213 protein-coding genes, 2 tRNA genes, 1 other RNA gene and 4 pseudogenes (2 of these 220 running past the window's edge) are annotated in these 230686 nt (G+C 56.8%); 102 read left to right on the forward strand and 118 right to left on the reverse strand.

Annotated features, from left to right (window positions below):
* A protein-coding gene (locus VXJ35_RS21450) for a FecR family protein (RefSeq protein WP_064023119.1) crosses the window boundary here: on the forward strand, positions 1–119 show its 3' portion. It extends 847 nt beyond the left edge of the window; only the last 119 of its 966 coding nucleotides appear in the window; its start codon lies beyond the left edge, outside the window; its stop codon occupies positions 117–119.
* A 187-nt stretch (positions 120–306) separates the two neighbouring features.
* Positions 307–1515, forward strand: coding sequence for a PepSY domain-containing protein (locus tag VXJ35_RS21455; RefSeq protein WP_064023120.1), 1209 nt, complete (start codon positions 307–309; stop codon positions 1513–1515).
* A gap of 257 nt (positions 1516–1772) precedes the next feature.
* Here the strand turns inward: VXJ35_RS21455 and VXJ35_RS21460 are convergent, their stop codons facing one another.
* The gene (locus tag VXJ35_RS21460; RefSeq protein WP_064023121.1) at positions 1773–2156 is read right to left on the reverse strand and encodes a TonB-dependent receptor domain-containing protein; all 384 of its coding nucleotides are present in this window, start codon (positions 2154–2156) and stop codon (positions 1773–1775) included.
* A gap of 69 nt (positions 2157–2225) precedes the next feature.
* Between VXJ35_RS21460 and VXJ35_RS21465 the strand changes: the two genes are divergently transcribed.
* Positions 2226–3257 (forward strand): IS5 family transposase, encoded by a 1032-nt coding sequence (locus tag VXJ35_RS21465; protein ID WP_064020809.1) that lies wholly within the window; start codon positions 2226–2228, stop codon positions 3255–3257.
* Between the two features lie 73 nt (positions 3258–3330).
* Here VXJ35_RS21465 and VXJ35_RS21470 read toward each other — a convergent pair whose 3' ends face one another.
* A complete protein-coding gene (locus VXJ35_RS21470; protein WP_064023122.1) occupies positions 3331–5361 on the reverse strand; it encodes a TonB-dependent receptor in 2031 nt (676 codons plus the stop codon).
* 116 nt (positions 5362–5477) lie between these two features.
* Between VXJ35_RS21470 and VXJ35_RS21475 the strand changes: the two genes are divergently transcribed.
* A complete protein-coding gene (locus VXJ35_RS21475) occupies positions 5478–6725 on the forward strand; it encodes an IS256 family transposase (RefSeq protein ID WP_064023311.1) in 1248 nt (415 codons plus the stop codon).
* 195 nt (positions 6726–6920) lie between these two features.
* Here the strand turns inward: VXJ35_RS21475 and VXJ35_RS21480 are convergent, their stop codons facing one another.
* From VXJ35_RS21480 to VXJ35_RS21495, 4 genes are all read right to left on the reverse strand, one after another.
* On the reverse strand, positions 6921–7889 hold the full coding sequence (locus VXJ35_RS21480; protein ID WP_064023640.1) for a FecR family protein: 969 nt from the start codon (positions 7887–7889) through the stop codon (positions 6921–6923).
* 75 nt (positions 7890–7964) lie between these two features.
* Positions 7965–8492 carry an RNA polymerase sigma factor gene (locus tag VXJ35_RS21485; protein WP_064023641.1) on the reverse strand — a complete coding sequence of 176 codons (528 nt, stop codon included), beginning with the start codon at positions 8490–8492 and terminating at the stop codon, positions 7965–7967.
* Between the two features lie 417 nt (positions 8493–8909).
* A complete protein-coding gene (locus tag VXJ35_RS21490) occupies positions 8910–11348 on the reverse strand; it encodes a TonB-dependent receptor (RefSeq protein ID WP_064023123.1) in 2439 nt (812 codons plus the stop codon).
* Positions 11349–11836: 488 nt separating this feature from the next.
* Complete coding sequence (locus tag VXJ35_RS21495; RefSeq protein ID WP_064023124.1) at positions 11837–12712, reverse strand: LysR family transcriptional regulator; 876 nt, start codon at positions 12710–12712, stop codon at positions 11837–11839.
* A gap of 117 nt (positions 12713–12829) precedes the next feature.
* On the opposite strand from VXJ35_RS21495, the gene VXJ35_RS21500 reads away from it, so the two are divergent.
* From VXJ35_RS21500 to VXJ35_RS21510, 3 genes are read left to right on the forward strand one after another with little or no spacing between them, the layout of a single operon-like run.
* Positions 12830–13156: an EthD family reductase gene (locus VXJ35_RS21500; protein WP_064023125.1), complete on the forward strand. Its 327-nt coding sequence runs from the start codon at positions 12830–12832 to the stop codon at positions 13154–13156.
* Between the two features lie 42 nt (positions 13157–13198).
* Positions 13199–13804 (forward strand): hypothetical protein, encoded by a 606-nt coding sequence (locus tag VXJ35_RS21505; RefSeq protein ID WP_064023126.1) that lies wholly within the window; start codon positions 13199–13201, stop codon positions 13802–13804.
* Positions 13805–13849: 45 nt separating this feature from the next.
* Positions 13850–14746 carry a PHB depolymerase family esterase gene (locus VXJ35_RS21510; protein WP_064023127.1) on the forward strand — a complete coding sequence of 299 codons (897 nt, stop codon included), beginning with the start codon at positions 13850–13852 and terminating at the stop codon, positions 14744–14746.
* A 459-nt stretch (positions 14747–15205) separates the two neighbouring features.
* Here the strand turns inward: VXJ35_RS21510 and VXJ35_RS21515 are convergent, their stop codons facing one another.
* The 3 genes and pseudogenes from VXJ35_RS21515 to VXJ35_RS21525 form a co-directional block, all read right to left on the reverse strand.
* Positions 15206–16216, reverse strand: coding sequence for a FecR family protein (locus tag VXJ35_RS21515; RefSeq protein ID WP_064023128.1), 1011 nt, complete (start codon positions 16214–16216; stop codon positions 15206–15208).
* An 88-nt stretch (positions 16217–16304) separates the two neighbouring features.
* Positions 16305–16823 carry an RNA polymerase sigma factor gene (locus VXJ35_RS21520; RefSeq protein ID WP_064023129.1) on the reverse strand — a complete coding sequence of 173 codons (519 nt, stop codon included), beginning with the start codon at positions 16821–16823 and terminating at the stop codon, positions 16305–16307.
* A 229-nt stretch (positions 16824–17052) separates the two neighbouring features.
* Positions 17053–17295, reverse strand: a pseudogene (locus tag VXJ35_RS21525) (PepSY domain-containing protein); the annotation flags it as partial.
* A gap of 151 nt (positions 17296–17446) precedes the next feature.
* On the opposite strand from VXJ35_RS21525, the gene fliW reads away from it, so the two are divergent.
* Positions 17447–17905, forward strand: a complete 459-nt coding sequence (gene fliW / locus VXJ35_RS21530; RefSeq protein ID WP_054762888.1) for a flagellar assembly protein FliW — start codon at positions 17447–17449, stop codon at positions 17903–17905.
* Between the two features lie 57 nt (positions 17906–17962).
* Here fliW and panD read toward each other — a convergent pair whose 3' ends face one another.
* The 5 genes from panD to pcnB form a co-directional block, all read right to left on the reverse strand.
* Positions 17963–18343 carry an aspartate 1-decarboxylase gene (gene panD, locus VXJ35_RS21535; RefSeq protein ID WP_064023131.1) on the reverse strand — a complete coding sequence of 127 codons (381 nt, stop codon included), beginning with the start codon at positions 18341–18343 and terminating at the stop codon, positions 17963–17965.
* A 98-nt stretch (positions 18344–18441) separates the two neighbouring features.
* Positions 18442–19293 (reverse strand): pantoate--beta-alanine ligase, encoded by an 852-nt coding sequence (gene panC / locus VXJ35_RS21540; protein ID WP_064023132.1) that lies wholly within the window; start codon positions 19291–19293, stop codon positions 18442–18444.
* A 3-nt stretch (positions 19294–19296) separates the two neighbouring features.
* Positions 19297–20106, reverse strand: coding sequence for a 3-methyl-2-oxobutanoate hydroxymethyltransferase (gene panB, locus VXJ35_RS21545; protein ID WP_082881036.1), 810 nt, complete (start codon positions 20104–20106; stop codon positions 19297–19299).
* Positions 20103–20606, reverse strand: a complete 504-nt coding sequence (gene folK / locus VXJ35_RS21550) for a 2-amino-4-hydroxy-6-hydroxymethyldihydropteridine diphosphokinase (RefSeq protein ID WP_064023133.1) — start codon at positions 20604–20606, stop codon at positions 20103–20105. Before folK ends, panB begins: the two co-directional genes overlap by 4 nt.
* Complete coding sequence (pcnB, locus tag VXJ35_RS21555) at positions 20603–21955, reverse strand: polynucleotide adenylyltransferase PcnB (protein ID WP_231914805.1); 1353 nt, start codon at positions 21953–21955, stop codon at positions 20603–20605. Before pcnB ends, folK begins: the two co-directional genes overlap by 4 nt.
* 272 nt (positions 21956–22227) lie before the next feature.
* On the opposite strand from pcnB, the gene VXJ35_RS21560 reads away from it, so the two are divergent.
* From VXJ35_RS21560 to VXJ35_RS21570, 3 genes are read left to right on the forward strand one after another with little or no spacing between them, the layout of a single operon-like run.
* Positions 22228–22407, forward strand: a complete 180-nt coding sequence (locus VXJ35_RS21560; RefSeq protein ID WP_054762884.1) for a hypothetical protein — start codon at positions 22228–22230, stop codon at positions 22405–22407.
* Entirely contained in the window at positions 22408–22872 is a 465-nt protein-coding gene (locus VXJ35_RS21565; protein WP_064023135.1) for an RDD family protein, read from the forward strand. It begins immediately after the preceding gene.
* Positions 22873–22932: 60 nt separating this feature from the next.
* Positions 22933–23319: a hypothetical protein gene (locus VXJ35_RS21570; RefSeq protein ID WP_064023136.1), complete on the forward strand. Its 387-nt coding sequence runs from the start codon at positions 22933–22935 to the stop codon at positions 23317–23319.
* Between the two features lie 65 nt (positions 23320–23384).
* Here the strand turns inward: VXJ35_RS21570 and lptG are convergent, their stop codons facing one another.
* Both lptG and lptF read right to left on the reverse strand, forming a co-directional pair.
* Positions 23385–24452, reverse strand: a complete 1068-nt coding sequence (gene lptG, locus VXJ35_RS21575) for an LPS export ABC transporter permease LptG (RefSeq protein WP_054762880.1) — start codon at positions 24450–24452, stop codon at positions 23385–23387.
* The gene (gene lptF / locus VXJ35_RS21580; RefSeq protein ID WP_082881037.1) at positions 24449–25585 is read right to left on the reverse strand and encodes an LPS export ABC transporter permease LptF; all 1137 of its coding nucleotides are present in this window, start codon (positions 25583–25585) and stop codon (positions 24449–24451) included. The genes lptG and lptF overlap by 4 nt, the downstream gene beginning before the upstream one ends.
* Positions 25586–25681: 96 nt before the next feature.
* On the opposite strand from lptF, the gene VXJ35_RS21585 reads away from it, so the two are divergent.
* The 7 genes from VXJ35_RS21585 to rimK all read left to right on the forward strand — a co-directional run bounded on the left by VXJ35_RS21585 (position 25682) and on the right by rimK (position 31432).
* Positions 25682–27166 (forward strand): leucyl aminopeptidase, encoded by a 1485-nt coding sequence (locus VXJ35_RS21585; RefSeq protein ID WP_064023643.1) that lies wholly within the window; start codon positions 25682–25684, stop codon positions 27164–27166.
* A gap of 350 nt (positions 27167–27516) precedes the next feature.
* Positions 27517–27972, forward strand: coding sequence for a DNA polymerase III subunit chi (locus VXJ35_RS21590; protein WP_064023138.1), 456 nt, complete (start codon positions 27517–27519; stop codon positions 27970–27972).
* 315 nt (positions 27973–28287) lie between these two features.
* Positions 28288–28638: RNase P RNA component class A (gene rnpB / locus VXJ35_RS21595), an RNA gene on the forward strand.
* Between the two features lie 36 nt (positions 28639–28674).
* Entirely contained in the window at positions 28675–29298 is a 624-nt protein-coding gene (locus VXJ35_RS21600; protein ID WP_082881038.1) for a methylthioribulose 1-phosphate dehydratase, read from the forward strand.
* Positions 29295–29852 carry an acireductone dioxygenase gene (locus VXJ35_RS21605; protein ID WP_064023139.1) on the forward strand — a complete coding sequence of 186 codons (558 nt, stop codon included), beginning with the start codon at positions 29295–29297 and terminating at the stop codon, positions 29850–29852. Before VXJ35_RS21600 ends, VXJ35_RS21605 begins: the two co-directional genes overlap by 4 nt.
* Positions 29849–30523 carry an acireductone synthase gene (mtnC, locus tag VXJ35_RS21610; RefSeq protein WP_064023140.1) on the forward strand — a complete coding sequence of 225 codons (675 nt, stop codon included), beginning with the start codon at positions 29849–29851 and terminating at the stop codon, positions 30521–30523. Before VXJ35_RS21605 ends, mtnC begins: the two co-directional genes overlap by 4 nt.
* Positions 30524–30541: 18 nt before the next feature.
* Positions 30542–31432 (forward strand): 30S ribosomal protein S6--L-glutamate ligase, encoded by an 891-nt coding sequence (rimK, locus tag VXJ35_RS21615; RefSeq protein ID WP_064023141.1) that lies wholly within the window; start codon positions 30542–30544, stop codon positions 31430–31432.
* A gap of 36 nt (positions 31433–31468) precedes the next feature.
* On the opposite strand, the gene VXJ35_RS21620 is transcribed toward rimK, so the two are convergent.
* Genes VXJ35_RS21620 through VXJ35_RS21630 form a run of 3 tightly spaced genes read right to left on the reverse strand, consistent with a single transcriptional unit; the run spans position 31469 to position 33362 of the window.
* Positions 31469–31879, reverse strand: coding sequence for a biopolymer transporter ExbD (locus tag VXJ35_RS21620; protein ID WP_064023142.1), 411 nt, complete (start codon positions 31877–31879; stop codon positions 31469–31471).
* Positions 31880–31883: 4 nt separating this feature from the next.
* Positions 31884–32552: a MotA/TolQ/ExbB proton channel family protein gene (locus tag VXJ35_RS21625; RefSeq protein ID WP_054762871.1), complete on the reverse strand. Its 669-nt coding sequence runs from the start codon at positions 32550–32552 to the stop codon at positions 31884–31886.
* 18 nt (positions 32553–32570) lie between these two features.
* Positions 32571–33362 (reverse strand): energy transducer TonB, encoded by a 792-nt coding sequence (locus VXJ35_RS21630; protein ID WP_082881039.1) that lies wholly within the window; start codon positions 33360–33362, stop codon positions 32571–32573.
* 225 nt (positions 33363–33587) lie between these two features.
* Here VXJ35_RS21630 and VXJ35_RS21635 point away from each other — a divergent pair, with 225 nt between their 5' ends.
* Positions 33588–35471: a potassium transporter Kup gene (locus VXJ35_RS21635; protein ID WP_064023143.1), complete on the forward strand. Its 1884-nt coding sequence runs from the start codon at positions 33588–33590 to the stop codon at positions 35469–35471.
* A gap of 14 nt (positions 35472–35485) precedes the next feature.
* Here VXJ35_RS21635 and VXJ35_RS21640 read toward each other — a convergent pair whose 3' ends face one another.
* Both VXJ35_RS21640 and VXJ35_RS21645 read right to left on the reverse strand, forming a co-directional pair.
* Positions 35486–35941: a hypothetical protein gene (locus tag VXJ35_RS21640; protein ID WP_064023144.1), complete on the reverse strand. Its 456-nt coding sequence runs from the start codon at positions 35939–35941 to the stop codon at positions 35486–35488.
* Positions 35942–36013: 72 nt separating this feature from the next.
* On the reverse strand, positions 36014–36889 hold the full coding sequence (locus VXJ35_RS21645) for a fumarylacetoacetate hydrolase family protein (protein ID WP_064023145.1): 876 nt from the start codon (positions 36887–36889) through the stop codon (positions 36014–36016).
* Positions 36890–37040: 151 nt separating this feature from the next.
* Between VXJ35_RS21645 and trpE the strand changes: the two genes are divergently transcribed.
* Both trpE and VXJ35_RS21655 read left to right on the forward strand, forming a co-directional pair.
* Entirely contained in the window at positions 37041–38525 is a 1485-nt protein-coding gene (trpE, locus tag VXJ35_RS21650; protein WP_064023646.1) for an anthranilate synthase component I, read from the forward strand.
* Positions 38522–39112, forward strand: a complete 591-nt coding sequence (locus VXJ35_RS21655; RefSeq protein WP_064023146.1) for an aminodeoxychorismate/anthranilate synthase component II — start codon at positions 38522–38524, stop codon at positions 39110–39112. The genes trpE and VXJ35_RS21655 overlap by 4 nt, the downstream gene beginning before the upstream one ends.
* 21 nt (positions 39113–39133) lie before the next feature.
* Here the strand turns inward: VXJ35_RS21655 and VXJ35_RS21660 are convergent.
* Positions 39134–39596: pseudogene (locus tag VXJ35_RS21660) on the reverse strand (Lrp/AsnC family transcriptional regulator).
* 159 nt (positions 39597–39755) lie between these two features.
* Here VXJ35_RS21660 and leuA point away from each other — a divergent pair.
* Positions 39756–41417 (forward strand): 2-isopropylmalate synthase, encoded by a 1662-nt coding sequence (gene leuA / locus VXJ35_RS21665; protein WP_064023147.1) that lies wholly within the window; start codon positions 39756–39758, stop codon positions 41415–41417.
* On the opposite strand, the gene VXJ35_RS21670 is transcribed toward leuA, so the two are convergent.
* The 14 genes from VXJ35_RS21670 to VXJ35_RS21735 all read right to left on the reverse strand — a co-directional run bounded on the left by VXJ35_RS21670 (position 41398) and on the right by VXJ35_RS21735 (position 57119).
* The gene (locus VXJ35_RS21670; RefSeq protein WP_064023148.1) at positions 41398–41946 is read right to left on the reverse strand and encodes a uracil-DNA glycosylase family protein; all 549 of its coding nucleotides are present in this window, start codon (positions 41944–41946) and stop codon (positions 41398–41400) included. The two genes, leuA and VXJ35_RS21670, sit on opposite strands and share 20 nt — an antisense overlap.
* Positions 41947–42012: 66 nt before the next feature.
* Positions 42013–42780: an exodeoxyribonuclease III gene (locus VXJ35_RS21675; RefSeq protein ID WP_064023149.1), complete on the reverse strand. Its 768-nt coding sequence runs from the start codon at positions 42778–42780 to the stop codon at positions 42013–42015.
* A gap of 91 nt (positions 42781–42871) precedes the next feature.
* Positions 42872–43621 (reverse strand): methylenetetrahydrofolate reductase, encoded by a 750-nt coding sequence (locus VXJ35_RS21680; protein WP_064023150.1) that lies wholly within the window; start codon positions 43619–43621, stop codon positions 42872–42874.
* 44 nt (positions 43622–43665) lie between these two features.
* Entirely contained in the window at positions 43666–44097 is a 432-nt protein-coding gene (locus VXJ35_RS21685) for a winged helix-turn-helix domain-containing protein (RefSeq protein WP_082881040.1), read from the reverse strand.
* A gap of 101 nt (positions 44098–44198) precedes the next feature.
* Positions 44199–45878, reverse strand: coding sequence for a ShlB/FhaC/HecB family hemolysin secretion/activation protein (locus VXJ35_RS21690; RefSeq protein WP_082880877.1), 1680 nt, complete (start codon positions 45876–45878; stop codon positions 44199–44201).
* The gene (locus VXJ35_RS21695; RefSeq protein ID WP_064021508.1) at positions 45875–46711 is read right to left on the reverse strand and encodes a hypothetical protein; all 837 of its coding nucleotides are present in this window, start codon (positions 46709–46711) and stop codon (positions 45875–45877) included. The genes VXJ35_RS21690 and VXJ35_RS21695 overlap by 4 nt, the downstream gene beginning before the upstream one ends.
* A gap of 11 nt (positions 46712–46722) precedes the next feature.
* Entirely contained in the window at positions 46723–48630 is a 1908-nt protein-coding gene (locus tag VXJ35_RS21700) for a putative porin (RefSeq protein WP_064021507.1), read from the reverse strand.
* A 997-nt stretch (positions 48631–49627) separates the two neighbouring features.
* Positions 49628–50302, reverse strand: a complete 675-nt coding sequence (locus tag VXJ35_RS21705) for a TonB C-terminal domain-containing protein (RefSeq protein ID WP_064021506.1) — start codon at positions 50300–50302, stop codon at positions 49628–49630.
* Between the two features lie 514 nt (positions 50303–50816).
* Positions 50817–51221 (reverse strand): biopolymer transporter ExbD, encoded by a 405-nt coding sequence (locus VXJ35_RS21710; protein WP_064021505.1) that lies wholly within the window; start codon positions 51219–51221, stop codon positions 50817–50819.
* A 15-nt stretch (positions 51222–51236) separates the two neighbouring features.
* The gene (locus tag VXJ35_RS21715; RefSeq protein WP_064023151.1) at positions 51237–53093 is read right to left on the reverse strand and encodes a DUF2341 domain-containing protein; all 1857 of its coding nucleotides are present in this window, start codon (positions 53091–53093) and stop codon (positions 51237–51239) included.
* The gene (locus VXJ35_RS21720; protein ID WP_157198258.1) at positions 53083–53229 is read right to left on the reverse strand and encodes a hypothetical protein; all 147 of its coding nucleotides are present in this window, start codon (positions 53227–53229) and stop codon (positions 53083–53085) included. The genes VXJ35_RS21715 and VXJ35_RS21720 overlap by 11 nt, the downstream gene beginning before the upstream one ends.
* A gap of 18 nt (positions 53230–53247) precedes the next feature.
* Positions 53248–54309, reverse strand: coding sequence for a hypothetical protein (locus VXJ35_RS21725; protein ID WP_064023152.1), 1062 nt, complete (start codon positions 54307–54309; stop codon positions 53248–53250).
* A gap of 307 nt (positions 54310–54616) precedes the next feature.
* Positions 54617–56242, reverse strand: a complete 1626-nt coding sequence (locus tag VXJ35_RS21730; protein ID WP_064023153.1) for a hypothetical protein — start codon at positions 56240–56242, stop codon at positions 54617–54619.
* 25 nt (positions 56243–56267) lie between these two features.
* Positions 56268–57119 carry a hypothetical protein gene (locus VXJ35_RS21735; RefSeq protein ID WP_064023154.1) on the reverse strand — a complete coding sequence of 284 codons (852 nt, stop codon included), beginning with the start codon at positions 57117–57119 and terminating at the stop codon, positions 56268–56270.
* A 373-nt stretch (positions 57120–57492) separates the two neighbouring features.
* Between VXJ35_RS21735 and VXJ35_RS21740 the strand changes: the two genes are divergently transcribed.
* A complete protein-coding gene (locus VXJ35_RS21740; protein WP_064023155.1) occupies positions 57493–67863 on the forward strand; it encodes a filamentous haemagglutinin family protein in 10371 nt (3456 codons plus the stop codon).
* A gap of 228 nt (positions 67864–68091) precedes the next feature.
* Here the strand turns inward: VXJ35_RS21740 and VXJ35_RS21745 are convergent, their stop codons facing one another.
* On the reverse strand, positions 68092–69258 hold the full coding sequence (locus VXJ35_RS21745) for a hypothetical protein (RefSeq protein WP_064023156.1): 1167 nt from the start codon (positions 69256–69258) through the stop codon (positions 68092–68094).
* An 18-nt stretch (positions 69259–69276) separates the two neighbouring features.
* The gene (locus VXJ35_RS21750; protein WP_064023157.1) at positions 69277–70689 is read right to left on the reverse strand and encodes a hypothetical protein; all 1413 of its coding nucleotides are present in this window, start codon (positions 70687–70689) and stop codon (positions 69277–69279) included.
* Between the two features lie 150 nt (positions 70690–70839).
* On the opposite strand from VXJ35_RS21750, the gene VXJ35_RS21755 reads away from it, so the two are divergent.
* The 9 genes from VXJ35_RS21755 to mtgA all read left to right on the forward strand — a co-directional run bounded on the left by VXJ35_RS21755 (position 70840) and on the right by mtgA (position 84276).
* Positions 70840–71817 (forward strand): hypothetical protein, encoded by a 978-nt coding sequence (locus VXJ35_RS21755; RefSeq protein ID WP_064023158.1) that lies wholly within the window; start codon positions 70840–70842, stop codon positions 71815–71817.
* A gap of 87 nt (positions 71818–71904) precedes the next feature.
* A complete protein-coding gene (locus VXJ35_RS21760) occupies positions 71905–74289 on the forward strand; it encodes a penicillin acylase family protein (RefSeq protein WP_064023159.1) in 2385 nt (794 codons plus the stop codon).
* A 258-nt stretch (positions 74290–74547) separates the two neighbouring features.
* Positions 74548–75024: a type IV pilin protein gene (locus VXJ35_RS21765; RefSeq protein ID WP_064023160.1), complete on the forward strand. Its 477-nt coding sequence runs from the start codon at positions 74548–74550 to the stop codon at positions 75022–75024.
* A 10-nt stretch (positions 75025–75034) separates the two neighbouring features.
* Positions 75035–77908 (forward strand): EAL domain-containing protein, encoded by a 2874-nt coding sequence (locus VXJ35_RS21770; protein WP_064023161.1) that lies wholly within the window; start codon positions 75035–75037, stop codon positions 77906–77908.
* Positions 77909–77987: 79 nt separating this feature from the next.
* On the forward strand, positions 77988–78494 hold the full coding sequence (gene tssJ / locus VXJ35_RS21775) for a type VI secretion system lipoprotein TssJ (protein ID WP_054763412.1): 507 nt from the start codon (positions 77988–77990) through the stop codon (positions 78492–78494).
* A 259-nt stretch (positions 78495–78753) separates the two neighbouring features.
* On the forward strand, positions 78754–79257 hold the full coding sequence (locus VXJ35_RS21780) for an RNA polymerase sigma factor (RefSeq protein WP_054763370.1): 504 nt from the start codon (positions 78754–78756) through the stop codon (positions 79255–79257).
* A 139-nt stretch (positions 79258–79396) separates the two neighbouring features.
* Positions 79397–80356, forward strand: a complete 960-nt coding sequence (locus tag VXJ35_RS21785) for a FecR family protein (RefSeq protein ID WP_064023162.1) — start codon at positions 79397–79399, stop codon at positions 80354–80356.
* 101 nt (positions 80357–80457) lie between these two features.
* Positions 80458–82890, forward strand: coding sequence for a TonB-dependent receptor (locus VXJ35_RS21790; RefSeq protein WP_064023163.1), 2433 nt, complete (start codon positions 80458–80460; stop codon positions 82888–82890).
* Positions 82891–83622: 732 nt separating this feature from the next.
* Positions 83623–84276 carry a monofunctional biosynthetic peptidoglycan transglycosylase gene (gene mtgA / locus VXJ35_RS21795; RefSeq protein WP_231914806.1) on the forward strand — a complete coding sequence of 218 codons (654 nt, stop codon included), beginning with the start codon at positions 83623–83625 and terminating at the stop codon, positions 84274–84276.
* Positions 84277–84292: 16 nt separating this feature from the next.
* Here mtgA and yjgA read toward each other — a convergent pair whose 3' ends face one another.
* From yjgA to VXJ35_RS21820, 5 genes are read right to left on the reverse strand one after another with little or no spacing between them, the layout of a single operon-like run.
* Entirely contained in the window at positions 84293–84955 is a 663-nt protein-coding gene (gene yjgA / locus VXJ35_RS21800; protein WP_064023165.1) for a ribosome biogenesis factor YjgA, read from the reverse strand.
* 1 nt (position 84956) lies between these two features.
* Positions 84957–85139 (reverse strand): hypothetical protein, encoded by a 183-nt coding sequence (locus VXJ35_RS21805; protein WP_054763368.1) that lies wholly within the window; start codon positions 85137–85139, stop codon positions 84957–84959.
* 28 nt (positions 85140–85167) lie between these two features.
* A complete protein-coding gene (locus VXJ35_RS21810; RefSeq protein ID WP_054763367.1) occupies positions 85168–85755 on the reverse strand; it encodes a phosphoheptose isomerase in 588 nt (195 codons plus the stop codon).
* Positions 85756–85758: 3 nt separating this feature from the next.
* A complete protein-coding gene (locus VXJ35_RS21815) occupies positions 85759–86127 on the reverse strand; it encodes a YraN family protein (protein ID WP_064023166.1) in 369 nt (122 codons plus the stop codon).
* Complete coding sequence (locus tag VXJ35_RS21820; RefSeq protein WP_064023167.1) at positions 86127–87971, reverse strand: penicillin-binding protein activator; 1845 nt, start codon at positions 87969–87971, stop codon at positions 86127–86129. The genes VXJ35_RS21815 and VXJ35_RS21820 overlap by 1 nt, the downstream gene beginning before the upstream one ends.
* Positions 87972–87990: 19 nt before the next feature.
* On the opposite strand from VXJ35_RS21820, the gene rsmI reads away from it, so the two are divergent.
* Positions 87991–88845: a 16S rRNA (cytidine(1402)-2'-O)-methyltransferase gene (rsmI, locus tag VXJ35_RS21825; RefSeq protein ID WP_064023168.1), complete on the forward strand. Its 855-nt coding sequence runs from the start codon at positions 87991–87993 to the stop codon at positions 88843–88845.
* A 5-nt stretch (positions 88846–88850) separates the two neighbouring features.
* On the opposite strand, the gene VXJ35_RS21830 is transcribed toward rsmI, so the two are convergent.
* From VXJ35_RS21830 to VXJ35_RS21845, 4 genes are read right to left on the reverse strand one after another with little or no spacing between them, the layout of a single operon-like run.
* Positions 88851–89156, reverse strand: coding sequence for a hypothetical protein (locus VXJ35_RS21830; RefSeq protein ID WP_054760735.1), 306 nt, complete (start codon positions 89154–89156; stop codon positions 88851–88853).
* Positions 89157–89194: 38 nt separating this feature from the next.
* Positions 89195–89749: a DUF2058 domain-containing protein gene (locus tag VXJ35_RS21835; protein ID WP_064023169.1), complete on the reverse strand. Its 555-nt coding sequence runs from the start codon at positions 89747–89749 to the stop codon at positions 89195–89197.
* 53 nt (positions 89750–89802) lie between these two features.
* Positions 89803–91023, reverse strand: coding sequence for a hypothetical protein (locus VXJ35_RS21840; RefSeq protein ID WP_231914807.1), 1221 nt, complete (start codon positions 91021–91023; stop codon positions 89803–89805).
* Positions 91024–91027: 4 nt separating this feature from the next.
* Positions 91028–91873 carry an outer membrane protein assembly factor BamD gene (locus tag VXJ35_RS21845; RefSeq protein ID WP_064023171.1) on the reverse strand — a complete coding sequence of 282 codons (846 nt, stop codon included), beginning with the start codon at positions 91871–91873 and terminating at the stop codon, positions 91028–91030.
* Positions 91874–91956: 83 nt separating this feature from the next.
* Between VXJ35_RS21845 and rluD the strand changes: the two genes are divergently transcribed.
* From rluD to VXJ35_RS21860, 3 genes are read left to right on the forward strand one after another with little or no spacing between them, the layout of a single operon-like run.
* Positions 91957–92907, forward strand: coding sequence for a 23S rRNA pseudouridine(1911/1915/1917) synthase RluD (rluD, locus tag VXJ35_RS21850; RefSeq protein WP_064023648.1), 951 nt, complete (start codon positions 91957–91959; stop codon positions 92905–92907).
* Positions 92888–93616 (forward strand): peptidoglycan editing factor PgeF, encoded by a 729-nt coding sequence (pgeF, locus tag VXJ35_RS21855; protein WP_064023172.1) that lies wholly within the window; start codon positions 92888–92890, stop codon positions 93614–93616. The genes rluD and pgeF overlap by 20 nt, the downstream gene beginning before the upstream one ends.
* Positions 93613–94440 carry a ZIP family metal transporter gene (locus VXJ35_RS21860; RefSeq protein WP_064023173.1) on the forward strand — a complete coding sequence of 276 codons (828 nt, stop codon included), beginning with the start codon at positions 93613–93615 and terminating at the stop codon, positions 94438–94440. Before pgeF ends, VXJ35_RS21860 begins: the two co-directional genes overlap by 4 nt.
* Positions 94441–94456: 16 nt before the next feature.
* On the opposite strand, the gene VXJ35_RS21865 is transcribed toward VXJ35_RS21860, so the two are convergent.
* Entirely contained in the window at positions 94457–95050 is a 594-nt protein-coding gene (locus tag VXJ35_RS21865; RefSeq protein ID WP_064023174.1) for a Uma2 family endonuclease, read from the reverse strand.
* Positions 95051–95182: 132 nt separating this feature from the next.
* Between VXJ35_RS21865 and VXJ35_RS21870 the strand changes: the two genes are divergently transcribed.
* The 5 genes from VXJ35_RS21870 to VXJ35_RS21890 all read left to right on the forward strand — a co-directional run bounded on the left by VXJ35_RS21870 (position 95183) and on the right by VXJ35_RS21890 (position 99034).
* Entirely contained in the window at positions 95183–95692 is a 510-nt protein-coding gene (locus VXJ35_RS21870; protein WP_064023175.1) for a hypothetical protein, read from the forward strand.
* The gene (locus tag VXJ35_RS21875) at positions 95638–96441 is read left to right on the forward strand and encodes a helix-turn-helix domain-containing protein (protein ID WP_231914808.1); all 804 of its coding nucleotides are present in this window, start codon (positions 95638–95640) and stop codon (positions 96439–96441) included. Before VXJ35_RS21870 ends, VXJ35_RS21875 begins: the two co-directional genes overlap by 55 nt.
* A gap of 251 nt (positions 96442–96692) precedes the next feature.
* Complete coding sequence (locus VXJ35_RS21880; protein ID WP_064023176.1) at positions 96693–97979, forward strand: SDR family oxidoreductase; 1287 nt, start codon at positions 96693–96695, stop codon at positions 97977–97979.
* Complete coding sequence (locus tag VXJ35_RS21885; protein WP_064023177.1) at positions 97976–98449, forward strand: DUF2269 domain-containing protein; 474 nt, start codon at positions 97976–97978, stop codon at positions 98447–98449. The genes VXJ35_RS21880 and VXJ35_RS21885 overlap by 4 nt, the downstream gene beginning before the upstream one ends.
* A gap of 3 nt (positions 98450–98452) precedes the next feature.
* Positions 98453–99034, forward strand: coding sequence for a DUF4166 domain-containing protein (locus tag VXJ35_RS21890; RefSeq protein WP_064023178.1), 582 nt, complete (start codon positions 98453–98455; stop codon positions 99032–99034).
* A 38-nt stretch (positions 99035–99072) separates the two neighbouring features.
* Here the strand turns inward: VXJ35_RS21890 and VXJ35_RS21895 are convergent, their stop codons facing one another.
* Together VXJ35_RS21895 and VXJ35_RS21900 are read right to left on the reverse strand one after the other, a co-directional pair.
* Complete coding sequence (locus VXJ35_RS21895; RefSeq protein WP_064023179.1) at positions 99073–100287, reverse strand: EAL domain-containing protein; 1215 nt, start codon at positions 100285–100287, stop codon at positions 99073–99075.
* A 376-nt stretch (positions 100288–100663) separates the two neighbouring features.
* A complete protein-coding gene (locus VXJ35_RS21900; RefSeq protein WP_064023180.1) occupies positions 100664–101179 on the reverse strand; it encodes a septal ring lytic transglycosylase RlpA family protein in 516 nt (171 codons plus the stop codon).
* A 241-nt stretch (positions 101180–101420) separates the two neighbouring features.
* On the opposite strand from VXJ35_RS21900, the gene VXJ35_RS21905 reads away from it, so the two are divergent.
* The 5 genes from VXJ35_RS21905 to VXJ35_RS21925 all read left to right on the forward strand — a co-directional run bounded on the left by VXJ35_RS21905 (position 101421) and on the right by VXJ35_RS21925 (position 104968).
* Positions 101421–102719: an NAD(P)/FAD-dependent oxidoreductase gene (locus VXJ35_RS21905; RefSeq protein WP_064023181.1), complete on the forward strand. Its 1299-nt coding sequence runs from the start codon at positions 101421–101423 to the stop codon at positions 102717–102719.
* Positions 102720–102744: 25 nt separating this feature from the next.
* On the forward strand, positions 102745–103266 hold the full coding sequence (locus VXJ35_RS21910; protein ID WP_064023182.1) for a YcxB family protein: 522 nt from the start codon (positions 102745–102747) through the stop codon (positions 103264–103266).
* Between the two features lie 71 nt (positions 103267–103337).
* Positions 103338–104003 (forward strand): hypothetical protein, encoded by a 666-nt coding sequence (locus tag VXJ35_RS21915; RefSeq protein ID WP_064023183.1) that lies wholly within the window; start codon positions 103338–103340, stop codon positions 104001–104003.
* Positions 104004–104487: 484 nt separating this feature from the next.
* On the forward strand, positions 104488–104727 hold the full coding sequence (locus VXJ35_RS21920) for a DUF4160 domain-containing protein (protein ID WP_082881042.1): 240 nt from the start codon (positions 104488–104490) through the stop codon (positions 104725–104727).
* Positions 104687–104968, forward strand: coding sequence for a DUF2442 domain-containing protein (locus tag VXJ35_RS21925; RefSeq protein WP_064023649.1), 282 nt, complete (start codon positions 104687–104689; stop codon positions 104966–104968). Before VXJ35_RS21920 ends, VXJ35_RS21925 begins: the two co-directional genes overlap by 41 nt.
* A gap of 455 nt (positions 104969–105423) precedes the next feature.
* On the opposite strand, the pseudogene VXJ35_RS21930 reads toward VXJ35_RS21925, so the two are convergent.
* Together VXJ35_RS21930 and VXJ35_RS21935 are read right to left on the reverse strand one after the other, a co-directional pair.
* Positions 105424–106189, reverse strand: a pseudogene (locus VXJ35_RS21930) (transposase); the annotation flags it as partial.
* Between the two features lie 3 nt (positions 106190–106192).
* Positions 106193–107827, reverse strand: a complete 1635-nt coding sequence (locus VXJ35_RS21935) for an alpha-D-glucose phosphate-specific phosphoglucomutase (RefSeq protein WP_064023186.1) — start codon at positions 107825–107827, stop codon at positions 106193–106195.
* 72 nt (positions 107828–107899) lie between these two features.
* Here VXJ35_RS21935 and VXJ35_RS21940 point away from each other — a divergent pair, with 72 nt between their 5' ends.
* Positions 107900–108454 (forward strand): murein L,D-transpeptidase family protein, encoded by a 555-nt coding sequence (locus VXJ35_RS21940; protein WP_064023187.1) that lies wholly within the window; start codon positions 107900–107902, stop codon positions 108452–108454.
* Between the two features lie 87 nt (positions 108455–108541).
* The gene (locus VXJ35_RS21945) at positions 108542–108820 is read left to right on the forward strand and encodes an Lpp/OprI family alanine-zipper lipoprotein (RefSeq protein WP_082409752.1); all 279 of its coding nucleotides are present in this window, start codon (positions 108542–108544) and stop codon (positions 108818–108820) included.
* Positions 108821–108884: 64 nt separating this feature from the next.
* Here VXJ35_RS21945 and VXJ35_RS21950 read toward each other — a convergent pair whose 3' ends face one another.
* The 3 genes from VXJ35_RS21950 to VXJ35_RS21960 all read right to left on the reverse strand — a co-directional run bounded on the left by VXJ35_RS21950 (position 108885) and on the right by VXJ35_RS21960 (position 111766).
* On the reverse strand, positions 108885–109844 hold the full coding sequence (locus tag VXJ35_RS21950) for a L,D-transpeptidase family protein (RefSeq protein ID WP_054760708.1): 960 nt from the start codon (positions 109842–109844) through the stop codon (positions 108885–108887).
* On the reverse strand, positions 109844–110752 hold the full coding sequence (gene rdgC / locus VXJ35_RS21955; RefSeq protein ID WP_064023189.1) for a recombination-associated protein RdgC: 909 nt from the start codon (positions 110750–110752) through the stop codon (positions 109844–109846). Before rdgC ends, VXJ35_RS21950 begins: the two co-directional genes overlap by 1 nt.
* 450 nt (positions 110753–111202) lie before the next feature.
* Positions 111203–111766 carry a YceI family protein gene (locus VXJ35_RS21960; protein ID WP_054760706.1) on the reverse strand — a complete coding sequence of 188 codons (564 nt, stop codon included), beginning with the start codon at positions 111764–111766 and terminating at the stop codon, positions 111203–111205.
* A gap of 97 nt (positions 111767–111863) precedes the next feature.
* On the opposite strand from VXJ35_RS21960, the gene VXJ35_RS21965 reads away from it, so the two are divergent.
* The 5 genes from VXJ35_RS21965 (at position 111864) to fdxA (ending at position 116648) form a co-directional block, all read left to right on the forward strand.
* Positions 111864–112208: a DUF2069 domain-containing protein gene (locus tag VXJ35_RS21965; RefSeq protein ID WP_064023650.1), complete on the forward strand. Its 345-nt coding sequence runs from the start codon at positions 111864–111866 to the stop codon at positions 112206–112208.
* A gap of 10 nt (positions 112209–112218) precedes the next feature.
* Positions 112219–112911, forward strand: coding sequence for a DnaA regulatory inactivator Hda (gene hda / locus VXJ35_RS21970; protein WP_064023190.1), 693 nt, complete (start codon positions 112219–112221; stop codon positions 112909–112911).
* On the forward strand, positions 112908–113846 hold the full coding sequence (locus VXJ35_RS21975) for a ketopantoate reductase family protein (protein WP_064023191.1): 939 nt from the start codon (positions 112908–112910) through the stop codon (positions 113844–113846). Before hda ends, VXJ35_RS21975 begins: the two co-directional genes overlap by 4 nt.
* A gap of 219 nt (positions 113847–114065) precedes the next feature.
* On the forward strand, positions 114066–116177 hold the full coding sequence (gene fusA, locus VXJ35_RS21980) for an elongation factor G (protein ID WP_064023192.1): 2112 nt from the start codon (positions 114066–114068) through the stop codon (positions 116175–116177).
* A gap of 147 nt (positions 116178–116324) precedes the next feature.
* Positions 116325–116648 (forward strand): ferredoxin FdxA, encoded by a 324-nt coding sequence (gene fdxA, locus VXJ35_RS21985; protein ID WP_054760699.1) that lies wholly within the window; start codon positions 116325–116327, stop codon positions 116646–116648.
* Between the two features lie 141 nt (positions 116649–116789).
* Here the strand turns inward: fdxA and VXJ35_RS21990 are convergent, their stop codons facing one another.
* The 6 genes from VXJ35_RS21990 to VXJ35_RS22015 all read right to left on the reverse strand — a co-directional run bounded on the left by VXJ35_RS21990 (position 116790) and on the right by VXJ35_RS22015 (position 123859).
* Positions 116790–117485, reverse strand: coding sequence for a DUF3240 family protein (locus VXJ35_RS21990; RefSeq protein ID WP_231914809.1), 696 nt, complete (start codon positions 117483–117485; stop codon positions 116790–116792).
* Positions 117486–117594: 109 nt separating this feature from the next.
* Complete coding sequence (locus VXJ35_RS21995; RefSeq protein WP_054760695.1) at positions 117595–117900, reverse strand: DUF3240 family protein; 306 nt, start codon at positions 117898–117900, stop codon at positions 117595–117597.
* On the reverse strand, positions 117897–120959 hold the full coding sequence (locus VXJ35_RS22000; RefSeq protein WP_064023193.1) for an efflux RND transporter permease subunit: 3063 nt from the start codon (positions 120957–120959) through the stop codon (positions 117897–117899). The genes VXJ35_RS21995 and VXJ35_RS22000 overlap by 4 nt, the downstream gene beginning before the upstream one ends.
* The gene (locus VXJ35_RS22005) at positions 120959–122023 is read right to left on the reverse strand and encodes an efflux RND transporter periplasmic adaptor subunit (RefSeq protein WP_064023194.1); all 1065 of its coding nucleotides are present in this window, start codon (positions 122021–122023) and stop codon (positions 120959–120961) included. Before VXJ35_RS22005 ends, VXJ35_RS22000 begins: the two co-directional genes overlap by 1 nt.
* Before the next feature lie 23 nt (positions 122024–122046).
* Entirely contained in the window at positions 122047–123354 is a 1308-nt protein-coding gene (locus tag VXJ35_RS22010) for a TolC family protein (RefSeq protein ID WP_064023195.1), read from the reverse strand.
* A gap of 112 nt (positions 123355–123466) precedes the next feature.
* Positions 123467–123859 carry a hypothetical protein gene (locus VXJ35_RS22015; RefSeq protein ID WP_064023196.1) on the reverse strand — a complete coding sequence of 131 codons (393 nt, stop codon included), beginning with the start codon at positions 123857–123859 and terminating at the stop codon, positions 123467–123469.
* 140 nt (positions 123860–123999) lie between these two features.
* On the opposite strand from VXJ35_RS22015, the gene VXJ35_RS22020 reads away from it, so the two are divergent.
* The 5 genes from VXJ35_RS22020 to VXJ35_RS22040 all read left to right on the forward strand — a co-directional run bounded on the left by VXJ35_RS22020 (position 124000) and on the right by VXJ35_RS22040 (position 130268).
* Positions 124000–124953 carry a Tim44 domain-containing protein gene (locus VXJ35_RS22020; protein ID WP_064023197.1) on the forward strand — a complete coding sequence of 318 codons (954 nt, stop codon included), beginning with the start codon at positions 124000–124002 and terminating at the stop codon, positions 124951–124953.
* A 2-nt stretch (positions 124954–124955) separates the two neighbouring features.
* Positions 124956–125576: a class I SAM-dependent methyltransferase gene (locus VXJ35_RS22025; protein ID WP_064023198.1), complete on the forward strand. Its 621-nt coding sequence runs from the start codon at positions 124956–124958 to the stop codon at positions 125574–125576.
* A gap of 649 nt (positions 125577–126225) precedes the next feature.
* Positions 126226–128157 (forward strand): TonB-dependent siderophore receptor, encoded by a 1932-nt coding sequence (locus VXJ35_RS22030; protein ID WP_197495922.1) that lies wholly within the window; start codon positions 126226–126228, stop codon positions 128155–128157.
* Between the two features lie 42 nt (positions 128158–128199).
* Entirely contained in the window at positions 128200–128733 is a 534-nt protein-coding gene (locus tag VXJ35_RS22035; protein WP_157770347.1) for a YfiR family protein, read from the forward strand.
* Positions 128734–128735: 2 nt separating this feature from the next.
* Positions 128736–130268, forward strand: a complete 1533-nt coding sequence (locus tag VXJ35_RS22040; RefSeq protein WP_064023201.1) for an ATP-binding protein — start codon at positions 128736–128738, stop codon at positions 130266–130268.
* Between the two features lie 91 nt (positions 130269–130359).
* On the opposite strand, the gene phoU is transcribed toward VXJ35_RS22040, so the two are convergent.
* The 6 genes from phoU to VXJ35_RS22070 all read right to left on the reverse strand — a co-directional run bounded on the left by phoU (position 130360) and on the right by VXJ35_RS22070 (position 137721).
* Entirely contained in the window at positions 130360–131079 is a 720-nt protein-coding gene (gene phoU, locus VXJ35_RS22045) for a phosphate signaling complex protein PhoU (protein ID WP_064023202.1), read from the reverse strand.
* A 10-nt stretch (positions 131080–131089) separates the two neighbouring features.
* Entirely contained in the window at positions 131090–131923 is an 834-nt protein-coding gene (pstB, locus tag VXJ35_RS22050) for a phosphate ABC transporter ATP-binding protein PstB (protein WP_064023203.1), read from the reverse strand.
* Between the two features lie 26 nt (positions 131924–131949).
* On the reverse strand, positions 131950–133602 hold the full coding sequence (gene pstA, locus VXJ35_RS22055) for a phosphate ABC transporter permease PstA (protein WP_064023204.1): 1653 nt from the start codon (positions 133600–133602) through the stop codon (positions 131950–131952).
* Positions 133599–135881 carry an ABC transporter permease subunit gene (locus VXJ35_RS22060; RefSeq protein WP_064023205.1) on the reverse strand — a complete coding sequence of 761 codons (2283 nt, stop codon included), beginning with the start codon at positions 135879–135881 and terminating at the stop codon, positions 133599–133601. The genes pstA and VXJ35_RS22060 overlap by 4 nt, the downstream gene beginning before the upstream one ends.
* A gap of 215 nt (positions 135882–136096) precedes the next feature.
* Complete coding sequence (locus VXJ35_RS22065) at positions 136097–137086, reverse strand: PstS family phosphate ABC transporter substrate-binding protein (protein WP_064023206.1); 990 nt, start codon at positions 137084–137086, stop codon at positions 136097–136099.
* Between the two features lie 119 nt (positions 137087–137205).
* Positions 137206–137721 carry a dihydrofolate reductase gene (locus tag VXJ35_RS22070; RefSeq protein WP_064023207.1) on the reverse strand — a complete coding sequence of 172 codons (516 nt, stop codon included), beginning with the start codon at positions 137719–137721 and terminating at the stop codon, positions 137206–137208.
* A gap of 60 nt (positions 137722–137781) precedes the next feature.
* On the opposite strand from VXJ35_RS22070, the gene VXJ35_RS22075 reads away from it, so the two are divergent.
* Positions 137782–138834, forward strand: a complete 1053-nt coding sequence (locus VXJ35_RS22075; RefSeq protein WP_064023651.1) for an asparaginase domain-containing protein — start codon at positions 137782–137784, stop codon at positions 138832–138834.
* 19 nt (positions 138835–138853) lie between these two features.
* Here the strand turns inward: VXJ35_RS22075 and VXJ35_RS22080 are convergent, their stop codons facing one another.
* From VXJ35_RS22080 to VXJ35_RS22120, 9 genes are all read right to left on the reverse strand, one after another.
* On the reverse strand, positions 138854–139405 hold the full coding sequence (locus tag VXJ35_RS22080; protein ID WP_064023208.1) for a FlgO family outer membrane protein: 552 nt from the start codon (positions 139403–139405) through the stop codon (positions 138854–138856).
* Between the two features lie 119 nt (positions 139406–139524).
* A complete protein-coding gene (locus tag VXJ35_RS22085) occupies positions 139525–140154 on the reverse strand; it encodes an SPOR domain-containing protein (RefSeq protein WP_064023209.1) in 630 nt (209 codons plus the stop codon).
* A complete protein-coding gene (gene argS / locus VXJ35_RS22090; protein WP_064023210.1) occupies positions 140155–141915 on the reverse strand; it encodes an arginine--tRNA ligase in 1761 nt (586 codons plus the stop codon).
* Between the two features lie 57 nt (positions 141916–141972).
* On the reverse strand, positions 141973–142656 hold the full coding sequence (locus VXJ35_RS22095; protein WP_064023211.1) for a YggS family pyridoxal phosphate-dependent enzyme: 684 nt from the start codon (positions 142654–142656) through the stop codon (positions 141973–141975).
* Complete coding sequence (tatC, locus tag VXJ35_RS22100; RefSeq protein ID WP_064023212.1) at positions 142649–143404, reverse strand: twin-arginine translocase subunit TatC; 756 nt, start codon at positions 143402–143404, stop codon at positions 142649–142651. Before tatC ends, VXJ35_RS22095 begins: the two co-directional genes overlap by 8 nt.
* Positions 143379–143699, reverse strand: a complete 321-nt coding sequence (gene tatB, locus VXJ35_RS22105) for a Sec-independent protein translocase protein TatB (RefSeq protein ID WP_064023213.1) — start codon at positions 143697–143699, stop codon at positions 143379–143381. Before tatB ends, tatC begins: the two co-directional genes overlap by 26 nt.
* 7 nt (positions 143700–143706) lie before the next feature.
* Entirely contained in the window at positions 143707–143928 is a 222-nt protein-coding gene (gene tatA, locus VXJ35_RS22110) for a Sec-independent protein translocase subunit TatA (protein WP_064023214.1), read from the reverse strand.
* 20 nt (positions 143929–143948) lie between these two features.
* Positions 143949–144269, reverse strand: coding sequence for a phosphoribosyl-ATP diphosphatase (locus tag VXJ35_RS22115; protein WP_054761335.1), 321 nt, complete (start codon positions 144267–144269; stop codon positions 143949–143951).
* A 184-nt stretch (positions 144270–144453) separates the two neighbouring features.
* Positions 144454–144606 carry a hypothetical protein gene (locus VXJ35_RS22120; protein ID WP_197485008.1) on the reverse strand — a complete coding sequence of 51 codons (153 nt, stop codon included), beginning with the start codon at positions 144604–144606 and terminating at the stop codon, positions 144454–144456.
* Positions 144607–144793: 187 nt separating this feature from the next.
* Here VXJ35_RS22120 and VXJ35_RS22125 point away from each other — a divergent pair, with 187 nt between their 5' ends.
* From VXJ35_RS22125 to typA, 4 genes are all read left to right on the forward strand, one after another.
* Positions 144794–145696 (forward strand): LysR family transcriptional regulator, encoded by a 903-nt coding sequence (locus VXJ35_RS22125; protein ID WP_054761337.1) that lies wholly within the window; start codon positions 144794–144796, stop codon positions 145694–145696.
* Positions 145693–146271, forward strand: coding sequence for a bifunctional 2-polyprenyl-6-hydroxyphenol methylase/3-demethylubiquinol 3-O-methyltransferase UbiG (locus VXJ35_RS22130; protein WP_064023215.1), 579 nt, complete (start codon positions 145693–145695; stop codon positions 146269–146271). The genes VXJ35_RS22125 and VXJ35_RS22130 overlap by 4 nt, the downstream gene beginning before the upstream one ends.
* A 3-nt stretch (positions 146272–146274) precedes the next feature.
* Positions 146275–146667: a rhodanese-like domain-containing protein gene (locus VXJ35_RS22135; RefSeq protein WP_064023216.1), complete on the forward strand. Its 393-nt coding sequence runs from the start codon at positions 146275–146277 to the stop codon at positions 146665–146667.
* Between the two features lie 97 nt (positions 146668–146764).
* Complete coding sequence (gene typA, locus VXJ35_RS22140; protein ID WP_064023217.1) at positions 146765–148582, forward strand: translational GTPase TypA; 1818 nt, start codon at positions 146765–146767, stop codon at positions 148580–148582.
* Between the two features lie 23 nt (positions 148583–148605).
* On the opposite strand, the gene VXJ35_RS22145 is transcribed toward typA, so the two are convergent.
* From VXJ35_RS22145 to VXJ35_RS22155, 3 genes are read right to left on the reverse strand one after another with little or no spacing between them, the layout of a single operon-like run.
* Positions 148606–150297: an NAD+ synthase gene (locus VXJ35_RS22145; RefSeq protein ID WP_054761344.1), complete on the reverse strand. Its 1692-nt coding sequence runs from the start codon at positions 150295–150297 to the stop codon at positions 148606–148608.
* A gap of 14 nt (positions 150298–150311) precedes the next feature.
* Positions 150312–151499 (reverse strand): nicotinate phosphoribosyltransferase, encoded by a 1188-nt coding sequence (gene pncB / locus VXJ35_RS22150; protein WP_064023218.1) that lies wholly within the window; start codon positions 151497–151499, stop codon positions 150312–150314.
* A 12-nt stretch (positions 151500–151511) separates the two neighbouring features.
* A complete protein-coding gene (locus tag VXJ35_RS22155) occupies positions 151512–152342 on the reverse strand; it encodes an isochorismatase family protein (protein WP_064023219.1) in 831 nt (276 codons plus the stop codon).
* A gap of 153 nt (positions 152343–152495) precedes the next feature.
* On the opposite strand from VXJ35_RS22155, the gene VXJ35_RS22160 reads away from it, so the two are divergent.
* On the forward strand, positions 152496–153164 hold the full coding sequence (locus VXJ35_RS22160) for an NrtR DNA-binding winged helix domain-containing protein (protein WP_064023220.1): 669 nt from the start codon (positions 152496–152498) through the stop codon (positions 153162–153164).
* Positions 153165–153220: 56 nt separating this feature from the next.
* Here the strand turns inward: VXJ35_RS22160 and VXJ35_RS22165 are convergent, their stop codons facing one another.
* The 7 genes from VXJ35_RS22165 to VXJ35_RS22195 all read right to left on the reverse strand — a co-directional run bounded on the left by VXJ35_RS22165 (position 153221) and on the right by VXJ35_RS22195 (position 164895).
* Positions 153221–154030, reverse strand: coding sequence for a sulfite exporter TauE/SafE family protein (locus tag VXJ35_RS22165; protein WP_064023221.1), 810 nt, complete (start codon positions 154028–154030; stop codon positions 153221–153223).
* 175 nt (positions 154031–154205) lie between these two features.
* On the reverse strand, positions 154206–157334 hold the full coding sequence (locus tag VXJ35_RS22170; RefSeq protein ID WP_064023222.1) for an efflux RND transporter permease subunit: 3129 nt from the start codon (positions 157332–157334) through the stop codon (positions 154206–154208).
* A complete protein-coding gene (locus VXJ35_RS22175) occupies positions 157331–158395 on the reverse strand; it encodes an efflux RND transporter periplasmic adaptor subunit (RefSeq protein ID WP_064023223.1) in 1065 nt (354 codons plus the stop codon). The genes VXJ35_RS22170 and VXJ35_RS22175 overlap by 4 nt, the downstream gene beginning before the upstream one ends.
* A gap of 39 nt (positions 158396–158434) precedes the next feature.
* Positions 158435–159364, reverse strand: coding sequence for a hypothetical protein (locus VXJ35_RS22180; protein WP_064023224.1), 930 nt, complete (start codon positions 159362–159364; stop codon positions 158435–158437).
* Positions 159365–159468: 104 nt separating this feature from the next.
* Positions 159469–160662, reverse strand: a complete 1194-nt coding sequence (locus VXJ35_RS22185) for a Wadjet anti-phage system protein JetD domain-containing protein (RefSeq protein ID WP_064023225.1) — start codon at positions 160660–160662, stop codon at positions 159469–159471.
* On the reverse strand, positions 160659–164036 hold the full coding sequence (locus tag VXJ35_RS22190; protein ID WP_064023226.1) for an ATP-binding protein: 3378 nt from the start codon (positions 164034–164036) through the stop codon (positions 160659–160661). The genes VXJ35_RS22185 and VXJ35_RS22190 overlap by 4 nt, the downstream gene beginning before the upstream one ends.
* Positions 164037–164262: 226 nt before the next feature.
* Positions 164263–164895, reverse strand: a complete 633-nt coding sequence (locus VXJ35_RS22195; RefSeq protein ID WP_064023228.1) for a DUF4194 domain-containing protein — start codon at positions 164893–164895, stop codon at positions 164263–164265.
* A 157-nt stretch (positions 164896–165052) separates the two neighbouring features.
* On the opposite strand from VXJ35_RS22195, the gene VXJ35_RS22200 reads away from it, so the two are divergent.
* The 6 genes from VXJ35_RS22200 to VXJ35_RS22225 all read left to right on the forward strand — a co-directional run bounded on the left by VXJ35_RS22200 (position 165053) and on the right by VXJ35_RS22225 (position 169473).
* Positions 165053–165247 carry a type II toxin-antitoxin system prevent-host-death family antitoxin gene (locus VXJ35_RS22200; RefSeq protein ID WP_269454933.1) on the forward strand — a complete coding sequence of 65 codons (195 nt, stop codon included), beginning with the start codon at positions 165053–165055 and terminating at the stop codon, positions 165245–165247.
* Positions 165248–165305: 58 nt separating this feature from the next.
* A complete protein-coding gene (locus VXJ35_RS22205) occupies positions 165306–166502 on the forward strand; it encodes a DUF262 domain-containing protein (RefSeq protein ID WP_157198259.1) in 1197 nt (398 codons plus the stop codon).
* The gene (locus tag VXJ35_RS22210; protein WP_064023231.1) at positions 166499–167590 is read left to right on the forward strand and encodes a DUF3696 domain-containing protein; all 1092 of its coding nucleotides are present in this window, start codon (positions 166499–166501) and stop codon (positions 167588–167590) included. The genes VXJ35_RS22205 and VXJ35_RS22210 overlap by 4 nt, the downstream gene beginning before the upstream one ends.
* 3 nt (positions 167591–167593) lie before the next feature.
* Entirely contained in the window at positions 167594–168538 is a 945-nt protein-coding gene (locus VXJ35_RS22215) for a hypothetical protein (protein WP_064023232.1), read from the forward strand.
* Between the two features lie 208 nt (positions 168539–168746).
* Positions 168747–169157, forward strand: coding sequence for a nucleotidyltransferase substrate binding protein (locus tag VXJ35_RS22220; RefSeq protein ID WP_064023233.1), 411 nt, complete (start codon positions 168747–168749; stop codon positions 169155–169157).
* A complete protein-coding gene (locus VXJ35_RS22225) occupies positions 169144–169473 on the forward strand; it encodes a nucleotidyltransferase domain-containing protein (protein WP_064023234.1) in 330 nt (109 codons plus the stop codon). The genes VXJ35_RS22220 and VXJ35_RS22225 overlap by 14 nt, the downstream gene beginning before the upstream one ends.
* Before the next feature lie 12 nt (positions 169474–169485).
* Here the strand turns inward: VXJ35_RS22225 and VXJ35_RS22230 are convergent, their stop codons facing one another.
* The 4 genes from VXJ35_RS22230 to VXJ35_RS22245 form a co-directional block, all read right to left on the reverse strand.
* Positions 169486–170940, reverse strand: a complete 1455-nt coding sequence (locus VXJ35_RS22230; RefSeq protein WP_064023235.1) for a DUF3375 domain-containing protein — start codon at positions 170938–170940, stop codon at positions 169486–169488.
* On the reverse strand, positions 170937–172286 hold the full coding sequence (locus VXJ35_RS22235) for a DNA recombination protein RmuC (protein ID WP_231914811.1): 1350 nt from the start codon (positions 172284–172286) through the stop codon (positions 170937–170939). Before VXJ35_RS22235 ends, VXJ35_RS22230 begins: the two co-directional genes overlap by 4 nt.
* A gap of 123 nt (positions 172287–172409) precedes the next feature.
* On the reverse strand, positions 172410–173081 hold the full coding sequence (locus VXJ35_RS22240; RefSeq protein ID WP_064023236.1) for a hypothetical protein: 672 nt from the start codon (positions 173079–173081) through the stop codon (positions 172410–172412).
* Between the two features lie 471 nt (positions 173082–173552).
* The gene (locus tag VXJ35_RS22245) at positions 173553–174800 is read right to left on the reverse strand and encodes a pectin acetylesterase-family hydrolase (RefSeq protein ID WP_064023237.1); all 1248 of its coding nucleotides are present in this window, start codon (positions 174798–174800) and stop codon (positions 173553–173555) included.
* Between the two features lie 371 nt (positions 174801–175171).
* Between VXJ35_RS22245 and VXJ35_RS22250 the strand changes: the two genes are divergently transcribed.
* Positions 175172–175876: a phosphatase PAP2 family protein gene (locus tag VXJ35_RS22250; protein WP_064023238.1), complete on the forward strand. Its 705-nt coding sequence runs from the start codon at positions 175172–175174 to the stop codon at positions 175874–175876.
* A gap of 25 nt (positions 175877–175901) precedes the next feature.
* Here the strand turns inward: VXJ35_RS22250 and VXJ35_RS22255 are convergent, their stop codons facing one another.
* Both VXJ35_RS22255 and ppgK read right to left on the reverse strand, forming a co-directional pair.
* Entirely contained in the window at positions 175902–177281 is a 1380-nt protein-coding gene (locus tag VXJ35_RS22255) for an L-serine ammonia-lyase (protein ID WP_064023239.1), read from the reverse strand.
* Between the two features lie 163 nt (positions 177282–177444).
* Complete coding sequence (gene ppgK / locus VXJ35_RS22260) at positions 177445–178185, reverse strand: polyphosphate--glucose phosphotransferase (RefSeq protein WP_064023240.1); 741 nt, start codon at positions 178183–178185, stop codon at positions 177445–177447.
* A gap of 753 nt (positions 178186–178938) precedes the next feature.
* On the opposite strand from ppgK, the gene dnaN reads away from it, so the two are divergent.
* From dnaN to VXJ35_RS22290, 6 genes are all read left to right on the forward strand, one after another.
* Positions 178939–180042 (forward strand): DNA polymerase III subunit beta, encoded by a 1104-nt coding sequence (gene dnaN, locus VXJ35_RS22265; RefSeq protein WP_064023241.1) that lies wholly within the window; start codon positions 178939–178941, stop codon positions 180040–180042.
* Between the two features lie 13 nt (positions 180043–180055).
* Positions 180056–181129: a DNA replication/repair protein RecF gene (recF, locus tag VXJ35_RS22270; protein ID WP_064023242.1), complete on the forward strand. Its 1074-nt coding sequence runs from the start codon at positions 180056–180058 to the stop codon at positions 181127–181129.
* 114 nt (positions 181130–181243) lie between these two features.
* On the forward strand, positions 181244–183649 hold the full coding sequence (gyrB, locus tag VXJ35_RS22275) for a DNA topoisomerase (ATP-hydrolyzing) subunit B (RefSeq protein WP_064023243.1): 2406 nt from the start codon (positions 181244–181246) through the stop codon (positions 183647–183649).
* Between the two features lie 17 nt (positions 183650–183666).
* Positions 183667–184962, forward strand: a complete 1296-nt coding sequence (gene dndC / locus VXJ35_RS22280) for a DNA phosphorothioation system sulfurtransferase DndC (protein ID WP_064023244.1) — start codon at positions 183667–183669, stop codon at positions 184960–184962.
* Positions 184955–187018, forward strand: coding sequence for an AAA family ATPase (locus VXJ35_RS22285; RefSeq protein ID WP_064023245.1), 2064 nt, complete (start codon positions 184955–184957; stop codon positions 187016–187018). The genes dndC and VXJ35_RS22285 overlap by 8 nt, the downstream gene beginning before the upstream one ends.
* An 11-nt stretch (positions 187019–187029) precedes the next feature.
* Complete coding sequence (locus VXJ35_RS22290) at positions 187030–188523, forward strand: ATP-binding protein (protein WP_064023246.1); 1494 nt, start codon at positions 187030–187032, stop codon at positions 188521–188523.
* A gap of 235 nt (positions 188524–188758) precedes the next feature.
* On the opposite strand, the gene VXJ35_RS22295 is transcribed toward VXJ35_RS22290, so the two are convergent.
* The 9 genes from VXJ35_RS22295 to VXJ35_RS22335 all read right to left on the reverse strand — a co-directional run bounded on the left by VXJ35_RS22295 (position 188759) and on the right by VXJ35_RS22335 (position 199037).
* Positions 188759–189901: a hypothetical protein gene (locus VXJ35_RS22295; RefSeq protein ID WP_064023247.1), complete on the reverse strand. Its 1143-nt coding sequence runs from the start codon at positions 189899–189901 to the stop codon at positions 188759–188761.
* Positions 189826–191148, reverse strand: coding sequence for a hypothetical protein (locus VXJ35_RS22300; protein ID WP_064023248.1), 1323 nt, complete (start codon positions 191146–191148; stop codon positions 189826–189828). The genes VXJ35_RS22295 and VXJ35_RS22300 overlap by 76 nt, the downstream gene beginning before the upstream one ends.
* Positions 191149–191199: 51 nt before the next feature.
* The gene (locus tag VXJ35_RS22305) at positions 191200–192063 is read right to left on the reverse strand and encodes a triacylglycerol lipase (RefSeq protein ID WP_064023249.1); all 864 of its coding nucleotides are present in this window, start codon (positions 192061–192063) and stop codon (positions 191200–191202) included.
* 22 nt (positions 192064–192085) lie between these two features.
* Positions 192086–193144 carry a DUF6765 family protein gene (locus VXJ35_RS22310; protein WP_064023250.1) on the reverse strand — a complete coding sequence of 353 codons (1059 nt, stop codon included), beginning with the start codon at positions 193142–193144 and terminating at the stop codon, positions 192086–192088.
* Positions 193145–193161: 17 nt separating this feature from the next.
* Positions 193162–194058 carry a glycyl-radical enzyme activating protein gene (locus VXJ35_RS22315; RefSeq protein ID WP_064023251.1) on the reverse strand — a complete coding sequence of 299 codons (897 nt, stop codon included), beginning with the start codon at positions 194056–194058 and terminating at the stop codon, positions 193162–193164.
* Positions 194059–194073: 15 nt separating this feature from the next.
* Entirely contained in the window at positions 194074–194727 is a 654-nt protein-coding gene (locus tag VXJ35_RS22320) for a hypothetical protein (protein WP_064023252.1), read from the reverse strand.
* A gap of 13 nt (positions 194728–194740) precedes the next feature.
* Positions 194741–197713: a pyruvate formate lyase family protein gene (locus tag VXJ35_RS22325; RefSeq protein ID WP_064023253.1), complete on the reverse strand. Its 2973-nt coding sequence runs from the start codon at positions 197711–197713 to the stop codon at positions 194741–194743.
* A 542-nt stretch (positions 197714–198255) separates the two neighbouring features.
* On the reverse strand, positions 198256–198681 hold the full coding sequence (locus VXJ35_RS22330; protein ID WP_064023254.1) for a hypothetical protein: 426 nt from the start codon (positions 198679–198681) through the stop codon (positions 198256–198258).
* Positions 198682–198779: 98 nt separating this feature from the next.
* Positions 198780–199037, reverse strand: coding sequence for a helix-turn-helix transcriptional regulator (locus tag VXJ35_RS22335; RefSeq protein ID WP_064023255.1), 258 nt, complete (start codon positions 199035–199037; stop codon positions 198780–198782).
* A 96-nt stretch (positions 199038–199133) separates the two neighbouring features.
* On the opposite strand from VXJ35_RS22335, the gene VXJ35_RS22340 reads away from it, so the two are divergent.
* From VXJ35_RS22340 to VXJ35_RS22410, 15 genes are all read left to right on the forward strand, one after another.
* Positions 199134–199337, forward strand: coding sequence for a hypothetical protein (locus VXJ35_RS22340; protein WP_054758707.1), 204 nt, complete (start codon positions 199134–199136; stop codon positions 199335–199337).
* An 8-nt stretch (positions 199338–199345) separates the two neighbouring features.
* Positions 199346–199681, forward strand: coding sequence for a hypothetical protein (locus tag VXJ35_RS22345; protein ID WP_064023256.1), 336 nt, complete (start codon positions 199346–199348; stop codon positions 199679–199681).
* Entirely contained in the window at positions 199681–199932 is a 252-nt protein-coding gene (locus tag VXJ35_RS22350; protein WP_064023257.1) for a hypothetical protein, read from the forward strand. Before VXJ35_RS22345 ends, VXJ35_RS22350 begins: the two co-directional genes overlap by 1 nt.
* Positions 199926–200153 carry a hypothetical protein gene (locus VXJ35_RS22355; protein ID WP_064023258.1) on the forward strand — a complete coding sequence of 76 codons (228 nt, stop codon included), beginning with the start codon at positions 199926–199928 and terminating at the stop codon, positions 200151–200153. The genes VXJ35_RS22350 and VXJ35_RS22355 overlap by 7 nt, the downstream gene beginning before the upstream one ends.
* Positions 200146–200448 (forward strand): hypothetical protein, encoded by a 303-nt coding sequence (locus tag VXJ35_RS22360; protein ID WP_064023259.1) that lies wholly within the window; start codon positions 200146–200148, stop codon positions 200446–200448. The genes VXJ35_RS22355 and VXJ35_RS22360 overlap by 8 nt, the downstream gene beginning before the upstream one ends.
* Positions 200449–200937: 489 nt before the next feature.
* Entirely contained in the window at positions 200938–201180 is a 243-nt protein-coding gene (locus VXJ35_RS22365; RefSeq protein WP_064023261.1) for a hypothetical protein, read from the forward strand.
* 18 nt (positions 201181–201198) lie between these two features.
* Positions 201199–201633 carry a hypothetical protein gene (locus VXJ35_RS22370; protein ID WP_064023262.1) on the forward strand — a complete coding sequence of 145 codons (435 nt, stop codon included), beginning with the start codon at positions 201199–201201 and terminating at the stop codon, positions 201631–201633.
* A gap of 6 nt (positions 201634–201639) precedes the next feature.
* On the forward strand, positions 201640–201891 hold the full coding sequence (locus VXJ35_RS22375) for a hypothetical protein (RefSeq protein WP_064023263.1): 252 nt from the start codon (positions 201640–201642) through the stop codon (positions 201889–201891).
* Complete coding sequence (locus VXJ35_RS22380) at positions 201854–202123, forward strand: hypothetical protein (protein WP_157198261.1); 270 nt, start codon at positions 201854–201856, stop codon at positions 202121–202123. Before VXJ35_RS22375 ends, VXJ35_RS22380 begins: the two co-directional genes overlap by 38 nt.
* A 66-nt stretch (positions 202124–202189) precedes the next feature.
* Entirely contained in the window at positions 202190–202525 is a 336-nt protein-coding gene (locus VXJ35_RS22385; protein WP_157198262.1) for a hypothetical protein, read from the forward strand.
* Complete coding sequence (locus tag VXJ35_RS22390; RefSeq protein WP_157198263.1) at positions 202518–204110, forward strand: hypothetical protein; 1593 nt, start codon at positions 202518–202520, stop codon at positions 204108–204110. The genes VXJ35_RS22385 and VXJ35_RS22390 overlap by 8 nt, the downstream gene beginning before the upstream one ends.
* 8 nt (positions 204111–204118) lie before the next feature.
* Positions 204119–204427, forward strand: coding sequence for a hypothetical protein (locus VXJ35_RS22395; RefSeq protein ID WP_064023267.1), 309 nt, complete (start codon positions 204119–204121; stop codon positions 204425–204427).
* A 190-nt stretch (positions 204428–204617) separates the two neighbouring features.
* A complete protein-coding gene (locus VXJ35_RS22400; RefSeq protein ID WP_064023268.1) occupies positions 204618–205694 on the forward strand; it encodes a zonular occludens toxin domain-containing protein in 1077 nt (358 codons plus the stop codon).
* A gap of 142 nt (positions 205695–205836) precedes the next feature.
* On the forward strand, positions 205837–207102 hold the full coding sequence (locus VXJ35_RS22405) for a hypothetical protein (RefSeq protein WP_064023269.1): 1266 nt from the start codon (positions 205837–205839) through the stop codon (positions 207100–207102).
* A 234-nt stretch (positions 207103–207336) separates the two neighbouring features.
* Entirely contained in the window at positions 207337–208359 is a 1023-nt protein-coding gene (locus VXJ35_RS22410; RefSeq protein ID WP_082881045.1) for a tyrosine-type recombinase/integrase, read from the forward strand.
* A 31-nt stretch (positions 208360–208390) separates the two neighbouring features.
* Here the strand turns inward: VXJ35_RS22410 and VXJ35_RS22415 are convergent.
* From VXJ35_RS22415 to VXJ35_RS22425, 3 genes are all read right to left on the reverse strand, one after another.
* Positions 208391–208466 (reverse strand) — tRNA-Thr (locus VXJ35_RS22415).
* Positions 208467–208772: 306 nt separating this feature from the next.
* Entirely contained in the window at positions 208773–209066 is a 294-nt protein-coding gene (locus VXJ35_RS22420; protein WP_157198264.1) for a hypothetical protein, read from the reverse strand.
* Positions 209067–209284: 218 nt separating this feature from the next.
* Positions 209285–209686, reverse strand: coding sequence for a hypothetical protein (locus VXJ35_RS22425; RefSeq protein ID WP_064023273.1), 402 nt, complete (start codon positions 209684–209686; stop codon positions 209285–209287).
* A 254-nt stretch (positions 209687–209940) separates the two neighbouring features.
* Here VXJ35_RS22425 and metG point away from each other — a divergent pair, with 254 nt between their 5' ends.
* The 6 genes and pseudogenes from metG to VXJ35_RS22455 all read left to right on the forward strand — a co-directional run bounded on the left by metG (position 209941) and on the right by VXJ35_RS22455 (position 215932).
* Positions 209941–211989 carry a methionine--tRNA ligase gene (gene metG, locus VXJ35_RS22430; protein ID WP_064023274.1) on the forward strand — a complete coding sequence of 683 codons (2049 nt, stop codon included), beginning with the start codon at positions 209941–209943 and terminating at the stop codon, positions 211987–211989.
* A gap of 10 nt (positions 211990–211999) precedes the next feature.
* On the forward strand, positions 212000–212590 hold the full coding sequence (locus tag VXJ35_RS22435) for an RnfABCDGE type electron transport complex subunit B (RefSeq protein WP_064023275.1): 591 nt from the start codon (positions 212000–212002) through the stop codon (positions 212588–212590).
* 166 nt (positions 212591–212756) lie between these two features.
* Positions 212757–212833 (forward strand) — tRNA-Arg (locus tag VXJ35_RS22440).
* A gap of 94 nt (positions 212834–212927) precedes the next feature.
* Positions 212928–214253, forward strand: a complete 1326-nt coding sequence (locus VXJ35_RS22445; RefSeq protein ID WP_064023276.1) for a DUF6538 domain-containing protein — start codon at positions 212928–212930, stop codon at positions 214251–214253.
* A gap of 139 nt (positions 214254–214392) precedes the next feature.
* Positions 214393–214635, forward strand: a complete 243-nt coding sequence (locus VXJ35_RS22450) for a hypothetical protein (protein ID WP_157198265.1) — start codon at positions 214393–214395, stop codon at positions 214633–214635.
* Positions 214636–214952: 317 nt separating this feature from the next.
* Positions 214953–215932: pseudogene (locus VXJ35_RS22455) on the forward strand (IS5 family transposase).
* A gap of 101 nt (positions 215933–216033) precedes the next feature.
* Here VXJ35_RS22455 and VXJ35_RS22460 read toward each other — a convergent pair.
* The 3 genes from VXJ35_RS22460 to VXJ35_RS22470 form a co-directional block, all read right to left on the reverse strand.
* Positions 216034–216423, reverse strand: coding sequence for a hypothetical protein (locus VXJ35_RS22460; protein WP_157198266.1), 390 nt, complete (start codon positions 216421–216423; stop codon positions 216034–216036).
* Between the two features lie 314 nt (positions 216424–216737).
* A complete protein-coding gene (locus VXJ35_RS22465) occupies positions 216738–217166 on the reverse strand; it encodes a lysozyme inhibitor LprI family protein (RefSeq protein ID WP_082881046.1) in 429 nt (142 codons plus the stop codon).
* A 136-nt stretch (positions 217167–217302) separates the two neighbouring features.
* Entirely contained in the window at positions 217303–217809 is a 507-nt protein-coding gene (locus VXJ35_RS22470; protein ID WP_064023279.1) for a hypothetical protein, read from the reverse strand.
* A gap of 132 nt (positions 217810–217941) precedes the next feature.
* Here VXJ35_RS22470 and VXJ35_RS22475 point away from each other — a divergent pair, with 132 nt between their 5' ends.
* A complete protein-coding gene (locus tag VXJ35_RS22475; RefSeq protein ID WP_064023653.1) occupies positions 217942–219189 on the forward strand; it encodes an IS256 family transposase in 1248 nt (415 codons plus the stop codon).
* On the opposite strand, the gene VXJ35_RS22480 is transcribed toward VXJ35_RS22475, so the two are convergent.
* From VXJ35_RS22480 to VXJ35_RS22510, 7 genes are all read right to left on the reverse strand, one after another.
* A complete protein-coding gene (locus VXJ35_RS22480) occupies positions 219174–219512 on the reverse strand; it encodes a hypothetical protein (RefSeq protein ID WP_064023280.1) in 339 nt (112 codons plus the stop codon). The two genes, VXJ35_RS22475 and VXJ35_RS22480, sit on opposite strands and share 16 nt — an antisense overlap.
* Before the next feature lie 12 nt (positions 219513–219524).
* On the reverse strand, positions 219525–219695 hold the full coding sequence (locus VXJ35_RS22485; RefSeq protein ID WP_157198267.1) for a hypothetical protein: 171 nt from the start codon (positions 219693–219695) through the stop codon (positions 219525–219527).
* Positions 219696–219752: 57 nt separating this feature from the next.
* Complete coding sequence (locus tag VXJ35_RS22490; protein WP_064023281.1) at positions 219753–220346, reverse strand: recombinase family protein; 594 nt, start codon at positions 220344–220346, stop codon at positions 219753–219755.
* Between the two features lie 843 nt (positions 220347–221189).
* Complete coding sequence (mltB, locus tag VXJ35_RS22495; RefSeq protein ID WP_231914812.1) at positions 221190–222368, reverse strand: lytic murein transglycosylase B; 1179 nt, start codon at positions 222366–222368, stop codon at positions 221190–221192.
* A gap of 17 nt (positions 222369–222385) precedes the next feature.
* A complete protein-coding gene (locus VXJ35_RS22500; RefSeq protein ID WP_064023282.1) occupies positions 222386–223519 on the reverse strand; it encodes a PilT/PilU family type 4a pilus ATPase in 1134 nt (377 codons plus the stop codon).
* A 16-nt stretch (positions 223520–223535) separates the two neighbouring features.
* Entirely contained in the window at positions 223536–224573 is a 1038-nt protein-coding gene (locus tag VXJ35_RS22505) for a type IV pilus twitching motility protein PilT (protein ID WP_054759731.1), read from the reverse strand.
* Positions 224574–224748: 175 nt separating this feature from the next.
* Positions 224749–225771, reverse strand: a complete 1023-nt coding sequence (locus tag VXJ35_RS22510) for an SPFH domain-containing protein (protein WP_064023283.1) — start codon at positions 225769–225771, stop codon at positions 224749–224751.
* A 199-nt stretch (positions 225772–225970) separates the two neighbouring features.
* Between VXJ35_RS22510 and VXJ35_RS22515 the strand changes: the two genes are divergently transcribed.
* Positions 225971–226594, forward strand: a complete 624-nt coding sequence (locus VXJ35_RS22515; protein ID WP_064023284.1) for a TPM domain-containing protein — start codon at positions 225971–225973, stop codon at positions 226592–226594.
* Positions 226591–228099, forward strand: a complete 1509-nt coding sequence (locus VXJ35_RS22520; RefSeq protein ID WP_064023285.1) for a TIM44-like domain-containing protein — start codon at positions 226591–226593, stop codon at positions 228097–228099. Before VXJ35_RS22515 ends, VXJ35_RS22520 begins: the two co-directional genes overlap by 4 nt.
* A gap of 144 nt (positions 228100–228243) precedes the next feature.
* Here the strand turns inward: VXJ35_RS22520 and VXJ35_RS22525 are convergent, their stop codons facing one another.
* Genes VXJ35_RS22525 through VXJ35_RS22540 form a run of 4 tightly spaced genes read right to left on the reverse strand, consistent with a single transcriptional unit; the run spans position 228244 to position 230089 of the window.
* Positions 228244–228597, reverse strand: coding sequence for a YciI family protein (locus tag VXJ35_RS22525; RefSeq protein WP_064023286.1), 354 nt, complete (start codon positions 228595–228597; stop codon positions 228244–228246).
* The gene (locus VXJ35_RS22530) at positions 228594–229103 is read right to left on the reverse strand and encodes an SRPBCC family protein (RefSeq protein ID WP_064023287.1); all 510 of its coding nucleotides are present in this window, start codon (positions 229101–229103) and stop codon (positions 228594–228596) included. The genes VXJ35_RS22525 and VXJ35_RS22530 overlap by 4 nt, the downstream gene beginning before the upstream one ends.
* A 22-nt stretch (positions 229104–229125) precedes the next feature.
* Positions 229126–229599 (reverse strand): VOC family protein, encoded by a 474-nt coding sequence (locus VXJ35_RS22535; RefSeq protein ID WP_064023288.1) that lies wholly within the window; start codon positions 229597–229599, stop codon positions 229126–229128.
* A gap of 7 nt (positions 229600–229606) precedes the next feature.
* Entirely contained in the window at positions 229607–230089 is a 483-nt protein-coding gene (locus VXJ35_RS22540; protein WP_064023289.1) for a VOC family protein, read from the reverse strand.
* Between the two features lie 420 nt (positions 230090–230509).
* On the opposite strand from VXJ35_RS22540, the gene VXJ35_RS22545 reads away from it, so the two are divergent.
* Positions 230510–230686, forward strand: partial view of an amidohydrolase family protein gene (locus VXJ35_RS22545; RefSeq protein ID WP_064023290.1) — the 5' end (the start) only. The gene runs 1110 nt beyond the window's last position; only the first 177 of its 1287 coding nucleotides appear in the window; it begins with the start codon at positions 230510–230512; its stop codon lies off the right edge, out of view.

The following is a 230686-nucleotide window of genomic DNA, read 5'->3' on the forward strand; positions in this document are numbered from 1 at the left end:
GCCGTTTCGACATCCGCGATACCGACAAAGCCTTGGAGTCGCTGCAGCAAACCTTGCCAATCCGGGTAACCCGGCTCACGCCCTGGCTAGTTTTGATCGGCAAAAACGCGCAGGGCTGACCGCGGCATCCGACTTTGCCGAATCCTCGCTGCCTGGCCTGAAAAGGCAGGCTTCGTCCCCTAAGCGCCGGGCCAATTTCGGCCGACCGCTCCCGCCCAACCCAGCGATTTTGGCGCCGATGTAGGGAATTGCCGCGCTCATACGTCTTACCGGATATAAACCTTTTTCGGAATCAAGGAGAATCCCATGAACTTGCGCCCCTTCTGGGTGGTTGTACACCGTTACGCCGGGTTAGCGATGACGGTTTTTCTGGTCATCGTCGGCCTGACCGGCAGTTTGCTGGCTTTTTACCACGAGCTGGATAGCTGGCTTAATCCAGCATTCTCGGCGCCGGCCGGCAACCGGCCGCGCATGGGTTTGCCGAGCATCCTGGAACGGGTGGAAGCGTTGGCGCCCAACGCCCGTTTCCAATCGGTGAGCCTGAGCGACGACGCCGTCGAAGTCTGGGTCGCGCCGAAGACCAATCCGCTGGACGGCAAACCTTACGAGTTGGATTTCGACCAATTGCTGTTGAACCCCTACAACGGCGACGAACTGGGACGGCGCAAGTGGGGCGATATCGGCCAGGGCCTGACCAATTTGCTGCCGTTCGTTTACCGCTTGCATTACGCCTTGGCGCTGGGCGAAATCGGCGGCTGGATCCTGGGCATTACCGCCCTGGTGTGGACGCTGGACAGCTTCGTCGGCTGTTACCTGACGCTGCCGCCGAGCCGGCGCCCTGCCGCAGCAACGCCGGCCAAGCCGTTTTGGCCGCGTTGGGCCCCGGCCTGGAAGATCAAATGGCGCGGCTCCGCCTATCGGATCAATTTCGATCTGCACCGCGCCGGCGGTCTGTGGTTGTGGCTGTTGCTGTTGGTGTTCGCCTGGTCCAGCGTTTACATGAACCTGAGCGACAGCGTCTATGCGCCGGTGACGCGGACGCTGGTCGGCGAATACCACGAACCGTGGCTGGATTTTCCGGATCTGGATAAACCGCTGGAAAATCCGGCCATCGCTTGGCGCGACGCCTACCGCATTGCCAACGAACAGATGGAACAGGCCGCCCGCGCACACGGCGTGTCAATCGAAAAGCCGGTGTCGTTCCGATACAACGCCGAAAAAGGGTTTTACGTTTACGTCGCCCGCAGCGGTGCCGACATTCAGGACAAAGGCGGCGATACCAGATTGGTGCTGGATGCTACGACCGGCGCGCAGAAATTGCTGCTGTTCCCCAGCGGCCAATATGCCGGCAACACCGTGTCCAGTTGGCTGGCCGCGCTACACACCGCCAACGTGTTCGGCATGCCGTACCGGATTTTGGTCTGCATGCTCGGCCTGGCCATCGTCATGCTGGCGGTAACCGGCGTCGTGATTTGGTTGAAAAAGCGACGGGCTAGGTTGGCCAAGGCTGACTGATCCCGCCGATGTGGCAGCCACTCAATAAACCCAATCCAGTTAAGTTGATCGATTCGGTTTTCATGGCCTTCTTTGAAATACAGGGAGGGAGGCCGGCCGCACTTAACTGCACTGTCTATAAACCCGGCTCTTGCTTTCGCCAGGGTCAGTCGAAGTCCAAGGTGAAGCCTTGTCTTGTACGACCGACCGATGGGTATGAGTAGTTAGAGAGCAGGCAAAAACTAGGCCGTTATCCATATGGCCTAGCTGTTCCAAGGCTAATATTCGATGTTGATCGCCCCCATGAAGGTACGCGGGTTACCGTAATAAGTCGGCCCATAACTGTAAATCGAGGCGTTATACGTTTTATCCAGCAAGTTATCGATGTTGAGTTGGGCTGTCACTTTGGTTTGTCCCACCTTCCAGTCCTTGCTGGCCATCAGATTCATGATCGCATAGCCCGGTGCCTGTGCCGTTTCGTAAAAGCCGATTTCCCGCTGGCTGACCGCTTGCATGCCGACGCCAAACTTCAAACCGCGTAAATCGCCTTGCTGAAATTGGTAAGTGGTCCACAGGCTACCGTTATGCTTGGGGGCATTGTTCAAACGTTTACCCACCACGGCCGGATCGGTTTCGTCGGCGATCGTTTTGGCAAACGACATATGGGAACCTCTAAAAATTGCGCCCGGCGAGTAAAATGAGTCGGAGCTAAAGACCTTTGGAGAGCAGAGATGACGGTGGCACAAGACGACCTTTTCGGTTCCCTGTTTGAACATCGTGATCGTCGGATCGATCGTTTGGGCAATCCGTTGTTGGAATTGGACGCGCAAGTGGATTGGGAAGCGTTCCGTCCGTTGCTGGATCAAGTCCATCACAAAGTCCGCAAATCGTCTGCCGGGCGTAAGCCTTGGGATGGGGTGTTGATGTTCAAAGCGTTGGTCATCGCTAGTCTCTACAATCTGAGCGATGAGCAACTGGAGTTCCAAATCGAAGACCGGCGCAGTTTCCAGCGATTTATTGGGTTGTCGGATGCCAAGCACGCGCCGGATCGCAACAGTTTCTGGCTGTTTCGTGAGTCACTCAAAGAACTGAAACTCACCGAGACGTTATTCAACGAATTCAACCGGCAATTGGATCGCGCCGGCCTGATCGCCCGCAAGGGCCAACTGATTGACGCCAGCTTCGTCAAGGCGCCGGTGCAGCGTAATACGCCGGACGAAAACGCCCGGATTAAAGCCGGCGAAACCGTCGAGGACTGGTCGGCCTCCAAACGCAGTCAGAAGGATACCGATGCGCGCTGGACCAAGAAAGGCGACAAGAGCTATTACGGGTACAAGAATCACGTCAACGTTGATAATGCCCACAAGCTGGTGCGCAAATACACGGTCACCGATGCCAGCGTCCACGACTCCCAAGCCCTGAACGGCTTGCTTGATAGCGGCAACACCAGCCGGGATGTGTGGGCCGACAGTGCCTATCGTTCCGAAGCGGTGGAAGAACTGTTAAAAGTCCAAGGCTACCGCAGCCGGATTCACCGCAAAGGGGTGCGCGGCAAACCGCTGACTGACCGGGAAAAACAAGGCAACAGTACCCGCTCCAAAACCCGTTGCCGGGTCGAGCACGTGTTTGCCTGGATGGCGCAATGGGGCGGTAAGGCGATCCGTTGCATTGGCCTAGCCCGCGCCGAAGTACGTATCGGCTTCATGAATCTGGTGTACAACATGCGACGTTTTTGCGCCATTCGCAGGGTAGCTGCGTCTTGATGCCGCCCATCGGAGCTGAAAAGGCTTCGAGTTGAAGGTAGTCCGCTTGGAAATGCCAGCTTTCGAGCACGTTTTACGCCCCGAATCTGATTAATCGTGGATTTTTAGAGGCTCCCATATAGGAATAAGCCCCGATCACGCTCCAACCCGGCGCAAGTTCGCCGGATACGTCGAATTCGATACCTCGCGATTCCGCTTCGCCCAAGGCTCGGGTATATGCCAGATAACCGGCAATCGGCGCGTTGCGCTTGGTCAGATCGTAATAGGCCAGCGTCGCGGTGAAGCGGCCATCGAACAATTCGGTTTTGGCGCCGACTTCCCATTGATCTGCGGTTTGCGCGGGTAGCGGTTGGCCGTCCAAGCCAAAGTTGCCGGGCATGCCGAAGTTCTCGGTATAGCTACCGTACACCGAAAACTCCGTAATCGGCTGCCATACCAGACCGCCTCTCGGCGACACGCGCTCGGAATGGGTATCCGGGCTTCGGCCGCTGCCGAACTCGCCGCTACTGCTGGAATACATATCGGCGTTGTCGTAACGCAAGCCAGCCAACAGATGGATGTGGAACGGCAATTCCGCTTGATCCTGAGCGTAAAGCCCGAACCACGGCAACGTCGAATTCGAGTATGTCACGTCGCTGGGTAGAATGGTCGGCGGAGCTGCCCTATGCACGGGATGGTAGAGATTGCTGTTGTCGTAAAAATCCGGGTTGGAACCAAAGCCCGCCATCGTCGCCCGGTAATCGGTTCTGTAGTAGTCGCCACCTAACAGAATATTGTGTTTGACAAAGCCGGTTGCGAATTTGCCGGTCAATTCCAACGCATTATAAAAATTGTGCTGAAAGTCGCCGCCATCGGTGTTTTGCGCGAAAAAAGCTCTACCGACGTTTCCGGTGGCTGGATCCGCACTCGATCCATGAATTGCCGATATCGTCTGCTTGTAGTTTTTAAAATTGAACCGATGCCGGAGTTTCCAGCGGTCGTTGAAGTCATGCTCGGTATTTAACGCCAGCATCACATATTCGTCTTCCGTAAAACTCCACGGCTCGCCCAAATTGCGTTCTCTGGCTATCGGCGCGGGGCCATTCCCTAACAACGGCACCCTACCGTTACCCAATTCCTTGATCTTGCTGTATTCGAGTTTGACAGTGCTGACCGTGCGCTCGGAGATATTCCAACGCAAGGTCGGCGCCACCAGCAAGCGTTCGTTGCCGCCGAACTCCTGAAAGGAATGATTGCTTTGGTAACCCAGGTTAAAACGATAGGCCAGACTCTTGTCGTCGTTCAACGGCCCGGTGGCGTCGACACTGGTTCGATAAAGGTCAAACGAACCGAATTGCTGACGCAAGGCGTAATACGGCTGATCCAAAGGCTGTTTGGTGACGAAATTGACGATCCCGCCCGGCTCGGCGCGACCGTACAGGATGGAGCCGGGCCCCTTTAACACTTCGACCCGCTCGACGTTTTCCAGGTCTTCTGTATGAGCCCACTCGCCTTGGCTCTTGTAACCGTCTCGATAATTGAGATAACTGCCGAAACCGCGGATAAAGAAGGTACCGCTGCCGCCGAGTCCGCTGCTGACGCCGCTAACATTGCGTAACGCTTGTTCGATAGTGATGGCCTGTTGGTCCTTCAGCACGCTTTGCGGCACCACCTTGACCGACATCGGAGTTTGCATGATCGGGGTATCGGTTTTGGTCGCGGTACTGGCGTGGCGGACCTGGTAATCGGTGTTATACGGGTCGGTCGTGTCGTAAATTGCCTTAGCGCTAACCATGACCGTCCCCAACGTTGTCGTTTCCTGGCGATTTTCGCCCGGTCGTAACGTCACCGTGCCGCGACCGTCGATGGTGTAGATCAATCCGCTACCGCTGATCAGGCGGCGCACGGCTTCCTCTAGCGTAAATTCGCCATGCAATGCCGGTGCGCTTTTGCCGGCAGCGGCTTGTTCGGTATACAGCATCGCCGTGCCGGATTGTGCGGACAATTGCTGCAACGCAGCGGCCAAATCTTGGGCCGGAATGTCGAACCGGTGTTTGCTGCCGTCGGCGAAAGCCGGCGCCGAAACCAGCGCCGCAACGGCCAGAGGGGCGAATTTCAAGGTCATACTCCATGTCTCCAGGAGCTATAACTGAATCTGGTGTTTGGTAGTTGAAGAGAAGCGGCGTATCTGGTTGATTATTTGTGACCAAACAAAACGATCAACTCCAAGGATACGCCACGATGAAGAAGAGTAATGTAATCGACCTGTCCAGTCGAGAAGAGAATGCCGATCCATTGACCAACCTGATCCGGCAAGGGGCTCGCAAGCTAATTGAGCAAGCCATCGAAGCTGAATTGGCAGCCTATATGGAAGCCTTCAGCGAACGGAAGCTGAGCGATGGTCGGGCTGCCGTCGTTCGTAACGGTTATCAACCGGAGCGCGAGATTCAGACAGGTATCGGGCCCGTGGCGGTGAAGGTTCCCAAGGTTCGGGCGAAAGACGGCCAAGGCGCCACCTTTCGTTCTGCATTGGTGCCACCCTATGTTCGGAAGACGCGTTCCTTGTCAGCCGCATTGCCCTGGTTGTACTTGAAAGGTATTTCCAGTGGTGAGATGGAAGCCGCACTGGAAGTCCTGGTTGGGCCGGATGCCAAGGGATTGTCGGCCAGCACCGTGGCCCGCTTGAAACGCGCATGGGCGGCGGAATATAACGATTGGCGGACCAGTCGCCTGGATCGTGATCAGTGGGTCTATATCTGGGCCGACGGCATTTACAGTGGCCTGCGGACGGAAGATGTCAAGCTGTGTGCCTTGGTTATCATCGGGGTCAATGAGCGCGGTGAAAAACGCTTTCTGGCGATTGAGGACGGCGTGCGTGAATCGACGCAGAGTTGGCGGGAAGTGCTGCTGGGCCTGAAAGCGCGCGGTATGAACAGCCCCAAACTCGCCATTGGCGACGGCGCGATGGGTTTCTGGGCGGCGCTGGATGAGGTTTACAGCAACGCTCGGCAACAACGCTGTTGGGTGCATAAAATGAACAACGTGCTCAATCGCGTTCCAAAAGCGGTGCAACCCAAGATGAAACAGTCGCTGTATGACATATGGCAGGCTGATACCCAGAAGAACGCCGAGCGCGCCTTCGACCAGTTCGCCACGCTCTATGACGCCAAATATCCCAAGGCGGTTGAATGTCTGTATCGCGACCGGCATGAACTGCTGGCCTTCTATGACTTTCCGGCTCAGCACTGGCAAAGCATTCGAACAACCAACCCCATCGAATCAACCTTCGCCACTATTCGCCATCGCACCAAGCGTGCCAAAGGCTGTCTCGCCCGCGATGGCATGTTGCACATGCTATTCAAACTGGGACAAACGGCTGAGAAAACCTGGCGACGCCAGCGAGGATTTGATTATCTCGCCAAAGTGATTACCGGGGTTCCGTTCAAGGACGGCATTGAGCTAGAAACCGGCAATCAGATCGCCGCTTGATCAAGGCCTGAACACCAGATTTGACAATAGCTCTGTCTCCAGTTGAAAAGGGTTCATGGACATAGACGCAAGACGTAAAAAATGCCGCCAGCCGTGCAACGAATTTCGATGCGGCGCAGTTTCAGGCAGCATTTATTGTTGAAGCCGAATAACGTTTCGTAATCGCAGCCGGGGCTACGCGGTCCGACTTCGGGATTAGCGGGCTTTTCCTGTCGGCTCCAACACGATTTCCCGTTCGCTGAGGCGGATGATGTTCACCGGCAGCAACGTGGCGACGGCGTTCAACAATGCGTCCAGTTGTTCGGTGCGGAAGCTGCCGTTGACCCTGAGCTCCGCCAGCTTCGGGTCGGGCAGGCGGATATCGACGTCGTGGTAGCGGCTGATTTCACTGACCACGTCGGCCAGGCGCCGGCCGCGGAACACCAGCAAGCCCTGGCGCCAGGCGGTGGCGCCGGCCGGATCGCTATGCGGCAAGGCCTGGAAACCGCCGTCGTTGCTATAGGCCAATTGCTGGCCGGCGGCAAGTTGCTTGCGCTCGCCGCCGCCTTCCAGTTCCACTACGCCTTCCAATACCGTCACGCTGGTTTGGCGAGCTTGTTTGTAAACGTCGAACGCCGTGCCGATGTCGCGGACTACGGCGTTATCGGTATGGACGCTAAACGGCCGGGCGGCATCGTGGCGTACGCTGAAGAACGCTTCGCCGCGCACCAATTCCACCCGGCGCCGGAAGCGGTTGTAACGCACCCGAACTTCCGAGTCGGCGTTCAATTCCAGGTTGGAGCCGTCGGCCAGCGCCACGGTGAGGCGCTGGTTTTTGCCGGTAGCGTAACTGTGCGGCAGACCATACCAACCCTGCGGCGAAAACAAGGCCCAGCCGGCAACCAGCAACAGGCTGGCGGCGGTGGCGAACGCGGCGCAGCGGCGGCCGGCACGGCGCGGCCGGTAGCTTAGAGCTTCGTCTCTGGCTTGGAAGTCTTGCCCTTCGAATTGCCGCATCCAGGCCCATTGCCGCTCGGCTTGGCGGTACGCTTGCGGATGGGCGGGGTCGGCCGCCAGCCAGGCCGAAAAATCGCGTTGCACGCTCGCATCTTGCGGCGTCTCGCGCCGCCGCAATAACCAGGCGATGGCTTGGTCGCGTTGAGCTTGGGTACAGGAAGGCGGCATCGGCGTTGCGCGGAATTCGGGTAAATGAAGAGGCGGCAGTTTACCGGACATAGGCTAGACGGATAAAGCGCACGGTTACCGCCAGTCGGCGTCCGGGTCGGCGCTTAGCTTGGCGCTGATGTGCTGCATAGCCAGCATCACGTAACGCTCGGAACAGCGTACCGAGATACCGAGCCGAGCCGCGATTTCGGCGTGGGAGCAACCTTCGATCCGGTACAGAACGAAGGCGTGGCGGCGCAGTTCCGGCAGTTCTGCCAACCACTCGGAAAACTGCTCCAGTTGCTGCTGGGTCTGCCAGTATTGCTCCGGAGAGCGGCCGTGGTCGGCAATGTCGTCGATTTCCGCATCGGCGTCGGCAAAACGGGCGCGAGTCTCCCGACGGCGGTGGCGGTCGACGGTCAAATTGGCCGCAGTTTGAAACAAAAACGCCCTGGGATTTTGGATGGCGTCCGGCTCCGGATACTGCGACAAGCGCAGAAAACTCTCCTGCACGATGTCGCCGACATCCGGCTCCTTCGGCCAACGGCCGCGCACAAAGGCGCCGACTTCCGGCGCGTGGCTCAGAAACAGCGTGTGTAAGAATCCTGAAAAATCTTTGGGCATCGGCGCGGGCGAGTTCGGCAACGGCTGGCGCTGAGCGAGCAAGGTTTACGCCAAGATGCCGAAAATGCGCCTATGCCGCAGGTCCGACCCGCCGCCCCGGCCGGACCGTGTCGCGATGGCCGTTAGAAACCGGACCGGCCGATTCGCTCCGGATTTGCCGAATCAGTAACGGATACGCGAGATGCCGCAGTTTTTTTGGAAAACGCGGCATTTCACACAATTGGTTAACCCAATCCTTCAATACCGTTTGCCTGGTCGAAGGATTAACCGGTCAGGGCTTCGACCGGCTCGGCCCTACCGGAACAGTGGCGGCAATAAGAACGGGCCAATAGGCTTTTGGACAGCTTCCGCCCGGCACGAGGTTGCTGCCGGGGCGTATCGCGCCGGCCACAAACCGCACCGGGCATGCCGCGACAATCAATACTCCAGCTTGATCGAACCTATTACCGATAGCGGCTCGGCCGGCAGGTTGTAACGGCGTGCGCGCATACTGTAATACTCTGCATCATTCACGTTGTTCAGGTTAACTTGCGTCGTCAGCCGGGTGTCGCCGAGTTTCATTTTGTAGGCCGCCATCAAATCCAGGCGGGCGTAGGCACCGTCGGAATAGCTGTTTTCGGGATCGCCGTAGCGGCGGCCGGCGGTGTAAACCCCGGTGCCGATACTGAAGCCGTTCAACACCCCGGAGCTAAAGTCGTATTTCAGCCAGAGACTGCCTTGATGGATGGGGGCATAAGGTAGCCGGTGGCCGACATTTGCCGAAGCGTTTCGCGGGTCGTCAACGACTTTGGCATCGGTATAGGCATAGGTGCCGACCATGCGTAAGCCTTCGTAAATCCGGCCTTGAATATCCAGTTCCACGCCATTGCTTTGGCCTTTGACCGGCACCGATATCCGCGGATTGGGATTATTGCTGTCCTGGTAAAACTGGGTACGTTCCAGATCGAAATAGGTCAAGTTTGCGGTCAGCTTGCCGTCGTAAAATTGGGTTTTGATTCCGCCTTCGAATTGAGTGGCCGAAAACAACGGGTAAAGCCGGGCGCCGCCCAAATCGTAATCGTTCGCCGGCCCGAAAGACTCGGAAAAGCTGCCGAATACCGACAACCAACTCACGGGTTCGTACAGAATGCCGACCCGCGGACTGATAAAGATATCGCTACGCGCGTCCGCGCTATTGGGCCCATTCCAGCTTAGATTCTGAAAGCGCTGCACCCAGTCGTAACGGAAACCGCCGAGCAGATGCAGTTTGTTCCAAAACGTCATCTGGTCCTGGAAGTAAATGGCTTTCGACGTGTTTTGCGTGACGATGTTGCTAGTCGTCGGCGGCGTGTTGCGGTACTGGTCGATGGGCAAATTGGAGTTTTGCGGATCGAAGGTAAACAGGTTGATAAGATCGTTGCCGTTTATCACGCCGTCGCCGTTTTCGTCGACTCTGGCGTTGTAGACTTGGTAGTCCAAATTGGTGTCGTGGTACTCGCCGCCGAATAGCAGCTTGTGTTTGACGCCGAAGGTATCGAAATCGAAGGCACCGTTGATCCAGGCAGTCAGCGAGTCGGTCCTCTCCGGGCTGAACCAGGTACTGCGCGCCACTTTTTGATAGTCGGCGCTCGCCGGATTTTCGTTGACCCGGCCCAGGTAAATCCCTTCCCAATTCTTTTTGGTCAAATAGCCCACCGCGCCTGCATTCAGCTTGACGTGATCGTTGACGCGGTGATCGATCCTGAAATCCAGCGTATCGTTGATCATGGAATTGCTTAAGCCGGATTGGGCAAAGGTGCGCTCGATCGGCAGATTGGCGATTTTGTTGCCGAACGCCGGCGTGCCGGCATCGTAGGTATAGTCGTCGTCGAAATGTTCGTAAGATAGCGTCAGCTTGGTATCGGGCGACACTTGCCAACTGATGCTGGGCGCAAAAAACACCCGCTCGTTGCCCATAAACTGGCGGAATGATCCGCTATCCAAATACGAAAAATCCACCCGGTAATTCAAGCCGTGTTTCTTGTCTATCGGCCCGGTCGCGCTGGCTTCCGTGCGGTAAAAATCGTAAGAACCGAAGCGTTGCTCTATCGAATAATACGGCACGTCGCTGGGCTGCTTGGTAACGGTACTGATCATGCCGCCCGGATCGCTGAAACCGTAAAGCATGGCCGAGGCGCCCTTCAACACTTCCACCCGTTCGACGTTGGCCAGATCGAATTTGGTAAACGGGATCCGGACGCCATTGCGGTAACCGACCGTGCTTTGCAGAAAACCGCGCAACACAAACTGCTCGAACATGCCGCCGTAGCCATGGTAGCTTTGTACGCCGCTGACGTTCTTTAGCGCATCCTGCAGCCGATAGGCTTGTTGATCCTGCATCACGCGCCGGGTAACGACCTGGATCGATGCCGGCGTTTCCATGATCGGCGTGTCGGTTTTGGTCGCGAGGGCGGTATTGGACCGGGTATAACTCAGGCTATACGGGTCCTCATCGTCGTATAGCGGCTGCCCGACCACGGTGACTGCCGGCATGGCCGTCGGATTTGCCGATTGCGGCCAGGCCGAATTTGCCGTTTTCTGCAACGTCACAGTGCCGTCTGCTGCCGTTTTGGCAGTCAGGCCGGAACCTTCCAATAACTTTTGCAAAGCCTGCTGCGGCGTAAAGCGGCCTTGCACGGCATTGCCGCGTAAATTGCCGGCCAATTGCGAGCTGAAAAAAACCTTGACGCCGCTGGCTTCGGAAAATTGCAGCAACGCATCGGCCAGCGGGGCCGCAGGTATCGCAAAATCGATTGCGCTTTCCGCCGCGCACCAGGGGCTGGCGCTCATTGCGGCGGCAAACAAAGTCGTACAAATGGGGGAGAAGCGTTGGCTCATCTTGCCTCCTGGCATGGGTTAGCTTGTGCGCGGAGGCGGCGGCCGACCTACGCCGCCGCGTTATCCGCGGATTCCTATGCAAAGACGAAGCAGGCGTTGGGTTTTATAACCAGACGGGAAGAAAAAAATTTTGGCGGTTAGGCCGGTAAGGCAACTGGACGGCAATCGTCGCCAAGGTTTTCGGGCCCGTTCTCGGTATAGTCCATGGCAAATCGGTCAGGCATGCAGATTAAAACCGGCCGCCGTTTCCGGTGCAAATCGGGCCTTTGGTTCCGTTAGGATTATGCCTGTGTTTAATGGCGGTTTTGGGGGGATGGAATGGCGGTTTTGGGGGGATGGAATGGCGCTATCGACCCAAAACGGCCTGTCACGCTTCTCCAAACCGGCCAGTCAGCCAAAGCCAGATTTTGCAAACTGGAGGGCTACAAAGCAGCCGTTGGTGCGAAACTGCAAATTGCCCATTTCTAATTGAGCTAACTTGTGACTTTTTAAAAACTCATCCGCAGACTTTTCAATACTTCTGCCACTTCGGGTTTTGCGGCCGATGAGAGTGGGAATATAGCGCAGATTGTGCGACGAATTTCTGGGTCTGACAGATAACGAACTCGAATCTTATCTGCATTTTTGGTGATGGTGAATTCCGGCATTAGCGCAACACCGATGCCGGCGCGCACCATACTCAGTATCCACTCTTCGCTATTACTTCTATAGGCAGCATAAAGATTGACCTGCCGACCCTGGCACACACTCCTCAGTGTTTCACGCAATTCACAGTTCAGGCGATCCAAGTAAGGTTCAGTTTGTATGGTTGCTAAATCAATGTGTTGCATTTGATTGAAACGGTGTTTGTCGTTGAAGACAACGACATAGCGTTCTTCGTAAAGCTTTAAAGACTGGTAATGCCCTGCCGGTAAGGATGTTGGTGCGCTGATAACTAAATCCAAGCCATCTTCATCAAGTTGATTCAATAGATTGCATTCATTGTCGACGACTAATTCCAGTTCTACATGTGGGTGTTCTTGCTGAAAGTCAGCGAAGAATGGACTTAAATGGTGTGCGGCAATTGTCGTCATCACTCCGATGCGAAGTGGCACAGTATTTAAGCGGCTGAAACGCACAGCCTCTGCTTTGACAGCTTGCGTCTTGTGCACTATTTCGCGTATCGAAGGTTCGATTAAACGTCCTAAAGCCGTCAACCGACATCCGCTACGATCTCGGCTAAATAGCTCACCGCCAAGTTCATCTTCCAATTTCTTAATTGCTTGCGTCAGCGAGGGTTGGGCCACATAGGTTGCTTGTGCAGCGCGAGTGAACGAACCGTTATCGCAGACGGCCAGAAAATAGCGAATTTGCTGCATTTCCACACTTTGCCCCTTTTAAAATAGGAAAAACCTATTATTTCATAGAAAATATGTATTTTACAGTTGCCATAACACATTATTTAATATAGTCACCCAGTCACATAAATATTCAAAATTCCTATGAAAGCCGCAAAATTAATCGTAATGTACCCTACGCCAACAGATCTAAAAACGTTTGAACGTCGATATGCTGATGAGCATGTGCCGATGGCCGTGGAAAAGCTGGTCGGCAAAACACGATTTGTCGCCTCATTGATTCTTTCCAATGCAGACAAATCTGCAGCGCAGTTTCATCGGATTGCCGAGGTTTACTTTCCATCACTCGCTGAATTAAAGGCTTGTCTGAATTCACCAGGCGGTCAAGAAACAGCTCAGCATGCCGTTGAGATTTCTAGCGGTGGTGAGCCGTTGTTTCTGATCTCCGAGGTGGAAACCTTTGATTTCTAAACCGACCATCGGATTTAACAAAATCACAGAGGGAGCAAATCAATGTCTAACTCTATCAACAGACTAAAGAAGGTGGTTCATAAGCGCATTAGGTGGCTGAGTCTGCTGCCTGTTGTCTTTTGGGTCGGATTAATGCCGACTATTGTTCAAGCGCATCGCGGTGCGCCTGACGAGGCCGATACTTGCGTTACGAGGGTTGGTTTTGAACGAGTCCATTTCACGGCCTATACCCCCACACTGTCAGGGGATCGGGAATATTGCAGCATCATTCCCGAAATCGGCCCAACTAATTTGGTGTTCGACTACGAAGGTAAACGTCTGCGCAATGTCAGCGTGGAATTCGAAATCACCAAAGAACCTGAAGGGCAAAGGGTTTTTTATCAGCAGCCGAAAAAAGTTAAAAACGGCACTTTCGATAGTTTGGTCGATTTTAGCCAGTATGGTGCTGGTAATTATTTGGCCCACATCGCTATTGTCGACAAGGATAAGCGTCTTGATACGCATATTCCGTTCTCTGTTGGCCTGGAATCGGTTCCGGGAAAAAGCTATATGCTGCAGATTGTGATGATCGGAAGCTTGCTGTTGCTGGCTTATATTTTACTGAAGTTAGCGAATAAGGAAGCACTCAATCACTCACCTGAGGCATGATCGAATGGTACAGGCGAGTCAAGCGAACTTAGGGAGAATATTATTATGAATATGACTCAATTAAAGGTTTATCTTTTAAGAATTAATTCTTGGCAGAGAGTGCTATTCGGGTTACCGATATTAATAATGGTTGTCATGCTTTTGATGGATCATAGTGGCGACTCGGTAGAATTGGGGCAAGCCGCGTATCGGCCTGAGATGCTGCAACGTCTTTGCAAACCTGATCAACTCAGTGGAGACGCTGGAGAGACTTATGGCGAAGAAACCGAAAACGGCATCAAATACAATGTCCGCACACCAGCCAATTATGATGCATCCGTTGCCCACCCACTATTACTGGTATTTTCTCCGGCGGGATCGAATCGGGCTAAAACCGAAAAAACAACTGGGTTCACTTTTCCTGCGACCCAAGCCGGTTTCATCGTGGCCTATGCGGATCATCCGGAATTATCGCCCAGCACTACCGTAGAATTAGGCACCATTCCCAGTTTAATGGCTAAAAAATGGTGTATTGATGAAAAAAAAGTCTATGTTACCGGACATTCCGATGGAGGGACTTCGGCGATGGCATTAGCATTTATGACTGGCACGGGACACATCCCACGAGCCATTGCGCCGAGCGCAGCCGGGGTTGCGTATGATGATTTACGCGACCGCAGATGCCCTGAACCCTTGCCGGTTATGGTTATGCACAGCAGCAAGGATCGCCTGTTTCCTGGTTATGGTCAGCAAGCGGTGGGTTGGTGGGCGGCTTGTAATAAATGTGATCCTATTCCGGATAAAATCGCAAATGGTTGCTTCTCTTATTCAGGGTGTGCCGGGGGCGTAAAAACGTTGTACTGTGAAGGTGATCAAATCCATTCACATTGGCCCGAGCGTACTCAGGATATCATCGAGTTTTTTGTGTCAGCGACTCAAGTTAGCCCACGGGAGGCAAAGTGAAATGGGACCTATATGAATCGTAGTGGGAGCAAAGGTAAACCCGAAAGCAAACGGATGACCCGGATTCCATCTCGGGTCTGCCCCTTTTAGCGGCTGAGTAGTTGGCTGGCAACCGACTCGGCTCGCATTGAGAGCTGGCGGCCTAAAACGGCTGAACAACGGATTGGCTCCAGGTGATGGGGCATTGATAATGTCATTTTGCTAGCCGAATACCGGACAGCCGATTGGGTTAAATGATGCCTTAATTATTAAAATTGGATAGCTACTCCGAGCGGCGGGTTTTGGCCGGTCTGCGCCGTTGGCAGTTTTGAAATTCAAAACAGTGGAATATTTCACGGAGTACCCCAGTTCCCGCAGTGGCGTCAGCGGCCTCGGCTGAGACCGCCGCGGTTGGCGCCGCAGTGCCCCGCTTGATCGTCGCGATGCTTCAGCCGGCCAAACGGCGGGACTTGAGCCGCGCTAGCGGCGGTGCAGTACGACCAGTGCGTCGGTCAGGCGGATTTCGTCGGCGGACAAGGTCTTCTCGATCACGTTCAACGCCGCTTCCGGGTCGTTAGCGTCGAATACGCCGGTTACCAGATGGCCTGCCAGTTCGGCATCGGCAATCACGATCCGGCCGGGACGGTAACGGTTCAGGTCGGCGACCACTTGTTGCAGCGGTTTTTCCTTGAACACCAGCCGCCGCTCTTGCCAAGCGCCGACCTGCTTCAGATTGACCGGTTCCGCCGGACCGGCTTTACCGCCCGACGATGCGACGCGGCGGCCTTCCGGCAAGCGCGCTATCGTCTCGCCGTTGGCGAATGCGACGCGCACGCTGTGCTCGTAGACCGTGACCGCCATGTCGCCTTGCCACTGTTTAACGTCGAAGGCCGTACCCAAGGCCCTGACCCGGCCGCCGCTCGCCACCACTTCGAATGGCCGCTCCGCATCGGCAGCGACTTTGAAATGGGCTTCGCCGTTATGCAACCGAATCACCCGCTGTTTTTCGGAAAATTCCACCGAGATAGCCGAGGCCGTGTTCAGAATCACCGTCGAGCCGTCGCTGAGTTGTACCCGGCGTTGTTCGCCGGTACCGGTGCGGAAGTCGGCAAAGAAACCGGCATTCAATACCCAGCCCAAACCCAGCGCCAACGTCAGGCAGGTTGCCAGCGGCATCGCCCACAGGCCGCGGCTTAGCGCCGGCCGGCCACCGGCGGTTCGCGCCGCGCCGGCATTTGCGGACTGCGGTGACAGCCCGGCTGTCAGCCGCTGTTCTATCAGTTCGATTTGGGCCGGAGGCAAGTTTTCCACCCGCCGAAAGAAAGTCTGCGCCTGTTGCCAGGCTTCCAGATTCTCCCGGCTGGCCGCCAGCCAAGCGCGCCAGCGCTGTTCCTGCTCGCCGTCGAAAAACGGCGATTCGCGCAGGGCCAGCCAATATTCGGCTTGCTCGTTGGCTCCGGACTCCGGAATCGGCGGGATGGAAGGGTTCATAGCAGGGGCAGTGCCGCGGTCTGTTGGTTGGTCGGATTATAAAACGCTTGCCGAATAAACTCAGGCGCAGCAGGCAAAATCGACGCAATCAATCGAGTTCGCCGATTTTCTGCCGGCAGTGGCGCAGGGCTTGCGTCAGATACTTGAATATCATCGTGTGCGAGATACCCAGCCGCTGCTCCACTTCCGCGTAGCTGCAGTGTTTCAGTTTGAGCAGGATGAAGACTTCCCGGCATTTGGGCGATAACTCGTCCAGCGCGGCGATCAATTGCTGAAGTTGCTGTTGCGACATCGCGGCCCTCTCCGCGGACAAGGACGCCGGCCCTGCGGTTTCGGCCTCGCCTGTATCGGCTTCCGGATCGTGCCCGGAATGGCGATTGCGGCTGCGCAGATAATCGGTCGCCAGATTGGCCGCGATTCTGAAGATAAAAGCGCGCGGATTTTCCACCCGGTGCTTGCCGCCGTAACCGGCGTAACGGATAAAGGTCTCTTGAAAAATATCCTGGGCGGCATCCGTGCAACGGGTGCGTTGCGACAGAAAATGCAATAACTCCTGGCGATGCTTATGCATCAGATTGGCGATGTCGACGGCGGACAATTCGAGCATGGGACGGTTAACGGTAGGCAGCCAAATTTGGCGTACAACCAAGCAATATCCGCGCCGCAGGCGGATTGCACCGCCGGCAACGCGGGCGACACCGACCGGGAAGGCGCGTATTTGCTGGGATTTATCGGCAAAACGCGCCTATGCCGCCAAGCGGATTGGTAAAGAATTAGGACTTGCTTTACCAAGCCATCAGGCTGCGGGACGCGAAAAGTGGGTGATTTCACACACCTTACCGATGATGGCGTATTTGCCTGCCCCGTCGCTTTTGTAACCAACGAATCACGCCGGTCGTGAACAACACCGGGCAAGCCAGACCGGTAATAAACACCAGTATCCTGCCGGTCATGCCGAAGGCTTGGCCGGAGTGCAACGGCCATTGCCAGCGGGTAAAGATTTCGCCGGCCTTCGCGATCGGCAAACTAAGGTCGTCATGATCGAGAATGTGACCACTGCAGCGGTCGAACACCGTGCAACTCACGGAGATAGCGGCTTGCGCACCCAAACCCATCGATCAAGACAGCGCTTAGTTCGGCATGCGGGATTGCAAATACCCGCCTCCGTGCTATACATTGGTGCGTTAGGCAGTAGTGCCGATTCAGATTTCATTAAACACGGGCGGGACCATGGAAATTCAATCGAAGTTATTAGGCAACCAGGAAATCAATCCGGAAACCATCATCAATTTTCCGCGCGGCCTGCCCGGTTTTGAAGATCAGACCCGCTTTAAGCTGTTTCACCAGGAAGGCAGCGAGATCGTGTATTGGCTGCAGTCGGTGGACAATGGAGACCTGACCTTTTCGGTCGCGCATCCGGCCCATTTCAACATCAATTACAACTTTACCGTGACCGACGCCGAGGAAGCCTTGCTGCAAGTCGAGCCCGGCGACGAATTGGTGATTTTGATCCTGCTGCATAAGGACAACGAGCAGGAGAACGGCAAGCCGACCATCAAGGGGTCGATTAAATCGCCGATCTTGATCAATGCCAACAAACGTATCGGCATGCAAAAGGTGTTGGTGGCGATAGAGCAGAGCATCACGCTGACCGAAAAAATCAGCGAAATCGACGTATCGGAAGCTTAAAAAGGCTATCGGCCGAAAGGCTATCGGCCGCCGTAAGAAGTACGGCGGCCGACCGAATCAGGCGGCCTGAACAGGAACGGAATGGCTGGAATGGGTGATTTTGTTGTTGCCGTCGAAGTAAACCAAAGTCGGCTTGTAGTTTTTCAGTTCCTTCTCGTCGAGACTGGCAAAGGCGCAGACGATAATCAAATCTCCGGGACATGCCAGACGGGCGGCAGCGCCGTTAATCGAAAAAATGCCCGAGCCCTCTTCGGCACGGATAGCGTAAGTGGTGAAACGCTGGCCGTTGTTGACGTTGTAAATATGGATTTGCTCGTATTCCCGGATCCCTGAAAAATCCAAAATCTTGCCGTCGATCGCGCATGATCCCTCGTAGTCCAATTCCGAATTGGTCACGCGGGCGCGATGCAGCTTGGCTTTAAGCATGTTTATGTTCATGGTAAGCAAGTTCCAATACTAGGGCAGGCGATTATGCCTGAAATCGGATTGGCTATCAAATTTAAGCATTAGCATTTTTGCGCGAAAACCCTGCATCTTCAAGCGCTTGGCATGCAAAAATACACGTTATCTATCAGGCGGGTAGCGCCTAATTTGGCGGCGGCCAACACCACCAGCTCCGCATCTCCGGGCCGGGCGGGCTGCAAATCGGCACTCCGGCAGACCGAAAAATAATCCACGTTAAACCCGGCGGCTTGCAATGCATGCTTGGCGGAGTCCTCGACCGCACGGTAATCGGCGGCCCCGGCCAACAATTTATCGCGGGCGGCGATCAACGCCCGGTATAGCGCCGGGGCGGCTTGCCGTTGCGGCTCGGTCAAATAGCCGTTACGCGAACTCATCGCCAAGCCGTCGGCTTCCCGCACCGTCGCCACACCTTGCACCGTAACCGGAATGTTCAAATCGGCCACCATCTGCCGGATTAGCGCCAACTGTTGAAAATCCTTTTCCCCCATCAGCAAGCAATCGGGCTGGACCATGTTCAATAACTTGCAGACCACCAGGGCGACGCCGTCGAAATGGCCGGGCCGGCTGGCGCCGCAATGCAAAGCCGACAGCCCGGCCACCGACACCCGGGTTTGCGAAGCTTGCGGATATATTTCGGCGACACCGGGCAAAAACAACAAATCGGCGCCGCAGGCGGCCAATTTCTCGGCATCCTGGCTTTCGGTGCGCGGGTAACTGTCGAAATCTTCGTTCGGGCCGAATTGAGTCGGATTGACAAAAATACTGGCGACAACCTTATCGGCCCGAGTCTTGGCGGTTTCGACCAAACGGATATGGCCGGCGTGCAGATTGCCCATGGTCGGCACGAAGCCGATGCTGTGGCCGGCTTGCCGCCATTGCCGGGTGGTTTGCCTTAACTCGGCGACGTTATTGACCGTTTGCATGGATCAGTAGCTATGTTCCGAACCGGGGAATTGCGCGGCTTTCACCGCTTGATGATAGCGAACCACCGCGTCTTCTATGCTGGCGGCTCCCGCCATGAAATTGCGAGAGAAGCGCGGCCGGTTGCCGGTGCCGATGTTCAGCATATCGTACAACACCAACACCTGACCGTCGCAGTCGACCCCGGCGCCGATGCCGATTACCGGAATGGCCAGCGTTTGGCTGATTGTTTTGGCCAGAACGGCCGGGACGCATTCCAGTACCAGCAATCCGGCACCGGCCTGTTCCAGTTGTTGCGCCTCTCGCAGGATGGTTTCGGCCTGGGCGGCGTCGCGGCCTTGCACCCGGTATCCGCCCAAACGGTTGACCGATTGCGGCAGCAAACCCAGATGGCCGCAGACCGGCACACCCTGGTCCACCAGAAAACGCACTACTTCGATTTTTGCCCCCTCCAGCTTGACCATCTGCGCCAAACCCTGCTGCATCAAGCGCGCGGCATTGGCCAATGCTTGGGCCGGTTCGGCATAACTGGCAAACGGCAGGTCGGCGACGATGAATGCCCGTTTCGCCGCGCCTGCCACACAGCGGCAATGGTAAGCCATATCGTCCACCGTGACCGGCACGGTACTGTTGGCGCCTTGGATCACCATGCCCAACGAATCGCCGACCAGCAGCACGTCGATTCCGACCTGATCCAACAGCGCCGCGAAACTGGCATCGTAAGCGGTCAGGCAACTGATTTTCTCGCCGTTACGCTTCATTGCGGCCAGATCGCTGATCGTCAGGCTTTTTGCGGAATCGGCGTAAAGTTTCACGGCTCCAGCCTCTGTAAGCCGGCTTTGGGGCAGGTAGCCAGCAAGTCCGCCAATGGCCCGAGCCCAGGGACAGGCAAGTCGGCCGGCGCGATGTCGGCCAGCGGATACAGCACAAACGCCCGCTGCGCCATTTCCGGGTGCGGTACGCTGAGGTCGGCTTCAGCAATAACGTGCGATCCGTAGAGCAGAATATCCAAGTCCAAAGTTCTGGCGCCCCAGCGAATCAGGCGCAATCGGCCATGGGCGGTTTCGATGGCCTGTAATTGGCGCAGCAACTCCGCTGCCGGCAGGCTCGTCGAAATTTTCATCACCGCGTTGATAAAGTCGGGCTGGTCCTGCGGGCCGACCGGCGTGCTGCGGTAAAGGGGGGAGAAGGCCAATTCGGCGACGCCTGCCAGTGACGCAATCTCAGTCCGCGCTTGCTTTAGTTGTTCCAGCGGGTTTTCCAGATTGCTTCCCAGGCCGATATAGGCTTCGACGCCGGGATTCAGCGCCGTCATTGCGGATTGGCGACCGGCTTGGTTCGGGAACGGTAGCGGCCGGATTTGCGGTTGCGCGGTTTACCGCCGCCGGTTTTGCCGGGCGTTGTCATTTGTTTGCGCAATTCCTCGTCGGCCTCCTGGAACTGTGCCCACCATTCCACCAATTGCGGATCGGCGCCGCCGGTTTCCGCCCGCAGTTGAAAGAAGTCGTAAGCCGCCCGGAATTTGGGCTGCTCCAACAGCCGATACGGCCGGGTGCCGACGGTACGGGAAAATTTGGGCTGCATGAACCAGACATCGCGCATCGACTGCGTGATGTGCCTGGGCATCGCGGTGATCTTGATTTGCCGCGCCAGAACTTCGTTGGCGGCGTTTTGGTAGGCCAGCGTCTCGTTTTCGCCGTTGCCGATGCGCTTTTGCGCGGCGACCTGTAACGGCTCCCACAATAGCGCGGCCAATAGAAAATACGGGGTCAGCGTCTTGCCGTCGTTATAGCGCCGGTCGGAATTCTCTAAAGCCCGAATCAAAAACAGGCGCGGAAAGTCCTGTTCCTGGGTAGCCAGACAACGTTCGGTCTCTGGAAATAAAATCCCGAACAGGCCGTAATGCCTGAGCATTTCGAAGGTTTGCAATCCGTAACCGGCCAAAAACAGCTTCAACACTTCGTCGTACAACCGGGCGGAGGGGATACTTTTCAGTAAGTCGGCCTGGGCGTAGATTGGCTTCTCGGTATCGGGATGCAGCGTAAAACCCAATTTGACGGCAAAGCGGATAGCCCTGATCATCCGCACCGGATCTTCCCGGTAGCGGACTTCCGGGTCGCCGATCAGACGCATTACCCCAGCCGCGTGGTCCTGCATGCCGCCGGTGTAATCGACTACCGAAAAATCGCGGATGTTGTAGTACAGGGCGTTGACGGTGAAGTCGCGACGCCAGACGTCTTCCTCCAAGGTTCCGAACACGTTATCGCGCAGCAAGCGGCCGTCTTCGTGCACCACTTGCCGGTCGGATTCTTCGTTATCGACACCGCCGCGAAAGGTGGCGACTTCTATGATTTCCCGACCGAAAAACACGTGGGCCAAACGGAAGCGGCGGCCGATAATCCGGCAATTGCGGAAGATTTGTTTCACCTGCTCCGGGCTGGCGTTGGTCGCCACGTCGAAATCCTTGGGCTCCCGCCCCAACAGCAAATCACGCACGCAACCGCCGACCAGATAGGCTTCGAAATCGGCTTTTTTCAGCCGCGTCAATACCTTGAGTGCGTTCTCGCTGATTTGGGTACGGCTTATGCAATGCTCCGAACGCGGGTAAATCTTCACGGCATTGGCAGCAGCCGGCGCGTCGGCCGACTGGGCGGTCAAACTCACGGGCGCAAAGATTTTTTTGATGAAACTAAAAATAACCGTATTCCTTTATTAAATGATGCCTGCCAAACCACGGAGCTGCGGGGCGCGCAGCTTCAAAGCTTTATCATAACACCTCGCCAGAATTAAGCTCAATCGAGCACTTTCTTTTACATTCCCTTGCGTTGACTGTAGAATTTGACCACTCGTCGCGTAACGGCGTAATACCTTGAATACCAGCCAAGCCCGCGTCCATTCGTCAGGCAGCGGGCTCTTTACTTCGGAGTGTGGAGCGTATGTTTAAGAAGATTTTACTGGGTTTTGTCGACCGCCCCTTGTTCGCCAGTCTGTTTATCGCCGATTTCGCGATCTTGCTGTTCCATCGGCCGCCGTTCCTGTTTTCCATCGTCATGGTTGGCGCCTTGGTCGGAATGAGCATGTACATGGGCCAAAAGCTGGCTCCATTCGAACAGTAATTGCGCAAAGCAAGCCGAACCATCCAAACCAAGCCCGGCGTCGAACCCCTATCGGCGCCGGGTTTTTTACGCCGTATGGGTGCTGTGATTTACGACGCCCTGCTGTTGTTAGCCGTACTATTTTTGGCCACCGCCCTAGCTCTTCCACTAAACCAAGGCCAAGCGTTCGCCTCGAACCAAGCCATATACCCGATCTATCTGCTGGCCGTAAGCTTTGCCTTCTACGGCTGGTTCTGGACCCACGGCGGCCAAACCCTGGGCCTACGCGCCTGGAAGATCAAACTCGTCTCCACCGACCGGCAAGCCGTCGATTGGCCGCACGCGGCGTTGCGCTTTATTAGCGCCCTGCTTTCCTGGGTCTGCTTGGGCTTTGGATTTGTCTGGTGCTTGTTCGACAAGGACCGCCAAAGCTGGCACGACCGCCTGTCCAAAACCCGTCTCGTCTACTGCGAAGAAAAGCGCTGAAGCCAAAATCGGATGTGCTATATTCCCGGCTCCATCTTCTTCATGAGCCGGGAGCACACAATGAAAACAATAACAATAGCCCTATCCCTGTTTGCAGTATTCGTCTCCGCCAATGCCGTTGCCGACGTGAAGTTGGCGGACAATTCCAAGTTAGTGGGCAAATGGCAGGTCACTGCCGAAGCCCTCGCGCTGGACAGAGAGAAAAAAAAGCTCCAAGTTACCTGGGAGTTTCAAAAAGACGGTACGTTGATCACTACCGGTGAAGATGCCCGTAGCGGCATCGGCGAAATGACGATTCCGATCAAATACAGCGTGGCCGACGGCTTGATCAAAAAACAAATCACTCCGGGCCGGGAAAAATACGAGGACTGCGCCGTCGTGGAAATGGACGAAAAGGATATGGTATTGAAATGTAAATTCCTCTACCTGTTCATGACCCGCAAATAACGTCCGTTACCGACCGCTCGAGCCGACTGCGAAGTGCAGCCGGCTTTCCGTTCGAGGCTCTCGTCTTAGCTGCCCCGCTTAACCGCGTAAAGCGCGCAACAAAACACCAAGGTGCTGGGCAACATCGCCATCAACATCGGATTCATGTCGTAAACCAAGCCGACATGGCCGGCAATCCGGTCGAAAATATTGAAGGTCATGCCGATCACGATACCCATCATGATCCGCGCACCGGTGCTGACGCCGCGGCCGATGCCGATCACGAACGGCGCCGACACCATCAACATCACAAACGTGACGAACGGATTGATCAACCGGCTCCAAAACGCCAGCTCGTAACTTTGCGATTTCTGGTTGTTCTGTTTCAGAAAATCGATGTACATAAACAAATCGTACAGCGACAGGTTATCGGAGTTGACTACGGCCACTTTCAGCAGATCGGAATCGATCCCGGAACGCCAGGCCTGCTGCTCCTGAGCGCCGGCAAATATTTGCTGCGGTGCGATTTCCGAGTGCTTGACGCCCTCCAGCCGCCATTGCTTGTCCCCCAGAAATTGGGCGCGCTCCGCTTGGGTGACCCGTTGCAAGTGCTTATCCTCGCCCACGTCGTAAATCCGCAGGTCTGCCAACGAGCCGTCGTCGAGTATTTTGCGAACGTTGATGAAACTATTGCCTTCGCGCAGCCACATGCCGTATTGCGAACGCATCACCACACCGTCATGCAGCGCCGTCGTTTTCAGCAATTGTGCGGCCCGCTCGCAAGGCGGCGCCACGAACTCGCCGACCAGCACCGCGACAACCACCAGCACCAGACCGGCCAGCATGATGGTCCGGATGATCCAGGCCACCGACAGACCGGCGCCGCGCATCGCGATGATTTCCCGGTTGTTGGCCATCGCCCCGACCACGAACAGGCTCCCCAACAGCGCCGAAGACGGCACCAATTCGTAAAATACCCGCGGCGAAGTCAACGTCAGAAACCACAAAATGGTCTGCAAATTGTAGCCGCCCTGGCCCAGGTCCTTTAATTCGTCGCTGAAGCTGAACAGATTGAACAAGGTCAGCAACAGAATCACCGCCACCAGCGAACCTTTCACGACTTCCCTGACGATATAAAACGTTAATACATTCATCCGGCAACCTTTCCTGTCAGACTTTGCAAACACCAGCGCCAGCCGTACAGACGTACCAGCATGGCCAATCCCAGCAACAGCAAGGCCGTATCCACCCAAAAATAACCGACCCAGGCCGGCAGCGCACCGCTGATGACCCAGCTATGGTTGACCCGCTGCAGGTTGCCATAGACAAAGTAAATGCCGAAAGCGACCAGCATACTGCCGTAGATTCCGCCGCGCGGCGACAGTTTGGCCAGCGGTACCGCCAAAACCGCCAGCAACACCACGCCCAGCGGCGTATTCAACCGGTCTTGAACTTCCGCGACATCGCGCAATTCCTGCGACACCCACAACGCCTTGGTCGGAATGGCCTCCCGGCCCAGGCTTAACACCGTGACCTTTTTTTCGATCAGTACCGAATATTCCTGAAACGCTTCGATGACGAAATCCTTATTGCCGGGCACACCCATCACCCGCTGGCCGTTTTCCAACACCAAATACAGCCCCCCCGGCAAATTTCTCAGCCAACCCGATTCGGCGTTGACCACGCCGAGCTTGCCGCCCTGCTTGTTTTGCACGAACACATGGTGCATGTGGCCTTCGTCGTCCACCGTTTCGGTGTAGAAAATCAGCTCGCCGTCGCTGTACTCGCTGAAGCGGCCGGCGGAAATACCGCGAATATCGGCATTTTGCTTGTCCTGATGCATCAATTCTTCGGTGCGCGCCTCGGCCCACGGCGCCGCGAACATCGACAGGCCCACGCCAAGCAGACTGAGCGGAACCACCAGCAGGAACACCGCCCGGTAAATCGTGAACGCGCCGCCGCCGGCCGACGAAATCGCCGACATTTCCTGTTCGCGGTGCATCCGCCCCAACACCATCAACACCGCCATGAACAACGCCGCCGGCAAAAAGGCCGTGGTGGCGATGACGATTTTCATGCCCAGCAAGGCCATCACGGTATCGTTGGCGATATTGCCCTCGATAGCCAGAGCCAGTACCCGAATGAATTTGCGGCTGACGATAATCACCACCAGAACCGTCAGCACCGCCGTGACGGTAAAAAACAGCTCCTTGATGATCATTTTATCCAGCACGGTGAACAGCCGAAACGGCCGGCCGGCGCTGGGCATTGCACGCTCGACGCTCAAAGACTCTCTCCCGATATTCTCATGTATAATCGGTCGCAATACCGCTGCAACCGGCAGAAACCCTCAATCCAAGACACTTGATAGTGGATGTATCAAATGGACTATTCTATAGAAAGCTCCCCCTTAGACAAACTGCAAAGCGATTGCCTGCTGCTGGGTATTTACGAAAACCAACAACTGACCCCGGCTGCCGCGGCCTTGGATGCGGCGAACGGCGGCCTGATCGGTAAGCTGATCGCCCGCGGCGACATTAAGGGCAAGAACGCGGAAACCTTGCTGGTCAACAACCTGCCCGAAGGCAATATCGTTCGTATCGTCCTGGTCGGCTTCGGCGAACGCGGCAAAGTCAGCCGTAAACAATACCGCAAGGCGCTGGCCGCGGCGGTCAAAACCGTCAAGGACAGCAAAGTGCAAAGCGCTAGCAGCGCACTGCTGGACATCGACGTCGATGGTACAGACAGCCAATGGAAAGCCCGACAAATCGTCGAAGTGTTCAACGACGGCCTTTACCAATACAGCGCGACCAAAAAAGTCGACGATAAAATTCCGCTGCAACAGCTCCGCATCGTCGCTAACGACAGCCAAAAGCCGGCGGCCGAAACCGGTCTGCAACAGGGGGTCGCAATCGCGTTGGGCGTCGAATTGACTAAACAACTGGCCGACCTCCCCGGCAATATTTGCACGCCGACCTACCTTGCCAAACAAGCGCTGGCACTGGCCGGCCAACACGAGTTGTTGAGCTGCGAAATCCTGGAAGAAAGCGACATGGAAGCGCTGGGCATGGGCTCGTTTCTGTCGGTAACCCGCGGCAGCCGCCAGCCGGCCAAATTGATCTGCCTGGAATACCGGGGCGGCGACAAAAACGCCAAACCCATCGTGCTGGTTGGCAAAGGCCTGACCTTCGACGCCGGCGGCATTTCGTTGAAGCCCGGCCAGGGCATGGACGAAATGAAATACGACATGTGCGGCGGCGCCAGCGTGCTGGGCATCATCCGCGCCGCCAGCCTGTTGAACTTGAAACTGAACATCGTCGGCTTGGTGCCGGCTTCGGAAAACCTGCCGGACGGCGCCGCCAACAAACCGGGCGACATCTGGACCAGCATGTCCGGCAAGACTATCGAAATCTTGAACACCGACGCCGAAGGCCGCCTGATCCTGTGCGACACGCTGACCTATGCCAAAAAATACAACCCGGACGTCATCATTGACATGGCGACCTTGACCGGTGCCTGCATCGTCGCGCTGGGCAGGGTGCCGAGCGGCTTGTTCGGTAACGACGACAAACTCTGCAACGAATTGATCGGGGCCAGCGAAACCGCCTGCGACTTGCTGTGGCGGATGCCGATCTGGGAAGAATATCAGGAGCAACTGAAATCCAATTTCGCCGATCTGGCCAACATCGGCGGCCCGGACGGCGGCAGTATCACCGCAGCGGTATTCCTGTCCAAGTTCGCCGAGGAATACCGTTGGGCGCACATCGACATCGCCGGCACCGCCTGGCGCACCGGCGCCAACAAGGGCGCTACCGGCCGGCCGGTGCCGCTAGTTACCCAGTATTTGTTGAATCGGGCATCGGCTTAACCGGTGCCGTAGCGCCCGGCTTACGCCGGGCATTGCGCTACCCCCTCTTTTCCAAAGAGGGGCAGTGGAGATTTTCCAAATAAACCCATCTATCCCCGCGGCTAGTTAATAAGGGTAAGCAACTTAGAGACGTATTGGATTGGGATAGCGTGCGTTATTGGTTGTAACTATGTGGCACGATTGAATTGCCGGCCCCCAGAAGCCAATCTCCTCTGGTCCTTGTGGCCCGTTACAGGTTTGTGCAAGAAGTAAATCCATGCCGGGATGACGACTTCGAATTGCTTTCAACGACTAATCCGAACATGCCTTGAATTGGCCCCACCCCGCCCAGACCCCGAACTTAAACCGACATGACCGAAACCAGTCATTCGCCATCCTTCCCGGAAGTCAGCTTCTACGTGCTCGGCAGCCACGATCAGCAGCAGCGCCTGGAATTCGCCTGCAAATTGGTCGAGAAAATCTACCGCACCGGTTTTTTCTGTTACGTGTTGGCCGAATCGGCCGAACAGGCCGGACAAATCGACAAAGCCTTGTGGACCTTCCGCGCCGGCAGCTTCGTCCCCCACCAAATTTACCAAGGCTTACTGCCGCAATATCCCGGCACGATATTGATCGGCGACAGCGACATTCCTGAGGCCTGGCGCAGCGTCATCGTCAACCTGTCCTCGACGTTCCCGCCCGCCGAACCGCCGACCGAACGGATTCTGGAAATACTAGACAACAGCGAACAATCCAAACAAGCCGGCCGCCAGCGCTACCGGCATTACCAGCAGTTGGGTTTATCGATCAATACCCACAAAATGTAAGCCGGGCCGGGAGCAGCTCCGGGCTCTAGCGAAGCTCTCAGCCATGCCGCGTCCTCCGCGGCGGCATGCAGGCTTATGGCTGCCGCCACACATTTTCCAGTGGCCGCTTCAGCTTTGGCTTCTTCGGCCCAATAGTTTGAACAGCAGACGCCCCGAGTGACAATGGCCACCCCGGTTTCGTGCGGATATCGCCTTTGCCGAACCGCGCTATTCAACAGGCATAAACGCCGATGCCGCTCGTTATTTTCATCGTGGCAACCATCGCTGCGCGCAGACATCGAACTATTTGCCGGCGTTGCCTGTATAATCTCCGGCAGAGTTGGCCGAACAGTCGCCGTTCCGCGCAAGCGGGAGGGAGGAAAGTCCGGGCTCCATAGGGCAGGGTGCCAGGTAATGCCTGGGAGGCGCGAGCCTACGGAAAGTGCCGCAGAAAATATACCGCCTGGTTCGTATCGGACCCGGTAAGGGTGAAATGGTGCGGTAAGAGCGCACCGCGCAACTGGTAACAGGTGTGGCAGGGTAAACCCCACCCGGAGCAAGATCAAATAGAGGAGCATTGGCGTGGCCCGCGCTGCTCCTGGGTAGATTGCTTGAGCGCTTGGGTGACCAAGCGCCTAGATGAATGGCTGTTCACGACAGAACCCGGCTTACAGGCCAACTCTTTCTCTTCCCCTATTCTCTTTTGCCATCCGCAAATTTTCCATGACCTTGAAAAGCGACGAGTTCTACCTGAAGGCCGAACAATTGATCGCGGCCGGCCGCTTTATCGACAGCAAAGGCTGGGTGCCTGCCACCAGCGGCAACTTTTCGGCGCGTTTGGCGGACGGCAATATTGCGATCACGGTATCAGGCCGGCATAAAGGCCGTTTGCAAACCGACGACATCATGCTGATCGACCCTCAAGGCCGCTCCCTCGACGGCAAGAAGCCGTCGGCGGAGACCTTGCTGCATACCTCGATTTACCGACGTTACCCGGATGTCCAGGCCGTATTGCACCCGCATTCGGTGAATGCCACCTTGACCGCCCGGCTATTTCAAAACGAAATCGTACTGGAAGATTACGAGCTGCTGAAGGCATTGCCCGGCATCGATACCCACGAAAGCCGGATCGTTGTGCCGATTTTTGCCAATGACCAGGACATTCCGCAGTTGGCGGCCGAGGTCGAGCACTATTTGGATATCCACGGCGACATTCACGGCTACATTATCGCCGGCCACGGTTTTTACACTTGGGGCGCTTCGGTGGACGATGCCTTACGCCATCTGGAAGCCCTGGAGTTTTTATTCGATATCGAAATTCGTCTGCACGGAGTGAAACGATTATGAGCGCATTGACTACCTACCCCGCTAACCAACCCGGCCAAGGCCAGACCTGGCGCGACTTTGACGCGATCTCCAGCCAATTAAGCGGCCTGGGCGTGCAGTTCGAACGCTGGCAAGCCGATCAGGCCTTCGCCGCCGATGCTGGCGCCGACGCAGTGCTGGCGGCTTACCAAAGTTCGATAGACAAATTGAAGCAGCAATACGGTTTTCAATCGGTCGACGTCATCAGCCTGAACGCCGAGCATCCCAACAAGGATGCGTTACGCCAAAAGTTTTTGTCGGAGCATATTCATAGCGACTTCGAAGTGCGTTTTTTTGTGGAAGGCAAAGGCTTGTTTTACCTGCACGTCGGCGATCAAGTGCACGCGGTATTGTGCGAACAAGGCGATTTGATCAGCGTACCGGCGAATACTAAGCATTGGTTCGACATGGGCGAAAACCCGGCTTTCAAATGCATCCGCCTGTTCACCACCGAAGACGGCTGGGTGGCGGATTTTACCGGCGACAAGATCGCCGATAGCTTCCCGACTCTGGACCAATACCTCGCTACCTTATGATCGAAGCCATCGTTACCGACATTGAGGGCACTACGTCGTCGTTGTCGTTCGTCAAGGACGTGTTGTTCCCTTACGCCCGCGCCCACCTGCCCGGCTTCGTCGCCGAGCACTGCGCCGATCCTGAGGTACAAGCCTTATTGGACGATGCCAACCGGCTGGCGGGCGGCCAACTCAATCAAGCGGCATTGATCGAACAATTCATTGCCTGGATCGATGCCGACCAGAAAATCACGCCGCTCAAATCCCTGCAAGGCTTAATCTGGCTGGACGGTTACCGCAACGGCGATTTTACCGGCCACGTCTACGCAGATGCGGTCCGCAATTTGCGCGCGTGGCACCAGCGCGGATTGAAGCTCTACGTTTATTCGTCCGGCTCGGTGCAGGCACAGAAATTATTGTTCGGGCACAGCGACTTCGGCGATCTGACGCCGCTGTTCTCCGGTTATTTCGATACCCGCATCGGCGGCAAGCGCGAAGCCGATTCTTATCGAAAAATAGCCGAGGAACTCGGTTTGCCTGGTGCGCAGATCCTGTTTTTGTCCGACATTCGCGAAGAACTCGATGCGGCGCGGGCGGCCGGCTTTGCTACCCGTTGGCTGGTGCGAGAACAGGCGACGGATGCCGGCGCCGAACATCCGCAAGCGGCCGATTTCGATGCGATACGCTTTTAATCCGGCATTACGCGGCCTATGAAAATCGCCATCCTATCGCGCGACCCGGCGCTGTATTCCAGCGTGCGGCTTATGGAGGCCGCCAAAGCGCGCGGCCATGACGCGCGCATCTTCGATCCGACCCATTGCTACATGAACATCACCTCGATGAAGCCGTCGATCCATTACATGGGCGAGGATTTGTTGGGTTACGACGCAGTGATTCCGCGCATCGGCGCGTCGATTACCTTTTACGGCACGGCGGTGCTACGCCAATTCGAAGTGATGGGCGTCTACACCCTGAACAAATCGGCGGCAATCAGCCGATCCCGCGACAAAATGGCCTCCAGCCAACTGCTGGCCCGCAAAGGCATCGATTTACCGATCACCGCGTTTGCCCATAATCCGGACAATATCGAGGATTTGATCGCCGAAGTCGGCGGCGCGCCGTTGGTGATCAAACTGGTGGAGGGCTCGCAAGGCATCGGCGTGGTGCTGGCGGAAACCCATAACGCTGCCCACAGCGTGATTCAGGCCTTCATGGGCCTGAACGCCAACATCATGGTGCAGGAGTTCGTTCAAGAGGCGGCCGGCAGCGACATTCGCTGTTTCGTGATCGGCGACAAAGTAGTGGCGGCGATGAAGCGCCAAGGCCGCGAAGGTGAATTCCGCTCCAATCTGCATCGCGGCGGCACTGCCACGCTGATCAGACTGGCGCCGGCCGAGCGCGCCGCGGCGGTTCAAGCGGCAAAAATCATGGGCTTGGACGTGTGCGGCGTGGATTTGCTGCGTTCTAAACGCGGACCGTTGGTGATGGAAGTCAATTCCTCACCCGGCCTGGAGGGCATCGAAAAGACCAGCGGCAAGGACATTGCCGGTTTGATGATCGAACACATCGAAAAAAACGCCGGAAAGGTCAAGTCTGCATAAGAAAGAGTCCGGCTGCACCGGACTCGGATAATGCCGCTATTGCTCCAGCGTGACGAAAGCCAGTTTCGAGATGCCGGCGTGTTGCACGGTTGCCATGACTTCCGCCACTTTGCCGTAGTTGACGCCTTGATCGGCGTAGATATGGATGATCAGCTCGGGGTTGGCGGCCAGTTCGCTTTTCAGCGTGCTGTCCAGCGCCACCAGATCGGCGATCGGATTCTTGTTCAACGTCACGGCACCCTGGGCGTCGATACCCAATTGCATCGGCTGTTTTTCGGTATCAGGCGTGGTTGAGGCCGTTTTCGGCAGCGCCACGTTCACGGATTGGGTTAGTAAAGGCGCCGTTACCAACAGAATGATAACCAGCACCAGCATCACGTCGACCAGCGGCGTGACGTTTATCTCGCTGACCGCCTCGTCGTCTTCCGAATTCGTTTTAAATCCCATTTATTTACTCCTTGTTTTTACCGTTGTCGCCAAAGGCGATATGCAGAAAGCCGTCCACGAAATTTTCCAGCGACGCCCGATGGTGCTTGGCGCGCCTCAGGAAAAAATTGTAGGCCAAGACTGCAGGAACCGCTACCGCGATACCGATGGCCGTGGCGATCAAAGCGTCGCCGATCGGGCCGGCCACAACGTCGAGGCTGGCCGAGCCGCTGGCGCTGATGTCGTGCATCGCGTGCATGATGCCCAATACGGTACCGAATAAACCGACGAACGGCGCCGTGCTGCCGATGCTGGCGAGCATAGTCAGGCCGCTTTCCATCCGGCGTTGCTCGTCCTGGGTTTGTTTACGCAGGGTTTGTTCCAGCAAGTCTTGCGGCGAACCGCGGAATTTCAGGCTGGCGCAGGTCTCCGGGTGGCTCATTTCCGCCAACCAGGCAAAACCGCATTGGGCGATGCGGGCTTTCGGGCCGCGCGCGGTCTCGGCGGGCAATTGTTCGGCGGCTTTCAAATCGGCCGAGTCCCAAAAAGCGGCGTTGTACTTTTTGTTGTAATAGTTGTTTTTGGCGAATTGCCAAATTTTAAACAGAATCAAAGTCCAGGTTATCAGCGAAAACACCACCAATGTGTACAGCGTGGCGTCGATAACAGCTTCCGGGGCTATATGGTAAGGCATTACTCTCTCCGAGTTTTATTATTCACGTAGTGTAAAAATGATTGGCACGATCACCGAACTGGCCACCGGCGTTTCACCGCGCTTGGCCGGAATGAATTTCCATTTTTTGACGGCCTCTACCGCCGATTCGTCCAGTATTTCGTGGCCGCTGCTCTGATCCACCGCGACCGCATCGCTCAGGCCTTCCGCGGAAACCTGGACCTTTAACAGCACTTTACCCTGCCAACCGCGGCTTTTCGCGATCATCGGGTATTCCGGCTTCGGATTGTGCGCATAGTTGGCGCGGAAATTGGCTTCGGTAAATTGTTCGGCGTGAGTCGGCACGCTGCTCGCGGCGGTGGCCGGGGCGCTGGGTGCGCTCGGCGCGGTAACCGGAGTCGGCTGCGGCTCGGCCGGGGCTTCCACCGGCGCAAATTCCGGCGCTTTTTGCACAATCGGCGGCGGCGCCTTCTTCGGCACCGGTTTCGGCTGCGGTTTTTTCGGCGGCGGCTTTTTCTCCGGCGGCGGAGGGGCGGGCGGTGGCGGCGCGGCACTGGGTTTCGGCGCCGACATCGCTATCATCGACACTTCCATGACCAACGGTTGGGCCTGGGTCAATTTTTCTTCCGGTTGCAACAGTTGCTGCAGGCCCCAAATGTGCAATAACAGCACCAAGACCGCTAGCAGCCGCAGCATGCTGGCGGGCCGTTCTTCGCCGAACAGGCTCCGCCAAAACCAATGTTGACCGCGCTCCCCCGTTTGCCCCGCACCGCCGAAGGATACCAAGTGATTTTCCGGCAAAGCATCTTCGTGGTTTTTAAATAAAAACATATAGGCTGTTCGATACAAAAATATGCGCGATTGGTTTTTTAATCATACATTGTATGTTATTAGTTCCCCCCGCGTCAGCCGCATCTGGGGCGACTGGCGTGGCCGAATATAGACTAAGACGTTTCAGAACCTTAAATCCCCACTACCATCCTTTGCCATTGGCGGCAAAATCGCGAACTGTGGCATAATTTTCAAGCCCGTCCTCCCTTCTTTCCGATTTTTTCTATGCCTGCAAAACAATCCCAGACCAAGGAGCAAATCGCTGCGTTGGCCTTTAGCGCCATCGGCGTCGTATTCGGCGATATAGGCACCAGCCCGTTATATGCCATTAAAGAGGTATTTCACGGCGGCTTGCCTACCGATACGGTTCACGTTCTAGGCGTGTTGTCGCTGATTTTCTGGGCCATCACGCTGGTGGTGACGACCAAATACGCCATCTTCATCATGCGCGCGGACAATAAGGGCGAAGGCGGGATTATGGCTTTGATGGCGCTGGCTTTGCACGGCTCCAAAGACAACACGGAGCGCAAGCTGTTCATCGTCACGATAGGCTTGCTCGGGGCGGCGCTGTTCTACGGCGACAGCATGATCACGCCGGCCATTTCGGTGCTGAGTGCCGTGGAGGGTTTGCGGATCGTCGCCCCCAGGCTGGAGAGCTTTGTTACGCCGATCACGATCCTGGTGTTGGCCGTGCTGTTCATCATCCAGGCCAAAGGTACGGGCCGGGTCGGCCGCATGTTTGCGCCGGTGATGTGTTTTTGGTTTGCAGCCCTGGCCCTGCTCGGCATCGTCAATATCGTCCAGCATCCGGACGTGCTGATGGCAATCAATCCTTATTACGCCGCGAATCTGCTGCTCGAAATCGGCTGGAAAGGCTTTGTCATCATGGGAGCCGTGGTGCTGGCGATTACCGGCGCCGAGGCACTGTACGCCGACATGGGTCATTTCGGTTTGAAACCGATCCGCTACGCCTGGTTCGGTTTCGTGTTCCCGGCGCTGTTGTTGAATTATCTAGGCCAGGGCGCCTTGTTGATCGGCAACCCGAAGGCGGTGGAAAATCCGTTCTTTTTGATGGCGCCGCAGTGGGCATCTTATCCGTTGTTGGTTCTGGCTACGCTGTCCACCGTGATCGCATCGCAAGCCGTGATTTCCGGCGCCTTTTCCGTCACCCGCCAAGCCATCCAGTTGGGCTATTGCCCGCGGATGAACATTCGCCATACCTCCGGCGACGAAATGGGCCAAGTGTTCGTGCCGACCATCAACTGGTTGTTGATGGTGTCTGTGTTCATTTTGGTACTCAGCTTTAAATCATCGTCGGCACTCGCCTCGGCTTACGGCATCGCCGTGACCGGAACCATGATCGTCGACACGATATTGGCGTTCATCGTGATCCAGGGCTTGTGGCAATGGAACAAGCCCACCAGCATTCTGTTTCTTTCGACGTTCTTGATCATCGACTTGCTGTTTCTGTCCTCCAACAGCCTGAAAATTCCGCACGGCGGCTGGCTGCCGCTGGTGGTCGGTACCGTGCTGTTTTTGGTGATGACCACCTGGATCAAGGGCAAACAACTGCTGGCGCGCTATCTGGACGAACGCCGGGTATTGTTCGAGGATTTGGAAGAGCGCTTGCGCGACCGGCCGCCGGCCACCGTACCCGGTACCGCGATTTATATGGCGCGCAACGTGCACGGCGTGCCGCAGGTTTTGCTGCACAACCTGGAGCACAATCACGTCATTCACGAGAAAGTGATCGTACTGACCATCGTCACTCGCGAGGAGCCTTACGTGGAAGAGGCGCAGCGGGTCAAAATCCGCTCGTTCGGCGACAGCGGCAATTTTTACCGGGTCAAGTTGTATTTCGGCTTTCAGGAAGAGCAGGACGTCCGTCGTGCCTTGCAACTTTGCTGCCACGAAGGCCTGGATATCAACCAGAAAACCGTATCGTTTTTTATCGGTAGCGAGCGGCTGTCATTCCGCCGCAAAAGTCCGATGCCGAAATGGCGACGCTCGCTGTTCAGTTTCCTGACTCACAATTCCAGCAGCGCGATCGAGTATTTCAAAATCCCGGTCGATCGCGTGATCGAGTTGGGGATTCGGATCGAGTTGTAAACCCTGCGCTGCGGCTACCGGTCGCGGCGTCCGCGCCAACCGCCCGGCCGGCTATCGCCGTTGCCGCGCTCGCGCCATTCCCTGCGGCCACCGGCTTCGGCCGGTTCCGGCCGCGCCATCAACGAGTTTCCGCGCCAGGAAGAGCGGTCCGGTTGCTGATCGTGCCTATCGTGGTCCGGCGACCGTCTGCCCCAGTCGCCGCGACGGTCGTCGTGACGGTCGAAATCGGGCCGGCGCCAGTCATGGTGGTCGCGATGGTCGTGAACTCGGCCTTGCGGCAGGTAGTAGCGGCCGTAAGTGATGGTCGTGCTCGGGGTGTAATAGCTCGAACCGTAACTTTGGTAATAACCCGGAGTCGAGTAACCGGAGCCGTAACCGTAACTCGAGTAGCCGCGTTGGTAATAGCCGGTCGCACAACCCGACAGGATGATAGCGACGATCGAAAAAACGGCGACGTTCAAGGTTTTCATGGCTGCCTCTTGGCTGTTGGGCCCTCTTGATTTAAGTTGGCTTCAGCTTACCGAGGCAGACTTAATCGGTGCTTAAACTTTCGGTCCGGCCAAATAATTCTCCGGCTCCACGGCGACCGGATTGGTCAACGTACCGATGCCTTCGATTTCGATGCGCACGATTTGTCCCGGCTTCAAATAACCGCGCGGCTTCATCTTCACGCCGACGCCGGCCGGCGTGCCGGTGCTGATGACGTCGCCGGGTTCCAGGGTCATGACTTGGCTCAGATAAGCGATCAACTCGTAGCAATTGAAAATCATCTCGCCGGTGTTGGCGTTTTGGCGCAATTCGGCGTCGACCCAGGTTTTCAGGCTCAGATTGTGCGGATCGGCGATTTCGTCGGCGGTGACCAGCCACGGGCCGAGCGGGCCGTGGGTATCGAACGACTTGCCCAGGGTCCAGGTCGGCGTGCGGGCCTGCCAGTCGCGCACCGTGACGTCGTTGCAGATGGTATAGCCGGCAATCACTTCGCCGGCGCGTTCGGCGGAGACGTTTTTGCAGCGTTTGCCGATGACCAGCGCCAGTTCTCCTTCGTAATCGACTTTGTCGGAAACCGGCGGCAGGTGGATCGCCGCGCCGGGGCCGATCACGCAGGTGCTTTGCTTGGTAAAAAACGTCGGGTATTCCGGCTTTTCCAGACCGGTTTCGCCGATATGGTCGGCGTAATTCAAACCCACGCCCAACAACTTGCCGGGACGCGGGATCGGCGCCAGCAATTGCACCTCAGCCAACGGCTTGCCGGCAGCGCCGCTATCGATCAAGGCCTGTAACGCCCCTTGCGCCGCAGCGCCCGCCGCCAGAAACGCCAACATGTCGTTGGGCAAACCGGCGCCTGCCGCTATCACCTGTTCGCCTACTACCGCACCGATTTTGCGTTCGCCGTTGTCCAGAAAAGTCGCCAGTTTCATTCGTGCTATCCCGTCCCAAAAACCTGCCATTCTAGCCGATCGGCTGCCAATTCGCGGCAAGCCGGCGTTGGCGTTCGCCGCCCGTCGCGTTGTGGGTTACAATCGCGGCTTGATTGTCCGCGGCCTGGCCGCCCCATTTCGAGTTCCACCGATGACACCCGCCCAATTTGCCGACTACGCCCAACAGGGCTATAACCGCATCCCGGTCTGGCGCGAAGTTTTAGCCGACCTGGACACGCCGCTCAGCGCTTATTTAAAGCTGGCCGACGGCGCCTATTCTTATCTGTTCGAATCGGTGCATGGCGGCGAGCAATGGGGGCGTTACTCTATCATCGGTCTGCCTTGCCATACCCGGATCAAAATCAGCGGTAAGCGGATAACGCTCGAAACTGAGGGCGCCGACAGCGAAGCCTTCGAGCATAGCCAGCCGTTACAGTGGATAGAAGAATTCCGCCAACAATATAAAGTGCCGGACGTGCCCGGCCTGCCGCGTTTCAACGGCGGCTTGGTCGGTTACTTCGGTTACGAGACCATCGGTTACATCGAAACGCGGTTGCAAGCGTCGGCCAAACCCGATCCGATCGGTGCGCCGGATATTCTGTTGATGGTATCCCAGGATTTGCTGGTGTTCGACAACCTGTCCGGCAAGATGCTGCTATTGACTCACGCCGACCCGGCCCACGATAACGCTTACCATAACGCCAAGGCCCGTCTGGATCGGCTGGTGGAAAAATTGCGTAAGCCGCACGCCCATCCGCAACCGCACGCCGCGACCAAGCACGTGCAGGAAGCCGACTTCGTTTCCGGCTTTACCCAACAGGGATTCGAAGACGCGGTCATGAAAGTCAAACAATACATCACCGACGGCGATTGCATGCAGGTGGTGTTGTCGCAGCGGATGTCGATTCCGTTTGAAGCTGCACCGCTGGATTTGTACCGGGCCTTGCGCTGCCTGAATCCGTCGCCTTACATGTTCTTCATGAATCTCGGTGACCTGCATGTGGTCGGTTCGTCGCCGGAAATTTTGGTGCGGCTGGAAGACAACGAAGTCACGGTCAGGCCGATTGCCGGCACCCGCAAACGCGGCGAAACCCACGAGCAGGATCTGGAGCTGGAAAAAGAACTGCTGGCCGATCCGAAAGAAATCGCCGAGCATCTGATGCTGATCGACCTGGGCCGCAACGATACCGGCCGCGTCGCCAAAATCGGCAGCGTCAAACTGACCGACAAGATGATCGTCGAACGCTATTCCCACGTGATGCATATCGTATCCAACGTCACCGGCGAATTGCAGGATGGCAAGAATGCCTTCGACGTATTGGCGGCGACATTTCCGGCCGGCACCGTCAGCGGCGCACCGAAGATTCGGGCGATGGAAATCATCGACGAACTGGAACCCGTCAAGCGCGGCATTTATTCCGGCGCGGTCGGCTACATATCGTGGTCAGGCAATCTTGATACCGCGATTGCGATCCGCACCGCCGTCATCAAAGACCAAACTTTACACATTCAGGCCGGCGCCGGCATCGTTTACGACTCGGTCCCGCGCAACGAATGGGATGAAACAATGAACAAAGGCCGCGCGGTGTTCCGCGCCGTCAGCATGGCCGAAGCCGGCCTCGGAGGCAAAGCATGAGCGGCGTCAGATTGGTGATGGTCGACAACTACGATTCCTTCACCTACAACCTGGTGCAATATTTCGGCGAACTCGGCGCCGAGGTGGTGGTGGTGCGTAACGACGAAGTCACGGTCGAGGACATCGAAGGGCTGCGCCCGGACAAAATCGTCATTTCCCCCGGCCCCTGCACACCGAAGGAAGCCGGCATTTCTGTAGAAACCATCCACCGCTACGCCGGCAGATATCCGATTTTGGGTGTCTGTCTCGGCCACCAAAGCATAGGTTATGCCTTCGGCGGCAACATCATCCATGCCAAGCAGATCATGCACGGCAAGGTGTCGCCGGTGTATCACAAAGATTTGGGCGTGTTCAAAAGCTTGAGCAATCCGTTCACCGCCACCCGCTACCACTCGTTGGTTATCGAGCAGGCCACGCTGCCGGATTGCTTGGAAGTGACGGCCTGGACTCAGGACGAAGCCGGCTATATCGACGAAATCATGGGCGTGCGCCACAAAACCCTGGACATCGAAGGCGTGCAATTCCACCCCGAGTCGATTCTGACCGAGCATGGACACGACATGCTCAGGAATTTTCTGCAGCGCTGACGAATCCGGCCGCGGCCGGTTTTATCCCGCGGCGCCCACCGCAAACGCCGTCTTATCGACGACTCGGCGCAATACGAAGCTGGAATGCACGCCGCTGACACCGGGAATGCCGGTGATGCGTTTCAGCAGCAATTCCTGGTAAGCGTCCAAATCCTTGACCGCGACCTTGAGCTGGTAATCGGCAGCCTGGCCGGTAATCAACAGGCATTCCATGACTTCCGGAATTTCGGCGACGGCGGCCTCGAAAGAAGCAAAGCGCTCCGGCGTATGCCGGTCCATCGAAATCTGGATCAAGGCCGTCAGGCTGAGGCCCAAGGCCTTGGCATCCATAGCCGACGATCAGGCCGGCCTCCTCCAGCGCCCGCACTCGGCGCAAACACGGCGACGGCGACAGGCCGATTCGGTCGGCCAATTCCTGATTGCTGATCCGGCCGTCGGTTTGCAAAATCTCCAAAATCTGCCGGTCGTAGCGATCCAATTCCATAAAATTCCGCTAAGTCTTAAAAATGCGCAATTAATTTAAACATATGAAATTAAATTGGCAATATTCCTCCAATTTATCGTTCAATCAAGACTAACAACGCAATCGCCTGCGCGTCGATCTGGCCTATCGTATCGCCAACCGAAACGCAGGAGACCAGCGATGTTAAGCAACCCTTCTTTGAAATACCGCCCGTTCCCGCCAGTCGCGTTGGCCGACCGGCAATGGCCCAACCGCAGCATTACCCGTGCACCGATCTGGATGAGCACCGACTTGCGCGATGGCAACCAGGCTTTATTCGAACCGATGAATGCCGAGCGCAAATTGCGCTTATTCGAGACGCTGTGCGGCATCGGTTTCAAACAAATCGAAGTGGCATTTCCGTCGGCTTCGCAGACCGATTTCGACTTCGTCCGCCAACTGATTACCGAACAGCGAATTCCGGACGACGTGACGATAGAAGTACTGAGCCATGCCCGCGCGCCGCTGTTGCGCCGCACCATCGACAGCTTGCGCGGCGCCCGCAGCGCAATCGTGCATATCGTCAACGCCACCTCGCAACCGTTCCGCGAGCTGGTATTGGGCATGAGCCAAGCTGAAGTGCTGGCGATGGCGGTCGATTCGGTGCGCTTGGTCAAAGATTTGACCGCCGCGCTGCCGGACACCGATTGGCGTTTGCAATACAGCCTGGAAACGTTTACCGCCACCGAGCTGGATTACGCGCTGGCAGTGGCCGACGCGGTGGTCGAAGCCTGGGGCGCGACGCCGGACAACAAGCTGATTTTGAACCTGCCGTCCTCGGTGGAAAACGCGACGCCGAACGTCTACGCCGACCAGATCGAATGGATGCACCGCCGCATCGCTCGCCGCGACAGCGTGGTGTTGAGCGTACATCCGCACAACGACCGCGGTACCGCGGTGGCCGCCGCCGAACTGGCCTTGATGGCCGGCGCCGAGCGAGTCGAAGGCTGTTTGTTCGGCAACGGCGAGCGTACCGGCAACGTCGACTTGGTGACCTTGGCCTTGAATTTGTACACCCAGGGCATCGCGCCGGGCCTGGATTTTTCCGACATCGACGCGGTGGCGCGCAGTTTCGAAGCCTGTACCGGTTTGACGGTACCGCCGCGCCAGCCTTACGCCGGCGACTTGGTATTCACCGCGTTTTCCGGTTCGCATCAGGACGCGATCAAGAAAGGCTTCGCCGCGCAAACGGCGGACGCTGTGTGGAACGTGCCGTATTTGCCGTTCGATCCGGCCGACGTCGGCCGCGGCTACGACGCGGTGATCCGGGTTAACAGCCAGTCCGGCAAGGGCGGCATTGCCCATTTACTGGAAAGCCATTACGGCCTGGTGTTGCCGCGCCGGTTGCAGGTGGAATTCGCGCAAGTGGTTCAGCGCCAGGCCGATGCGGAAGGCGGCGAAATCGGCCACGCGCAAATCTGGCGCTTGTTCAACGCCGCGTATTTGGAGGCGAACGCACCGCTGCTTTACCTCGGCCACCGCTTGAGCGATAGCGCCGGCGGCCAGCGGATTGAATTGGATCTGCATTGGCGCGGCGTAGCGCGATGTTTGGCTGGCGCAGGCAACGGCCCGCTGGATGCGGCGGTCGCCGCGTTGGCGGCGCTGGACTACGCTGTGACCATCCGCAGTTACGAAGAACGCTCGCTCGGCCCCAGCCGCCACGGCGGCGATGCCCAGGCCTGCGCCTTCGTCGAACTGGCCGGACCGGACTCGCGTACTGGCTACGGCGTCGGTATCGACGACAACTTGGTCACGGCCTCGATCAAGGCGCTGGTCAGCGGCATCAATCGTTTGGCCGGATAGCTTGCCAGGCCGGATGGCGCTCGATCGCCGCCAGGGCCTCGGCCAGCAAACCGATACCCGGCTCGGTCCGGTGCCAGGTCGAGGCGCCGGACGGGTGCGGCAGCGGAATCAGGTCGGCGGCGTGGCCGTAGGCCTCGACCCGAAATTGCTTGCCGATCACCTCGCTGAGCTTGTCGGCCTGCAACCATTGCCGGATCGCCAGTTTGCCGACCGGAAGTATCAATTGCGGTTGCAATAGCTCGATTTCGGCCCGCAGCCACGCCGCACAATGGTCGATTTCGGCCGGGCTCGGCACCCGGTCGCCGCCGCCGGCCTGCTTGCCGGGGAAGCAACGGCACACCGCCGCCATGTAAAGCCGTTGCCGAACCTGCTCTTCGCTCAGCCCCAGCCGGCCGAACCAGCCGAACAAGGTTTTGCCGGCAGTCCAGGCGAACGGTTTGCCGAACTGGCCTTCCTTGCCGCCCGGCGCCTGGCCTATCAGCATCACCTTCGACAACACCGGCTGGCAACAAACCACCGGCCCGACCATGTCCGGACAGCGCCGGCAAGCCAGCAACTGTTCGCGGTGAGCGTGTAGTGCGGGTAACACTCGGTGTTAAGCCGGCTTGATCTCGATACCGACCGGGCAGTGGTCGGAGCCGGCGATTTCCGGCAGGATGAAGGCGCTGCTTATGCTCGGCAGCAACGGCTCGCTGGCCAGCATATAGTCGATCCGCCAACCGATGTTCTTTTCGCGGGCGTTGGCGCGGTAACTCCACCAACTGTACGCAACCGTGTCGGGGTGGAAATGGCGGAAGCTGTCGACCAGGCCGCGCCCCAGAATGCCGCCGAAGCCGTCGATCTCGGCCTGGGTATAGCCGGCCGATTTATTGTAGTTGGCCTTGGGCCGGGCGATGTCGATGGCTTGGTGGGCGACGTTGAAGTCGCCGCCGACGATGACTGGCTTGCGGCTTTGCAAGTCGGCCAGATAATCGGCGAAAGCTCGGTCCCAGGTTTGCCGGTAATCCAGCCGCGATAAGCCGTCGCCGGAATTGGGGACATAAACGTTGACCAAATAAAAACCTTCGTATTCTGCGGCGATAACCCGGCCTTCCGAATCGTGATCGGTCTGGCCGATATCCCGCAGAATCTGCAAAGGCTGCTGCCGGCACAGCAGCGCGACGCCGGAATAGCCCTTGCGCTCGGCCGAATTGGCGTAAACGTGGTAACCGTCTATGCCGGCCAAGGCTTGGGCGACCTGATCTTCCTGGGCCTTGGTTTCTTGCAGCAATATGCAATCGGCGCCGATTCGAGCCAGAGTTTCGGCAAAACCTTTGCCTTGCACGGCGCGAATGCCGTTAACGTTCCAGGAGACTATTTTCATGGACTTGATGGATGGGGTTGCGACCGGCTTATTCTAAGCGCTGAAGGGGCAAAGGTCATGAGGAACCGGCCCGAACTCGCCGCGGCTGGCGTTATTGCGCCGTATCGAAACGGATCCGCTGAAAATATTTGGCCAAATCGATCCGGATCGGCATGAAATAGACGTGCAAACCGGTTTCGGCGGCGGTGGCGATCAGATTATTGGCGAACTCGACGTTCCAGTCGTAATCCGGGCGAAAACTCTTCGGGAATTTGACCCGATTTTTCACTTCCCAATAGTTTTGCGACGCCTGGGTCGTGATCGGGCTGATGCCGATATAGGTTTCCAGGCCTTGCATATGCTCGGCATAAATCTCGGCCATGCGCGGATCGTAAAACGGCTGCGAGAAAAAACCGGTGGCGCCGGCATCGGCCTTGCGCCAGATATAGTCGCACTCGTCCTGCAAGCCCTGGCGATGCGGGTCGAAACCGGCGTAAATGTTCAACTCCGGAAAGCGGCTACGCACGGCGCGGATCAAATCGACCACGTCGGTATTGTAAAACGCCCGTTTCAAGCCCTCCGGCGGATCGCCGGTTACCAGCAACACGCTGTCCAGGCCGTATTCCTCGATGATGCGGAACAATTCGCCGCTTTCGATTTTGAAGTCGATGGCCCGGAAATGCGGGATGAAGCGGTATTTATCGCGGTCGATGCGGGTTGCCAACTGCCAACTGCGGGTATCGAAGCGCTGGATGTCCGGCACGTTGATAATGTTGATGCCGCCGCTCAGGGTTTGCACAAAGGCGTATTGTTCGTCAAAAGCCGCCAGGCTTCTGGGGACGATTTCGAAAGAAATGTTCATGCAGGTGGTGAAGATGGTTGGTCTATTGATTCTTGGCGGCAATGTCAACCGGCCGTTCGCTGTTCCGGTATTTCGTCTTCGAGCGGTATGGCGTCCTGTTTGGTGGCCATCAACCCCGAGAATAGCGGCAGATAGGCGTTGGCGGAATGGTTGACGGCATCGACCATTTTCAAATATTGCTCCAGAACCTGTTCTCCCATCGGCGTCAACACCGTGCCGCCGCCGTGGCGGCCGCCTTTCGCGGCATGCACCAACGGCTCCGCGAAGCTGCGGTTCATCACGTCCACCAGCAGCCAGGCCCGACGGTAACTCATGTTCATGGACTTACCTGCCGCCATGATGGAACCGGTTTTGCGAATGGCCGCCAGCAGTTCCGCCTTACCCGGCCCCATCGCAATTTCCTGGTTATGCATCAGGCGTACCGTGATTTTTAATTGCGGCAGCAAGGCATCCGCATCGGTCTTGACAGGTTTCATGGCTTGGCAACGGACGAAAACGACTAAGGGTTGGCATGATACATCGCCGACCGCTTTAATTCTAAATAGTATCTACCGCAATGCAATATTCGGCCGCCGCCTTAAAACTCATAAGCCATCCTAAAATCGAGGCGTTGTTGTCCGATGTCGACGCTGCCGTGGGAATGGAACGGGTAGGCCCAGTCCAGTTCGCCGCTCAGGCGTTTCAGCAGTTGGAGGCGCAGGCCGATGCCGGCCGCGGCCAGGGTTTCGTTGGCCGGGGTCGGTGCGATCGGCGCATCGGTCCACAGGTGGGCCCAGTCGATGAAGCCGAGCAGGCGCAGGTTTTGCGCGGTGTCGATCTCGTTCGGCAGCAGGTGCGGGCTGTACAGCTCCAGCGACAGGTTGACGCCGTGGTCGCCCAGCAGCTGGGTCTGGTGGTAGCCGCGGACGCTGAGCGGGCCGCCGGCCGAGAACTGTTCGTTGCTGATCAGCTTCGCCATGCTGGCCTGGCCGCCGGCGCGGGCTTGCAGCCGAAAGTCTCCCGGCAGTTGCTGTTGGTGTTTCAGCTCGGCGGTCAGGTAGAGGAAATTGGGCGTGGCGCCGGCGCGTTTGCTTTCGAACTGCTCGGCGTCGTTGCCCAGGCCGCGGAAGCTGAAGTGGCCGCTCAGGTTCAGGCTGCTGGCGTAGCCGTCGCCGCGGCGCACGCCGTCGTAACCGGCGACGAAGGCGGCGTAGCTGATCGGGCTGCCGCTGCCGGCGAACTGGGCGATCTGCTGGTCGAAGCTCTTGTAATCCACGCCGAAGTTGAGGCTGTGCAGCACGCCGTCGCTGCCGCTGTCCAACGGCTTCACCAGGCGGGCGCCGTAGATGGAACCGGCGCCGACCACCGACAGGCCGCCGACGTTGACGCCGAGCTGGGTGCTGGAGCTGATGCCGATGCCGTACAGCGCCAGCCGGGTGTCGGCCCAGCCGGTCGGCAGCACGTAGGTGCCGGACCAGACTTCGACTTCTTCGGCGTTTTGCGGCGAGACCTGGTATTGCACCGAGGCGCTGTGGAACTTCTGCCACAGGTTGTCGTAGCGCAAGCTGCCTTGCAGCCGGGTGTAGCTGGTATGTTCCGAGTTGCGGCTGTTCAGCTCCAGGCTGCCGTGCAGCGGCAGTTCGTCCTTGACCTTCAGTTCCACTTCCATTTTGCCCGGGGTCGAGCCGGCACGGAACACCGGCGTGATCGAGCGGTCGCCGGATTGTTTGGCCAGCGCGTTAATCTGTTCCTGCACCTGCGGCATATGCGGCGCCCGGCCCTCGGCCAGGGCCGGCACCCCGGCGCGGATCTTGCCCAAGTCGAAATAGCGCGAACCGCTGATGTGCAAGGTCTCGATACTGCCCTCCACCACCTGCAGCCGCACACTGGCCTCGTTGACATCCTGCTCCGGGATCGACACCACCACGGTCGGGTAACCGGCGGCGCGGTAGGCCTCTTCCAGCGCGGCCCGGGCCTGTTCCACATCGGCCACGGTTTTCTCCGGCCCCAGATAGGGATACACCGCCTGTTCCAGGGTTTCGTCGTCGAGCAGGCTGTTGCCGTCGATCTGAAAGTCCAACAGGTCGAAGCGCGGTTGGGCTTCGCCGGCCCATTGCGTGGCGGTGTCGGCGGCGTCCTTTCCGGTACCGGCTGCGCTGTCGCCGCGGGCCGCCTCGCCGGGCGGCGTTGGTGCCGGCGGCGTCGCGGCATCGGCTGCGCTAGCGAGCAGACAGCAAGCGGCCAGCCAGGCCGGCGTTAGCGGTTGGCAGCGTTTCATTGCCCAGCCCCCCGATTGACAGGCGTTTGTGGCGATGCCACTGCGGTTGCGCTGGCCGCTTCTGCCGGCTGCCCGCCGGCGCTATCGGCGCCAGGCTCGGCGCGGGTGGCGGTGTCAATGGGCGCTGGCGCTTCCTGCGCCGGCTCGGCCGCGGTCTGGCCGGCCGGCAACGCCGCACCGGCTTCGAACGGCGTCACTTTCAACTGCTTGAGCTGATAGCGGTATTCCTCGGCCCGGTTTTGCGTATCGACCTTGGCGATGCCGGTGAGCGGTTCCAGTTCCGCCAGTTGCTGCCACAGGCCTTTTTGTTCGTAACCGTCGACCACGCGCTGGTTCAGTTCGCGCAACTGTTGGTTCAGTTGGCCGCATTGGCCGATCCACTGCTCCCGCTCCTGCACCGCCTGCACCAACAGTTGGTTGTCGTCGCGAATGGCGCGGGCTTTGGCCACCACGTCGTTGTGTTTTTGCACCAGGGCCTGTTCGCGCTGGCGCTGTTGGCTGAGCTGGCTTTCCAGGCTGGTTTTGACCGCTTCCAGGCCGTTTTTATAGCGCGCGACTTCGCCTTGCAGCGGTGCCAGTTGCGCCACGGCGGCTTCCAGGCTTTTCAGCTTGGCTTCCAGCCCGGCTTTTTCGTTAAGCCAGGCCGCTTTCTCGGCTTCCAGCGCTTGTTTTTCCTGGCTGAGCTGGCGGATCAGGCCTTGGGCCTTCTTGATCGCGTCGCCGCCGGGGGCGGCGGCTTTGGGTTCGGCGTCACTGGTTTCAATGCCGGCCAACAGCAGTAGCAGGCATAACGGCGGGACATAAATCCAGCGCCAGGGTTGTTGCTTAGCCATCGCCTGCCCTCCTAGAACCGCGCGTTCAAATCGACGTTGACGGTGTCGATGCTGTAGCGGGGGCCGTCGATGGCGTCGGTGCTGAACCAGCGCAGGTTGAGCCAGGTGCTTTTGGCCAGGCCGTATTGCAAGCCCATCACCCAGCCCTTGGCGTCGGTACCGCCCTGGTGGAAGATCGAGTCGGTAAAGGCATCCAGCACCGCGTCGCGCTGCACGTAACGGTAAGCCAGGTTGACGTTCCAGTCGGCCCAGCGCCGCAATTCCGCCGCGCCGACATCGACCCGCACCTGGTAGGCCTTGGTGCGCGGCTGCAGGTCGGTGCTGGCGAAGGCGGTGCCGAACTGGCTCAGGATTTTCTGCCGGTTGAAGCCCAGGTTTTGGGCATAATCGGCGGTGAACAGCACGTGGGTGTCGCCGAAGCCGGCGTAATCGAACATGGCCGTGGCGTTGAACACCTTGAACTCGGAGGCCAGGCCGAACAAGCAGCCGACGGTGTCGGTGCAGTTGGGCAGCAAGGTGTTGGCGTCGCTGATCGCCACCATCGAGTTGCCCTTCTGCACGAACTGCGGTGCGGTCCAGTCGTAGGCATGGCTGCCGACCGGATTGCGCCGGGCCTGGACGTTGTGGAATTCGTAATAGGACGCGGCCAGATTCAACCGCGAGTCCTGCCACACCAGCCAGTCGGCGCCGACCTGGCCGGCATACAGCCATTTGTCGTTGACCGAGACGTCGATGTCCTGCAACGGGAATACGCCCAGCGTGACGAACAGGCTGTCCGGGGTTTGTTGGCCCTGGTTGATGCCGAAGCGGGCGGTCGGGTTCGGCGTTTTGTAGCCGGCCAGTTTGTTGCTGCCGCGATTGAACGGCAAGCGGAAGCTGCCGGCCACGCCTTCGAAACTCAAATCCGGGTCGAACACCACGTCGGTGGACAGGAACGGATTGATGATGCGGCCGGCGTACAAGCTAAACCAATTGGTCTTACGTTCGTCCAGAAAATCGTATTGCAGGTAGGCGCGGTCGATGGCGAACTGGTAGGACTGGCCGGTATTGCCCAGGGTCTGGTCGTTCGAGACCGGGTTGTTGATGTTACTGGTAGCGAAGCGCACCCCGGCTTTCAAACCGTCGGCCAGGTTGGCTTCGAAGCCGAGGCGGAAGCGTTCGCGTAGCCGCAGCCGGTCTTTTTGGTTGTTAATGATGGCCTCGTTCGGGTTCAGCGAGACCTGGGTGGTCAAGCCGGCCTGGTTGCCGGTGGCGGCACGGTTGATGGCCAGCCAGTTGTAGGGGCCGACGAAGTTGCCGGCCGCATCGAGGCCGACGTTCTCGACCCCGCCGGCGTTTTCTTTACCGTAGAACTCGTCGGCGAAACGGATGCGCATGTCGAAGCTGGGATGGATCGCCGCCACCCACTCCGGCAACGCGCCGGGAATGCCCCAACCTTCGTCTTTGGCGTCGCGCTTCACATCCTGCAACACCTCGGCCTTCAGTTCGGCGCGGACCTGGTCGCGGATTTCTTTTTTGACGAACTCGGGCACGTAAGCGACGTGTTTGGTTTTGCCGGTTTTGCCCGCAACATTGGCCGGCTCGCCGGCCCACTCGGCCGCGGTTTGGGCGGCGTCCGGGGTGGCTGTGGCCGAGGTTCCGCTATTGCCGGCCGGATTAGCGCCGCGCGCGGCATTGGCCGATTCGGCTTTGGCCTGAGCGGCGACCGCTTCCTGTTCGGCGGCCTGCACCAGGCCTTGGCCTTCGTCTTGGTTAATCACGCCGCGCTGCACCAGCAGGTCGACCAGGTTGACCAGGGTGGATTTCTTGACCGGAATCACGGCGTCGGCCGGGGCCGGAGTGGCGGCTTGCGCCGCGCCGGCGTTGGCGGTCAGGCTGCCGGTCAAAACCAGGGCCAGGGATTTGCTTACGGTGTTCATAGGTTCTATTACAAGTTCTTCAAATTCAGGCCAAAGCCACTAAATGATTTCGTTTCCAAGTCGGGCAGCACCGTCCCCTTAGCCGCACCGAGCAGCGGCGGGTTTCAACAGATTTGCCAACGTAGGTTCAATTCGCGTTAGCGTCATCGGACGCCTGTGTTTTTAAGGTTTCGCTAGCGCGAAGCTTTTTTAATGTCGGGTCTCGGCCCGACAGCCGAGTGGCTTTCGCTACGAAAACCATCCTTGGTTTTCGCCCTGCGGGCCAGCCTATTGGCTGTTCAAATTCGTTCCTGACGAATTTGTGTTTGGCCAAAGAAAAGCCACCAAAAGAAAGGCCACCCGGATGCCGCTTATTCCCTGCGCTCCTCGCTTTTGAATGGGGTTGGCGGAAGGGGCTCCTGCCCCTCCGCCAACGCGTCGCATCCCTGCGACGCCCCTGCGGGCTGTTCCATTCAAAAGCTGCGGTGCTCGGCGCGGCATACGGGAGATAAAACCCTCCCACTACCGACAGACTTACCGAACAACACGGGTAAATCTTTTGTCGGGGTCGGCCCGATTACCCCCAGCGAACTCGGACGCGGGGTTTTTTAAGGCTTCGCTACCGCCACAACGATTGAATACCGGTTCGCCGGTTGTTCCCCCTTTGCCGCGCCGAGCACCGGCGGGTTTGGCAAGATCAGCCCGTCAGGGGCGCGGCAGGGAGGCCGCGCGTTTTCGGAGGGGCAGGAAGCCCCTTCCGAAAACCCTTGCCAAACCCGACGGCGCGCAGGATTCAAGCGGCAGCGGGGTCGCCTTTTCTTTGGATACTTTCTTTTGGCGACGCACAAATTCGTTTGGAACGAATTTGAACAGCCAAAGGCTGGCCCTTTAGGGCGAAAACCATGGATGGTTTTCGTAGCGAAAGTATCGCGGCCGCCGGTCCGCGAACCGGCGTTCAAACCAGCCGTCGCGCCAGCGACACCTCTTCCATGCCGCTGTGAGATGAACGGCGTTCGCTCTAAACCCTCGAACTCAACCGTATCCGAATCGGCTGCGGCATGCTCTCCGGCGGCGGCCGGCCGACGCTGGCCCGCAGCCGCGGCAAGGCCGCACGCAGGGCCTGGTCGATGTCGGCCTTACCGCTGCCGCCGGCCAATTCACTGCGGCTGATGCGGCCGTCCGGGCCGACCCAGATTTCCAGGATCACGCTGTAGCCGGCTTGCGCGGCCGGGGTGTCGGCCAGCAGGTTTTGCAGGCCGGTCTCGACCTGGCGCTGGATCTGGCCGCCGTACCACAGAATGGCGTTGCCGCCGCCACCGCCCAGGATCGAGCGGCCGCCCTTGCGGGCTTGAAGGCCAAAGCCGTCGCTGCCGGCGGTGCCGTCGGCATCCACGCCCAGGTCTTCGGCCGGCGGCGCTTCGTCGGGCTCCGGCGAAGGTTCGGGCTCGGGTTCCGGCTCGGGTTCTTCGATCTTTTCTTCCTTGATTTCCTCCGGCGGTGGCGGCGCTTGCTCCGGCGGCGGGGGTGGCGGAGGCGGCGGCTGGATCATCGTGATCTGCTGCACCTGCTTTTTGGTCTGCGGCGGCTTCTCGAACTTGTCCGCCAACCACCACACGCCCAAACCAATCAGCAGGCTCAACCCTATCCCCAACACCACCGGCAAGCGCCGCAGCCAGGCGTATTTGTTTGTCATCTCGTTTCAATCAGTCGTCGCCACAACGCCCAGTGCGCCGTGTTCTCCAATCCATCCGGCCGATACCCGGCCTGGTTTTCCCCGGTTTGATTCCGCGCCGGTTTGCTTCCGCGTGGGCGCTATTGGTGTCACCGACACGCATCGCGCCATTCCGCGTGGGCACATAAACCGTGCCCACCCTACGTCCTAAATCGAACCCAAACGTTTTGAAGGTTTTGCTACCGCCACAACGATTGAATACCGGTTCGCCGGTTGTTCCCCTTTGCCGCGCCGAGCACCGGCGGGTTTGAACGGATCAGCCCGCAGGGGCGATGCAAGGATGCATCGCGTTTTCCGCAGGGGCTGGGAAGCCCCTTCGGAAAACCCCGTTCAAACCCGACGGCGCGCAGGATTCAAGCGGCAGCGGGGTGGCCTTTCTTTTGGTGACTTTTCTTTGGCCAAGCAAAGAAAAGTCACTCGGCTGTCGGGCCGAGACCCGACATTCAATCCAGCCGTCGCGCCAGCGACACATCCTTTACTTCACCAACTTCTGCGTCACCAACCCCAACTGGCTAATCTGCAACCGGGTAACAATGTCCAAGACCTCAATCACCTTCTGGTACTGCACGCTGGCGTCGGCCTTGACCACCACCGGCAGGTCCGGCGTCGCCGCCTTGTATTGCGCCAGCCGGGTTTCCAGTTCCTGCAACGATACCGGGTAGGTGTCGAGATAAACGCTGCCGTCCGGGGTGATCGAGATCGCCTTGGTCTTGGGTTTGGACAGGCTGGGCGTGCTACTGGCCTTGGGCAGGTTGACGGTAATGCCCTGCACGGTGGCGGTGGTCATGATGATGAAGATCAGCAACAGCACGTAGGCCACGTCCAGCATCGGCGTGATGTTGATGTCGTCGTATACCTTGCCTTCTTCTTCGACTTTCATGTTGCGTCTCCTGGCTTAACGGGCGTTGGCTTGATTAGCGGCGGCCTGGCGGGCGGCGCGCATCGATAACAGGGCCAGAAATTCGTCGCTGAACACGCGCATGCCGGCGCTGATGTCTTTGATCTGGGTCAGCAGGTAGTTGTAGGCAAACAGGGCCGGGATGGCGACGGCCAGGCCGGCGACGGTGGCCAGCAAGGCGGCGGCGATGCCGGGGGCGATGGAGTTGATGTTGACGTCGCCGCTGGCGGCGATGGCGGCAAAGGTGATCATGACGCCGACCACGGTGCCGAGCAGGCCTAAAAACGGGCCGCCGGCGATGGCGATGGTCAGCAGCACCATGTGCTTGTTCAGGCGTTGGCCTTCGTGGACGATCTGGCTGTCAAGTTTGACCCGCAGGTAGTCCCAGGCTTCGCGGGTCACCACTTGGTCGGCGCCGCCTTGCAGTTTGTTCAGTTCCTGGATCGCGGTGTGGTAGAGGTGGTACAGCACCGAACTCTGGAAGTGGTCGTGTTTGCCGACCAGGGCGGTCAGCCAATCCGAGTCGGCCAGTTCGTGTTCTTCGGCGGTTTCGGCCTGGTCCAGCGCGCCGAGCGTGTTCGGGTCGAGCTGGCGGTATTGCGTCAAGAAGGCGCGGTTGTCTTTGCCGATGCGGTTGATGACCAGGGTTTTGCTGACCATGACGATGACGGCGACGATCAGCATGATCAGGGTTAAACCGATCACGACCCAGCCGTCGACGGTGACGTTTTGCACAATGACCATGAAGTGGCCGGCGTCGCCGCTGCCGTTGGATTCGTCCTGGCCGAAGCTGAGCACGGCAAAGTCGGGGCTTTGGCTGCGGTAGGCGAATTTGAGCCAGTCGGCGCTGCGGGCGGTGGCGGCGATTTGGACTTCGTCGAGCCAGCCTTGGTAGTTATCGCCCAGGCGGATGCTCGGTTGGCCGGCGGCGAGTTGGGTTTTAACGCTGCCGACCGGGACGCCGTCCAGGTAGAGTTCGACGATTTGCGGCGGGGCGTAGCTGTTGGGGTTTTCGGCGGCTTTGGCGCCGGTGTAGGCGGCCAGGGTTTCCGGGCGCAGCACCAGGGCCACGTGTTGCCATTTGCCGAGGGTCAACGTGGCGACCGGGGTGCTGGCGCTGCCGGCGACGGCGGTCAGGGCGTTGCCTTGCAGGGTCAGGCGCAAATCCAGGCCGGGGGCTTGGGCGCTGAGCACGGTGGCGGCCGGGTTGGCCTGGTCGATCTTCAACCAAGTGGTGAAGGTCCAGCCTTTGCTGGGATCCAGCGCCAGTTGCGGCGCCGGGTTGACGGTAATGGGGCCGGCGCCGCTGAATTGGGCGGCAGCGCCGATCCAGCCGGCGGCCTGGATCGCGGCTTTGGAGTCGGCGGCGTGGGAAGCATAAGCGGTGGCGTCTTGCGGCAACGTCTCGGACGCATTGAAGTGGTAGACCAGGCCTTGGGCCACGTCGTACAGGCTGTTGCTATCCGAAGCGTCCGGGGCGTTGGCGTTGCCGTAATACAGCCAGAAGTCGTCGGTGGAAACGCCACCGCGCACTTGCGGCAGCTTGACCCAAACCAAACCGATCTCGCTCAGCGCATCGACCTGCTCGACCTGGTAGGCCAGCGGCGTCTGCTCGTCTTTCAAGGCGCGAAAGTCGCGGCCGTTGTCGGCCAATTCGGCAAAGTAGCCGAAGTTGCCGGCGTGCAGCCGCACCAGCACCGGCACCTCGCTCAAGGTCTCCTGCACGTCCGCCCCGGTCGCCGAGGCGTCCACCGCCACCTGCCGCCGCGAACTCCAGTCGGCATTCCACCAGGCTTGGGCCAACGCCGGCAGTAATAACAGGCCGAAGGCCCACTTAGTTGTCCTAGACAGCATCGGTTTGTTCCCGGTTAACATTGTTGCTATGCAAAGTCAGCTCGGCGGCAATCGCGGAGCCATTGAGCCAGCCCAGAATCAGCGCGATCAGCACCAGGCAACAGAGCAATTTAAAGTCGGCATCCGTCAATTTCATGCGGCGGCCCGGCCCCGGTCAGGCTGCCAACGGTTTGGGCCGGCGCGCATGCCAGGCGCAGCCGAGCAAACCGCTCACCATCAGCAGCGCGCTGGCCGGCAACGGCACGGCGGCGACGCTGACCACGGTCAGGCCGGTCAGATTGGAGACGTAGCGGCCACCCTTGGCAACGTCGCCGGGGACCACCAATTCGGCAAAGCCTTTACTGCCCAACCCGGCGCCGACGCCATTGGCATACGCCACCAACACCGGAATATTGCCGAAACTCGGATGCAATTCGCCCAACGAAAAGATGGCCTGATAGCCGTCGGAACCGGTAGCGACGACGAATTTGCCGAGGATGTCGTTTTTCACACTGGCGTCGGTGACGATGCCGGACAGATTCAATAAGTCCCACAGAGAGACGCCGGTGAACGAGGAACCGGTCAAAGGCGGCGTCGCCACCGTGACGGTTTGCGCCGGCAAGGCCGCGGCCAGACTGGTAACGTCGTAACTGATCGAATTCGTCACCGCGCCGTCGATGCTGAACTGGTCGGAGACCCCGCCGGTGCCGGGCGTATAGGGGATGTGGCCGACGTAAAGACTGGACAGGTTGGATACCCAGCGGCCGGCTTTGACGTCGTCGGGCGCGACGATACGGGCAAAGCCGCTACTGGTCAGGTCGGCGCCGTTCAGTTTGTAGGCGATGATATCGTTGTGGTTGCCGAAACTCTTGTCCATTTCGGCCAACGAAAACACGGCCTTATAACCGTCGCTGCCGGTGGCGACCGCGTAACCGCGCAGTATGTCGTTTTTCGGCACGCTGGGATCGGTTTTCAGATAGCTGCCCAAAAAGGCGCTCAACGACACGCCTTCGTAAATGCCGGAGGTCGTCGCTACCGTTTTTACCGCGGTCGGATTGGCGGCGGCATAGGCTTGCAAGGCAGCCAGATCGACGCTGGCCGGGCTGCCCGCGTTCAGATAGCCGCCGAAGCTGAATTGGCTGGACGTCGCCGCCGCGAATGCCGGATTGGCGGCAGCCAATGCCATGAACAAGCCGAACAGGGCGGCCGGCCGGGTAAGTGTTTTTAGATCGAACATGTAATTGCGCCTCGGATGCGATTCAAGAAGCGCCGATGGCTGTCCGGAAGAACCTTGCCCATCGGCGGGAAGGAGGCACATCCTTGTGCCGCTCAAGTCTGCCAAGTCCTATGGCATCAACTTGAGTTGTTTGTTTGTTAACGCTATCTGGATATTCTCGATAGCTCGGGCACCGCCACCGACACCCTGTAACTCAGCGGTAGAAATTGGAGATTTCGATGCGAGCTTGCCAAAGGTTGCACGTCCCTGTGCGGCCCACGCCTACCCCATCGGATGGCGTGAACATTCCCATCGGCTTTCGCCTGGCTTAGCGCAGTTCGACGCTGCCGAAGTCCGGATTGACCACCGGTATCGCGCAGGCATCGGGAGTGCCGTTAAGCGCGCGGGTGTAAGGCGTGACCGGATTGGCCGGATCCCAGGTCGCCGGCGGCATATGGCCGTTTGCGCTCAAGGCGATGTAACCCGCCTGGCCCCAACTGTGGTTGCTCAGATCGGAGTTGCGTGCCGCAATCGTGCTGGGCAGGCCGCTGTATATCGCCAATGCGTTCAAAGCGGCATCCTGGTTGGCGGTGACGTTGTTTTTCCAAGACAGCGCATACTCGCCGACCAACGGGTAATGGCCCAGGAATACCTGCTCGCCGGTGGGCAGGGCGCCGTCGATTTTGATGAAGCGGTAGCTGGCGCTATTGCTGGCGTTACGCTCCGTGGTCTGGATGCCGATCGCCCATTGGTTGCCGTGGGGAACGCCGGTGGCCGGCGGATTCGGGAACGGCGCCGGATTGCTGGTGCCGAACCAGCCGTTAGTGCCGTTGTTGTAATCGCCCAAGCACCGATCCACCGCGCCCAGGCTGGTCGCATACTGAATGTCGGCAAACCCGCCCGGCTCGGCCAGTTTCGGCGACGAGTCGCCCAGGCATGGGCTTTTCAATATGTTGGACAGCAGGGCCACTTGTTGGCCGGCGCCGTTTTCCCGGCGACAGACATGCACTGCGGTATCCAATGGATTGCTCAGCCCGGCCACACCGGCCGTCACGCCGTCGGCAACCACTTCCGGCAGCGTTTTTTCGGCACCGGCGACTTTAACTTTCAACGTACTCCAATCGTAAAGTTGGCCGCTAAAAATACTGACCAGAATTTCCTTGGACAGGCTGGGTACGCAGGCCGGGGTTTCATTGCCCACCGTACAACCGGCCGGCAAGGTTCCGTTTTGGATTTGCGCATATTGCAGGGCGTTGCGCAGCTTCAACGTCACCGGCGTACCGATGATATGGCCGCCCAGCGCAAAGCGATTGTCCAGCGTCGATGCGTCGATATCGGTTTTACCCGGCGTCACGTTATCGACGCCGCGGAATGCATCCGGCGTCACGTCCGAAGTCGCGGCCGTCGCCGAGATGCCGGAGGTGACCGTAGTGCAGGAATAGTTCCATTGGTAACTAGCCCCGCCCGACGGATAAGAACCGTTAAACGCGGTACACACTGCCGTGGTCGGGTCTTTCAAGTAAGTCAGCTTGGTACCGTTGGCCACCGCGTCCAGGCCGACGAACGACGCCCCCAAGCGCCGGCGCGAGATCCACAGCCGGGTTTTATTGTTGGGCGCCACGCCGCCGGTCAGTCCGGGAATTTTGGTGCTATCGGTGTAACAGTAAATCGCCGAGTACTCGTCGTTGGTCGCTGCGCTGTTGGCACCTTTGGTATGGAAATACACGTGGGTGGTGGTGCCGGTACCGGTCGGATTCGGATCGTTCAGGCACAGTGCGTTGGCCGGGGTGGTATTGTTGATCATGAAGCCGAAGGCCGGATCGTTGGATTGCGAGCCGGGAATGTACAGGCTCAATTGCGGGGCGCCGTCGGCCGGGGTCAAGGCCCAGGCGCTACCGGTCGCCGCCAGCGCCAATCCCAGGGCGATCAGGTTGCGGGATAAGGTGGTAAACATGTTTTGCTCCAGAAAACGAATTGAATTAAGCGGCCACGGTGCGGCGTTGCAGGCGTAGCGCGGCCAAGATGCCGCTCAGGAATAGCCAGGCGGCGCCGGGTACCGGCACTGGAGCCACGTTGGAAGTCCATACCAGTTTGGCGTTGGCGACGTCCAGACTCAGAAAGCCGTCCAGCTTGTCGAACGCGGCCTGAGTACTGCCCAAAACCGTGCCGCCGGGGGAATGGACGAAGAACAAATCCAGATTCTGGTCCGGCGTTTCGCCGTTTCTGACCACGGCACTGCCGATCCACCCTGGAATACTCATCGTGGTACCCCAAGCCTTGTTGAAATAAGAAGTTGGGAAGGTGCTGGTCGTCACTTCGCTCAGGTCGGCCTCGAAATCGGTGGCCGTTGCGCCCGGATTTTGCGCGACTTGGGCGATGTTCAGAGCATTGGCTCTGTCCCGGACTTTGGTCGTCCAGGTTGCCAACGTTGTCATTGCGATGCCTCCCGGAGCGGATGCGCCCTCGCGCCGACTCAACACGACGCCATAGTTCGCGTTGCCAGTACCCAGATAGGAACTATTACCGGCAACGTTGAAGGTCAACGGATCGCTGGTCGAGCTGGCCCAATCCGCAAATTTCTGGTCCAGACTCCAAGTCCGCGACAGTTGTTTGCCGGCCAGAAAGTCGTCCACCGTCGTACCCAGGTCGATGCTGTAAGACGTCGTCGCCAGTGCGTCCCAAACGTTCAGATATAACTCGCCGCTCGATCCGGTACCCGACGCCTGAATTAACGGCGCACCGTTATTGATTGCCGCGTGCGCAGAGCCGGTGCCCGCTACCAGACAGATTGCCGCCAGCCAGCGATAGCCTCGTTGCTGTATCAGTTTCATAAATTCACCTCATCCATTCCTTAAGGGACCGCAGTCCCGTTCATTGCCGTAAGCCGCATCGCCAATCCGGTAGATCCAGGTAACGGATTGGCCATCAGCCGTTTTGATCGGATGGCGCGCTGCCGTTATTCTCCGATGGGCATAACGTAAGCGAATTTCGTGAACTAGGTCAAATTCGATTTTGCAAATTAATTGATTGTTTCCAGGAAACAATCATGCAAAATATGCGGTATTTGGCGGCTTCTATTGCACTAAAGTCGGGTATTTGGCAGTTTTTGCGGCGTTACAATCGGGGCAAGCCCAATTCCGGGTTGCAGTTTCGATATAAACAAGCAAATATACAAACAACCCGACCGCAATTCAGGTGATTGAGATGAAGCCGTTACGCGCGCCGATACCCGTCAACGAAACATCGCTGCGTGCCAGCATCGGCCGCATTTTGGCCGGCGGCGTGTTGGCGCTGTCCGGCGCCGGCGAAATCCGGGCCGACGCCAACCTGCCGCAGCCGCTGAATGCCGGCCTGACCCATCCGGAATTGCATCCCGGCATCAACGTCGGCCAGGCCACGGCCGATTACAGCGCCGACGGCCTGAAGCTGACCGTCAACCAGACCACCGACAAAGCCGTCCTGGATTGGCACAGTTTCGATATTGCCGCCGGTCACAGCGTGCAATTCGTCCAGCCCGGCGCGACCTCGATTGCGCTGAATAACATCCACCAACTCGACGCCAGCAAGATTTACGGCAACCTCAGCGCCAACGGCCAGGTTTACCTGGTCAATGCCAACGGCTTTATTTTCGGCAAAGAGGCTGCGGTCAACGCCAACACGCTGGTGGCGACGACGCTGAAAATCAGCGACCAAGTGTTCGAGAAGGGCATCAGTAAAGTCGTCGACGCCAATGCCGCGCCCGGTGCCGGCAATGCCGACCCGGTCGCGGCACTGACGGCCGACGGCAGCATTTACCGCGAGCTGGGCAACGGCAAACGCGAAAAAATCCGTATCCTGGTGGAAGCCGGCGCCAAGATCGCGGCGGCGGCCGGCGGCAGAGTGGTGATGGCGGCGCCGGACGTGGAAAACCGCGGCACTATCGCCGCACCGGACGGCCAAGTCATATTGGCTGCCGCGACCGACAAGGTGTATCTGCAGGAAAGCGACGACGACAATCTGCGCGGCCTGCTGGTGGAGGTACAGACCGGCGGCGACGTCAAGAACGTCGGCAAAATTCTGACCGAGCGCGGCAACACCACGATGATGGGTTTCGCCGTGGCGCAACAAGGCATCGTCTCGGCCAGCACCTCGGTGGCGTTGAACGGCAGCGTGCGCTTGCTGGCCAGAGAGGGCGCCCGGCTGGAAGCCGACGGCAACCGCTATGTGCTGAAACCGGCCACCACCACCCGCGCCAGCGCCGGCGACGACGGCCTCGGCACGTTGGCCAGCGTGACCTTGAGCGACGGCAGCTTGACCGAAGTGGCGTTGGACGCCAGCGCCGGAACGGCGGTGGCCGGCCAAAGCCAACCGAAATCGCGGATAGATATCGCAGCCGGCCAGATCCGGGTCAAGGCCGGTGCGGCCGTCGTCGCCCACGGCGGCAACGTCAACCTGACCGCCAGCGAGGCGCCGGCCAAACCGCTGAGCCTGACGTCGCCGGAAAACGCCAGCACTATCGTGCTGGAGCAAGGCAGCAAAATCGACGTATCCGGCGTCAAAAACGTGCAAATGGCGATGTCCGACAATGTGGTCGGCGTCGAATTGCGCAACGACGAATTGCGCGATGCGCCGTTACAGAAGACCGGAATTCTGCACGGCAAAACCGTGTTCGTGGACGTGCGCAGCGGCACGCCGCTAGCCGATATTTCCGGCGCGCTGAGCAAAGTGCGGCACAGCGTCGAGGAACGCAACATCGACGCCGGCAGCGTCAATTTGAGTTCCGAAGGCCAAGTCAACGTCGAGCAGGGTGCCAATATCGACCTGTCCGGCGGTTCACTGCACTATTTGGGCGGTCAAGTCACCACGACCAAATTGGTGTCGGGCAGCCGGATCGTCGACATTGCCGCCGCCGACCCGAATCTGACCTATCAAAAAATCCTGACCGCCAGCCATTACGAAGCCGACTATTACCAAGGCGGCGACGCCGGCAGTTTGAACATCAAGGCTCGGGAACTGGCCCTGGCCGGCAATCTGAATGCGGCGACAGTGAACAGCCTGCACCAACGCAGCGCCGATAGCTGGGCGCTGGGCGGGGCGTTGACCATCGACACCGTTTGGTCCAAGCAGCGCCAGCAAGATATCGTGTTCGGCGCCGGCACCGGCGCGGATTTGTCGGCCGCCGTGCCGATCTCCTTGAGCAATGCCCTGTTCAGCCGCGGCGTCAACCGGATCGGCATCAACAGCGGCGGCAAATTGAGCGTGCCGCAAACTACGTCGCTGGTGCTGGCACCGGCCGGCAGCCTGAAGCTGCAAGCCGGCGAAATCGAATGGCAAGGCCGGCTGTTGGCGCCGGCGGGCGATGTCGGGTTGAAAACCGTCGTCGGCCAGGACCCGACCCGAAACCTGAGCGGGCAAATCCATTTGGCGGCGACGGCCGGCATCGACGCCAGCGGTAGCTGGATCAACGACGCCCTCGACAGCCGCAACCTGCAAACCTTGCAGGCGTTGACGCTTAACGGCGGCAACATCGCCTTGCACGCCCAGGGCGATTTGCTGATCGATGCCGGTAGCCGCTTATCCGCCAACGGCGGCGCAGCCCTGACCGCGAAAAACAAGATCCGGGCCGGAACCGGCGGTAACATCGAATTGGCCGGTGCCGGCATCGAACCCAGCCGGGTGGCGATAGCGGCGGCGCTGTCGGCCTACGGCCTGGAACAGGGCGGCAGTTTGCGCATTACCGCCAATACCCTGCAAATCGGCGGCGCGGCCGGCTCCGACGCCAACACGCTGCACCTGGACTCCGCCCTGCTGGCGGCCGGCGGTTTCCGCAGTTACCGGTTGACGGCCAACGCGGGTAATCTGGCGTTGGCCGCCGGCAGCAGCATTCGGCTGCAACAGCGCAACTGGCAACTGAATGCCGCGGCGACTCATGCCGCGAGCGGCAGCGATTTAAGCCAACTGGTGCATTTGGCCGTATTGCCGGACGACCAGCGTTCCGCCGTCGATCTGAGCCTGAATTTGCTGCACAACCCGTCGATTAACGGCGGCTACGACGCCGACCGCATGCTCGCTATCGCTGCCGGGGCCGTTATCGCCGCCGATGCCGGCGCCGAAATCGGCCTGACCTCGGACACCGATATCCGCGTCGACGGCACGATTCGCGCTCCGGCTGGCAAAATCGCGCTGGCCTTGACCGCCCCGCCCAGCGCGATTAAAGCCGTTTACAACCCCGACCAGGCGATTAGCTTGGGCAACACGGCGTTACTCGACGCCGGCGGCACCTTGGTACCGACCACCAACAGCCTGGGCCTGAAATTGGGCCAGGTGCTGGCCGGCGGCACGGTCAGCCTGACTGCCGATCGCGGTTATCTGCTCACGGCGGCCGGCAGCCGGATCGACGTTTCCGGCAGCCAAGCCCAAGTCGATATCGTCAACGCCGCCGGCAAAGCCAGGCCGACTATCGGGTCGGCCGGCGGCAGCATCAACCTCACCGCCGCCGAAGGCATGATTCTGCAAGGGCAACTACGGGCCGCGGCCGGCCAAGGCCAGGCCGCTACCGGAACCACGCGCCCGGCCGGAGGCCGTTTGAGTGTGACGCTGGACGCCCAGCGCCGCGCCGAACCGGAGGACACCGTCTTTACCACCGGCGACCGGGTCATCCATATCGGCGCCGTGCTGCCCGCTTTGCCCGATGCCGGCAGCTTGGCCGCCGGCGGTATCGACCAGAGCCTGAACGGCCAGGCTTACCTGTCTGCCGTGCAAATCGCCGCCGGCGGCTTCGATGCGTTGGCGCTAACCGCAGCCGTGATCGAACCCGACCAATACGCCGATACGCCGCTAGTGCCGGAAGCCGGTGCGATCCGTTTCGACGGCGATGTCGAATTGGCGCTGGCGCAAAGCCTGATTCTGGACGCGCCGCTGATTAGCGGTAACGGCAAGGTGGCGCTGTCCGCCAATACCTTCCGCCTGGGTTCGAGCCTGAACCGCGCCGCCCACGGCAAACTGGCCGGCGCATCGGCCGCAGCCGATTTCAGCGTCGCCGCCAATCTGATCGAGTTGCAGGGTTCCAGCCAGATCGACGGCTTCGGCCAAATCCGCTTCAGCAGCGCCGGCGAACTGCGGCTAAGCGGCGTCAGGCCGAACGGCGAAGCCGATTTGGCGGGCAGTTTGGAGGTCGCCGGCAATCTGACTCTGGCCGCCCGCCAGGTTTATCCGACCACGTTCAGCCGTTACCGCATTGCCATCGACGCCGACTTTAACCCGGACGGCACGCTGGACATCCTGCCCGCTGGCGGCGCTTGGGCCACGCCCTATTCCGCAGCCGGCGCACTGGCCTTGAGCGCGCCGCATATCGCCAGCCGCGGGGTGTTGCTGGCGCCCTTCGGCAGCATCGATTTGCAAGCCGGCAAAAGCCTGACCCTGGCCGCCGGCAGCGTGACCTCGGTCAGCGACGACGACGGCATCACGATTCCATTCGGCCGCACCCAAGGCGGCCTGGATTGGACCTATCCGTTGGGCAATTACCGCAACATTCAAAACGGCACTCCGCAAAAAACCATTACGCTGGCGGCGCCGGACATCGATCTGGCGGCCGGCGCCAAGGTCAACCTGAACGGCGGCGGCGAGCTGAGCGCATTCGAATTCGTTGCCGGTCCGGGCGGCAGCCGCGACGTACTGGATACCAACGGCGCCTACGCCATCGTACCGGCCTACCGTTTCGAGTATGCCTCCTACGATCCGCTGGAATTCGCCGCGTCCGGCTTGACGCCGGGCGACAGCATTTACCTGAGCGCCGACAGCGGCCTACCGGCCGGATCTTACGTACTGTTGCCGGCGCATTACGCATTGCTGGACAACGCCTATTTGGTCACGCCGCAAGCCGGGACCACCGATATGGCGGCCGGCACGACCGCTGTACGCAGCGACGGCGCCAGTATCGTCGCCGGTTACCGTTACTTGGCCGGCACCAATGTTGCCGACAGCCGCTGGTCGGGTTTCGCGGTCGAACCCGGCGCTATCGCCCGCACCCGTTCCGAATACCAGGAAACCGCTGCCAGCCGTTTCTTCGCCGCGGCCGGCGGCACGGGCTTGCCCAGCGATGCCGGCAATCTCGGCCTGGCCGCGCAGCGCAGCCTGCTGCTGGCGGCCGACATCAGCGCTACCGCGGCGGCCGGCGGATTGGGCGGCATGCTCGATATCGGTGCCGACCGGCTCACTGTCGTCAACCAACGCAGCGCACAGCCGGGCGCCGGCGTCGAATTGCTGGCCGGCGAGCTGAACCGGCTCGGCGTCGACAGCCTATTGCTCGGCGGCCGGCGCAGCCGCAACGGCGCCGGCACCGAATTGGCGGTGGCGGCCGACCAGGTCGCCATCGCCGCCGGGGTCGAGTTACATGCGCCGGAAGTGATTCTGGCCGCCAGCGATACGGTCCGGGTCGAGGCCGGGGCCGCCATCGCCGCCAGCGGCAAGTTGAGCCGGAGCGACGCCCGCTTCAACGTCCGCAACGCCGACTTCGGCAGCGACGGCGCTTTGCTGCGGGTCTCGGCCGCCGGCCAGGCCGGCGTATTGCGCGCAGCCGACGGGTTGACCGGTTCGGCCGGAACCCTGGACATTGCGGCCGGCGCCAGCTTATCGGCCGCCGGTTCCATTTTGCTGGACGCCAGCAAGGACAGCCTTTTCGCCGGCAGCATCGCGATGGAACGCGGCGAACTGGCGCTCAGTTCCAGCCGCATCGCGCTGGGCGCGTCTAACGGCAACGGCGGTTTGCAATTGTCCGAGGCGGCATTGAACGCGTTGCATGCCGACAAATTGGTATTGAACAGCTACGGCGCAATCGACATCGCCGGCACGCTGGCCTTGCAGTTACAGGATTTGACGTTGAACGCGGCGGCGATAAACGGTTACGCCGGCCAAGCCGGGCAAATCGCCACGATCGACGCCAAGCGCATCACGCTCGGGAACGGCACCGGCGCGGCCAGTGCGGAACTGGGCACAGGCAGCGCCGATTTGGCGTTGAGCGCCGACACCTTGACGCTGGCCGGCGGCAGCTACGCCTGGTCCGGATTCGGTACGGTACGCTTGACCGCGCGTGATGCGCTGGTCGACAGCGGGACCGCGGCCATCGACGCCCATAGCGACCTAGTGGTCTCGGCCCCGGTCTGGACCGCTCGGGCCGGCGCCAACACCACCTTGAACCTGGCCAGCCACAGTCTGACGACGCTGGCCGGCGCCGCTGCGAGCACACAGGACGCCTTGGGCGCCCGGCTGACGGTCAACGCCGGCTCGATAACCCACGCCGGCCGGATCGAGATGGCTGCCGGCGTGGTCAAGCTCAATGCCGACGCCGACTTGAATGTGTCGGGCAGCATCGATACCTCGGGCCGGGACGTCGATCTGGCCGGCAACCACATTTATACCGGCGGCGGCAGCATTGCGCTGAACTCGGCCGGCGGCAACCTGAATCTGACGGAAACGGCCGCATTGAACGTCTCCGGCAGTCCGCTCGGCGGCGACGGCGGCAGCCTGATTTTGTCCGCCGCCGCCGGCAAGCTGACGTTGAACGGCACCTGGTCCGGGCGCGGTTACCAAACCGCGGTTGGCGGCAATTTCGCGCTGGATGCGAAAACCGTCTCAGTAGCCGATTTCTCCGCAATCAATGCCTATTTGGCCGGCGGCGGCTTCGACGGCGACATCGGCCTGCGCCTGCGTAGCGGCGACTGGAGCATAGCCGCCGGCGATACGCTGGCCGCGCGCAATATCGCGATCAGCGTCGACCAAGGCCGGCTGGACGTCGCCGGCAGCCTCGATGCCAGCGCGGCGCAAGCCGGCGCGATCCGATTAGCGGCCGGAGACGAATTGCATGTGCTCGCCGGCGCCCGCTTGCGGGCGGTCTCTTCGGCTGCCGGCAAAACCGGCGGTTCGGTGGCGTTAATTGCACTGGATGCCGACGGCGACGGCCGCCACGGCGCCAGCATCACCGGCGGCGCGCAGATCGACGTCTCCGGCGGTGCGGGCGGCAAAGGCGGCAGCGTCGACCTTACGGTTGCCCGCACCGGTGCCGACGATGCCGCCGTGGCGATTGCGCCCGGCACGGTTGCCGGAGCCGCTATGCAGCGGGTCACCGCCACCGCCCAATACCGCGATGCCGTTCTGTCCAACAGCGCGATCGCGCAGTGGCGCGACCAGACCGAAGCCTATATGGCCGCCGCCGGAAACAACCAGGCGCTGAACGCGCGGCTGGGCGGCTTCAGCTTGCAGCCGGGCCTGGACGTACAGAGCCAAACCGATTTGACCTTGGACCTGGCCCAATCGTTGAAGTCGGCCAGCTGGACCCAGGTCGGCAGCGGCAGCAAGCCGATCTGGTCCACCCAACTACCGGACAGCGCCGGCTTGATCAACGCATTGCAGCAAGTATCTAAAACCGGCGCGATCGGCAAAAGCTTCAACAATGCCGGCTCGATGCTGGTAACGGCGTTCGAAGACGGCAGCGTTAGCTACAGCCTGGCGGATAACAGTTATTACTACGATGCCAATCCGCAGTCGCCGACCTACCGCACCTTGTTCTTGCAAATCGCCGGCAATCCGAAAAATCTCAGCGATACGCTGGTCGCCCACAACGGTTGGGATTTCAATCTGGCAGCCAAGAATGGCGCCGACTGGCGTTACGGTGCCGGCCAAACTCCCGGCGTGTTGAGCCTGCGCAGCGCCGGCAATCTGGCGATCAACCAGAACTTGAGCGACGGCTTTGCCTTATACGACGACAAGCAGTTGGCGGAATTGCTCGGCCAAAGCTCCTGCTTCCAGTGCTTGCGCACGCAAGTGCTGCAAACCGGCCTGTCCTGGAGTTTCGACCTCGTGGCCGGCGCCGACTTGAGCGCCGCCGACCCGTTGGCGGTACAAATTTCGCCGGCGGCCGGCAACCTGAGCGTCGGCAGCGCCACGTCGGTACGCACCGGCACCGGCGCAATCAATGCCGCGGCGGCCGGCGACATTCGGCTGGCCGACTCGTCTGCGACGATTTATACCGCCGGCCGCACCAGCGTCGACAACCGCTGGGGCAACCTGAACCCCGCGGCCATCAATGCCGGCTTTTTCGTCGAATACCCGTTCGACGGCGGTAACATCGGCCTTAGCGCCGGCGGCAACGTGGTCGGCGCCGCCAGCAACCAGTTCATGTCCGATTGGCTGCAACGCGCCGGCAACTGGAACCCCAACGACGGCATCGGCCCTCAGGACCGGCCGACGACTTGGGGCATCATGTTCGACGGGTTGGGCAAGGACACCAACAACTACAACATCAACAATAAACTGGGCTTCCGGGAAAACGTCGGCGCCTTGGGCGGCGGCAACGTCAGCGTCAAAGCCGGCGCCGATATCCGCGATCTGTCGGTGATGCTGCCGACATCGGCCAAACCGGTTGGCGACGGCAGCCATAACGAATGGCAGGTTTTGGGCGGCGGCGACCTGACAGTCGTGGCCGGCGGCGATATTGCCGGCGGCGTGTTCTACGTCGACCGGGGTTCGGCTACGTTGCGCGCCGCCGGCGCGGTCGGCGGCGGCAGCCAGTTCAAGTCCGGGCCGGTGATCGCATTGGGCGACGCCCGGGTTCGGGTCGAAGCCGGCAGCGGCATCGAAATCGGTTCGGTTTTGAATCCGCTGGCGCTGCCGAAGAAAAACTTCCTGTACGGCAGCAGCTATTTCACCCGCTACGGCAGCGGCAGCGGCATCGCCTTGCAAACCCTGGCCGGCGATTTGGTGCTGAACAACGATACCAAAACCATTGCCCAGGAATATAAGGTATTGAAGCAGGACCCGAAAATCGTCGGCAAAATCAGCGCCGAAACCTTTTTGGCCAGTTCCGACCTGCCGCTGTTGGCACTTTATCCGGGCGATGTCAGCGCCAGCAGTCTCAGCGGCGACCTGAAAATCAACGATTCGATGAGTTTGTTTCCGGCCGCCGGCACCAGCCTGAATTTGCTGGCTTACGGCGACCTGGCTATCGGCAGCGAAGCCGCCGCGCTGGCCGGCGGCGAGGTTAGAGGCACCACGGTCAACCAGCTCGACGTCGATCCGGCGAAGTTGCTGTCGCCGGCGCAGCCGGCCACCACAGCCGGTGCCGCCACCCAGTACCTGTTTACCACGGTCAAATCCGGCCAGGAACAACTGGTGCACGCGGCCGTGCCGGTACATTGGCTCGACCAAAGCAGCAACTTGATTGCCGCCGCGACCGGTAGCCTGCTCGGTTTCGGCAATGCCACCTTAGCTACGGCAAAAGCCAGCGAGCTTTATGCCGGGCTGGATTTGGCCAATCTGAATCTGAAACTGCAGAATCTGCACGCGGACGACGAGACCCGGCTGCTGGTAGGCCGGGACTTGGTTTATCCGATCGTACGCGACGCCGTATTCGGCAGGGTCGAAGGCGCTTCGGCCGGCCTGGAATTGGCCGGCCCCGGTTACTTGCAGGTCTGGGCGGGCCGCAATGTCGATTTGGGCAGTTCGCTCGGCATCACGACGGTCGGCCCCAGCTACAACCCGGCATTACCCGCCAGCGGCGCCAGCATCGTGGTATTGGCCGGCAGCAGGCTGGGCAGCGACCCGGCGCCGCTGGACGACTTTCTGCACTATTACGTCGAGCGCGGCAGCTACCATGATCTGGCGGCGGAATTGGACCGGCAGACCGGCAACGGCGGCCGGCTGGCGCTGGCTTTGCGGATTTTGTTCGAAGAAATCCGGCTGTCGGCGCAAGCGGCGGCGACAAGCGGCGGCGCGGCGCGTGACACCGCTTACCAGCGCGGCTACGCTGCCATCGCCCGGCTGTTTCCGGACAGTCCCGGCGGCGACATCGAATTGTTTTTCAGCCGGATTCAAACTTTGTACGGCGGCGACATCGATCTGTTGGCCCCCGGCGGCATGCTCAACGTCGGCCTGGCCTCGCTGCAAGGGCTGGACAAAACCGAAGACGAGTTGGGTATCGTCGCCCAGCGCGAAGGCCATGTGAACGTACTGGCCAACGGCGACGTGCGGGTCAATCAATCCCGGGTGTTTACGCTGGACGGCGGCGATATCGCGATCTGGTCCTCCACCGGCAATATCGACGCCGGTCGCGGAGCCAAAGCCGCCATCGCCACGCCGGCGCCGAAAGTGACCCGCGATGCCAACGGCAATCTGGTCGTCGTGTTTCCGGCCACGGTGTCCGGCAGCGGCATTCGCGCCCAATCCGGCTTTAATGCCAACCGGATCGGTAACGTCACGCTGGCGGCGCCGAAAGGCGTGGTCGATGCCGGCGAAGCCGGCATCGGCGGCCAGAACGTGACCATCGCCGCTACGGCGGTGATCGGCGCCAGCAACATTCAGGTCAGCGGCAACAGCGTCGGCTTCGGCCAAACCGTGGCGGCGCCGGCGGTTCCGCTGGCCGCCGCCAGCGCTGCGGCGGCGGCCAGCCGTTCGGCAGCGTCGCAAGAACCGACCGCCAGCGGCCCGGACGATAAACCGGCGGCGGGCCGCTCGGTCAAAGCCGCGTTACTGGACGCGCAAGTCGTCGGTTTCGGCCAATGCAGCGTCGCCGACGTAAAAGCCGGCAAGCCGGGCTGCAGTTGACCCGGTGCCGCATCCGGCGGCTCGACGTTACCCGGTGGACCTCCGCGCCGCGGCCAATGCCGTTAAATTAAGCCGCCATACCGGCAGGGATTGCCGGAGCCTTAGACCGCGAAGCAAATCCAGGAGATGCGGGGCGGCTAATGGGCCCGCCATTCGGCAGTTGGGTTCCGGGCCCCCTAAGAACGGGAAAGCCGATCCCTGCCGCAACGACCAATTTTCTTAACTTAATCAGGCTTGGCGCACCGAGGCGACGGCCTGTTCTACGATCAAGTCCAGCGCCGGCTTAAGGTGGCGTTGCGACAGGCGCAACGCCAACGATTGGGCAAGGGCGGCCAAAGTGGCATTGGCCGCGGAGCGGCGTAGCGTTTGCACGATATCGGCAGCATCCCACTGCCTATCGATTCGAACCGCGATGCCCAGTTCGGCCAGTTGGTCGGCGACCAGGGCTTGTTCGACATAAACCGGAAGCAATAGCTGCGGCCGACCGACTGCCAGCGCCGCATCGGCCATATCGATATCCCCGGCATGCAGTACCAGACTGCAGTTGTTTAATTCCGGCATTAAATCGCAACGGCCAACGCTTAGTTCGACCGGCGTCCCTGTCAGCGTGGCCGCCAAGGCCGGCGGTGCGTTCGGTACCTGAATCCTGGATGGCACACCGGCGCTAACCAAACATTGCAGAATACCGTCCAAATCGGGATGGTCCGGCGCCAGTCGGCCAAAGATCGCCGGCTGTGCGGGCAGTGCCGCCGGCCGGCCGCCCGGCAACGGTCCGGCCAGGCTATTTAGCCGGTACTCGGCATAAATATCCAATTCTCGATGGCAATAGACGACGTTGGCCCGGACCGCAAACGCCTCGGCAATGGAGCCCGGCCGGCTAACGCCGCGCGCAACCAGCGCCTCAGATAGCGCGGCCAATAATTCGCTGGCATCGACCATGGGCTCCAGATCGTCTCGAAACGGCGGCAAGTCGGCGCAAGCGAGCGGCGGCATCGTATAACCGCTACCCAAACACACAACCGGCAACCGACCGCGCGCCGCCAATTGCGCCAGCGGGGCGAAATCGGCAATGACCAAGTCCGGGTCGCAGGCGGCCAAGCGCATATCTGCTGCATTCAGCATCCGGGTTAAATCGAGCGGCGAGGCGAATCCGACGCTGACCAGCAAATCGGTATAGGACGCCGCCCGCTCGGCGCTGAACGGGGCGACGCTGTTCAGCCGCGGCCAGGCTATAGTCGGGAAGAACTGCCGGTAATACGCCGCCAACGGCCTCGGCAGCGCCAACCGGCAATGGAATCCGGCAGCGGCCAACCGGCGCGCAATCAGGCATAGGCGTTCGGCATATTCGACGCCGCCGCCCATTTCGTTGACCAACAGCGCGCGCGGGCGAGTCACGTCGGCAGCGTGACCGGCCTAATCCTTACCCTTACCGCCCGCGGCGGTCGACACCGCATAAGGCTGGTCGCGGCGCATGTTTTTGATTTGCTGGACCAAGGCGTTGGTTTCTTCGGGTAGCAGCGAATCGGGGTCGGAGCGACGGTCGCGGCCGATCAGCGTGGTCGGTTTGCCGAAATAGAGGCGGATGCCGGCCTGGCCCATAGCGTAGTCCTGGCTGCCGTAGCCGCCTTCGGCAAATAAAGACAGGCCGGACAGCACTTCCAGATTCGGCCGGTATTCGACGCCGCCGCGGATCAGATTCTGCCCGCCGAAATGGTCGGCCGTGGTGTGCACGGCCAAATCGTCGGTGGCGTAATACTTTAATTTGAGTTGGCCGTAGCCGTCGCCGTTAAGCGTGCCGTCCTGGTAGCCGCCGCGCCCGCTCAACGTGAAGCGGGACAAATACCACTCGCCTTCCAAGCCGGCCCGATGCATGAACGCATCCGCCACGACCGGGATATTGCTAGGATTTAAATAGCCGAAGTCGAAATCGTGCCAACGGTGGTAGCTGTAGGTCAAGCCCAACAAGCCCACGCTGGGGTCGCGCCAGAACAAATGGGCGCCGGTGCCCCAATAGGCGTTGCTGTCGATGGAGCCGGCGCCGGCATCGATCTGCAAGCCAAAGGAATGGCCGAGCGGTGCGGTAACGCTGCCGAAACCGATACCGCTGCCTTTGCCGTCAAAACTGCCGCCGCTGGCGCCCAATTTGCCGTTCAACTCCGAAACCGCCGGTTCGGCCACGGCCGGCTGCGCCATATTTAGAAACCCCAGCCCCAGAATCGCGGCAATCAGCGGTTTCAAGCGGAAGCGAAAGCCGGCAAAGCGGCCAGCCGGTGCCGACACTTCTTGCCGGCAGGATAAGCGGCCCACAACCGCCGGCGCACCGGCGCCGGGTAAGGCCGGCAATACCTGCGGCGGCTGGACGAACTCCGCTCCGCGCCGGCCGGCTTCTTCGGTCAGCAACACCTGGAACTGGTTCAGCCAATCCCCGCCGGCCGTATCCTCCAGATAGAAAATCCGCCGTTTGGGCTCGAAACCGATCCGGCCGGTCCAGCCTTCCCCTCGCAGCGCGTTCGCGGCCGCGGCCGCGGCTTCGGCCCGGCGTAGCGCCAGGGTCGGATCGAACAGCCATTCGCCGCCCTGGCCGAACAAGTGCTCGAGGTTCTCTACGCCATCGGCGGACGACACATCCACGACATCCAGAGCGGCGAACGCATCCTCGAACGCCAACTCGGCTAACGCCTGGAGGCTTGCCGCCGCATCGGCGCCGGCAATGCCGAACACCAGGCGCGGACCGGCGACCGTGGCCTGGAGGCGGGCAAACAAAATAGGTGTGCTATAACGGTTGCAAAATTCGAGGATGGCACGTCGTAACGGTTTTTTAATCATGGCTGATCCCGGTTTGAGCTGGTTAGGAGGTAGGCGGCCGGGCGGAGCTTAGGCAGCCGGCGTGTCGAAATATCTTACAGATTTTAAGAAATAGCAAATACCTTTCAACCTTAGTCCGAAACGCTTGGTTCACTGTCGGATCGACCATATATGAATTCTGCCGATACCGAATCCGGCCGCAGCAACGCCAACCGCGGCTTGGCGCCATTAACCTGCGCATGCGGCCATTGCGGCCGACTGCTTGCCTACGAAGACCGGCTGATGCTGGCGGAGCTGACGGTTTGCGACGCATGCTCGGATGCGTTTTCGCTATGCGCCGACTGCAATGCCTGGACGCTGTTAACGGAGCTGGAGGCCGAAAACAGTTGCAGCGCATGCCGGCAGGCGGCTTTGCCGATACAAGCCTACGCTTACAAACCGGAGCCGGTATTTTTCGGCACCGGCTCCAAGCTGTTCCTGGGTTTGGAATTGGAGCTGAATCTGGAAGAACGCAGTTGCGACCTACCCACCCTGGCCGGCGCCTGTTTGCAGATATTGCCTTATTGCTACGCCAAGAAAGACCGCAGCATCCGCTACGGATTCGAATTGGTCAGCCACCCGGCGACGTTAAACTACCACCGGACGGCATGGTCGCAAGCGCTGCCGGCCTGGAACCGGATCCGGCAAACGCACCGGTTTTGCTGTGCCGGCCAGACCGGCATACACGTCCATCTATCGAAGGCGTTTTTCAGCGCCGCCGAACTGGCCAAGCTGGTTTATTTCTGCAACCAGCCGACCAACCGCGATTTTCTGGCCGCCATCGGCCAACGCCCACTCGGCCATTGGTCTCGAAGCGAAGCCGGCGGCATCAAACAGGCCTTGAGCGGCGAATACGACCGCTACCGGGTATTGAATTGCAATCCGGCGGCGACGGTCGAACTGCGCTTGTTTAACGGTTCGGAACGCTGGGAGGACATCTTGAAAAACCTGGAATTCGCCGACGCCATCGGCCACTGGATAAAACAGCCGGACTGCCGCCCCGGCTGCGATTACCGGCATTTTCTGGCATGGTTGCTGGGCAATCCTCAGCCCAGCGGCGGCTATGCCTGCCTGTCGGATTTTGTCCGGCAGCATATCGGTTCGCTGTAGCCAAGCCGCAACTCAGCCGCCGGCCGTTGCCGTTTGCCCGAATCTCGGGTAAAACCCTTCGCAATTTTTCGAACAGGGTGGGTAGGCATGGCTAAAGCTAAGAGATTCCGCCGCTATCTGGCGTTGGCCGGATCGGCGTCGCTGTTGGGTGCCGCCGGCCTCGGTTATGCCTGGCTGCGCAGCTCGTTGCCGGCTCTGGACGGCGAGCGTAACTTGCCGCAGTTGGCGGCTCCGGCGACCGTCGCCACCGACAGCCACGGCATTCCGTCGATCCGCGCCGGCAGCCGCAGCGACGCGGCGCGGGTGTTGGGTTACGTCACGGCCCGCGACCGTTTGTTTCAAATGGATTTGATGCGGCGCAAGAACGCCGGCCGTTTGGCCGAGATTTTCGGCGACAAGGCCTTCGCCAGCGACAAACAGGCGCGGATTTACGGCTTCAACGTCCGCGCCGGCCGCGTGTTTGCATCGTTGCCGGCCGCGCACCGCGACTATTTGCAAGCCTATGCCGACGGCGTCAACAGCTATCTGCTGCAAGCCAGGGCGTTACCGTTCGAGTTCGGCGCCCTCGGTTACAGTCCGGAACCCTGGCAAGCCGAGGATTGTTTGCTGGTGGTGTTCGGCATGTTCGAAACTCTGACCGCCCGCGCCGAACAAAGCGAGCGGATGCTGAGCGTGATGCAGCAAACTCTGCCGGCCGACGCCGCCGCGTTTTTCACGCCGGATACCGACCGTTATACCGACCAACTGTTGCACACCGCAGCGTCATTGAGGCCGCCGCAACCACTGCCGGCAGCGGCCTTGCAAACGCTGTTGGCCCGGAACGGGAGCCCAGCTCCGCAATTGGCCGACGCCGGCGCCGGCGAATCGCTGGCCGGTTCCAACGCCTGGGCCGTCAGTGGCCGTAAAACCGCCGACGGCCGGGCGATTCTGGCCAACGACATGCATCTAAGCATCAACGTACCCAACATCTGGTACCGGATCGAACTGGCCTATCCCGGCGTCGAGGCGGTCGGCGTCAATTTGCCGGGTACGCCGTTTCTGATCGCCGGCAGCAACCGGCATCTGGCCTGGGGCATGACCAATGTCGGCGGCGACTTTCTGGATTTGGTCCAACTCGAAACCGATGCGGACCATGCCGGGCAATACCGGGTCGGCGCCGAGTGGCAGGACTTCGAACTACGGCGGGAGACGATTCGGATCAAGGGCGGCGGCGAACGCGAGCTTACCGTCCGGGAAAGCCGCTGGGGCCCGGTCGCCGACAAGCCTTTGCTGGGCCGGCCGGTGGCGATACGCTGGGCCGCGCTGGATACGGCCGCGGTCAATACCGAATTGCTGGAATTGGAGCAAAGCCAGAGCCTGGAGCAGGCCTTGGCAATCGCCAACCGTGCCGGCGGGCCGCAGTTGAATATTCTGTTCGCCGATAGCGGCGGCCATATCGCCTGGACCCTGACCGGCAAAATTCCGCTGCGGTTCGGCGGCGACGGCGCGGTCAGTAAGTCCTGGGCCGACGGCAAAACCGGCTGGAGCGGCTATTTGCCGGCGGAACGAATGCCGCGCAGCGTCGACCCGGAGCAGGGATTTCTGGCCTCGGCCAACGAACGCCGCTTCGGCGCCGATTACCCGGTCGTGATCGGCCACCAATTCGCCAACGGTTACCGGGCGTTCCGGATTTCGCAAAAGCTCGGGCAAATCCCGCAGCACGACGAATGGTCGTTGTTCAATCTGCAATTGGATACCGAATCGGAGTTTTTCGATTATTACCGGCAACTGGCCTTGCGCGCGCTCGGCGCTATCGACCCGGCCGCGCAAGCGGATGCGGCGGCGATGCGGGATTATCTGCTGGCCTGGAACGGCCGGGCCGACAGCGATAGCCTGGGCCTGCCGTTGTTGGTCGAATTTCGCAAACAACTGATAGAAGCGGTATTTCCGCCGTTCCTGGCGGCTTGCAAACAAGCCGATCCGGATTTCAGTTACGCCTGGAATTATGCCGATACGCCGCTGCAAGCCCTGCTGAACGCCGCCGATCCGGCGCTGTTGCCGGATGCCGGCCGCTACCGCAGCTGGGACGGCTTCGTCGCCGCGCAACTGGAACAGGCCGCCGCTAAACTGCTGCAGCGCAATCCCGGTAAACGCCTGGCCGATTTGACCTGGGGGTCGCAGAACAAGGCCGCTTACGCCCATCCGTTCAGCAAAGCCATGCCGTTTTTGGCGGCATTTTTGAACGTGCCGGAGCAGACGCTGGCCGGCTGCACCGGCTATTGCGTGCGGGTGGCCGGGGCCAATTTCGCCGCCAGCGAGCGGCTGGTGGTTTCGCCGGGACATTGGCAGGACGGCATCCTGCATATGCCCGGCGGCCAGTCCGGCCATCCGCTGTCGGAGTTCTACATGGACCAACAGCCCTACTGGCTGCAGGGCCTGCCGCTGGCATTGCAAGCGGGCGACGCGGCATACCGATGGACGCTGAATCCCTAACCGGCACCGATGCCGGCATGGCCTCGCCTGGCGGCCGGCGAAGCAACACTAAGTTCTTGGTCCGATACCGTAACCCTCGACATTCCGCTATATTTGGCGACGGCTTGGCGCGAACGCGTTACCCGATCGGCGTTGGATTTTCGCCGCCGGCAATTTGGCGGCAGGTGGTTTTAAGGTAACCTCCCGCCATTTCGCGCCTGTTTTCGGCCGTGCCAATAGTGCCTGACCGACGCATCCGACAATATTGGTTATCCAGCAATGTTAAGCAACAAAATCGACCGATCCGGTTTCACATTTATCGAGGCGCTGCTGGCGACGGCTATCGTCGGCATCTTGGCGGCAATTGCGGTTCCGGCCTATAACGGTTACATCGACCGCACCAAAAATTCGCTGGCGATCAGCCAGATCATGGCGATCCAGACCGAAATCGAACGCTACTACACCCGCGAATTCCGCTATCCCGACGCGCTGGCCGATTTGGGCGCAGCGCTGCCCGGAGTCGGCATCGATCCGTGGGGCAATGCCTACGTTTATCTGAACATTATCAACGGCGGCCCCGGCGTGAAAGGCGATGTCCGCAAAGACCATGCCTTGAATCCGATCAATACCAATTACGATTTGTACAGCAAGGGCAAAAACGGCGTGACCAAAAAGCAAATCAGCCAGAAAGACAGTCTGGACGACATTATCGTCGCCCGCGACGGCAGTTTCGTCGGTTTGGCGGCGGATTTTTGAGTTAACGGCCATGAGCTGGACGCTGCCGATATCCAACAGCAAGGTGGCGCGGCGGATTTTGCTGTCGTTCGTACTGGCGGCTCTGGTGCCTATCCTGCTGTCGGGTGCGCTTTCCTACCGCCAAGTCGAAAGCCAGTTGCATAGCCAGACCGGCAAAGCCCTGCAGCGCAGTTGCAAGGACTACGCCTACGGCCTGGTCGGGCGTTTGATATTTCTCGACAGCGCGTTGCGCATGGCGGCGTTGCGGCTGGGTCAAGAGGGCTCCGGCCGCGACAAGCCGTCGATCGGCCAGGACCGTAAACAATGGCTGCAGGGCCAGTTTGCCGATGCGGCGCTGGCCGGCCCGGACGGCCAGGCCCGGCCGTTGTTCGGGGACGGCGAGCTGCCCGGTCTGGCCGCGTCGGAGATGGCGGCGGTCGGCTCCGGCAAAACCTTGATCAAGGTGGCGGCGAATCGGGCCGGCGGCTCCGGCTTGTGGATGGCCGTCAATCTGGTCGAAAACCGGCCGGAAGCCGGGGCGCTGATGGTGCAATTGAAGCCGGAGCAGTTGTGGGACGCGGAAAACCTGGATCCGAACAATCTGGTGTGGGTCATGGACGCCGCCAGCCGGCAGGTGTTGTTCGCTTCCGAGGCCGAATACGCGCTGCCGGCCGACGCCAGAGACAGTCTGGCGCAATTGAACGGCGGCCAATTCGATTGGCAAATCGGCGGCGAAACCTATTTGACGGCGTCGTGGAAATTGCCGATCAACAATCTGTTTGCCGGCTCCGATCTGGTTATCGTCCAAAGCCAGCCGGCCGCGGTGGCTTTTGCCGGCATGCGCCAATTCAGCGCGATTTATCCGCCGGTGATCGCGCTGGCGCTGCTGGCCGTGATTTATTTGAGCCTGCGCTTGATCGCCAAGTACTTGACCCCGCTGGCCAGCCTGAAAGCCGCCACCCAGCAAATCGCCGCGGGCAATTTCGAGACCCGGATCAATATCGACAGCCGCGACGAATTCGAAGCCCTGGCCGATTCGTTCAATACGATGGCGCAACGCCTGCGCGGCCAATTCGATCTGCTCGCGGCCATGGCCGAAATCGACCGCACCATTCTGTCGGCCTTGAATGCCGAGGATATCGTCGAAATCGCACTGAGCCGGCTGCCCGGCATCCTCGGCTGCGATTTGATCTCGGTCGCCGATGTCGACCCGGTGCAATTGGCCGTCGGCAACATCCGGATTCGCCGCGCCGGGCAAGCTAGCGAGCTGTTGGCCGAACCTTTATTGCTGGAGCGCCAGGACTTTAGCGAATTGCTCGAAGCCGGCATCCAACTGCTGACCGGCGATCCGAGCCGGCCGCCGGCGTCGGCCTATCTACAGCGTTTGCACGACGGCGGCACCTGGCAATACCTGATCGTGCCGGTGGCTATCAACGGCGCCTTGGCGGCGCTGCTGTGCCTGGGCTACCGGGCGCCGAATACCTTGTCCGCCGAAGCCAAACAAGCCGCGGCCAATTTTGCCGACCGCATCGCCGTGGCGTTGTCGAATGCGGCCTGGGAGGAAAAACTCTACCGTCAGGCGCATTACGACCCGTTGACCGGGCTGCCCAACCGCTTGGTGCTGCACGACCGGCTGGAGCAGGAGCTGGCCCGTGCCAGCCGCGACGGTGCGCAGATTGCGGTGTTCTTTCTGGACCTGGACCGTTTCAAGAATATCAACGATTCGCTCGGCCATTCGGCCGGCGACGAGCTGTTGGCGCAGGTGGCGCGGATTTTTCTGCAATGCGTGCGTAAAACCGATTTGGTGGTCCGGCTGGGCGGCGACGAGTTTGTCGTCGTGCTGTCGGACTTGCATCTGCACGCCAATCCGGCCGTATTCGCCACAGCAATAGCCGAAAAAATTCTGGCGGCGGTGCATCGTACCCTGCTCGTGGCCGGGTTACCGGTGACGGTCGGCACCAGCCTCGGCATCGCCATGTTTCCGGGCGATGCCGACAATGTCGAGGATTTGTTGAAAAATGCCGATGCGGCGATGTACCACGCCAAGAGCGAGGGCCGTGGCGTGTTTCGGTTTTATTCGCCGGAATTGAATGCCGCGGCGTTGGAAAACATCAAACTCGAACACGAACTGCGCGAGGCGGTGGCCCGGCAGGAATTGCTGGTCTATTACCAGCCCAAGGTGGATTGGAGCGGCCGCATCGTCGGCGCCGAAGCGTTGATCCGTTGGCAGCATGCCGAGTTGGGCATGGTGTCGCCGGCCAAGTTTATTCCACTGGCGGAACAGACCGGATTGATCGTCGAAATCAGCGACTGGGTGCTGGAACAAGCCTGTCTGTGGGCTAAATATTGCCACGAGCAGGGTTTTACGCCGTTACGGATTTCGGTCAACTTATCCGCGATCGATTTCAAACGGCCGGATCTGGTGGACAAGGTGGCCGCGATCTTGCGCGCGACCGGCGTCGATCCGCACTGGCTCGAACTGGAGTTGACCGAGTCGGTCGTGATCGGCGACGTCAAAAGTTGTATCGCCCGGATGCTGCAGTTGAAAGCCTTGGGTTTGACGCTGTCGATGGACGATTTCGGTACCGGCTTTTCGTCGTTATCCTACTTGAAGCAATTGCCGCTGGACGTATTGAAAATCGACCAATCCTTCGTCCGCCAGCTCGATACCGACGATAACAGCGAAGCCATCGTCCGGGCGATTTTGGCCCTGGCCGACGGCTTGGGTATGGAAACCATCGCCGAAGGCGTCGAAAACCAGAGCCAAGTGGAATTTTTGAAGCAACAGCATTGCGCGTTGTTTCAAGGCTATTTGTTCAGCCGGCCGTTGCCGGCCACCGAGTTTTTGCATAGTTTGCAAGCCGCTTCCGGCCGGCCGGAAGCGGAAAGGCCGGTTTCGCAATGAGCGTTTGCCGCCGGCTGCGCGCAAGGCGTCCGCTCTATGGCAGAATGCGGTATTACGATTTTAATTAGAGGGTATTGCCATGCCGTTATCCAGACTGCTACCGATTTTATGCAGCGTTATGTTGCTGTCCTGCGCCGAGACGCCGGAAGCGCCGGCGCCGATCCCGCCGACGCAATTGACCTTGCAAATCAATGCCGGCAAACAATTGAATCCGGACGCGGCCGGCAAAGCCTCGCCGGTATTGCTGCGGATTTACGAACTGCGCGAGCAGAGCGGTTTCGCCGCCGCCGATTTCTTTACCTTGTTCGATAAGGAGCAGGTTGCGCTAGGCGGCGACTTGCTGCGCAAGCAGGAGTTGCTGATCAAGCCCGGCGAACAGAAAACGCTGCCGATCGAACCCGCCGCGGACACGCGCAAGATCGGATTTTTCGCCGCGTTCCGCAAACTGGACGACGCCCAATGGCGAGCGCTGGCGCCGTTGGTCTTGCACCAAAACAACACGATAACGTTGGATATGGACCGTAACGCCCTCGCGGCCAAAGCGACTGCGGTGGAGCCCGCTCCGGCGGCCCCGGCCGAGCACTGAGTCGCCGGCCGGCACGGATTCTCGCCTTGGCCGCGCCGGCAGGTGCGGACAGGGTCCGCTCCGTTTACTGCCGCCGCCGCGAATCGTTATTAAACTATGTTAAATAAATCCTCCCGCTGCGGCATATCGCCCATTTATTGCGTGCCGTAGCGGCCGAAATGTTTCCGGACTATCGCTAAGCCGTTGTTGGAATAGGTGCAGGCGGCAACCTGGCACGAGTATTGGTTGCCTCCGGCCATCGCTTCGCCTAGCCGGGACCATGAGCACCATTCTAAATATTTCCGATCTGATCAAAACCTACGACGACGAATTGCGCCGCGTCACGTTCCGGCGTTGCGGCTGCGTAGACACGGCCGGCGACATCGTCCAGGAAACCTACCAGCGCATGCTGGCCGGCGACTTGTGGCGCCAGGCCGAAAATCCGCGGGCCTTGTTGCACCGCATCGCCGCCAATCTGGCAACCGATTACGAACGCCGCCGCCAGGTGCGCGAACACTATGCCCACTATGAAGACGCTACGGCGGAGGACGCCGGTGCCGATAGCGCGGCCGATCCGGAACAGATCAACGTCGCCCGCGAGCGCCTGAGCCGGCTGGTTTCCGCGGTGGAGCGGCTGCCGCCGAAATGCCGCAGCGTATTCGTCATGCGTAAATACGACGGCTTCAGCCATGCCGAGATCGCCGAACGCTTGGGCATCTCCCGCAATATGGTCGAAAAGCATCTGCGCAACGCGCTGGCGGCATTGCAGGACTGCGACGACTAGCCCGCCTCCTGTTTTTGCGCCATCGCGCGTCCTATAATGGCAACGCTTCCACCCTTAGGCTGCCGATGAAAACGCCCACTCCCACTTGCCAACCGCTGCCGCGCGCCAGCGTCCTGCCGACCGGCAGCGAGGTAGCGCGATGAAGATCGCCGAATCGGTCAAGGCCGAGGCCCGCGCCTGGTGGGTTAAGTTGGACGGCGGTAGCGACGATCCCGAACTGTTAGCCGAATTCCAGCGCTGGCTGGCGGCCGATGCCGCACATCGGGAAGCCTATCGGCGTTTGCAGCAGTTGTGGAGCGATCTGGCGGAAGTGGAAAGCCGCTTGGTTCCGGCGTCCGCCGACATGCCGCTCCAGCCGCGAGAACCGGTTTCGGCGAAAGTCCGGCAGCGGGTCCGGTTGCCGCTGGCGCTAGCGGCGAGTGTGGCACTGTACTGGCTGAGTCCGTTGTCGCTGGGTTTGCGCGCCGATTTTCATACCGGTTTCGGCGAAATGCGCGACATTGCGCTCAGCGACGGTTCCAGCGTGCATTTGAACGGCAACAGTGCGCTGCAGGTGCAATTCGGCAACGGCCAACGCCGCTTGACGCTGCTGCGCGGAGAAGCGCTGTTCGAAGTTAGCCCCGATCCGGCCCGGCCGTTTCGGGTGCAGGCCGGGGACGGCGTGATCACCGCGTTGGGCACGGCCTTCAACGTCCGCCTGGACGGCGGCCGGGTAGTGGTCGGCGTCACCGAACACAGTGTTGCGCTGGAGCTGCAGCGCGACGGCAAACCGGAACGCGGCGTGCTGCTGGAAGGCCAGCAGGCCGCGTTCGCTGCCGAGCAAGGTATCGGCCCGGTGCAGGCGGTAGACAAACTGGCCGCTTCGGCCTGGCGCCGCGGCAAACTGGTGTTCGAAGACCGGCCGCTGGGCGAAGTCGTCGCCGAATTGAACCGCTACCATCGCGGGCTGTTGCTGGTCGGCGATTCGGCGCTGGCCGAACGCCGGGTCAGCGGCGTATTCGCCACCGGCCAGCCGCTGGCGGTGCTGGCCGCGCTGGAGTCCGCTCTCCACATCCGTTCCACCCGCCTCGGCGATTATCTGATTCTGTTACACCGCTGAAACCGGCATTCCGGTTTTTTTCCTGCCCTCGCCTCCTGTTTTCGGCCGCTGGTGCGTCAAAACCAGTGTTAGCCATCAGATAACAACGTAGAGGGATATTCATGACAGCGAAACACACCAAGAATCGGGCCGGCCGGAGCTGGAAAAGGCAGGTCGCGGCTTTGGCCCTGGGCGCGGGAATTGCGGTTACGCCGGCCCATGCCGACAATGCCGTGCGGCCGTTCGATATTCCGGCCGGGGCGCTGGCTACGGCCTTGAACCGGCTGGCCGAAAGCGCCGGCTTGCAATTGGTTTACGACGCAGCCATCGCCGAAGGCCTGAGCAGCCGGCCGCTGCGCGGCAGCTACACGCCGGAAGCGGCGCTGCAACAGTTGCTGCGCGACAGCGGCTTGAGCTACCGCATTGCCGAGAATGGCAACGTGGTGATCGAAAAACAGGCATTGAATTACCGGCAGGACCCGGCCGCATTGCCGGCGGTCAACGTGATCGGGAACAAGGCTTACGACCCGAACAATCCGTTTAACCCGTTTTACGCGGTACCGGACGCATCCACCGCGACCAAATCCAATGTCGCGATTATGGACACGCCGGTGTCGATTCAAGTCGTGCCCCGCTCCGTCCTGAACGACCAACAGGCGGTCCGCTTCGAGGACGCCGTAATCAATAACGTCAGCGGCGTGCAGCGTTCCTACGGCACTGCCGATATGTACGAAAGTTTCATAATTCGCGGCTTTAATTCGACCGAACAAAACTACCGCAACGGTTTCAGGCGCTCGATGGGTAAATTCGACGTGGCCAACATGGAACAAATCGAAGTGCTGAAAGGCCCGGCCGCGGTGCTGTACGGCCGCTTGCAGCCCGGCGGCATGGTCAATTACGTGACCAAAAAACCGCTGGCCACGCCGTATTACGCGCTGCAACAGCAATTTGGTTCGTTCAGCGAATTTCGCACCAGCGTCGATGCCACCGGGCCGCTGGATCAAGCGAAAACGCTGCTGTACCGCTTCAACGGCGCTTACGATAGCGGCGAGTCGTTTCGCGACATCGTCGACCACGAACGTATTTTCATTGCCCCCTCGCTGACTTGGCGGCCGAACGACCGCTTCGAAGCCAATCTGGATCTCGAGAAACGCCACGACAACTACATGGACGACTACGGCGTGCCGGTGTTGGACAACAGGCCGGTCAACGGCCGGCGCAATTTGTTCACTGGCGACCCAGCGTTTCGGCCGCGCCAGGACAACACGCTGGTTTACGCCGACTGGAGCTTCAAATTCAACGACGACTGGGCGATCAAACATAAATTCCAGTGGGACGAAACCGACATCGTGTTCGGCGGGCCGGGCCCCAACGGCAAGCTGAATGCGGACGGCCATACTCTGGGCCGCTGGGTGATTACCGGTACCTCCGAACGGCGCTCTTATTCGACCAGTCTGGATCTGACCGGCAAATTCGAGACCTACGGCCTGAAACATAACGTGCTGGTCGGCGGCGACTGGTTTTTCTTCAACCAGGATGCGCCGGACAATATGTTCGCCTCCAGCGACTGGGGCGATCCGATCAATTCGACCTTCGATATCGACAATCCGCGCTACGACACCATCGATGTCGCCGCGGTCAACGCGATCCGGCCCAACTGGTTCTGGCGCGAGCGCGAAGATTGGTACGGCGTTTATTTCCAAGACCAGATCACGATCTGGGACAAATTACACATCATGGGCGGCGGCCGCTACGACATGGCCGGCTACGGCGGCTTCGGCGGCACGTCCTGGGAAGCCACCAAAACCGGCTTCAGCATGCAGCACGAGGACAAATTCACGCCGCGGGTCGGTGTCCTGTACCAGCCATGGGAATGGTTATCGGTGTACGGCAATTACGTCGAATCCTTCGGCAGCAACAACGGCCGCAATGCCTTAACCGGCGGCACTTTTCGACCGCAATCGGCCGAACAGTACGAAATCGGCTTCAAGACCGAGTTGTTCGATAAACGGCTGTCGTCTACCGTGGCCTATTACCACCTGAAAAAAACCAATATGCTGACCGCCGACCTCAGCACGCCCGATCCGTTGGACCAGGTGGCGATAGGCGAAGCGCGCAGCCAGGGCATCGAGGTCGATATCAAAGGCCAGCTCACCGAGAATTTCAATCTGGTCACGACCTATGCTTACACCGACGGCCGGGTTACCAAAGACAACAACGGCACGGAAGGCAAACGTCTGCTGAACGTGCCCGAGCACCAGGCCAGCCTGTGGGGTACCTACCAGTTTACCGAGCATTTCAAGGCCGGTCTGGGCGGCGTGGTGGTCGGCAAACGCGAGGGCGATACCGCCAATAGCTTTCAGTTGCCCGGTTATACCCGGCTGGATGCGATGGCGGCTTATGTGCAGCCGATCGGCAAAACCCGCCTGACCGCGCAAGTCAACGTCTATAACTTGCTCGACAAGGAATATTTCACCGGCTCGACCTCATGGATACCGACCGCCAACGTCGGTGCGCCGATTTCGGCGATGGGCTCGTTGAAGCTGGAATACTAAATCCTGCCTACCGTGCGAAGAGGCCGTTTCCGCTCTCCCGGGAGCGGCCTTGCCGCTTTTCATTTTCTGTTTACGAACAGGCAGACGCTGCTGCCGGTCTGGCTCTAGCCGGACACACCGTAACGATGGGTGGCGATTGCGGATTTGCTGATTTTTGGTGCGGATGCACCAGATTGAATGCCGATTGCACTCCGTGCCGGCTGCGAATGTGCGCTGTTGAGGTCATCCCTGCCTGGATAGAAGTGTTTCGTCCACGCTTCTATCCAGGTATTCCCTGGCGTCGTTGTTTTCCATGTTCACGGGGGAGAGAACTTAACATCCTTGATGCCGCAATTTATATAACATTATTCGTGCCAACTCCGTATGTTGGCGTTTTTTCGGGTCGGCAACCGATTCGCGGCGCCTGACAGCTTGATTACTATGTTATATGCCGCAGCGGAAGCGGGTTTTTAGGCGATTTGACGCAATTTTTCGTTGGGCCTGCCGCGGGCCGAAATTGAGGGCCGACGGCCTGACGCACCCGTTCGCCAACCTTGCACAGATTTGGTGCCGATTGAATCGCGCCCGGCGGCAGGGCGATACATCGCCATTACCGGTTAATCGTGGATAATATCGGGTTTGTTGATCACGCCGGCACCGCTTGTGAAGCATTTTCGCCACCCCGCACGTTATCGATTGCCGCCTAGCCGGCGGAGCAAGCCGGCTTCCGGTTGGCCCAGGCGGGCGAAACGTTTGGCAACCTATGCCGTTGGCTTTTTTCTGGCAGGTTCTTTATTGCTGGTCGCGGCGCTACGGGTTTTGCCGGCGCCGACTTCGGCCTTCATGCTGCACCAGCATATCGACGATTGGGTCGAGGGTAAGGGTTACCGGCCGATCAGCCAGCGTTGGGTCAGCCGCGAGCGGATTTCGGCGCATGCTTTCCATGCCGTGGTCGCTTCCGAGGACCAGTTGTTCTACCAGCATAACGGCTTCGACGTCGATGCGATCGGCAAAGCCTTCAACCAGTATTTGCGCGGCGGCAAGTTGCGCGGCGCCAGCACGATCAGCCAGCAAGTGGCGAAAAACCTGTTTCTGAGCCCGGCGAAAAATTTCGTGCGCAAGGCCTTCGAGATTTGGTTTACCGTCTTGATCGAAGCTTTGTGGGACAAGCGGCGGATTTTGGAGGTGTATCTGAACATCGCCGAATTCGGCGACCATTTGTTCGGTATCGAGGCCGCCAGCCGGCATTATTTCGGCATACCGGCCCGGCAATTGTCGGCGGCGCAAGCGGCCTTGCTGGCCGCCACGCTACCGAATCCGATTCTGCTGAAGGCCGACCAACCCAGCGCTTATCTGCTGAAACGGCAAAGCTGGATCCTCGGCCAGATGCGGGCCTTGCCGGATTGAGGAAACCGGCGGCGGATCAGTCCAGATCGTGTTCCGGCTCTGCCTCGTCGGTTGCGGCGGAATGGCCGGCGTCGCTGACTAACTGTTTCAGGTATTTGTAGAGCAGCCGCGCCGATTTCGGCGGTTTGGCCTCTTTAGCTTCTTTCAGCGCATTGCGTTGCAACTGGCGCAGATGCTGGGTGTCGGCTTCCGGAAATTCGGACACCAGTTGCGTCAGCGCGGCGTTGCCGGTTTCGCCCAATAGTTGGTCGCGCCAACGTTCGGCCTGGTGGTGTTCGCGCACACCGTGGGCACTGCGGTTTTTCAACCGCGCCAGCTTTTCCCGGATCGCGTCGACGTCCAGTTCGCGCATTTGGCCGGTGATGTACTTCAGCAGGCGCTTTTTCGCGGCGTTGCGGCCCATTTTGCCGGCGTCGCACAGCGCTTTTTCGATGTTCTCCGGCAATTCGAACTCGGCGATGTGCGCCGGCGCCAACCCGCTGATTTCTTCCGCCATCGCGAAAATCGCCGCAATCTCTTTTTTGATCCGGGTCTTGTTGGGTCTAACCGCGTAATATTCGACTTCGTCTTCTTCTTCCGCTTCGTCGTCGTAGGCAAATTGGGTGCGGTCGTCGTAGCCGTCGTCCTCGAAATCGTCCTCGTCTTCGAATTCTGCGTCGTCGTAATCTTCGTGTTTCATGTCAAACCATAGCTATTAAAAACAATACGAACATGGCCACCGCAAGCAGCGGCACGATCACGCCGGACCAATCGGAAGGGCTGTTTTTGCTGCGTTCGATCGCGGCTTTGACGCCGGGGCGCATCCAGAACAGGATCAGCAAGGCCAATAAGCCCAGCAGCAGATTTTCCCAGGTCGATTCCATAACTTGCTCGCGAGTCGGGTCCTGCGGCCTAGCCGCCGAACAATTGGTGGTCGATCAAATCGCACAGGCAGTGCGAGATCAGTAAATGCACTTCCTGGATGCGGGCGGTGGAATCCGACGGCACCCTGATTTCGATGTCGGTCTCGTTCAACACGCCGGCCAGAGCGCCGCCGTCCTTGCCGCTGAGGGCGATGACGGTCATGTCGCGGTCGTGGGCGACTTTGACGGCCTTGACGATATTGCCGGAATTGCCGCTGCTGGTATAAACCAACAGGATGTCGCCGGCCTGGCCCAGCGCCCGCAATTGTTTGGCGAACACTTCGTCGTAGTGGTAGTCGTTGGCGATCGAGGTGATGGTCGAGGTGTCGGTGGTTAGCGCAATCGCCGGCAGCGCCGGCCGCTCGCGCTCGAAGCGGTTCAGCATTTCCGAGGAAAAGTGCTGGGCGTCGCCGGCCGAGCCGCCGTTGCCGCAGGTCAGCACTTTCCGGTCGTTGACCAAGGCTTCGACGATTTTCTGCGAGGCGAATTCGATCAGCTCGCACAAGCTGGCCATCGCATTCTGCTTGGTTTGAATGCTGTCGGAAAAATGGGCGATGATGCGGTCTTGTAAGCTCATAGTTCAGGTTTGAAACGCGTTTTTGATCCAATTGAGGCGGTTATCGCCGGAGATTGCCACGACATCGAAACGGATCGCGCAATGGCTCAGGCCGTTGATTATGACATAGTGTTGCGTGGCCGCGACGATGCGCGCCTGCTTTTGCGCGGTAATACTGGCCAACGCGCCGCCGAATTGCTCCGATTTGCGGTAGCGGACTTCGACGACGACCAGCACGGCACCGTCGCGCATGACCAGATCCAGCTCGCCATGTTTGCAACGGTAATTGCTGCAGACCGGGTGCAGGCCTTGTTGTTGCAGATAGGCGGCGGCCCTTTGTTCGGCGCCGGCGCCTTTTTGCAGATGGGCCGGTTTGGGCTTGCCGAACAGCATTATTCGACGTAGGCGGCCGCGGCCGGTACGCCGGCCTTGAATTCGGCGCAGGCCAATCTGCGGGTGATGCGGTTTTCGCCGTTCAACGCTAACCGCCCGGTGGCGCCGGGGTAAGGCGTGGCGGCCAGTTGGCTCAATTGGCCCAGCAGGTTGAAGGCATCCACCCCCAGCGCCACCAACTTGATCTGGCTGTCGCTCAGGCCTTGCCAGGCACTTTGCAATGCCTGTTGGCTGAGCGGTCCGCCGTAGACCTCGCCGAACAGCCAGGGCAAATCGCAGAACGCGATTTTGCCCAATTCGGTGTCTTTGGCCGGATTGGGGCGGCCGCTGTAGATGTTCGGCATCGCGTAGACGGCAAGTTCGCTGCTCTGGCTGTAGCGCAATTGCGGCGCAATTTCTCTGGCCTGTTCCGGCCCGGCGCTGATGAACACAGCCAGCGCCTGTTTTTCGCCGGCGACATTCACGCTCGGCGCCAGCAAGGCTTTGACCACGGCGCTGAAATCGCGCGATTTCGGATCGTAACTCTGCACCCCGAGCACCGAGCCGCCGCCGGCTTGCCAGGCCGACATCAGATAATGGCGGATGCGTTGGCCTTGCGGCGTTTCCGGGGTTAACAGCACCGCGTTCTGCAAACCGTCGCGGCGGGCTTTCAGTGCCAGTTGTTCGGCGTCGTCGATCGGGCTCAGGCCGAATTGGTACAGATTGGCTTTGCTCAGGTTTTCGACGTGGTTCAAGGCCAACACCGGCACGCTCAACTCGCCGCTGTCGGCCAAAGTCTGAATCTGCTCCTTCACCAACGGGCCGATCACCTGTTTGGCGCCGTCGGCGACGGCCTGTTTGTACAGCGCGACGATATCGCCGGTTTCGCTGTCGTAATATTTCAAAGCCGGTTGCGGCGCGGCGCTGGCCGCCAGGCGGTAGGCGGTGGCCAAGCCGTTTCTGACCGCTTTGCCGGCGGCCGCATATTGGCCGGAATTGGGCAGCAGCACCGCGATGATCGGCCCGCTGGCTGCCGTCGCCGCCGGTTGCGGCGTTTCCGGGCCGGGCTCGGCCGCCGGTTCGGCAGCAACGGCCGGCGCGCCGTTCAGATAGGCTTGCAGGTAGTCGGCATTGGCCGGATGGCCGGGGAAGGTTTGCTTCCATTGCTGAATTTGGCCGGCGCTGTCGAAACCGGGCAGATTGCGCTGCTTAAGAATTTTGGCCAACGCCATCCAGCCGCTCAATTCGTCGGCGACCGATGCGGTCGTGCTCAGGGTTTCGTTCGGCAACACGCTAAGCGCGTCGAGAATGGCGACGATGTTTTGCTTTTGCCGGTCGCGGTCGGTCAGAATCCGGCCCAGTTTCAACCGCATCCGCACCCCGGCCAACACGTCGCCGGTCAACGAATGGGCGAAAGCCATCGACTGGTAATAGGCGATCTGATCGGCTTCCGCCAACACGGCCGGACGCACGCCTTCCAGTTTGCGCACCGCGCTTTCGGCATCTCCGCTGCTGAGCGCAATCTCGCCGTCGAGCAATTTGTATTTGCTGGTTTGTTCCGGATTCAATTCGGCCGGATTGACGCCGTCCAAGGCCTGGCGGGCGCCGTTACTGTCGCCGGCTTGCAAGCGGGTATCGGCGTCCAGCAGCCGCAGCGCGCTGCGGCTGTCGTGCAAACGGTAGCTGCGCGCCGTGGTTGCGGCTTCCGCCGGTTTGGGCCGTTTCGCGCTGGCCGGCGGCTTGACTTCGAACTGCGGTTTACGGGTCGGCGGCTCGCCGGCGCAAGCCGACAGCAGCAGCAGCCCGAAAACGCAGCAACCCGGCAAGCGACGCGGCATAATGGCGGCCAAATTAAATGCGGACATGAGAGGCCTTGGAAAACAGATGTACGGAAAATTATACGTGGTTGCCACGCCGATAGGGAATCTGGCCGATTTCAGTTTCCGGGCCTTGGAAGTATTGAAACAAGTGGATCTGATCGCCGCCGAGGACACCCGCCACGTCAAGATGCTGTTGTCGCATTACGGCGTCAACAAGCCGCTAACCTCGTTGCACCAGCACAACGAGGACAAGGCTTCGTTGGGTTTGGTCGAGCGGATGCAGCAAGGCCAATCGGTCGCACTGGTGTCCGACGCCGGCACCCCGATCATCAGCGACCCGGGCCTGCCGCTGGTCAGGTTGGCCCGCCAGCACGGCATCGACGTGACCCCGATTCCGGGCGCTTGCGCCTTGATCGCCGCCTTGTCGGTGGCCGGTTTACCGACCAGCCGCTTCAGCTTCGAAGGCTTTCTGCCCCGCACCGCTTCGGCCCGGCGCGAATTTTTTCGAGACAAACTCTCCGACGAATCGACCTGGGCCTTTTACGAGTCCAGCCACCGGATTCAGGCGGCGCTGGAAGACATGGCGGCGGTGTTTCCGGCCGAGCACCGCATTGTCGTGGCGCGCGAGATTACCAAGCTGCACGAAACCATCGCCGACGGTAGTCTGGCTGAGGTGTTGGTGCGGGTACAAGCCGACGAAAACATGCGCAAGGGCGAGTTTGTCGTTATCGCCGCCGGCAGCCCGCCTGCGGAAAAATCGGATCAAATCAGCGACGCGGAACGACGGATATTGGCTTTGTTGCTGCAGGAATGTTCGATCAAAACCGCCGTCGCCCTGGCGGTGGAAATCACCGGCCAACGCAAGAAAACGCTATACCAGGCCGCGTTGGCGATGCAGGGCGAAAGCGGCGGCCGATAGTCGGGTCAGTTGTAGCGGCCGCTGGGGTCCGGTGTGAATACCCCGACCGGGCGGGCGAAGGTGAACCGCGCCGGGGTCAGTACCAGGGCTTCGGCGCCGATGGCAAAAGCATCGTGCGGCGGCGCGATTGCGGCAAAAGCCGTCAGCGGCGATACCGCGGCGAACAGCGCGGAACCGACCAGCGTCGCGATCAAGCCGACCGGCCGGGCAACGACGACGTCGACCAGAAAGGCGCCGGTCGGCGTCCGCTCCTCGGCGGCCAGCGGGGCAGCGGCCAGCAGTAATAGGCTCAGGGCAACGGCTTTGTGCATGGCGGAACTCCTGTGTTTCTAAATTTGTTGGCGGCCGGCTACCACATCAAGTCGTCCGGAATCTGGTATGCCGCGTACGGGTCGTCTTCGGCGGCAAGGTCTTGGCTGGCTTCGTTCAACACCACGACGCTGGCCGCATCGCGGATTTGAATCTTGCGCGCCACCTCGGCCGGAACGATTTCGTAGCGGTTTTCCAGTTTGGCGATGCCGGCGCGGCCGCTGCTCAACGCGTCGCGGACTTTTTCGGCGACGTACAGGGTTTTGACTTTATTGGCGTCTGTAAAGTTGTAAGCCACGCCGTTGGCGTCCTGGGCGATGCGATTCAGGTCGACGATTTGTTTGATTTGCGCCGCCAGGGCTTTCTGTTCTTCGGCCAGCTTGCGTTGCCGGTTCAATTCGCGGTCGCGTTCGGCTTGTTGTTGGCGCAATTGTTCCGCACTGAGTTTTACTTCGTCGACAGTCTCGACGCCGTTATTGCGCTCCAGTTTGGTCTGTTTGCGCTTTTCGGCCTTGACCTGTTTCAGCTTGGCGTCGTTGGACAGGCCGGATTTCAACAGTTGTTCTTGCAGCGACAAGGTTTGCGGTTTTTTCATGGCGAACGGGCGGAAATGGACTTAAAAAACGCCGGCAGCATAGCACAAAGCGCTTATTGGCCCAGCATCTTGCCGGTGGCGTACTGCCACCAACTCAGCGGCTTGGTCAACGGCCGTTCGCAGCGGTCGTAGCCCTGGTATTCGATGCCGCGGAAAATGTCGTCGCGCAGCCAGCGGTAGGCGGCCGGCGCACTCTGTTGCAGCCGCTCCGGAATCAAAATGTATTGCGCGACCAATTCGGCCAGTTTTTCCTGGGTATTGCCGTCGTAACGGCCCTGGTTGACCTCGCCCAGATATTCGAAGGCTTCGAACCATTTCGACGGCCACAGCGCCAATTGTGCTTCGGCGATGGTTTTCATGATGTCGGCGTCGTTGGAGATCTTGTGGTACTTGTAGAAAAAGTACAGGTCGTCTTCGCCGTTCCAGAAATGGAAATTGTCGATGGTATGCGCAATCTCGTGAACCACGATGGGCAGCCGGAAATCGACCAGATACTGCACGCCGATGTCGCGGTAACTGCCGCCTTCCTTGCCCTTGTCGAACGCTTTCACGGTAAACACGATCAGATTCTGGCCGCTGAACACCTGGGCCACGGTTTGCGAGCGGAAGCCGATACCGGGTACCAGAGTCAACGGATGGGTGTGGTCCTGCCAGATGCTGTTTTTGTAATCTTCCTGAAACGCGTCGCGGATCAGTTGTTGCATCGCTGTGGGTTTGTCGGCGATTTCCTGTTCCAGCTTGTCCACCGGTTTGGCTTTGCTGATGCTTTGCCGCAGAAAGGCCGGAATCTTGCGGATAGCTTTTTCGAAGATACGCAGATGGTCGGCGGAAAAGCGTTTCACCTCATAACGGTAATCGTCGCTGTGTTTGACCACGGTTTTAGTGTCGTAAAACAGGGCCAGCGCCCGCCAGGCGGCTTCGCGGTCGCCCCAGTATTTTTCCAGTACGCACAGCTCGCCGGCGGCGTTACCTGCGCAGTCTTCGCGGTAATCGGCCAAATCGTCCAGGTGGTCCTGATTTTTGTGGTCGGTCAACACCGCCACGGCTTGGCTGCGCAATCCGGGATGCTCGGTTTCGTAGAAACGGATGATGTCGGCCAGTGCGGCGGTCGGCGTATATTGCTGTTGGCTGGTGGCGCACAGCAATTCGGCGGTTTGCGACAGCGTAAAGAAGCGGTTTTGAAATAACGGCGCCGGCGTAGCGCCGGCGGTTGCGGCGTAACCGAGCAAAAGTCCCAGTCCGCCGCGGTGCAATAAGGTGGACGGCGCGGTCAAACGCTTATTTGTCCAGACCCATCGCATCCCACAGTTTTTGAATCGCGCCTTCGTCTTTGTAATTGCCTTGCGGGGCACCGTTCGGGTAATTCAGTTTAAAGACGCGTTCGGCATCTGTGGCCAGTTCGTCCATGCCCAATTGGCGGTAGCCGTCCTGCATGATTTGCAGCGCAAACGGCACCGCCGGCGTGCGCTGGTATTCCTTGACGATGTAATTGGCACGGTTGACGGCAGCGATGTAGGCTTTGCGCCGCATGTAGTAATCGGCGACGTGGACTTCGTACATCGCCATGTTGTTGCGCAACGCGACCATGCGCAGCTTGGCGTCTGCGGCGTATTCGCTGTTCGGATAGCGGCGGATCAGTTCCTGGAAGTTGTCGTAAGCGTCCTTGGCCGGGCCGGGATCGCGTTGCGAGGAGTCGGTCGGCAAAAAGCGGTCGATGAAGCCGATGCCGCGGTTGTAGTTGATCAAGCCTTTCAGATAATAGGCGTAATCGACTTTGGGGTTGCGCGGATGGATTTTGATGAAACGGTCGGCGGCAGCAATCGCGGCTTCCGGATCGTCGTTCTTATAGTAAGCGTAAGCGACGTTGAGTTGGGCTTGGGCGGCGTAGTCGCCGAACGGGTAGCGCGATTCCAGCGCTTCGTACAACGTCACCGCCTTCGAGTAGTTTTTGTTGTCCAACGCTTCCTTGGCTTTTTCATGGAACATTTTGTCGTCCCAGCCGGCGTATTCCTCTTCCTTCTCGCTGGCCGAACCCTTGCTGGAAAATGCTTCCAAGGTTTCGCAGGCAGGCAGCAGCACGATCAGGCCGGCGGCGAAAACGGTTTTTACTAAAACTAATCGCATACGTTTATCAACACGTTGTAATATTGCTGGTTTTTTGCGGCATTTGGCAGCATTTGGGCCGCGAGTATAACTTAAAAACGACTATGACGATATTGACGGCAAGGGTTCCCGAGGAACTGACGGGTATGCGGCTGGACCAGTGTTTGGCCGAGGTGTTCCCCGATTATTCGCGCAGCAAATTACAGACCTGGATCAAGGCCGGCCGGGTGTTGGTGGACGGCGAGGTCATGAAAGGCCGCGAGAAACTGGACGGCGGCGAGGAAATCGAGCTCGACGCCGAAGCCGAGCGGGTCATCGAATACGCCGCCCAGGAAATTCCGTTAGACATTAAATACGAAGACGCATCGCTGCTGATCGTCAACAAGCCGGCCGGTCTGGTTGTCCATCCGGCGGTCGGCAATTGGGACGGCACGCTGGTCAACGCCCTTTTAAACCATGCGCCGCAACTGGAAACCTTGCCGCGCGCCGGTATCGTGCATCGGATCGACAAGGACACCAGCGGCTTGCTGATGGTGGCCAAGACCCTACAAGCCCACAACAACCTGGTCGAGCAGTTGCAGGAACGCAGCATCCACCGCGAGTACCTGGCCTTGGTCAAAGGCTGGATGACTGCCGGCGGCACGGTCAACGCCCCGATCGGCCGCCATCCGGTGGACCGCAAACGCAACGCGGTGCGCCGCGACGGTAAGGAAGCGATCACCCATTATCGGCTGGAGCAGCGCTTCAAACGCCATACCTTGATTCGCTGCAAACTTGAAACCGGTCGCACCCACCAGATCCGGGTGCATATGGCCCACATCAATTATCCGCTGGTCGGCGATCCGGTCTACGGCGGCCGCTTTCAAATGCCGGCCGATTGCGGCCCGGCCCTGGCCGAGGCCTTGCGAAATTTTAAGCGGCAGGCCTTGCATGCCGCCAAGCTGGGACTGGAGCACCCGGAAACCGGCGACTATTGCGAATGGGAACAAGAGCTGCCGGAGGACATGGCCAATCTGATCAAGTTACTGGGCGAAAATGAACTGGATCAAGCCTGATTGGCCGCTGCCGAGCAATGTGCGGGCGGCAGTCACTTTGCGCAGCGGCGGTGTCAGCGTCGGCAGCTACGCCAGCCTGAATCCGGCCGGCCACGTCAACGACGACCCGCAGCACGTGCAACGCAATCGGCAAATCATCCGCGACATGCTGGATTTGCCGGCCGAACCGGTTTGGTTGCAACAGGTGCACGGCATCGATGCGGTCAAGGCCGACCGAGTGCTTGACCTACCAACCGCCGACGCCAGTTATACCGACCAAAGCGGAGTGGTCTGCGCCGTATTGACGGCCGATTGCCTGCCGGTGTTGTTTTGCGGCGACGGCGGCGACAAAATCGCCGCGGCGCATGCCGGCTGGCGCGGTTTGCAGGCCGGCGTGATTGCAGCGACCTTGCGGGCTATCGATTGCCGTGAGGTCTCGGTTTGGCTGGGTCCGGCGATAGGCCCGCAGCATTTCGAAGTCGGCGCCGAGGTACGCGAGGCCTTTTTGGCCGACGATGCCCGCCATGCAGCAGCGTTTAGCGCCCATGGCCCCGGCAAATGGCTGGCCGATATTTACCAATTGGCGCGCCGGCAACTGGCCGGGCTGGGTGTGGAGCGGGTGTTCGGGGGCGATTATTGCACCGTGGCCGATCCGGCGGGGTTTTACTCTTATCGCCGCGACGGCGCCGCCACCGGCCGCATGGCCAGTTTAATCTGGAGAGTTTCTTGAGCGTACTGCTGTATATCGTTTTGTTCACCGCATTGGGCGGGGTTTTGAGTGTACTGGCGGCGGCCGTGTTTTTGCTGCTGCCGGAAGCACAGCAAAAACACGTGTTGCCGCACGGCATCAGTTTTGCCATCGGCGCGTTGCTGACCGGGGCATTTTGCGGTTTGATCCCGCATGCCTTCGAGGAAGTACAGCCGCAACAACTATCGACGCTGTCGGCGACCATCCTGGCCGGGATTCTCGGCTTTTTCGTGTTGGAAAAGCTGCTGGTTTGGCGCCATTGCCATTCCAACGCTTGCGAGGCACACGGCGAGGATTCTCACGACGATCACCACCATGGCCACAGCCACGGCAGCGGCCACCGGCCGGCCGGCATGTTCATCATCCTCGGCGACGGTATTCATAATTTCGTCGACGGCGTGTTGATCGGCGCAGCGTTTCTGACCGACGTTCAGCTCGGCATCGTCACCAGTCTGGCAGTGGCAGCCCACGAAATCCCGCAGGAAGTCGGCGATTTCGCAATTCTGCTACACAGCGGCTACCGCCGCGGCGAGGCCCTGTTTTACAACATCCTGGCCAGTCTGACCACGGTGATCGGCGGTGTGCTGGCCTATTTCAGTCTCGGTGATTTGCACGATATCCTGCCTTATTTCCTGACGCTGGCGGCGTCGAGCTTTATCTATATCGCCGTGGCCGATCTGATTCCTTCGCTACACCAGAAAACCGACATGAAAACCTCGCTGCAGCAGATCGGTTTTATCCTGGCCGGCGTCGTTTTGATTTTGGTGATGCAGGGCATTGCCCACCGGTTCGAAGGCGTCGCTTAGTTGCCCTTAAACTGTCTTAGTTTAAGTCGAGACGGGGGGGCGAAACCGGTTCGCCAAATTCGACACCCTCGTAAATCTCCTCAACCGGCAATTCGAAACCGACCGATTCGAACCGGACCTGCTCGCCAGCCTGATAAAGCTGCAAATCCCATTGTTCGCTACGGCGGTAACATTCGACGCGTTGCGTGTCTTGGGCGACCAAGACGTATTCTTCCAAGCTTTCCAGCTTGCGATAATGGTGGAATTTTTCGGCGCGGTCGTAGCGTTCGGTAGCGTCGGACAAGACTTCGACGATCAGTTTCGGCCGGCTGTTGTAATGTTCGGCCGTATCCGCTGCCGAACAGGTCACGTGCAGGTCCGGGTAAAAAAAACAGTCGTCGCTCGCGGTTTGGACCCGGACTTTCATTTCTCCGGAATGCACTCGGCAAGGTGTGCCGCGTAAATGACCATGCAAAAAAGCAATCAGATTCGTCGCGACGGTATCGTGAGCGCGTTTAACACCAACCATCGCATAAACTTCGCCGTTGATATATTCGTGCTTGATGTCGCTGAGCAACTCGCCTTGCAGGTAGTCCGCGACGCTCAGGTGCAATTTTTCCGCTAAAGCCATAGCCGTTTCCGCTGGATTGGGTCGAGCGATTGTAACGGCTAACACCGGCCGACGGTAGTCCAGGCCCATCTGCAAGATGGCGGAGCGGCCGATAGCCGCTAAACTCTGTTTTTTCCGATTTCGGTGGATTCGATGCAGATAGCGGCCTTGTTAAGTATCGGCTTTTCTTTTGGGGCAGCCCTGTTGCTGGTCGCCGGCAACTTGTTGCAAAACCGCGAACCTTTAATTTGGCCTTCGCGGTGCGCCGGGTTTGTTTTGATTGCCGGTTTGGCTGCGATTCAGACGGGGCATTTGGCCTGGCTGATTCAGGCATATGACGCTCTGCATTCCGCCGGTTATCGGCTGGCGTTGTACCTGGTCGCCCCCGGTTTTTACTTCTTCAGCAGGCATTTATTAACGGCCGACGTGCGCTACCGTTGGCGGGACCTGCTGCATGCCGCGCCGCTGCCGCTCAGTTGCGCGTTGCCGCAAACGTTGGCGATTCCGGGCGCATTTCTGCTCGGTAGCGCGTATTTGATCTGGCTGGCACATGCCGTGTACCGCTTGCGGGCGCAACGCCAGACGTTCTGCATTCCGCGGTTTATTGGGTGGCGCTTTATCTGGTCGCTCCCAGTTTTTACTTCTTCAGCCGGCATCTGCTGAAGGCCGACGTGCAATACCGCTGGCGAGATCTGTTGCACGCCGCGCCGCTACCGCTCTGCCCCTTATTGCCGCAACCGCTCGCGATGCCCGGCGCATTTCTGCTCGGCAGCGCGTATTTGATCTGGCTGGCACATGCCGTATACCGCTTGCGGGCGCAACGCCAGCGGTTTCGGTTGGAACTGGTCGCGCTCGGCACCTTGTTCGCGATTGCCGTCGCCGTACTGCTGCTGGGGTTCGTCTGGCCGTTACTGGCTGAGGCCGATTTCATTCAAGCCTATAGCCTACTGATCGGGCTGGCCTTTTTTGCCGTGGCGCTGACCTTGCTGCGCTTCCCGGCTATTACCGCCGATGTGGCGGAGGCTGCGCAAGCCTCGTACGCCGAATCCACCTTAAAAAACGTGGATAAGCCGAAAAAATTGGCCGAGCTGGAGCGTTTGATGCGGCAGGACAAACTCTACCGGCTGGATACCTTGAATCTGGCCTTGCTGGCCGAGCAATTGGCACTAAGCCAACACCAGTTGTCGGAACTGATCAATACCGAATTTCGCCAGGGTTTTTCCCGCTATATCCGCGAACAGCGCATCGAAGACGCGAAGAAACTGCTCGTCACCGAACCGGAGGCGTCGGTATTATCGATTGGCCTGACGGTGGGTTTCAGCACCCAATCCAACTTCTACGCTGCATTTCGGGAAATTGTCGGCATCGCGCCGGGGCAGTACCGTAAGCTCCACGCAACACCGCCTTCCTAAATCCAGCCGCCACTCCGTTTTTATCATTTTGTAATGCTATAACTCGTTGTAATTAATCGTTTTAATTTTGACGCGGAATTTTTTATTCCTGCCCTATCAATCCGGAAGTTGCGGCGGTTGGCACGGCCTAAGCTGAGCCCGCCCTGTAACTTTTGGAGCAAAACGATGAATTTTTCAACGATATATTTACTTTTCCCCCGTGCGCTGCCGGCCTGTCCGCCTGTGCTCGAAGCGATTGACGGGAGGCGGCCATGAACGTCCTGTTAACCGGCGCGACCGGATTTATCGGCCGGGCGATTGTGCTGGCGTTATTGGACCGGGGGCATCGCGTCACCGTGTGCTGCCGGCGGCCGCAGCGTTTGCGGCTACAAAGTCCGCTAATAACGCCGCTGGCGCTGGACTTTGCCGAGGCGAGCGAGATCGAAACCTGGTTACCGCACCTGCACGGCATCGATGCCATCGTCAATTGCGTCGGCATCATCGCCCCCAGCCCGGGCCAAAGCTTTCGCCAATTGCATAGCCTGAGCCCGATTGCATTATTCCGGGCCGGCACCTTGGCCGGGGTCGGTAAGATCGTGCAAATATCGGCGTTGGGTGCCGACGGCGCCGCCGAATCGGCCTACCACTTGAGCAAGAAAGCCGCCGACGACGCGTTGCGCGAACTGCCTGTGGAATGGTTCGTGTTGCAACCGTCGCTGGTTTACGGTCGCGGCGGGCGCAGCCACGCCTTATTCCAGGTTTTGGCGGCCCTGCCGGTGCATCCGTTACCGGACGGCGGAGCGCCGATGCTGCAACCGATTCAGGTCGACGATGTCGCTGCCGCGGTCTGCCGCTGCCTGCAAACCGGCTGCGCCGGACGGCGAACGATCGCGTTGGTCGGTCTGGAGCCGATCAGTTATGCCGATTGGCTGCAAGGCCTGCGAGCTCGGCTCGGTAAAGCGCCGGCCAAACCCTGGTATCTATCGCCGGCGGTCGCCAGCGTCAGCGCCGCATTGGGCGGAATCTTGGGCGAACCGATCTTGAACCGGGCCAATCTGGCGATGTTGCAGCGCGGTAGCACTGCCGATCCGGCGCCGCTGACCGCACTGCTGGGCAGGCCGCCGCGAAACGCAAAGCGGATGTTCGCCGAAGATGCGACGCAGGCCGAGCGCTGGCAGGCCGGCTTGTACTTGCTGCGGCCGTTGTTGGGCTGGACCATTGCCTTTGTCTGGCTGTGGAGCGGCGTCACTTCTCTGCTGTTTTATCCGCACGAAGCCAACTATGCCTTACTGGCTGCTACCGGCATTACCGGCTCCGCAGCGCCGCCGACGCTTTACGGGCTGGCGGCGTTGGACATCGCCGTGGGCTTGGCGACCTTGGCGCGGATACGCTTGCCCGCACTGCTGCTTGGCCAGTTTGCCATCGTGCTGGCCTATAGCCTGGTGGTGGCGTGGCGGCTGCCGGAATTCGTAGTTCACCCGTTCGGGCCGTTATTGAAAAATCTACCGTTTTTAATGTGTTTGCTGGTTTACCGGGTATTGGAAGGAGAACGGCCATGACCTATCTGACCTTGAAATTGATTCACATCCTCAGCGCAATCGTATTGTTCGGCCTGGGTTCCGGCACGGTGTTCTACAAAGTGATGGCCGACAAAAGCGGCGACCACGCGGCCATTGCCGCCACCAGCAAGCACGTGGTGCTGGCGGATTGGTGGTTCACGACGCCGACAGTAATCATTCAGCCGCTGACCGGCGTGTTGCTGGCCGAGCAGTTATCGGCGTCGTTCGGCGACGGTTGGTTGTGGTGGACCTTGCTGCTGTATTTGCTGACCGGACTGTGCTGGCTGCCGGTTGTGGTATTGCAGATCCGAATGCGCGATATCGCCGCCGATTCGCTGGCCCAAGGCCGGCCGTTGCCGTCGATCTACCACTATTACGCCAAAATTTGGTTATGGCTGGGAGTGCCGGCGTTTTTCGGCATGATCGGCATTACCACTCTGATGGTGTTTCACAATTCGCTTTGGAGTTAAACCATGACCAAAATACTGATGCAACAGGTGTTAGGTAACGATTGGCAACAATTGCCGGAAGCGATTCAACGCCATTACCGGCTCGGCGACGGCGAGGAAAGCCGCTTGGCCGGCACGATGCAGATCGACTATCCGGCCTACCTGTTTCCGTTAATCTGGCTGATCCATCTGTTCGGCGGCTTATTGCTGTGGCGGGCACCGGCAGCGTATGCCGAAGTGGACAAAACCGCCGACGCCGCCGGACTGATCTGGCGGCGCAGGCTGGATTACCCGGACGGCCGCAGCGACTGCTTCAATTCGCGGATGGCGTACGTCGCCGACCGCGAACTGGCCGAATACATCGGCTTCGGGTTCGTGCTGCGCTTGCGGGTTTCGGTCGAAAACGGCGATTTGCTTTACCGTAGCCTGGGCCACTTCTGGCAATGCGGCAGTTGGGTCGTGCCGATCCCGGATTGGTTGTTATTGGGATCGACGACGATCAGGGAGTGTGCGCTCGCCGCGGACCGGTTTTATCTGGATTTCGAAATTCGCCACCCGTGGTGGGGTTTGAGTTACCAGTATCGGGGCGAGTTTGCCTACCGCTGATCCGCCGCCGGTTGGCCGCGGACGGCGTTGAAGGGCGCCTACGCCGACGGAAACAAATGGTGCCCTTCCCAACTGCGGTGGGCCAGGTGCATGTCCATCAAACCTTTATGTTCCAGGCGTTGCAGGCAGTCCAGGATGACTGCCGACAGATCGGAAAACTCGGTCAGAATCGGCGTCAGTTCGGCGATAGTGCCGCCGTTGTTGACGGTATCGATCAGTTCGCTGCCCAGATTGTGAAATTTTTTGTGCGGTAATTCGATCTCGTCGAAATCCTGGCAGCCGACGAATTGGCGGCCGGCACCGTAATACCATTTGCCCAGGCGGCAACTTCTGTAATCCAACGGCAGTTGGTAGTGGTTGCGCTCGCCGGATTGGCCGGGGTTGGTGGCGATGCGCACCACGTCGCTAACCAGCTTTTTCCGCCATTGAATGTGGTCGACGATGGCCATGTGGATCAGCCCTATCGGCAGGCCGGACCAACGTAAATCTTGCTGGATAAAGTAAATAAAATCGCTCAGCGGCAGCGGCCGGCTCAGCCAATAGCCCTGGACTTTGGTGCAGCCCGATTCCAGCAGCATTTGGTACTGCAGATCGGATTCGACGCCTTCGGCGACGATACCGATATCCAATTCGTGAGCCATCCGGATCGACGATTCGGCTATGGTCTGGTTCTTGGGATTGTCCAACATGCGGCCGACGATGCTACGGTCCAGTTTGATCGTGGTAAACGGCCATTGGCTCAAGGTTTCCAGCGTCGAATAACCGGTGCCGTAATCGTCCATCGCCAGACCGACGCCGGCATCGCACAGGGTTTGTATGTTTTTTCTGACGTCCGGATCGGCGTTCAATACCGTGGTTTCGGTGATTTCGATTTGCAGGTTCTTGGTCGGGATACACAATTGCTCCAAGGTTTCCAGCACCATGGTGCAGAACCGGCCGTCGGCGAAATCCTGGGCGGAAGCGTTGACCGAGGTCACCAAGCGGCTGTCGATGTCGCTGAAAATCAGTAAATCCCGTGCCAGTTTGGCAAACATCCGGTAACTGATTTGTTTAATCAGGCCGGTTTGCTCGGCGAGCGGAATGAAATCGTTGGGTAGGACGGTTTGGCCGTCGGGCCGCTGCCAGGGGATCAGCGCTTCGGCGCCGATCACTTTGCCGGTGATCAGCGAGACTTTCGGTTGGTAGTAGTAAACGAATTCGCCGGCGTCCAGCCCGGCCAGTATGGTTTGTTCAGTGATTGCGGAATCGGTCATGTAGCGCTATGTAAAATCCCAGGTAGTTTGTAGGCGATATTAAGCCTGAAACAGCGCCGTTAGCAAAAGTAACGCCTTGATTTAGCTGGATTGCCCGCAATTTTTCAGATGAGTGAGCGCATAGGTGGCTGTTGCACGCAGCACTGGCGTTAGCGGCTCGGCGCCGCTACTTTTTGCCAGGGCCAAAACAGCGTCGATTTTTTTCGACGTGTTGAAGCCGATAAGCAGTCGGGATTAACGGTCGAGCGATGCCCGGTTTGTTTCTCGTCCCCTCTTTTTAGACTCAGGCCGGCTGGTGCATTCCCGGTATGGCGGCGTAAGGTCTGATCTCCAAACATCCGGCCGCTGCGCGGGCCGGTGTCTCGGCTTCGCCCGTTCAGTTCGAACCGGACGCGGCATCCAGAATTTCCACCGACACTTGCGCCAAGCCGTTGACGCCGATGCGTTTGGCGGCGCCGCGCGACAAGTCGATCAGACGGGCATCGACGAACGGGCCGCGGTCGTTGACCGTGACGTCGATATGGCGGCCGTTTGCCAGATTGGTGACCCGGACTTTGGAGGGTATCGGCAGGGTTTTATGTGCGGCGGTCAGGCCGTTGGGTTTGAAACGGTTGCCGTTAGCGGTGCGGCCGCCGGATTCGGCGCCGTACCAGGACGCCAGTCCGACTTCCCGGTAACCTTCCCGGCTTAGTAGCGGAAAATAGGTTTTGCCTTTCACCGTATAAGGCTGGTTATAAACCGCTTGGTCGCGGTAAGACGGTACTTGCGCCTGCGAATCCGAAGGCGGCAGCGGCGGCTCGGAGGCGCATCCGGCCAATAACAATATCGAACTCAGTATCCTCAGGTGCGGCAATTTTTTCGAAGCCATGTCGTAATCTAAGTGGTTGAACATAGTCGGTCCTTTTCCAACGGACTGGGGGGCATGGTCCGTTGCCAAACTTAACGGTTCATTAAATCCGCCGTGGCTGCGGCAGGCCCGGCAGCGGCATTTCCGCGGCCAAACGCCCGGCCCGTCAAAATCGGCCAGCCTAGATGCGATTGGTTATAATGCCGCGAGTCAGGGAATTCAAAACAATGCAGGGACGGCGCTTTCAATGCTCGGCCAAGGCCGGCATCACTCGAGGGGGAACAGCATGGCGGAAAAACACAAGATATTGATCGTCGGCGGCGGCGCGGCCGGCCTGGAATTGGCGACCGAGCTGGGGCAAAAACTCGGTAAAGCCGGTAAGGCGGAAATCACGTTGTTGGACGCCGCCTCGACCCACATCTGGAAGCCGCTTTTGCACGAAGTGGCGTCCGGCACGCTGGCCGAAGCCGAAGAGATCGAATATCTGTCGCAAGCCCACCGCAACCATTTCCGTTTCCTGTTCGGCAAAATGGAAGGCTTGGACCGCGCCAACAAGGAAGTCGTCGTCGCGCCGATCACCAACAAACAAGGCGCCGAATTGATACCGCAGCGCCGCTTCAAATACGACACGCTGGTGATGGCGGTCGGCAGCGTCAGCAATACTTTCGGCATCAAAGGCGTCGATAAATACTGCCGCTTCATCGATACCACCAAGGAAGCCTTCCGCTTCCAGAAGCAATTGGTAGAAACCTATTACCTGCAATCCTACGCCAACCAAAACCAACAGCGCGACAAGCCGCTGTCCATCGTCATCGTCGGCGCCGGCGCCACCGGGGTGGAACTGTCGGCCGAATTGCACGAAGTGACCAAATTGCTGGCCACCTACGGTCTGGAAGGCTCTATCGGCGTCAACATCACGATCATCGAAGCCGCGACCCAATTGCTGCCGGCATTGCCGGCCAAGCTGTCGCAAGCGACGATGGAGCAATTGGTCAAATTGGGCATCAGCCTGAAACTGGGCCGGCGCGTGACCGAGGTCACCGAAACCGCGGTGCATACCCACGACGGCGAAGTGTTCGATGCAGATCTGAAAGTCTGGGCGGCCGGCATCAAAGCGCCGGACTGGATGAAGAACCTGGACGGCCTGGAAACCAATCACATCAACCAGTTGATCGTCGACCAAACCTTGCACACCAGCGATCCGGATATCTTCGCGATCGGCGATTGCGCTGCTTGCGAATGGGTCGGCCACGGTGGCAACGTGCCGCCGCGCGCCCAATCCGCCCATCAAATGGCATCGGCCGTCGCCAAGAGCATCGTCAACCGCCTGAAAGGCAAGCCGGGCGTTAAATTCGTTTACCGCGACTATGGTTCGCTGGTGTCGCTGGGCAAATTCAGCACGGTCGGTTCGTTGATGGGCAGTTTGATGGGTACCGTCAGCGTCGGCGGCTTCATCGCCTACATGGTGTATTTGTCGTTGTACAAAATGCACCAAGTGGCGATCCACGGCTACTTCCGCACCGCGATGTTGACCTTGTCGAACCTGTTCCGGCGCAGTACCCACGCCAAAATGAAAATGCACTAACCCACAACTCCACCGAGCGATACCCATGTTAGAAATCGAATACGAATTCCGCGAAGAAGACCTGGTCCACTTTAATGAGGAAAGGCTGAAAAAAGACCCGGAAATGCAGAAAAAGCTCCGCCAAAACCGCATCTTCGCCCCCGGTGTGATGATGGCTATTGCCTTGTTTTATTACGTGTACTACGTGGACATGAAAACCACGGCCTACATCACCATCCTGGCGCTGGCCTGGTCGTTTGCTTCGCCGTTCATCATGAAGATGGATTTGCGCCGGCAGTTTTTCAACAAATATACCGAGGCGGAAAAAAAGGCTTTATTCGGTATCCATTGGCTGAGCATCGAGCCGGAATTTTTGCAGGAACGCGCCCCCGGCGGTAAAAGCAAAACCCCGTGGAAAGACATGTTGCGGGTGGAGAAGCACAAAGATTACGTCTACATCTATGTAGATATCGATGCGGCGATTGTGATTCCTCGGGCTACGGTCAAGAAAGGCGATTTGAAGGCGTTTGCTAAGCAGGCTGAGGGGATGATTGAGCGGGCGGGTTGATGATTCTATTCTGTATGTCTAGCGTATGTGGAAGATATACGGAAACAACATAATTCATTGTTATTCCCAGAATGCGCGACCATCTCAACACCTTGAGAAATGAAGCGGAGTCAAGCCTGCGGGCGTTGTATGCGCTTCGTCAGTTTAGAACCCTGCTGACCGATCACAAGTCAGTAAACGCACTCAATAAGAACATCCATTTCTGGAAAATCTTCGAATCGGCCCTGACAACAAAATTGTTTATTGGCCTTCGTAGGCTATACGATTCGAGCGGAGACACATTCACAGTGCAGTCATTTATCAAAGATTGCATTGATCACCTGGACCAGTTTTCCTCGGCAGCGCTGCGAAAGCGCAAGATCGAAGGAAGCGCTAATGCGCACGAATGGATCGATGGGTTCATGGAGGATGTCCACGAGCCGACTGCGGAGGATTTCAAGAGCCTCGCTAGGCTCGTCAAAAGTAGCAGCAAGCGAATGAAGGGGCTTTATACAGATATTGCATCAAAGGTGTATGCGCATGCAATTCATACCGATGCTCACGAGATTTTCAAGCTCTCTCAAGGTGCGAATTTTGACGAAATAGAAAGTGCTCTTACATCGATCTGGCACGTCTACCAGCAAGTCTGGCAGATGTACGAGAACGGTCGGGCACCAGAAATGAACACTGGAAAGTACCCCTACATCGAAGAGGTCGTGGATTCGATTAATCGACAGGTACTAGTAAGTGAGGCATAACCAGTCTCTCAAGCGGTCGCTCCTAACGTCGCGCCTCATAGCTTTGCGTTAGCCGGGTAGGGTGGGCACGTTTTTTGTGCCCACGCGGTTAATAGGCTTTCGTGTTTGGTGCCGCTAACGCGACGGCTGGTTTTAATGTCGGGTCTCGGCCCGACAGCCGAGATACTTTTCTTTGTTTGGCCAAAGAAAAGTATCCAAAAGAAAAGCCACCCGAATGCCGCTTATTCCCTGCGCTCCGAAGCTTTTGAACGGGGTTGCCGAAAAGGGGCTTCCTGCCCCTTCGGCAACGCGCCGCATCCATGCGGCGCCCCTAACGGGCTGATCCGTTCAAAAGCTCCGGTGCTCGGCGCGGCATACGGGAACAAAACCATCCCGATTTCACGGTAGTCCGTAGATTAGCGAAGCGTAATCGGACGCAAGACTCACATCATTCCCCCGATTACGCTTCGCTAATCGGGGCTACGACAGGAGAGAAGGCGCTGATATGAGCCCAACCGTTTTTAAAGAGGCCGGTTTTCGCTTTTATTTCTTCTCGCGGGAAGAACCCAGAATGCATGTGCACGTGCAAGCACAAAACGGTGAAGCTAAATTCTGGCTGGAGCCGACTATCACGTTGGCGCAACACACTGGATTGTCGCAAAATGACCTTAACAAAGCCCTCCGGCTGGTACAGGAGCATGAAAATGAAATTCGCGACGCTTGGTACAGACACTTCGGCCGTTGAAGTGACCAATATTTCGCAACACGGATTTTGGTTGTTGCTGGAAGACGAAGAGCTTTTCCTGCCGTTCGCCGAGTTTCCGTGGTTTCGGGATGCCAGTGTAGGCAAAATTCTGCGTGTCGAACGCCCTTCCGCCAACCATCTTTACTGGCCGGATTTGGATATTGATCTGGCTGTTGAATCGATTCGGCAACCGAATCGGTTTCCGCTGGTCAGCTCCGTAGGTACGATTAGCGAAGCGTAATCTTGCGCAAGACCCGCATCATTCCCCCGATTACGCTTCGCTAATCGGGGCTACGATACTTGTTATACCCCTTTTATGGAAAGATGTAGGCCGGAATAAGCGTAAGCGTTTCCGGCGACTGAGCTAAATTGCCGGAAACTCCTATCGGCTTATCCCGTATATAGACCCCTCCCGTTATGCAAGCGGAACACTTCTGTTGGTAAAAGGTACGACTGCACACGCATATCCGGCCTTTGCTTGAGCTTGATAGGCTCTGGCCATAATGGGCTATTCGCGCGCGGGTGCCTTATCGCCCTAACGTGCTCTTAGGCACAGCGGAATAATCAGGTTTCACCAGCGCCGGTTCGTCCGGTTGCCATCAGAGTGTTGCTTCGCAATCGAATGGATTGCTCTTCTATCTCAATCGGCTTTTGACTATCAGGCACAAGCAGATTCCCAACCGGCCTGTCTCGGTCCGGTTGGTAGTCGATGTTCTCGCTTAATAAGAACCAGGCAATTCGGGCGTGTTTATTGGCTAAGGCCACGGCGGCGATGTTTTTGCTGCGTCGCTCGCTGAGGGTTTGCAGCCAGCGGCTGCGCGGATCGTCTTTTTGTCCGGCGACTTTCAGGAGGACCCGCGCTCCGTGGATCAACAAGGTCCGCAAATAGGCATCGCCGCGCTGACTGATACCCAACAGCCTTTCCTTACCGCCGCGGCTATGCTGTCTCGGCGTCAATCCCAGCCAAGCCGCCATGTCCTGCACTCGCTTGAATTGCTTGCCGCAACTAGAGGATTGTTGCCCTCTACCAGCAACCCCGGCAGCGCTTTGCGCAAGGTTTCCAGTCGCTGGCCGACGACGATGCCGTATTCGGCCAACAAGCCACGAATTTGAATGGCTTTTCGGTATGCTTACGCTCAATTGGCTACGTATCCGAGCGTGGCCTGCTGGCCTTGCTGGGCCACGCTCTTGATCGTCACCAAACGCATCGTCGGCCACGAGACCGCTTCGCATATCGCTTCCGCATCGTTGGCGTCATTTTTGTTCGCCTTGACATAGGGTTTGGCGACCTGCGGTGCGATCAATTTGACAGTAGGCCCCAGCTTTTACCTTTCTCGCCCCAATAGTGAGCACTGCTGCAGGCTTCCAGACCAATCAAACACGCCGGCAAATCCCGAAAATACGCCAGCATTTGCTCGCGTTTGAGCTTTTTCTTCGGCACCGGTTGTTGATGGCTATCGACCTATCAGGTAATCACGTCCGGTTCGGTTCTACCGGTACGTTTTTTGACCTCACAAAGTTGTTCGGCAATATCGATCAATTCGGCCAATGCCGCTTGGGCATCCTGGTCGTGTTTGCGGATGTCGCGCTCGTAACGTTCCAGGTAAATACGCAAGGTGGCGCCGACGGTGCCGGTGCCGGACAGGCGGAACACGATACGCGAACCGTTGACAAAGCCGATTCTGATACCTTGGCGGCTGCTGACGCTGCCGTCGACCGGGTCGGTGTAGCTGAATTCGTCGGCGTATTTCACTTCGTAATCGCCCCAACTCTTACCGGGCAGCGTGTCGAGTTGGCCGCGCAAGTGGTCGACGATGCCATTGGCGATTTCGGAGTCGACGGCTTCGTAGTCGTGGCGGCAATAGATGTCGCGGCCGTAGGTTTGCCAATGTTCGCGAACGATGTCTTCCACCGATTCGCGTTTGCGGGCGATCAGGTTCAGCCAAAACAATACCGCCCACAATCCGTCTTTTTCGCGTACATGGTTAGAGCCGGAGCCGAAACTCTCTTCGCCGCACAAGGTGATTTTGTCGGCATCGAGCAAGTTGCCGAAGAACTTCCAGCCCGTCGGGGTTTCGTAGCAAGGCAGGCTGAGTTTGTCGGCAACGCGGTCTACCGCCTGGCTGGTCGGCATCGAACGGGCCACGCCGCTGATGCCTTTGGCATAAGCCGGGATCAATTTAGCGTTGGCGGCCATGATCGCCAAACTGTCGCTGGGGGTAACGAAGATATTGGCGCCCATGATCATATTGCGGTCGCCGTCGCCGTCGGACGCGGCGCCGAAGGTCAGCGGATTGGGGCCGAACATGATTTCTGCCAATTCGTGGGCATGTACCAGATTCGGGTCGGGATGGCCGCCGCCGAAGTCTTCCAGCGGTACCGCATTGAACACCGAACCGGGCGCAGCGCCGAGCACGTCTTCCAAGATGTGTTTGGCATAGGGGCCGGTAATCGCGTGCATCGCATCGAATTTCAGCGTGATGAAGCCGTTCTGGATGCTTTGTTTCAGTAGATCGAAATCGAAGATCCGCGCCATCAATTCCGCATAGTCGGCCACCGGATCGATGATGCGGATTTTGACGCCGCCTTTTTCGACCTCGCCGACCGCATCCAAATCGACATCGCCGAAGCGGGCTTTTTTGTAGCCGGTAATGGTTTTGGTGTTCTCGTAAAGCTTGTCGGTGAACTTTTCCGGGGCCGGTCCGCCGTTACCGACATTATATTTGATGCCGAAATCTTCCTCCGGCCCGCCCGGATTGTGACTCGCCGATAGAACAATGCCTCCGAAGGCGTTGTATTTCCTAATAATATTTGACGCAGCAGGTGTAGACAACAAACCGCCTTGGCCTATAATAAGTTCACCGAAACCGTTCGCGGCCGCCATCTTGATGATGATTTGAATGGCTTTCCGGTTGTAGTAACGGCCGTCGCCGCCAATCACCAAAGTTTGGCCTTGGTAACCTTCCAGGCTGTCGAAGATGGATTGGACGAAATTTTCCAAATATTTGGGCTGCTGGAAGACCTTGACCTTCTTGCGCAAGCCCGATGTGCCTGGCTTTTGATCGTCGTAGGGAGTGGTTTTGGTGATTGTTGTTGTCATATGCTACCCTTTGTAATACCACGGTTCGAAAGGGTTAAAGTACACCAAAATTTTGATTATTTACAGATTGCCATGTTAAAGAAAAAGTTACTAGGCGCTTTGATTGTACTGGGAAGTTCCGCGTCCGTTAACGCTTTCGCAACGGATGATGTGTGGCTGCTAGTCGATACTCAGAAGCAAAATATGGAAATACGCAAAGGGGAGAAAACCGTTGCCGTTCTCGAAAACATAGCCATAGGCCGTAACGGCGCCGGCGAGAAAAGCCACCGCGGCGACGACGTCACGCCGCTCGGCAATTACCGTATCGGCTGGATCAACGACAAGAGCGCGTTTCGTAAATTTTTCGGCCTGACTTACCCCAACGTCGAACATGCCGACCACGCCCTAAAGCAAGGCAAGATCGACCTCGATACCTACGAGGCTATCGCCAGGGCCCACTCCTATGGGCAAGTACCGCCGCAAAATACCGACCTGGGCGGGCAAATCGGCATTCATGGTTTGGGCAGCGGCAGTCTGTCCATCCACAGATCCATGAATTGGACACACGGATGTATCGCATTGACCAACGATCAAATCGACCAGTTAAGCCAATGGGTAGAAAAAGGGACACTCGTAACCGTGAAATAATGTTGGTAAAATCCAAAAAAATGTTGGACAATTGCCACCGTTTTTCATTCTTTATTTTTTGAAACCACAATCAAGGGGAAATAAACCATGATGAGAGCTATTAAATTATCAGCAGTTGTTGCCGTTGCAGCTTTGGCTACCGGTTGCGCAAGCACTTCTGACCTGGAAGCTTTGGATGCACGCGTTGGCACTTTGGAAGGCAAAGTAGCTACCGCATCTGCTGACGCTGCTTCTGCAAAAGCTGCTGCTGCTGAAGCTGCTGCAAAAGCTGCCGCTGCCGAAGCTGCTGCTAACCGCGCTGCTCAATATGCTCAAGACACCAACAGCAAATTGGACCGCATGTTCAAAAAATCACAACACAAATAAGCTTTAAGCTGTTGTTGATTTAAAAAGCCCGTGAGCCGAAAGGCCACGGGCTTTTTTATTGTCGCTAGTTTGGTGCGACTTGGCTTTGCACGACCGGCGGAGTTGGTGCCGGACGCTCGTAGATCGCGGTCGGTATACCGGTAGACTTTTCGATCGCCGCCTTCAACACCGATCCTTTGATGACCGGCATCTTGCCGCCGTTGGCTTGCTCGATCAAGTCTAATGCCGCATGCAAACGCTGCTCGAATGTAGCCGGCGTTTCTTCCATATCCGGATAGGCCTCAAGATACAAAGTATCGCGATACCAACCGACCTTAATCGGCTGGTTGACGATATTGACCTGAGTACCGACTTTGACCATCGGGAAAAACTGCTCGATGTCAGCCGGATACATCCGAATGCAACCATGGCTGACGCGCATGCCAACACCGTTAGTTTTGTTGGTACTGTGGATCAGATAGCCGGGTATACCCAATTTAAATGCGAATAAACCCAACGGATTGTCCGGCCCCGGCGGATAATAAGGCTCCAGCACGTCGCCTTCGGCCAAATGCTCGGCAATGATGGACGGGGGCGGGGTCCAGGACGGGTTTTCGGTTTTGCCGGCGATATGGGTTTTACCCAGCGGCGTCTTCCAATTGTCTTCCCGGCCGATACCGATGGCATAGGTAACCACTTTGCTGGAATCTGGATAATAATAAATCCGCATCTCCGGCAAATTAATGACGATGCCTTGGCGCGGCGCATTCGGCAAAATGAAACTGCTGGGAATCCGCACCTGGGTGCCTTCGCGCGGCAACCAGCGGTCGACATAAGGATTGGCCAACACGATTTGATCCTGCCCAAGCCTGAAATTGACCGCAATATCGATCAGCGTGTCTTCCTGCTTGGCGGATACGTACTTGACCTCGTGCGGCGGATTGCCTATCAGGCTCTCGCCGGGCCGATCCGGCGCCGGCAAGGTCAATGCCGAGACACTGCCGCTTACAGCCAACAACAGGCCGGTTAATAAACGAATTTTCATCAGATAGCGCCCTCGGCGTTAAACAACTCAAGCAGACGCGGTAAAAACTGTGCAAGTTCCGCAGTCATAATGGAAAAATCGGCGTCGAATTGCTCGGTTTCGTCGAACGCTTCGATATCGGCCGCCTGATCCTGAATCAAATCCAGAAACTTCAAGCGTTTGACGGCAAGATTTTCGTCCAGCACGAACGACAACCGCTCGGCCCAACTCATCGCTAATTTGATCACTTGCTTTCCGCTATCCAAGTGATTTTTGATCTCCGGCAAAGCCAAGTCGTGCCGCTTGCAGCGAATAATGGCGCCTTCCTCTTCCGGAGAACGCAACTCGCACTCGTCTTCGATCAGAATATCCTTGGGCGAGGCATTGTCGGTCAACCATTGCGTCATCACGCCGGCAGGCTTTGCCGTGGCCGTCATCGGCACGACCGGCAAAGAGCCCAAACATTTGCGTAGCTGGCTCAGCAAATCCTCGGCTTTTTTTGCCGACGCCGCATCGACCACCAGCCATCCGCCCTGACTGTCGATGTAGGCGTAGGTTTTTTTGGAAAACGAGAAGGCCCGCGGCAACAGTTCGAAGATCAATTCGTCCTTGAGCCGATTGCGTTCCTTTGCCGGTAATTTACGGGCCTCCCGTTCTTCGATTTCGCTGATGCGTTCTTGTAGCATTTCGTTGACCACGGAACCCGGAACGACTTTTTCCTCTTTTTTGCCGCAGAGCATGAAAAAGCCATTATTCGCGTGCACCAGGGCATCGGCCGCCCTGCCCAACGGCGGGGTCCAGCCGAAACTGAATTCGTCGTGGCTACCGCAAGCGCGGAACGGCTGTTGCTGCAACTTTTGCTCCAGCTCCTCGGCTTTCAGCTCGAACGGTTCGGTGAAACGGTAGACGGCCAAATTTTTAAACCACATGAAATCGCTCTTTTTTCAAAACCGGCAATTATCGCAAATTTGTTCCGCCGCTTGCACCTGTGAAGACTTAAAAAGCCGAAGGAAATCGCCGTTTCGGCCCCAGAATTGGCGGCGGCCACGGAAGTTATGCACACAAAGCCTACACCAACCAGCCGCAAATAACGCTTGACAAAATAACTCTTTGAAATAAAAAAGAATAAGGATAAGGCGTTGATAAATATCAAAAAACAAGCCTGTCCAAATTTTATACAATTTAACGAAACGCCAGTATTTGCGGGCAACCGGCGGGGCTTTCGACATTCAATACACAGAGTTATCCACAGACATTGTGGTTAACCGGAGATTTTTCAGCAGCAAGAAGCGCTTAGCGCATAATAGCGAGAATGCCTTGAGGAGTTCACGTAACCCGAAAGCTTTTCCAAGCCGCCGGCGTACGCCAACCATTCCGGTTTAGTCTTTGACCGCTTCGACTTGGATCAACACTTTGACCTGGTCGGCAACCGCAGGTACGTATTTGTCGACGCCAAATTCGGAACGCCTGATCGTAGCCGAGGCATCGGCACCGCAACTGTACTTCATCCGTAACGGATTGATACTGCAATAAAAATGCTGGACATCTAACCGTACAGGTTTACTGACGCCGTGCAGCGTCAACACGCCGTCGGCCCCGACCAATGTCTCGCCCTGGAAAATCAATCGGTTGGATTTGAAACTCATCACCGGGTATTTTGCGCTATCCAAAAAATCCGGCCCGCGCAAATGTTGCTCCAATTCGGCCAGTCCGGTGCTGATCGAAGCGGTATTGACTGAAATGTCTATGCTGCCGGTAGCGGCCGCGGTATCCAGCAACACCTTGCCGGAAGTTTCGTTAAAACGCCCGCGCTGAGTGGAGAAACCCAAATGGTTTATCTCGAAACTCGGAAACGTGTGCCGGCTATCGATCGTATAACTGTCGGCAGCCAAGACCGCACAACTGCATAAACTCGCGCCAATTACAGCCCAAAAACGCACCATGACATTCTCCAAAAGCAAAAAGACCAAACTGCATTATGGCAAAGAGTTTGTGATAATGAGCGGGTTAACATTCCACCGCCCGGCGAGCGCCGCATTCATGCAAAGAATCCATTACTACTACATCGCGTTGGCCGGATTTTTCGGTTTGTTCTTGTTGTTGATGGCGTGGCATACCGTATTGTCGCCATCTACCCGCGTTCCGACGGCGCTGATCTTAATTGCCAGCGTCGGCCCGCTACTGCTGCCGTTTCGGGGCCTGTTGCACAGAAATTTGAAAAGCTGTACCTGGATGAGCTACCTCAGCTTGCCGTATTTCGCCCACGGCATCGCCGAATCTTACGTCAGCCAAAGCCAACGCCCGTACGCCTTGCTGGAGGTGTTGTTCAGCTTAATGCTGTGTTTCGGTGCCGGCTTATACGTTTACAAAGCGGAAAAAGCGTAAACCAACGCCGATGCAAGTCCCGTTACAGTTCGAATTCCAGGCCAACCAGACCTTCAACAGCTATTACGCCGGAAATAACGGCGAAATCCTCGACCAATTGCAGAAGCTGGCTACCACGGGCACGGAACAGCAAATTTACCTGTGGGGCGAGAACGGCAGCGGCAAAAGCCATTTACTGCAAGCCTGTTGCCAACTCGCGACGCAGGCCAATGTAGAGCCGTTCTATTTGGCGCTGGCGCCGGACCGTCTGCCAAATCCGGCCTTACTGGAAGGCTTAGAACATCTGGAATTGGTATGCCTGGACAACATACAGCACATTGCCGGCCATTCGGATTGGGAACACGCCTTTTTCAATTTTTACAACGCCCACCGCCAAGCCAGTCACCGGCTGCTGCTGGCAGCCGACTGCCCACCCAAATATCTGAGCTACCAATTGCCGGACTTGAAGACGCGGATGGGCTGGGGACTGACCTTGAGAATTCAGCCGTTGCGGGACGACCAATTGATCGACGCCTTGACCCATAAAGCACATTTTTTGGGCTTCGACATCCCGCCCGCCGTCGGCCGCTTCTTGCTGAACCATTACGTGCACGACATCGCCGCGCTATGGTCATTACTGGACAAAATCGACCGGGCGACTTTGGCCGCGCAACGCAAACTGACGATCCCGTTTTTGAAACAGATTTTGAGCGACACGCCGTGAGCAGCAAAATACTGATCGTCGGTGCCGGGGCGATAGGCGGCTTTTACGGAGCCTTGCTGGCCAGATCCGGCGCCGAAGTCAGTGTGGTTTGCCGTTCTGATTACGACTACGTCCGCCGTCACGGCTTCGAGATCGACAGCCATACGCTGGGCCGCTGGCGATTTCGTCCGGCGCAAGTTTTGCGACAGGCGGGCGATTACCGCGATTGCGCCGATTATTTGCTACTGTGCAGCAAAGTCGTGGCCGACATCGACCGCGTCGGCCTGATCCGGGAAGGCCTGGCCGGCAAGACCGCAATCGCGTTCATACAAAACGGCGTCGATATCGAAGCCGAATTGCTTTCCGCCTTCCCGGACAGAGTCCTGATCAGCGGCTTGGCTTATATTTGCTGCAATCGGGTGGCGCCAGGCCACATCAAGCATCTGGCCTACGGCAAACTGACTATCGGCGCTCTCACCCCGGACTCTGCCGGGCTTGGCCAACAGCTGGGGGATTTATTCGCCGCCGGCGGCGCCGACTGCGAAATCAGCCGGGACATCGTCGCCAGTCGCTGGCAGAAATGCGTCTGGAACGCGCCGTTCAACCCATTATCGGTGCTGTCGGGCGGCCTAGCGACTCAGGCGATCTTGCAGAGCCAGGAAGATTTTGTCCGCGATATTATGCAGGAGGTTTGCCGAATCGCCTCGGCATCCGGCCATCCGTTACCGGACGATACGGTCGATCTGAATATCGAGCGCACGCGCCACATGCCGCCTTACAAAACCAGCATGTTGCTGGATTTCGAACACGGCCGACCGATGGAAACCGAGGCCATTCTCGGCAATGCGGTTCGCGCCGCGCAACGCCTCAACGTCGAAACTCCGCGCTTGCAAGCGCTCTATGCGCTGATGCGCCTTAGAGAGCTGCAAATTCGGGAAAATCGCGCGCCGCAATAATTCGCACAATTGACATTCCGTTTTTTTTGATTTTTCGGTTAGAATGTGAAGATTTTCATTGACCTTGTCATTGAAGAAGCCGTGTGCATTTCGCCTCATACCTAACAAAGCGAAGAGCGGCCGCATACTTCGCTAGGCTAGCAGCTATGTGATCCACAACGACCGTGGCAATGGTGCTGGGGTTTAAAGAGTTTTTATGTTCAATTTTAGAGTACAACCATGACTGATCTATCGCTTTACAGAAACATCGGTATCTTCGCGCACGTCGATGCCGGTAAAACCACTACCACCGAGCGGATTTTGAAGCTGACCGGAAAAATCCACAAAATCGGTGAAGTTCACGAAGGCGAATCAACCATGGACTTCATGGCTCAGGAAGCCGAACGCGGCATCACCATTCAGTCGGCGGCCACCACCTGTTCTTGGGCCGGCAGCACCAAGCAATTTGAACCACACCGCTTCAACATCATCGACACCCCGGGCCACGTTGACTTTACTATCGAAGTTTATCGTTCCTTGAAAGTATTGGACGGCGGTATCGGCGTATTCTGCGGTTCCGGCGGCGTTGAACCACAATCCGAAACCAACTGGCGCTATGCGAACGACTCCAAAGTCTCTCGTCTAATCTACGTCAACAAGCTGGACAGACTGGGTGCAAATTTCTACCGCGTCGTCAAACAAGTCGAAGACGTGCTGGGCGCGAAACCGGTTGTCATGACCTTGCCTATTGGCGAAGAAGAAAATTTTGTCGGCGTAGTCGACCTGCTGACCCGTAAAGCCTGGGTCTGGGACAACTCCGGCGACCCGTTGAAGTACGAAATCCAAGACGTACCTGCCGACATGGTCGAGCAAGTCGAAGAATGGCGCGCGAAACTGATCGATTCAGTCGCGGACCAAGACGACGAGATCATGGAGAAATATCTGGAAGGCGAAGAGCCTACCATCGAAGAAATCAAGCACTGCATCCGCAAGGGCACCATCGCGATGGACTTCTTCCCGACCTATTGCGGTTCATCCTTCAAAAACAAAGGCGTGCAATTGGTGCTGGACGGCGTCGTCGAATACCTGCCGAATCCTACCGAAGTCAATCCGCAGCCTGAAACCGACATCGAAGGCGTGCCAACCGGCGAACACGCGATTGTCGATCCGGAACGTCCGTTCCGCGCACTGGTTTTCAAAATCATGGACGACCGTTTTGGCGCCCTAAACTTCGTCCGTATTTATTCCGGCAAGCTGAAAAAAGGCGACTCGGTATTGAACACTTACACCGGCAAAACCGAACGTGTGGGCCGGATGGTGGAAATGCACGCCAACGACCGTAACGAGATCGAAACCGCTCAAGCCGGCGACATCGTGGCGTTGATCGGTTTGAAAAACGTCCAAACCGGCCACACCCTGTGCGATCCGGACAAACCGGCCACATTGGAGCCGATGGTATTCCCGGACCCCGTTATCTCGATCGCCATTGCGCCGAAAGACAAAGGCAGCAACGAAAAAATGGGTATCGCCCTGGGCAAAATGGTTCAAGAAGATCCGTCCTTCCGCGTCGAAACCGACCAAGAATCCGGCGAAACCATCATTAAAGGTATGGGCGAGTTGCATTTGGATATCAAAGTGGACATCCTGAAACGGACCCACGGCGTCGAGGTCAACGTCGGCAAACCTCAGGTTGCTTACCGCGAGACCATCACCAAGCGCGTCGAAGACGAATACGTCCACAAAAAACAATCCGGCGGTTCAGGCCAATACGCGAAAATCAACTACATCATCGAGCCGGGCGAACCCGGCAGCGGCTTCCAGTTCGAATCCAGCGTGGTCGGCGGTAACGTACCTCGCGAATACTGGCCGGCGGTCGAGAAAGGTTTCAAAGCCAGTATCGACAAAGGTGTATTGGCAGGCTTCCCTTGCTTGGATTTCAAAGTCAACTTGACCGACGGTGCCTTCCACGCGGTCGACTCGTCATCGATTGCGTTTGAAATCGCCGCCCGCGCTGCGTATCGTCAATCGATTCCAAAAGGCGCGCCGCAATTGTTGGAACCGATCATGAAAGTCGACGTCTTCACACCGGAAGCTCATGTCGGCGACGTGATCGGCGACTTGAACCGCCGCCGTGGCATGATCAAATCGCAAGATCCAGGCGTCACCGGCGTCCGCATCAAAGCCGACGTGCCGCTGAGCGACATGTTCGGTTACATCGGCGACTTGCGCACCATGACGTCCGGCCGCGGCCAGTTCTCGATGGAGTTCTCGCATTACGCACCTTGTCCGAAAAACGTCGCGGACGAAGTCATCAAAGAAGTCAACGAACGCAACAAAAATAAGGACAAGTAAATTGTCCGGAACCGGGGGCTTATCGCCTCCGGTTCGATTTCGCGTTCCGGCTCGCGAGCCGACTGCTCGATAACAGGCTTATTTTCAACCATAAAGTTTCCGCCACGTACGGAAACTTGTTCCAGTACCTAACCTTGGAAGAACATTATGGCTTTTGTAATTACCGAAAACTGCATTAAATGCAAATTCACCGACTGCGTCGACGTTTGTCCGGTGGACTGCTTTCACGAGGGGCCCAACTTCCTGGTCATCGACCCGGACGAGTGCATCGACTGCACGCTGTGCGAACCGGAATGTCCGGCGAACGCTATCCATGCCGAAGACGAATTGCCGGAAGGCCAAGAACACTTTGCGGCATTGAATGCGGAATTGGCCAAAGTCTGGCCGTTGATCACCGAAGTGAAAGATGCGCTGCCCGACGCCGACGAGTGGAACGGCAAACCCGGCAAATTCGCACTGTTGGAAAAATAAACCCGTTCTCTTATTCGAACGAACCGGACCACTGCCCGTAACCCGCGGCTTTGGTCCGCCTCATTCAGGCCGGCATTGCGCCGAATTTGCCAAACCGCTGCTTAAACTGGCCGCCCGCTCCCACCTGATCCGGCTGCCGCTCTAAATCTCGCCTTTCTCGATTACCGGCATGATCCAATAATGGATGCCCGAGCCGGAAAACTCCTGTTTCAGCCTTTCCAGCAGCGCCGATATCGCCATTTTTTCGGCGTAGATTTGGAAACGCGCGGTTTGCTGTTCGTTGGCATCCGCAGCCGTCAGGAACTTGGTCATCCGGTGCTCGCCGTAACTGTCCTGGTCCAACTCGAACCCCGCTAAGCACTCCATCATCGCCGCTTCCAAATCCGGCGGGACGATAAACGATATCGAGAACTGTTGGTGGTTGACCGACTTGAAAAAGTCATCTTCGCTATTAAACCGATCGGACGCGTTTTTGATGACTTGCAGATATCGGCCGCGGCGGCGGTCGCCTTTGCGTCTGTCGGCAATATCGGCGGGTACTTCGGTCTGGTTTTGGCGGGGATCGTTGTACCAACTACGATGGTAATAGGGCCTGACCACGACCATCCGCCCGTTAAACCGCCGATTTTTCAAAGCCTTGACCACGCGTTGCACGGTAATATCGGAATCCAGCGTTACCAGGCCGTGGTATTCGATGGTACCGACCCGGGTGTCTTGCAGCGCCAAAATCTCCACATCGACAATTCGTCCGGACTTTCTGAAAAAACCGTTGTTCAGCGCGGGAGCCACGAATTCGGAGATTTCTATATGCCGGGTGTTGGCGGGGATTCTGCGCAAAAAAATGTTCATAACTGTTAATGTGGCATGGGAATTAGCTCGTTACACAACGTTTAACCGGTGTCCACAGAACTGTAGCACTCCCAACCTGATTCTGCATACTTTATGCCTAAATAACGCCCTGTTCGATTGCCGGAACCAGCCAGTAATGCAGCCCGGAGCCGGCGAACTCCTGTTTAAACCTAGCCAACAACGCCGGGATATGCTGCTTTTCCACATACATCTGAAAGCGGAGCTTGCGCTGGTGTCCGGCGACTTGCTCCGCCAGCGACAAGCCCTGGACATTGTGGTCGTGGACATTGGCCGGAAAACTGGAAAAACCCTGCTGCCAATCCAAGGCCAACAGACAGTCGACCAAAGCGTCTTCCAAACTCGGCGGCGCCGTCACGGTCAAGATAAATGCATCGCGGTTCATCGTCTAAGCTCCGGGCTGCGGCCGAACAATTTGTACAGTATCGGCAACACGATCAGAGTCAGCAAGGTGGACGACAACAGGCCGCCGGTCACCACAATCGCCAACGGCCGCTGGATTTCCGAACCCGGCCCGGAGGCGAACAACAGCGGGATCAAGCCGAAGGCGGCAATGCTGGCGGTCATCAATACCGGCCGGAGCCGGCGGGCGGAGCCGACCACGACGACGCGGGCAATGTCCATGCCGGTTAAGCACAATTGGTTGAAATAGCTGACCATAACCACGCCGTTCAATACGGCGATGCCCAATAATGCGATAAAGCCCACCGATGCCGGCACCGACAAGTACTCGCCGGACAACCATAGCCCGAACACGCCGCCGATCAGCGCCAACGGAATATTAGACAACACCAGCACCGCTTGCCGTACCGAACCGAAGGTGGAAAACAGCAACAAGAAGATCAACCCCAGCGATAACGGAATCACCAGGCTCAAGCGTGCCGACGCCCGTTGCTGGTTTTCGAACTGGCCACCGAATTCGACGTGAAAACCTTCCGGCAATTTGACCCGTTCCGCTACGGCTTGGCGAGCCTCGTCGACAAAACCGACCAAATCGCGGCCTTCGACGTTGCTGCGGATCACGACGAAACGCTGGCCCTTTTCCCGGTCGATAGAGACCACGCCTTCCACCGGCTGAATCTTCGCCACCGCAGTAATCGGTACATGGCCGCCGTCGGGCAGCGTCAATTGCAGATTGTCGAAGTCGGCGGTGTTACTGGCGCCGCGCAGCAACAGCGGCGTACGCTTGACGCCCTCCTGGACGATACCGAGTTGCACGCCTTCGATTTGGGCGCGCAACAAGGTTTCGATGCCGTTGGCATCCAAACCGAACCGTCCGGCAGCCTGGCGGTCGATACTGACTTGCAAAAACTGCATGCCCTCGTTCTTACGGGTAAACACGTCGCTGGCGCCGGGGATGGTTTTCAATACCGCTTCGATCTGTTCGGCCTTGCGATTCAAAATGTCCAGATCGGCGCCGAATAATTTGACGGCAACGTCGCCGCGGGTGCCGGTCAACATTTCCGAAACCCGCATTTCGATAGGCTGGGTAAAACCGAAGGCGATACCCGGCGTGTGGTCCATGATCTTGCGGATTTCCTCGATCAACTGTTCCTTGCTGTCCATCCGCCATTCAGACTTCGGTTTCAGAATCAAAAAGGTGTCGGTATCGTTTAGGCTCATAGGGTCCAAACCCAGTTCATCGGTACCCACCCGCGACACGACATTTTTCACTTCCGGGATATGTTCGAGAATATTTTTCTGCACTCGAACGTCCAACGCCACGGAATCGAGCAATGTAATGGACGGCAGTTTTTCCAATTGCACGATGATGTCGCCTTCGTCCATCGTCGGCATAAAAGTGCTGCCTATTTGAGTGAACACCAGCAAACTGGCCGCCAGCATCGCACCGGCGCCGACAAAGACTTTTTTACTGTTGTCCAAACACCAGGCCAGTATAGGCTGATACCACTGCAATAATTTGCGCGGCAACCAAGGCTCTTCGTGCGCAACCTGTTTGATCAGCAACGAGGCCAAGACCGGAATCACCGTCAAAGACAAAATCAACGAACCGCTCAAAGCAAAGACGATCGTCATTGCCACCGGTCCGAACAGCTTGCCCTCCAAACCTTGCAAGGTCAAAAGCGGCAAAAACACGATGACGATGATTAAAATCCCGGAAGTCACCGGCAACGCGACTTCGCGGGCGGCCCGGTAAATCAAATGCAGGCGCGGCAATCGTTCCGCCTTATGGTGATCGGCCAGCAAGGTGATTATGTTTTCGACAACGACCACCGCGCCGTCGACCAGCATGCCGATCGCGATCGCCAGACCGCCCAAACTCATCAAGTTAGCGGACATCCCGAAGGCATGCATCAGGATGAAAGTCACTAGCGCCGCCATCGGCAAGGCCATCGCCACGGTCAGTGCCGCCCGCAAGTCGCCCAAAAACAAGATTAGCAACACCACCACCAACACGATCGCTTCCAGCAAGGCTTTGGATACCGTGTCGACTGCCTTACCGACCAGTACACCACGGTTATAAAACACGTCTAAACGCACGCCATCCGGCAAGCTGGGTTGCAGTTCCGCCAGTTTAGTTTCGAGTTGTTCGATGGTTTGGCGCGCATTGGCTCCGCGCAGGCTCAGCACCACCGCGGTCACCGCCTCGCCGTTGCCGTCCTTGCTGACTGCACCGTAGCGGGTCAGCGCGCCGATCCGTACCTCGGCAACGTCTTCCACCCGAATCGGCGTACCCTGGTGCTGGGCAACAACAATCGATTTGACATCCTGCTCGTTTTTGATGCGGCCCTCGGCCCGCACGATTAAGGCCTCTTCGCCCTCGGTCAAACGCCCGGCACCGTCGTTACGGTTGTTTTTTTCCAGCGCGGCCATCAATTGCTCGATGCCGATATTACGCGCCGCCATCCGCACGTTGTCCGGTACCACTTCGAAACTGCGCACCAAGCCACCCAGCGCATTGACGTCGGCCACACCCTTAACGGTGCGCAAGGCCGGCCGTATGGTCCAATCCAACAATTCCCGGCGCTGCATCTGGGTTAAATCGCCGCCCTCGATCGCGAACATGAACATCTCGCCCAATGGCGTCGTCATCGGCGCAATGCCGCCTTGTACACCGTCCGGCAAATTGCTCCAAATCCCGTTTAGGCGTTCCGCTACCTGTTGCCTGGCCCAGTAAATATCGGTGCCTTCCTCGAAATCCAGCGTGATGTCGGTGATGGCGTATTTGGCCAACGAGCGCAGCATGGTCTGGTGCGGAATCCCCAGCAACTCCACTTCGATCGGCGCGGTGATCCGCGCTTCGACTTCTTCCGGAGTCATGCCGTTGGCTTTGACAATAATCTTAACTTGAGTCGGCGATACCTCCGGAAAAGCGTCTATCGGAATATGCTTGAGGGCAAAATAACCGCCGCCGGATAACAACAGCACAGCCAGCAAGATCAACAGACGCTGGGTCAGCGCAAAGCGAATCAGCGAGGCCATTATTCATCGCTCCCCAAACCCAACCAATTGGCCTTCAAAGCCACCGCGCCTTTGACGGCGATTTGTTCGTTGCCGGCCAACGCGCCGCTGATCAATGAGTCGCTGCCTTGCTTGCCGTTGACGGTGACTTCGGTCACGGCAAAGCCGTCGGCATTGCGCACGAAAACATAACTGCGGCCTTCGTTTTGCGACAGCGCAGAATTCGGCACGCTAAAGCCGCCTGGAAGGCCTGGTTGCAGAATTTGCACGTTGACGTTCTGCCCGACCCGCAAGCCTTGGGGTTTGCCGTCGACCACCGCCCGAGCCAATACTGTCTGGTTATCGGCGTTAACGCTTTGCCCCAACAGGCTGATCGTCGCCGAAATGTCGCCGGGTTCCAGCCGCACCCGATCGCCCACCTTGACGTTGCTGAGGCGTTCTTGAGGGATACTGATTTCCAGCCATAATTCCGCCAAGTCGGCGATGCGGTACATCGGCGCCTGGATATCCAGCCGCGCTCCCAGATTGGCCATCCGCTCCAACACCACACCGTCGATTGGCGCCCGGATCTGCAAGCTATCGCCGAGCTTACGGCTTTGCGCCAGCGTTTGAATCTCGGCGGCAGACATGCCTGCCAACAGCAACAATTGCCTGGCCTCGTCGGCTCGCGCCGCCTTGGCGCTATGCTGGGTCTGGGTCTCCTGCCACCGGCGTTCGGCGATGACCCCTTCCTGCAACAGCTTTTGGTCCCGACTGCGTTCCAGCCCGGATAAGTGCAGTTCGCTGGTGGCGGTAAGAAAAGCTTGTTGCAAGCCGACCAATTCCGGACTGCGCAATTGGGCCAGCACCTGACCCTTATGCACCGTATCGCCGACATTGGCCGCCAGCCGCGTCACTAGACCCGGCTGGCTACTGCTGACCAAGACTTCACGGTCGGCCGGCGTTACCACTTTGCCCGGCGCGTAGAATAGCGGCACGGTCGAACTGGGGACCAATGCGGCAGTTTTGATGTCCAGATTCTCGATCTGCTGCTGGCTGATTCGAATTTGCGCGTCCTGAGCCGAAACAGCGGCAGCCACAACCATTAACACTAGTGTGGCGGGCGTTCTCACGGCTGCACTCCGAGCGCTTGGTTGTAAAACGCGATATTGCGTTGCAGTTTCACTTCCTGCAATTTGGCGTTGCGTACGGCTTCCAGACTGCGCGCCTGGATTTTGATCAAATCCAGCAGGTTGATTTCGCCGGCCGAAAAACTGACTTCGGTCATTTTCAAATGGGTCTCGGCGATTTGTTTCAATTCGTTGGCAATCGCCAATTCGGCCCGGGTTACTTCCAACGCATGTTCCGCCTCGTGCAGGTTTTTTTCCAACTGGCGGTATAAATGTTCGCGTTGCGCCATGGCATTATTCAGTTCCAAATTGGCTTTGGCGATTTCCGGCGCGTTATAGGCATCGCCGCCGAACAACATGACCACGCCGACGCCGGCACTCTCGATATTCTGGCCGTCGCGGCCATCGCGGGTACTTTTGGCGCCGATATTCAATTTCGGCTGGTTGATCGGATCCGTGGTTTTGATCCATTCCACCTCCGCCCGTCTACGTTCGATCACGGCGTTCACGGCTTCCAGTACCGGATGGTTAGCGGTAATGCTTTGCAGCTCGCTCTGCCGTTCCTGATAATTGGCCGGCACCCGCGCCAGCGTAGTCAGGCTGGAATAGGCCTTACGGCTGTGCATGACTTCGGCTTCGGCCTGGGTCACCAACGCCCGGTTTTGCAAATATTCGCCCTTGGCCAGCAACAAATCGGCGCGCGGCAAATCGCCGAGCTCGACTCGCCGCTCGACCTTCTTCATCAACTGCTCCGACACCGACAGCGCATTCTGCGCCTGTTGCAAGCCGATATTGGCGATCTCCATATTCCACAAGGCTTCCCGCACCAACCGCGTCACTTCCAATTTAACCGCCGCCGACTGCTTTTGCGCCGACAAACCGGCCCGCTCCGCCACGGCTTGGCCGGCGTCGCGTTGGCCCCAGCTCCAGGTCGTGACTTCCACCGTCGCCGACATCTCGCGCGCGCCGCGATTATTCGCCACCCGATCGTCGAAATAATCCAAAGCCAAGGCGGTCGATCCGGCCACCCAGGCATCGCTGCGTTCGGCCAGCGCATCGGCTTCTTGGGCCAAGGCTTCGCTAACTAGGCGGTCGGGGTATTTTTCCAAAGTCAGTTCGACCAATCCGGACAGGCTCAGCGCCGGATCGGTTTCGATCGGGTCCAGATGTGCGACGATCAGGTTGTCCGCTGCCATAGCGGTCTGCGGCGGCTGCCGGTTTTCGTCCTCATTGGTTTGCGCCGCGCAAGGCAAGGCGGCTAACAGCAGCGCAGGTAATCCGTATTGAATATGACGGTATCCGGTCATATCTCGCTCCAAAAAATTGATCGATGGTATGGCCCGCGGGCGCTAACGGCCGCGGCCGGTAAGGAGGTAATGGGCGGCGAGGCGTGTAAGCTACGCACGCCGGGACCCTCTCTCAGCAAATCGGAGGGGCGCGGGAGGCGTTATCGGCGGGAATGGGTGCCGTCGGCGGCGGCGATGTCCGGGAAGGGTGGTACGCTCTGCCAACGGTGGACTTGAGTCGGGGCACTGCGCTGGCCGGCAACAAGAAGGGAGCCGGGTTGAACCGTTCGCGATCCAATGACAGTTTGATCGCGGAGCCGACATTGACGACGGCCGCTTGATGTTGCATATCGTGCCGGAGGCTTTGCAATTCCGCATGGTCGGGATCGCTCTGCAAGCCTTCCAATCCGTGCAGATGGATGCCGCAGCCGCCGGTATCGCCGCCGACGTGGGCATGCACCAACGGCGCCGCAGTTTGCAGCAGCACCAGCAGCACAACCAGAAATTGACGCAGATATGCAACCATTTACGTTTTAGGAATGTCTGTGAACTCGCGTATCCGGCCAAACCCGCGGTTGTACCGGGCGGTACGAAACGCTATTCTACTTGAAAACCGCGATTCTACCCTGAATATTAGGAATCATTACTCGACTTAGGCGAAAAGCTATGAACAGAAAAATCGGCATTTTGGCAACATTATTCATTGCGCTGGCCTTGACGCTGGGCGGCATGCAGGAAGCCCAAGCCAAACGCATGGGCGGAGGTAAATCCTTCGGTAGCCGGCCCAGTTACAGCGCCCCCTACCAACGCTCGACCACACCCAACGACTTCGGCAACCAAGCCACGCGCTCTGCCAGCCAACAGCAGGCCGCGGCGCAAAACCAGGCTGCGCGCCAGAATTGGGCCGGCCGCGGCGGCTTGATGGGCATGCTCGGCGGCCTAGCCTTGGGCGGTTTGTTAGGCTCGCTGTTTTTCGGCGGCGCTTTCGAAGGCATCAATCTGATGGACATGCTGCTGTTCGCCGGTATCGCTTATCTGGTATACCGCTTGTTTGCGGCCAAAGCCGGCCAGCAGCCGGCAGCCAGCGGCGCTTTCGGCCAAGCTGGCGGCCAGTCAGGGCCGCAGTATTATCGCGAAAACCAAGGCGGCAATAACAGTCCGGCCGGTTTCGACACCGACGTATTGTTCGGCAAGAACAAAGCAGGCGCAGGCAGCAGCTTCCAATCGGCGGCAGCGGCCACTGCTATCCCGGCCGGTTTCGATCGGGCCGCATTCCTGAACGGCGCCGAAAAAGCCTACCGCTACCTGCAAGCCGCCTGGGACAACCGCGATCTGGCCGAGATTCGCGGCCTGGCCACCGATAAAGTCTTCGCCGAAATCCAACAGCAATTGCAAGCATCCGGCGAAACCAACCGTACTGAAATATTATCGTTGAAATCCGAATTGCTCGAAGTGAGCGAAGCCGGTGCCGAGCTGGAAGCAGCCGTGCTGTTCGAGAGCCTGGTCCGCGAAAACGGCGCCCAAGCCGAGACCGTGCGCGAGGTTTGGCATTTTGTTAAACCCAAACACAGCAGCCAAACCCGCTGGTTCCTGGACGGCATCCAACAGATCGAGGAGTAACCATGGCCGCCGCGGACAGCGAGCAGATCAGGCGGCGCTACGACCGGCTAGCGCCGTGGTTCGACAGCCTGGAAGGGATTCTGGAAGGCCTGCTGTTTCGCCGGCTACGCAAAAAACTGTGGTCCCAGGCCAGCGGCGGCCACATCTTGGAAGTGGGCGTCGGCACCGGTAAAAACTTTGCGTTTTATCCGGACGGCGCCCGAATTACCGGCATCGATTTCAGCCCGAAGATGTTGGAACAAGCGCAACGCAAACGCCAACGCAAACAAATTGCCGTCGATCTGGCGCAGATGGACGTGCAGGCGCTGGATTACGCGGACAACAGCTTCGATACCGTGATCGCCAGCTTTGTGTTCTGTTCGGTGCCGAAACCGCGCCGGGGTTTGAAAGAACTTTACCGGGTCTGCAAACCCGGCGGCCAGGTTCTGTTGCTGGAACACGTACTCAGTTCCAACCGATTCATGGCTTTTATGATGAATCTGCTGAATCCGCTGGTCGTCAAAACCCTGGGCGCCAATATCAACCGGGAAACGCTGAAAAACGTACAAGCCTGCCCGTTTCGAAACGTCTACACCGATCCGGCCAGTAGCGATATGATCAAACTGATCCGGGCCATCAAATAGGCTGCCGGCTCAGGCGGGTTTCTAAGCCAGCGCTCACATCACGTTGGCTAGCCCCGCGCAGGTCCCTGTTTCGATAGGACTAAGGTTTTCCTGCCTAACTCTGCGCAACGTGGCTGCATCCAATTGGTTGGCCCTGCCGCGAACCGGGACCGACCAGCGTAGTCCACCATTCTTCAGCACCGTCAATCGCCGCAGCGGAATTCGACGTCAGCCAAACCGTCAACGCCGACGCGCCGCTGGCGGAACATGCGCCAGCACTCGCGAAGGGCCGCAGTTCCAAACCGGCAACGGCCACCGGAACCCCTCCCAGAACCGGTTGGCGAGATAGTCGATGGTCCGCACCGCGTGCAGCAAAGCTGTTCACATCGCGGTTACGCCGTCCCGGTTACCTTTAGCCGACGCCTCAGGGCGCGGCAGTGCCCGGCTCGACAGCGGCGCAGTTAGTTCTATTAGGCAATAGGTTGCGGCTTACCCGCATGTTAATGTCGACGGTTTTGTATGCGGTCTAGCCGCAACCGGCCGGCTATCGGTTGCGCTTTAACCTCCGCCGTCTAAAATGCTTTTGAGCTTTTCATCACATTTACAGGCTATGCCGCGTCCCGCTAACAACTTCGAATACATACGCTCGATACTGCTGTTATGCTCCGCCATGGCTGCACCGCTGCCGGGACAGGCCGACGCCGAATCCCTGGAACGGCTGAAAGCTTTGTCCCTACAGGAACTCACGGCCACCACCGTATCGCTCGCGGTGAAAAACCAGCAAAATTTACAAGAAGCCGCGGCGGCGGCCTACGTGATCAGCAACGAGGAAATCCGGCGTTCCGGCATGCAATCGATACCGGAATTGCTGCGCAAGGTGCCGGGTCTGGAAGTGGCAAGGGTAGACGCCAACCAGTGGGCCATCAGTAGCCGCGGTTTCAACGGCGCATTCGCCAACAAGCTATTGGTCATGGTCGACGGCCGCACGGTTTACGATCCGTTCAATTCCGGCGTGTATTGGAACGAGCAGGACTATCCGTTGGAAGACGTCGACCGCATCGAAGTCATCCGCGGCCCCGGCGCGACGATGTGGGGCTCGAATGCGGTGAACGGCGTGATCAATATCGTCACCCGCACCGCGCAGGAATCGCGTGGCGCACTGGCGTCGGCAGGCAGCTCGCAGGAAGAGCCCGGGTTCGGCACGTTGCGTTACGGCGGCCAAATCAATCCGAATCTGCATTACCGGGTTTACGGCAAATACAACCACCGCGACGACTTTCACTTCAACGACGGCAGCAAGGCCGCGGACAACCTGGATTTGGGCCGCGCCGGCTTCAGGAGCGACTGGACCCCGGACGCGCGCGAAACCCTGACGCTGCAAGGCGACTATTTCAACGGCACCATGCAACAAACCTTGACCGGCGCCGACGCCGCAATGCCGTTAATGCCTGACCGCACCCAGAAGCAGGGCGGCAATTTGCTGTTGCGCTGGCAACGAACATTGGCGGACGGCAGCCGTTTGCAGATTCGCAGTTATTTCGACCACGCCAGCCGGCAGCAAATACGGCTGGACCATCGCCGCAACACCTTCGATTTCGACGTGCAACACAGCTTTCGCTGGGGCAACCATTACCCGACCTGGGGCGGAGGCTACCGCTTCAACAGCGATAAGCTAACGCAGAAGTTGGCATTGCTCAGTTTCGAGCCGGACCGACGCGACTTGCACCTGTTCAATATGTTCGCCCAAGACGAATGGCGGCTGTTCGGCGACGATGTCCGGCTGATTTACGGCGGCAAACTGGAGCATAACGATTTCACCGGCTTCGAACTGCAACCGACCGCGCGCTTGTTATGGAACCTCGATCCGCAACACAGCCTGTGGGCCGCCGTTTCCCGTGCGGTGCGGGTACCGTCCCGGGTCGAACACGACCTGAATTTGCTCTACAACTTCACCCCCGGCGTGACGGCCAATATCCGCGGCGGCGACAGTTTCAAGTCCGAGACGGCGCTTAGTTACGAACTGGGTTACCGCTTTTTCCCGAACCGCGCTTTCAATCTGGATACCGCGCTGTTTTACAGCGATTACGCCCGCTTGAGCACGACCGAACCGCAACCGGCGATTGCCGGCGGCGGCGGCGTGCTGGTGCCTTTTCAAATCGCCAACATGGCCCAAGGCGAAACCTATGGCTGGGAGACTTCGCTGAATTGGCGGGCCTCGGAATTCTGGCGCCTGCAAGGCAGCTATAGCTTGTTCGGTATGGCCATCCACAAAGATCCGCAAAGTTTGGACAGTGCCGCGGAAATCGCCGAAGGCAACAGCCCCCGCCACCGTTTCAATCTGAGCTCCTACCTCAATCTGCCTTACCGCTTGGAATTCGACAGCCATTGGTATTACACGGATCGGCTGGCCAACGGCGTGCCTGCTTACCATCGGTTGGATTTAAGGCTGGGCTGGCAAGCCAATCTGCACTTGGAATTGGCCGCCGGCGTGCAGAATCTGCTGGACAATCGCCATTTGGAGTTCATTCCGCCTCAGGATAACCCGGTGTTGAGCAGCGAATTCGAACGCAATTACTACCTCAAAGCCACGTTGCGGTTCTGAATGCGAGTGTTACCGATCGATCGGACATTGCCGACCCGCAGCTTGACCGCCCTCATCGGGCGCCGGCTGGCGCCATGGCTACTGAGCGTAATCGTGTCGGCGTTTTCCATACCGGGTTCGGCACAGCAATTCAACGAAACCGAACTGAAAGCGGCATACCTCTACAATTTTGCGTATTTCATCACTTGGCCCGAGCCGGCGAGCCGCGACTTTTTGTTTTGCAGCTATGCCAATAGTCCGGTGACCGGCGTCCTGGCCCGCTTAATCGACGGCGAAAAGGTGCATGACCGGCCGATCCGCTTGTTGGTCGACCCGGTCCCGGAACAATTGCACGAATGCCACATCGTCTTCGTTCCGGGCCAACAGGAGCGAGTTCTGACGACGATATTGGAATACATCCGCGCGTTTCCTATATTAACCGTCAGCGATATTCCCGATTTCGAGCATCGGGGCGGTATGGTGCGCCTGACGACCGAAGATCGGCGGATTCAGCCGGTGATCCATCTGCAAAACGTGACCCGCGCCAAGCTTGCGGTTAGTTCCAAACTTTTGCGCAGCTCGCGCATCGCCGAATAAACATGGCAATCGGCAGCTTCCCCAATTTCGGATCGATTCGCCGCAAGATCTTCGCCATCGCCGCATTCACCGCATTGTTGACGGCGCTGATTACGTTGCTGTTCTTTTTGAGCACCGATTACCACCACCAAAAGCTTAAGTTGCTGGAACAAAGCCGGGTGTTATCGAAAATGCTGGCCAGCAACGTCTCCGCTGCCATCGTCTACCGCGATCCGAATACCGCCGAGGAAATATTGGCAGCCTTGAAAGAGAAAGCCGACGTACTGGACGCCTATATCTTTACCGAAGAGCAACAATTGTTCGCGGCCTACCACAGCAAAAGCGCCGCCGATAACGGAGAACCCTGGCCGGATGCGAAATTGCAGGACGGCTTCCGCCGCCTGTTCGGCGGCTACTTGCAGCAGGGCAATGACCACGTGTTCAGCACCGATGCGCTGGATTTGGCGGTGCCGATTCAGGTCGACCAACGCCGGATAGGCTTCGTCGCGCTGCACTTGTCGCTTGCCGAATTGAAACAAAGTTTCCGCTACACCGTATTGGAGGCGCTGGGCGCGATGTTGCTGGCCATCTCGATAGCGGTATTGCAAGCCCGCTGGCTGGGCGCCAAGATCAGCCGGCCTTTACTGCAATTGACCGCGAACATCGAACAAATCAGCCGTGATAACAATTTCGACGTTCGTTTACAAGCGGACAGCCAGGACGAAACCGGCGTCCTGATCAATACCTTCAATTCGATGCTGGATAAGTTGGAGCAGCACGAGCACAACAAAAACGCGTTGATCGTCAACCTGTCGCATGCAAAATGGGAAGCGGAACGCGCCAGCCGCGCCAAAACCGAGTTTCTGTCGCGGATGAGCCACGAATTCCGCACCCCGTTGAACGCGGTGATCGGATTCAGCCAATTGCTGGCGGCGGATACCGAACACCCGTTGAACACCGAGCAACAAGAATCGGCCCGGCATATTCTCGATGCCGGGTTACACCTGTTGGATCTGATCAGCGAGCTGTTGGATTTGTCGGCGGTGGAAAGCGGCAAGTTGACGCTCAATATCGCCAGCGTGGATTGCCGGCCGGTAATTTCCGAGTCTTTGGAATTGATCCGCCGCCAAGCCGAACAGCGCGGGATTCGCATCTCCGGCGATGTGCCGCAATGCGAGGTGTGGGTCGCGGCCGACCGGATGCGTTTGAAGCAATGCCTGTTGAACCTGCTCTCGAACGCGGTGAAATACAATCGGCCGCACGGCGACATCGCCTTGGGCGTGGAAGTTAAAGAACAGTCGGTACGGATTTGGGTGGAGGACAGCGGGGCCGGCATTGCCCCCGAGCAATTCGAGCTGCTGTTTCAACCGTTCAGCCGCTTCCACCACGACCAGGATTTGATCGAAGGTACCGGCATCGGCCTGCTATTGACCAAGCATATGGCCGAATCGATGGGCGGCGCCCTGGACGTGGAGAGCGAGCTGGGCCTAGGCAGCAAATTCACGCTGGTCTTGAACCGCGTGATAAAGCCGGCCGCCGCCGAGCCGACGCCTTAGCGCAATCTCGGCCCGCCAAAAGCCGGAACCGGAAAACATTAGCCGTCTGGGCACCGCTATTTTTCGGAGCAGCGCCGCCGGCCGGTGAAAATCAGCGCACCGCGTTGACGGTACGCTCCAAATCTTCCCGGCTCATATGCCGCACATCCTTGCCTTTAACCATGTAAATCACTTGTTCGCAAACGTTACAAGCGTGGTCGCCGATGCGTTCCAACGCTCGGGCCGCCCATAACATATCCAACGCCCGGGTGATATTGCGCGGATTTTCCATCATTTGCGTGATTAACTGACGAGTGATGCTGGTGTATTCGCGATCGACCTTAGCGTCCTGCTCGGTAATCGCAATCACTTCTTCGACGTCGTTTCTGGCGTAAGCGTCCAGCGCGCCGTTCAACATTTCCTTGACCAGATTCAGCAAATGCTCGATTTCGTAGTATTTGTCCTGGTAATAATCGGCGCCTTCCAGTCGCATCGTCATTTTGGCGATCCGGGCCGCTTCGTCGCCGATCCGCTCCAAGTCGGTGATGATCTTGATCGTCGCGATCAACATCCGCAAATCGAAGGCCGCCGGCTGGCGCTTGGCCATGATTTCGGTACATTCGTGGTCGATGTCCTTTTCCATTTCGTTGACTTGGTGGTCCTGCTGCACCACCTTTTCGGCATTTTCCATGTCGTAGCCCATGAAGGCCTTGGTCGCCAAATCGACTTGTTGCTCGACTAATCCGCCCATCGACAAGACTTTGTTGCGGATATCTTCCATCTCCTCGTTGAATTGGCGGGAGATGTGTTGTTTGATTTTGCTGTTGTCCATTGTTTACCTCCTAACCGTACCTACCGGTAATGTAATCTTCAGTTTGTTTTTTCGCCGGGTTGGTAAACAACTCGCTGGTTTCGCCAAATTCGATCAATTCGCCCATGTACATGAATGCGGTGTAATCGGACACCCGCGCCGCCTGTTGCATGTTATGGGTAACGATGACGATGGTGTATTTTTCCTTCAATTCGTTGATCAATTCCTCGATCTTCAGCGTGGATATCGGGTCCAACGCCGATGCCGGCTCGTCGAGCAGAATCACTTCCGGTTCGATGGCGATGGCGCGGGCAATTACCAGTCGCTGCTGCTGGCCGCCGGACATGCCCAAGGCGTTGTCGTTCAAACGGTTTTTCACTTCGTCCCACAACGCTGCGCCGCGCAGCGATTTTTCGACCACTTCGTCGAGGATGTGGCGGTCGTTGATGCCCTGTATCCGTAAACCGTAGGCCACGTTTTCGTATATCGTCTTCGGAAACGGATTCGGCTTTTGAAACACCATGCCTACCCGGCGCCGTAACGCGGCGACGTTGACCGATTTGTCGTAGATATCTTCGCCGTCCAACAGGATTTTGCCCTGGATACTGACGCCGTCCACCAGGTCGTTCATCCGGTTGATGCAGCGCAACAGCGTCGATTTGCCGCAACCGCTGGGACCGATATAGGCCGTGACCTTTCGCCGCGGCATTTCCATGTTGACGTTGTGCAACGCCTGCTTATGGCCGTAAAACAGATTCAGATCTTCCACCTTGATGCAGGTTTCGATCTTTTCCGACAGGTTACGGTCGTCTCGATTCAACGCGCTGATATCGATGGCGTGAGTTTTGGTTTGGGCAGTGGTCATGGTCCAAGTCCGGTTAAGAGGCGAGATTAGTTTTCCAGTGCGCGGTATTTTTCGCGCAAATTGTTGCGGATGGTGATGGCGAACATGTTCAGGCCGACGATCACCATCACCAGCAGCAGAGAAGTGGCGTACACCAATGGCCGTGCCGCTTCGACGTTCGGGCTTTGGAAGCCGACGTCGTAGATGTGGAAGCCCAAATGCATGAACTTACGATCCAAGTGCAGATACGGGAAATTGCCGTCCAGCGGCAGCGTCGGCGCCAGTTTGACGACGCCGACCAGCATCAACGGCGCCACTTCGCCGGCGGCACGGGCCACGGCCAAGATCAAGCCGGTCATGATCGCCGGGCTCGCCATCGGCAACACGGTGCGCCACAAGGTCTCGGCCTTGGTCGCGCCCAACGCCAGACTGCCTTCGCGGATCGATTTCGGAATCCGCGACAAACCTTCTTCGGTCGCGACGATGACGACCGGCAACGTCATCAGTGCCAGAGTCAACGAGGCCCACAATAAGCCGGGAGTACCGAATACCGGGGCCGGCGCGGCTTCCGGAAAAAACAGGCGGTCGATATTGCCGCCGATGATATAAACGAAAAAGCCGAGGCCGAAAACGCCGTATACGATAGACGGCACGCCGGCCAAATTGTTGACGGCGATGCGGATAATCTGGGTCACGAAACCTTGTTTGGCATACTCGCGCAAATAAACCGCGGCGATGACGCCGAACGGCGTCACTACCACCGCCATCAACAGCACCATCAATACGGTACCGAAAATCGCCGGAAATATGCCGCCTTCGGTGTTGGCTTCGCGCGGCTCGTCGCTAACGAAGGTGGCGAAGTTGCGGACGTACTCGACCATTTTATCCAGGCCGCTCATCGCATTGGGTTGAGTCAGTTTGACGATACGGTGCAGCGGCAGATTGATTTCCCGGCCGCCGGCCTCGACTACGACCAAACTGGCGCGCTTCATTTCTTGGTTCAGCTTGGCCAAGCGTACCTGAATTTCCTGGTACTGTTGTTGGTAAGCCTGTTTCTGGGCGGCGAACTCGCGGGCGTGGCCGTCATTCCATTCGCCTTTCAATTCCAAGGCGCGTTGTTTCAAGCGCAAGCGCTCCAAGCCATAATTGATCGCGCCGACGTCTTTGTTTTGCAGCTCGTCGATTTGTTCGTGCAAATCCAATGCCGCCGCCAACTTTTCCTGGGCGACGGCCAAAGCCGGTTCGCCTTGGGCGACGATGTTACCGTCTGCCTTGACCGCCTTCAGCCGGCCGTAGAAATTGCCCCATTCGCGGCGTTCTACGCTAATCAAATCCGCGGGTTCGGCTTTCTGCTTGATGTACTGCTGCTGAATCCAGCGAAAATCGCTCCCCAAGATATCGCGGTTACCGGTTTTTACCAAAAATTGCACCAGATACTCGGCGCCGTTCAGTATCTGGTGGCCGGCCGCTTTGGCCTGCGCGGCCGGCAGCAACGAGGTGTCGACCTCTTCGCCGATGATAGTGGAGCGGCCGTTTTGGTCCTCGTATTGGTACTCGACGATGTCGGCCGGCCAAAAATGGCCCAGGCCGCGTAGCGCAATCAGTAACAACAGGCCCGCAACCAACACCAGGTTGATCGTCACCGCACCGGCGGTCAACCAAATCCACGGCGAACCGCTTTTAAACCATTCTTTGATCATAGTGAACTGTATTTCTGTCTGAGATTTTGCCGGACCAATTCGGCCAGCGTATTAACGACGAAGGTGAACACGAACAATACCAGCGCCGCTAAAAACAGCACCCGGTAATGGGTACTGTTGACTTCCGACTCCGGCATTTCCACCGCAATATTGGCGGACAAAGTGCGCAATCCCTGAAAAATACTCAAATCCATCACCGGCGTATTACCGGTCGCCATCAGCACGATCATGGTTTCGCCCACCGCCCGGCCGAAGCCGATCATCACCGCGGAGAAAATACCGGGGCTGGCGGTCAGCAACACGACTTTGGTCATCGTTTGCCACGGCGTCGCCCCCAAAGCCAGCGAACCGGTGGTCAAATGTTTCGGTACGCTGAAAATAGCGTCTTCGGCAATCGAAAAAATCATCGGGATCACGGCAAAACCCATCGCCAAACCGACCACCAAAGTATTACGCTGGTCGTAACCGATGCCGAATTCCTCGCGCATCCAAACCCGCAAATCGCCGCGGAAAAACCAGGCTTCGAAACTCGGCGCCAGTTGAAACGCCAACCAGGCACCGAACACCACGACCGGCACCAAAACAATGGCATCCCAACCGTCGGGTATTTTGTGGCGGGTGGTTTCCGGAACCTGTTGCCAGAGGTAGGCAAACACCATGACCGAGAGCGGCACCACCATCAACACCGCGAAAATGCCGGCCAGATGGGATTCGACGAACGGCGCCAGCCATAGGCCGGCCAGAAAACCCAGAATCACGGTCGGTAACGCGCCCATGATCTCGATGCCGGGCTTGACGTACTGCCGCACCCGCGGCGCCATGAAATAACCGGTGTAGATCGCGCCGAACAAGGCCAGCGGTATCCCCATCAGCATCGCGTAAAACGAGGCTTTCAAGGTGCCGAACACCAGCGGCGTCAAGCTCATTTTCGGTTCGAAATCGTTGCTGGCCGACGACGATTGCCAGATGTAATCGGGCTTCGGATAACTCTCGTACCAAACTTTGCGCCACAGCGATTTCATCGAAATCTCCGGGTGTTCGTTTTCCAAATGCCAACTTTGTACTTTCCCCGCGGCGTCTTCCACCAGAAAGAAATCGGCTTTCGGCGACAAGGCCAACACGTGGGGTGCGGCCTGCAATAACTTGGTATTGATCAGCTCGCGCTCGGCGGTGGAGTTGTAAACCGCCAACTGCCCGCCGCTGTCGATCGCCAGCATGCCGCGCCGGCGCTGTTCCGCGCTAACCGCTACGATCGGGCTATCGGCCAACTGGAAGCTGCGCAATTTCTGCATGTTGACGTAGTTTTGGTCGTTGCGCACCAGCGACCACTGTGCCAACTCGCCCTTGGCATCGCCGACCAGCAACGAATTTTCGCCGTTCAGAAATTCGACACTGGTGATTTGCTGGCCGTTCTCGACCAGGTTCAACTTGTGTTTGACGGCCGGCGCCGATGCATCGCCGACATCCACAACCGTGATACTTTGCCGGCTGGCCAAATACAGATTGCGTTGCTCCTTATCGAGCAACATGAATTCGACATCGTCGCCGGCCACATCCAATACAGTATCGGTCGCCTCCCAGGACGCTTCGTCGTCGAACATCGATTCTTTTTTACTAAGCCGGCTCAACAACACGCGATTGTCGGCAGTCTTTGCCACCACCGTGCTGCGGCCGTCGGCGACAGCCAGAGCGATTTTCACCAAGGCCTGGCCGGTGTTATCGACCACTAAAGGCTGATTGCCGAGCGGATAAGCGACCGACGGCGTAATCAGGCGCTTGCCGTCCGGATAACTCAATTTGTATTCGTGCTTGGCGACCACCACCTTACCGTCCGTCAAGCCGAAGGCGACCACGCCTTTATCGATGCTGCCGTGGTTAAAGCTGGCAATTTGGCTGGTCTCCGGAAGGGCGATCGATACGTTGGCGACGATCTCGCCGCCGGCCACATTGAAAAACACCGCTTTGCCGGTATCGGTAAATCTGACCGCAATCTGGTTTTGTTCCTCAATGGCGGCGAACAGGGTTTTGCCCATTTCGGCAGCCGGGACAGCGTAGCCGCCGTTAGCGCTAGCCTCGAGCTTGGCCGGCAACAGCAGCGGAAAAACCACGTACAACAGATAAAAGAAAATCAGCACCACTGCGACGATGATGCTCAAACCGCCGATTACCACGCCCCGCGCCGCCAATTTGTCTTTAACCAGGCGCCAACGTTGGTAACTGTCGCTGGTAGCCGTTTGAAACAGCGTTGGTTTGCTTTTAATGGTTCGGGATTCAGTCATAACTGGGCATCACAAAATTAGCGGGGAAACTCATCGGAATGCTTACAAAAACAAAAAAGCCGATAATTTTCGTGCAATTATCGGCTTCGTCATTATACAAGATCAACCGCAGTTAATTGGCGGCCGGGAAAAAAGGGTGGCGATTTTTCTCGCCAGTCCATTGATGCATCCCTGCATAAATTGTCCCTGCTCAGGCCGGTCCCTGGCTTGATAAATCACTGAATCAGCGTCAGCGCTTTTTCCACCGCTTTGGCTGGCAACGGAATGTAGCCGTCTTTGATCACGACCTGCTGGCCGGTTTTGGACAACACCATTTTAATGAACTCTTTTTCCAGCGGCGCCAACGGTTCGTTCGGTTTTTTGTTGACGTAAACGTATAAAAAGCGCGACAGCGGATAAGCACCGGAAGTCGCATTTTCCGGAGTGGCTTCGATAAAGGCTTCGCCGTCTTTACGCGCCAACGCGACGGCTTTTACGCCGGAAGTGGAGTAGCCGATACCGGAGTAACCGATACCGTTTGCGGACGTGGTAACGGACTGAACCACCGATGCCGAACCGGGTTGTTCGTTGACGTTATTTTTGAAATCGCCTTTGCACAGCGCTTCGTCTTTGAAGAAACCGTAAGTACCGGAAACCGAGTTACGGCCGTACAACTGAATCGGCCGGCTGGCCCAGGCGCCGGTTAAGCCGGCCTGGCCCCAGTTGGTAATATCGTTGGCGCCGCCGCATTTGCGGGTTGACGACATGATCGCATCGACTTGCGGAATGCTCAGGCCTTTAACCGGGTTGTCCTTGTTAACGAATACCGCCAATGCGTCAATCGCAACCGGAATCGCGGTCGGTTTATAGCCGTATTTGCTTTCGAAATCGTCGATTTCGTTGTCTTTCATTTTCCGGCTCATCGGACCCAGGTTGGAAGTGCCTTCGGTCAGGGCCGGCGGCGCGGTCGAGGACCCGGCGGCTTGAATCTGGATGTTGACGTTGGGGTAAATTTTGCCGAACTCTTCGGCCCACAAAGTCATCAGGTTCGCCAAAGTATCAGAGCCGACGCTGGACAGGTTGCCGGAAATCCCACTCGCAGCCGAGTATTCCGGGAGAGCCGCATCCAAATTTGCGGGAGCCGCGGCGGCTTCGCCGGCCAACAACGCGGCGGATGCGAAACCCAATCCCATAACCAGCGATTTCAGCTTGAATGTTGTATTCATATAATTTCTCGAAAATTTTTAAAACCAAGATCAGTGTGCCAAAGTGACGTGACAATACTATGAAGCAAATATGACAGTTTTGTGACAGAACTTAAGGAATTGTATGCGCAACCGGCGTTTTAGCCAAAAATCCGCTCGGCAGTGCAGCTACCGACGCGCTGCAACTTTAGAAATCGATAGCGGAAATCCACGCTGGCGTCGTCTGCGATCTCCTCGCGGCTCAGCTCCTGCCATTGCCGCCGATCGAACTCGGGAAAGAAAGTATCGCCGGTAAAGCTGCGCTCGATCTCGGTTAAGTAAAGGTAATCGGCAACCGGCAACAAGGCTTGGTACAACGTGGCACCGCCGATCACGAACACCTCGTCGCGGTCGGCCACGGCTCGTAGCGCCGTCTCGATATCGGTAAAAACCTTGCATGCGGGCGCGTCGTATTCGGCGGCGCGGCTAATTACGATATTTTCCCGGCCAGGCAAGGCCTTGCCGATAGCTTCGAAGGTCTTCCGCCCCATCAACACCGGCGAACCCATCGTGATTTGTCTGAAGCGTTTCAAGTCGGCGGACAGGTGCCAAGGCATCCGGCCGTTCAGACCAATGGCATTGTTGCTGGCCATTGCCACAATCAGTGATATTTTCATGCGAAAAATTTAAGATGCGGATTTAATCCGTAACCCGACATGATACAAGAAACGCCGAAAATGAATAAAAACATCCTGCTGGTGTTTACCGGCGGCACCATAGGCTCGCAGTTGGCGGGCGGCACCGTCGATACTTCGGCAAGCGCCGGCTTCAAACTGTTGGCATTGTTTGACGAGCGCGGCCGCGCTGCCGATTCGGTAACGTTCAAAACCGTGCAACCTTTGCAAATCCTCAGCGAAAATCTGCACACCCGGCATTGGCAACAGATCGTCGCCGCTATCGAAGGAGAGGATTTAGGCCGCTTCGACGGCGTCATCGTTACCCACGGCACCGACAGCCTGGCGTTCAGCGCCGCGGCATTGGGCCTGTATTTCCATAAATTACCGATACCGTTACTGCTGGTCTCGAGCGATTTGCCGCTGGATGATCCACGCGCCAACGGCGTGGACAATTTTTGCTGCGCGGTGGAGTTCATCCGGCTTTGCGGGCTGGGCGGGGTGTACGTACCCTACCGCAATCCGGGCCGGGATATGTTGGTCCACTTGGGCACCCGGCTGTACTCCTGCCTGCCGTTAGGTAGCGATTTTATCAGCGCCCAATCGCGGCCGTTTATGCGCTACCGCGGCGGGCAGTTCGAAACGTTAACGGCCGGCGATGGCTGGAACCGCCAACCGGCCGAGTTGAAACCCGACTTTTCGGCACGGATTTTATTAATCAGACCCTACCCCGGCCTCGATTACAGCGCATTTTGTTTGGACGGATTCGACGCGGTCTTGCACGACCTGTACCATTCCGGTACGGCCTGCGCCTCGGATACGGCCGGCAGCGAATATAGCCTGGCCGCTTTCGCGCGCAAATGCCGGCAACAGGGTCTGAATATTTATTTGGCTCCGGCGCTGCACTCGGACAGCGCATACGCCTCGACCAGGGAATTGATGGTTGCCGGGGCGGAGATGGTTTGGAATATGACGTTGGAAGCGGCTTACGCCAAACTTTTGTTGGCGCTCGGTAATTTTGCCGATGCGCAGCAAATATCGGAGTTTTTACGGCAGGATCTGGCGTACGAGCATGTACAGCCTGGATTGGCTGTTGCGGAAGCGGCTGCCGTCTGAGCGGCCGCTTCCTGAGCGATTATTGTTTAGGCTGAGGTTTGGTCGTCAATACTTTGGTATCCGGACCCATCGCCACCGAATAGTCGGTAGACGAAATCACGTTTTGGCTGGCGATATCGACCACCCGCAACGAGACGTAAACATTATCGCGGCCTGGGGCATAAGATCCGATCACGATGGCTTTGGCGCCGACGTTGTTCAGCGCTTCCTTGGTTTTTTCCGGTAATTCCAGAATGCCTGTTTCGTTTTTGGCGAAAATCTCGGTCGGCAATTCCATGCCCATCACCCGATAACCCGAACGGTGCAGCGCCGAAGAAATCTGGTCGGAAATGATTCTGCCGAACGGCAGGGTTTGCCCCATGTCGTCGACGTTGACCAGGGAGTTGATCACGACCAGGCTACCTTTCGGCAGGGGCTGGCGTAAATCGGCCAACAACCAACCGACCGCGTCGTAACTGACCTCAACCAAGTCGTCGTCGTCGATGCTGGTGGAGTAGTAGTACAGCCGGCTACAACCGCTCAATACCGTCAAGCCTGCCAACATCAACACCATTATTTTTTTATTGAGCATGTAGCGTCTCCCCTGGAAATTGTGGGCTTTAATCAGAGCTTAAAACTATAGGCCAGTCAATCGATAAATGCCGGATCGGCTGCAAATTTTTGGCGGCTTGCCGGTCCGATTCCGCAAAATCACTGGCCGCTTTCGGTGACGATCACGCCGATACCGTTTTTCTGCAGCAACTCTTTGATCGTGGAAACGCTGGCCGGACTATCGTAGGGCCCCACTTTGACTCGATGCCAAATCACGTTGCCGACCTTGGCTTTTTCGACCCGCGATTCGATACCGAGCAAGGCCAATTTGGCTTTGTGGCGTTCGGCTTCGGCCGCTTCTCTGAACGAACCGGCCTGCATCACGTATTTGACGGCTTTGGTCTTACCGACCAACTGTTCGCGGACGCGGGTTTTGATTTCATAGTCCGGAACCACGACTTCCGCCTGCGGCAAAATCGTGTAAAAGTCGTAGCGCGGCTCTTCCGGTTCAACCGGCTCGGCCGGTTTTTCCGCTTCGGCAGAGGTTTGCGCTGGTAGCGGCAATTCCTGTTTTTTCGGTTCGGCAGCCGCCGGCTGCGTTTCCGGGTTGGGCTTGCCTGCGACCAATTCCGGCACCAGCTTACCGATCATGTTCAAAAACACCACGAAGGCCGCGACCAACATAATCACCAATAGCCAGCGCCATAACGCTACCGAAGACTGCTTCGGCTTCCGCCGACTGGCGCCGTAATTGGGGCTCTGTACGCGATGTTTGTAGTCTCTGGCCATTTACATCGCTTCGGGCGTATTGATTTTCAGCAGAGACATTGCGTTGGCCAACACCTGTCTGACGGCGCAAACCAAGTTGATGCGGGCATTGCACAGCTTGTCGTCGTCGACCAAAAACTGGTGGGCGTTATAGTAGCTATGAAACTGGTTGGCCAGTTCGCGCAGATATTGAATCAATTGGTGCGGTTCGTAATTCAACGCCGCTCGCTCCAAGGTTTCCGGATATCTGGACAGTGTCGTCAACAGCGCGCTCTCCTGTTCCTCGGTCAGCAGATTCAGATGCTGCATACCCAGTAACGGATCGCGTTGCCGGCCTTTTTCATCCAGTTGGCGCAATACGCTACATACGCGAGCGTGAGCATATTGCACGTAATAAACCGGATTCTCGTTGGTTCTGGATGTCGCCAGCTTCAAGTCGAAATCCATGTGCTGCTCGGACTTGCGCATCACGTAGAAAAAACGGCAGGCGTCTTTGCCGACCTCGTTGCGCAATTGGCGCAACGTGACGAATTCGCCGGAACGGGTAGACATCTGCACTTTTTCGTCGCCGCGGTACAGTACGGCAAATTGCACCAACAATACCTTCAGCTTGGAATCGTCGGCGCCCAGGGCCTGCATGGCGGCTTTGACCCGCGGAATATAACCGTGGTGGTCTGCGCCCCAGATGTTGACGATCTTGTCGAAGCCCCGATCCAGCTTATTCATGTGGTAAGCGATATCGGACGCAAAATAGGTGGTTTGGCCGTTGTCGCGCACCACCACCCGGTCTTTCTCGTCGCCCAACCGGCTGGAAGCGAACCAGGTCGCGCCTTCCTGCCGGTACAAAAACCCGGCTTCGTCCAACCGCTGCAGCGCCCGGTCGATGGATTGGTCGTCCATCAACGAACGCTCCGAGAACCAGTTCTGGTAGCCGACGCCAAACTCGGCTAGGTCGTCTTTGATATCCAGCAATATCTCGTCCAGGCCGGCTTGAAACACCTGGCCGTAGGCTTCCGGCCCCAACAAAGTTTTGGCACGCTCGATCAGTGCGTCGATATGCTTTTCCTTGTCGCCGCCTTGCGCCTCGTCGGCAGGCAAATCTGCCAAAACCTGCGCGGCAGACTTGCGATATTTGTCCCCTGCGCTTCTATGCAAATTGGCAGAAATATCTCTAACGTACTCGCCTCGGTAGCCATTACTCGGAAAAGGCAATACCTCGCCGCAGGCTTCCAGATAACGCAACCAGACACTGGCCGCCAGGATGTCCATTTGCCGGCCGGCATCGTTGACATAGTATTCGCGCTCTACGCTGAAACCGGCCGCTTCCAGCAGATCGGCCACGGCAGAACCGTAGGCCGCGCCGCGGCCATGGCCGACATGCAGCGGCCCGGTCGGATTGGCGGAAACAAACTCCACTTGCACCCGCTGTCCGGCGCCAACCCTGCTCAAGCCGAAGGCGTTGCCTTCTTCCAACACTTGGCGCACGATCTGGAACTGGCTGTCGGGATTGATGAAAAAATTGATGAAACCGGGACCGGCAATCTCGACTTTAACCACTGCCGGATCGGCCGGCAACACGGCGACGATTTTTTCGGCGAGTTGCCGCGGGTTTTGTTTGGCCGGTTTGGCCAACATCATGGCCAGATTAGTTGCGAAATCGCCGTGTTGCGGGTCTTTGGTCCGTTCTAATTGAATTTGGGCAATGAAATCGCTTTCGAGAATACCTTGGGTTGTGATACCTGCAACTGCTTGTTGTAAAAGGGATTCCAGCTTTTGTTTCATCGCGTCGAAGAATGGGGATTTGTCGGAAAATTCCCCACATTATCCATGAAAAACAATTTATTGGCTAGGACGCGCGCCGAACAGCGCCGTGCCGATCCTGACCAGCGTGGCACCTTCGGTGACCGCGGCCAGCAGGTCGCCGCTCATGCCGAACGAAAACGTGTCCATCTGCGGCCTATTTAATGCCGTTGCCGCTTGGTAAAGGCGGCGGTACGGTAGGCGTTGCGTTTCGAATTCCATTGCCGGTTCCGGTATCGCCATCACGCCGCGCAAACGCAGGCGCGGCAATTGGGCAACCTGCTCGACCAGAGCCGGCAATTCGGCCAAGCCGACACCGGACTTGGTCGTTTCGCCGCTGATATTGACTTGCAGACAAATATTCAGCGGCGGCAGATAGTCCGGGCGTTGCTCGTTGAGGCGCTCGGCAATTTTGAAGCGGTCTACGCTGTGCACCCAAGCGAAATGCGCCGCTATCGGCCGGGTTTTATTGGACTGGATCGGGCCGATGAAATGCCAACTGATATCGAACGCCGCCAACTGTTGCTGTTTCTGCAACGCTTCCTGCAAATAATTTTCGCCGAAATGGCGCTGGCCTAATCGGTAGGCCGCCGCCAAGTCCGCTGCCGGCTTGGTTTTGCTGACGGCAAGCAGTTGCACGCTACCCGGCGGGCGTCCGGCAGCGATTTCGGCCTCGCGCAATTGGCCGCGAACCTCGGCAAAGCGTGCCGCAATACTAACCATCGTCATCTGCAGCGCGCTCGCGCCGGCTTATCAATCGGGAGAACAACAAGCCCGACTCGAACAACAACCACATCGGCACAGCCAGCAAGGTCTGGGACAAAGCGTCGGGCGGCGTCAGAAACATCGCCACGACAAATACGCCGACGATGACATAAGGCCGTTTTTCCGCCAAGGATTCGGGGCTGATGATACCGGTCCAAACCAGCACGATGGTAAGCACCGGAATTTCGAAGGCCAGACCGAACGCGAAAAACATGGCCAGTACGAAATCCAAATAGGTGGCGATGTCGGTCATCACGGCGACGCCGGCCGGGGCGGCTGCCGTCAGATACGAGAACACCAACGGGAACACCAGAAAATAAGCGAACGCCGCACCGCCATAGAACAATAGCGTGCTGGCCAGCAATAGCGGCGCGACCATCAGCCTTTCATGGCGGTACAAACCCGGCGCAACGAAGCCCCAGAACTGGTAAAGAATGAACGGGATACTGGCGAAAACGGCGACGACAAACGCCAGTTTAAACGGCGTAAAAAACGGCGAAGCCACGTCTATCGCGATCATCGAACTGTTTTTCGGCATATGCTGCAACAGCGGATCGGCCAAAAAAGCATAGATCTCGTTGGCGTAACTGGCGGTGCCGACAAACACCAACAGCACGCAAAGCACCATCTTCAGCAGACGGTCGCGCAGTTCGACAAGATGGCTGAAAAATGACTGTTCGTTATCCGGCTGAACTTGGTTTGTCATCGTGTTGATCGGTTTCGGTCGCGGCTTGAATATTGAAATTGATATCGTCTACGGCCGACCGGGTGTCGTCCAAGGCCTTTTGTACTTCGCCGGCGATATTTTGCTGCATCAACTGGCGCATCTCTTCGGCGGCCAATTCTTGCTTGATCTCCGCCTTGGCGGCTGCCAGCACGCTACGCGCCTTGCCGACCCACAATCCGGCCAAGCGGGCGGCCCTGGGTAATTTTTCCGGCCCCAACACCAATAAAGCCACCAGGCCAACCATTAGCAATTCGGAAAAACCGACATCGAACATAGCTGCGTTACGCCTTGTCTTTTTCTTTGCTGGAAACTTCGCCTTCCAGCACATCGGCTTCTTTGTCGGCCAGCGTTTTGCCTTCGGTTTCGCTGCCTTCCTTGACGGCATTGCGGAAACCTTTGATAGCCTCGCCGAGGTCGGCGCCGACATTTTTCAAGCGTTTGGTGCCGAATACCAACACGACGATAACCAGCACCACCAATAAATGCGGAATACTAAAACCCATTACCCACTCCTGCTGTTTGACTATGAAGAGCTGCGTTGCGCTTTTTCCTGCAGACCGGACAAGCCGAAACGGCGTTGCAGCTCATTGATCACCTGTTCCGGCCCTAGTTCCTGGTGCGCCAACAAGACCATCGAGTGAAACCACAGATCGGCCACTTCGTAAACGATCTTATCCTTGTCGCCGTCTTTCGCCGCCATTACCGTTTCCGTGGCTTCTTCACCGATTTTTTTTAAAATATGGTCCAAACCTTTTGCATACAAGCTGGCCACATAAGATTGATCGGCCGACTGTTGTTTGCGCTGCTCCAGCACCAGTGCCAATTGCTGTAAAACGTCGTTCATGACTATTAATCTCGATTTCGAACGGGCTGAATCATAGCATGACGCCCAAACTGCCGGAAAAACTGCGGGCAAAAAAAACCTCCCAATGCTCGCGCAGAGGGAGGCAAGAAAACCAGCGGAGTGCTTGGAAGGAGGTTACCGCTCGTTAATTACAACACCAGGAGGTAGTTACAAATTCTGGGGATCAGCGGCTCGCTTGGGTATTGAGCGAGATATTGCTGAACATTGAGGTCGCTGCAAACAGGACAGTGGAAATTACGAACAGGCCGGAAAGAAAATTCAAAATGCCGGCAATAAACAAAGTACCGACCAGTACATCTTTTTTAAATTCATTCATTGTGCTCAAATCCTCTGTTTAATCTTGCATTTGGCAAGATTTTCTGTGCTTTCTCGTTAAGTTGCCGCACACTATACCGGAGATAAAAAAGTTTACAATTAGGCGTTTATTAAATAAATTGTATGAAATTAAGAAACAATAAAAATGTCAACGTTTTTTAGCAACTTCCAACGCCACCGGAGGCAGAATGGACAAACTAACCAGCATGAACGTTTTTGTCCGCGTCGCCAAGGCCGGCAGCTTCGCCGGGGCCGCCAAGGATTTGGATATCTCTCGAGCTATGGCCACCAAGCACATCATGCAATTGGAGAGCGAGCTGAATACCCGCCTGTTCAACCGTACGACCCGCAGCTTAAGCCTGACTGAAGCCGGCGAGGCTTATCTGGAACGCTGCCAGCAGGTGTTGCTGGACGTCGCGGAAATGGAATCGGCCATCACCCATCTGCAAACCGAACCGCGCGGCACTTTAAAAATTCTGGCACCACCGGTAATCGGCGCCAGCCACATCTCGCCCGGCCTGACCGAGTATCTGAAAAACTACCCGGATCTTTCGGTGGAGATGGTGCTGAAAGGCGGTCAGGTGGATTTGATCGACGAAGGCGTCGACTTAGCGATTTATCTCGGCCAGCTCAACGACACCAGCCTGGTCGCCCGCAAACTGGCCAGCTCCTCGCTGGTAGTCTGCGCGTCGCCGGAATACCTGAAAAACCACGGCATCCCGCAAGACCCGGAAGACTTGGAAGACCATAGCTGCCTGATTAACTGGGCCATCCCGCCGCGCAACAAATGGCGCTTCAAAGGCATCCTCGGCGAACGCACCGTCACTGTGACCGGCAGGATGCAAGCCAACATGGCCGACCCGATCCGCAATGCGGCCGTTAACGGCCTAGGCTTGATTATGTTGCCGCGCTACATCGTCGGCCGTGACATCGAACAAGGCCGTCTGCAAGTGGTGATGGAACAATACGGCATCGCCCCGTTGGAGATTTACGCGGTTTACCCACACCGCAAGTATCTTTCCGCTAAAGTCCGTTCCTTTCTGGAATTTATCCAAGCCTGGCTACCGCACCGGATCGGCATGAACCCATGAGCGAACTGCAACGCAAGTGGGACACGATTTACCGCAACGCGGCTGAGGCACCGGCCGCATCGGAACTGCTCGCCAACCACTGCTATCTATTGCCCGAACGCGGCAGCGCTCTGGATTTGGCCTGCGGCCTGGGCGGCAACGCGCTGCTGTTGGCAAAATCCGGCTTGAATGTCGCTGCCTGGGACGTATCGCCGGTAGCCCTGGAAAAACTCCGGCAAAATGCGGAACGGCTAAGCCTGAGCGTCAACACCCGCCACTGCCAAATCGGCTCCGAATCCCTGCCGACATGCGCTTACGATGTGATTGTCATCTGCCGTTTTCTTGACCGCACCCTGTGTAATGCGATAATGGCGGCCTTGAATCCGGGCGGCCTGCTGTTTTATCAAACATTTACCCGCGACAAGCTTGACCAACACGGCCCCAGCAATCCCGATTACCTATTGGCCCACAACGAGCTTCTCGAGCTGTTTAAGCCCCTGAGCGTGGTTTTTTACCAGGAGTACGCCAGGATCGGTGACACGCGGCTCGGCAACCGAAACGAAGCCTGTTTCATCGGGCAAAAACTTGAGCGGTAACCCATGATAGAAAATCTCGACCCCAAACAAGCCTGGGACTTGTTGCAAACCAATCCCAACGCCGTGCTGATCGACGTGCGCACCGCCATCGAACACAGCTTCGTCGGCCATCCGCCGAAGGCCATCCATGTGGCTTGGAAAGAATTTCCGGGGATGCAGTTAAACGCCAATTTCGTTGCCCAGGTCGAGCAGCATGCCTCCGATAAATCGGCACCGGTATTGCTGCTGTGCCGCAGCGGACAACGTTCTGTAGATGCCGCCAAAGCGCTGGAAGCCGCCGGCTACCGGCATTTGGTCAATATTTTGGAAGGCTTCGAAGGCCCGCTCGGCGCCGACCGGCACCGCGGCAATCTCGGCGGCTGGCGCTTCCACGGCCTGCCCTGGAGCCAAAGCTAAGCCCGCGCCTTTTTAATACCGTTTCCAGCCCACTTCCGCGCCGGCCAAGAATTTTCAGGACCGGCACATTCATTCTGTAAAAAACCCAATAAATCCCGTGATAGAAAAACTCAGAAACATCGCCATCATCGCCCACGTCGACCATGGCAAAACCACCCTCGTCGATCAATTGTTGCAACAATCCGGCACCTTCGGCGACCACGAAAAAGTCGACGAGCGGGTGATGGACTCCAACGCGCTGGAAAAAGAACGCGGCATTACCATCTTGGCGAAGAATACCGCTATCGACTGGAACGGTTACCACATCAACATCGTCGACACCCCGGGCCACGCCGACTTCGGCGGCGAAGTCGAGCGGGTGTTATCGATGGTGGATTGCGTATTGCTGCTAGTCGATGCGGTCGACGGCCCGATGCCGCAAACCCGCTTCGTTACCCAAAAAGCTTTTGCATTGGGCCTGCACCCCATCGTCGTCATCAACAAAATCGACCGTCCCGGCGCCCGTCCGGATTGGGTCATCGACCAAACCTTCGACTTGTTCGACCGCCTCGGCGCCACCGACGAGCAATTGGATTTCCCTATCGTCTACGCATCGGCGCTGAAAGGCTATGCCGGCCTGGACAGTAACGTCGAAGGCGGCGACATGACGCCGTTGTTCGAAACCATCGTCGAAAAAGTGCATCCGCCCAAAGTCGATCTGGACGGCCCGTTCCAAATGCAGGTCATCAGTCTGGATTACAACAGCTATGTCGGCGTGATCGGCATCGGCCGCATCCAACGCGGCACGGTGAAAACCAATCAACCGTTGACGCTAATCAACCGTGAAGGCGCCACCCGCAACGGCCGCATGCTGCAAATCTTCGGTTTCAAAGGTTTGGAGCGGATCGAAGTGCCGCAAGCCCAGGCCGGCGACATCATTGCCTTTACCGGCATCGACAGACTGGAAATCTCCGACACGCTGTGCCAGCAAGATGCCGTCGAAGCCTTGCCTCCATTGAAAGTGGACGAACCGACCGTCAGCATGACCTTCCAGGTCAACACCTCGCCGTTCGCCGGCAAGGAAGGCAAATTCGTCACCTCGCGGCAAATTCGCGACCGCCTGAACAAGGAATTGCAACACAACGTGGCGTTGCGGGTCGAAGACACCGAAGACCCGGATAAATTCAAGGTCTCCGGCCGCGGCGAGCTGCATTTGTCGATTCTGATCGAAAACATGCGCCGCGAAGGCTACGAACTGGGCGTATCCCGGCCGGAAGTGATTTTGAAGGAAGTCGACGGCGAACTGCACGAACCGTTCGAAATGGTCACCATCGAACTGGAAGACGAGCACCAGGGTTCGATCATGGAAAAGCTCGGCGAACGCAAAGGCGACTTGTTGAACATGGTACCGGACGGCAAAGGTCGCACCCGCCTGGAATACATGGTACCGTCGCGCGGCTTGATCGGCTTCCAAACCGAGTTTCTGACCGCCACCTCCGGTTCCGGCTTGTTCTACCACGTCTACGACCACTACGGGCCGATGAAAAAAGGCAACGTCGGCGGTCGCATCAACGGCGTATTGGTGTCGATGGTGCAGGGCAAAGCGCTGGGTTATGCGCTGTTCAATTTGCAGGAGCGCGGCCGCTTGTTCATCGAACACGCCACCGAAGTTTATGAAGGCATGGTGATCGGCATCCATTCGCGCGACAACGACCTGGTGGTCAACCCGACCAAAGCCAAGCAGTTGACCAACATCCGCGCCGCCGGCTCCGACGAGAACATCCTGCTGACGCCGCCGATCAAGATGAGTCTGGAGCAAGCGCTGGAATTCATCGCCGACGACGAACTGGTCGAAGTCACGCCGCAGTCGATCCGGCTGCGCAAAAAATTGCTGACCGAAAACGAGCGTAAACGCGCCTCGCGCGCCAGCGAATAAGGGCCAATCCGGTAGCGGCCGGACTAATACTTGGCCGCAATCGGCATCTGCCTCCCGGCGCCGAAGGCGCGGGGACGGACCCGAATAATCGGCGGCGCCTGGCGCCGCTTGTATTCGTTACGCGCGACCAACCGGCCGATGCGCTGGAATACCGCCTCGCCGTCGGCCGAACGGCGATATTCCGCTACGAAATCGCGCACCGCCCGATATTCCGCTTCCGGCAGCAAATCGCCTTCTATCAGTAACTTCAAAATTTCGTCCAGCACCGGATACGGCGGCAAACTATCGGTATCTTTCTGGCCGAACGCCAATTCGGCAGACGGCTCCTTCACCAGAATCGCTTGCGGAATCAACGGCCGGCCGGCGCGTCGGTTCAGATATTCCGCCAAGCCGTAAACCTCGGTTTTATACAAATCGCCGATCAGCCCCAGGCCGCCATTGGTATCGCCGTACAGGGTGCAATAACCGACCGAGATTTCGCTCTTATTGCCGGTCGTCAGCACCAACGCGCCGAATTGGTTGGAATGGGCCATCAGCACGGTGCCGCGTATCCGCGCTTGCAAATTCTCCAGCGGCAGGCCTGCCAACGGCGCGGCGAAACTGGCTTGAAACTGGGCTTTGAAAGCATCGACCAGTTCCCGGATCGGATGCGTCAATAACCTTACCCCCAGCGCGTCGCACAACAACTGCGAGTCGGTAACGGAACCGGCGCTGGAATACTCGGACGGCATCGTCACCGCAACCACGTTGTCCGGACCGAGCGCTTCGGCCGCCAAGGCGATGGTCAACGCCGAATCGATCCCGCCCGACGACCCGACTACGACCTGGCGGAAGCCGCAGCGGCGGGCGTAATCGCGCAAACCCAGCAGGATATGCCTGACGACGAACTCCTGCTCCGGCAAAGGCTGACAGCGACCGGTACCATGGAAAGCGCCGCCGCCGAATTCGACCGGCTCCACAACCGATACGAAAGCCGGCGACTCGTAGGCAATCTTTCCGTCCGGATTGACGGCGAAGGAGGCACCGTCGAACACGATGCTGTCCTGGCCGCCGACTTGGTTCACGTACAGAATCGGCAAGCGGTGGCGTTGCGCGGCGCCGGCGATAATCCGATGCCGTTGCGCACTCTTGCCGATGTTGGACGGGCTGGCGTTGATACTGACCACCAAATCCGGCCCGATTGCGGCCAAGGCTTGGTAAGGATTGACCGGATAATCGGCGGCGGCGTCGTTCCAGCCGTCTTCGCAAATCATCAGCCCCACTCGGTAGCCGGCGACGTCGATACTGGCGGCAGTAGCCGGCCCCGGCTCGAAATGGCGGCGCTCGTCGAAAATATTGTAGGTCGGCAACAACTGCTTGTGGTAGGCGGCCAGCACTTGGCCGTTTGCCAGCGCAAGCAGCGAGTTATGCAGCGGCTTGCCGGGGCCGGAACGGGTTTGCGGCAAACCGGCGATGGCGGTAATTCCCGGAAACTGGCGGGAGAACTCCGCCAATTCTGCCAGAGCCCGCTCGGCCCGGCGGATGAATGCCGTGTCGTTCAGCAGATCTGCCGGGTAGTAGCCGCACAGCGACAATTCCGGAAATACCAGCAATTGCGCTTGCAGCCCCGCGGCGTCGCGGAACGCCTGCTTGGCGATCAACAGATTTCCGGCAAAATCGCCGACCGTCGGATTAGTTTGGGCGACGGCGATACGTAATGTGTTCTGTCCCGGCATAGCTGATTCCCGCTTCATACGTAGTGGTTGAAGATCTGGCGCAAATAGGCAACGAAGGTCGGATCGTCGCACAAGGTCTTGCCCGGCGCGTCGGACAACTTGGCGACCGGATCGCCATTGCAGCGCATCAGCTTCATGACGATATTCAACGGTTTGGCGCCGAGGTCGTTGGTCAAATTCGTGCCGATGCCGAATCCCAATTGAATCCGGCCGCCGAATTGGCGATACAGCGTGATGGCTTTGGTTATGTCCAAACCGTCGGAGAACACTAGACGCTTAGTATGCGGATCGATTTTCAGAGATTGGTAGTGGGCGATGGCTTTTTCGCCCCACAGCGCCGGATCGCCGGAATCGTGGCGCAAACCGTCGAACAATTTGGCGAAATACAGATCGAAATCGCGCAAAAAAGCATCCATGCCGATGGTGTCGGTCAAAGCGATACCCAGATTGCCGCGAAATTCCTGCGCCCAATCCTCCAGCGCCGTGCGTTGGAACTCGCGCAAACGCACGATATGCGCTTGGTAAGATTGCAGATACTCGTGCGCCATCGTGCCGATTGGTTTCAGGCCGTATTTTTTCGCCAGATAAACGTTCGACGTGCCTTTGAACAAATTCGGCAGTTCGGCCTGCAGAGTCCGCACCACTTCTTCCTGCCAACTACCCCAGGCGCGGCGACGCAAGCCGAAATCGAAAAACTCGAACGGATGGGTTGCGGCCGGCTGCGCAGCGAAAGCTTTCAATAAGGCTACTTTTTCCTGCAAACGGCGGCGGCCTTCGGCCAGCAAAACGGCTTGATCGAAGCGGCGAAAATACAGCTCCGAGACGATGTATAAAACAAAAATCTCGAAATTCATCACGTGCACTTGCGGGCCGGCGGCATCGATTCTAAGCCGCTCGTCCTCGGCATAGACCTTAAGATATTTCGGTTTGAAGCGGAACAGCGATAAAAACTCGATGAAATCCGGTTTCAAGTAACTGAGCCCGCTCAAAAACTCGAGTTCGTCCTCGCCGAATTGCAGTTCGCACAACTGCTCCAACTCGAGTTTGACGTCGGCAACCAGTTCGGCCAACGGATATTCCGGGGTATTGCGGCAGACGAAACCGTATTCCGCCGTGGCTTCCGGGCGTTTATGCAGCATGGTTTGCCACATCGGAAATTTATACAAGTCGTTTTCCAACAGGCTTTTGACGATAGGGGCCATAGTTTTCCTCCGTTACGGCCGGACGAGGCCGATTTCGCTGCTGGCGGCCAAACGGACGCCCCGTTGCCGCACATCGTTAAAAAATTGCTCGGCTAAGAATTCGCAACCCGGAACCGGGCTCATGCAATCGGTCAGCAATGTCAACCGCTCGGCGACATCGGCCGGGCCGTATTGCAACAAATCCAAGATGGTTTGCCTGACGCAATGGCTACTGGCCTGGCCGGCCACCCAAACCGAATCCGAACCGGCTAACAGATCGAGCAAGTGCCGGTTCAAATCGGTATCGGCGTCGCCGGGGTAGGGAATTACCGCTTTCAGCGCCGAAAAGTTCTCGGTCCAGATGTTCAAGCCCTTTTCGATAACATCGATAGGCTTTAAGCGCCTGGTCTCCCAGCGTTGCAGCGCGCCGGCAAGTTCGGCATTCAAATTCGCGCCCGGCGAACCGACCAGGCAATGCGGCGGCCATAACGTCAACGCCAAGCCCTGTTGCTCCAGATTTTGCAGATATTGCAAAACGTAACGCTCGGCATCGGCGGATATTTGCGCCGTTAGCGTACGGTAACGGCCGCTGCGCAGGTCCGCCGCAGTGACCTGGGTAAACGGCGGCGGCACGGCACCGTTAGCGTCGCGCCACATCGTGTGATGCGCCAAGTCGATACTGTGGTGCAAATCGAGCGTGACGACAACCGCATCGATCGCGTCCGCCAGCCGATCTATCAGCCGGACCAGGCGCAAACAATCCTGGTAGGCGCCGGGAACCGGCAACGCCGGCAACAGACTGCCGAAGGGGCGATCGCAAAAATCGTTCTGGGCGTCGATGACTAACAATTGGATCGCATTCATAAACCTGCTCCGGCCAAAAATTCGAGACAGGCTTAGCCTATTCTTATTAGTTGCAAAATGCAACTAATAAGATAGGTTAAAACATCTATAAAATATGGCTTATATATTTATAGTTAACATTTTGTTACTAAACGCCTGACTGAAAACTTCCCTATGTCCGAGCGGATGATTGCAACGATAGACGTGGTGTTGCTGACGATTCAACAGCAGCAATTGAGTGTGGCTCTGGCGAGGCGCGAACACGAGCCTTACGCCGGCCTGGATGCCTTGCCGGGCGGCTACATCCAGGCCGATGCCGACCGCGATAGCCTGGACGCGGCGCTACGCATCTTGCGCCGGAAAACCGGAGTCACTCCGCCTTACCTGGAACAATTACGCACCTTCGACGGCTGCGCCCGCGACCCCAGGGGCTGGTCGATTTCGATCGCTTATTTTGCGTTGGTCGACGCCGAATTGCTGTTGCAGGCAAATCACCCCGGACTATCCATTTGCCCGGTCGATGCCTTGCGCCGCTTACCCTTCGACCACAACGATATTATCGATGCCGCCGTGGAGCGGATCCGCAACAAATCGCAATATTCGTCGTTACCCTGCCACTTGGCCGGCGAACGCTTCACGTTGCCGAAGCTGCAAAAAATCTACGAAGCCTGTCTGGGCGAGAAGCTGAATAAAGTCAGCTTTCGCCGGAAAATGGACGAATTGGGGGTGTTGGAGGAAATACCGGGGCAAACCGAAGCCGGCGGCGCTCACCGGCCGGCTCAGGTCTATCGCCTTAAGGCCGAATTTGCCAATGCCTTGAAGTTATTGCAACGGGGTTTGTGACCGCCTCGCCCCAAGGCGCGCCCTGCACATGGAAGCAGCGGCCCTGGCCGACAGCGTTACTGCATCACGAATTTGGTGCCGATCACCAGCAGCAAGGTCGCCAACACCGGCCGTAACACTTGCTCCGGGATTTTGGCGCTCAAATGGCTACCGATCCAAATCCCCGGCACCGATCCCAACAACAGGCTGACCAGCAAATCCAAATCGAAATTGCCCAGGCTCAAATGGCCGAGGCCGGCCACCGCGGTCAGCGGTATCGCATGCGCCAGATCGGTACCGACGATTTTCAAGGTCGACATTTTCGGGTACAAAAACAGCAACGCCACGGTACCCAGCGCACCGGCGCCGACCGAGGATAGCGTCACCAACACGCCCAATACGGCACCGGTGGCTACGGTGGCGATTTTTTCCCAGCGCGGCGAAAACCGGCCGCTGTTATCCTGCGTACTATGGTCGTCGTCGATTTGCTGCTTGGCCGCTTTGCGCAGCAAAAAGCTGCGTATCAACAAGGCGCATGCCGTCAATAGCAGCGCCACGCCCAAAGTGAACGTGATCGCACCGGTGGTTTCCTTACCGACCGCCATCAGGTTTTTCAGCACGTACAAGGTCGCGCAGGCAAACGGCAAGCTGCCCAGCCCCAGCCAGCCGACGATTTTCCAATCCACCGAGCCGTGCTTGCCGTGATGGACGAACACGCCGGCGGTTTTGGTGATCGAGGCGTAGAGCAGGTCGGTACCGACTGCAACCGCCGGTTTGAAGCCGAACAAAAACACCAATAGCGGCGTCATCAAAGAGCCGCCGCCGACGCCGGTAATGCCGACCAGCAAACCGACCCCGAAGCCGGACAAGGTATACATCAAATTCATTTTTTACCCGTTCAATTCGTAAAATTCGATAACGGCTGCATTATGCCAGCGCAATCGATCAAACTATTAATGCTATATCGGCATATGGTTATCCGAAAATTAGATATTTGAACCGGTAAGACTAAGGGACCATTCGTAGCCTTCGGCCACGAACGGTCGAAATGGAAAATACGAATCAAGAATCGGTTTGCGCGCCGGGGACTGCGACCCGAAACCAGGCGGCATACAGCGCCGGCAGAAACAACAAGGTCAAAATGGTGGCAACGGTCAAACCGCCCATGATGGCAACGGCCATCGGCCCGAAAAACGCGCTGCGCGTCAGCGGCACCATCGCCAAAATCGCCGCCGCCGCGGTCAACACGATAGGCCGGAACCGGCGTACGGTCGAATCGACGATGGCTTCGAAATCGGAACGCCCGGCGCGCTTGTCCTGCTCGATCTGATCGACCAGGATCACCGAATTGCGCATGATCATGCCCGATAACGCAATGGTGCCCAACATCGCCACAAAACCGAACGGCTGCCGGAACGCCAGCAGGAACAAAGTCACGCCGATCATGCCCAACGGTGCCGTCAGCAACACCAAAGCCACCCGCGAGAAACTTTGCAACTGGATAATCAATACCGTCAGCACGCTGAACAAAAACAGCGGCATGCCGGCAGCGACCGATGCGCCGCCCTTGGCCGATTCCTCCACCGCGCCGCCCACTTCCAAACGGTAGCCCAACGGCAACTGCCGCACGATATCGCCCAGTTGGCTTTCGACCTGGGCCGACACCACCGGCGCCTGAATCGTCCCATACAGATTGGCGCGCACCGTCACGGTCGGCAAGCGGTTGCGGCGCCAGATCACGCCCTCTTCGAAACCGTACTCCAGCTTGGCAATCTGCGACAGCGGCACGCTGTGGCCGTCGGCCGACGGAATCATCAGGTTTTCCAGCCGCGACAAATGCTTGCGCTCGGCAGCGGTGCCGCGTACCAGTAAATCGATGCGTTCGATGCCTTCGCGAAACTCGCTGACGTATAACCCCTGCGAGGCGCCGTTGACTAGACTGGCGATGTCGGCGGAGCTTACCCCCAACAAACGGGCTTTGGACTGGTCGACATCGACTTTCACTACTTTGACCGGCTCTTCCCAATCGTGTTGCACATTCGATAAATGCGGATTGGCCCGCATCACGTCGGCGACCTGACGGGCGATGGCCTGCAAGGTCGGCAAATCCGGACCGGACACGCGAAACTGCACCGGAAAACCGACCGGCGGCCCGTTTTCCAAACGCAACACGCTGCCGCGCAAACTTGGAAAATCCTGCTCGAACAAGCGGATCAATTTAACGCGCAGCGCCTCGCGTTCGGCCGGACCTTTGGTCAGCACCACCAATTGCGCGAAACTGCGCTGCGCCAGTTGCTGGTCCAGCGGCAGATAAAATCGCGGGCTGCCGTTACCGACATAGGCCACGTAGTTGTCGATGCCGTCCTGCCGTTCCAGCCAAGCTTCCAATTTTTTTACTTGGCTTTCGGTCGCAGCGTAGGACGCGCCCTCGGCCAACCGTAAATCGACGATCAGTTCCGGCCGGGTCGAATCCGGGAAAAACTGCTGCTGGACCAACTTGAAGCCGAAAAGCGCCGCGACAAAAATCGCCGCAGTCAACAAAATGACCCAGCCGCGGTAAATCACACAGGTTTCCACCAAACTGCGGAAGCGCCGGTAAAACGCGGTTTGGTATAAATCATGGTGTTGCGGCGCCGAATGCGGCGTTTTTTTCCATTGCGCCCGAATTCGGCTCAAAGCCGATTGCGGACGTTTGCCGTCACGCATTTCCGGCAACAAATGGAAGCCCAGATAAGGCACAAACACCACGGCAGCCAACCAGGACACCAGCAACGCGATCACCACCACCTGGAACATGGAACGGGTGTATTCGCCGGTCGACGAAGCGGCGGTGGCTATCGGCAGAAAGCCGGCCGCCGTGACCAGGGTACCGCTCAACATCGGCATTGCCGTCGAGGTATAAGTAAAAGCCGCGGCGCGGGTCCGTTCCCAGCCCTGTTCCAGTTTCGACGCCATCATCTCCACCGCGATAATGGCGTCGTCCACCAACAGGCCCAGCGCCAGAATCAGCGCCCCCAGCGAAATCTTGTGCAAACCGACGCCGAACAAATGCATCAGCCAAAACGTCGCCGCCAGCACTACCGGAATACTGATCGCAACGACGACGCCGGTCCGCAAACCCAGCGACATCAAACTGACCCCAAGCACGATGACCAAGGCTTCGGCCAGCGATTTGACGAATTCGTTGACCGAGCGCTGTACCGCCTGCGGTTGCGACGATACCGGATGCAACTCCAGCCCGACCGGCAATTGGCCTTGCACCGTACCGATTGCGGCATCCAGGTTACGGCCCAACTGAATGATATCGCCGCCGTCGCGCATCGATACGCCGATCAACAAGGCGTCGCGGCCGCGGTAACGCACCCGGTCGTGCGGCGGCTCTTCGAAACCGCGGCTGACGCCGGCCACGTCGCCCAATCTGAATTCGTGGTTATTGGCGCGCAATCTAAGGTCGCGCAACTGGTCGAGGTTATCGTAGCGGCCGCTGACCGAGACCCGGATATGCTCGTCGTGAAAATCGAAACTGCCGCTGCCGGCCACCAAATTCTGGGTCTGCAAGGTGCGAATCAAGGTCGCGGTATCGATGCCGATGGTCGCCAATTTGGCGTTGGATAAATCGATGTAGACCCGTTGCTTCTGCTCGCCGAAGAAATCGACTTTGGCCACATCGGCCACGCGCAGCAACTCGGCACGCGCCGAATCGGCGTAACGTTTCAGTGCGGCATAATCGTAACCGTCGCCGACCAAAGCGTAGAGGTTGCCGTAAACGTCGCCGAATTCGTCGTTGAAGGTCGGCCCCTCGATGCCGTCGGGTAGGGTATGGCGAATGTCGAAAATTTTTTTTCTGACCTGGTAAAAAATATCCGGCACTTCCGCCGGCGGCGTCGAATCCTTGGCCAATACGAAAATTAACGATTCGCCGGGCCGCGAATAACTGCGCAGATTGTCCAGCCACGGCACTTCCTGCAGTTTTTTTTCCAGTTTGTCGGTAACTTGCTGCTCGACTTCGCGGGCACTGGCGCCCGGCCAGCCGGTACGCACCACCATCAGCTTGAAGGTAAACGGCGGATCCTCGGATTGGCCGAGCCGGCTGTAGGAAACGGCGCCGATCACGGTCAACGCCAACAAGGCATATAACACCAAAACCGGGTGGCGTAACGACCACTCGGACAGGTTGAAGCGTCCGTTCATGGCTGTTCCCTTCGGGCTGGCTGTACGATTTGGCCCGGCACCAGCGTCTGAGCACCGACGGCAACCACCAACTCGCCGCTCTGCAAACCCTGGTTGACAACGGTGCCGTCCTCGCGGAACGGGCCGGTTTGCACCGGACGCGGCGTCACGGCGCCGGTCGCCGGATCGACCACCCAGACTACGCTGCGGCCGTCGCGCTGGGTCACGGCGGTGGACGGCAACAACCAGGCCTGCTCGGCTGCGGCGTCGAAACGGACGCCGGCCGTCATGCCCAGATGCACGTCGGCATCGGCGGTGGGCAAGGCTACCCGCAACTGAAAGGTCCGCGTCACGCTATCGGCCGCCGGCGCCACTTCCCGCACCGAGCCGCGGTAAACCTTAGCCGGTACCGCCCACAACCTGACCTCGGCCGCAGCGCCGACGGCCACGCCGCCGATATGCGACTCCGGCGCGGAAATCGCCACTTCCAGGCTGTCGGTCGCGGCAATCGTCGCCACGACCTCGCCGGCCTCGACCACCTGGCCCGGTTCGGCGCGGATTTCGGTGACCACGCCGTCGCGGTCGGCCTGCAATTGGGTATAGCGGGATTGGTTGCCGCTGACGGCGGCTTCGGCGGCGCTTTGTTTGACGCGGGCTTGGGCGGATTTGAATTTGGCATCCTGAATATCCAAGGCTTGGCCGGAAACGAATTTACGTTCGAATAAGCGGCGCTGCCGGTCCAATTCCGCCTGCGCCAGCGCCAAATCGGCCTCGGCCACGCGCAGCTCGGCCTGCGCGGCCTGCGCGGATAGCTTGGTGTCGGTATCGTCCAGCCTGGCTAGTACCTGTCCTTTCCGGACCAGGGCTCCGCGTTCGACCAAGCGTTGGACGATTTTGCCGGCGATGCGGAAACCTTGCCCGCTTTCGTAACGCGAACGCACTTCGCCGACCAACACGGTCGGCGCCGCTCGGGTGCGTTCGCCGACTTCAACCACCTCCGCCGGACGCGGTTTCGGCGACGTCGCAACTTCTTGTTGGCAGGCGCAGAGCAACAAGAGCGACATCGTCAAAAACACTTTCATTGATTCTCCTTGAAAAAATTTCCACGGAATTGCTCACCGTCATTTGTGCATCGCTTTATTGATCAATTCCAAAGGCGTTAACGAAATCAAGGCGCGGAACAACACCAGGTTGCCCGAGCCGAACAATCCGTAACATTCGTAATCCAGCGGTGTCGCCTTCAGATCGCCGAAATCGTGGGCGGCAGCGTCCTGCGCGGGTTTGATCAGAATATGCAGCGCGTCGTTACTTCTCAGTTGCGCCAACAAGCGCCGGTCGATACTGATTTTGTGGGAAGTATAGACCATCGGATTGCGCTCGAAATCGTGCAGCCATTTCAGGGCTTTTTCCAATAGCGCGCTGGACAGCAAGGCACAGGGGAACATTTCCGGAAACTCGACTTTATCCTGCAACTCGTCGAAATACTCGGTTTGGTCGCGCAGCGACGCACACAGAAAATTCTTGGCGTTACTGGTCATCATGAATTTGCGCTTCAGGAAAAAGCCGTTCGGCAAAAAGCAGCGGTCGGGCTGGATTTTCAATTCGCCGATCCTTGCCAGATTCGGATTCGGCAAAAACAGCGGCTCGGCCGTTTCTTTTTTAAATCCCATCAAAGCCAGATTGCCGTCGGCCTTGACCACGATGCGATTGCTTAATACCGGCTCGGGTTCGGCTTTAAACTGGCTGTCTTTGATCTCGACCTGCAAAATCTGGCCGGGTTTGACCGCGTTGGCGAAGGAAAACTGGTAGTTGCTGAAATGCAACGCATGCTGCCCGATTAAACCGGCCTCTTCCCGGCCGGCGCGGAACCGGGCGATTCTGCCTTCGATCAGAGACTCCAACTGAAACCCCAGCGAAATCGGACCGCCGAACGGATTGTCGTTGATCCGTTGCCACTTGTGCGGGTCGTGAAACAAATTGAAATCGTCCGTGGAATTGCGGGCGATGTCGATGTGAAGCTGGGTGAAAACGTCCTGAATGTCCGAATGCATGTAGGGCCTCCGCGGCAATGTGGTCCGAGATTATTGTCTCGAAATGCTAGCATCGGATCGATACTCCCACAAATTACCCGGCCCGGTTTTGCCCTTTGCACTCGCTATGTCGGCCCCCGGCGCAATCCTTCGAGCCGCGACTGCAAACGGTCGAAACCGACATACTCCTGCTCCAATCTTAGGTTTTGGCCGAAATGGTTATCGCGCAGTGCGTCGTACAGCGCACTTTCCTCAAAGGTTAAACCGGATAAATCGGCGCGGCCCGGAGTGGTTTCCGCAACCCAGGACTCGCGGTGTGCCAGCAAAGTCGCTTGGTCCATCAGCAATGAGCGGGTTTGCGGAAAGTATTGGCGGAACTGGCTCAAAATCGCGAAACCGTGGGTATCGATGTCGCCCCAGTAATAGATTTCCTTATCCTTCAACCATTCGGCTTGCGCCAAGGCATCGAAACCGTAGCCTCGGCCGAAGATCACCATGCTATCGGCAAACGGCGGAAACGCCAGGCCGTTGATGTCGTTTTCGGTGACGAATACCCGCCGTACAGGCAAATTCAGCGTCGCGAATTCGGCGGCGGTCACCGTCAGATCGCTCAAGCCGGCAATCCGCAGCCGGCTATCCAGCAAGCGAAAGCGAATCGTCGCCGGCTTCGCCAAAAAACCGTAGCGCAACTCGAAGCCGGCGACGCCGGTTTGCGCGGTATCGATCAACGCAGCCGGCAATAGCAAATCCAGCCATTCGCCGAGCAACTTCTTGCGGCTCTCAATGAATTTGCTGTCGACGCCGGGCAGGCTGATTTGGCGGAGATATATGCCTGGCCGGGGATGCACGACGACCCAGCCGGCCACGCTCAACAATTTTTGCCATTCGTCGGCGTGCTCCAAGGCACGTAACGGATATTTCAATAACCAAGGCCGCAGAGCGGCGAAATCGTCAACCAGCGATGCCGCCAATTGCCCGAAAATCGCCAATTCCTTGGATTTTTTCAAATACGCCGCCGCGTCATCCGGTGTGTCGAAAACCACCGCCGCCGGCAAACGGTTACGCCCCGACAGCCGATGATTGATGTCCCGCCATTCGACGGCAAAATGCTTGGCGTCAACGGCCAACCAATGTTCCACCCAAGCCTGCACGGCGGCAAAATCGGCGGCCAGTTGCGCCGGGCTGGGTGGCTTTAACGGAATGCGCAGCGGAAACAAGCCGCTCAGCGTCAGGCTTTCCGTCAAGATTTGCCCGCGCAGCCAGCGCTTGTCCAGTTCGACACGCAACTCGGCCGGCAAGGTCCAGACCGGCTTGCTCATCCGCCGCGCGCTGCGCGTTCGGCGCGGTACTCTTCGATACTCAGATTGCGCAGCTTGGACGCCCGTCCTTCTTCGTTGTGGACGAAGCCGACCGCCGCGACGTAGGGCTCTATGATGTGGATTTTCTGCAGCGGCGTGACGATCAGCAGTTGCAAGTTGAGCTTTTCGAACAGCCGTAAACCGTATTGCGCCGATTCATCCGAGCCGCGGCCGAAGGCCTCGTCGATCACCACGAAGCGGAACGAGCGCGAACGCACCGCGCCCCATTCCAAGCCAAATTGGTAAGCCAGGCTGGCCGCCAGTATCGTGTAGGCCAGTTTTTCCTTCTGCCCGCCGGATTTGCCGCCGGAGTCGGAATAGTGCTCGTGCTCGCTACCGTCTTCCCGCCAGCGCTCGCTGGCGCCAAAATTAAACCAGTTGCGCACGTCGGTAACCTTGGCAGTCCAGCGCCTATCCTGCTCGGCCTGGCCCTCGCGGCCGCGAAAGCGCTCGATGATTTTTTTGACTTCCAGAAACTTGTTTTCCGAATATTGTTCGTCGTCGGAGCCGGTCAGCGCGCCCTCGGTGCAGGCGCGTAACTCGCTTTGAAAATCGCGCACGTCGGCGTCCGGCGTCGGTTGCGCCTCCAGCACGATGAAACGGTTGGTGTTGTAGTCGATCTGGGTCAAGGATTCGTTGATAAGGGCGATGCGCTCCTTGATGGTTTCCCGCTCGCGGGCCAGTTGCGACTGGAAGTTGGCGACCTCGCGGATGGTGTTTTCGTTGAGCAATTCCTTGAAGCGAGCCTCGAAACGCGGCAAGTCGTCGGCCTGCAAGCTTTGCAGCATGGTTTGATATTCGTGGGCGGCGCCGATGCCGACATCGACTTCCTGGGTTTCCAACGGGAAGGCCGCGCAATAGCCGCGCATCGCGTCGATGATCTTATCGCGCAAATAATTGAGCCTTTTGGTCTCGTTTTCGATTTTGGTCTGCAACCAATCGCGCATCTCGCGTTCGCGGTTGTCGCAGGACTCCACCGTGACTTGCCGCTCGGCCAACACTTCGCCGCGCAGCGCTTCCAGAGCGGGATATTGCCCGGCGTGCGCGTCGCCGGCTTCGTTCAGGATGTCGGCGGTCTGCGCCAGTACCGTTTCGGCGGCCTGTTTGCGTTGTTCGGTGGCGCCGCTTTCCTTGATCTTGTCGCCCAGTGCCCGCTCAGTTTCCAGCAACGCGGCTTGCACCGCCGCCAGTTGTGCGCCGAGTTGCTGCAACAAATCGGAAGCGGCCTGTAGTTGCCGGCGTTCTTCATCCAGCGCGGCGATGTCGGCGGCCAAGGGTTGCCAGTCCAGTTCGCGGAAATCGCGGTATTCGCCCAGCTTGGTCAAGGTTTCCAATTGCGCCTTGACCGCCTTTTGCGCTTTATCGATGTCAGCCAGACGGCCGGCTAAATCGGCTAACTGCTTTTCCAGCAGCTTGGCCTTGTTCTCCAACGCGGCGATCTTGGCGGCATTGCTCCAACCCAATACATAGCGGCTGCGGTCGTCGAGGCGGTGGCGGTCGTCTTTTTCGTGGCGTTCGCCGGGCGCCTTGATCTGGCCGGCGCGGCTGATGGCTTTTTGTTCGCGGCGGAACTGTTCGGGCGTCGCGCAACAGGCGACGTCGAAGCGGTGGGCGATTTCCCGTTCCAGCCAGTCGTAAAATGCCGAATCCGGCTTGACCGCCAGCTTGTGGACCAAGGAATCCCGATGCAGACTGGGCAGATCGGCGCGTTGGCCGGGGCGCACCCGAAAATACACCAACCGGCCCTTTAGATGTGTCTGGTCCACCCATTCGGCGACCGCCGCATAATGTTGATCCGGCACCAGCAAGGACAAACCGAAACTGCGTAGCAAACGCTCGGCCGCGCCTTCCCAGTCCCTTTCTTCGTCGCGCACCTGTATCAACTCGCCGGCGAAAGGCATCTCGTCTTCGGCCAAGCCCAAGGCCGAACACAGCATCCGCCGCAGTTGGATTTGAATATCGTCGATATTGCTGCGCCGCGCCTTCAAGCTGGCTAGCTCGTTTTGCAAGTCTTGATGCTCGCTACGGCCTTGGGCGAAGGCCACGCCGATTTCGTTGGCCTGGTTTTGCAGATCGGCCTCGCGCTCGGACGCATTGTCCCGCAGCTCCAGAAAACGGAGTTGCTGCGCCAGAAAGGCTTCGGCGTCTGCCGGCACTGGTAAATCCAAGCTTTTCAGCAACTGTTGGTAACGGCCGGACTTGCCGCGGCGGCGCGCCAGCTCGTCCTGCAAACGCTCGATTTCCAGGCCCAATTGCGCGATGCGGTCGCCGCCGTTGGCGGCAATATTGCGCTGCAATTCGCGCTCGTCGAGTTGCTGTTGCCGCTTGCGCTGATTCAGCCGCTCCAGTTGGGCGTTCTGTTTGGCCAATTCCTCATCCAAGCCGGCCAGCCGTTTTTCCAGCAAGCCGCGCTTCAGGCCGGCAAAAAACGGCCGCAAGGCTTCGCGGCAGGCGCGCAGGGATTCGGTTTGTTCGTTGAGTTGGGTGTGGCGGTGGCAATCGGCGACCAGCGGCGTCAACAGGCTCATCTGCCGCTTAGCCTTCAGGACCGCGTCGTGGGCGCGGTTCAGGTCGTCGAAATGGTTGATCAAAGCGGTGATGCGCGGCGCCACTTCCGAGGGTTCCAGCATGTGGCTGCGCACGAAGTCGGTCAGATTGCCGACCGATTTCATCGATACGGTTTGATGGAACAATTCCAGCGCCTGCTCGTTGTCGATGCCGAAGCGGCGGCGAAACCAGGCGCCGTAGGGCGGAAAGCTGTCGTGCAATTCGGCGCCCAGGCCGCGCAGCTTCTTGCGCAGTTGGCCTATGTCGCTGCCGAAATCGGCGAAGTCGGCGGCGATGCTCAAGTCGCGTTCGCAACCGGCATACAACCGCGCCGGCTGACCCTGGCGGTCGGCGATCCAGAACACCTGCGCCAAGGTCACGGTCTGATCGTAGCCGGCGTTGTGGAATACACCCAAGATCACCGAATAACTATTGTCGCCGCGCAAGGCCACCGGCTTGGCACTGCCGCTGACCTCGTTGCGCTCGGACTTGTAATGGCCCAACACATAGGAACGCAAACTGCGCTCCTTGGCGTCCGCTCCGGCCGCCTTGTTGTAGGCGATGCGGTGGGCCGGCACCAATAAAGTGGTCACCGCATCGACCAGCGTCGATTTGCCGGAACCGATGTCGCCGGTCAACAGCGCGTTGCGGCCGTTCAAATGCAAGACCCAAACCCGGCCGTCGAAGGTGCCCCAGTTGTAGACTTCCAGGCGTTGCAAGCGAAAGCCGGACAAGGCGTCGTCATCGACGAAGTCCAGGGAGAGTTGCAAGTCGTTAGTGGCGGTCATGGCGTAGCGGAATTTTGGTCGAGTTGTAAAACGGAGTGGATGTCCTCCCCCGCCGCCCGAATGCCGTTTATCTTAAGGAGCTTCCCCCTTTGCAAAAGGGGGATCGAGGGGGATTTATTCAGAAAATCTCCCCTAACCCCTCTTTGAAAAAGAGGGGGATAAACAACGATAAACTTAATGGCATTCTCCTGGCGAGAAAGAGCGATGGGGATCAATCCACGCAGAATCACTCTCCACCTTCCCGGCCGCCAAGCCATTGCGCTTGGTATTCGGCCAATCGGGCGTCGAATTCCGACAGCCACTGCGCATCAACAAAAGCCTTGAGTATCCGCCTAACCTCGTAACTGGCGGCTTGATTGGCGCTGGTCTTGAGCTTACGCAAAAAGCCCAATTCGACCACCTTGTTGATATGGGTTTCGATCTGGTCGATAAGCCGCGCCTCGTTGCTGCGCTGCGGCAAAAACACCCGTACCAACTCGACGATGTCGTCTCGCGACAAGACCAGCCGAGTCTCGCCGCCACCGCGATCGAACTCAGCCAAACGCTTGCGCAGTAGCGCCAACAGCAAACTAACCGGAAACGACAACGGCCGCCGCGCGATCAAACGCGGCAACTTGGCGGCCGCATCGTCTTTCTCCGCGTCGATCTGACGCGAACGCAAAAACGCATAACCCTCGGCCTCGTCCAGCACCAATTCCAAACCCAACACCGCCACGTAATCCCGCACCCTGGCTTGCAGATTCAGCAGGGCATTCCAAAGGCCGCCGTCGGTTTCCTGGTAGATCACGCCTTTCAAAAGCGGAATCGCCACCGCCGACAGGTCGTATTGCGGCGAAATGTCGGAGTCGAACTCGGTCATTGAGGCGTTAGGGATTGGAGAAAACAACGCATTTTACGGGGAACAGCAAAGAAAATCGAACCCCCTTAAACGCATTCGACGCTTGCCATCGGACTGTTTGAAGACTATGTAAACTCTCTTTATAACAATCGGAGCTGCCATACGCTTCTCGTCTCAAATCAAGCCGACCAACTATCTAAAAGCCAACGCGGCTGGCGTGCTGTTGCAGTTAGCCGAACGCCGCGAACCATTGGTCATCACCCAAAACGGCGAAGCCAAGGCGGTGTTACAGGATGTCGCCTCCTGCGAAGAAAACCAGGAAACTGTAGTGGTCACCCCCAAATGCTGCACGGGTGTCTTACTTGGCTTATAACGACACTGTTTGTTATCGTACTGGTAATTTTTCGCCTTATTCCATGCCCGAAACGCCAATGACTAATAAAACGCCTATTGACGATCCTAAAGAAGTCAATGATCTTGGTATAGAGGATTCATTAGAAGACGAGGATAGATCTGGTACTGACCTAAAGATGAAGCCTTGGAATCCGAATGATATTAGGATTACCACTAAAAACTTCACCATTCGAGAGATTTATACCCAAATCGAAGACAAGGAGATTGATCAAGAGAAGGAGTTGGATCTTGCACCCGACTTTCAACGGAGTTTCGTTTGGAATACCAAACAACAGATACGCCTTATTGAATCCATCTTATTGGGTATTCCTTTGCCTGTTTTTTACTTCAACCAGGATAAAGACGGTGCGCTGCAGGTAATCGACGGTGTTCAGCGGCTGACTACGGTCAAGAGGTTTATGTCTAATCAATTGGAGTTAAAGGAAGAATATCTTGAATATCTAAGTCCGCTAAAAGGGGCGACATTTTCCACGCTCGATCCTGCCACCAAGCGGCGTTTCGCCGTCACCCAGATCGTGGCTCATGTGATAGAGCCGCAAACACCGGACGACGTTAAATTCGATATTTTCAATCGCGTGAATACCGGAGGCAGCCCACTCTCTGCTCAGGAAATTCGCCATTGCATGAGCAAGGAAGGCTCTCGAAAATTTTTGCGAAAGCTGGTTGAAAGCGAAAGTTTTGATCAAGTTATGGGCGACTATTTCTGGCGAAAAGATTCGTCAGGGCAGTTGGTTCGCGATAGTAAAAGAATGACAGATAGAGAAATGGCGCTACGTTTCTGTGCTTTTCATGTCGTGCCACTAGAAAAATATGCCGAGGCATCTAGTTTAGATGCATTTCTGTTGGATTTTTCTCGCTGGCTAGACCAACAAGCGAAACCGGCAGATTTTAAAAAACTAGAAACTGCATTTCGACAAGCAATGCGAAATTGTTATGAAGTATTTGGTACCAGTGCATTTCGCCGATGGGCTCCAAACAGCCAATCACCAAGTGGCCGCATCAACCGAGCAATTTTTGAATCACAAGCTTTAGCGCTCGTAAACTACCCTCCAGAAATTGTAAGCACACAAAAAGACGCTATTCAAAAAGCCCTAAGAAGGCTTTTTAAAAACCGAGATTACGATACATCTGTAAGTGCTGGCACAGGTTCCTATAAAAAGGTCGAAGACCGGTTACTTAAGCCACGCAAAGCCCTGGAGAAAATTCTCAAATGATCCGTGAATTTAAACTACGCGGCTTCAAGATGTTTGCTGAGGCCAGCTTTGAAATGGCACCGCTGACCATTCTGGCCGGCATGAACGGAGCCGGTAAAACTTCAGTTATCCATGCTTTGTTACTTATCGAAGAAGCTCGCCGACGAGGGGACAAGATTGTTCCGCTCAACGGTCCGTTTGGATTGGAGTTAGGCGCGTTCGAAGACATCCTAAATTGGAACAGCCAGGACACCGTGCGCTTTGACCTCAAGGATGACAGCGATACCGTCTATTCATGTGAGTTGGCTGGGAATGCCAGCTCGCTCTACGCGGAGGTACAAAAGCATCCATCCCAACTTTCACCGCTCTTCGACGAAGGCGAAAGAATGTTTCAATATCTTTGCGCCGAACGTTACGGTCCTCGCAATATACTCGGTTCGGCAGCATTACCGCCCGAATTACTGGAAGTAGGCTTTCGCGGCGAGTACAGCGCTCAGGTTCTCTATAGCCTCGATAGTTTAGCCATCGCCGAACCTCGGCGTTGCCCTGGATTCGGCGAAGACGATGCGCCGTTATTGAAATTCGAGACAGAGCGCTGGCTATCGAGGATTGCACGACCCGTACAAATCGACACCGAGTCTATTTCAATTAGAACAGTAACCGCGCTGCGTTTCCGCGTTCCCAATGGTGAATGGGTACGGCCGCCGAACATGGGATTCGGGGTGACTTACGCGCTACCGGTTGTTCTTGCCGGTTTAACCGCTGGAAACGGTGGCCTGTTAATCGTGGAAAATCCTGAAGCTCATCTTCATCCCGCCGGGCAATCGCAAATGGGGTGCTTCCTTGCCACCATGGCATCGGCCGGCGTACAGGTCGTAGTGGAAACGCATTCCGACCATGTCTTAAACGGTATTCGTCGTGCTATTGGAGAGCATGGTGTCCTGACCAAAGATCAAGCAATTATCCATTTCTTCGATGTCGATGGAACGGACCCACAAACACTGCGCTTCACCGAAACCGGTAGTATTGTCTCTTGGCCTCGCGGATTTTTCGATCAATACCAACTCGATGTTGCCGCCCTCACCCGCGTAAGGCGTCCAAGGCAATAAATTATGCGTTTTGTCATCGACGAAACAAGCTGGCATTTCGATGAGCTTGAGCGGAATAGCTGTATCGAGGCTTTGGAGGTGATGCTGGATTTACTGGATGATGCACATGAGCAAGGGCAGCTAGCCTGTTATTCGGAAGAGTTGTTTGAAACCGTCGTTTGGCAAAATAAAACTTTTTATGACTTGTATGAACCGGATTCGCCGATGGCGATACCTTGGGAAGTGCAGGAGCGTGTTGCAAGCATCTTTGGCAAACTGCCAAAATGGCAAGAGCTCGACTCGTATGAGCTGAGAGATTTTGACGTACAAATTGACAATAATCCTAAGGAGTTTTCTCCGTCGATAGCGTGGGCTCACGAACAAACCCTTCAAAACAAGGCAAATACTGTTGCTTGTCTGATTTTTCCTGCCGTTCGCCCAGTTGGAAATCATGCTATTACCGTCAACAACCGGATAGCTAAATTATGGTTTGTCGGAGATTTTCAAAGCTATCGCAATTATTTTAGGTGGATGATTATTGACACCACCAGGAATCCCGATGAAATGGCAAAATTTGCAGTTTCCGCGTTCCCTGCTATTGAATTTATTCCTAACTGTTTCAATGGAATCAAGGATATGAGCAAACCTTATCGGGAACTGGTTGAGCCATTGACGAAGCATTTAAGCGCTTTGTCAGATCACGGCAACCGAATTTTTTCGGGCTCTTGGCAAAATGTATCGGCGGAATTTGGTTCGCTTGGCGTGGAAATTACGGACGAAAACGGAAATACCAAGGGAAATAGTCAAGCGCGGAGAGCGAGAACGCTTAATGTGGACGGCGAAGATGTTGTGTTTTGGTGGCACAGCAAGCTTGAGCCGGATAGAGATCGAATCCATTTCAATCCCGACAAAGTAGCGCGTAACGGACGGATACTAATTGGAATTTTTTGTTGCCATCTACAAACTTGATTCAGATTGGGCTCACAATTCCCAACCAACATTGACAGTGCTTTCATCTATATCGATCAAGTATTAAATTCGTCCAAATATACTAGCCTCACACGGTTCGAACGAAATTCTCCGGTGATTCCTAAGTGTTGACTTTTCACCAATAATCATTGCTGTCAAGCTGGGTTACTCCAAATTACACGCCTTTAGAATCAAGGATTCACCCTTTATGCACCAAGACATCCGCTGGAAGCAGCGTTTCGCCAATTATCAAAACGCCTTGGCGCAGTTGACCAAGTTCATAGACAAAGGCGAGCTCAACGAACTGGAAGAACAAGGCTTGATTCAGGCCTTCGAATATACCCACGAACTGGCCTGGAACGTGTTGCGCGATTATTTGCTGGAAAAAGGCCATCAGGACATCCACGGTTCGCGGGATGCCACGCGCCTGGCCTTCAAGTTGGGATTGATAGAGGACGGCGACAGTTGGATGGATATGATTCGCGACCGGAATCGCACCAGCCATACTTATAACCAGGACACCGCCCAAGCGATTGCCGCAAATATCAAGCAACGCTTTTTCGGCTCGTTCGTCCAGTTGCAAATCAAGCTACGGAATTTGCCGGATGACAGCGATTAGCCCCGAAGTCTGTGACCGGTTTGGTTTAAAGCCGCACACCATTAGCGCAATTCAACGCGTATTGGCCAAGTATCCGCAAGTCGAACGCGCGATTCTGTACGGTTCGCGCGCCATGGGTAACTACCGGCCCGGTTCCGACATCGATTTGACGCTGTTCGGCGACAACTTAAGCTATGCCGACCTCTGCCGGATCGAAACCGAAATCGACGACTTACTTCTACCCTACACGTTGGATTTATCGCTTTACGATCAGATCGATAACACCGACTTGCGCGAACACATCCAGCGCGTCGGGCTGGTGTTTTACCCGTCCTGAGCCTGCTTTGGCTTATCTAACAAATATCACCCTCGGCAAGCGCGCCTGTTTGCTCACTTCCCGCCCTTCGCCGTCCGTCGTTTGCCAGACGATGATGTCTTCGGCGTGTTCATCGACGGTGGTGTTGAAGCTGTCCCCGCCCAGTTGCAGATAGGCGACGAGTTCCGCCAAGCCGTGTTGCAGCGGGTGGCTGCGGCAAAGTTCAGCCAGGGTGATTTGTGGTTTGTCTTGCAGGGCGTGACGGATGTGGCGGGCTAGTTGAGTTTTGTCGATGACGATTTGCGAGAACAGCGCGGTGGCGTCTAGGTCGTCGTCGCCGGTTTCCGGGATAAGGCTGGCGATGCGCGGCTTGACGGTCGGCGTGTACAGCGGCCGTTCCATCGGCAGTTCGATGTCGGCAGCAGCTTCGGAGATGCTCATCACTTCGCCGGACGGTTGATTGTCGCGCAAAGCCAAGGCCTTGGCTTCGATGCCGTGCAGGATTTCCATGATGCGGCGGTTTTCCAACCAGGCCTGGTCGTCGAGGAAGCGGCGCAGTTGCCGGCTGAGTTCGGCGACAGTACGCTGGGTGTGCTCGCCGGCTTCCAGCCAGTCGTAATGTACGCGCCGCAAGCGGGCTTCGGGGCGCAGTTCAGCCACCGGCTGCAAGGCCAGCACTTTTTCCAGCAAGGCCGACAGCTCTTCCTGGCGGCGGCTGGACATCAGGAAATCCCAGAAGGCGCGGAAGCTGCGGCCCTGGTCGGAGTCGGCGATGGCGTCGCGTTCGCCCATGATGTCTTGCAGCAATTCGCCCTTGCCTCCTTCCCACAAGGCGATGCGCTCGCGCACGCGACGGTCCAGACCGCGAAAGTTATGTTCGACTTCGCGAAAGTCGCCGAGCAGTTCGCGGGCCAGTGCGGTGAATTGCAGGAAGCGGTCCTTCAATGCGGTATCGTCCAGCAAAGCCAGTTCGCCGGCCTCGGCTCTGGCGATTTCGGCGTCGATGTCGGCGCGGCGCTTACGCAATTCGGCGATGCGGGTCTCGGGATCGGTTTCGCTGCCTGCGCTGATTTGCTTGAGCAGTTCGAACAAGGTCAGCAAGCGCGATTCGGTACCGACGAAGGCGCGCTCGGTCAGGCTGCCCAGCCAGGCGATGGCTTTTTCGGTGGCCGGGGTCAGGTCGAAATAGGGTTCGTCCGAGCCTTGGCGGTAAAATTTGCGCAGCCAGCCCTTGTCGTTGCCGGCCCAGTCGTTGAGGTAATCCAACGCCGGCTTGGGAAAAGCGCCGCCACCCAGCCGTTCGCGCAACGCAAACAATTCGTCCTCCAATGCTTCGGCCAAATCGGCCTGGGCGAGCAAACGCTGGTTGGGCGCGACGAAGGCCCGGTGCAGAAAGCCGGCGATCAGCGGCGCGTGGTCGGAGCGCAACAAGCGCCAGGCCGGATGGTTTTGTTTCAGCAATTCCAGCGTGGCGTAATCCAGGCTCATGCCTCGTCACCCGCGTCCATCTGCTCGGTCAGGCTCTTGGGTAGTTTCTTTTTCACTTTGACGCCTAACTCTTCCAGGCTGCTGGCTTGCCTTAATAAATTGCCCTGGCCGCTGCTAAGTTTGTTGACGATGCCGTCGTAGGTTTTTTGCACAGTGCCAAGTTGGTTGCCCAGTTTTTCGATGTCTTCGACGAAACCGCGAATTTTGTCGTACAGCGTGCCGGCCTTGTCGGCGATCTGGCGGGCGTTTTCGTTTTGTTGCTCATAGCGCCAGATGTTTTGGATCGTACGCAGCGTCGCCAACAGCGTGGTCGGCGTAACCACGACTATTTTGTGTTCGAAGGCGTCGTTGAACAGTTTTTCGTCGCCTTGGAACGCGGCCATGAAGGCGGCTTCGATCGGCATGAACAGCAGCACAAAATCCAGCGAACGCAGGCCTTTTAGGCTGGAGTAATCCTTGCCGCTGAGGCCTTTGATGTGGGCGCGCACCGCTTCCACGTGCTGTTTCAAGGCTTCGGCGCGTTCGGCATCGTCTTCGCTGGAACAATACCGTTCGTAAGCATTCAACGAAACTTTGGAATCGATGACCACGTCCTTGTTGTCCGGCAGGCGGACGATCACGTCGGGTTTGAACAGGCGTTTGTCCTCATCGCGGTACGCGCCTTGGGTTTCGTATTCGATGCCATTGCGCAGACCGGATTGTTCCAGTACTTTTTCCAGAATCATCTCGCCCCAGTTGCCTTGCGCTTTGTGGTCGCCTTTCAACGCGCGGGTCAGATTCAGCGCTTCCTGATTCATCTTGGCGGTATCGCGGCGTAGCGAGACGATTTCCTCGCGCAGCGAGATACGATCTTTGGTTTCGTTGTCGTAAACGCTTTCCACCCGCTGTTTGAACTCGCCGAGCTGTTGCTTCAGCGGTGCCACCAGGGTTTCGATGCTGGTTTTGTTGTGTTCGACGAACTGCTTGCCGCGCTCTTCGAAAATCCGATGCGCCAAGCTTTCGAATTGAGCCTTGAGTTGATTTTCGGCGTCCTGCAGCAAACGGATTTTTTCTTCGTTATGCTTGTGCTGCTCCTGCTGGCGGGTATTGAGTTCGGCGTTTTCGGTTTTCAATGCCAGCAATTGTTGTTGCAGGGCTTGCAACTCGGACTCGCGTTGATTCAGCAAAGCCAGGCGTTCCTCGGCCACCGCCAGTTTTACGCTTTGCTGCTGCAATTGCTGTTGCTGCCGCTCGATTTGGCCAATCAAGTCCCGCTGGCGTTTGTTAGCCAGCCAGGCACAAACTAAATAACCCAACAACATCGCCAACGGTAATGCGGCCAATACCATGCCTATGTTCATTTCCATTTTGAGTTCTCGTGCAATCAAACCAGCGGCTGACAAACGGCTGGCGTCCGCGCTACAGCGGAAACTGCCTGACGGTAATGCCGCGCTCGCTGAAATGGCGTTAATTGATTGGTTGCCATCGTTTTATCGGGGTTTGATCGACAAATCGCCGATTGTAAAACCGATATCGAAACCCTCACCTTTGCCAATTAATACCAACGAGATTTCGCCGCGGGTCAAGACCTGGCGGTCGATGGAGTTGTTGAATCCGAAATGGCTGCCCAACGAGATATAGTCGCCGAATATTTCGCTAAGGTATTTGACGTCGGTGAAATAACCTTCGCCTTCTATCGAGGAATAGCCGATGGTAAAACCGATGCTTTTGGAAGACAGTACGACCAGTGCCTTTTCGCCGTTGCGGCAGGTTATTTCGCCGCTGCCGTCGTATTGTTTATAAGCCAGAGAAAATCCCTCCAGCTTGTATTTCATGGTACAGGTGCCCAATTTTTTTTCGCCAAACTGGGCATTGATATCGGCGTGAGCGGTCTGATCTGCCGCCGGCGTTTGCGGCGCTGCCGGAGTTGGTGCCGGCTGGGCTGGCGGTGCCTGGTCGAGCGGATGGGTAATGAATTCGGCATAACCGATACCCGGAAAGGCAACCGCCAACACAGCAGCGCGAATCCAACCGGGAATCGTAGACCTGTTAACAGTCGAACATTCGGCCGCGGTTTTGGAAAAAGAACCGTTGTTCGGCACCAGCTTGGCGAAGCCTGGTAGCGACTGCCCCACAATCGATTGCTGCCGAAGGTTATTCATACTCCGGCTAAATAATTCGGCGCCGCGAATCGGCGCTGAGCTCGAATAAAGCTTGGATATGGGTAAATTAGATAAGCGTCGGCCGCCTCCAATTTGCAGTATGTCCATCATGACGCTCCGATCGATATGGTAGGAAAATGCCGGCCGCTATCGGCAAACTGCGAGCTTCGCCCTGCCGGCAGTCGGCTGTTTAAAATTGCCGGGTACTTTACTCGAAAGGACGTAAAAAGTGACAACGCACCGTTTATCGAAGGGTTGATCGGCCATTAGAGCCGAGCCGATTGCGTAGGCAAATCGAGTGTGAAAGCCAACCGTTGCATCAGGCTGCGAACAAGATAAAAGCGGGTGGCGGCGGCATTTCCTGCCGCCGCCTAGCCTACCCAGGCAAATTGATAGCATCTTCGCCAAAGAGTTACCGCGCCGAATAGGTTTATCTGACAGAGCCGAGACTCTCGCCCCGGTAACCGGCCATTACGGTGTGCCAAAGCTTCTGGCCAAACAGGCCAATACCCCTTCCTGGGTTAAATTTTGTTCGCCGCAATCAACGCCCGGCGTACAACTCAGATTTTGCCAATCGGCATTGTCGTTGGTGACGATAGCCTTGGCCCAATCCACGAAGCGGATGCCGTTCAGCGCCGATGTATAAAACTCGTCGAAACGGAATATCGTATGGTTGCAACCGGGGTCGATGTAAGCCCGGTAGTTTTTCGGCAATGCGGCTTTTAATCCGCCGGCGATTGTATTCATTCCGGTACTCCAGCTGCCGAAACCGGAGAGTTGATCGGCTGGGACACCGTCGTTTTGTTCCATGATATTCAAGAACAATTTTTGCACCACGTCGTAAGCCGTTGTGTATTGCGCAAAACGCTCTTTGGGGTATTGCGCTGCCAGGGTTCTGTAGGCTCTCGGCAAGAAATCGGTTGCCGGAGCGGACGGCAAGGTTTTGAATATCGGATGCAAGTTGGTGTTGATGTTCCATCCCGAGTTAGGGCCGAATACGCCGGCCGCCAGAAAGCCGTCGGTAATAACCCCCATGCCACCGTCGCTGAGTAACGAGACCTTGGCGTCCTTGCCCAACAACTTTTGGACCCAGGGATAATTCAATGCCGCGCCGTAAGAACCGGCACTGGAACCGGCCACCAATATCTTGTCGATTTCTATGCGGCCGGCGTACAACGGGCTGAATTTGTTTTTCCGCTCGCGTTTAAAGTAATCCACCACATAAAGAAAGTTGTCGAAGCCGCGGTGTTTAATGGCTACCGCGTCGGTCGGATCGGGATTGAACGGATTTTGGTAAACCGTATCCTTGGAACCTAAAAATACGTCGCCGGTACAATACGATACAAACACCATGGTCCAATTTTTATATGGATTATCCGGATCTTCGGCGTTTAATAATCCAGCCATTTTATTTGGATTATTTGCATCCACATCGGCATCTGGCACATAGGTAGACTGCATGGAACAGGTACCGTAGTTCCAACAGGCGCCTCCACCGTTGAAATACAGCAACACCTTGTCGGCCTTACCCGGCTTTACGTAAAAAGAGTAAGGTTGGCCGAATGCGCAACTGGGTGTGACCAGCTTTTGCGAATCGCCAACTTTTACCGGATATTGACCCGGAGTTACTTCGACTTTTTGCCAGAGGTCCGTCGCCTGGCTGGCGGCGGCAAAACCCAGCAAAACGGCAAGTGCCGCGTTCGATACAAATGGCTTCATAGTTTCTTCCTATATTTTCTGGAATTGAGCGGAAATTCGCCTTGCGGCCTATTCGGCGTCCGGCTAACGTTCAAGTGTAGTCCGCTATGCCGCGAGCTAAGGGATGAAACTCGGAACTACTGATTTTCATTACCAGAACCGGCGTAGGCGCCGTTCAAGGCATCGCCGCGCTTTCGGCGAAGTTAGCCGGAAACTGCACGACATTGGTGCAAATTGGCCGCTGGCATTGGTTGAGATAAACCTATACGGCTGAATCCAAAACCGCCGGACCGCGGATGGTTGTTAATTTTCAAAGCCTTGTAAACGGAATCAAAATTTGGCGCAGTTTTGGCTTGGTTGTAGTGGATTCGAACCGACTATGTGGATGCCCAATGGCAACATCGAAACGCCATCACTGCGAATTAACCGTTCTGGCCGCACTTGCCGCGGCTACCACCCTCGTATTTTGGTTTACCAATTTGGACCGGTGGGCGGCCGGTTTATTTTTTTATCCGGGCAACGCCAGCGGCGTTTGGCCCAAACAGGACTGGTGGTTTTGGCGAGTTCTGTACGATTACGCATTTCCGTTCACGATCACGGCCGGTGCGTTTGCCCTGCTGGCTTACCTCTTCAGTCATCTGCACGATGACTTCCGCAGTTTTCGCCGCCAAGCCATGTATATCTTGCTGGTCATTGCGATAGGCCCGGGGCTGGTCATCAATCTGATCGTTAAAGACCATTGGGGGCGGCCGCGGCCGGTACACACCAAGGAATTCGGCGGTGAATACGACTACGTGCCGCCGGCAAAATTAGGCCATAGCCCGGATAAGTCTTTCGTCTGCGGCCATTGTTCGGTCGGATACGCGTTTTTTGCCCTGTATTTTTTAACGCAAAATTACAAAACGTTTTATTTGCTGCTGACGTTAGGCTTGGCGTGGACCATGGGTTTTACCCGGATGACTGCCGGCGGCCATTACCTGTCGGACATTCTTTGGTCCGGGTATCTGGTGTTTTTGGTGGCTTATGCTTTGTATTACGGCTGGTATCTGCGCGACAAACCGGTAACGGTACTCGAACGGAAAACCGCCACCGGTTAACACTCCGGCTTAACCGGACTGCGGCTCAACATTCGATCAAGTTCACCGCCAAACCGCCGCGCGAGGTTTCCTTGTATTTGGTTTTCATATCGGCGCCGGTTTCGCGCATGGTCTTGATCACCTTGTCCAGCGATACGAAGTGTTTGCCGTCGCCGCGTAGTGCAATCCGCGCCGCGTTGATCGCTTTGACCGAGCCCATCGCATTGCGCTCGATGCAAGGCACTTGCACCAAGCCGCCGACCGGATCGCAGGTCAAACCCAAGTTGTGCTCCATGCCGATTTCGGCGGCGTTTTCGACTTGCTCCGGCGTGCCGCCCAACACTTCGGCCAAGGCGCCGGCCGCCATCGAACAGGCCACGCCGATTTCGCCCTGGCAACCCACTTCGGCTCCGGACAGCGAGGCCTTTTCTTTATATAAAATCGCGATGGCCGCCGCAGTCAATAAAAAGCGAATCACGCCGTCCTCGTTGGCGCCTTCGCAAAACTTCCAGTAATAATGCAGCACGGCCGGAATGATGCCGGCGGCACCATTGGTTGGCGCCGTGACGACGCGGCCACCGGCGGCGTTTTCTTCGCTGACCGCCAGCGCAAACAAATTGACCCATTCCATCGTGCCGACCGGCATGCTTGGGGTTTGCCGCGGAATTTCGCCGGTCAGTTGCCGATACAGGTTGGCGGCCCGGCGCCTGACTTTCATGCCGCCGGGCATGATGCCTTCCTGGTGCAGACCGCGTTCGACGCAGGCCTGCATCACCTGCCAAATATTCAATAGCCGCTCGCGGATTTGTGCTTCGTTCAGCCAGGCCTTCTCGTTGCTCATGATTAAGTCGCTGATCGACTTGCGGTGAGTGGCGCATAATTTGAGTAAGCCGTCGCCGGTGTTGAACGGATAAGGCAAACAAGTATCGTCGTTGCTCAAACGGTCGACCGCCGCTTCCGGTCCGGTGACGACGAAGCCGCCGCCGACCGAATAATAATCGGCCTGCACCAATTCGGCGCCGGATGCATCGAACACGGTCAGCCGCATGCCGTTGGAATGGTAAGGCAATACTTTGCGTTGAAACAGCAGATCGGATTTTTCGTTGAACGCCACCGGATATTGGCCCAGCAGCCGCACCGCACCGGTCTCGCGGATCTGCGCCAGACGTTGCGGAATCTGGTCGGGATCGACCGCATCCGGCATTTCGCCTTCCAAACCCAGCATGACTGCCTTGTCGGTGCCGTGGCCTTTGCCGGTGGCGCCGAGGGAACCGTACAGTTCGACCTGAATCCGGCGGACTGCGCCGAGTAAGCCTTGTTGTTCCAAATTGCGGGCAAAGGCCATCGCCGCCCGCATCGGTCCCACCGTGTGCGAGCTGGAAGGGCCTATACCGATTTTAAAGATATCGAAAACGCTGATTGCCATGGTGATCGCCTGGGTTGGATAGAGCGGAAATTTGGGAAAAACTGGCTACTAAGACACGCCGGCAGTAACAAGCTTCCTCAACCAAGGTAACACCAAGCAATCATCGTACCGCGTACAGCAGCGAGAAACCGCAGCGCCAAAGCCGGCTGGGCCGAACCGTAAATTAAAGTTTCGACTTGGCAAACAGTGCGGCACCGACGATGCCGGCTTGGTTTAAAAATACGGCGGGTTTGACCGGCGTGTTCAATGCGAGTTGATCCTGGAATTTGTCGAACTTTTTACTGGCGCCGCCGCCGAGGATGATCAAGTCGGGCCAGAACAAGCGTTCCATCGCAGTCAAATAAGTATTGAAGCGCTTACCCCAGGTTTTCCAACCCAAATCCTCGATCTTGCGCGCCGCATCGGAGGCATAGCGTTCGGCTTTGACGCCGTTCTCCAAAAAAATATGCCCCAACTCGGTATTGGGCAATAAATTACCGTCGGTAAACAGCGCAGTTCCCAGGCCGGTACCCACGGTAACCAACAACACCACACCGGATTGACCCACGCCGTGGCCGAAATGCATTTCGGCGAGCCCGGCGGCATCGGCATCGTTGACGTTGAAACAAGCACAGGTTGTCGCTTCCGAAAATAATTTATCGATATCGGTTTGGATAAACTCCTTGGAGATATTGGAGGCCGTCAAGGCGACGCCGTGTTGCACCGCAGCCGGAAAACCGCAACCGACCGGCCCGTTCCAGTGAAAATGCACCACCAACTGCGCCAGTACCGCCGCAACCGCTTCCGGAGTAGCCGGCTGCGGCGTGTCGATACGATGCCGTTCCGATACTAATTCTCCGGTTTCGGTGTTGACTATCGCACCTTTGATACCGGAACCGCCAATATCCACGCCAAGTACCAGCATAAGTTCTCCTTGTAAAAATGATCCGATACCATTTTAGGCCAATCGGCGGGCTTACCGCTGGTTTATCAGTTCAAGATTCAAATCTGGCGGATCCGACTTATAAACATTGTTGATAAGCGTGTTGGCAAAATTCGTCAAATCTTGTGGAAAAATTGCGGATAAAACCCGCTTAGACAGTTATCCACATTGTTCCGACAAGCGTCAACGGCTGTGCTATACAGACTTATTGTTAATTCAACTACTTGAAAAAAATATAAAAAATTAACTTATCCACAGTTTTTTATGGACGTAATAGTAATAACAAAAAATAAAGATCTAATAATCTATTTATGATTAGCTGTTGAGATCGGCCGGCAAATCGGACTTGCGGGGACGGAAATTTGCCGCTTTGCCAGCGCCAAGGCAACCGGTTGGTACCGAAACGAACTTTATGAAGACCGATCTATTCCAGTAACCAATTCGTTAGCACGGTAGATAGTCGGCAAACCACAATTCCGCTAAGCGGACTCGCCAGTTTCCTCCATAATAGGGAAAGCAAACTTGTTGAAAAGAATGTTGGATAATATCGGCAAAAGATGTGGACAAGTTGTAGCCATTTTGACCCTTGCCGGTTTTCCACAAATTCTCAACAAGTACGGCGACGGTTAACTTACATGTTCAATACGAACAAAAGCTATTGATTCTGAATGGTAATTACGGCTTATCCACAGGTTTTTTCTTCGATAGTAATAACAATAGAGAAAAGATATTGATATGAAATTTATTATTAGCAGAGATCAAATTCTCGCTCCATTGCAACAAATCGTCAGCGTTATCGAGAAACGGCAAACCATGCCCATCCTTTCCAACGTGTTGTTGCAAGCCAGCGACGACCAATTGGTGATGACCGGTACCGACACCGAAATCCAGATTGTCTCGAAGATAAATATCGAATCAATAATAAAATCCGGGGAAATCACGGTTCCAGCGCGCAAGTTTCTGGATATTTGCCGCTTGCTGCCGCCTGCGGCAGAAATCAGTTTCGAGTTACAGGACGACAAAGTGAAACTGGTATCGGGGCGGAGCCGGTTCTCGTTAAGTACATTGCCGGCGGAACACTACCCGGAATTCAACGAATCGAACTACGAATACGATTTCGCATTGAATGCCGGCAAATTAAAGAAAGCGTTGGAAAAAACCGTGTTTTGCATGGCCAACCAGGATGTTCGCTACTATTTGAACGGCCTGTTGCTACATATCAGCAATTCCAGATTGAAATTGGTAGCTTCCGACGGCCACCGCCTGTCGATTTACGAGGACGATATCGGCCAGGCGACCGGCTGCGAATCCCGCATCATTTTGCCGAGAAAAGCGGTACAGGAATTAAGCCGCCTGTTGGACGATACCGAAGCCGAGTTGAATATCCAATTCTCCAACAATCACATCAAACTTTATTACAAGGATGTGGTGTTCTCGTCCAAACTGATAGACGCTAAATTTCCGGATTTCAGCAAGGTGTTCAACCAGAGCTTCATGTCGCCGCTGCTGATTCAAAAACAGTTGTTGCGCGAGGCCTTGACCCGGGTGGCGATTTTGTCTAATGAAAAATATAAAGGCGTTACCTTCGATATTGCCGGCGACTCGCTGAAGCTGAGCACGCACAATCCGGAGCATGACGAAGCCGAGGAAGAGTTGGTTATCGATTACCAAGGCGATCCATTGACGATTTCGTTCAATTCGCAGTACATGCTGGATGCGGTGACCAATCTGGATTCGGAAATGGCGGTCTTGACCGTTGCCAGCAATGCCAGCAGTTGCTTTGTGGAAGAACCCGAACAAGCCCTATTCAAATTCATCGTAATGCCGATGCGGATGTAAACAGCTTCTCGGGATGACTTTGTTAAAGTTGGATGTTCTGGCGGTGCGGAACATCCAGTCCGCCAGCATTTCGCCGTCGCCGTCCATCAACTTGATTACCGGGGCCAATGCCAGCGGTAAAAGTTCGTTGTTGGAGGCCATCTTCATCTTGGGTCGAGCCCGGTCGTTTCGGACCACCCATATCAAACAAGCCATCGCCTTAGATCAATCGCAATTGACTGTCGCTGCGCAAAACCGCCAGCAAAACGGATCGGTCAGCCATCTCGGCATTCAAATCGACAACAAACAATGCGAGATCCGCATCGACCAGGAAAACCGGCAGAAGGCGGATTTAGCTTACGCATTGCCGGTGCAATTGATCCATCCTAAGAGCTATCGTTTGCTCGATTCGGGGCCGCAAATCCGCAGAGAATTTCTGGATTGGGGGATTTTTAACCAGAACAGGAATTTTCTGCCTTGCTGGCGTAACTACAGTAAAGCCTTGCAGCAGCGCAACGCGCTACTGAAGAGTCGGCAAGTTCGGCAAATTTTGGCTTGGGATCGGGAACTGGCCGAGTACGGCCGGATGATCAAGGATTTCCGTCTGAGCTATTTAAGCGCTTTGCAACCGGTGTTTCTGGAAATGGCCGGATATTTTTTACGGAGCGACGACGTGGCATTGCGCATCCTATCCGGCTGGGACGACAAATTGAGTTTGGAGCAAGCGTTTAAAGCCGATCTGGAAAAGGATATGCGTTACGGCTTCACCCATAGCGGGCCGCACCGAGCCGATTTCCAAACTTACCTGAACAAACGGCTGGCTAAAGATTATTTGTCGCGCGGCCAGCAAAAGTTGCTGGTATTAGCTTTGCTGTTAGCGCAAGTAACTTTGTTGAATCGGGATAGCCCCAATACCTGTTGCATTCTGATCGACGACCTGACGGCGGAATTGGATGCAGATAACAGGGCAAAATTGCTAAAATACTTGGCCGAGCTTGAATGCCAAATATTTATCAGCAGTACTGGAATAGCCGATTTCGGCGATTTAAGTAACATCGACAACTACAAGTGGTTTCACGTGGAACACGGCGATATTAGCCAGGTTTGATGTTTCACGTGGAACGAATAATAAAAACTAGAAAACTCCATCACCAACGCATGATCTGTTGAATGCCCGAGCAAACGACAAACCACCGTGCGGTACAACACACTGGATACCCTCATGAGTGAACAATACGACAGTTCGAATATCACAGTACTGAAAGGTCTGGACGCGGTCAGAAAACGTCCTGGCATGTATATCGGTGATACCGATGACGGTTCCGGTCTACATCACATGGTGTTCGAGGTTGTCGATAACTCGATAGACGAAGCCTTGGCGGGATATTGCAAAGGCGTCGATGTCGTCATCCATGAAAACGGTTCGGTGTCGGTGTCCGACGACGGCCGCGGTATCCCGGTCGATATTCACAAAGAAGAAGGCCGTTCCGCCGCAGAAGTGATCATGACGGTACTGCATGCCGGCGGTAAATTCGACGACAACGCCTACAAAGTCTCCGGCGGCTTACATGGCGTCGGCGTTTCGGTGGTAAATGCACTTTCCGAAGAATTAACCTTGAAAGTCCGCAAGAACGGCAAACTGCACATGCAGAAATACGTGTTGGGCGAACCGGTTGCGCCGTTGGCCGTTGTCGGCGACGCCGAAGGCAGCGGCACCTATATCAACTTCAAGCCCAGCCCGACCATATTCACCAACATCGAATTCCACTACGACATTCTCGCCAAACGCTTGCGCGAATTGTCCTTCCTCAACTCCGGCGTCAGAATCTCGTTGCGCGACGAACGTAGCGGCAAGGAAGACGTGTTCGAATTCGAAGGCGGCATCAGCGCGTTCGTGCAACACCTGAATAAGAACAAAACGCCGCTGTTCGAGAAAGTGTTCCACTTCCAGGCCGAGAAGGAAGGCGTCACCGTCGAAGTCGCGATGCAGTGGAACGATTCCTACCAGGAAAACGTATTCTGCTATACCAACAACATCCCGCAACGCGACGGCGGTACCCACTTGGCCGGCTTTCGCGCCGCGCTGACCCGTACCATCAACCAATACATCGAAAGCAACGGTCTAGCGAAGAAGGAAAAAGTCGCCACCACCGGCGACGACGCCCGCGAAGGCTTGACCGCCGTGTTGTCGGTAAAAGTGCCGGACCCCAAATTCTCGTCGCAAACCAAAGACAAACTGGTGTCGTCCGAAGTGAAACCGTTGGTCGAATCGACGATGAACGAAAAACTGCAGGAATTCCTGCTGGAACAACCGCAAGTTGCTAAAGCCATCGCCGGTAAAATCATCGACGCCGCCCGCGCCCGCGAAGCAGCCAGAAAAGCCCGGGAAATGACCCGCCGCAAAACCACGCTGGATATTGCCGGCCTGCCCGGCAAACTGGCCGACTGCCAGGAAAAAGACCCGGCCTTGTCCGAACTATTCATTGTGGAAGGGGACTCGGCCGGCGGCTCCGCCAAACAAGGCCGCGACCGCCGTACCCAAGCCATCCTGCCGCTGAAAGGTAAAATTCTGAATGTGGAAAAAGCCCGCTTCGACAAAATGATTTCGTCGGAAGAAGTCGGCACCTTGATTACCGCGCTGGGCTGCGGCATCGGCAAGGACGAATACAACGTCGAAAAGTTGCGCTATCACCGCATCATCATCATGACCGACGCCGACGTCGACGGCTCGCACATTCGCACCTTGCTGCTGACCTTCTTCTACCGCCAATTGCCGGAACTGGTCGAACGCGGCCACATCTACATCGCTCAGCCGCCGTTGTACAAAGTCAAGAAAGGCAAACAAGAACACTACGTCAAAGACGACAACGCTTTGAACCAATACCTGATTCAAATGGCGCTGGATAAAGCCCAATTACAGACCGATCCGGACACCCCGGTCATCCAAGGTCCGGGTTTGGAAAAACTGGCGACCGAGTTTGCCGACGTCATGAACGTAATCCAACGCCTGTCCAGACGTTACGACGACCTGTATCTGGAACAAATGACCTACATGCCGGTATTGAACGCCGATATCAGAGCCAACCCGCAAATGTTGTCGGCTTGGTTCGCGCAACTGGAACGCAACTTGAACGCCGGCGACCACAAAGCCGTGTTCAGTAGCGAGCTGAGTTACCGCGACGCCGAAGATTTCGACGTCACTGTCAACAAACGCCTGCACGGCATCACCAAAACCTTCGTGTTGCACGCACCGTTCTTCTCCGGCCACGATTACCAAAAAATCGCCGCCTACGTCGAACACACCACCAACATGTTTGGCGAACACTCGGTCATGCGCATGGGCGAACGTGAGCAACACGTCGCCAATTTCAAACAAGCCTTCGAATGGATGATGCGAGAAGTCAAAAAAGGCCAGCACATCCAGCGCTATAAAGGATTGGGCGAGATGAATCCGGAACAGCTCTGGGAAACCACGCTGGACAGCAACAGCCGCCGCCTGCTGCAAGTCACGATCCAGGACGTGATTGCCGCCGACGAAATCTTCACCACGCTAATGGGTGACATCGTCGAACCCCGCCGCGACTTCATCGTCAAGAATGCGCTGGATGTGGCGAATTTGGATGTTTAAGAGGTAAGTTGTCAGTGATGATTCAAAATATTTTGGAAAGCCTCCATAGACTTTATTCTATGGACGCTCGGCCATGGATAGTCGGCTACAGTGGTGGCAAAGATAGTTCGATGATAGCCTCCTTGGTGTTCGAGGTAGTAATGGCGCTGCCTCCGGAACAGCGCACCAAAGAGATTTGTGTTGTCTGTACCGACACCCGTGTGGAAATTCCGGCTGTTGTTTCGAGGGTTCAAAGCGAGTTAGACCTCATGCAAGCCTGCTCAGAAAAGCATGGGCTAAACATTTCTGCACATTTATTAAAACCAACAGCACAGCAGTCGTTTTGGGTAAATATTATCGGGCGCGGTTATCCGCCACCTAACCGAACCTTTCGCTGGTGTACTCAGCGGTTAAAGATTGATCCTGTCAGCGAGTTCATTCGCGGAAAGCTTGGACATTGGGGGGAAGCCATTATCGTGTTGGGAGCCCGTCGAAGCGAGAGCGGCTCACGTGCACAAACATTGGATGCTCGGGCTAAGAGCGAATTCGGTTTGCGACGCCATGACGACTTACCTCGTTGCTGGATTTCGACCCCGATTGAACACATCTCTACTTTCGAGGTTTGGGATTATTTGATGGAACGTCCTTGTCCATGGGATGGCGATAACCAAACTCTTTTTCAGCTTTATAGGGATGCATCTGGCGGAGAGTGCCCGCTGGTGGTTGACCAATCTACACCCTCATGTGGCAATAGTAGATTTGGCTGCTGGACTTGCACGGTAGTAGAGAAAGATAAAGCCAGCGAAGGTCTGCTAGCCACTGGAGATCAGCGTATGGAATCACTGCTCCGCTTTCGCGAAACACTATTGCATTTTCGTGATCCGGAGAACGGTTACCGCGATATGGTGCGGAAAAACGGTCAAGAAGGACCGGGGCCGCTGAAAATTGAGGCCCGGAAAGAGCTTTTAACTAAATTGTTAGCTTTGCAAGACGAATCGGGTCTCCCTGTCATCAGCGAAGAAGAGCTGCATTGGATTCAAACCTTTTGGAATAGCGCTCGCAATCCAGATGACGGTACGGGGGTCGTCAATATTATCTTCCAGCAAAAGGGTGACGCCATGCCAGAAAGAAAGGATGAAGCTGAGTTGCGAGAAATCGAGGAGCGTGTAGCAACGGAAAAGGAAATATCGATTGAAACATTGCGACGGCTTGTTTCGAAGGTCGAAGAATATGGTGAAAGCCACCGTGCTGTGGGCTTGCCAGATGAACTGTTGCAGATATTGCAAGATGATTTGAGAGAGCGTCAATTGGAAAAGGAACAAACGCATGCCTGAGGTATATATTGATTCGCTGTCTATCAAGAATTTCGGGCCATATTACGGAGAGCATACCTTCGAGCTCGGAACTGAGGGATATCGTCGAGCCACGCTTATCGGTGGCAAGAATGGTGCGGGTAAGACACATCTGCTTCGAGCTTTATATCTAGCCACTGTCGGCGAAAGTGGGGCTATTGATCTTAAAAAAGTTGAATCAGGTTCAGATGCTACCCGATTTGATTTGGCCGAATCATTGAATCGTCGAGCGAAATCAGAGGGCGAAGACAGTTGCTCAATGACGTTACAATTAAGCCAGCGCGATGAAACCGGTAGTATTGGTCGAACGTTGACATTGGTTCGTCAGGTGAGGTGGCGCCCCAATTCACCTCCAGTTTTTAGCTCTAAAGCCAATCTATCTGGAGATTCTCAATGGATAGAGGACGAAGACAAGGTTCAAAAGTTACGCGATGCGTTTTTGCCACGCCATTTGACACGTTTTTTCTTTTTCGACGCGGAGCGTAGCCAAAGCATCCAGCTAAATGAGCGGGAAATAACTGAAGGCATCAGCCGAGTACTCGGTCTTTACTCCTATTCGGAATTAGAGGAAGACCTGCGCCAACTGACTGCCAATAAAATTCCCAAAATATACGGTAGTGGCTCCGAGGCAGAACGTCGCTTAAATGACATCACAGCTGAAATACTTCGCCATAAGTCCAACCTCAAGACACTTGATTTAGATGAGTCCGACCAGGAGCAACAGCTCCAGGACGTTAAATTCGAATTGGATGAAGTAGAAGATCAGCTCAAGTCCATCGGCGCTGTTGATCCAGAATCGCTAACCAAAGCGACTAAGCAACGTGAGGAAATAAAATCGACGAAGGACAAGTTAGAAGCTAATCTTGGCACGGCGTGGGAATCGACATTACCGATTTCTCTGTTAGGTGGTTTCCGTTCTGAACTCCACGAGTATTTAGTGAAAGAGGAACGCCGAAGAGATTTCGAAAATAGAAAAGCTAGTGTTGAGCCAAAAATCCCACAAGTTAAGCGAGCTGTATTTGAAAATGTGCCGCCTAACTTCTTGCTTGATGATTCCTACCGTAGTTTTTATGAAGCCCAAATAGACTTGGCACTACAAAGTCTGTTCAATCCGCCGCCTGAAGGCATGTCAGAAAAGATCTTTGTTGTACCTGAACGGAACGAGCTTAGCATTCAGGTCAGATCAAAACTACGAACTCAGGCGACTGCGATACAAGGTCTTGCTAACTTGTGTGCTGAATTAGAGCGTAAGACATCTGAACTCAGAGAGCTTGATCAAACGTTAAAAGTACTGAACTCGGACAGCACTGCTATAGCTCTGGGCAATGAGTTACGTGAGCGTAGGGGCTCTCTTCTAAAACATAAAGAGCAAATCGACGAAAAGATTTCCAATATCCAGGCCGAACGCGTTCTAATCAATACTAAACTCCATGAGCTTCATAAGGAGGAAACCAATCTGTCGGAGCAAGTGCAAAAAGTACAGAAAGGACGGGATCTCAATAGCTTGGCGCATCGCTATCGGGACGCTGTGAGCCAAATTAAATCCAGAGCAGCCATATCACTTCGAGAGAAGATCGCTGACATCGTTGGTGGATTGTGGCTCGATATAACTGACCGAGGTTTAGAGTATGTCGGCATGGAGTTTGATCAACACTGGAATTGCTTCCTGAAAAAGTCTGATGGCAGTCGCGTATCCTGGGAAAGTGCCAATACCTCGGCTGGTCAGCGCCAAGTTCGAATTTTGGCATTCACCGAAGCGTTGCGTCGTTTGGGCCGCTTCGTAACACCACTTGTAGTTGATACGCCATTGGGGCGTCTGGATAAAGAAGTTCGTGAAAACGTATTGGAACGACTGTATCTTTCGGGCCATCAAAGCATCATTTTGACTACTAACGCGGAAATCGATCCCAAAAGCGATCTTTTTGACCGAATCGCACCTCATTTATCCAGGGTTTACACTTTAAATCCCCAAGGTGATCCAGAATCGAACTCCTACCAAGTTAGAGTCAGCAATGACTACTTCAAACGAGTGCTTTAGAGATTATTGCCATGAGAATCAAAACTAGTGCCGCTGTCGGCGATTTCTTGGAATCGGTTTGGAGCCGCGTCCATGCTCCAAATAAAGCAGTCTTGGGCAGAGCTGGAATGTTTCTGGCTTTGGGAGAAGGCTTACCAAGTGGATTTAAGGTGGCCGATTCCCAGGGTATTGAGTTAGCTGAAGAAACTATCGTTGGCGACGACTTGGCTCCAGTAGTGAGAGCAGCTCTAAATTATCGCAATGGTTCGACACTAGATGAAACTACCTACAAGCAAGCGTTTCGCCTTTATTTCGAGTATGGTTGCCATCGTCTCATGCAATTGTGGGATGAATACAACGGCGACCAAATCATGTTCACTTCAGCGCTGATAAAAACGGCGAAAACCGGTCCTGAACTTGTTCAATCCAACGAAGACTCCGCAATAATGCCTTTGGCGATTGTGGACCATCCGGTCCGAATCAAGTTACTTGATGACGTTGAACCTTGGACAATCAATGCGGCTGGAGGGAATTGCCTTACCGTAATTTCCGGTAAACCCGGCTCAGGCAAAAGCCAACTTGCCCTGGACCTATTGGCCCAAATATCGCGCCAAGGTGTCAGATTTTTGTTTTTTGACTTGAAAGGTGAGTTGGAAGAGGACCCTTCAAACCCACAACAAACGCAAACTCGAAATAATTTTCTTCAAATTACTGGAGCACATTATATTCGTCTCATTTCAGAGGGTTTGCCCATCAACCCTTTGTTTAGAGGGAAGTCCGAGGCGGAAAATGCGCAGATTGCCTCGGAGGTTGCTTCTCTGGTGGGCGCATTCGCACCTCAGCTTGGCGCAAATCAGGAGAGAGTCATTCGAGATGCATTTGAAAGTCTGGAACGTCCGGATTTTCAAGGTCTTGCGGCAGAATTGGAGCAACGGGGAGAAGAAGGGGTTGCGCTCTCAATATTGGAGAAAATTTCCAAATTCAACTTGTTTTCAAATGCGGACAGGGCACAACCGATTGAGCGCTGGTTAAGTTCGTCACAAGTCATAGATTTCAAGCCTCTGGGCAATGACAACGACACAAAAGTTTTGGCAGTTGCCTTTATCCTCAACTGCATTATGCGCCAGTTGAACCGGGCCCTCGCTGTAAAAGATGGCATTCAGCCCTTGCAGATGGTGCTGTTTGTAGACGAAGCGCACCTATTGCTACCCAAGGAAGGAAAGTCAGGTCTTTTAGGTTCTTTAGCGCGTCAAGGTCGATCATGGGGCTTTCCGGTTTGGTTAGCTTCTCAAGATGCGGATGCATTTTTGACAAAAGGAGTTAATGCAACAGATTTTGCTGAACTAGCGGAATGCGGAATACATTTTTCACCTCAAACACTTAGAGAAAACGAACAGAGAAAAGTATTTGGTCAGGTTTTGCACACATCCTTAAAAAAAGGCGAAGCCGTTCTACGTTTATCAGGCCAGCTTTATACTGGCTCTGCTCGCCAATTATGGCGAGATAATGGTGATCTTGCCGATTAGATGGAACTCAGTAGGAAATTGACGAAAATTGATAAATCTGAGCGGGTTATAAATTCACAGTGAATTATGATATTGGTATTTTCCTTGGGAAATCGCTGGAATAAAAAGCATTTCAATGTTGGTGTCCTGAACAAAATTAGTTTAACTCTTCGTATCTTTAGTGGTTATCATCCAAATTGAAATATGATGGCAGTACCAACTCCACAAATCCCAAAGAATAACCTCACGCGCAAATTCAACTTAACGTATTGATATCGAACCCTATCGCCTGCCGGTGTTGCTCCCAGGTGTTGTCCAGCAATAAAAAATAACCGAATAACTGATATTGGTATTCCGTCGGGTCGGTGGCGGAGTGGAACGGTACCAGCAAGGCGGTGGAATAAATCAGTTGGCCCAGGAATAAGCCTTCGGCGATTTCCACCAGTTCGTCCAGGCAGGTGCCTATCGGCGCCGGACCGCCGATCATCGGGTAGCGGTAATGGAACTGGAACACTTTCTTAGGCCGATCCGGCCCGTTGTTCATCGGCAAAATCGACTCCCTGTCGTCCACGCCCAAAAAACTGTAACCCTGTCTGACGAACGGCGAAGGGCCGGAATCGGCCAGGCGCTGAATGGATGGCAACGGCGGGTGGTAGTTCATGTCCAATACCCGAAACAGCGCGTCGGTCGGCAGGATGCGCGAGTCCTGGATGTTATTGCCGAATAGCCAATGCTCCGCGGCTTCCCGTTCCCAGAAGGCGCGGTCTGCTTTGGACATGCCTTGGTCCCAACTGCTGCTGAGATGGGCGGCGTAAACGCCCGGCTGTTGCCAATAATGTTCTCTATTTTTCTCGACCAAGGCGTAATGCGGAAAACTGGCCGGACGGGTTTTTAGCTCTGCGACCCGCTGCGGATAGCGCTGGGCCAGGTCGTCGCTTTCGTCCAGCAGCATGCTCAATTTACGGCCGCTAATGCGTTCGAAAGATTTGCCGGCCCACGGGAAAATAAAGCGGCCGATATTGGCCCACACTGCGTTCAGCAAATTCGGCGCGCGCGGATCGTTTTGCAGCTTATCGGCCAGCGCGGCCGGAATCATGCTGTGTTCCTGCAACGATCGGGCGATGTTGGCGATAAAACTGTCGCCGAAGCCCCAATGCAAATTCAATGTGGCACCGTGGTAATAATCGAAGCCGCAGCACGGATCGCTCTGTCCGTACCAGTCGCGCGCTTCGGGCGCATCGAAGCGGGTGTTGTAGCCTTTGCCCTGACCTTGGAACCTGCCATCGGCAATGCGCGGCGCCACGCCGCTGCGAAACAGCCGATTCAACACTTCGAAATGGCGCAGGTGATCGTCGAAACCGCTGGCCGCGGAAATTTTGCCTTGTTGGCGTTGCAGCATCTGCAAAATGGATTCGCCCGGTTGCAGCAGCTCGCGGACGTCGCCATCGTCGGCTTGCGGCGACGGTTCCAGACAAAACGTGGTGAATTTACGCTGCAATTCGGCGTCGTCGCGCCAGCCGCTCTTCCAATCGATGCCGTCCCCACGGCGCCCGGTTTGGCCGGCGCCGGTTGGTCGTAACCCAGCTCCTTCCAACCGCGTTCGCCGGGGCGCGGCCGCAGGTTGGGAAAGGCCGAATCCGCAAATGCCTCGCGGGCGCGAGCGGTATCTATCATCAAAAAGAAGCCGTTGTTCTGATAACCGTAATCGAGGGAGGTATCGCCGCTATAGGCTTCGCCCAGTTCCCATTCCGGCGGTGGAGCGCCGAACAAGGGTATCCGCAGCGTGCCCAAACTGTAGTGGTGGGTGGCCATCACCAATTGACCCAAATAGACGCCGTCCTCGATCTGCACCAGTTCGTCGATCAGCCGCGTCATTGGAAATGCCGGATGCAAATCGTGCCAACGGTAATTGAGTTGGTACACCGCTTTACCGCGCATCTCCGCAACCACCGATTTACCCGGCAAGGACAGGAAAATTCCGCCGGTTTTCACATACGGAATCGCTTTTTCCTTGGCCAGGTTTTGCGCAAGCAACTGGCTATCGAAGCCCGGCGCTTTAGTATCCAAGGGTCGGTCCTGCAAATTCCAGAACTGGGTCAGCACCGGCATGCCCAAGCTTTGAATGAAATTCGGGTCGTCCGGTTCGCGGAAAAAATTCCGGCCGATGCGAGTCGTTTCCGGATCGTAATTAAATATAGCCACCGGATCGTGGCCGCATTTGGCAGCGAATACCTCTGCGGAAACCGGCTCGAAGGTCTTGCCCATCCATAAACCGGTGCTGGCATAGGTGACATTCCACAGCGTTGCCATCCATTCCAGATGTGCCAGCATCGACCGGTTTTCGCCGTGCTTGTTGGCGGCTTCCTTGAAATAGTCGCTATCGCGGATGGACATCGACACCCCGATCATCGGCCCGTCCAGCGGCGTGCTGGTACCGCACTTGAATAAAGTCAGCAGTTTTTCGTGGATACCGTCCCATTCTTCTCGGCGCAGGTTATCGCCCAGAATTTTGCGAAAACGGCCCAGCATGGGTAGCGCGCCGTCTTGCAGATCGTTGGCGATGATAGCGTCGAGCGCATTCGACAGCGCTTGCTGTTCTTGCTCCGACGCAGTTGGGAAATTGGCGACATTGAGATAGTTGTTCATGGTCCTTCCCCTGTGTTCGTTATATTTTTTAGGCAAGACCTATGCGCCCTGCTAAAAGCCTTGTTGTTTTAGGTCGCTGACGATGTCGAGATAGGCCGACGGGATATCGAAATGGGTCAGCAGCACGCCGCGATAATCGACCAAATCGCCGTGCGACAAGCCCCGGTCCGGATTGCTGGCGCCAACCAGACCGCGAAATCTGCCCCATTGGCAGGACAAAGTGGAAACCATGCCGTCGTTGTCGCCTTCTGTGCGCTGCAGCAAAACCTGCGTGGCGGCAAATACCGGATCGTCGATGGCCCGGCGCATCACAGTGCCGTAGCTTTGGTAATACACGCCCGGCATATCCGGTACTTGTCGGTTAAATTCCGCCAGGTAACTGCGCGTCAGTTGGCGAATGGCCATGCCGGCTTGCGGGCTTTTGTCGCCGGTGATTCTGGCCAGGATGTCCATCGCGGCAAATCCGAATCGCTGCGCCAGGCGTTTGAAGAAATTGATGCTCAACAGGTTTTCGGTATCGGGAATGTCGCCGGCCACTAAATCAGCCACGGCCGAACCGCGATGCGGCGTGCAGATTGTGGTCAGGCTGGCGACCTTATCGGTCATATCCAGTTTGGAAATCAGATAGCGCGCTTCCAGGCCGCCCTTGGAGTGGGCGATGATATTGACCTTTGTCGAGCCGGTTTGGCTAAGTATCCGCTCGATAGTGGGCTTTAGCGCCAGCGCGCTGCTTTGATGGCTATTCCAGGCGTCCAGACCGCCCTGAAACACGCTGGCGCCGGCGGCTTCCAAGCGTTTCGGAATCCGGCCCCAGGAATTCAGCATCAACATGTCGTCGCGGTAACCGACCCCGTGCAACAGGACGATGGGATATAGGGTCCGGCAGGGTAGTTCGGCTGCGGTGTTGGCGGTCATGGCTAGTCTCCCGCTAATCGGCTTAGCCGGCGCAGATGCCGTACTTGGGCAAAATATCGTGCAGCACGGTCAAACGATGCAATTGCAGCGCGTCGTGAAACAGCTTCCAATGGCTTTGCAAAAACTGCGGCGTGTATTTATGGACGCGCATGTCCCAACTGCTGCCCAGCGCTTTTTCCTTCCAGGAATTGGCGCCCTCGGCGGCATAGCCGATCTCGGCGCTACCGAAGCTGAATTTTTCGCCTTTGAACCCATTCTTGACGATCTCCAGCCATTTGCCATGGCGGGCCTTATCCTCCTTGATTTTTAAATCGCGGAATATTTTTTCCAACAGGGCTTTGTCGGCGGCCGGCAAACCGGTTTGCGCTTTGCCCAGATATTGCTGCATCACTTTACACATCGCATCCGCGGCTTTGCAGAAGTCGGTGGTGTTATCGCGCTCGATCCAAACCCCGCGCCCGTTCCGATATTGCCAATGCAAAAACGGCAGGTCGGGAAAATCCCTGGCCCGGCCATGGCCCAGCGGCGGAATCACATCATCCAGCAAATCCTCCAGCACATGCTGCAGTTGTTTGCTATACATGCCGGAGCTTTTCAATTCCCGCGCGTGTTCCACTTCGTTGATTTCGTGTATCACCCCGGCAAACCCCTGGTGCGACCAGGTGTCGGCATAGACATGCAAGGCTATTCCGAGCCGATGCAGACTGTAGGCTTTGCCCTTATCGTCGACCGCCGCTTTCACCATTTCCTTGGCCGGCGGACTGTCCGGTAGACAGACGATTTTCTGGATAAAGGTCCCGTCCGGATCTTCGCCCGGCCCCTTGCCGCCGTTGCCCGGCAGAAAATGGAACGGCAACCAGATCATCAGGTTTTGGTCGTTGTTCAAATTGCCGATGTCGGTGCTTTTGTGCGAGGAATGGATCCTGGCGTAAAAGGCGTTGTTATCGAAATGGACCAAGCCTTCGCTGACGGCGTCGTCCACGTATTGCGCCGAATAGGCAATGATGTCGGCTTCCTGGTGAGCGAAGCCGGCGGTGCGGGCGGTGACATAGGTCACGGCATGATGGAAATCGGTTTGCATGATGACTCTCCTTGAAATCAGCAGGCCTGCAAGCTATCTATGCAGCGTTCAAGCTCGGCATCGCTCATAAAGGCGCCGCACCGGTATTCGGTATCGATCCCAAAGCGCTGCAGCTTGTCCAGCCATAATGGGTTGTAAGGCAGGGCACTGACTTGCTTGATCCGGTGCTCGCGCAAGAACTTGGCGATACCGCGCAGATTTTCATCGGTGGCGGTAATGCCGGGGATTAACGGAATGCGTACCTTGACCGGAACCGCGGCGCACTCGGTCAGGCGCAGCAAGTTGTCCAGTATGGCCCGGTTGGAATCGCCGGTATGGCGGATGCTGGCGGCTTCGTCGATCAGTTTTAAATCGAAATAGATCAAGTCCAGCCACGGCAGCAGCAGGCGGGTAAAGCGGCCGAAGTTGAACATGCCGTTGGTTTCGATGGCGGTGCGAATACCGGCGGCTTTCAGTTTTTTGAAAAATTCGTGCAAAAAATTCATCTGCATCGTGCATTCGCCGCCGGACGCGGTAACGCCGCCGCCGGTGGCGTCGAAAAACGGCTTGTCGATGGCGACTCTATAAAACAGCTCATCCACGCTCAGCCATTGCCCAACCTGTTCCAAGGCATGATTCGAGCACACCGCCGCGCAACGTCCGCATCGATTGCAACGCTCCCAGTCAAGCCGCAGGCTCCGATCCGCCAAGCTTATGGCTTTGGCGTTGCAAGCCTTGAAGCAAGGCAGGCCGCAGTCCTCCGGATGGCATAACTCGGCGCGAAAGGATAGCGAAGGTCCCGCAGCGATGCCTTCGGGGTTTTGGCACCAACTGCAACTCAGCGGACAGCCTTTGAAAAACACCGTGGTGCGGATGCCCGGTCCGTCCTCGCTGGCATTGCGTTTGATATCGAAGATGTAAGCTTTGCCGTTCATCTTCTTGCTCCTAAATTAGGCCGCTTTAGGCAGGTCCAACGACAATTGGATATCTGTGGCGATTGCGCCCAGTTTGAACAGATGGCCGACGTGGCCGGTCAGTTGCACCAGGTTCTCCAGTAGCAAACCGACCACATCGACGCCGGAACGGCCCAGCAGGCCGACAATGGCTTGCACGTCTTTAAAGCGCACTACCAGATCGACCTTACTGGGATCGTTCTCGATTTGGTCCGCCTGGTTTTCGTCCAGCACTTGGGTATCGACCAAGGCCAGCGAGTTTAGGGATTGTCCGAACGGGGTCTTGATATACAGCGCCTCGGGATTGGGGCAAAACCTCAGCAACACATTCATATCGTCGCCGCGCCGGCTGGTGCGGATCAGAAACTTGCCTTGGTAGTAACGTTTGCCACCCGGCACCATCGGATCGATGATCACGAAGTTTTCTTCGAAAAAGGCATTGGCCTTGGCGGCTTGCGCGGCATCCCGATGGCAATCGCGCAATAAATAGCCGAACCCGAGGCGCAAGGCTACCGCCATGCCGCCAGCCAACAGTCGGCCCTCGACTTTGTCCAACACCGCCGGCAACTCGCCGGCATCAATGGCGGCATTACTGCCCAAGCGTAAGGTTTTTTGTAAATTGGGAAATAAACAGGGAAATCCGGCATGCATGACAGTTCTCCTCTTAAATCGGGTTGAGCGTATGTTGCTCGACGCCGCTATCCAATCCGAAATTGGCCCGTTGAATAATCTCTTTGCGCATTTGCGGACTCAGCGTGACGAAATAGGCCGAATAACCCGCTACCCGTATCATCAGATCCTTGAATGGCTCCAGGGCTTTGTGTTCTTCCTCGCCGGCGCCAGCCTGGCCGGCGGTTGTGGCGGCACGGTCGGCAGCGACCAAATCGTTGATCGATGACACGCACATTTGCACCAGCACGCCGTTTTGGTCGGCAAAGGCTTTCATGTAGCGCGAGAACAATTCGGTGTCGTCTTCGAAATGGGCGCGGTCGCGGGTGGTCAAACTGAGGTTGTAGGTGTAGCCGTTTTGTACGGTATTGGCATTCACCGAGGTCACCGACAGCATGTGATCCAGCAAATTGACTGGCTCGCCGTTGGCTTTGACCACGCCCGGACACGGCGTGATGCCGCTGGCAAACGACTCGCCGCTACGCCGGCCGTTCGGCGTGGCTTTGGTCAACATGCCGAAGCCGGCGTGATTGGTCATGCTCCAGTAACCCGGCAGATAGCGCCCGCCACGATGGGTGCGGTATTGGGCAAACACTTCCTGTAACATTTCGGTCAACAGATGGGTGTATTTAACCGCTGTGGCATTGTTGTAAACACCGCCTGGGGTTTGGTCGACGCCGGCTCCGTATTTGGGGGCCAGCCGGATCATCTCCTTGATTTTATTCAAGCGGTCGGCGCTTAAAGTGGGTAGCGGCAGCGGAGCGTCTTCGGGATGCAACCAGTTTTGTAGCCATTCACGAAATGCCGCCCAGGCGCTTTTCGGTTGTAAGTTTTTTACGTCGAAATCGGCCTGCATCGCCGCCAGCAATTCGCCGGCTGAGATTTTGCCGCCGAACACCAAGCTGTCCAGCACGCAAAACGAATCGATCACATCGGCCAAGCCGATCACCGCAATTCCCGCCGAATTGTATTTGGCGCCACCGGCGGTCAGGTCGCGAAAACTGGCTCCATTACTGTCCGGCGTATTGGTAGGACCGGTAAACAGACCGGACAAAAACGGCGACTGCCGGGACTGCTCGTAGAAACGGCCGAAGTAATTGTTGCATTGCACGACATGGCGGGCCATTTCGTTCAATTGAAATTTAAAGGCTTCGATAAACGCCTGCATGCTGTCCAGCTTGGTCAACGGCGCGGTGGTATAGCGTTCATTGCCGTAAAACAGATTGGGCGATTTCGGCGCCACGCCGTCGCTGCGATGTTTGCCGCCGTACAAAGCCAGCTCCAACACCGCTGGCAACACCATCAAGGTCGAGCCGGTGTTGCCGTAATGCTTGTGCGCGGCGTTTTCTTCGATACAGCCGATGGAGGTGTAATCGTAAGCATCGGCCAAGGCTTCTTCCGAGCTGATGCCGGCATGCGCAGCGTAATAACTGGCCATGGCCGGCACTACGGCGGCGTCACCATGCAAAGCCGGCGTGGCTCGGGTCAGAATATTGACCTGGCAAATGCGTTTTAGATACGGGTCCATCACCTCCGCCGGCAGCGGATTGCCTTGGGCGTCGCGATGATGCACGTCGCGGTGATAGCGGGCATGCACGTTCGGATCGCGGATAGCCAAGATCTCGGTAGCCTTGAGGATGATGTAGGTCATGTCGTTCACGGCGTCGACCACCTGACCATTCTCGTAGCGGGTACCGCCAACGGTCAGCGCCTGATTGGAACCGCTGCCGGCGAACAGGGTCTCCGAGCCGGTGGTGGACAAGGGCACGTGATCGGAACAGTGCAAAAAGAAATGGCAGACCAGTTCCACGGCCCGGCGGCTGTAATCGTCTTGTGCCTGGGGGCTATCCAGCTTTTGCCAGTCGGCCAGATAAAACGGATTGAGGATTTGGTCCAGCCGGCCGACCGAAAAGCCAAAATTGGTGTTTTCTTGCAGTAACAGGTGGTAACAAATCCAGACCACCGCCAATGCTTCGTGCAAGGTTTCGGCGGGCCGGGCCGGCACCTTCCGGCAGATGGTCGCCAGTACCTGATTGCCAGCCTGATCGGCGGCTTCGGCCAAGCGTTGGGCGTAAATTTTGGCGCCTTCGTAAACCTCGATCACGCCTTGTAGAAATTCCACTTGCTGTGGCGTGGCGGCTGCGCCGCTGGCGATATCCTGTTTGGCGCGTTCGATCAAACCATCGAAGCCGTATTTCAACACCCGTTCGAAATCGGGTACCGTATGCGAAACGCAGGTGGCTTTATCGGACAGGAAGAAGGCCACCCGCTCCATCAATTCCTGGGCTTTCGGGGTTTCTCCGGCCCTTTTCTGCAAGGGCGGATCTATCGATTCCGGATAATCGCCGCCGATCCGGTCGCGGTTTTCATAAGCAGCGCTATCGTAATCGCTATAGCGGGCCAGCTCTTGGATTGGCTTCTGTTCCAACCAAAATGGAAATATCTCCCGATTCAGGCGGTCGGCCACTTCCGGGCGAATCTTGAACGGATTTTGCGCGCGGGTCGTGACGGTTTTTAATTCCGGCCAGATGCAATAACCGATGGTATCGGCATAAACCACCGGACCGACGAAGCTGGTGGTGGTTTGACCGGGCAGTAAGTCCTCGGGATGCACGATAGCTGTTTTGTTGCTAAAGATATATTGCAGCGCCATAGCGCGCCGGGTGTAAGGCGGCAAGGCCTGGCTCTCGGGCCGGCGCAGAAACTCGGTCAGCAAGCGCGGCAACTCGTCGCAAATCTCCGGCGTGCCTTCCGGCGCAAACAGTTTTTCGCGCCAAGCGCCTACTACCGGGAATTGCGCCAGCGTGATGTGGCGTAGCGCCAAGTCCTTCAAGGTTTTGACTTTCTCGAAGTCTGGGTTGGCGATGGGAAATAAATCGACTTTGCCGGACTCTGATGCCGGTCCTGCGGAACCCTTTTCGAGTTCTACCGAAATACCGCCGTCGGATGATGGATATGGAACAGACATGTTCGCTCTCCTTACAACTAGGCGATCCCTCGAAAGCGTGTGCCGACAGCTTGCGGCGTAATCGCCAGCTCCCTGCCTCGGCCATTTTTGTGATGGGCATCTAAATTATAGCGCAATCCTCAAGAAACGTAAGGAAATGCTTACCGCAAGTTTCCTCGATTGCCGCGAACCGGAAACTGCATAGCCGGACCGAAAATCGGAACCGCCTGCGAATAAGGCTTGGATGCGTTCATCCCGAGAGTCGGCTTAGCCTAACCTTGCGGCCGTTATCAGCGTTCAAGGTGGGTAACCATGTGGAAAGCGAGGGCGAAACGCTTACGCTCGGCGATTTTTAGATAATGTAAGATGTTGAAAAGATAATGTAAGATGTTGAAAAAACTAAATGGTGCCGGCAATAGGAATCGAACCTACGACCTTCGCGTTACGAGTGCCTTGTTTTTATGCTTAATGATGCGCAACCACACTAAAAACAATGGGTTAGGTTTTCGGCGTGGTTTGTTCTGTGTGGTTTTGGCGGGGTGAAGTGGAAAGAAAAAGGAAAGCTAGGCGGGTTTGCATTTACCTTTCTTTGTGTCCTCGTTATACCAGCATTCGCGGCCGTTGCGGATGATCCTTATCCAGTGTTCCTTTACTTCGGTGTCTTCTGCTTCGGTGTCTTCTGGCGTTGCTTCTGTTGCCGGCTGTTGTTTTCGTTTCAGCTTGGCTCGGCGTTCGGCGTCTTTTTTTAGTGAGTCTTGTTCCAACATCTTGAAGGCGTGCATTGCTGCGGCGTATTCAATTTCCATCGGGTTTAGCCAGCGTAAAGGCTGGTAAATCTTTTTCAGAGGAACTCTTAGCGGTACTGTTGGCGGTTTCTGCTTCTCTTTAGTTTCGTCTTTATCGTCTAGGGCTGCTGCTACTAAAAAAATACAAACGGTCCAGAAAATGATTTTGTTGCGTTTTACACGCGCGGGGTCTCTGTATCTCATGGCTGCTCTTGGGCCAATCGTTCCACCCTTCCCGCAAGGGCTGAAACGTCGTTACTGGTAACGTTATTTCCATCGCCGGCTTACCTTAACCGCTAAGGCTAAGCCTGTTTTAGTTTTGCTCTGGTGGCCTCAATCTCTGGGCTGATTTGCCCTATCTCTGGCGCTGTTTGGTCTGTCATTAGCCAAAGTGCATATTTTGGCCATGCGTTTGTTATTGCAAGTAAGTGGTCTTCGTTAGCTTTTTGCTGTCCGTTTTCAATGTTCGCCCATGTCTTTGCCGGAATGTTTGTAACGGCTTCTAGTTCCGTTCTGTTCATTCCTTCTGCGTTCCTTATGGCTCTTATTTTTTCTTTCATTTGCTAAATACTAGTTGACATACTAAATACTAGTTGCTAGTATTTAGCTACACTTTAAAACCGTCCACAACCAACCAAAACCAACCGAGGCAAATCATGGAACAGGACAACACAAAAAGCAATATTCCGGGCCCGTCGCCCTTCGTGCCGTTGTTGACGATGCATCGCTATGGCGAGTTAACCGGCCAAACCTACGATGCAATCAAGTTTCAAGCCCTTAATGGCGACTTACCCACCTTAAAAGTGGGCAAGCGTCGGATGGTGAATATCTTGAAACTTTGCGAGATTGCGGCGGAGTAGGGGGCGTTATGGAAAATCAATTACACCATTCGGCCTTTACTACTTTTGAAAGCGAGATTGAGTCGGTCCTTTACCGTGTTCAGCGCGGATCTGTGTCTTTTACTGCGGTTCGCGAGCTACGTGAAAAGGCTGATTTTGTCGCTCGTATATTTTCGGAGTCGTCCGTTATGTGGGCGCGCTTTCGGGCTCTTTGGGACGCTATCGGCGATTGTTACCGTTTTGCCTGCCATGCCGATATGGCTGATTCCGCCAGTCGCTCTAGCCTGGTCTCTAAACTTCAAAAATTGGTCGAAATCGTGTGTTGCTGGCGGTTGCAGGCTAGTCAATTGCGGGAGGCGTTCTAATGTCTCGCCAAAAGCTTTTCTACTCTCGCACCTTTCGCCGTCGGATTCGTCAAGGTGCCATTGTTTACGCCGGTTCTCGTTATGTCTCGCCTGCGTTCGATTTTCTGGAAGGCGCGGAAGTGGATGTAACTAAGTTCGGCTACGAAGTCGGCACGTTTTATATTTCCCAGCTCTATATTCAGGTCCGGCCGTTTTTGTGTCTGCTTGGCTTCTGGTGTTATCCCGTCGATAACAAGGGGGTTACATGCTAATCAGCACCAAAACCCTAACCGAAACCTGCGATTACCTGGTGAATGCCTGCCGTCGCGACATAAAACAAGCCCCGGCCGAACTGGATCGCCACAAAGCCCGCTATCGCGAAAACCTTCGCGGCCTGTCCTTACTGTTGATCGGTCGGCCGGAAAGAAACCACGTCGAACACGCCATTAAGCAAATAGAAACCATACAACCCCGGAGGGCTAAGCATGGCTAACCAAACACTTGACCCGTTGGCCGACGCCGATTTGCCGGCCGATTACATGCCCGAACGGGCCGACATGGCCGAAGCCAAGGCGAAAGAGCGCACCTTCCGCACCGGCGTCACTAACGACATTTATTTTCGCCTGGAAAAGGAAAGCGTCGAACGCGGCATAAAGCCCTACGGCCTGACGCAGCGTGTAATGACGCTGTACGCCATGCGCAAGCTGGTCTATGTCCGCGACCTGCCGGCGGAGCTTCAAACCGCAATCGCGGCCCACTACGCCGCCCAGCCTCCACTTGTCATATGAGTGCGGCTAGCCACCTGGGGTGGATGGGGCCTTGGCCGGTTCAATTCTTTCTAGTGGGTGTAGGTTGGGGGGGAGCCTCTCGCCGTCGCATCGGTCGCGGCCCCACCTTGCGCGGGCCGTTGAGGGCGTCAAGGGCGCAGCTTGCGAAGAGCGCAGCGGCCCTTGACGCCCTCGGCGGTTTGCGCAAACTCGGCCGCAAACTGACCGATGTGCCGGCTAGAGGCTTCTCCACAACCGGCCTGGGGGGGAGCCTTGAGCCCGAGCGGAGGGAGCAAATCAAAATAAGCGGCGCAGCCACATTAATCGGCAAGCGGAGCGCGCAGCGTAGCGGAGGCGAGAGGGATTGGAGCGTAAATGGCCGGGCGGTCAGTGCCTACAGCGCGTTAGCTCGGTCGGATTGGAGCCTGCGGAAATCCGGCCGGGCTTACGCGGTGTCAGCAATGATGCCCGGTTATTGTAGCGGAAAGCCCGGCCCGTAGGGCTCGCACTATGAACTACAGCTATCAGCCCGACTACATGCAAAAGCCTCGGCCCGATCCTCGGCACTACACGCCAAAGGCCGAGCTAATCGGCTTTTTTGAATCACAGATTGAACGGCTAGCTATCCAGCTTGAAGACGAAACCTTAACCCCGAAACAACAGGCGGTAAAAGACCAGCTACTTCAAAACTACCAACACCACTTACACAGATTAAACCAACCGGCGATTATCGCCACCCACAACCAACCGTAACAAACAGAGGCAATCAACATGCAAACCAATGACCTGGAAACCATAACTACAACGTTCGTCGGTCAAGTCGAATCCGCCACCAAATACGAAATTGACGCCGAAAACAAAGGCGCGGCCCTATGGGTCACAAAACCCACAACCGGCCGCAATCCTAACGTTATCGGCCGCGAAATTATCAAAGTCCGTATGCCTCACGACATGTTTGCCAAACTCAAGGCCGAACATGATGCCGGCGATATTCATTTTCCGCAGTTGATGGAAATCAAAGCCGAAGTGGACATGGGCGGCGGCAACCGCGCAAACCTAACGGCAATCAGCATCCGAAAACACATACCCGAGCCGTTAGATATACCGACCGACAAAATCGACAAAACAACCGGCGAAGTGCTAACCGGTGCGGCTATGGCAAACGGTTTAAAACCCGACGCCAAAACCGACATAAAACCCAAATAAACAGCCATGCAGACAATTGCCTGTAACGGCGAACTGACCATAACCGGAACCGCCACGCTAATCACCGATGCGAGCTGTTCCGGAACATGGGTTGCGGTCGGAGTGGGTGAGCCATTCAACCCCGCAACGCTTGACCCGTCTGCCGTCGTCGGTGCGATCGGCAGCGGCTTTATCGTGGCCGGGATCCCACTGTTAGTGGTGCTTCTCGGTCGAATCGTCCTTGAACAAATTAGAGGTTCAGAAAATGACAAACTCTAAACGCAAAAACGCATTTTTCATTTTAAAGGCCTTCCTGGGCCTGTTCTTGATGGCTTTCGGCCTGGAAGCCTTCGCGGAAGCCCCGGAGCCGCCAGACTTTACCAGCCTGACCGAAGCGGTTGATTTTTCAACCGTAAAAACTGCCTTAATGGCAATCATGGCAGCACTCGCGGCTGTATTCATCGTATCCCGTGGCGGTAGCATGATCCTTCGCAAAATCGGCGGCCGGTAATCAAAACCAACAACGGCCGGGAAACCGGCCGTTTCCTTATTCATAACTCAAACAACAGGGGGCACCATGTCTAAATTGCCCATATGTCCTAAAGACGGCTCAATGGTCCCGCCGGCCTGCCGCGTCGACGAATTTCAGGCCATAGTTAACAACGTCGCGCAGGGATTTACTACCGTTTCAGGCGCCATTATTGGCATATTGGCCGCGCTGGCGGCCGTGTTTATCGTTGCTCGCGGCGGTTCAATGATTCTGGCGAAGATAAGCGGCAAAGCCGAGTCTAGCGGAACAGATTTAGCCGTCGCCGACGACCGCGCCGACTATTACAACGACTCGCATTATGAAACCGTCCACGATGATTACATCGACGTTCGGGATTATCGTCGGGTTCGGGACGATGACTAACCAAACTCAACAGGGGGCAACATGGCCGACCTTTATTACTGGGCGTTTTTCTGTACTGGCATTGGCATTGCTTTTGTCATGTTTCGCTAGTCAGTCATTTGCGCATAACTGGGTTTATACAGATTGGAGCGGTTCCGAAGAGATAGCCAATTTTGCTCAGTCGCAGGCCTATCAAGCAATGAAGGCCGAAGCTCCTACGTGCTTTGACACTGGTAAATGCACGCTTAATGGACCGGGGCAATGCAGCGGGTCTTATCCTAACGATTATTGTTATAAGCGGGACGCGTCGCCCAACGTTTATCACGTCTTCCGACCTGGTTCTGTCTCTGGCAATGCTCCAGCGCCGACGTGTGCGGCGGGTGTAGACGGTGCGTGTACCGGTACGGGTGGGCATTTCGTCGGTCCGTGTCCATCCGGTCAAACTCGCCAGGCCGATCAATCATGCGCTACAGTGCAGCAATGCCCCGAATACCATACAGGCACCCCGCCAAACTGCCTTCCGCCGTGTGTCGGCGGCGAACACCGAAACGAGCAAGGTATTTGCACGTTTAACCCTAACTGCTACCAAACCAGCGGCCCCGGCTTCTATTTCGACATTAACGAACGCCAATGCATAACGGAACCGAACGTGGTTGGCGAATGTACCGGCAGCCGCAAGCAATATTGCACGCCGACAAACGATTGCATTTTTGAAAACGAAACATGCTCAAACAACCCACTCGATAAAGTCGCGCGGGATCTGCTGCGTTCGGATTGGAATCCTCCGAACCATGATCGAGTTGAACAGGCAGATTCAACCGTCGATCAGTACAAATTAGCCGCCCAACAAGCGGTAAGCAATTTCCAAGATATAGCCGACCAGGCCCAGGCCGACTATGACGACGCCCAAGAGGCCTACCAAAACAACCCAACCCCGGAAACCCTAAACAACATGATTGAGGCCGCAAATAACTTAGCGGCCGCACAAAACGACTTGGCCGGCGCTACGGCGTCCTCTCAAGCCATCGGCAACAAGTCGAACAAAATAAACGAAATAGACGAAAACTTCGACGAAGAGGAAACGATGCCAGGCATTGGCGAAAACTACGCTGAGAACGCCGAAGAAGAGGCCGAAGAGGCGTTCGATGATCTCGACGACGCCTTAGACGGCGATTACCCATGCGAAGAATTTTTCGATTGGACCATCTGTTATGAAGAGGATGGCCCAACCGACGGCGACCCCGATGGCGACGGCGGCACCAGCGGCGGTTCAACCGATGAAGGGTCCGATGTTAACGAAGGCGACATTAGCAACGGCCACGGTCCAAAGTTCGGCGAAACCGACACAGTTGGCGAAACTGGTGAAAAGTGGGTTGATGCGCTGGAAAAATGGGAACCGATTAAGGGTATTAACGAAATTCGGGAAATGGATTTTTCCGCTAGCGGTGAATGCCCGACGTTGGAAATCGACACTACCGAAGACTTTTTCGGCGTTCTTTCAACCGACTTTCATTGTGAATTAATCGCGGAGCATTACACCATGATTCAAAACTTTGCCCGGCTAGGCTGGGTGATCGGTGCCGTTTTCTTATTCTTGATGATGTAGGGGGTTATATGTACCAAGTCGGTTATTTACAGGACATTTACGAATTCTTCATCGATCTTATTAAATACGCGCTCGAAAAAATAGGCGAATTACTACTTGAAGCCTTAACCGGGCTTTTCGAAAACTTGCCGGACCCGTGCTGCGTTAAAGAGGCCGTTGACATGTTCCGGTGGTTGTCGAACTCGTTGCACTCCGGCGGCAACTTCTCGTGGTTGTCTTGGGCATTCAATTTAATCGAATTTGAATTTGGCTTTCGCGTGGTTCTCTGTGCCTTAGTCGCCCGCTTTATTATTCGTCGTATTCCAGGGATTGGCTAATATGAAAAATCAGATATTTGTTTTACTTTGTCCGTCTGTTGCCAGGCGTATACCTTACCCGCTTTGCAATTGTAAAAACCCTGTTTACGGTTACTGGGGTTTTAAGGGCAAAAACCATCCGCATTACCGGAAACCCTTTGCGGATCGCGTATGCTGCGACCGGTGCGAAACCTTCGCCGTTCTCGCCTAAATGGCTATCCCGGCGCTAGTAGGCCTGCCAGGTCATGGCAAAAGTTATTCAGCGGTTGAGCTATTTATTATTGCTGCAATAACCGAAAAGCGCAAAATCGTTACCAATATCCCGCTAAATATCGATAATTTAAAGCGCGATTATCCCGACTATGATTTCGACGGGTGTTTAATCGATATTGATTTAGACAAACTCAAAACCGCCGGCCCGGAAGCCTGGCGCGATCCGGCTACTATGCCGCCTTCAGCCTTATATCTGCTCGATGAATTATGGAAAATATGGCCGGCCGGCCTTAAGGCGTCGAATATTCCGCCTTATCAACTCTCGTTTATAAAAGAACACCGTCACTATTTAGACGAAACCGGCCGGGAGCCTGATATTGTCCTCGTCACTCAAAACCTTGAGGACATTTGTAACGCCGTTCGAACGATGGTTGAAACAACCATTATCTGCACCAAATTAACCGCCGTCGGCAAAAAGGGCAATTTCCGCCGCGATTACTATGAAGGATCGGTAAAAGGTTTTCAGGGGCCGAAAAGTAAATTTATTCGGTCTGATCACATGGTTAAATATCAGGCTGAGGTCTGGCAATATTACAAAAGCCACACAAAGGCGAGCGGTAACGTTACCGCCGTCAATAATACCGGCGTAGTCTCTGCAACGGTATTTAATGGCCTGGGCTTTAAATTCGGCGTCGGCCTGTTGGTGCTATTCGTTGCTATGGCTGTTTGGGGTTACGTTAAAACGGCCGACGACGTCGAGAAAATGACGCAAAAAAAGCCAATCGAAAGACCTGCAATGCCGGCCACCGTCAACGCTCGAACACCGCAGCCCCAAAACCAACCGAAACCAACACCGTCGGTTTCTTCCAGTTACCGCCTGGCCGGTATTTACGTGCTGCCGGGGTCGTCTATCGCGGTGATAGCGACCAATGACGGCCGGTCGATTCGGATTGATGCCACTAAACATTGCCATTTAGATATTGAGTATTCCTGTGATTTCGAGCAACAGACTGTAACCAGGTATAGCGGTTCGTCTGGTTCGTCGTTATCTGTGCCGAAAGATTCAGCCGGCTAACCCTCATGCCGTTTTTTAAAAGCCTAAACAGTGAACAGAACGAACCGCCGGCGATTGCGAGTGTAGCGAGTCAAGCGCCGGCCGGTCACGTCTCTGTATCACGTGACAGACTAACCCTTAAAAAGTGTGGATAAGTAGCATTATGAAATATTCGGACAGATATGATTTAGCCGCGTTGTCGTCCTATGATCCAACGCCGAACCAAACCGGTTCAATCTTCCTTAACGATGTCGGCTTTTACGATCTGTCGAACGTGTCGATAGTCGGTTGTTCCGTCGATACCGTTCGCCAGTTGTTTTATGGCCTGCCACGGCCCGAAATGATTCGCCGCCTTGAAACTTTTTCGGAGGCAAAAACGCAGTTGGTCACATTGAACGAGAATGGCGGCGATTTATGGCATTTTTCCAAAATGGGTAAAGTCGCCCGGTATCGCTACAAATTGCAAAATAACGACTTAGGGATAGTTATCCTGTTCGGTTCGTACTTTCAAAAGCTCGATTCGATAGGCCAGCACCTAAAAATTGAACTGTCGCCACATTTCATAAGCCAACGCAGTATAACGAAAATATGGCAACGCCTTTTTTCTGGCTTTGGCTCTTTTGCTAACGCCTTTTTAGAAAATCCCATTCCTAAAGGTTGTGCTGTCCATTTGGCGGTTGATTATCAAAACTTTGCGTTACCCGCCGATTTCGTTTCTAACGTTAAATGCTACGCTCGGACTATTCGAGCATTTGACGATGTAACGGAATTGGATTTATCGCAATTAACGGCGGGGGTTTCCTCGTTCGGTGGTCCTGGTGTTGAGCAAAATTATTTAATCGGTTCTGCCTCTAATTTCCAGGTTTGTCTATACGACAAAACTAAATCGGCTATCCGTGAGGACAAAATCGATTATTTTAAAGCTCAGTGGCAAAACCACGACGAAAATCAAAAGGTTCGCCGAATTGAATTGCGTTTTCACCACCAAATTACCCGTGAGGTAGGGCAGCATCTAGGGCGCAGCCTTGAAGCCTGGCCGGATGTTGCCGAAGTGCTTACCGATCTTTGGCGCTATGGCATGGGGCTTGTTCGTTATCATCTTGATAAAAATCTAGTTCATCCTATTTGGCAGCTATTAACCTTTGATCCGTCTTTTTACGTTCCGGCCGACGGCCTAAATATTAGCCGAAAAAAAAAGGACTCTATCGATCCTGTAGCGAAGAACGTCGCGATGATGATCGGCAATATAATTACACTGGCGGCGCGTCGTGGCTTCAATGCGAAACAAACACTATCCCAACTCTATAAACTCACGTTTTACGATGAAATAATCAGTTATTACCGGTCCAGGGGGTTAGGCGAATCCGATTTGCAGGAAACTATTGAAAAAGGCTTGGCGTTACGAAAATTAATAGGCAAAGCCGCGTAAATAATAGGGGGTTTTATATGGGATTGTTTTCGAGTTATCGCGACCAAATCGAGATACCAACAGGCTACACCGTGCAAACGTGCATTTCCGATTCGTTGAACGCAATGGATTTAATCCCTTTGCCGTTTTTTATGCTCGGTCTTATTCTGGGCTGGGCGTCGTTCTGGCTTATTGCCTATTCAATCGATTATCGAGCGTTGAAGTATTGGATAATTCGTTTTATGCGGTCGCGTCGTGGTTGAGCCAAAAAAAAGCGGTGATAAGTGGCTAGTAGACTTTCGGCCGGATGGTGTTTCCGGTCGTCGTATTATTCGTAAATTCGAAACTAAGGCCGACGCTAACCGATTCATCAAAGATTTTCTATCAGGCCGAATTGAGCCGCTAGGCGATAATCGGCGTTTGTCTCAATTAATTTCCGATTGGTACGACTTGCACGGGGTAAGCCTGAAAAGTGCGGTTGGTACGAAAAGACGCCTTTTAGCGTTGGCGCATTCTCTTGGTGATCCGGTTGCCCAAAAGTTAAGCGTTCCTGATTTTTCCAAGTATCGCCGCTCTCGGCTCGATGCTGGCATTTCGCCGGCAACTCTCAATCGTGAGCTCCAGACCCTTAAAGCGGTGTTTCGCGAGTTGAAGCGATTGTCTGTCATTGACTACGAAAGCCCGCTGCAAACCGTTCGCAAGCTTCACCAGGCCAAAACCGAATTGAGCTATTTGACCCATAATCAAATTGCAACTTTGTTGTCAGAGTGTAGAAAATCGCGGAACCGTAGCCTTTTTTATGTGGTGGTGGTTTCGCTCGCGACGGGGGCCAGGTGGTCGGAGGCGGAAGGTTTAACCTTGGCGAATTGCCAAAACTGCGGTTTTTCGTTCGTTGATACAAAAAACGGTACTAATCGCCATGTTCCGGTTGCGGTTGATGTTTATCATATGGTTGCCGGTTTTTTGGCTTCTGATTCGTTTTCTAGCTGCCATGGTGCCTTTCGTTCTGCGTTGCGCCGTACTGGCATTAATTTGCCTGCCGGCCAATTGGCGCATGTGTTGCGGCATACCTTTGCCAGTCATTTCGTTATGGCTGGCGGAAACCTTCGGACCCTTCAACAGATATTAGGCCATTCTTCTTTAACTGTAACTATGCGTTATGCTCATTTTTCGCCCGATTTCCTTAATCAAGCGGTTACGCTTGGGCCGCTCGCGGCGTTTGCTGATGGAAACAATGTGGAAAGCGACGGCGGTTTTATAACGTTGGCTGATTTTTAGGCGTTGTAAGTCGTTGTTTATAATGCGGAAATGGTGCCGGCAATAGGAATCGAACCTACGACCTTCGCGTTACGAGTGCGCTGCTCTACCTGCTGAGCTATGCCGGCTTTGGGGTGTTTGAGACTGACTTTAGAGGGTAAACGGCTGACGGAACGTGCTATCGCACGCATCGTGCTGACCAATTTTAATCAAAACGGCGACGCTACCGCAATGCAATCGACGGTGCGCTAAATTGACAACACCTTTCGACAATCAACAGCCGCTGTATTCTAACGCATTTGGCGGAGCCAGAAAAACATAAGGTAGGGTTCGATGGAAAAGTGGGGCGAAAAAATCTCCAGCCTTTGGTAACGCGGCATCGCGTAGGGGAGGCGCGAACTCGCGATGTCCGGAAAGGCTGGAGTAAGAGCGTATTAGTTTCCGCCTTTGAAAGTGATTTCTAACGCATGCAGCGCATTCGCGCAGTTTTCGTTGCTTTGGTTGCTTGGATTGTCATGGCAGGCTTGGTTTTGGACTTTGGCCTCCTGGATATTGGCCACGTACCAAGCGACCGATTTTGCGCCTTCTTTGGCCGACTCATTGGCAACGGTCACATTCAGGGCAGCGGTTGAACCCAGCAGAACAACTGCGGCGGCTATCAGCATCACGTGTGATTTTTTCATAAAGACTCCTTGGCTAATTGGATTATCGGGAATGATTCCGCTCATGCGCACCTGCATGAGGTGGCGATAATCTAGCAAAGACGCCTAACGTTTAAAATGTGGCCTATTGCCGCGCGACAATATGTCTCTACACTGCGTGATATCACACAATTTTCGCTTAAGGCATCGGCATTGCCGCCGACTTGATGCGTTAGATTTGTGGTGTGTGAAAAAAAGGAAGAAGGAGAAGCGCAATAAGCTGGGTTATTGCGCTTAAAGTGGACTTACTTGATTTTCAACAGCTCTTTGCCGTCGCTGGAAAAATGGCAGATACCGGCTGCGAAGTAGTTGCATTCTTCAGACTGGTCGAGTTTGGCGCCGTTTGGGGTAAGGTGGACTTTTACCGTACAGGAACGCGCTTCGCCTTCGATGTGCTTTTTCAAGACCAGCTCGTTTTCGCCGGCTGCTTTAGCGTCGCCGGATATTTGCGCGGAGCAGGCGTGTTTACCGACTTCATCGGGGTTCGGTTCGAAATCCACATCGGCGGTTACGCTGTATTCGTTGCCCAGCTTGGTGACTTTCAAATGCTGTACATGATTGCCGTCGCGCAAGATGTAATGGTCGGTAGCGGCAAACACAGAGCCGGACGCCAGCAGAGCGACGGCCATAATCAAGCCTTTTTTCATGTTGTAACCTCATCTCTTTTTAAAATTATTCAAGCGGCGCCAGCCAGGCCCGGTTTGCTAACCGGCAGACTGGTGCAATGCTTGAGCGGGAAGCCTCGGCGATTGTACCGCACCGCTCGGCATAACCAAAGGCTGGAAACCCCCGGCAACCGCAGCCGATGTGGCGGACGCCGCCACGCCGCTGGCGGCAATCCATGAAACCCCCGGCGATTTGTGCCATAATCCGCCCTCATTTTTTCCGGCCGATTTCCCCCATGTCCAAGCGAAAAATCCTAGTTACCAGCGCCTTGCCTTATGCCAACGGCCCGATTCACCTCGGCCATCTCGTCGAATACATCCAAACCGACATCTGGGTGCGTTTTCAAAAGCAACGCGGCCACGAATGCTTTTATGTTTGCGCCGACGATACCCATGGCACGCCGATCATGTTGCGCGCCGACAAGGAAGGCATTACCCCGGAACAGTTGATTGCCGACGTGGAAAAACAACACCGCGCCGATTTCGCCGAGTTCGGCGTCGGGTTCGACCAGTACCACAGCACTCATTCTCCGGAAAACCGGGAGTTTTCCGCCTTGATTTACCAGCGCCTGCGCGCCGGCGGCCATATCAGCCAGCGCAGTATCACTCAGGCCTACGACCCCAAAAAAAACATGTTCTTGCCGGACCGCTTCATCAAAGGCGAATGCCCTAAATGCGGTGCGGCCGATCAATACGGCGATAGCTGCGAAGCTTGCGGCGCGACCTATTCGCCGACCGAGCTGAAAAACGCGGTTTCAGCCATTTCCGGCGAGCGGCCGATCGAAAAAGAATCGGAACATTACTTCTTCGAGTTAGGCCATTTCGAGCAAATGTTACGAGAATGGACCACTGCCGGCCACTTGCAACCGGAAGTCGCTAACAAAATGGCGGAATGGCTGGAAAACGGCTTGCAGCAATGGGATATTTCCCGCGACGCCCCCTATTTCGGTTTCGAGATTCCCGATGCCCCCGGCAAATACTTTTACGTCTGGCTGGATGCGCCTATCGGTTATATGGCCAGCTTCAAGCATCTGTGCGACCGGTTGGGCCTGAACTTCGACAGCTTCTGGCAGAAGGACAGCGACGCCGAGTTGTACCATTTCATCGGCAAGGACATCATTTACTTCCATGCCCTATTCTGGCCGGCGATGTTGACCGGCGCCGATTTCCGCACCCCCAGCGCCGTTTTCGCCCACGGTTTTCTGACGGTGAACGGCGAAAAAATGTCCAAATCGCGCGGCACTTTCATCAAGGCCCGCACCTACTTGGACCATCTGAATCCGGAGTACTTGCGCTATTACTTCGCTGCCAAACTTGGTGCCGGCGTCGACGACATCGACTTGAACTTCGACGATTTTTGTCTGCGCGTTAATTCCGACCTGGTCGGCAAAGTCGTCAATATTGCCAGCCGCTGCGCCGGTTTTATTCACAAACGCTTCGCCGGGTTGTTGTCGAATACTTGCGCCGAACCGGCTCTGTTCCAGCAATTCGTCGACGCCAATACGGCGATTGCCGAGCTATACGAACGCCGCGAATTCGGTAAGGCGATGCGGGAAATCATGGCGCTGGCCGATAAAGCCAACCAGTACATAGACGAGAAAAAACCTTGGGTTATCGCCAAGGAAGAAGGCAAAGACGCCGAGCTGCACGACGCCTGTAGCATGGGCATCAACCTGTTCCGGATGCTGGTGGTTTACCTGCGACCGGTGATTCCGGCTTTGGCCGCCAACGCCGAAAGCTTTTTAAATATTCCGCCGCAGGCGTGGCCCGACGTGGTGGAGCCGTTGCTCGGCCACCAAATCAATGCCTTTACGCCGTTGATGACGCGAGTGGAGCCGGACAAAATTGCAGCCATTGTCGAAGCGTCCAAGGAAAACCTGGAAAAAACGCCACCGGTCAAACCAAAATCGGCAAAGGCGGAAGCATCCGCCCCGGCCGCCGACATCGAACCGATCGCCAGCCCGATCGAGATCGACGACTTCGCCAAGATCGATTTGCGCGTCGCCCGCATCGTCAAAGCCGAAGCGGTCGAAGGTGCCGAGAAACTGCTGCAATTGACCGTGGATTTGGGCAACGAAACCCGCAATATTTTCGCCGGCATCAAATCGGCCTATACCCCGGAACAACTGGAAGGCAAACTCACCGTCGTCGTTGCCAACCTGCAGCCGCGGAAAATGCGCTTCGGCACCTCGGAAGGCATGGTGTTGGCGGCCGGACCCGGCGGTAAAGATATTTTCGTGTTATCGCCGGACCAAGGCGCACAGCCGGGCATGCGGATCAAATAAAGCCAAGGGCATGACTGCAACCGAAACCGCGCTAGCCGACCGTATCGACGCCGTTCTGCCGCAAACCCAATGCGGCAAGTGCGGCTACGCCGGCTGCCGGCCTTACGCGGAAGCTATCAGCAGCGGCGACGCGGACATTAACCAATGCCCGCCGGGCGGCGCTAACGGAATTCGGTTGCTCGCGGACTTGCTTGGGGTTGCGGCCAAACCGTTGAACCCGGCATTTGGCGTCGAGCGTCTACGGCTGATCGCGGTGATTAACGAAGCCGAATGCATTGGCTGCACCAAATGCCTGCCGCCGTGTCCGACCGATGCCATTTTGGGCGCCGCCAAACATATGCATACCGTCATCACCGAGCTATGCACCGGTTGCGAATTGTGCGTTGCACCTTGCCCGATGAATTGCATCGCCATGGTTCCGGCCGATAACGCCGATTGGACTCCGGAGGACGCCAGCCTTGCTCGCCTGCGTTATCAAGCGCGCAACCGCCGCTTGGCTAGGCTGGAAGCAGAAAAGGCCGAGCGTCAGCTGCGGCAAAAACAGATGCTGGCAAAACTGCGCTCGGCAAAAAAAAAACGCTTAAGCGCAAGCCGGCCATGACTTTACCGGCTTTTGCCCGTATAATGGCGGCCTTTCTAAACACCTGTAGCTCACACTGGAACGAGCTGATTTACTTTCGGTAAACACAGCGCCGAATTGTAGGTTTTAGAATTACGGTCGAAGCCGATTGACCATATTAAATTATCGTTAGACCGCAAATCACATAGCGCCCGTAGCTCAGCTGGATAGAGCGCAGCCCTCCGGAGGCTGAGGCCAGAGGTTCGAATCCTCTCGGGCGCGCCATTTTATCAGCGTAACTTGCTGATATTCCTGATTATTCAATCGCTTGCTAGGTAACGAGGTGTCACAAAAGGTGACACAAGGGCGGTATCTGGCTATGCTTGTGCGCATGAAGTACCTTCATCAAAAGCAACCCAACGGCGTCTACTATTTCCGTAAGCGTGTCCCCGGTGACTTAGTCGAGAGGGTTGGTAAACGCTTGTGGATGCAGAGTCTAAAGACGAGCGACTTAATAACGGCACAGCTTGCCGCTAAACGTCTGGATCGCGATCTCGAAGCAACATGGGCTAAGCTCCGGCAGCCTCCAGAAAGCCCCATAGTGGAGGCTCAGCGAATTTATGAGGCTCTAACACCAGACGCGGCCAACCCTAGCGGCCTTAGTGGTACAGACATTTATCTTGATTGCCTTGAGGGGAAGCAGCCGATTGAGTTAGTGGCCGAATATGAAGGCTCCCTCCGCATGTTAGATGATCCCTCCGCTAACTTGTCCAACACTGAAAAAAAGGTACTCGACTTGATAGTAGGCCGGCCGGTTACTCTGTCGGATGCTGTGGCTTATTACATCGAAATGAGCGGCAAGCGGAATGACCGGAAATTTACGCAGTCGGTACGGCAGGCTTTAGCGTTCTTCGTTGATGCTCTAGGCGATAGGCCAATCGATCAATACAAGCGCCGTGAGGTTGAAGAGCGGCTCGTTAGTGGCGTTCAATCTGAGGGACTGAAGACGGCGACGGTCTCACGGCGGCTATCCACCGTAAAGTCAGCGGTGAATAAAGCCATCCTCAATCTTGAGTACTCGTTCAAGAACCCTTTCGAGAAGCACACTATCCCAGGGCTCCGCGACGATGAAGACTCCCGCTCTAGCCTCACGGCAGAACAGCAGGCCGCCTTACTCGCCTTGCTCGACAAGCCTGAGAACAGCGATACATTGAACGGGCTTCGTATTCTATTTGATACCGGTATGCGCGTTTCCGAGTGTGTCGGCTTACGGATTGAGGATGTACACCTAGAAGCCGACATCCCTTATATCAAGTTACACCGTAACCCTTTGCGAAGGCTGAAGACCAAACAAAGCCAACGCTCAATTCCCTTGATTGGTTACGCCTTGATGGGTATTAAACTCCAGCTTGAACTTAGTCAAGGCGGCGAGTGGCTATTCCCAAGGTACATCGATCTGGAGCGCGAAGAGGTTAAGAACGATGGTGCCTCAAACGCGATGAACGGGCGCTTGAAGGCTTTGGGGTTTACCTGTCATTGTCTACGCCATAACTTAAAGGATCGACTCCGACTCGCGGATGTTTCGATGGATCACATTAGAGAACTTCAAGGCTGGAGCCGCAGCGATCAGGCGAGCCGATACGGGGAGATGTCCCTACTCGGGGTACTCCATGACAAACTAAAGAGGATTGAAATTTTGAGTTGATTGCCGGGGTTGGGGGCTGTTGCTTTTAATTCCCCTAATTAGGGGTAACGACATGATTTATAAAGAAAAAATAGTTGACGCCTCGTTTTATACCGGCTTACTCTGTTGTCTCCGTTTAGTAGTCAATTGAGGCTTAACCATGTTTCTTAGAATCAACTCCCGTGCTATTGCCTTTGGTTTTGGTAGCGGTTCAACTCCCGCTGAAGGCTCTGCCGATCTGCTTTATCTGGACACAACCCTCCCTTATTTCGGCATCGGTCGCCACAGTATTAGCCTATGGCGCTATACCGAATGTACTCGCTCTGGTTTCTGGATGTTTAAGGGCGAGGAAGAGTTCTGCTTAGGCTGGGGGCCATCCGCGTTGGTTTACGATTGGCATTAAGCGGTGTCCATTGGCTAGGCTTAGTCTGTGGTACTCAGGGCTGCCCGCTGTCGCTCGCTGGTGTTCAGCCCATGCTACCCTAGCGGGTGCTGCCGGCTCGCCTCTCTGCACCTAACCACAACTAAAATCGAGTAGGAGTCCCACGTCTGGGATGGTCGCGGGGCCGGCCTATGGGGGACTTTTCACGCTCGTAGTGATTCAGAAGACCACACGGAAATTTACAATAAATTTTGCGTTGTTACTTAGGGAGGCGCTGATTAAATCCCTCGTCAGGAGATGGGATAATATCCCCCATCTGATCGTACCGAGACAAGCCGATGAATGCCCCCACCCAAACCAGTTTTGCCGAACTTGAATATGCCAGCAAAAAACGCCAAACCCGGCGGGAAAAATTTCTGGCGGAAATGGAGCAAGTGGTGCCCTGGACATTACTGTTGGCCCAACTCGAACCGCATTATCCGCAGAGCGGTCGCCGCGGCCGGCAACCGATGGCATTGAATCGCATGCTCCGTATCTACTGCATGCAACAATGGTTCAGCTACTCGGACCGACAAATACCCACAGGGCACAAGTGGAAGATGCACTGTATGAAATCGAGAGCATTCGGCGTTTTGCCGGTTTTGGTAGCGTTACCGAAGCGCTGCCGGACGAAACCACGATTCTCAACTTCCGTCACTGGCTGGAGAAGCACAAGTTGACGGAGGTGCTGCTATCGACGGTCAACGACCACCTGAAAAACCAAGGCCTGTTGGTCTCCAAGGGTACGATGGTCGACGCCACGATTGTTCACGCGCCGAGCTCGACCAAGAATCAGGATCAAGCACGCGATCCGGCCATGCATCAAACCAAGAAAGGCAATCAGTGGTATTTCGGGATGAAAATCCACGTCGGCGCCGACGTCAATTCAGGGGCCGTACACAGTGTAACGGTGACCTCGGCCAACACGGCTGACATCGTGGAATTACCCAAGCTGCTCCGCGAAGACGATCAAGTCATCTTTGCCGATGCCGGCTACACCAGCGACGACTACAAAAAAGGCTCGCGGCATCTGGGACTGAGCTGGTGCGTCAACGACAAGCGCAAGCCCGGCAAAAACCTGTCGAGCCGCCAGCGTAAGCGCAACCGAAAATATTCGTCGGTCCGCGCCCGTGTCGAGCACATTTTTAGGATCATCAAGTGCCAGTTCGGCTTTCGCAAGACTCGCTACCGAGGCTTGGAGAAGAACACAGCCCAGGTGAACTGGCTGGTGGCTTTGGCCAATTTGTATCTGCTGCGCCGCCAGTTGATGGCGGCCTAGGCCGAAATCCGTCTACCGTGCGCCCAAACACGGTAGACGGGAATAAAAAACGCAGGAATTGGGGCTATTTGAACGATCCGTCAGCGCATGTTTGTAAAAAATTACGCTTGGGTCGCAAGGCGCGGCTTGCGGTTTGATTTGTTCAGCGCTTCCTTAGGTAACAGGTAATTAACCCGCCCCTCATACATTACCCCGCCATACCAAGCCCCTTTCTGTTCATTACTGCGTAATTTCTTTTTGGCTGGTTTGGTACTGTCTAGGTAGTCTGTAAGTTCTGTCGGGCGGCCTTTTAGCGTAGCAATGGTGTCAGCTTCGGCTTGCTCCAATAGAGCCTCTAATACATCCCTTTGGGTTTTGTCTTGGTGCCGCGCCAGCCGTTCGAGTTTGCGCTTAGCTGTCACACTTAGGATGATGTTTAGTCGTTCCCCTAGGGCTTGATCTCGTTGCCGGTCCCGATAAGCCTTCTGGATTTCTGCATTGCTCTTAGCCATATAGCTTCCCTTGTCGTTATTACTGCGTAATGTACAGTACATGGGGCTGCTGTGGTTAACAGTTTGTTAAACAAGATTGACTAGCGTTCGAACTAATATGATTATTGTTTAACATTTATTCTTTGGGGAACTGCATGGCGCTTGGTAGGCTCATTGGTCGGTTATTAAATTTCATCTTTCTTGGCTTGGTTATCGGGGCTTTTATGGGCGAGGTGTCCTGGTCTTTGGTTGGCTGGTCGGTCCCTGCTTTCGTTATTCTGAGTTTCCTTGTCGGTTTTATTGGTGGGCGTCTCGGTTAGTGCTTTCCGGTTGTGCTAACGATATGTCTCTTGCATCGTGCGTATGATCCCGACTAGCTCCCTTGTTCTTGCTTGTGTCGTAGTGCGTAAACATGCGCCATATGCTTCCCCAAACATGGCTCCAAGGCGGCCAATCCCGTTTGCTATAGTTTGCAACTCACATTGTTTCTCGGCGTAGATTTTCCATGCTTTTTGGGAGTCTCTTATGGCTGCTTTTGCTTCGTCGCTATCGGAGGTGTTTAATAGCTGCTTAAGTGTTTGTTCCATTTCAAACTCGGCTGATTCCCGCTCCCTTCCGATACATTGTTTGCGGCTGTAGCCGTTTAGGGAGTCGAAATTAGTACAATCCACCGTCATATCGAACGCCGCCGAGTACGCACAGGTACTAGCTCCAATGAGTGCGGTTAGTATTGCTCCAGTGAGTATTTGTAAGCTTGGTTGCATTTTTAGGTAGTCTCAGTTTTAGTAAACACTACAGATGGCTCGTGCCGGGCGCTCTTGTCAGGATTAAGGACTTTGGGCACAGAGCGAGCAATTTGCTCATTCCAAGGATGCACACTCCGTGCCCGTTAGGTGTTAGTTATTCGTCTTCGTCGGTCTCTCGGAGGAGGTCCCTCAAGGCGTTAAATAGTGGCTTACTGTAGAGTTCAAGCGCATCCGCAACTATTTCGACGTCCTGCCTTGCGAGGGTCCGGCCGAAGGTAGAGGCCAACTTATCGGCAATTTCCTTTGTTTTCTTATCTCTCCAATCGTCATCATAACGCACTTCGGGTCCGGCAGCCCTGAGCCGCCTTTTAGCCTCGTCCCATGTTCCCGGCATTGGCATATCCGGAAACCTCTTTTCAAACTCGCTGATAGTTTTCCGCATGTTTCCGGTGGTCCCGTCGCTTATCCCTGTCTTTTTCACAATGTCCTTTTTTGTATAACGGTTGGCTTTGTAGTGGTTGAGTAGGTTGAGTCTCCAGGCTGCTTTTTTCCGGTCCCACTGGGTGAACGGTAGTTTATAGTCTGAGTTGCTATCTAGGGCTTTGTCTAGCGCTTGTTGTAATGTTCCCTCAAACACTTTGACCTGTACCGAATCCAACATGCCTGCCTTTTTGTAGGCTTCAATTCGGTGGGAGCTATAACTGAATCTGGTGTTTGGTAGTTGAAGAGAAGCGGCGTATCTGGTTGATTATTTGTGACCAAACAAAACGATCAAAACCAAGGATACGCCACCATGAAGAAGAGTAATGTAATCGACCTGTCGAGTCGAGAAGAGAACGCCGATCTTTTGACCGATCTGATTCGTCAAGGCGCGCGGAAGTTAATAGCGCAAGCCATCGATGCCGAATTGGCTTCCTATCTGGAAGCCTTCAGCGAACGGAAGTTAGGCGATGGTCGGGCCGCCGTCGTGCGTAACGGATTCCAACCTGAGCGTGAGATTCAGACAGGCATTGGCCCCGTAGCGGTGAAGGTTCCCAAGGTTCGGGCAAAAGACGGCCAAGGGGCTACCTTTCGTTCGGCGTTGGTGCCACCGTATGTGCGCAAGACACGTTCCTTATCGGCTGCATTGCCCTGGTTATACTTGAAAGGTATCTCCAGCGGTGAAATGGAAGCCGCACTGGAAGTCCTGGTTGGCCCGGATGCCACGGGGTTATCAGCCAGCACCGTGGCCCGTTTGAAACGCGAGTGGGCGGCGGAATATAACGATTGGCGAACCCGTCGCCTGGACCGAGATCAGTGGGTCTATATCTGGGCTGATGGCATCTACAGCGGGCTGCGAGCGGAAGATGTCAAGCTGTGTGCCTTGATCATCATCGGGGTCAATGAGCGCGGGGAAAAACGATTTCTGGCGATTGAAGACGGTGTGCGCGAATCGACGCAGAGTTGGCGGGAAGTATTGCTGGGCTTGAAAGCACGCGGTATGAACAGTCCCAAACTAGCCATTGGTGACGGCGCAACGGGTCTCTGGGCCGCGCTGGACGAGGTTTACAGCGACACCCGACAACAACGCTGCTGGGTGCATAAAATGAACAACGTCCTGAACCGCGTTCCAAAAGCGGTGCAACCCAAGATGAAGCAGTCGCTGTACGACATTTGGCAGGCTGACACCCAAAAGAACGCCGAACGCGCCTTCGACCAGTTCGCCTCACTCTATGACGCCAAATATCCCAAGGCGGTTGAATGTCTGTATCGCGACCGGCATGAACTGCTGGCCTTCTATGACTTTCCGGCTCAGCACTGGCAAAGCATTCGAACAACCAACCCCATCGAATCAACCTTCGCCACTATTCGCCATCGCACCAAGCGTGCCAAAGGCTGTCTCGCCCGCGATGGCATGTTGCACATGCTATTCAAACTGGGACAAACGGCTGAGAAAACCTGGCGACGCCAGCGAGGATTTGATTATCTCGCCAAAGTGATTACCGGGGTTCCGTTCAAGGACGGCATTGAGCTAGAAACCGGCAATCAGATCGCCGCTTGATCAAGGCCTGAACACCAGATTTGACAATAGCTCTCTATACATACCCAACCCTCTCCGGCCCAGAATATATCGACAGGTGCTAGTAATGCTGCCTCTTTATCGCGGGTGAGTACCCCAGCGAGGTCTTCTACATGTTGCTTGCTGGCTGCCTCCCAGGTGTCCCGATACTGGAATATGCCCTCAATAATGACTATTTCTCTTGTACTGAGGAAGGTTGGGTTAGTTTCTGGTTTTGGCTTGCCGTTCGCCACACATTCCCGTAATGCGTTGATTGCTTCTTTAAACTCTAGGCCGGCTTGGCTTAACTGCTTCAGTTGCTTCATTCGTGCTAGTCCTTAGTTAGCTTTGTTAGCGTTCCGGTGCTGTTCCAGTATCAAGGTTAAGCACTGGTTGTTGTTTAGGTGCACCCGGTGCCGGCTTTCGTACTCCCGCTGGAAATCCTTCAGGTAATCGAAGGCGGCAAGCGGCAGCGCAAAAGATCGGTATATTTTAGGTTGTTGGTTCATTCTGCATTCCATATAAGGTATTGAATTAAAAGGCGTTCTACTGCTAGAGGGGCCGGTTCAAATCTTTGGTTCTGCGGGTGTTGTTTTCATCATCCGCTGAAGTGTGGAAAGCGAGATATTCAACGTCTTAGCCGTGTTCCTCCAGGATGAACCGGACGCAAGCAGGGTTTCGGCTTTACTCTTCAGTTCGGCATTATCGACCTTTACAGGGCGGCCCAGTTTCGCGCCGTCGGCTTTCTTCTGAGCCAGCTTAGCTTTGGTACGCTCACTGATAATCTGCCGCTCAAACTCCGATATAGCGGCGAGCATGTTAAGTGTAAGGTTGGATTGTGCGGAGTTATCCAGAGTACCCAACCCCAGCACCACAAGGACCACGCCGCGCTCAATTAAGGTTCTAACGGTTGCAATCACGTCCAGTATATCGCGTCCCAGGCGGTCCAGCTTCGTGACTACCAGCGTGTCTCCGGTACTGAGTCTATCGTTCAACCGCTGGAATTGCTCCCGCTGCAAGGCTGGGATTTTGCCGCTCACGCCTTGTTCAGTAAAGACTCGATCCGGCTCTACCGCGTAGCCGGCTCCGGCGATCTGGGTTAATTGTTGCTCGGTGGTCTGGTCCTTGGTTGAAACTCTGAGATAGGCAAAGGTCGGCATGGTGGGCGCTCCCGTTATGTATTAAAAACGGGGTTGATTATCTCGGTACACTGTATCCATGTCAATACCCCATTAAAGAATACACTTTGAGTGTACCGATTCGCGTAGTCAAAAACGAACGTTAAAGAATACGCTTAGGGTGCCATGTCTGTCGGGGCCATCTTGCAATCCTTGTAAGACGCCAAGCCACAACGCCGCGCGCTTAGTGCTTTAACTCGATTTGGTGTGCTGTTTCAAGTCGCTCGGCCCTAGATGGGTTGACGGGCCGGCCTATGGGGGACTTTCGACGTGCATTGTGGTTCAGAAGACCACACGGAAATTTATAGTATTGACGGCTTCTCTCGTTATGCTAAAGGTAACACAAAGGGGTACACACCGTCCCTTGCATTGCTCCAAGACATGTATAAAATATCCTTATCTTTCAACATCCTAGCGAGGATGAAAATCGGCATGTCGTGCTTCTCGGGCGCGCCATTTTATCAGTGTAACTTGCTGATATTCCTGATTATTCAATAGATTGCCAGGTACCAGGTGTCACAACGGCGGCTCCGGCTGTGCTTGTGGACATGAAATACCTTCATCAAAAGCGGCTCAACGGGGTTTATTACTTCCGCCGCCAAACAGGCCTCTAACTCGACGCCTGGAAAGTCAGCCTTCGCGCGTTAGACCACCCTCCGCTGATTTGGTTAATACCGAAAATGAAGCCGCTGGCTTTGATAGCGGGCAGGCCGAACGGTCGGCAAAGGGTGTGAATTCAGTAAGCTGCTACGCCATTTCGCGACATAGTTTTAGGGAACGCCAAATCGATATCCGGAGGCGGCGTAAATGCCAACTTCGCCTCGATCAATTGTCGCCTAAGTTTGCAGGCGATCCGGCGAGCCGTTGGTAACCGCTCTTGATGGCCTGCGCCAGTTCGTGCACGGCCATTGCGTAATGCGTACTGTGGTTGTAGCGGGTAATCACGTAGAAATTCGGATGGCCCAGCAAATACTCGTCGTTGCTTTGGTGCCGGAGCAACACCAGCCGCAGCGGATAATCGCAGCCGCAATGGCCGGCCGGTTCGATACCGGCTTGGGCCAACGTGCCGAGCGGATATTCGTGGTCGATACCCGGTTCCAGGCTATCGATACCGCTATAGCTGCCCCGGGTCCGGCTCACCACCGGTTGGCCGTTGCGCCAGCCGTGCTGGGCAAAATAATTGGCGACGCTGCCGATCGCATCCTCCGGATTCCATAAATCGCGGCGACCGTCGCCGTTGAAATCCACGGCCCACTGCAAAAAGCTGCTGGGCATGAACTGGCCCAACCCCATCGCCCCGGCGAACGAGCCGACCGGTTTGCCGGGGTCGATACCTTCGCTACGCGCCATCAGTAAGAAGCTCTCCAGCTCGCTTCGGAAAAATTCGCCGCGGCGTTGGTAATCGAAACCCAATGTGGTCAGCGCATCGATCACCCGGTGGTTGCCGACGAAGCCGCCGAAAGTGGTTTCCACTGCCATGATGCCGAGAATGTACTCGGCCGGGACGCCATATTGCTGGCTGGCGCGCTGCAAGGCGGCCTGGTGTGTGCGCCAGAACGCTACGCCGCCATCGATATGCCGGGCATCCAGAAATTGGGAACGGTAGCGGGTCCAGCCGCCTTTACTCGGTTTGCCTTTCAAACCTTGGTCGGATTTGGCCAGATAATCCAGCGTCCATTGCTTGCGCTTGGCTTGCGAGAACAAACCGTTCAAATATTCCCGATCGAAACCGTGCTTTTGCACCATCTGCTCGATAAATTGCGTCAGCACCGGATAGCCGGCGTAATCGCCGCTGACCGCGGCGGCGCGGTAGCCGCCGACGCTGGCAAAAGGTCTCAGGTCGGGTCGGATATGGGCGGATTGGCTGGGCGGATTGGGTTTGACCGCTGCCGACGCCCGGGGTTGGTTATGCGGCGGCTCGGAGGCGCAGCCGAATAGTGCCGCGGCCAACGCCGCGGCAGCGGCAAATTTGAATATCGGGCTAACTGAGATTAAGTGTGGCAAAAGGGCTGAATCCGGGTTTATTTATAAAGGCTGCCTCCATCTTCGTCGTTCTCGGCCAGCGACATGCCGGCGGTTTCGAAATTGACGTTCTCGGCCCCCAGTTTGATCATCAGGCGGACTTCGTTGCGGGAGTCGGCAGCGTGTAGAGCATCTTCGTAACTAATTTTACCGGCTGTGTACAGATCGTAAAGCGCCTGGTCGAAAGTCTGCATGCCATGCTCGCGCGAGTTTTTCATCAGCTCCTTCAATTTATGCACTTCGCCTTTGCGCACCAGGTCGGCGACCAACGGCGTATTCAACAGAATTTCGATGGCCGGATAGCGGCCCTTGCCGTCGGCGCGTTGGATCAATTGTTGGGCGACGATCCCGCGCAGATTCAGCGACAAATCCATGAACAACTGGCTGTGCATGTCTTCGGGGAAGAAATGTAAAATCCGGTCCAGCGCCTGGTTGGCGTTGTTGGCGTGCAGCGTGCAGACGCAGAGATGGCCGGTCTCGGCAAAGGTAATCGCGTGTTGCATCGTCTCGCGGGTGCGAACCTCGCCGATCAGAATCACGTCCGGCGCCTGGCGCAGGGTGTTTTTCAAAGCCACTTCGAACGATTCGGTATCCAGCCCCACTTCGCGCTGAGTAATGATGCAGCCCTGGTGCGGATGGATGAACTCGATCGGATCTTCGATGGAAATGATGTGGCCGCTGCTGTTTTCGTTGCGGTGGCGAATCAAGGCCGCCAACGAGGTCGATTTACCGGTACCGGTCGCGCCGACGAACATCACCAGGCCGCGCTTGTGCATGATCAATTCTTTCAACACCGGCGGCAGATGCAATTCTTCCGCGGTCGGAATCGTGGTTTCGATCCGGCGCAACACCATGCCGGCGGAATCGCGCTGGGTAAAGGCGCTGACCCGGAATCGGCCCAGGCTGTGCGCGCTTAATGCAAATTGGCATTCCTTGGTGTTTTCGAATTCGTCGCGCTGGCGCTGCGACATGATGCCGAGTACCAGTTTCATGGTTTGGTCGCTGGTCAGCGGCGTCTTCGAGACTTCGACGACTTTGCCGTTGACTTTCATCGACGGCGGCCGCCCGGCGGTGATGAATAAATCCGAAGCCCGTTTTTCCACCATCAATGCCAATAGCGCGGTAAAGTCCATCAGTCCTCCTCGCCAATCAGCGGAACATGTCTTTATTGACGGCTCGGGTCATCGCCGCTTTGGCGGTAATCAGGCCCTTGTCGACCAACTCTTTTAAATTTTGGTCCAGCGTCTGCATGCCGTCCTTGCGCCCGGTTTGAATCGCCGAATACATCTGTGCCACCTTGGCTTCGCGGATCAGGTTGCGGATCGCCGGGGTACCGACCATGATCTCGTGCGCAGCGATCCGGCCGCCCCCGACTTTCTTCAACAGCGTTTGCGAAATAACCGCCTGCAACGATTCCGATAGCATGGCGCGGATCATGTCTTTCTCGGCGGCCGGGAACACGTCGATAATCCGGTCTATGGTCTTGGCGGCGGAGGTGGTGTGCAGGGTGCCGAACACCAAGTGGCCGGTTTCGGCCGCGGTCAGCGCCAAACGAATGGTTTCCAGGTCGCGCATCTCGCCGACCAGGATGATGTCCGGGTCTTCCCGCAAAGCAGAACGCAACGCTTCGTTGAATCCTAGCGTGTCGCGGTGGACTTCGCGCTGGTTGATCAGCGACTTCTGGCTTTCGTGGACGAACTCGATCGGGTCCTCGACGGTCAGGATGTGGGCATAATCGTTGTTGTTGATGTGGTTGATCATCGCCGCCAACGTGGTGGATTTACCGGAACCGGTCGGTCCGGTCACCAGGATCAAGCCGCGCGGTTTGGTACACAATTCCTGGAAAAACTTGGGTGCATCCAGCTCTTCCAAGGTCAGGACTTTCGACGGAATGGTGCGGAATACCGCGCCGGCGCCGCGGTCCTGGTTGAAGGCGTTGACCCGGAACCGGGCCACGCCGGGCAAGGCGAAGGAAAAGTCGGTTTCCAGAAACTCTTCGTAGTCGCGGCGCTGTTTGTCGTTCATGATGTCGTAAATCAACGCATGCACTTCCTTATGATTCAGCGCCGGGATGTTGATCCGGCGAATATCGCCGTCCACCCGTATCATCGGCGGCAAACCGGCGGAAAGGTGCAAGTCGGAGGCTTTATTCTTGACGGAAAACGTCAGCAGTTCGGCGATATCCATGGTCGATTCCCAACGGTGTAAATGTCGTTGCCAAGGATAGTACACAAATGAAAACTGGCGGCCGCCCGGGCCGCATTTTTCCGGCACTTAGCCGGCTGATCTGGCTTTTTACCGGCATGGCATCGCCGGACGGCCAGCGTCGCAGCGGTAATGGCGGCCGCGTTGCCGGCTCGCCTTACAAACCGTCCAAAATGCTTTTTTTCTTCTCGGCGTACTCTTCGGCGGTGATCAATTCGGCTTCGAACAGTTTTTTCAGCTGCGCCAGTTTTTCCATCGGATCGGCGGGTGCAGCCTGGGTGGGTGCGGCCGGCGCCGCAGCGGGTTGGTTCATCGCTTGCGCCATGGTTTGGCCGAAACTGATGCCGGCGCCCAAGCCCATACCCATGCCCGCGCCGCCGCCTTCGTTGCGGGCGGCTTCGCGCATCGCTTCCAGTTGCTGGATGCGGGCGTAGTCCAGACCGACTTCCTTGGCGGCCTGGGCCTCGGCGGTCATATCGGCGATGCGGTTGACGCGTTTCAAGGTTTCTTCGTCGAAGTCGGTGCCTTCGATCCGAAAATCGGTGAGGGCAAAGCCGAGCTCGGCGAACTGCGGCAACAACTTTTGCATCACGCCGGCGGCGATTTCCTCGCGGTTGGTGTCGATGTCCAGATAGCCGAAACGGCTGGTGGCCAGAAAATCGGCCAGCGGCTGGCTGAGGCGGGCGACGATGACGCTGCGCAACTGCTCGGTGGTAAACAGGTTTTGTTCGCCGACCACGTTGACGAAAAACTGGGCGGGTTCGGCCAGACGGTAACTGTAATTGCCGTAAGCGCGCAGCCCGACCGGAAATTTGTAGGTCGGATCCAGGTACTTGATCTGCGAGCTGGTGCCCCACTTCTGGTCCAGAATCACGGTCTTGCGGTAGAAATAGATGCCGACCTTGTACTGGCTTTCGAAGAATTGCATGAAGCTGGCAATCGTGGTCCAGAACGGGATGTTGTCGGTTTGCAGATTGTAGGAACCTTCGCTGTCGAACACCGCCTGCACCTTGCCGCGGTAGACGAAAATACAGCCCTGGCCGGGGCCGACGATCAGCGTCGAGGCGTTTTTGATTTCGTCGCCATTGTCGGTCCATTGTTCGAACAAGGCGTTTGGTGCCGGATTTTGCCATTCGATGACCGAACGCAATTGGCGTTGCAAACCGTCGAAAAGTCCCATGCGTGTCTCCTGTGGATTTTTTGAATTGGGTGTTCGTTTGGCGCGCCCGCCGCGTGGGCATCGGCAGGCCGATGTTTAACCACGCCGTTCGGCAAAACGACTAGACTTAGCTGCAGAACGGGTTTGCCCGCCCCGCGCAGCCGACGCTATCGGCGCACCGGGCAGCAAGCCAGAGTATAGATCAAGCTGGAACAAGCCTATGAAACAGTATTTGGCGCCGGCCTACCAAAGCCGGTTGTGGGACGCGATCAAAAACTTGGAAAACGGCTCGCAGGCCGAAGCGGTGGTGGTATTTCGCGCCCGCTCCGCCGACTATAGCTCGGTACCGCTGCTGTGGGGCTTGGCGGCGGCTTGGTTGAGTTTCACCGTAATGATGTACGCGCCGGTTTATTTCGAAAACTGGTTGATTTATTACGCGCCGCTACTGGCGTTTGCCGCGGCCGCCGGCTGCGGTTCGCTGCCGGCGGCCAAGCGCTGCAGCGTGCGCCGGCCAGTGCGCGACAAGTGCGTCGAAATCATGGCCAGGGCCATTTTCCAAAAAGGCGGCATTCAGCATACCAAGGACAAAACCGGCTTCCTGGTGTATTGCTCGTTGCTGGAACGGCGGGTGTTTCTGCTGGCCGACCGCGGTTTGCAGTTGGCGGTGCCGCAGGAGGTATGGCAGGAGTTGCAAAACGAGTTCGACGGCATATTCGGCGACAGCCAACCGGAACAAAGCCTGCTGCGGGCGCTGGAAAAAACGGCCGCGGCATTCGCCCGCTACTTGCCGGTGCAAGACGGCGACATCAACGAACTGCCGGACCGGCTGGATATCGACTTATGAAAAAGCTGCTCTTGATCCTGGCGCTGGCCGGCCTGGCCGTTTCCCAACCTTTGCCGGCCCGGCCCGGCGGCGGCCACTCCAGCAGTTCCCATAGTTCGCACAGCTCGTCGAGTTCGAGTTTTTCCCATTCCGGCTCAAGTTGGAGCACGCACGACAGCTCGAGCGGCGCGTCGGGCAGCGCCCACCCGATGTCGTCTTTAGAAGCTTTGATCCTGTTCATCATCATCGTCGCGATCGTTATTATCGTGATCCGCAGCCAGGCCGGCGCACGCAGCGTCGTGACGGCGCCACCGGCCCAATACCGCGCGCAACGCCAGCAAAGCATTGCCGAACAAATCGCGGCTTTGAAACAGTTAGACGCCAACTTTTCCGCCGTGGTGTTTTTGGATTTTGCCCATTCGCTGTACTGCAAGTTCTACGAATATTCCACCAAGCCCGAATTTAGCTACCTGTCGCCGTTCTTGAGCACCGAGTTGCAAGGGCATTTCGAACGTTCGCAGCCCTGGACCGTCAGCGAAATCGTCGTCAATAGCCTGCGCTGGTTGGAGGTCGGCACGTCTGGCAGCGATAGCGATACCATCACCGTAGAAATCGACGCCAATTACACACTGGATTTGAAGGGTCGGCGTTCGCGCTATGCGGTGGTCGAGCGCTGGCAATTTTACCGGCGCAAAGGTTTGCTGTCGGCCGAGCCGGAAAAAATGCAAAGCGTGAGCTGTCCCCAATGCGGGGGGCCGGCGCATTTCACCGACGCCGGCGTCTGCGGTTATTGCGGCGCCAGCGTGCAAAAAGGCGGCGCACAATGGTGTTTGGGCAAACGCGTCGTGGTCGGCACCCGCGCCGTGCCGGCGGTGGAAGGGCTGGCGGCTTACGCCGAAGAACAGGGCACCCAAGCCGTCACGGTCAAGCAAGCGGATTTGATCGAACAGATGAACCGCTGGCAGCAGCGCTACGGCATCGCCGAGTGGCAACAATTCTGGGCGCCGTTCGAGAACGACGTGGTGCGCAATTATTTCGCGGCGATATACGGCCACTGGAGCCGGCGCGATTGGCAGGCGGCGCGGCATCTGTTATCGGACCGGCTCTACGAAACCAATGCCTTTTGGCAGAAAATGTACATCGAACGCGGCTGGTTCAACCGTCTGGAAAATCTGCGCGTCGAGCAAATCGTGCTGGCAAAAATCGACAGCGATAAATTTTACGAGGCCATCACCGTACGCATCTTCGCCGCTTGCAACGACTACACCGAAGACGCCGGCGGCAAAATCGTCGGCGGCTCGAAAACGTCGCTCAGGCGTTTTTCCGAATACTGGACCTTCGTCCGCCGCAGCGGCGCCCAACGCCATGACAAGCCCTACAGCCTGAGCCAATGCCCCAGTTGCGGCGCACCGGCCGACAACATGGGCCAAAGCGGCGAGTGCGGTTATTGCGGCAGCAAGATCAGTACCGGCCAATTTTCCTGGGTCTTGTTTCTGATCGAACAGGACGAGGTGTATTGCGGCTGAGCTGGATGCGGCTCACGTTGGCAAATTGTCTTCTCGATTCCGCCATCCAGCATCGGCATCTCGGAGACTGTCGGGCCCGAAACACGCAGGAGGACACAGTCGCCAGCCTCACTTCCGCGCGTAAGGCATCGAGGCCGGCCCGATTCATTGCGGCAAACCCTCCAATTCGATCAACGGCCGGACTTCGACGGTGCCCTTGCGCGCCATCGGAATGCGTTCCGCGGCGGCCAGGGCGTGGTCCAGGTCGGGAACGTCGATCAGGTAATAGCCGCCGAGTTGTTCGCGGGTTTCGGCGAATGGGCCGTCCGTGACTAGACGCTTACCGTCCCGCACTCGCACGCTGGTCGCCAGCGCGGTCGGTTGCAGCGGGCTGGCGGCGACAAACTGGCCTTTCGCTGCCAGATCCTGCGCCAGTTGACGCGACTCGTCGTAACAGGCCTGGCGTTCGGCTTCGGCCAGGTTTTGTTCTTGGAAATAAATCAGCAACAGGTATTTCATAACGGCGTCCCCCGGCCTTGCAGATAAGCCAGCATTTGTTCCAGCGCCTTGCCCCAGCCTGCCTCGAAGCCCATCGCCGCGTGTTGCTCGCGGCCGGCCGGGTCGGCGTGCAGTACGGTCGCTCGATACAACGTGCCTTGCGGGTGGTCGCTCAGTTCGATGATGCCGGTCATCGCAAACTCGCCGCAAGGTGCGCTATCAGCGGAACCGAACAATTTGGGCCGAAAGCCCGGTAACAGCGCATTGGTCCAGACCAGGCGTCGGTGTTCGACGATTTCCAGGTAGCAGCCGACATTGGGAAATTCGGCACCATCCGGCGAACGCATCGTGGTCAGAAAGGCGCCGCCGGGTCTCAAGTCGATTTCGCAGGCTACGGTCTGCCACGGCAGCGGGCAAAACCACGGCATCAGGTGTTCCGGCACGGTCCAGGCCTGCCAGATTTGTGCTTTGGGCAGGTCGACGCTGCGTTCGAATACCAGGTCGAGTTGCGGATTGAATTCAGTCATTGGCTGTCTCCTAAAAATAATGTCAGGCCGCGACGGCGGCTCGTTCCAGTGCGGCGATGTCGATCTTGGCCATTGGCAGCATTGCCTGCATCACCCTTGCGGCCTTGGCCGGATCGGGGTTGCCGAGCAGGCGGCCCAGGGCGGTCGGTACGATTTGCCAAGGCACGCCGAAGCGGTTGGCCAACCAGCCGCATTGCTGGATTTGGCCGCCAGTGGCCAGTTTGTCCCAGTAGTAGTCCAGTTCGTCCTGGGTTTCGCAATTGACCACAAACGATATTGCCTGATTGAAACCGAATGCCGGGCCGCCGTTCAACGCGACGAACTCCTGGCCGTTCAGCACAAACCCGGCCGTCATCAGCGTGCCTTCCGGCAATGGCGCGCCGGCCGGGTAACGGCTAAGGTTCAACACTTTGCCGTCCTTGAATACCGACAGGTAGAAATTCATGGCCTGTTCGGCCTGATCGTTAAACCACAGAAACGGGGTGATCGTTGCCATCGCCGCCTCACGCACAGTCGCCGCCGGCGGCGAGCAGCGCATCCATCTTCGCCTGAAACTCGCTGCGGTCAACGTCGGCGATGTGGGTCGCCAACATCCATTGGTGGCCGAACGGGTCGGTGACGGCGGCCATCCGGTCGCCCCAGAATTGGTCGGCTGGTTCCATCACCGGTGTAGCGCCGGCCGCGACAGCTTGAGCGAAGCCGGCATCGACGTCGTTCAGGTACATGTGCAATTTGACCGGCGTGCCGCCCAGTTTGCTAGGCGACGCCGAGCCGGCATTCGGGTATGCGTCGGAAATCATGAAATGCGATACGCCGATCGTGAATTCGGCGTGGCCGATTTTGCCGCCCGGCATGAGCAGGCGCATGGTTTCGACCGCGCCGAACGCCTGCTGGTAAAACGCCAACGCAGCGGCGGCATCGTCGACAGTCAGATAAGGCGTGACGCTTTGGTAGCCTTCGGGGATCGGTTTGACGGGGGTATTCATCGCTTTGCTCCGGTGTGGTGAAAATTAAAAATGTACGCAGCCTAGTCGAACGGCATACTTCCAAATCGACAAACCCAGCATATTTTTTTCGGCTGTCCGCCAACCCGGCCGAAACTCGGGTAGTCGCGGCCGTATCGCGCTCACGCCGTTCCTATGCCCGCAGGCCGCCAAATAGCCGATAACCTGGGACTGTCACCGAACCCGAACGTATTCGGCAAATAAATCCGTTTGCCATAACAAAGACTCCGTTCCGCATAAAACCGCGCCAGGTTAAACCGCTAAGATAGCCAGCGGCCCGCCAAGCGGAAATCGTCTATGTAACGCCATGATTTTATTGCGATTAGCGCCAGCCGGCATCCGGTCGGCCCCGCCGGCTTTTTTCTCCGGACATCACTAAAACCCAATCGACAAGGACTCCTTATGCCACGCACCCAGAGATCGTTTACCTTAAGTACCCTGGCTTTGGCCGTATTGGCCGCCTCAGGCCAGGTCTACGCCGCTACTGCCACCGTCCCGGTATCCTGCAAATTGATCGGCGCCGACCGGCTGTTCGACGGCAACGAAGTGCAATTCAATAAAAGCGTGCTGGTGGTCGGC

Origin of the sequence: Methylomonas sp. DH-1 (genome assembly GCF_046097555.1) — a bacterium.
Classification (GTDB): Bacteria; Pseudomonadota; Gammaproteobacteria; order Methylococcales; family Methylomonadaceae; genus Methylomonas; species Methylomonas koyamae.

Excerpts from the sequence above, each read along its gene's own strand:
- VXJ35_RS21455 (WP_064023120.1), top strand. The coding sequence starts at position 307 with ATGAACTTGCGCCCCTTCTGGGTGGTTGTACACCGTTACGCCGGGTTA.
- VXJ35_RS21460 (WP_064023121.1), bottom strand. The coding sequence starts at position 2,156 with ATGTCGTTTGCCAAAACGATCGCCGACGAAACCGATCCGGCCGTGGTG.
- VXJ35_RS21465 (WP_064020809.1), top strand. The coding sequence starts at position 2,226 with ATGACGGTGGCACAAGACGACCTTTTCGGTTCCCTGTTTGAACATCGT.
- VXJ35_RS21470 (WP_064023122.1), bottom strand. The coding sequence starts at position 5,361 with ATGACCTTGAAATTCGCCCCTCTGGCCGTTGCGGCGCTGGTTTCGGCG.
- VXJ35_RS21475 (WP_064023311.1), top strand. The coding sequence starts at position 5,478 with ATGAAGAAGAGTAATGTAATCGACCTGTCCAGTCGAGAAGAGAATGCC.
- VXJ35_RS21480 (WP_064023640.1), bottom strand. The coding sequence starts at position 7,889 with ATGCCGCCTTCCTGTACCCAAGCTCAACGCGACCAAGCCATCGCCTGG.
- VXJ35_RS21485 (WP_064023641.1), bottom strand. The coding sequence starts at position 8,492 with ATGCCCAAAGATTTTTCAGGATTCTTACACACGCTGTTTCTGAGCCAC.
- VXJ35_RS21490 (WP_064023123.1), bottom strand. The coding sequence starts at position 11,348 with ATGAGCCAACGCTTCTCCCCCATTTGTACGACTTTGTTTGCCGCCGCA.
- VXJ35_RS21500 (WP_064023125.1), top strand. The coding sequence starts at position 12,830 with ATGAAAGCCGCAAAATTAATCGTAATGTACCCTACGCCAACAGATCTA.
- VXJ35_RS21505 (WP_064023126.1), top strand. The coding sequence starts at position 13,199 with ATGTCTAACTCTATCAACAGACTAAAGAAGGTGGTTCATAAGCGCATT.
- VXJ35_RS21510 (WP_064023127.1), top strand. The coding sequence starts at position 13,850 with ATGAATATGACTCAATTAAAGGTTTATCTTTTAAGAATTAATTCTTGG.
- VXJ35_RS21515 (WP_064023128.1), bottom strand. The coding sequence starts at position 16,216 with ATGAACCCTTCCATCCCGCCGATTCCGGAGTCCGGAGCCAACGAGCAA.
- VXJ35_RS21520 (WP_064023129.1), bottom strand. The coding sequence starts at position 16,823 with ATGCTCGAATTGTCCGCCGTCGACATCGCCAATCTGATGCATAAGCAT.
- fliW (WP_054762888.1), top strand. The coding sequence starts at position 17,447 with ATGGAAATTCAATCGAAGTTATTAGGCAACCAGGAAATCAATCCGGAA.
- panD (WP_064023131.1), bottom strand. The coding sequence starts at position 18,343 with ATGAACATAAACATGCTTAAAGCCAAGCTGCATCGCGCCCGCGTGACC.
- panC (WP_064023132.1), bottom strand. The coding sequence starts at position 19,293 with ATGCAAACGGTCAATAACGTCGCCGAGTTAAGGCAAACCACCCGGCAA.
- folK (WP_064023133.1), bottom strand. The coding sequence starts at position 20,606 with ATGACGGCGCTGAATCCCGGCGTCGAAGCCTATATCGGCCTGGGAAGC.
- VXJ35_RS21560 (WP_054762884.1), top strand. The coding sequence starts at position 22,228 with ATGTTTAAGAAGATTTTACTGGGTTTTGTCGACCGCCCCTTGTTCGCC.
- VXJ35_RS21570 (WP_064023136.1), top strand. The coding sequence starts at position 22,933 with ATGAAAACAATAACAATAGCCCTATCCCTGTTTGCAGTATTCGTCTCC.
- lptG (WP_054762880.1), bottom strand. The coding sequence starts at position 24,452 with ATGAATGTATTAACGTTTTATATCGTCAGGGAAGTCGTGAAAGGTTCG.
- VXJ35_RS21585 (WP_064023643.1), top strand. The coding sequence starts at position 25,682 with ATGGACTATTCTATAGAAAGCTCCCCCTTAGACAAACTGCAAAGCGAT.
- VXJ35_RS21590 (WP_064023138.1), top strand. The coding sequence starts at position 27,517 with ATGACCGAAACCAGTCATTCGCCATCCTTCCCGGAAGTCAGCTTCTAC.
- VXJ35_RS21600 (WP_082881038.1), top strand. The coding sequence starts at position 28,675 with ATGACCTTGAAAAGCGACGAGTTCTACCTGAAGGCCGAACAATTGATC.
- VXJ35_RS21605 (WP_064023139.1), top strand. The coding sequence starts at position 29,295 with ATGAGCGCATTGACTACCTACCCCGCTAACCAACCCGGCCAAGGCCAG.
- mtnC (WP_064023140.1), top strand. The coding sequence starts at position 29,849 with ATGATCGAAGCCATCGTTACCGACATTGAGGGCACTACGTCGTCGTTG.
- rimK (WP_064023141.1), top strand. The coding sequence starts at position 30,542 with ATGAAAATCGCCATCCTATCGCGCGACCCGGCGCTGTATTCCAGCGTG.
- VXJ35_RS21620 (WP_064023142.1), bottom strand. The coding sequence starts at position 31,879 with ATGGGATTTAAAACGAATTCGGAAGACGACGAGGCGGTCAGCGAGATA.
- VXJ35_RS21625 (WP_054762871.1), bottom strand. The coding sequence starts at position 32,552 with ATGCCTTACCATATAGCCCCGGAAGCTGTTATCGACGCCACGCTGTAC.
- VXJ35_RS21630 (WP_082881039.1), bottom strand. The coding sequence starts at position 33,362 with ATGTTTTTATTTAAAAACCACGAAGATGCTTTGCCGGAAAATCACTTG.
- VXJ35_RS21635 (WP_064023143.1), top strand. The coding sequence starts at position 33,588 with ATGCCTGCAAAACAATCCCAGACCAAGGAGCAAATCGCTGCGTTGGCC.
- VXJ35_RS21640 (WP_064023144.1), bottom strand. The coding sequence starts at position 35,941 with ATGAAAACCTTGAACGTCGCCGTTTTTTCGATCGTCGCTATCATCCTG.
- VXJ35_RS21645 (WP_064023145.1), bottom strand. The coding sequence starts at position 36,889 with ATGAAACTGGCGACTTTTCTGGACAACGGCGAACGCAAAATCGGTGCG.
- trpE (WP_064023646.1), top strand. The coding sequence starts at position 37,041 with ATGACACCCGCCCAATTTGCCGACTACGCCCAACAGGGCTATAACCGC.
- VXJ35_RS21655 (WP_064023146.1), top strand. The coding sequence starts at position 38,522 with ATGAGCGGCGTCAGATTGGTGATGGTCGACAACTACGATTCCTTCACC.
- leuA (WP_064023147.1), top strand. The coding sequence starts at position 39,756 with ATGTTAAGCAACCCTTCTTTGAAATACCGCCCGTTCCCGCCAGTCGCG.
- VXJ35_RS21670 (WP_064023148.1), bottom strand. The coding sequence starts at position 41,946 with ATGGTCGGGCCGGTGGTTTGTTGCCAGCCGGTGTTGTCGAAGGTGATG.
- VXJ35_RS21675 (WP_064023149.1), bottom strand. The coding sequence starts at position 42,780 with ATGAAAATAGTCTCCTGGAACGTTAACGGCATTCGCGCCGTGCAAGGC.
- VXJ35_RS21680 (WP_064023150.1), bottom strand. The coding sequence starts at position 43,621 with ATGAACATTTCTTTCGAAATCGTCCCCAGAAGCCTGGCGGCTTTTGAC.
- VXJ35_RS21685 (WP_082881040.1), bottom strand. The coding sequence starts at position 44,097 with ATGAAACCTGTCAAGACCGATGCGGATGCCTTGCTGCCGCAATTAAAA.
- VXJ35_RS21690 (WP_082880877.1), bottom strand. The coding sequence starts at position 45,878 with ATGAAACGCTGCCAACCGCTAACGCCGGCCTGGCTGGCCGCTTGCTGT.
- VXJ35_RS21695 (WP_064021508.1), bottom strand. The coding sequence starts at position 46,711 with ATGGCTAAGCAACAACCCTGGCGCTGGATTTATGTCCCGCCGTTATGC.
- VXJ35_RS21700 (WP_064021507.1), bottom strand. The coding sequence starts at position 48,630 with ATGAACACCGTAAGCAAATCCCTGGCCCTGGTTTTGACCGGCAGCCTG.
- VXJ35_RS21705 (WP_064021506.1), bottom strand. The coding sequence starts at position 50,302 with ATGACAAACAAATACGCCTGGCTGCGGCGCTTGCCGGTGGTGTTGGGG.
- VXJ35_RS21710 (WP_064021505.1), bottom strand. The coding sequence starts at position 51,221 with ATGAAAGTCGAAGAAGAAGGCAAGGTATACGACGACATCAACATCACG.
- VXJ35_RS21715 (WP_064023151.1), bottom strand. The coding sequence starts at position 53,093 with ATGCTGTCTAGGACAACTAAGTGGGCCTTCGGCCTGTTATTACTGCCG.
- VXJ35_RS21720 (WP_157198258.1), bottom strand. The coding sequence starts at position 53,229 with ATGAAATTGACGGATGCCGACTTTAAATTGCTCTGTTGCCTGGTGCTG.
- VXJ35_RS21725 (WP_064023152.1), bottom strand. The coding sequence starts at position 54,309 with ATGTTCGATCTAAAAACACTTACCCGGCCGGCCGCCCTGTTCGGCTTG.
- VXJ35_RS21730 (WP_064023153.1), bottom strand. The coding sequence starts at position 56,242 with ATGTTTACCACCTTATCCCGCAACCTGATCGCCCTGGGATTGGCGCTG.
- VXJ35_RS21735 (WP_064023154.1), bottom strand. The coding sequence starts at position 57,119 with ATGAAACTGATACAGCAACGAGGCTATCGCTGGCTGGCGGCAATCTGT.
- VXJ35_RS21740 (WP_064023155.1), top strand. The coding sequence starts at position 57,493 with ATGAAGCCGTTACGCGCGCCGATACCCGTCAACGAAACATCGCTGCGT.
- VXJ35_RS21750 (WP_064023157.1), bottom strand. The coding sequence starts at position 70,689 with ATGATTAAAAAACCGTTACGACGTGCCATCCTCGAATTTTGCAACCGT.
- VXJ35_RS21755 (WP_064023158.1), top strand. The coding sequence starts at position 70,840 with ATGAATTCTGCCGATACCGAATCCGGCCGCAGCAACGCCAACCGCGGC.
- VXJ35_RS21760 (WP_064023159.1), top strand. The coding sequence starts at position 71,905 with ATGGCTAAAGCTAAGAGATTCCGCCGCTATCTGGCGTTGGCCGGATCG.
- VXJ35_RS21765 (WP_064023160.1), top strand. The coding sequence starts at position 74,548 with ATGTTAAGCAACAAAATCGACCGATCCGGTTTCACATTTATCGAGGCG.
- VXJ35_RS21770 (WP_064023161.1), top strand. The coding sequence starts at position 75,035 with ATGAGCTGGACGCTGCCGATATCCAACAGCAAGGTGGCGCGGCGGATT.
- tssJ (WP_054763412.1), top strand. The coding sequence starts at position 77,988 with ATGCCGTTATCCAGACTGCTACCGATTTTATGCAGCGTTATGTTGCTG.
- VXJ35_RS21780 (WP_054763370.1), top strand. The coding sequence starts at position 78,754 with ATGAGCACCATTCTAAATATTTCCGATCTGATCAAAACCTACGACGAC.
- VXJ35_RS21785 (WP_064023162.1), top strand. The coding sequence starts at position 79,397 with ATGAAGATCGCCGAATCGGTCAAGGCCGAGGCCCGCGCCTGGTGGGTT.
- VXJ35_RS21790 (WP_064023163.1), top strand. The coding sequence starts at position 80,458 with ATGACAGCGAAACACACCAAGAATCGGGCCGGCCGGAGCTGGAAAAGG.
- yjgA (WP_064023165.1), bottom strand. The coding sequence starts at position 84,955 with ATGAAACACGAAGATTACGACGACGCAGAATTCGAAGACGAGGACGAT.
- VXJ35_RS21805 (WP_054763368.1), bottom strand. The coding sequence starts at position 85,139 with ATGGAATCGACCTGGGAAAATCTGCTGCTGGGCTTATTGGCCTTGCTG.
- VXJ35_RS21810 (WP_054763367.1), bottom strand. The coding sequence starts at position 85,755 with ATGAGCTTACAAGACCGCATCATCGCCCATTTTTCCGACAGCATTCAA.
- VXJ35_RS21815 (WP_064023166.1), bottom strand. The coding sequence starts at position 86,127 with ATGCTGTTCGGCAAGCCCAAACCGGCCCATCTGCAAAAAGGCGCCGGC.
- VXJ35_RS21820 (WP_064023167.1), bottom strand. The coding sequence starts at position 87,971 with ATGTCCGCATTTAATTTGGCCGCCATTATGCCGCGTCGCTTGCCGGGT.
- rsmI (WP_064023168.1), top strand. The coding sequence starts at position 87,991 with ATGTACGGAAAATTATACGTGGTTGCCACGCCGATAGGGAATCTGGCC.
- VXJ35_RS21830 (WP_054760735.1), bottom strand. The coding sequence starts at position 89,156 with ATGCACAAAGCCGTTGCCCTGAGCCTATTACTGCTGGCCGCTGCCCCG.
- VXJ35_RS21835 (WP_064023169.1), bottom strand. The coding sequence starts at position 89,749 with ATGAAAAAACCGCAAACCTTGTCGCTGCAAGAACAACTGTTGAAATCC.
- VXJ35_RS21845 (WP_064023171.1), bottom strand. The coding sequence starts at position 91,873 with ATGCGATTAGTTTTAGTAAAAACCGTTTTCGCCGCCGGCCTGATCGTG.
- rluD (WP_064023648.1), top strand. The coding sequence starts at position 91,957 with ATGACGATATTGACGGCAAGGGTTCCCGAGGAACTGACGGGTATGCGG.
- pgeF (WP_064023172.1), top strand. The coding sequence starts at position 92,888 with ATGAACTGGATCAAGCCTGATTGGCCGCTGCCGAGCAATGTGCGGGCG.
- VXJ35_RS21865 (WP_064023174.1), bottom strand. The coding sequence starts at position 95,050 with ATGGCTTTAGCGGAAAAATTGCACCTGAGCGTCGCGGACTACCTGCAA.
- VXJ35_RS21870 (WP_064023175.1), top strand. The coding sequence starts at position 95,183 with ATGCAGATAGCGGCCTTGTTAAGTATCGGCTTTTCTTTTGGGGCAGCC.
- VXJ35_RS21880 (WP_064023176.1), top strand. The coding sequence starts at position 96,693 with ATGAACGTCCTGTTAACCGGCGCGACCGGATTTATCGGCCGGGCGATT.
- VXJ35_RS21885 (WP_064023177.1), top strand. The coding sequence starts at position 97,976 with ATGACCTATCTGACCTTGAAATTGATTCACATCCTCAGCGCAATCGTA.
- VXJ35_RS21890 (WP_064023178.1), top strand. The coding sequence starts at position 98,453 with ATGACCAAAATACTGATGCAACAGGTGTTAGGTAACGATTGGCAACAA.
- VXJ35_RS21895 (WP_064023179.1), bottom strand. The coding sequence starts at position 100,287 with ATGACCGATTCCGCAATCACTGAACAAACCATACTGGCCGGGCTGGAC.
- VXJ35_RS21900 (WP_064023180.1), bottom strand. The coding sequence starts at position 101,179 with ATGTTCAACCACTTAGATTACGACATGGCTTCGAAAAAATTGCCGCAC.
- VXJ35_RS21905 (WP_064023181.1), top strand. The coding sequence starts at position 101,421 with ATGGCGGAAAAACACAAGATATTGATCGTCGGCGGCGGCGCGGCCGGC.
- VXJ35_RS21910 (WP_064023182.1), top strand. The coding sequence starts at position 102,745 with ATGTTAGAAATCGAATACGAATTCCGCGAAGAAGACCTGGTCCACTTT.
- VXJ35_RS21915 (WP_064023183.1), top strand. The coding sequence starts at position 103,338 with ATGCGCGACCATCTCAACACCTTGAGAAATGAAGCGGAGTCAAGCCTG.
- VXJ35_RS21920 (WP_082881042.1), top strand. The coding sequence starts at position 104,488 with ATGAGCCCAACCGTTTTTAAAGAGGCCGGTTTTCGCTTTTATTTCTTC.
- VXJ35_RS21925 (WP_064023649.1), top strand. The coding sequence starts at position 104,687 with ATGAAATTCGCGACGCTTGGTACAGACACTTCGGCCGTTGAAGTGACC.
- VXJ35_RS21935 (WP_064023186.1), bottom strand. The coding sequence starts at position 107,827 with ATGACAACAACAATCACCAAAACCACTCCCTACGACGATCAAAAGCCA.
- VXJ35_RS21940 (WP_064023187.1), top strand. The coding sequence starts at position 107,900 with ATGTTAAAGAAAAAGTTACTAGGCGCTTTGATTGTACTGGGAAGTTCC.
- VXJ35_RS21945 (WP_082409752.1), top strand. The coding sequence starts at position 108,542 with ATGATGAGAGCTATTAAATTATCAGCAGTTGTTGCCGTTGCAGCTTTG.
- VXJ35_RS21950 (WP_054760708.1), bottom strand. The coding sequence starts at position 109,844 with ATGAAAATTCGTTTATTAACCGGCCTGTTGTTGGCTGTAAGCGGCAGT.
- rdgC (WP_064023189.1), bottom strand. The coding sequence starts at position 110,752 with ATGTGGTTTAAAAATTTGGCCGTCTACCGTTTCACCGAACCGTTCGAG.
- VXJ35_RS21960 (WP_054760706.1), bottom strand. The coding sequence starts at position 111,766 with ATGGTGCGTTTTTGGGCTGTAATTGGCGCGAGTTTATGCAGTTGTGCG.
- VXJ35_RS21965 (WP_064023650.1), top strand. The coding sequence starts at position 111,864 with ATGCAAAGAATCCATTACTACTACATCGCGTTGGCCGGATTTTTCGGT.
- hda (WP_064023190.1), top strand. The coding sequence starts at position 112,219 with ATGCAAGTCCCGTTACAGTTCGAATTCCAGGCCAACCAGACCTTCAAC.
- fusA (WP_064023192.1), top strand. The coding sequence starts at position 114,066 with ATGACTGATCTATCGCTTTACAGAAACATCGGTATCTTCGCGCACGTC.
- fdxA (WP_054760699.1), top strand. The coding sequence starts at position 116,325 with ATGGCTTTTGTAATTACCGAAAACTGCATTAAATGCAAATTCACCGAC.
- VXJ35_RS21995 (WP_054760695.1), bottom strand. The coding sequence starts at position 117,900 with ATGAACCGCGATGCATTTATCTTGACCGTGACGGCGCCGCCGAGTTTG.
- VXJ35_RS22000 (WP_064023193.1), bottom strand. The coding sequence starts at position 120,959 with ATGGCCTCGCTGATTCGCTTTGCGCTGACCCAGCGTCTGTTGATCTTG.
- VXJ35_RS22005 (WP_064023194.1), bottom strand. The coding sequence starts at position 122,023 with ATGGTTGTGGCTGCCGCTGTTTCGGCTCAGGACGCGCAAATTCGAATC.
- VXJ35_RS22010 (WP_064023195.1), bottom strand. The coding sequence starts at position 123,354 with ATGACCGGATACCGTCATATTCAATACGGATTACCTGCGCTGCTGTTA.
- VXJ35_RS22015 (WP_064023196.1), bottom strand. The coding sequence starts at position 123,859 with ATGGTTGCATATCTGCGTCAATTTCTGGTTGTGCTGCTGGTGCTGCTG.
- VXJ35_RS22020 (WP_064023197.1), top strand. The coding sequence starts at position 124,000 with ATGAACAGAAAAATCGGCATTTTGGCAACATTATTCATTGCGCTGGCC.
- VXJ35_RS22025 (WP_064023198.1), top strand. The coding sequence starts at position 124,956 with ATGGCCGCCGCGGACAGCGAGCAGATCAGGCGGCGCTACGACCGGCTA.
- VXJ35_RS22030 (WP_197495922.1), top strand. The coding sequence starts at position 126,226 with ATGGCTGCACCGCTGCCGGGACAGGCCGACGCCGAATCCCTGGAACGG.
- VXJ35_RS22040 (WP_064023201.1), top strand. The coding sequence starts at position 128,736 with ATGGCAATCGGCAGCTTCCCCAATTTCGGATCGATTCGCCGCAAGATC.
- phoU (WP_064023202.1), bottom strand. The coding sequence starts at position 131,079 with ATGGACAACAGCAAAATCAAACAACACATCTCCCGCCAATTCAACGAG.
- pstB (WP_064023203.1), bottom strand. The coding sequence starts at position 131,923 with ATGACCACTGCCCAAACCAAAACTCACGCCATCGATATCAGCGCGTTG.
- pstA (WP_064023204.1), bottom strand. The coding sequence starts at position 133,602 with ATGATCAAAGAATGGTTTAAAAGCGGTTCGCCGTGGATTTGGTTGACC.
- VXJ35_RS22060 (WP_064023205.1), bottom strand. The coding sequence starts at position 135,881 with ATGACTGAATCCCGAACCATTAAAAGCAAACCAACGCTGTTTCAAACG.
- VXJ35_RS22065 (WP_064023206.1), bottom strand. The coding sequence starts at position 137,086 with ATGAATACAACATTCAAGCTGAAATCGCTGGTTATGGGATTGGGTTTC.
- VXJ35_RS22070 (WP_064023207.1), bottom strand. The coding sequence starts at position 137,721 with ATGAAAATATCACTGATTGTGGCAATGGCCAGCAACAATGCCATTGGT.
- VXJ35_RS22075 (WP_064023651.1), top strand. The coding sequence starts at position 137,782 with ATGAATAAAAACATCCTGCTGGTGTTTACCGGCGGCACCATAGGCTCG.
- VXJ35_RS22080 (WP_064023208.1), bottom strand. The coding sequence starts at position 139,405 with ATGCTCAATAAAAAAATAATGGTGTTGATGTTGGCAGGCTTGACGGTA.
- VXJ35_RS22085 (WP_064023209.1), bottom strand. The coding sequence starts at position 140,154 with ATGGCCAGAGACTACAAACATCGCGTACAGAGCCCCAATTACGGCGCC.
- argS (WP_064023210.1), bottom strand. The coding sequence starts at position 141,915 with ATGAAACAAAAGCTGGAATCCCTTTTACAACAAGCAGTTGCAGGTATC.
- VXJ35_RS22095 (WP_064023211.1), bottom strand. The coding sequence starts at position 142,656 with ATGGTTAGTATTGCGGCACGCTTTGCCGAGGTTCGCGGCCAATTGCGC.
- tatC (WP_064023212.1), bottom strand. The coding sequence starts at position 143,404 with ATGACAAACCAAGTTCAGCCGGATAACGAACAGTCATTTTTCAGCCAT.
- tatB (WP_064023213.1), bottom strand. The coding sequence starts at position 143,699 with ATGTTCGATGTCGGTTTTTCCGAATTGCTAATGGTTGGCCTGGTGGCT.
- tatA (WP_064023214.1), bottom strand. The coding sequence starts at position 143,928 with ATGGGTTTTAGTATTCCGCATTTATTGGTGGTGCTGGTTATCGTCGTG.
- VXJ35_RS22115 (WP_054761335.1), bottom strand. The coding sequence starts at position 144,269 with ATGAACGACGTTTTACAGCAATTGGCACTGGTGCTGGAGCAGCGCAAA.
- VXJ35_RS22120 (WP_197485008.1), bottom strand. The coding sequence starts at position 144,606 with ATGAATGAATTTAAAAAAGATGTACTGGTCGGTACTTTGTTTATTGCC.
- VXJ35_RS22125 (WP_054761337.1), top strand. The coding sequence starts at position 144,794 with ATGGACAAACTAACCAGCATGAACGTTTTTGTCCGCGTCGCCAAGGCC.
- VXJ35_RS22130 (WP_064023215.1), top strand. The coding sequence starts at position 145,693 with ATGAGCGAACTGCAACGCAAGTGGGACACGATTTACCGCAACGCGGCT.
- VXJ35_RS22135 (WP_064023216.1), top strand. The coding sequence starts at position 146,275 with ATGATAGAAAATCTCGACCCCAAACAAGCCTGGGACTTGTTGCAAACC.
- VXJ35_RS22145 (WP_054761344.1), bottom strand. The coding sequence starts at position 150,297 with ATGCCGGGACAGAACACATTACGTATCGCCGTCGCCCAAACTAATCCG.
- pncB (WP_064023218.1), bottom strand. The coding sequence starts at position 151,499 with ATGGCCCCTATCGTCAAAAGCCTGTTGGAAAACGACTTGTATAAATTT.
- VXJ35_RS22155 (WP_064023219.1), bottom strand. The coding sequence starts at position 152,342 with ATGAATGCGATCCAATTGTTAGTCATCGACGCCCAGAACGATTTTTGC.
- VXJ35_RS22160 (WP_064023220.1), top strand. The coding sequence starts at position 152,496 with ATGTCCGAGCGGATGATTGCAACGATAGACGTGGTGTTGCTGACGATT.
- VXJ35_RS22165 (WP_064023221.1), bottom strand. The coding sequence starts at position 154,030 with ATGAATTTGATGTATACCTTGTCCGGCTTCGGGGTCGGTTTGCTGGTC.
- VXJ35_RS22170 (WP_064023222.1), bottom strand. The coding sequence starts at position 157,334 with ATGAACGGACGCTTCAACCTGTCCGAGTGGTCGTTACGCCACCCGGTT.
- VXJ35_RS22175 (WP_064023223.1), bottom strand. The coding sequence starts at position 158,395 with ATGAAAGTGTTTTTGACGATGTCGCTCTTGTTGCTCTGCGCCTGCCAA.
- VXJ35_RS22180 (WP_064023224.1), bottom strand. The coding sequence starts at position 159,364 with ATGCATTCGGACATTCAGGACGTTTTCACCCAGCTTCACATCGACATC.
- VXJ35_RS22185 (WP_064023225.1), bottom strand. The coding sequence starts at position 160,662 with ATGAGCAAGCCGGTCTGGACCTTGCCGGCCGAGTTGCGTGTCGAACTG.
- VXJ35_RS22190 (WP_064023226.1), bottom strand. The coding sequence starts at position 164,036 with ATGACCGCCACTAACGACTTGCAACTCTCCCTGGACTTCGTCGATGAC.
- VXJ35_RS22195 (WP_064023228.1), bottom strand. The coding sequence starts at position 164,895 with ATGACCGAGTTCGACTCCGACATTTCGCCGCAATACGACCTGTCGGCG.
- VXJ35_RS22205 (WP_157198259.1), top strand. The coding sequence starts at position 165,306 with ATGACTAATAAAACGCCTATTGACGATCCTAAAGAAGTCAATGATCTT.
- VXJ35_RS22210 (WP_064023231.1), top strand. The coding sequence starts at position 166,499 with ATGATCCGTGAATTTAAACTACGCGGCTTCAAGATGTTTGCTGAGGCC.
- VXJ35_RS22215 (WP_064023232.1), top strand. The coding sequence starts at position 167,594 with ATGCGTTTTGTCATCGACGAAACAAGCTGGCATTTCGATGAGCTTGAG.
- VXJ35_RS22220 (WP_064023233.1), top strand. The coding sequence starts at position 168,747 with ATGCACCAAGACATCCGCTGGAAGCAGCGTTTCGCCAATTATCAAAAC.
- VXJ35_RS22225 (WP_064023234.1), top strand. The coding sequence starts at position 169,144 with ATGACAGCGATTAGCCCCGAAGTCTGTGACCGGTTTGGTTTAAAGCCG.
- VXJ35_RS22230 (WP_064023235.1), bottom strand. The coding sequence starts at position 170,940 with ATGAGCCTGGATTACGCCACGCTGGAATTGCTGAAACAAAACCATCCG.
- VXJ35_RS22235 (WP_231914811.1), bottom strand. The coding sequence starts at position 172,286 with ATGGAAATGAACATAGGCATGGTATTGGCCGCATTACCGTTGGCGATG.
- VXJ35_RS22240 (WP_064023236.1), bottom strand. The coding sequence starts at position 173,081 with ATGAATAACCTTCGGCAGCAATCGATTGTGGGGCAGTCGCTACCAGGC.
- VXJ35_RS22245 (WP_064023237.1), bottom strand. The coding sequence starts at position 174,800 with ATGAAGCCATTTGTATCGAACGCGGCACTTGCCGTTTTGCTGGGTTTT.
- VXJ35_RS22250 (WP_064023238.1), top strand. The coding sequence starts at position 175,172 with ATGGCAACATCGAAACGCCATCACTGCGAATTAACCGTTCTGGCCGCA.
- VXJ35_RS22255 (WP_064023239.1), bottom strand. The coding sequence starts at position 177,281 with ATGGCAATCAGCGTTTTCGATATCTTTAAAATCGGTATAGGCCCTTCC.
- ppgK (WP_064023240.1), bottom strand. The coding sequence starts at position 178,185 with ATGCTGGTACTTGGCGTGGATATTGGCGGTTCCGGTATCAAAGGTGCG.
- dnaN (WP_064023241.1), top strand. The coding sequence starts at position 178,939 with ATGAAATTTATTATTAGCAGAGATCAAATTCTCGCTCCATTGCAACAA.
- recF (WP_064023242.1), top strand. The coding sequence starts at position 180,056 with ATGACTTTGTTAAAGTTGGATGTTCTGGCGGTGCGGAACATCCAGTCC.
- gyrB (WP_064023243.1), top strand. The coding sequence starts at position 181,244 with ATGAGTGAACAATACGACAGTTCGAATATCACAGTACTGAAAGGTCTG.
- dndC (WP_064023244.1), top strand. The coding sequence starts at position 183,667 with ATGATTCAAAATATTTTGGAAAGCCTCCATAGACTTTATTCTATGGAC.
- VXJ35_RS22285 (WP_064023245.1), top strand. The coding sequence starts at position 184,955 with ATGCCTGAGGTATATATTGATTCGCTGTCTATCAAGAATTTCGGGCCA.
- VXJ35_RS22290 (WP_064023246.1), top strand. The coding sequence starts at position 187,030 with ATGAGAATCAAAACTAGTGCCGCTGTCGGCGATTTCTTGGAATCGGTT.
- VXJ35_RS22295 (WP_064023247.1), bottom strand. The coding sequence starts at position 189,901 with ATGCTGCAACGCCAACAAGGCAAAATTTCCGCGGCCAGCGGTTTCGAC.
- VXJ35_RS22300 (WP_064023248.1), bottom strand. The coding sequence starts at position 191,148 with ATGAACAACTATCTCAATGTCGCCAATTTCCCAACTGCGTCGGAGCAA.
- VXJ35_RS22305 (WP_064023249.1), bottom strand. The coding sequence starts at position 192,063 with ATGACCGCCAACACCGCAGCCGAACTACCCTGCCGGACCCTATATCCC.
- VXJ35_RS22310 (WP_064023250.1), bottom strand. The coding sequence starts at position 193,144 with ATGCAAACCGATTTCCATCATGCCGTGACCTATGTCACCGCCCGCACC.
- VXJ35_RS22315 (WP_064023251.1), bottom strand. The coding sequence starts at position 194,058 with ATGAACGGCAAAGCTTACATCTTCGATATCAAACGCAATGCCAGCGAG.
- VXJ35_RS22320 (WP_064023252.1), bottom strand. The coding sequence starts at position 194,727 with ATGCATGCCGGATTTCCCTGTTTATTTCCCAATTTACAAAAAACCTTA.
- VXJ35_RS22325 (WP_064023253.1), bottom strand. The coding sequence starts at position 197,713 with ATGTCTGTTCCATATCCATCATCCGACGGCGGTATTTCGGTAGAACTC.
- VXJ35_RS22330 (WP_064023254.1), bottom strand. The coding sequence starts at position 198,681 with ATGAGATACAGAGACCCCGCGCGTGTAAAACGCAACAAAATCATTTTC.
- VXJ35_RS22335 (WP_064023255.1), bottom strand. The coding sequence starts at position 199,037 with ATGAAAGAAAAAATAAGAGCCATAAGGAACGCAGAAGGAATGAACAGA.
- VXJ35_RS22340 (WP_054758707.1), top strand. The coding sequence starts at position 199,134 with ATGGAACAGGACAACACAAAAAGCAATATTCCGGGCCCGTCGCCCTTC.
- VXJ35_RS22345 (WP_064023256.1), top strand. The coding sequence starts at position 199,346 with ATGGAAAATCAATTACACCATTCGGCCTTTACTACTTTTGAAAGCGAG.
- VXJ35_RS22350 (WP_064023257.1), top strand. The coding sequence starts at position 199,681 with ATGTCTCGCCAAAAGCTTTTCTACTCTCGCACCTTTCGCCGTCGGATT.
- VXJ35_RS22355 (WP_064023258.1), top strand. The coding sequence starts at position 199,926 with ATGCTAATCAGCACCAAAACCCTAACCGAAACCTGCGATTACCTGGTG.
- VXJ35_RS22360 (WP_064023259.1), top strand. The coding sequence starts at position 200,146 with ATGGCTAACCAAACACTTGACCCGTTGGCCGACGCCGATTTGCCGGCC.
- VXJ35_RS22365 (WP_064023261.1), top strand. The coding sequence starts at position 200,938 with ATGAACTACAGCTATCAGCCCGACTACATGCAAAAGCCTCGGCCCGAT.
- VXJ35_RS22370 (WP_064023262.1), top strand. The coding sequence starts at position 201,199 with ATGCAAACCAATGACCTGGAAACCATAACTACAACGTTCGTCGGTCAA.
- VXJ35_RS22375 (WP_064023263.1), top strand. The coding sequence starts at position 201,640 with ATGCAGACAATTGCCTGTAACGGCGAACTGACCATAACCGGAACCGCC.
- VXJ35_RS22385 (WP_157198262.1), top strand. The coding sequence starts at position 202,190 with ATGTCTAAATTGCCCATATGTCCTAAAGACGGCTCAATGGTCCCGCCG.
- VXJ35_RS22390 (WP_157198263.1), top strand. The coding sequence starts at position 202,518 with ATGACTAACCAAACTCAACAGGGGGCAACATGGCCGACCTTTATTACT.
- VXJ35_RS22395 (WP_064023267.1), top strand. The coding sequence starts at position 204,119 with ATGTACCAAGTCGGTTATTTACAGGACATTTACGAATTCTTCATCGAT.
- VXJ35_RS22400 (WP_064023268.1), top strand. The coding sequence starts at position 204,618 with ATGGCTATCCCGGCGCTAGTAGGCCTGCCAGGTCATGGCAAAAGTTAT.
- VXJ35_RS22405 (WP_064023269.1), top strand. The coding sequence starts at position 205,837 with ATGAAATATTCGGACAGATATGATTTAGCCGCGTTGTCGTCCTATGAT.
- VXJ35_RS22420 (WP_157198264.1), bottom strand. The coding sequence starts at position 209,066 with ATGAGCGGAATCATTCCCGATAATCCAATTAGCCAAGGAGTCTTTATG.
- VXJ35_RS22425 (WP_064023273.1), bottom strand. The coding sequence starts at position 209,686 with ATGAAAAAAGGCTTGATTATGGCCGTCGCTCTGCTGGCGTCCGGCTCT.
- metG (WP_064023274.1), top strand. The coding sequence starts at position 209,941 with ATGTCCAAGCGAAAAATCCTAGTTACCAGCGCCTTGCCTTATGCCAAC.
- VXJ35_RS22435 (WP_064023275.1), top strand. The coding sequence starts at position 212,000 with ATGACTGCAACCGAAACCGCGCTAGCCGACCGTATCGACGCCGTTCTG.
- VXJ35_RS22445 (WP_064023276.1), top strand. The coding sequence starts at position 212,928 with ATGCTTGTGCGCATGAAGTACCTTCATCAAAAGCAACCCAACGGCGTC.
- VXJ35_RS22450 (WP_157198265.1), top strand. The coding sequence starts at position 214,393 with ATGTTTCTTAGAATCAACTCCCGTGCTATTGCCTTTGGTTTTGGTAGC.
- VXJ35_RS22460 (WP_157198266.1), bottom strand. The coding sequence starts at position 216,423 with ATGGCTAAGAGCAATGCAGAAATCCAGAAGGCTTATCGGGACCGGCAA.
- VXJ35_RS22465 (WP_082881046.1), bottom strand. The coding sequence starts at position 217,166 with ATGCAACCAAGCTTACAAATACTCACTGGAGCAATACTAACCGCACTC.
- VXJ35_RS22470 (WP_064023279.1), bottom strand. The coding sequence starts at position 217,809 with ATGTTGGATTCGGTACAGGTCAAAGTGTTTGAGGGAACATTACAACAA.
- VXJ35_RS22475 (WP_064023653.1), top strand. The coding sequence starts at position 217,942 with ATGAAGAAGAGTAATGTAATCGACCTGTCGAGTCGAGAAGAGAACGCC.
- VXJ35_RS22480 (WP_064023280.1), bottom strand. The coding sequence starts at position 219,512 with ATGAAGCAACTGAAGCAGTTAAGCCAAGCCGGCCTAGAGTTTAAAGAA.
- VXJ35_RS22485 (WP_157198267.1), bottom strand. The coding sequence starts at position 219,695 with ATGAACCAACAACCTAAAATATACCGATCTTTTGCGCTGCCGCTTGCC.
- VXJ35_RS22490 (WP_064023281.1), bottom strand. The coding sequence starts at position 220,346 with ATGCCGACCTTTGCCTATCTCAGAGTTTCAACCAAGGACCAGACCACC.
- VXJ35_RS22500 (WP_064023282.1), bottom strand. The coding sequence starts at position 223,519 with ATGGACTTTACCGCGCTATTGGCATTGATGGTGGAAAAACGGGCTTCG.
- VXJ35_RS22505 (WP_054759731.1), bottom strand. The coding sequence starts at position 224,573 with ATGGATATCGCCGAACTGCTGACGTTTTCCGTCAAGAATAAAGCCTCC.
- VXJ35_RS22510 (WP_064023283.1), bottom strand. The coding sequence starts at position 225,771 with ATGGGACTTTTCGACGGTTTGCAACGCCAATTGCGTTCGGTCATCGAA.
- VXJ35_RS22515 (WP_064023284.1), top strand. The coding sequence starts at position 225,971 with ATGAAACAGTATTTGGCGCCGGCCTACCAAAGCCGGTTGTGGGACGCG.
- VXJ35_RS22520 (WP_064023285.1), top strand. The coding sequence starts at position 226,591 with ATGAAAAAGCTGCTCTTGATCCTGGCGCTGGCCGGCCTGGCCGTTTCC.
- VXJ35_RS22525 (WP_064023286.1), bottom strand. The coding sequence starts at position 228,597 with ATGAAATACCTGTTGCTGATTTATTTCCAAGAACAAAACCTGGCCGAA.
- VXJ35_RS22530 (WP_064023287.1), bottom strand. The coding sequence starts at position 229,103 with ATGACTGAATTCAATCCGCAACTCGACCTGGTATTCGAACGCAGCGTC.
- VXJ35_RS22535 (WP_064023288.1), bottom strand. The coding sequence starts at position 229,599 with ATGGCAACGATCACCCCGTTTCTGTGGTTTAACGATCAGGCCGAACAG.
- VXJ35_RS22540 (WP_064023289.1), bottom strand. The coding sequence starts at position 230,089 with ATGAATACCCCCGTCAAACCGATCCCCGAAGGCTACCAAAGCGTCACG.